We start from the raw sequence: 229,437 nt of genomic DNA, 5'->3' as shown, positions 1-229,437 counted from the left end.
CGGCGCCCCGGCCGCCGCCGCGTAGGCGGCCTGGCGCTGCGCCACCCGTTGCGCATACGGCACGCTGGAACACGCGCCCAATGCCGCCGCCAGCGCGACGACCATCCACGATGCCCTGCGGTACATGGCTGCATCCTCCGTTCGTCGATACGCACCGGAACGCACGGGCGGGCGACGCGTGTACCGGCGGGCTACTTCCTGCCGGCCTTCTTCGGCAGCGGCTGCCACTTGTCGGGCACGAAGCCGCCCACCTCGTAGACCAGCTCCACCTTCTTCTCGCCGTCCTGCAGGGTGACGGGCAGGCTGATCTTCTTCGCCTTCTCCAGCAGCGCGATGAAACCCTTGTCGTCGCGGATCATCAGTGCCGGCTCGCCGGTGGATGGCGCATACGCCTTGATCGCGTGCGGCTTGTCGTCGAACTTCGCGGCGACGGTGCATTCGCCCTTGCAGACGAAACCGCCATGGCCGTCGTTGAACAGGAACACGCTCTGGCCCCAGCTGGTGTGCCGACGCAGCACCAGCCGCACGTGCACGTCGGCGGGCTGGCTGTCGTAGATCGCCGCGGTGGACTGCGTGCCGCCCGCCATCGGCGCCACCCCGTATTGCCACAGTGCGGCGAGGCGTGCCTTCTCGCTGTTCTCCTTCCAGCGCTTCTCGACCTCGGGCAGGGTCTGCTGCACTTCCTTTGCCGCCGCGCTGCCGGGATAGCGCTGCACGATATCCTCGCCCATCGACGCCGCCATCTGGTCGTTGTGGATGCGCAGCAGCTGGCGGTAGGTGTCGAGGTCGCGCGCGGCCTGGGCATCCCTGGCCTGGGCCTGCTGCTGCGCGGCGCTCGGCGCGGGCGCACCGCCCTGCGAGCAGCCGGCGAGGATCAGCACGCCGGCAACGGCGGCGAGTGCGAAGCGGGAACGGAGCGGCGCAGGCATCATCGGCGAATCATCCGGAACGGGACCAGCGGCTAGCTTGGAACGACCCCGCGTCGTGGCGCAAGCTCAGTCACCGGCGACGGGCTGGCCGCCGTAACGCTCGCGCAGCGCGGCGCGGTAGCGGCGGCTGCACGGGATCGCGCTGCCGTCGCGCAGGCGCAGGCGCGCGTCGCCGGTGTCCAGCGGCTCGATCTCGGCGAGATAGTCGAGGTTGACGAAGTAGCCGCGATGCACGCGCAGGAAGCGCGCCGGGTCCAGCCGCCCCTCGATGCTGGCCATGGTGCTGCGCAGCGGGTAGTCGCGGCCGCGCACGTGCAGGTTCACGTAGTTGCCCGCGGCCTGCAGCCACTCGATCTCGCTGGCGGCGAGCAGGAACTCCTTGCCCAGCTTGCGCACCAGGAAGCGCTCGGGCCGGTCCACCGGCTCCACCGGCGGACCGTCGTCCGGCTCGGCCAGCAGCTTCGCCTCGCCCTGCTGGCGCAGCAGCCACAGCCGCGACAGGCAGATCAGCGCGACGATGAGGAAATAGCTGCGGATGTCCTTCAGGTACTCGTAGCCGAAGTTCGGCCACCACGCACCCAGGTGGTAGTGCTGGCCGACCATTCCGTAAACCAGCTTGCGCAGCCCGTCCATGCCGGCCACGTGCACCAGGCTGAACGCCACGCTCGCCAGCAGGTGCCATGGCAGGCTCCGGCGCCACGTATCGAAGCGGAACGGCCAGCGCCGCTCCACCCACTTCACGAAGGGGATCAGCAGCAGGATCAGCAGCGCGCTGCTCGATTCCCACACCCACGGCTCCCACGCCGCGGTGCGGGCATGGTCGATCTGCGCGACGAGGCCGTTGAACACCGTGTTGAGGGCGTACAGCGCCACCCAGAAGGCCACCTCGACCGCGCGGGGCCAACGCTGGAAATCCCTGTACTCGACGTCTGCCTGCTCGCTCATGCCGGCGATTCTACGTGGCCGTGGCGAAATCCCGCGCAACCCGTCCCAGGCCGGAGTCGGCTCGTCCCCGACCGCCCGCAATCCATCCCTTGGTGCTGGGAATCGGGGCGGCGCCCGCCCATGCTGGCCGCTGTCCATCCTGTCCGGAGCGATACGATGAAAAGGCGCGACTTGCTGAAGGCTGCCGCCACGCTGCCGCTGCTGCCCCTGCTGATGCGCGGCGGCACGGCCCTCGCGCACGGCGCCTGCGCCGTTGCGGCCGCCTTGCGCCCACGCGTCCGTCCGGGCCAGCCGGGCTGGCCCACGAGCGCGGAATGGGAGCAGCTGAAACGGCAGGTCGGCGGCCGGCTGCTGAAGCTGGAATCGGCGTTCGCCGGTGGCGACGCGGCGCAGGTGCTCAAGCAACTGCACAACCCGTTCGCGGTGGGTGATAACCCCGCGCTGACCCAGACCAGCGGCTGGGCCGACGCCTGGGCCTCGCAACCCAGCGCCTACGCCGTGGCGGCCGAGAACGCGGCCGACGTGGTGGCGGCCGTCGATTTCGCCCGCAGGCACCACCTGCGGCTGGTGGTGAAGGGCGGCGGCCACAGCTACCAGGGCACCTCGGATGCGCCGGATTCGCTGCTGGTTTGGACTCGCCACATGAACCGGGTGAGCCTGCACGATGCCTTCGTGCCGCAGGGCTGCGCCGGCCACGCGGCGCCGCTGCCGGCGGTGAGCGTGGAAGCCGGCGCCATGTGGATCGACGCCTACGACGCCGTCGTCACCCGTGGCGGCCGCTACGTGCAGGGCGGCGGCTGCACCACGGTGGGCGTGGCGGGGCTGGTGCAGAGCGGCGGTTTCGGCAGCCTGTCGAAGCGCTGGGGCACGGCGGCATCCAACCTGCTGGAGGCGGAGGTCGTCACCGCCGACGGCCGGGTACGTATCGCCAACGCCCGCACGAATCCGGAGCTGTTCTGGGGCCTCAAGGGCGGTGGTGGCGGCAGCCTCGGCGTGGTCACGCGGCTGACCCTGCGCACCTACGAGCTGCCCGAGTTCTTCGGCGGCGTGAACCTCACCGTCAAGGCCGACTCGGACGCCGCCTACCGCGCCCTGATTGCCGAGGCGATGGGCTTCTACCAGCGCGCGCTGTTCAACCCGCACTGGGGCGAACAGATGAAGTTCTACGGTGGCGACACCTTCGAGGTCTCCATGATGTTCCAGGGCCTCAGCAAGCAGCAGGCCGAACAGGCCTGGGCACCCTTCCTTGCCTGGGTGCAGTCCCGCAAGGACTGCCGCGTCACCAAACCGTTCCAGGCGCTGGCGCTGCCGGCCCGGCATCTCTGGGACGCCGAATTCCTGCGCAAGCACCTGCCGGGCGTCATCGTGCCGGACGAGCGACCGGGCGCGTCGCGCAACCACTTCGTGTGGGCCGGTGACCGGGAACAGGTAGGCTGGTTCATCCAGGGCTACCAGTCGGCCTGGCTGCCGGCTTCGCTGCTGCAGCCGGAGCGGCAGGCGTCCTTGGCGGAGGCCCTGTTCGAAGCCGCGCAGCATCAGGGCGTCTCGTTGCACTTCAACAAGGGGCTGGCCGGCGCACCGGCCGACGCGATCGCCCGCGCCCGCGACACGGCCACGCATCCGCAGATGCTGGACGCCTTCGCCCTCGCCATAAGCGCCAGCGGCGACGACCCCGCCTATCCTGGCATGCCGGGCGCGAAGCCCGATCTGGTCATGGCGCGGCGCATGGCGGCGGCCGTCGGCAAGACGATGGATGCGCTGCGCGCGGTGGCGCCGGACGCAGGCTCCTACGTCTCGGAAAGCGACTACTTCCTGCGCGATTGGCAACAGGGATTCTGGGGCTGCAACTACCCGCGCCTCGCCGCGGCGAAGCGCAGGTACGACCCCGACGGCCTGTTCTTCGTGCACCACGGCGTCGGCAGCGAGGAGTGGAGCGCGGACGGCTTCACCCGCTTGCGGACCTGACCGCGCACCCGCTCAGTTCTCGCCGCCCAGCGTGGAGTCGAGATGCTCCACGCAGGCGATCTCGTCCAGCCACATCCAGCGGTGCCAGTCGGGCTCGTCCGGGCGCTCCAGCCGCAGCTCGCCATTGATGCCCTGGCGCTGCTCGGCGGGGTCGTAATAGACCTGCACGGTGGCACGTTCCGCCACCACGCCCTCGCAGGTGCCACCGTCCTTCAGCACCAGGCGCACGTGCCCGTTGGCGGGAAGTTGGCGCGTGAGCGCCTGGAGCGCGTGCACGGCGGCCGGGTCGGAGTAGACGTGTTTGGCGAACCTGCCCATCGGCGCATGCCTCTTCGTGGAAAACCGCCCCAACCGTAGCCGCGCGCAAGGAAAGCGCGGATCAAATCCGCGGCACGGCGGCGTCAAGCCGCGCATCTGCCGGGACACGCGGCACGACTACAATGCGCGGTCTCTGGCAAGGATCCCCATGTCGAATCCCACACCTCCGTCCGCCGCCGCGGACTCGCCGCTGCGCCACCGCGCCTTCGTGCAGTTCTGGTGCGCACGCATCGCCTCCGGCTTCGGCTTCCAGATGCTGTCGGTGGCGGTGGGCTGGCAGATCTACGCGATCACCGGGCGCGCCTTCGACCTCGGCCTGATCGGCCTGGTGCAGTTCGTTCCATCGGTGCTGCTGGCGCTGCCGGCGGGGCATGTGGCCGACCAGTTCGAGCGGCGGCGCGTGGTGCTGCTCGGGCAGATCGTGGAATGGACGGCCATCGTGCTGCTGGCCGCGCTGACCCTGCTCGGCCGCATCCACGAGATCGGCATCCTGCTGCTGGTGTTCGTGATCGGCGTGGCCAAGGCCTTCGAGTCGCCCTCGATGCAATCGCTGCTGCCGGCACTGGTGCCCACGGCGATCCTGCCGCGTGCGGTGGCGGTGAGCGGTTCGGCGTTCCAGATGGCGATGATCCTCGGCCCCGCGGTGGGCGGCCTGCTCTACGTGGCGGGGCCGGGCGTGGTGTACCTGAGCGCCGCCGCGCTGTACCTGGTCGCCGCCGGCATGATGGCGGCGCTGCGCTACGAGCAGGCGCCGCCGAAGCGCGAGCCGGCCACGCTGAAGACGCTGTTCGCCGGCGTGCATTTCATCCGCGAGCGCAAGGACGTGCTGGGCGTGATCTCGCTGGACCTGTTCGCCGTGCTGCTGGGCGGCGCCACCGCGCTGCTGCCGATCTTCGCACGCGACATCCTGCATACCGGGCCCTGGGGCCTCGGCCTGCTGCGCGCGGCACCGGCGGTAGGCGCGCTGCTGATGTCGCTGTGGCTGGCGAAGCACGACCTGCAGCGCCGCGTGGGCATGATCATGTTCGCCTCCGTCGCCGGCTTCGGCGCGGCGACCCTGGTGTTCGCGCTCTCCACCGCGCTGTGGCTGTCGCTGGCGGCGCTGTTCGCGCTGGGCGCGTTCGACATGGTGAGCATGGTGATCCGCGGCTCGCTGGTGCAGCTGGACACGCCCGACGCGATGCGCGGCCGCGTCAACGCGGTGAACTCCATCTTCATCAACACCTCCAACCAGCTCGGCGAATTCGAGTCGGGCATGGTTGCGGCGTGGCTGGGCGCGGTGGGTTCCGCGCTGGTCGGCGGCCTGGGCACGCTGGTGGTGGTGGGCCTGTGGATGGCGATGTTCCCGAGCCTGCGCCGGCGCCAGCAGCTGCACGTGGCGCCCGCCGCGGACGAGTCGCAGGCCGCGATCGGCACGCTCTAGCGGCAGGACCCCGGCATTCCCGGAGCGCTGCGCCTCCCTCGGCACCGTTGCCTCGCGGATGCAGACCCGCGATGCTGGCGACCGCCATGCCCACCAAGGAGAGTCGCGCATGTCCGCGCCGCCGCCCCTGCGTTCCACCTTCGTCACCGTGCTGGCATGGGTGTTCATCGGCCTGTCCGGTTTCGCCACGGCGATCGCCGTGCTGCAGAACCTGATGCTGCAGTGGCTGTTCCTGCCGGCGATGCAGCAGGCGCAGCAGCAGGCACCGCTGCCGCCGGGCCTGCCGGCGCCCATGCAATGGACGTTCGGACATTTCGCGTGGTTCTTCCGCGCCTTCCTGCTGGTCTCGGCCCTCACGCTGGTGGCCGCCGTCGGCCTGCTGCGCCGGCACGGGTGGGCACGCCGCCTGCTTGTCGGCCTGCTGGGCTTCGCCATCGTCTATCAGTTGCTGGGGCTGGCGTGGCAATGGTGGTTCATGGGCTCGATGCAGGGCTTCATGCAGGCCTCCGGCGCGCCCGCCGACATGACCGCGACGATGCACGGCTTCATCCGCGCCCTGCAGGTGTTCGGCACGCTGATGGCGCTGGGCCTCTGCGTGCTGTTCGGCTGGATCCTCCGGCGCCTCTGCAGCCCCCGGGTACGCGACGAATTCCGTCCATGGAAGGCTTCGCCCTGAATGGGACCACGCTTCCTTTACATGCCTCTCACGCACGCGCTGGCAGCGTGGCGCTGCTGCCACAGGAGTACGTCATGAGCACCCGGCGCGACATCGAACAAGGCATGGAAGGGATCGGCGACCGCGTTCGTCGCTATGCGGGCGACGCCGGCGACGCCGCCCACGGCTGGATCGCCCGCGGACGGCGCGCGGCGGCGCGCTTCGACGGTGACGGCTACCGCCGCCGGCTGGCGCGCGCCGCCGAGGACCTCGTCGACGAGACGAACTACCGCTACCGGCGGCTGAAGCGCCAGGTTAACCGCCATCCGATCGCCACCGCCGCGATCGTCGCCGGCACCGTTGGCGCCTTCGTGCTGCTGCGCCAGATCCTGCGCGACGACGACGAGGGCTGAGCTCCGCCGCGCGCGGCGACCGGGGCCGCGGCGCTGGAGGCAGTGCCGCTGCTAAGCTGGGAGTTGCTCTCCGTCCAGTCGCTTCGCCATGTCCCCGGAACTGCGTTTCCACCATCCGCTCGCGTTCTGGCTGGGCTGCGTCGCAGTGGCGGTCGGCGTGCTGTTGCACATGCCGATGTACCTGATGGCGGCGCCGATGCACTACCGCCTCGCCGGCATGGCGATGGACACGCCGATGGCGGTGGGGATGGTGCTGATTCCCTGTGGCGTGCTGCTGGCCGGCTACGGCCTGATGCCGCGCATGGCCCGGCTCCGGCAGCGCCTGCATGGCCGCGACATCCATCGCCACTTCCACATCGCCGACGGCGTGCCGCTGCACCGCGAGCACTGGACGCTGGTGACGGCGCTGGCGGTGGCGCTGGCGATCGACGTGATGAAACCGGCGTCGCTGGCCTTCGTGATGCCGGGCATGACGGCGGAGTACGGCATCGGCATGTCGACTGCCGGCTGGCTGGCGCTGTCGGCGCTCACCGGCACAGCACTGGGCTCGCTGGTATGGGGCCGCCTGGCCGACCTGTTCGGCCGCCGCGCGGCGATCCTGCTGTCGGCGATCCTGTTCATGGGCACCGCGATCTGCGGCACGATGCCGGCATTCAGCTGGAATCTGGTGATGTGTTTCCTGATGGGTGCGGCGGCCGGCGGCATGCTGCCGATCGCATTCACCCTGATGGCGGAGACGATTCCCGCCGCGCACCGCGGCTGGCTGCTGGTGGCCCTGGGCGGCGTGGGCACGTCGGCCGGCTATCTCGCGGCCTCCGGCGCCGCGACCCTGCTGGAACCGAGTTTCAGCTGGCGCTCGCTGTGGCTGCTGAACCTGCCCACCGGTGCGCTGATCGTGTTCCTCAACCGCTACATACCCGAGTCGCCGCGCTTCCTCTCCAACGCCGGCCTGCACGCGCAGGCGCGCGCGGTGCTCGCCCGCTTCACCGGCGCACGCGACACGGTGGTCGCCGATCCGGCCGGCGCCGACTCCGATCCGCCGATTCTGGAGAGCCTGCACCCGGCAGCCGACCTGCGCCAGCTGCTGCGCGGCCGCCAGGCGCGCATCACCGCGGGGCTGGCCACCTGCGGGCTGGCCTGGGGGCTGGTGAACTTCGGCTTCCTGCTGTGGCTGCCGGCCAACCTCGCCAGGCTGGGCGTGGACGCCCATGGCGCCAGCGCGCTGCTGGCGCGTTCGGCGCTGCTCGCGGTGCCCGGCACGGCCGCGGTGGTGTGGCTGTACCAGCGCTGGAGCAGCTTCCGCAGCCTGGTGCTGCTCATCGCGCTGACCGCGCTGGCGCTGCTGGGGTTCTGCGCGATCGCGCTCACCGATGCGCGCGACGGCGCGCTCACCGTCGCCGCCACGGTGGCACTGCTGGTGAGCAGCGGCGGCGTGATCGCCACGATGCTGCCCTATTCCGCGGAGATCTATCCCGTGCACCTGCGCGGCACCGGCTCGGGCCTGATCGCCGCCAGCTCGAAGGCCGGCGGCATCCTCGGTGCGGCGCTGGGCGTGCTGGGACTGTTCGCGCATTTCGCGCTGTCGGCGCTGCTGATCGCGCTGCCGATGGCCGCCGCCGGCTGGCTGCTGGCGCGCCACGGAGTTGAAACCCGCGGACACGCGCTGGAGACGATCCAGCGCACGTTGTCGGAGTAGCTCGTCCGGCGCCGGTTCCGCACCTCCGCATGGCCCGCGCCGGGAGCCGCCTTCACGCAGGGGAAGAACCAGGCCAGCGGGAAGCCGGACGTCCGTCCATGGCCGGGGATCCAGACGGAAAAGGCCGCCTCGCGGCGGCCTTTCCGGGAACACGCATCCGCTGGCTCACACCGTGAGCGGGTTGGGCTTCTCGGGGTCGAGCTTGTACTCCTTGATCGCGCGGGCCACGTCCTTGGCGTTGACCTTGCCGTCCTTCGCCAGCGCGGCCAGCGCGGCGTGGGCGATCCAGTAGCGGTCCACCTCGAAGAACTCGCGCAGGTGCGCGCGGGTATCCGAGCGGCCGAAGCCGTCGGTACCGAGCACGGTGTAGCGCATGCCGTCGGGGATGAAGGCACGGATCTGGTCGGCGTACTCGCGCACGTAGTCGGTGGCGGCAACGGCCGGGCCCTGGCGCCCCTGCAGCAGGCCGGTGACGTAGGGCACGCGCTGTTCGGCCTCGGGATGCAGGCGATTCCAGCGCTCGGCGTCGAAACCGTCGCGGCGCAGCTCGACGAAGCTGGGCACCGACCAGATGTCCGCGCTGACGCCGAAGTCCTTCTCCAGCAGTTCCGCCGCCGCGATCACCTCGCGCAGGATGGTGCCGGAGCCCAGCAGCTGCACGCGCGGCTCGCCCTTCTTCGGCTTGCCGCCGTCCTTGAACAGGTACATGCCCTTGATGATGCCCTCGGCGCAGCCCTCGGGCATGTCCGGATGGGCATAGTTCTCGTTCATCACGGTGATGTAGTAGTAGTGATCCTCCTGCTCCTCCATCATGCTGCGCACACCGTCCTGCAGGATCACCGCCACCTCGTAGGAGAAGGTCGGGTCGTAGGCCTTCACGTTCGGGATCACGCCCGCCATCAGGTGCGACTGGCCGTCCTCGTGCTGCAGGCCCTCGCCGTTCAGCGTGGTGCGGCCGGAGGTACCGCCGACCAGGAAGCCGCGCGCACGCATGTCGCCGGCGGCCCAGGCCAGGTCGCCGATGCGCTGGAAGCCGAACATCGAGTAGTAGATGAAGAACGGCAGCATCGCCTGGTTGCTGATGCTGTAGCTGGTGGCCGCGGCCATCCACGAGGCCATGCCGCCGGCCTCGCTGATGCCCTGCTGCAACACCTGGCCCTTCTGGTCCTCGCGGTAGTACAGCAGCTGGTCGGAATCCTGCGGACGGTACTTCTGGCCGAACGGCGCATAGATGCCGATCTGCCGGAACATGCCCTCCATGCCGAAGGTGCGCGCCTCGTCGGCCACGATCGGCACCACGCGCTCGCCGATCTGCTTGTCGCGCAGCAGCAGGTTCATGCCGCGCACCAGCGCCATGGTGGTGCTGATCTCGCGCTCGCCGGTGCCGGAGGTGATCTGCGCGAAGGCGGCCAGGTCGGGCGCCTTCAGCTTGGCGTCGGCCTTGCGACGGCGCTGCGGCAGGCAACCGCCGAGCGCGCGGCGGCGCTCCATCATGTACTCCACTTCCGGCGAGTCCTTGCCGGGGTGGTAGTACGGCACCTCGTCCAGCTTGTCGTCCGGCACCGGGATGTTGAAGCGGTCGCGGAACGCGCGCACCGAGCCGTTGTCGAGCTTCTTCTGCTGGTGGGTCGGGTTCTGCGACTCGCCCGAGCCCAGGCCCATGCCGTAGCCCTTGACCGTCTTGGCCAGGATCACCGTGGGCATGCCCTTGGTGTTCACCGCCGCGTGATAGGCCGCATAGACCTTGTGCGGGTCATGGCCGCCGCGGTTGAGGCGCCAGATGTCCTCGTCGCTGAGGTTGGCGACCATCTCGCGGGTCTGCGGGTACTTGCCGAAGAAGTGCTCGCGCGTGTACGCGCCGCCAAAGGCCTTGCAGGCCTGGTATTCGCCGTCGACGGTTTCCATCATCAGCTTGCGCAGCACGCCATCCTTGTCGCGGGCGAGGAGCGGGTCCCAGTAGCTGCCCCAGATCACCTTGATCGCGTTCCAGCCGGCGCCGCGGAACACGCCCTCCAGCTCCTGGATGATCTTGCCGTTGCCGCGCACCGGGCCGTCCAGGCGCTGCAAATTGCAGTTGATCACGAACACCAGGTTGTCCAGCCCTTCGCGGCCGGCCAGCGAGATGGCGCCCAGCGACTCGGGCTCGTCGCACTCGCCGTCGCCCATGAAGCACCACACCTTGCGGTCGGTCTTGGGGATCAGGCCGCGATGCTCGAGGTACTTCCAGAATTGCGCCTGGTAGATCGCCTGGATCGGACCCAGGCCCATCGACACCGTCGGCACCTGCCAGTAGTCGGGCATCAGCCAGGGGTGTGGGTAGGAGGACAGCGCGCGGCCCTTGCCGACCACTTCCATGCGGAACAGATCGAGCTGGTCCTCGCCGATGCGCCCCTCGAGGAACGAGCGGGCGTACAGGCCGGGGCTGGAATGGCCCTGGTGGAAGATCAGGTCGCCCGGGTGCTCGGCGCTGGGTGCGCGCCAGAAATGGTTGAAGCCGACGTCGTACAGCGTGGCCGACGAGGCGAAGCTGGCGATGTGGCCGCCCAGCTCGCCCGGCTTGCGGTTGGCGCGCACCACCATCGCCATCGCGTTCCAGCGGATGATCGAGCGGATGCGCCACTCCATCGCCGCGTCGCCCGGGCTCTTGGCCTCGTTCGCCGGCGCGATGGTGTTGACGTATTCGGTGGTCGGGTCGAACGGCAGGTAGCCGCCGGCGCGCCGCGTGGAGTCGACCATCTTCTCCAGCAGGTAATGCGCGCGCTCGGTGCCGTCGTGACTGATGACCGCGTTGAGCGATTCGACCCATTCGCGGGTTTCGGTGGGATCGAGATCCTGGTTGAGGACGTCGTCGAGCTGATCCATGGGAGATTCTCCGCAGCGCCGCGCGGCGCAGGTGCCTGAAGGGGAAGCCGCCGCGGGGGATGCGGCAGGCCGACGCCCAAGTCTAGCCTTCGCCGCACATCGCTGCCAATTGGACGTCCGTTGATGGGCGCCATGCGGAGGCGGATGGTGCTGGCGCTGCCTGGAGCGAAGATGGCGAGAGTGTGGGCGCAGCGGGCGGGAGTGCCGGAAACCACTCCCTCTTTCCTGCGGAGAGAGGGCTGGGCTCGGGGGACAGGCTGGCGACGGGGGAGCCGCGAAGCGTGCTCTCGCCGGGGTTTGCCGCGAGCACCCGCCCCTCACCTCGATCCTCTCCCCAGGGAGAGGAAGCGAACCCGATGGGCGCGTTCGCCAGCCACTCGTCGCAGGACGCGGCAGCGTTCGGCCTGACCGCGTGCTGCTTCTTTTGCGCGCAGCTAGCTGCGCGCGGCGCGGATCTGCGCGTCCACGGCGGCGATCGCGGTCATGTTGACCACGCGGCGGACGCTGGACGCCGTGGTGAGGATGTGCGCCGGCTTGTCCACGCCCATCAGGATCGGTCCGATCGCCACGCCGTCGGTCATCACCCGCACCATGTTGTAGACGATGTTGGCGGCGTCGAGGTTGGGCAGCACGAACAGGTTCGCGCGACCATTCAGCGTGGTGCCCGGGAAGATGCGCCGGCGCAGTGCCTCGTCCCACGCGGTGTCGGCCTGCATCTCGCCGTCCATGTCCAGCTTCGGCGCGCGCGCCTTGAGGATCTCCCGCACCTTGCGCATCTTCGCCGCGCTGGCGTTGTCGTGGCTGCCGAAGTTGGAGTGCGACAGCAGCGCCACCTTGGGTTCGATGCCGAACAGCTTGAGCCGGTAGCTGGCCTGCAGCGTGGCCTCGGCGATCTGCTCGGCCGAAGGGTCGAGCTGCACGTGGGTGTCGAGGAAGAACCAGGCGCCCTTGTCGTTGATCACGCCGGTCATCGCCGAGGTGCACTGCACGCCCGGGTCCAGCCCGAACACGCTGCGCAGGTAGCCGAGCTTCTTGTGGTAGCGGCCGACCAGGCCGCAGATCAGCGCGTCGGCCTCGCCGCGCTCGACCATCATCGCGGCGATCAGGGTGGGCCGCGAGCGCATCAGGTTCTTCGCCGCGTCCGGCGTGACGCCACGGCGCTCGGTCATCGCGTGGTACTGCTGCCAGTATTCGTTGAAGCGCGGATCGTCGTTGATGTTGGTGAGCTCGAAATCCACGCCCTCGCGCAGGCGCAGGCCGAGGCGCTGGATGCGCATGGCGATGACTTCCGGCCGGCCGATCAGGATCGGCTGGGCCAGCTTGTAGTCGACCACCGACTGCACCGCGCGCAGCACGGTTTCCTCCTCGCCCTCGGCGTAGACCACGCGCTTGCGGTCGGCGCGGGCGCGGTCGTACACCGGCTTCATGATCAGGCCGGTGCGATAGATGAACTGGCCGAGCTTCTCCTTGTACGCGTCCATGTCGGCGATCGGCCGCGTGGCCACGCCCGAGTCCATCGCCGCCTGCGCCACCGCGGGCGCCAGCATCACCAGCAGGCGACGGTCGAACGGGCGCGGGATCAGGTATTCGGGACCGAAGGTGGGCACGTCGCCGCCGTAGGCGCTGCCGAGATCGGACGCTTCCATGCGCGCCAGCTCCGCGATGGCGCGCACGCAGGCGGTCTTCATCGCCTCGTTGATGCCGGTGGCGCCCACGTCCAGCGCGCCGCGGAAGATGTAGGGGAAGCACAGCGCATTGTTGACCTGGTTCGGGTAGTCCGAACGGCCGGTGGCGATGATGCAGTCCGGGCGCACCTTCTTGGCGTCCTCCGGCAGGATCTCCGGGTTCGGATTGGCCAGCGCCAGGATCACCGGCCTGTCGGCCATCGCGGCGACCATCTCCGGCTTGAGGATGCCGCCGGCGGAGAGGCCCAGGAACACGTCGGCACCGGCCACGATCTCGGCCAGCGTGCGCTTGTCGGTGTCGCGCGCGTAGCGCGCCTTGTCCGGGTCGAGGTGGTCGCGTCCCCGGTAGATCACGCCTTCGCGGTCGAAGGCGAGGATGTGCTCGGGCCGGGCACCCAGCGCCACCAGCATGTCGAGGCAGGCGATGCCGGCCGCGCCGGCGCCGGTGGTGGCGATCCGCACGTCCTCGATCTTCTTGCCCACCACTTCCAGCGCATTGAGCACGGCGGCGCCCACGATGATCGCGGTGCCGTGCTGATCGTCGTGGAACACCGGGATCTTCATCCGCTCGCGCAGCTTGCGCTCGACGATGAAGCATTCCGGCGCCTTGATGTCTTCCAGGTTGATGCCGCCGAAGGTGGGTTCCATCGCGGCGATGATGTCGACCAGCTTGTCCGGGTCGCGCTCGTTGAGCTCGATGTCGAACACGTCGACGCCGGCGAACTTCTGGAACAGCACGCCCTTGCCTTCCATCACCGGCTTGCCCGCCAGCGGCCCGATGTCGCCGAGGCCCAGCACCGCGGTGCCGTTGGTGATCACCGCCACCAGGTTGCCGCGCGCGGTCATCTCGCTGGCCGCGGTCGGGTCCTCGACGATGGCTTCGCAGGCGTAGGCCACGCCCGGCGAATAGGCCAGCGACAGGTCGCGCTGGGTCAGCAGCGGCGTGGTCGGGCTGACCTTGATCTTGCCCGGACGCGGATGACGGTGATATTCGAGCGCGGCGTGGCGCAGGTCTTCGGAGTGGGCCATGGATGGGGCTTTTCGTGGGGTGCGGAATGGCCGCGAGGCGGCGCGCGACATGGTAGCACCGGGCATTGCCCGGACCGCGGACCGCAGCCGGCAGGGAACCGGAGGCAAGCGCAATCCGCGCGGAAAATCACGCCCGGCCAATCACCCCGGCGACTGGCCGGCCCCCTGCCGAACGCATCCTCACGGAACGGGTCTGGACAACCGAACGCTGGCCCGCAGGGTCCGCTGCAGGGATGGAGCGGGCACATGCGCCGGACCCGGCGACCCGGAACAGCATGCACTCCCCGCACACCGGCTAGACCAGCTCGTCGGCGTGCACCTTGCCCATGCGGATGCCGTTGACGAACACCGAGAACGCCAACTTGCCGGCCAGCCCGTGCACGTGTCGCATCCATGGCGGCAGCCAGCGCGGCGGCGCGATCGCGCCGGATTCGAAATGCGGCTGCAACGCCACCACGTCGTGCAGGGTGAGCTTGCCGGCGAACAGGTGGCGCAGCACCTCCAGCCGCCGCTGCTTGAGCGCCCAGCGAAAGAACGTGTGCACGGTGAGCAGGCCGGACAGGTAGACGTTGTCCTTGGCGAAAGCCGCGCCGCCGCCAGGCGGCACGCCGCGGAACACGCGCTGGGCGGAATGGAAGCTGTCCGCCGCGCTCTGCCCGCGCTCGACGAAGAACTTGTACACCTCGACGAAATCGGCGCCGGAAAGCGCCATGTCGATCGCGAGGATGCGCAGGCTGATGCGCTTCAGCCGGGCGATGTCGATGGCCCCCGACATCAGCTCGGCGAACACGGCCAGGCCCTCCTGCGTGGCGGTGACCCGCGGCGAGGTGCGCCCCAGCGAGGCCAGCAGCGGTTGCGCGCGCCCGTTGAGCGCGGTGAGCGTGTGCACCAGCGCCTCGTGCGCCAGCAGCTGGTGGCGGTCGTAATCGGTGAAGCTGGCGCCGCCGCGCAGGCGGATGCGGGTGGCGCCAGCGGCAGCCTTCGCCGTCAGTTCGGGATCGACCTCCACCTTCACCGCGCCCGCGCCGAAGAAGTCGTCCAGCGTGTGCGCCAGCTCATCGCGCAGCGCCTCGGCGCTGATGCCCTCGCGGGCGTCGTCGGCCTGCAGGTCGGCGCCCAGCTCGTCCGACAGCTCCACGAAGTACCGCGCCGCGTCGAGGTTGCTGCGCTGGCTGCCGGGGAGCGCGTCGCCCGGCCTGCCGTACAGCGCGATCGACGGCGCACTGACCCCGTCGGTACCCACCGCCTCCAGCATCTCCGCCGCGATGCGCCAGGATTCGGCGGTGCGCGCCAGGTAATCGCCCAGCGGATCGCCGCCGAGCGCTGCCGTCTCGCGCTCGATCGCCGCCAGCTCGGTGCGCGCGGCCGCGAGGTCGGGACGCTGGTACGCCACCTCGGGCAAGGCATAGCGGCCCGCGGCGTAGTCCGCGATCATGCGGTTCTCCAGCGAGGCCGGCCACGCCACGGTGGGCAGGATGTGGATGCCCTTCACCGCGGCCAGCAGGCGCTGGTCGAGCGCGGCGCAATGCTGCAGGTGGGGAGCGATGCCGTTCACGCCGGAGATCTTGCGGGACCGGCGATCACGCCACGTTTCGAGCGACATGCGGCGGCGGCGGCCCGGCCTGCGCCGGATCGACGGGGAACGGGCGCGGATCGCAACTTCCTCACTCCCGTTCCCGCCGGCCACGCGGCGCATGCGGCCGCTCGATGGGCCGGCCGCCACGCTGGCGGCGCAGTTTCGCCTCCAGCGTGCTCGCCTGCTCCTCGCGCTCGTCACGCAGCTTGAGGTAGTTGCGCCAGCGCTCGGGCGACAGCTCGCCGCTGTCCAGCGCGGCCTGTACCGCGCAGCCGGGTTCGCTGCCGTGGCCGCAGTCGGCGAAGCGGCAGGCCTCGGCCAGTTCCTCGATGTCGGCGAACAGGTCGAGGTTTTCCTCGCCGGTGAGTTTCAGTTCGCGCATGCCGGGCGTGTCGATCAGGCAGCCGCCGGTGGGCAGCTGCAGCAGCGCGCGATGGGTGGTGGTATGGCGGCCGCGGCTGTCGTGGTGGCGCACCGCACCGATGGCCATCCTGTCGATACCGAGCAGGGTGTTGGTGAGCGTGGACTTGCCCGCACCGGAGGAGCCCACCAGCACCGCGCTGTCGCCGGGCTGCAGATAGGGTGCAAGCTGCGCCGCGCTGGCGGCGTCCTTGCCGTTGATCGCGTGGACGGCCGTGCCGGGCGCCAGCCGCGCGCGCAGCTCGGCGATGCGCTCGTCGGCTTCGGCATGCAGGTCGGACTTGCTGAGCAGCACCACCGGCCGCGCACCGGAATCCTCGACCAGCGACAGGTAGCGCTCGATGCGCGCGGGGTTGTAGTCGCCGTCCAGCCCGGTGAGCACCAGCACGTAGTCGATGTTGGTGGCGATGATCTGCCGCGCGTAGCGCTCGCCCGCGGCGGCACGCGACAGCACGCTGCGCCGGGGCAGCACGGTGACGATGTGCGGCGGCTGACCGGGCTCGATCTCCACGAAATCGCCCACCGCCGGCCGCTCGGCCGGATCGAGGCCGCGCTTCAGGAACTGCCCGGCCGGCTGCGCGCCGAAGCTGTGCTCGCCATCGTGCAGCTCGTAGCCGGTACGGTGCTGCGCCACCACCCGCGCCAGCCGGCGCCCGGCGCCCGGCACGGCTTCGCCGCGCCAGCCGATGCGCCGCAGCCGCTCTGTCGTTTCGGCATCCATCATGAGTCAGGGAATCCCGCCAGTGGGTCGATTATGCCCTGCCACCGAAATGCCCGCCCAGCGCCCGCGCACCGGCTCGCGCTGCAGCGCACCATGCTGCTAGCATCGGCGGCAATCCGGCTGTGGCGCCGGTTTCGAGGATTCCGGCGTTGGCTTCGATCAGACCCAGCACGCATCTGGCGGACGTGCGCTACGAGATCCGCGGTGCGCTCACCCGGCGCGCGCGCGAACTGGAGGCCGCCGGCCGCGACATCATCAAGCTCAACATCGGCAACCCGGGCCGCTACGGCTTCGAGACACCGGCGCACCTGCGCGAGGCGATCGCCGCGCACCTTGCCGACAGCGAGGCCTACGGCCACGAGCAGGGCCTGGAAGCGGCACGCGAGGCCATCGCCGCGCAGCAGCGCGCGCGTGGCGCGCGCCATGTGGACGTGGAGCGCGTCTTCATCGGCAACGGCGTCAGCGAACTGATCGACATCAGCCTGCGCGCCCTGTTGCAGCCGGGCGACGAGGTGCTGCTGCCCAGCCCCGACTATCCGCTGTGGAGCGCCGCCACCATCCTCAACGGCGGCAAGCCGCGCTACTACCGCTGCCTTGCGGAGAACGGCCACTTGCCCGATCCGGACGAGATCGAGGCGCTGGTCACCCCGCGCACCCGCGCCCTCGTCCTGATCAACCCGAACAATCCCACCGGCGCGGTCTACCCGCGCGCGCTGCTGGAGCGCATCGTGGCGGTGGCCGCGCGGCACAACCTGCTGCTGCTCGCCGACGAGATCTACGACGAGATCCTCTACGACGGCACGCCGTTCCAGCCGCTGGCGGAGGTAGCCGGCGAACTGCCCTGCGTGAGTCTCGGGGGCTTGAGCAAGGTGCACCGCGCCTGCGGCTACCGGATCGGCTGGCTGAGCCTGTCCGGCGCCCCAGCGCGCAGCGCCGAGTACCGCGACGCGCTGCAATTGCTGGCCGCGCTGCGCCTGTGCGCGAACGTCACCGCGCAGTGGGCGGTGATCCCGGCGCTCAGGGACGCCCCCACGATCACCGCGCTGACCGCTCCCGGCGGCCGGCTGCACGAGGCGCGCCAGGCCGTGCTCGACGGCGTGGCCGCGAGCGCCTGGCTCGACGTGGTGGCGCCCGCCGGCGCGCTGTACGCCTTCCCGCAGGTGCGCGCCGACCGCTTGCCTGCGTTCGACGACGAAGCCTTCGCGCTGCGCCTGCTGGAAGAGGAGCAGGTGCTGGTGGTGCCCGGCACCAGCTTCAACGTGCCGGCCAGCCGCCACCTGCGCCTCACCCTGTTGCCGCAGCCCGCACAGTTGCGCGAGGTGTTCGTGCGCATCGAACGGGTGCTGGCGCGCATGGCCGCCGAACAGCCGCGCCGCGTGGCTGTCGCTTGATCACCTACCTCGCCCTCGGCGACTCCTACACCATCGGCGAGGGCGTGCCGGCCGAAGGTCGCTGGCCGGTGCACTTGGCTGCGAGCCTGCGCAACGCAGGCGCGCCGGTGGCCGATCCGGTGATCCTCGCCACCACCGGCTGGACCACCGACGAGCTCTCCGCCGGGATGGATGGGGCTGATTTCGCGCCATCCTGGGGCCTGGTCAGCCTGCTGATCGGCGTCAACAACCAGTATCGCGGCCGCAGCGTGGAAGACTACCGCGGCGAGTTCCGGCACCTGCTGGAGCGCGCGGTCGCGCTGGCCGCGGGGCGCGGCGGCCGCGTGCTGGTGCTGTCCATCCCCGACTGGGGCGTTACCCCGTTCGCGCGCGAAAGCGGCCGCGACACCGCGCGCATCGCCGCGGAGCTCGACGCCTACAACGCCGTCGCCCGCGAAGAAACCCAGCGCCTCGGCGCGCACTGGGTGGACATCACGCCGATCTCGCGCGAACACCGCGACCTCCTCGCCGATGACGGCCTGCACCCTTCAGCCGCGCAGTACGCGCGCTGGGCGCAGGCGGCGCTGCCCGCCGCGCAGGCGATGCTCCAGACCTGAGCCCGCGGCTTGAAGCCGCACGGCGGCGCCGGCATATCGGCGGTATCATTGCCCCTCTTTGCCGGAGCTTCCCATGTCCCTCGACGCCACCACCCGCGAACGCATCGAATCCCTGCTGAAGAGCCACCGCGTGGTGCTGTTCATGAAGGGCAGCCGCTTCGCGCCGGCCTGCGGCTTCTCCGCCGCCGCGACCAATACGCTCAACGAACTGCTGCCCGAGTACCACACGGTGAACGTGCTGGAGGATCCGGAGATCCGCGAGGGCATCAAGGCCTACGGCGACTGGCCCACCATCCCGCAGCTCTACGTGGAGGGCGAGCTGGTCGGCGGCGCCGACATCATCCGCCAGATGTACGGCAGCGGCGAGCTGCACGCGCTGTTCGGCCTCGCCGCGCCGGATCGCACGCCGCCGGAGATCACCATCACCGACGCCGCCGCCAAGGCGATCCGCGAAGGCACCGCGAACGCGCAGGGTCTGGCGCTGCACCTGGAGATCGGCCCCGACCACAGCGCCGGTTTCCAGCTCGCTCCCGCCGGCGAGCACGACATCGTGGCGCATGCCAACGGCCTCGAGGTGCACTTCGATCCGGCCAGCGCCCAGCGTGCCAGGGGCATCGTGATCGACTGGGTTTCCACCGTGCAGGGCGAAGGCCTCAGCCTGAAATTCCCCGGCGCGCAGGAAGTGCGGCCGCTGACCGTGCAGGAGCTGCAGCAGCGCCTCGCCGCCGGCAGCATCACCCTGGTCGACGTGCGCCCCGCAGCCGCGCGCGCCCAGCTCGCCCCGCTGCCGCAGGCGCGCATCCTCGAAGACGAGGGCTACGAAGCGCTCGCCGCCCTGCCCAAGGACACCGCATTGGCCTTCATCTGCCAGCGCGGCATCTCCAGCCAGGGCGTGGCCGAACGCTTCGCCGCGCACGGCTTCAGCCGCGTGCACAACGTGGCTGGCGGCATGGAGGCATGGTCCAGCGAGGCGGCTGCAGACTGATAGCGACACCGGAGGGCTTTGGCCCCGAACCCCGTCGAGCCGCGCCACAACGGCACGCCTCGCAAGACAGACCCGCCGGCAGCGCCCCGCAAGGGCGCTGCTTTTTTATGGGTGAGGATCGCGAGCGCTGCCCACTCGTGGCCTCTTCCCTGCCCTTTGTGCCAGACGGGCCATGCCAGGAATGCCCGGGGATCATGGGCTGGCCCAACGACGACCGGTTGCTGGCCTCCGCGCGAGCCCCCCGCCGATCGCGGCAAAGTTCATCCCCCTCCTGCGGAGAAGCGCCGGAGGCGACACAAGACGGGCGCTCACCCGAGCCTCGCACGGCGCGATGTCGCCATTCCCGCCGCCGCATGGGCGTAATAAACCACGCGATTCACGAGAGAGTCACATTGGAGTCCCCCATTCCCGGGCCAGCCAGCAACGGATGGGCATGTTCAGCACGTCAAATTTGACCGATTCGCAAAATTTCACGACACATATCGAATTATATTTCGCCACCAGCCATGGCGGCACGTAAGAAGCAAATCATTGATAAAAAGAGATTTATCGGCGTATACGCATGTGACGAAAGTAGCGCGCCGCAAGATCGAGCAAGCAGACAGCAATAGCATTCGGAAATGCGCAAATTATTTTGAAATCGCATTAAATTTCATGCGCTTCGAATATGTTCGCAAGATGCTAAAAAAGCGTTGACAGATATTGAGAGACCGAACTAATTTCGGCTGCGGAAGGTGGTCTGGCCGGTTGCCTTTGCCTGCACGGAATGACGGTTCTTGGGTCGAGACAGTGAAGCGGCTTCCTTCGAGTTCGGTTTGCCCCTCGCGTCACCAACCGGCCGCGGCCTCTTGCATCCAACTCGGTCACTGTTTGTGGAGTGGCCGGAGTGAACGGTTTCTAGTCACCCATATCGGGTTGTCTTTTGGGGAGTTAAAGCAATGAACAAGCGCTTCATGCGAGAGAACCAGTACCGCCGCAATGCCCTGGCCACCGCCCTTGCGGTGGGTCTGGGCATCAGCGGCGTGGCCTACGGTCAGGCCACGACCGGTTCGGTCTTCGGCACCGCTCCAGTCGCGGCGGGCGAAACCGTCCGCATCGTCAACAACCAGACCGGGCTCACCCGCGAGGTGCCGGTCGACAGCAGCGGCCGCTTCAGCGCCAGCAACCTGCCGGTGGGCGACTACACCGTGTCGCTGATGCAGGGCGGCAACGTGGTCTCCTCGCGCGACCACGTGTCGGTGAGCGTGAGCGGCGGCGCCCAGGTGCCGTTCGCCGCCCCCTCGGCGGGCAAGAACATCCAGAACCTCTCCAGCGTCACGGTCACGGCCAACTCGCTTCCCGCGATCGACGTGTCCTCCACCCGTCAGAGCTCGGTGATCACCGCGCAGCAGCTGAAGCAGCTGCCGCTGGCGCGCAATGCCGAGTCCATCGCCGTGCTGGCGCCCGGCGTCGCCGGTGGCAACGCCAGCCTGGGCACCGGCCCGGCCGGCACCCCGCTGATCTCCTTCGGCGGCGACTCGACGGCGGAGAACGCGTACTACATCAACGGCTTCAACACCACCGACCCGGTGGGCAACGCGGGCGGCATCGCCCTGCCGTACTTCGCCATCGCCGAACAGCAGACCATCACCTCCGGCTACGGCGCCGAATACGGCCGCTCCACCGGCGGCGTGATCAGCCAGATCGGCCATCGCGGCGGCAACGATTTCCACGCCGGCGTCTATGTCACCTGGGCGCCGACCTGGGCACAGAGCACCTACGACAACATCCATTATGCGAACGCGGCGTCGACCACGGCGGGGCAGCAGCTCGGCGACATGTTCGTCAATCGCCGCAAGAACGAGGACTGGAGCCAGGTCTACGACGCCTACGTGTCGGGTCCGCTGATCAAGGACAAGCTGTTCTTCTACATCACGGCCGAGGCCCAGCACGACAGCAGCAAGACCACCGGCTCGGTCGATTCGCCTTACTACAACTCGTACAGCACCAGTCTGCCGAAGCTCTACGGCAAACTGGACTGGAACATCAACGACAACAACGTCCTTGAAGCCACCTACGCGTCGAGCAAGCTCGAAGACCTCTCGAACAACGCCTACGACTACGACTACAGCACGAACACCATTGGCAACTACCACGGTGTCAACAATCCGCTGTACTCGAGCAAGTTCAACATCGGCATCCTGAAGTACACCTCCTACATCACCGACAACCTCACGCTCAGCGTGCTGGCCGGCAAGATGAAGAGCACGTACTACAGCCGGCAGGTGGCCTATCCGGGCTTCGACCCGATGCTGGCGGGCGTATTGGGCGTTGCAAACCAGAACCCGATCGTTCCCGGCTCCGGCAACACGAACAACAACCCGCGCACCATCCCCTCTCCGGACCACAAGTCCACCGAGAACAACTTCCGTCTGGACCTCGACTGGAAGCTGGGCGACCACGACCTGAAGTTCGGCATCGACAACATGCGCAGCACGGACATCAGCGACGGCAGCATGAGCGCCGGTCCCGGCTACTACTGGATCTACGGCAAGCAAGGGGCGACGAACTTCTCCAAGCCCACTCTGTCGTGCAACGCATTGGGCCAGTGCGTCGACAACCCGATCAACTACCCCAACGGCGGCCCGGTGGGCACCGGCGCCACCGCCAACAGCTACTACGTCGTGAAGCGGACGTATGGCGGCGTGGCCTCGTTCACGGTGGAGCAGAAGGCGCAATACATCGAGGACAACTGGCAGGTCACGCCCAACCTGCTGCTGAACCTCGGCCTGCGCAACGACCAGTTCACCAACTACAGCGCCGGCAATCAGCCCTACATCAGGGAGACCACGCCGCAGTGGCAGCCGCGTCTGGGCTTCAGCTGGGACATCTTCGGTGACAGCAGCGCCAAGCTGTACGGCAACGTGGGGCGTTACTACCTGGCCTTGCCCACCGGCCTCGGCGTGCGCATGGCCGGCGCCAATGCCTACCTCAACGAGTACTACACCTATTCGTCCATCGACGCGAACGGCATTCCGCAGGGCCTGACCCAGGTTCACACGAGCGCGACGCCGTACTCGCCCGACGGCGAGTACGGCACGCCGAAGGACGCGAAGACGATCGCCGCCGCGGACCTGAAGCCGATGTACCAGGACGAGTACGTGCTGGGCTTCCAGAAGTCGCTCAACGCGTTCGGCCAGCCGCTGGTCTGGACCTCGCAGGCCACCTACGCGAAGATGAACAACATCATCGACGACACGGGTACGGTTCCCAACGCGCCTGCCGACGCGAATCCGATGGCGTACCAGACCGACATCCTGGTCAACCCCGGGCGCAGCAACACCATTCGCTACCTGGCGAACGACGGCACCTACAAGACCTACACCTGGAACCCGCACACGGCGTCTGACGGGTTTGTCACCGGCTTCCCCAAGGCGTTCCGCAAGTACTACAGCCTGGAAGAAGCGCTGGAGCATCCGTGGGACGGCAAGTGGATGGGCAAGATCGACTACGTGTTCGCCAAGAGCTACGGCACCACGGAAGGCCCGACCTACTCGCCGCTCGGCCAGACCAGCAACGCGTCTGCCGCCGCGGGTGGCGGCCAGTCCGGTTCGATCAGCGAGGCCTGGGACTTCCCCGCGCTGATGCAGTATTCGAACGGCGAGCTGCCCAACTCGCATCGCCACACGCTGAAGGCCTACGGCACCTATGCGATCACCCCCGAGTGGCTGGTCAGCGGCCTGTACATCGTCCAGTCGGGCGCACCCATCACCTGCCTGGGCTCCTGGGGTCCGACCCAGATCGATGCGGACGGTTACGGCGAGGCCTACCACTGGTGCGATGGCCAGCCGTCGCCTCCGGGCAAGGCCGGCCATCTGCCGTGGACCCATCAGCTCGACCTCTCCGTCAGCTACATCCCGGAGTGGGCTGGCAAGCACCTGACTCTCCAGGTGCAAGTCCAGAACGTGTTCAACGAACAGAAGGACACGGCCTACGTCATTACCCACGACTACTTGGGTGCGCCGGATACCTCGTACAAGCAGCCGCAGCCCGGTGTGCAGGCGGGTACCTATGCGGTGGAGCAGCCGCGCTACGCGGAGTTCAGCGTCAAGTACGACTGGTAAGAAGTCGGCTTCCGCAACCTGGCGGCATCGCATTCGATGCCGCCAAGTGGGGAAGCGGGAAGCAGAACGAACGAGGCCGCCGGGAAACCGGCGGCCTCGTCCGTTTCAGCGCGCGAGGCGGTCGCGCAGCGGCCGCAGCATTTCCAGATACGGCGTGCTGTGCGTCGTGTCGCGTTGAATGGGCTGTCGCACCTGCGCCGCACTGGCGGTGCTGAGCACTTCGCGCCGGGTCTGGTGCGGGGCGAGGCAGGCGGCATCGAAAGGCAGTTCGCAGAAGGCGAGCAGGCGGCGGATCTGCGCCTCGGGTTGTTGCACCAGGGCCTCGTACGGAAAGTCGAGTACCTGCCGCGGATGGCCTGCCAGCCAGAACGCGCTGAGGCGTTCGTAGTCGCGGTAGTACTCCGCCATTTCGTCGAGGTCGTAGCTGTAGTGCACGCCGTGCCGGAACAGGTGGCGGTAGCAGGAGAAGCAGGTTTCCACCGGATCGCGGTGGCACTGGATGATCTTTGCACCGGGCAGCATGAGGCGTGCGGCACCCAGCAGCGGCCAATTGGCGACGTTCTTGTCGGTGAAGCGGGGGCGCCGTTCGCGCCAGCGTGCGGTGCGCGCGAGATAGTCCCGACCCAGCCGGTACCAGTCGTCGGCGGTGGCTGCGTTCACCCACTGCGGGAAGGGCTGCCCGCGGCGGCGCGATTCGTCCTCGATGACCTGGGGCAGGTCAGGGATTTCATTGGCGCCCTCGACATCGGGATGCGTTGCGAGGATGTGCTCGACCAGCGTGGAACCCGAACGCGGCATGCTGGCGATGAGGATGACTTCATGACCCAGCGTGGGAACCATCGGCGCGGGTAACGGAGCACTGAAGGCCTCGATGATGCGATCGATCTGCGCGCGCTCGGCGGCGGCATCCCATGCCACCAGTCGCCGCTTGTCCGCATTCGCCCGGCGCAGCGCTTCAAAGGCGCCGGCGTAGTCTTGCTGGTCCTCCAGCGCCCGGAACAGGCTGAAGCCGAGCATCACCCGCGTATCGGGCGACAGGTCCGGCTGACGCAGGGCACGGCGGATCAGCTCGATGTCGGCAGGCCCCAGCGACTCGGTCTTGAGATTGGCCAGTCCGTGCCACGCTTCCGCGCGCTCGGGCTGTTGATCCAGCACGCGCCGGTACTCGGTCACCGCACGCGGAATGTCACCCTGCATGGTGGCGATGTCAGCCACGCCGATGCGGGCCAGCACGTGCCGCTCGTCCAACGCCAGGGCGCGACGGAAGGCCTGGCTGGCTTCCTGCAATTGCCCCTGCTGCTTCAGTGCCTTCCCGAGGTTGTACCAGGGCGCGGCCTGCCGCGATGCCAGCTCGCAAGCACGGTGCAGGTGCTGCAGCGCCTCTTCCAGTGCACCGGTGTCATGCAGCGCACAGCCCAGATACATCTGCATGTTGGCGTCGGCGGGACGTTGCGCCGCCGCCTTGTGCAGGAAATCGACCGCCCTGGCGTTGTCCCCGCGCATCAGGCAGGCAAGCCCGTACAGGAATTGCGCGTCGGCCAGTCCCGGCTCCAGGGCAAGCACCTGCGCGAGTGCCCGCTCGGCAAGTTCCGGCTGCTTCCGGTTGAGTGCCGCTCCGGCGTCCGCGAGCAGTCGGCGGGTCGCCGGCGACAATGGAGTCTGTTGTGGCATGAACCGGGAGTGCCCAAGGGGTGGTCGGAATCTGGCCTGGCTCGCACGACCCGCATCGGGACACGCCATCGGTGCGGTCACGTGCCAGCAGCCCGCCGATTGTCGCACGCGGCGCCGCCGGCCTTCGCCCCGGTCGCAGGTTCTTCCTCGCCTCTCGCCGTCCACAGCGGCAGCCTCGCCTGGATGCAGCCGAATCCCTCACTCCCCCTCGCCATCCTCCTCGAAGCGCAGGTGCTTCACGCTGCGTCCGTTGCGGCGGACCAGCTTGAGTGCCTCGATGCCGACACGGATGTGGGCCTCGACGTATTGCGCGGTGACCTTGCGATCGCTGGCTTCGGTCTTGACGCCCTCCGGGATCATCGGCTGGTCGGAGACCAGCAGCAGCGCGCCGCAGGGGATCTCGTTGGCGAAGCCGGCGGCGAAGATGGTGGCAGTCTCCATGTCGACCGCCATGCAGCGGGTGCGCCGCAGATAGGCCTTGAAGCCGTCGTCGTGCTCCCAGACCCGGCGGTTGGTGGTGTAGACGGTGCCGGTCCAGTAGTCGTGGCCAAGGTCGCGGATCATCGTGGAGACTGCGCGCTGCAGCTGGAACGCGGGCAGTGCCGGCACCTCGGGCGGCAGGTAATCGTTGCTGGTGCCCTCGCCGCGGATCGCCGCGATCGGCAGGATCAGGTCGCCGATCTGGTTCTTCTTCTTGAGCCCGCCGCACTTGCCCAGGAACAGCGCGGCCTTCGGCGCGATCGCGCCGAGCAGGTCCATCACGGTGGCGGCGTTGGGGCTGCCCATGCCGAAATTGATCAGGGTGATGCCGTCGGCGGTAGCGTTCGGCATCGGCCGGTCGCGGCCCTGCACCGCCACGCCATGCCAGTCGGCGAACAGGTCCACGTAGTGGCCGAAGTTGGTGAGCAGGATGTGCTGGCCGAAGCCTTCCAGCGGCGTGCCGGTGTAGCGCGGCAGCCAGTTGGCGACGATCTCGTGCTTTTCTTTCATGCGGCAGGGCCTTGTGCGACGGGTGCCTCCGCGCCGGCGGAGGGTGCCGGCGACGCCACGCCGGCGGGATCCTCGGGTCTGCCCCATTATGGCGGCACGCGGCAGCGGCCGGCCGGCCAAATTCGGCGCTCCCGCGTGTTATGTTGCAGAAGCCATTCTGAAGGGGATGACACATGCGCATGGGGCTGACCATGGATGCCGCCTGCGACCTGCCGCAGGCGTTTCTGCAGGAACACCACATCACGGTGATGCCGATCACCGTGAAGGTGGACGGCGAAACCTTCAGGGACGACCGCGACCCGGCGGAGATCCAGCGCTTCATCGACCGCCGCCTCGGCAGCCGCAGCCATTCCGCGGAAACCGAGCCGACCACGGCGGAGGAGGTGCAGCAGCTGTTCCTGCAGCGCCTGGTGCTGGAACAGGACTGCGTGTTCTGCCTCACCATCACCGCCACCCGCAGTCCGATCCACGACAACGTGGTGCGGGCCAGCTTCGCGGTGCTGCGCGGTTACCGCGAGGTACGCGAACCGGCCGGCATCCCCGGTCCGTTCCTGCTGCGGGTGGTCGACACCCGCAACATCTTCGCCGGTGCGGCGCCGGCGATCTGGGAGGCGGCCCGGCTGATCGCGGCGGACGAAGCGCCGGCCACGATCCGCGAACGGCTCAACCACGTCGCCAACCACAGCTACGGCTACATGCTGCCGCGCGACCTGTATTACCTGCGCGCCCGCGCCAAGAAGAAGAACGACCGCAGCGTGGGCCTGTTCAGCGCAGTGCTGGGCTCGGCACTGGACATCAAGCCGATCCTGCGCTGCTTCCGCGGCGAGACTGGACCGGTAGGCAAGGCGCGCGGCTTCGAACAGGGCGCGCAGCAGCTGTTCGACTACGCCGCCGCGCGCGTGCGTGCCGGCCTGCTGGTGCCGATGGTCTGCGTGAGCTACGGTGGCGACCTCGCCGTGCTGTCGCACCTGCCCGGCTACGCCGGCCTGCGCGCGGCCTGCGAGGAATGCGGCGTCACCCTGCTCGAAGCGCCGATGAGCATTACCGGCATGGTCAACGTGGGTGAGGGCGCAGTGACGCTCGGCTTCGCCGCCGAGGAGCACGAGGCCGCGTTCTGAGTCCAGGAACGCGGGGCCGCTCCGCCAAGGCATGGCCCCGCGCCTGCCCGCGACGCTCCGACGACACCCGCCACATGGCGGGTGGACGATGACGCGGGCCATCGTCGCCCCCGTCGCGGCGCATCATTGAACGACCCCCACCGCCACCGGCGGGCGGCTGTGGACAGCAGGAAGATCCCATTCGCATGACAACGAACCAGCCCCCGCCTTCGACGCCGGCACGCGACACCCGCCCGCCTCCGCCGGTGGCCCAACTGCTGCGCGAGGCAGGCAGGGCGCTGAGCCTCGACCAGGCCGCACTGGCCGAACAACTGCTGGAGCAGGCGTTGGCGCTCGCACCCGGCAGCGTCGAAATCCGGCGACTGATGGGCGTCGCCGCCTTGATGGGTGGCGACCACCCGCGCGCCATCTCGCATTTGTACAGCGCGCTTGCCGCCGGTCCGGACGATGCCATCGTCAACATGACGCTGGGCAACGCCCTGTTCGAGACCGGCGAAGCCGATGCCGGCCTGGCATGCCTGCAGCGCGCTTGCGAACTCGCCCCCGGGACCGCCGCGACCTGGTACAACTTCGGCCGCGCGCTGCAGGTGTCCTCCCGCATGGAGCAGGCCCGCGAAGCCCTGCAACGCGCGGTGACGATCGATCCTGGATACACGAGGGCACGCAACGCACTGGCCACCGTGCTGACCAACCTCGGCGACATAGCCTCCGCCGTGGCGATACTGCGTGAAACCCTGCGCATGCAGCCCGACAACGCCGACGCCTGGTTCGCCCTGGGCAACATGAAGACCGAATCCTTCGGCAACGGGGATGCCGCGCAACTGCGCAGCCTGTTCCGACGGCCCGGCGTCCCCGACGACCCGCGCATCCTGCTCGGCTTCACCCTTGCCAAGGCGATGGAAGACCAGGCCGACTACGCCGCAGCGTTCGATGCCGTGCGCGAGGCAAACGCCCTGAAGCGCCGACATCTGTACTGGGACCGGAACGAAGAGCATGCCCGCGTCGACGCCATCGCCAACGCGTTCTCCGCCCCGCTGCCCGCGCCGGTGGACGCCACGCTGGGGCAGGAGGTCATCTTCGTGGTGTGCCTGCCGCGCTCCGGCTCCACCCTGACCGAGCAGATCCTCGCTTCCCATCCGGAGGTCGTCGGCGGCGACGAGGTTCAGGTTCTGCCCGCGATCCTCGACGAGGAATCCGGCCGCCGCGGCATGCCCTTTCCGCAGTGGGTGAGTGCGGCGACCGCCGCGGACTGGCATCGCCTGGGCGAGGAATACCTGGCGCGCACCAGCCAGCGGCGCCTGCAGCATCCGCGCTTCACCGACAAGAACGTCAGCAACTGGGCGTTCGTGGGCGCGGCACTGGCGATGCTGCCCGGGGCCCGGGTGGTGAACTCGCGCCGCGATCCATTGGAAACCTGCTTTGCCGGCTACCGGCAGCTGTTCGCCACCGGCGTGCATTTCAGCTACGACCTGGACGATATGGTGGCCTATTTCGCCGGCTACGATCGCCTGAGCAGACTCTGGCGACGGAAATTCCCCCTGCAATACTTCGACCACGAGTACGAATCGCTGCAGCGGGATCCCGAAGGGCAGATTCGTCGCCTGCTGGATTTCTGCGGGCTTCCGTTCGACACCGCGTGTCTCGCCTTCCACCAGACCCCGCGCACCGTGCTGACCGTGAGTGCGGCCCAGGTGCGGCAGCCGCTGCGCCAGGACACCGCGCGCGCGCCGCTCTACGGCGACAAGCTGGAACCATTGCGCGCCAGGCTCCGCTCGGCCGGGCTGCTGCCGGCGGAGGCCTGACCTTCGGCGTGCAGCAAGGACTGCAGGCCCGCGCCCTCGGGCGCCTCCGCCCGGACTCCCGGCATGTGCGGGTTTCACGCGGGGCGGCAGCGGTCCGGCGGCATGACCGGCGCGGGCGAGGGCGCGGTGCCCCCGGCTGGCTCTGCCACCGGACACCGCGAGGCCGTATTCTGGGCCTCGTCCTCGCCTGGCCGTGGAGCGAACGATGCCGCGCCTGCCCATCCTGTCCGCCTGTCTCGCGCTGATCGGCGCAGGCCTGTGCGTGCCGGGTCATGCGCAGACGGTCTACAAATGCACGGGAACGCATGGCGAGGCGAGCTACCAGCCCACGCCCTGCCCCGGCGTGCAGCACCAGCGGCAGATCACCCTCGATGCCCAGCCTCCGGCACCGCCACCACCCACCGCACCCGTGGCCGTCGACAGCGCGCCACCCGTCGCCTACATCCCGCCGCCGACACCACCCACCGCGCCGATTCCCGTGCTGTACGAGTGCGTGCGCGCCACTGACGGCAAGACCTATCTCAGTGCCACCGGCGATCCGCCCGGCTATTACGCGCCGCTGGGCATCGTCGGCGTACCCACCTCGCTGACACAGCAATACAACGCGGCCAACCACATGGGCCGCGACCAGCCCAACGCGGCGATGGTCTCCGGCTACTACACCTGGGTGCGGGACAGCTGCCGCGAACTGAGCGCGGAGGAAACCTGTTCGGCACTGCGCAAGGACTGGGCCGAGAACGAGCACAAGCTGGGCCGCGCCTTCAAGAGCGACCAGCCGCCGCTGCTGAGGCGCGAAGCTGAACTGCGTGCCCAGCTGCAGGGTTGCGGCGGCCCCTGAGCAAGGCTTGCGCAACGCGTGGCAAGCCCTTGCCGCACAAGGCCGGCATCGAGTTGTCCACAGGCTTGCCGACAGGCTTTCCCCAGCCGCTGTGGAAAACCCGGCACGCCGCGCTCAGAAACCGTAGTTGAGGAAACCGCCGTCCACGCCCAGCACCTGGCCGGTGATGTAGCTGGCGGCGGGCAGGCACAGGAAGGCGATCGCCGCGGCCACCTCCTCCGGCTCGCCGATGCGTCGCAGCGGCGTGCGGTCCAGCACCTCTTCCAGATAATCCTCGTCGGCCAGCGCGGAGTCGGTGCGCTGGGTGCGGATGTACCACGGCGCCACCGCATTCACGCGGATGCCGTCCACCGCCCACTCCGCGGCAAGGTTGCGGGTAAGCTGGTGCAGCGCGGCCTTGCTCATGCCGTAGGGCGCGCCGGTGCGCACGTGGGTGACGCCGGACACCGAACCCACGTTGACGATCGCCGCGTTCGCATGCTGCACCAGCTGCGGATGCGCCAGCCGGCACATCTCGAAGGCGGCGAACAGGTTCAACTCGAAGATCGCACGGTAGTCCTCGCCGTCGTATTCCAGCGCCGGCTTCGGCACGTTGCCGCCGGCGTTGTTGACCAGCAGCGACAGCGGCAGGCCGAGGTCGGCCACCCAGTCGAACACCGCCAGCCGGTCCTCCGCGTCGGCGATGTCGGCGCCCAGCGCGTAGACCTCGATGCCCTCGTGCTCGTCAGCCAGTTCCACCCGCACCTGCTCGAGGTAATCCTCGTCGCGCGCCACCAGCAGCAGGTTCGCGCCCAGCCCGGCGAGCTCGCGCGCGGTGGCGTAGCCGATGCCCTTGCTGGCGCCGGTGACGAGGGCAGTGTGGCCATGCAGTTGCCAGGCGTCTATGCGGCTGTTCATGGGCCGAGCTTACACGATGGCCTTGCCGGCGGAACGATGCCGCGGGACACTCGCCGCCTGCATCCCTCGAGGCCTGCGCGATGAAAACCATGCTGCCGCTGCTCTGCCTGTTCGGCCTCGCCGCCTGCTCCGGCAAGCCGCCGGTGCCGCAGGCCGCTCCATCGCCTGCCGCCAGCAGCCATCGCGTCGCCACACCGTGGGATGCGATGAAGGCCAACGAGCAGCGCGCCAGGGACGTGCAGAAGATGGCGGACAAGCAGGCCGAGGAGCAGCGCAAGCAGATCGAGGCACAGACGCAATAGCACACCGCTCCGCGTTTGGACGTCTCGACGTCCATGCGCCTTGCCACGCAGCGCGTTTGGCTGCATCGTTCCGGCATGGATGCCGAAACCACCTGCGCGGCGGCCGCCGGGACGCCTCTGCTGGAAATCGACGCCGCCACCGTGCTGCGCGGCGGCCGGCCCGTGCTCGACCGCCTCAGCCTGCGCGTCGACACGGGCCGGCATACCGCGATCCTCGGCGCCAACGGTTCGGGCAAGTCCACGCTGGTGCAGCTGATCGCGCGCCAGCTCTACCCGCTGGCGCCCGGCGACGGCCGCAGCCCGGTGCGGGTGTTCGGCCGCGGGCACTGGAACGTGGCCGAGTTGCGCGGCCTGCTCGGCATCGTCTCGCCGGCGCTGCAGCACGACTACACCAGCGAGGCGCCGCTGGAGGTGTTCGACGCGGTGGTTTCCGGCTTCTTCGCCGCGCGCGGACTGGGACTGCACCAGCAGGCCAGCGCGGGCATGCGCGAACGCGCGCGCGATGCGCTCGACCAGCTCGGTGCCGGCCACCTGGCGGGCCGCACGATGGCCAGCCTGTCCACCGGCGAGGCACGCCGCGTGCTGATCGCCCGCGCGCTGGTGCACCGCCCGCGCGCGCTGCTGCTGGACGAACCCTGCGCGGGCCTGGATCTCGCCAGCCGCCGCCGCTTCCTGGAAAGCCTGCGCGCGTTGGCGCGCGGCGGCACCACGCTGCTGCTGGTGACCCATCACGTCGAAGAGATCCTCCCCGAGATCGACCAGGTACTGCTGCTCCGGCACGGCCGGGTGCTGCGCCAGGGCAACAAGGCCGCCACGCTCACCGATGCCGCGCTGGGCGAGGCGTTCGAGATGCCGGTCCGCGTGCGGCGGCACGGCGACTGGTATGCGGCCGCGATCGACTGATCACATCGGCGGGAAGGGTTCAGGGTTTCGCGAGGCGGAGCGGCCGGTGGAGCGATCCGGCCGCCGGGCGCGCGGACCGCGAAAGATTTCGACAGCGGCGGCCGGCGACGCCCAGTAGGGTGCGTGGCATGCGGCGTCCAGCGCCGCGGTCCCCCTCCGCCAAGCGATCCCGTCCATGCCCCTGCCGAACACTCCCTTCCTCGACGCATTGCGCGCCGACGGCCCCGATCCCCGCCTCGCCGACGCCCTGCAGCTCTACGGCCGCTTCGTCGGCAGCTGGGACGCGGCAATCGTCGACCATGGCGCCGACGGACACATGCTGCATTCCACCGCCGAATGGCACTTCGGCTGGGTGCTGCAAGGCCTGGCGATCCAGGACGTGTGGATCGCGCCCACCCGCGGCACGCCGCAGGCATCGCTGCCTTCGGGCTACCTCTACCGCTACGGCAGCACGCTACGCCTGTACGAGCCCGCTCGGCAGCAATGGCGGATCACCTGGGCCGACCCGTCGCTCGGCCTGTACGTGACGCAGATCGGGCGCGCGCAGGGCGACGACATCGTGCAGGAAGGCCGTGCCGCGGACGGCGTGCCGATGCGCTGGAGCTTCCGCGAGATCCGCCCCGACAGCTTCCGCTGGCTGGGCGAGGTCTCCGACGACGACGGCGCCAGCTGGCGCCTGCGGCTGGAGATGCGGGCACGCCGCCGCTGACCCCCAACCATCCACCAGGGAGACTTCCATGTACGACCATGTCGGACTCAAAGTACGCGACCTCGACGCCAGCGTGCACTTCTACCAGGCAGCGCTGGAGCCGCTGGGCCTCGTGCTGTGCTCGCGCGACCAGGGCTGCGCCGGCTTCGGGCCGCCCGGGGCGCCGGCGCTGTGGCTGTATCGCGACGCTGGCGCCGCAGCGGGAACGCACGTCGCGTTCTGCGCGAAGGCCCGTGCCGCGGTCGACCGCTTCCATGCCGCGGGGCTCGCTGCCGGCGCGCGCGACCACGGTGCACCGGGCCTGCGGGCGGACTACGCGCCGGGCTACTACGCCGCCTTCCTGCTCGATCCGGATGGCCACAATGTGGAAGCGGTCTGCATGGCGTGAGACCGGAGCATCGTCCCGGCATTGCCGGGATGATGCAGACCCCGCGGAGTGGTTGAACGGGCTCTCAGTGCGGCGAGCAGAAGCAGTACGCGTAGACGTTCGGCGTGCCGGCCTTCGCGTCGCGCAGCAGCGACAGCTCCGGCGCCAGCGCGTGGACCTGCGCGAACCACGGCGGCAGCCGCAGCCCCCAGGACCGCAGCAGCTCGATGCCGGCGTTCTGGCTGAAGCCGACCAGGAAACGCTCGAACGTGCCCAGCGGCGCCCGCTGGTAGCGCACCGGGTAGCCCTTGCCCAGCCTGGCGAGGCCGGCGGCCTCGGCCACCGCATCGCCGAGGCCGCCGAGCTGGTCGACCAGGCCGCGGTCGAGCGCCTGGCTGCCGGTCCACACGCGGCCCTGCGCGATCGCATCGATGTCGGCGAAGCTCTTGCCGCGCGCCTTGGCCACGCCGCCGACGAAGTCACGGTAGCCCTTGTCGATGATCGCCTGAATCACCGTGCCCACCTTGGGGTCGAGCGGGCGGGTGATGTCGAACGCGCCGGCCATCGGCCCGGTGGCCACGCCGTCGCTCTTGATGCCCAGCTTGGCCAGCGTGTTCGGTACGGTGTAGTACATACCGAAGATGCCGATCGAGCCGGTGATGGTGTTCGGCTCGGCCACGATGCGGTTGGCGTTCATCGAGATCCAGTAGCCGCCGCTGGCGGCCACGTCGCCCATCGATACCACCACCGGGATGCCGGCCTCGCGGGTGAGCTCCACCTCGCGGCGGATCTGTTCGGCGGCATACACCTCGCCGCCGGGCGAGTCCACGCGCAGCACCAGCGCCCGGGTGCGCTTGTCCTCGCGCGCGGCGCGGATCAGCGCGGCGGTGGATTCGCCGCCGATCGAACCCGGCGGACGCTTGCCGCCCGCGATCTCGCCTTCGGCCACCACCACCGTCACGCCCGGCGCGAACAGGCTGCCGTCCTGCGGCAGGCCGGCGGCGTAGTGCGCCAGGTCCACCGCGCGGAAACCGTGGCCGTTCTTCGCGGCAGGCACGCCCTGGGCATGCAGCATCGCGATCAGCTGGGCGCGGGTGGCGGTGCCGTCGATCAGGTGTTCGTTGAGCGCCAGTTGCGCGAGATCGCCCTGGGTGCTGGCGATGGTCTGCGGCAGATTGTCGATGTCGGTGCGCAACGCCGCGGGATCGAGCTTGCGCAGCTTCGCCACCTCGGCGACGTATTCGTCCCACAGCCCGCCCATCCAGTAACCGTCGGCCTCCTTGGCGGCCGGCGAGGCGTGATCGAGGATGTACGGCTCGGCCGCGCTCTTGAACTGGCCCACGCGGAACAGGTGCACGTCCACGCCGAGCTTGTCGAGCAGGTCCTTGTAGAACAGCCGGTAGTTGGCCAGGCCGGTCAGCAGCAGGCTGCCCTGCGGATCGAGCAGCACGCGGTCGGCATGGGCGGCGAGGTAGTACTGGCCCTGGTCCAGGTTCGCCGCCCAGGCGATCACCGGCTTGCCGGTGGCGCGGAAACGGTCCAGCGCCGCGCCCACCTCGCGCAGCGCGGCGAAGCCGCCGGCGTGCAGTTCGCCGGGCAACAGCAGGATGCGGCTGATGCGTTTGTCGTGCGCCGCGGCGTCGATGCTGCCAACCAGGTCACGCAGTTGCACCTGCTCCGGCTTGTTGCCGGACAGCCGCGCCAGCGCACGCTGCAACGGGTCGATGCTGTACTGCTCGACCAGTTGCCCTTCCGGCTGCAGCACCAGCACGCTGCCGCTCGCCACTTCGCGCGACGCGCGGTCGCCGGCGATGCCGCCAACGACCAGCAGCAGCACGATCAGCAACAGGAAGAAGAACACCGTGTTGATGATCAGCAGGCGCACCACGTTGATGCCGCGACCGATCCCGCACAGCACGGCCCAGAAACCTTGCCGACGCGGCGGCGGCGTGGGCGAAGGCGAGGGGCGGGACGGCATGGGCGGCGGCGGCATCGGTGCGGATTCCACGGTGGACGCGCCTAGCGTAGCCGTTCGCGCGCCGTCACGTCAGGCCGGGGCGGCCTGTGTCGGTGCCTCCGGCGCCACCGGCATGTGCCGCCGCCAGCGCTCGCGCCAGGCGCTGCGCCAGAAACGCGTGAACAGCATCGCAGCCGCCACGCTGAGGCCGGCGATCAGGCCCATCCACATGCCGCGCGCGCCGAGGCCGCAGTGGAAGCCCAGCCACCAGCCGACGGGCATGCCCACGCCCCAGTAGGCAAACAGCGTGATGGCCATCGGCACGCGGGTGTCCTTGAGCCCGCGCAGCGCCCCGTTCGCGGCCACCTGGATGCCGTCGGAGAACTGGAACAGCCCCGCCAGCACGATCAGCTGCGCCGCCAGCGCAATCACCCTGCGGTCGTGCGTGTACAGCGTGGCGATGAAATGCGGCAGGGTCAGCATCAGCGTGGCGGACACCAGCTGGGTCGCGAGGGTAAGGGCGATGCCGCAGAAGCCGGCGTAGCGCACGCCACTGGCGTCGCCGCGGCCCACCGCGTTGCCCACCCGCACGGTGATCGCCATCGCCAGCCCCAGCGGGATCATGAAGAACAGCGCGGCGACGTTGAGCGCAACCTGGTGGCTGGCGATCACGTCCTCGCCCAGCGTGCTGATGATCAGCGCGGTGGCCACGAACAGGCCACCCTCGGCCAGCAGCGTCACCGCCATCGGCGCGCCGACGTGCAGCAGCGCGCTGATGCGCCGCCAGTGCGGCCACTCGAAGCGCTCCAGCAGGTTCAGCCCGCGGTAGTTGCGGTGCTTCAGCACGTACACCGCGAAGCCCGTCATCTCCAGCCACAGCACGGTGGCGGTGGCGATGCCGCAGCCGTGCGCGCCCTGCGGCGGGATGCCCAGCTTGCCGAACATCAGCACGTAGCCCAGCGGCACCAGCAGAGCCAGGCCGCCGAAGCTGAACATCATCGACGGTCGGGCCAGCGACAACCCCTCGGACAATCCGCGCAGCGCGAAGTAGCAGGTCAGCGCGGGCGCGCCCCAGCTGATCGCGGCGAGGAAGCGCTCCACGTCGTGGCGCAGGCTCGGCGTCACGCCGATCAGGTCGATCAGCGGCCCCGCGTGGCGCACCGCGAACCACAGCAGCACGCCCACGACCAGCGCCAGCCATAGCGCCTGGCGGAACACGCCGCCCACGTCAAAGCGCCGCCCGGCGCCGTCCAGCTGCGCCACCGAGGGCGGCACCGCCATCATCACGCCGATGCCGCAGACGATCGCCAGCGACCAGATGCTGGCGCCCACTGCAACCGCACCCAGCACGTGGGCGCCGACGTGGCCGGAGAGCACCGCGTCGATCACGTTGCTGCCGACCGCGGCGAGCTGGGCCAGGACCAGCGGAATGGCGAGGCGCACGGTGGCGCCGATCTCGTGCCGCACGCGGGCACGCTCGGGGCGAAACGGTTTCATGGAATGCGGCTCCGGCGGAAGCCCATTCTACCCGAGCCTTCCGGCAGGGCTGCCGGACCTCGCCTGCTGTGCCAAGATCGCGCGCTGCAAGGTCAGCAAGGGGACATCCGATGAATTCCGTGGTCAGCCACGAAAACCGGTTCTGCGCCAACTGCGCCACGCCGCTCGTCGGCGAGTTCTGCCACGCCTGCGGGCAGTCGGTGCACAGCGTGCTGAAGCCGGTGCACCACATGACCGAGGAGGCGGTGGAAACCCTGCTGCACATCGACAGCCGCATCCTGCACACGCTGCCGGCGCTGTTCCTGAAGCCCGGATTCCTCACCCTGGAATACTTCGCCGGCCGCCGCGTGCGCTACATCGCGCCGTTCCGGCTGATGTTCGTGCTGTGCCTGCTCAGCTTCTTCGTGCTGCACCTGGCCACTTCGGAGGCGATCGACCACGGCCTGGTGCGGCACCAGCAGCAGGTGCTGCTCGACCGCGGCGCCGACTTTGCGCAAGCTTCCAGCGCGGACGAGGTGCGCAAGCTGCTCGACAGCAAGATCAACGCCCTCGATGCCGTGCAGACCCTGGGCAGCGACACGATGGCTGCGCAGGCGACCAGCGCGAAGCAGCGGCTGCGCGAAGCCGCGAACCGGCGACTGGCCGAGCTGCACGCTCCACCGCTGCCCGCAACGGCCGGCACCGCCCATGCGATCAACCGGAATGATGCGGCCAGCACGCCGATACAACCGGTACGGATCGCCTGGCTGCCCGATTTCGCCAACGCGCGGCTCACCGTCACCTTCCAGCACATCCGCGACAACTGGCATGCCTACCGGCACGGCGATGCGGTAGGCCGGCAGGCCGCCAAGGAGCGCGTGGTCAACGGCGTCTTCGGCAAGCTGCCGGGCGCCATGCTGGTGCTGGTGCCGATCTACGCGCTGCTGCTGAAGCTGTTCTACGTGTTCAAGCGGAGGCTCTACATGGAGCACCTGATCGTGGTGCTGCACAGCCAGGCCTTCCTGTTCCTGTGGCTGCTGCTGTGCACGTTGCTGGCCCTGCTGGCCGGCTGGCTGGAACCGCATGCGCTGTGGACGACGATCCCGCTGAACTGGCTGGAACGGATTCTGGTGCTGTGGGCCCCGCTCTATCTGCTGCTGATGCAGAAACGGATCTATCGGCAGGGCTGGCCGATGACGCTGCTGAAGTACTGGTGCATCGGCTGGTGCTATTTCTGGCTGCTCGGTTTTGTGCTGCTGTTCGCATTCGTGCTGGGCCTGGCGCACTGAACGCCACCATGCGCCTGGTCGCGCGACCGCGGTTTTGCACAGCGTCACGGGGCTGTCAAGACATGCCGTCCGGCTTGACCGCTCGCTGAACGCGCGCAGGGACGCAATCACAAGTCGTTGATACGGAAATTGTTTTTCACGTGACCAAAACATGTCCAGACTGTCGCGAAGGGCGCCGCCATGCGCTTCGGCGCCCCTCGTCCCCTCACCGTCCACAGACTTGTCCACAGGCATTGTGGATAAGCGGAAAAACCTGCGCGGCTGAGTGACTTGCACTCGACTCCTCGACCTGCGGGCAGCATGTATCCGCAAGCTTCGTCCCGCCTGCCGCTTGCGCGAAGAATGCGGTCCCGGCGCCACCGGCCCCACCGGTAAACTTGGCCACCATGATGCCCGCCGTCCTGCGCGTCGCCCTGCCGGTGCCCCTGCCCACCCTGTTCGACTACCTGCCGCCCGCGGCTGGCGGCGAGGCACGGCCCGGCGGCCGCGTACTGGTGCCGTTCGGTCGCGGCAAGGCGGTGGGTGTGGTGGTCGCCACCGGCGTCCCGCCCGCGGTGGGCACCGGCAGACTGAAGCGCGCGCTGCGCCTGCTGGACGACGCCCCCCTGCTCGATGCCGAGCTGATGCAGACCCTGGCCTGGGCGGCCGACTACTGGCTGGGCGCACCCGGCGAGGCCTATGCGAACGCACTGCCGCTGGCGTTGCGCGAGTCGAAACCGCTGCCACCGCTGGGTGAGGAATGCTGGTCGCTCACCGTGGCCGGGCGCAGCGCACTGGACGCCGGCAGCCGGCGTGGTGCCAGCCGCGCGCTGCTCGCCGAACTTGCCGCCGGCCGTCTGGGTGCCGCCGAACTGGACGCCTGCGTTCCCGGCTGGCGCGCGGCGGCGAGGCGGCTGCTCGGGGCCGGCCTCGTCGAGCGCGGCGAACGCACCGCCGGCGAGGCCGTCGCCACCCTCCCCGCGCCCCCGCTCAGCGAAGAACAGCAGAGGGCGGTGGAAACCGTGGCCGCCAGCTTCGGCTGTTACCAGCCCTTCCTGCTCGACGGCGTCACCGGCAGCGGCAAGACCGAGGTCTACCTTGCCCTGATCGAGCGCGCGCTGGCACAGGGCAGGCAATCGCTGCTGCTGATTCCCGAGATCGGCCTCGCGCCGCAGACCGTGCGCCGCCTGCGCGAGCGGCTCGGCGTGGCGGTGGCGGTCATCCATTCCAATCTCGCCGAGGGCGAACGCGCACGCGCCTGGCTGCGCGCACGCTCGGGCGAGGCCAGGGTGATCCTGGGCACCCGCTCGGCGGTGTTCACCCCGTTGCCGCATGCAGGCCTGGTCATCGTCGACGAGGAGCACGACGGCGCCTACAAGCAGCAGGAGGGCTTCCGCTACCACGCGCGCGACCTCGCCGTGGTGCGCGCCCGTGCACTGGGCGTGCCGGTGCTGCTGGGCTCGGGCACGCCGTCGCTGGAATCGCTGGCGAACGTGGAAGCCGGCCGCTATCGCGCGCTGCACCTGCGCGCCCGTCCCGGCGCCGTGCGGCCACCGCAGGTGCAGATCGTGGACATGCGCGCGCAGCGGCTGGAACACGGCCTCTCGCCCGCCCTGCTCGCCGCCGTGGCCGAGACGGTGGCGCGCGGCGAGCAGGCCCTGGTGTTCAAGAACCGCCGCGGTTATGCGCCGGCGCTGCTCTGCCACGCCTGCGGCTGGCACGCCGACTGCCCGCGCTGCGAACGCCCGCTGACCCTGCATGCGGTCCGGCGCGCGCTGGTCTGTCATCACTGCGACCATCACGGCCGCGTACCCGCCGCCTGCCCCGCCTGCGGCGCCGCCGAGCTGAAGCCGCAGGGCCAGGGCACCGAGCGGCTGGAGGAAGCGCTGGCGGCGCGCTTTCCCGACGTGCCGGTGTTGCGCATCGACCGCGAGACCACCCGCCGCCGCGACGCCTTCGAACACCTGCTCGACGGCCTGCGCGACGAGGCGAAGCCGGCGATCCTGGTGGGCACCCAGATGCTGGCCAAGGGCCACGACCTGCCCAACCTCACCCTGGTCGCCATCGCGGGCGTGGACGAGGGCCTGCTGAGCGTGGACTTCCGCGCCAGCGAACGGCTGGCGCAGCAGCTGGTGCAGGTGGCCGGACGCGCCGGACGCGCCACCAGGCCGGGCCGCGTGCTGCTGCAGACCCACCATCCGGATCATCCCCTGCTGCGCCAGCTGCTGGCACAGGGTTATGCCGCCGCTGCGCAGGGCCTGCTCGCCGAGCGGCGCCGGGGCGCGCTGCCGCCCTACGCCCACCAGGTGCTGCTGCGCGCCGAGGCGGCGCAGCGCGTGGCGGTCGACGCCTTCCTCGCCGAGGCCTGCGCCGCGCTGCCGCCGGAGCACGGCCTGCAGGTCGCCGGCCCGATGCCCGCGCCGATGCCGCTGCGCGCCGGCCGCCAGCGCGGCCAGCTGCTGCTGGAGGCCGCGAACCGCCGCGAACTGCACGCCGCGTTGCGCCCGTGGGCCACGCAACTGGCGCGCCTGCCCGCCGCGCGCAAGGTGCGCTGGTCGCTGGACGTGGACCCGATCGATCTCTATTGAATCCTTTCCGGAGTACCGCCATGCCCGACGCACCGCCCCACATCGTGATCCTCGGCGGCGGTTTCGCCGGACTCGCCGCCACCCGCGCGCTGGCCCGCGAGCGGGCGCGCATCACCCTGGTCGACCGGCACAACCATCACCTGTTCCAGCCGCTGCTGTACCAGGTCGCCACCGCGGGCCTGTCAGCGCCGTCGATCGCCGCGCCGCTTCGGCAGATCCTGCGCCGCCAGCGCAACGTCACCGTGCTGATGGACGAGGTTGCCGGCATCGACCTCGCGCAGCGCCGCGTGCAGCTCACCCGCGAACGGCTGGACTACGACTGGCTGCTGGTCGCCACTGGCGCCGCACACGCCTACTTCGGCCACGACGACTGGGCCGCCGACGCGCCGGGCCTGAAGTCGCTGGACGACGCACTGGCGATCCGCCGTCGCGTGCTCACCGCGTTCGAGCGCGCCGAGCAGGAGGACGATCCCGTCCTCCGCCAGGCCTGGCTCAACTTCGTGGTGGTCGGAGGCGGCGCCACCGGCGTGGAACTGGCCGGCACCCTTGCCGAGATCGCGCGCCACACGCTGGCCGGCGAGTTCCGCCGCGCCCGGCCGCGGGCAGCCAACATCCTGCTGGTGGAGGCGGGGCCGCGCGTGCTGGCCGCGTTCGATCCCGCGCTGTCGGCCAAGGCGCAGCGGCAGCTGGAGCACCTGGGCGTGCAGGTGCGCCTCGGCCAGGCGGTGACGGCGGTGGACGGCGCCGGCGTGACGCTAGGCGAGGAGCGCATCGCCGCGCGCACGGTTCTGTGGGCCGCGGGCGTGGCTGCCTCGCCACTGGGCCGCCACCTCGACGCGCCGCTGGACCGCGCCGGCCGCGTACTCGTGCAGCCTGACCTCGGCCTGCCCGGCCATCCCGAGGTGTTCGTGCTCGGCGACCTCGCCTGCGTGCAGCAGGACGGTCGCCCGGTGCCGGGCGTGGCACCCGCCGCCAAGCAGATGGGCCAGCACGCGGGCCGGCTGATCGCGGCACGCCTGCGTGGTGACGCACGCGCCATGCCGTTCCGCTACCGCGACGCGGGCGCGCTCGCCACCATCGGCCGCATGGCGGCGGTGGCCCAGTTCGGCCGGCTGCGGCTATCCGGCCTGCTCGCGTGGTGGGTGTGGCTGGGCGCGCACATCTGGTTCCTGATCGGCTTCCGCAACCGGCTGGTGGTGATGCTGGACTGGGCGATGGCGTACTGGACCCAGGCGCGGCACGCGCGAATCATCACCGGCGGGGAGAAAGACCAGGGCAAAACGATACCCCGGTAAACCTGTCTATCCCTCTCCAACTCTCACCGGCACGCAGGGGAGAGGGCAAACGAAACGGCCCGCCGAGGCGGGCCGTTCGGGATCACAGGTTCTGTCAAGGAGTGCGGCCATGGGCGGCCGCTTCCTGATCTTCGCGCCCAAGGGCGAGCGCACGCATCAAGCCGCGAACAGGCCGCGCATCTTCTTCATCGCGTTCGCCTCGACCTGGCGGATGCGTTCGGCGGAAACACCGTACTCGTCGGCCAGTTCCTGCAGCGTGGCCTTGTCCTCGTCCAGCCAGCGGCGCTGGATGATGTGGCGCGAACGCTCGTCCAGTTTCTCCATGGCGGTGGACAGCGTCGCCAGCTGGTTGTCCGACTGGTCGGCCTCGGCGACGTTGTCGTAGGGGTCGGCGCCTTCGTCGATGAGGAACGCCTCCGGCGCGGGCTTGGCATCGTCGTCGGCATCCGCCGGCGCCTCGAAGCCGATGTCGCGGCCGGACAGGCGTGACTCCATCTCGCGCACGGTCGCCTCCGGCACGCCCAGGTCCTGCGCCACCGCGCTCACCTCGGCCGCGTTCATCCAGCCCAGGCGCTTCTTGCTCTTGCGCAGGTTGAAGAACAGCTTGCGTTGCGCCTTGGTGGTGGCGACCTTCACGATGCGCCAGTTCTTCAGGATGAACTCGTGCATCTCGGCGCGGATCCAGTGCACCGCGAAGCTGACCAGGCGCACGCCCTGGTCGGGGTCGAAACGCTTCACCGCCTTCATCAGGCCGATGTTGCCTTCCTGGATCAGGTCGGCCAGCTGCAGGCCGTAGCCGGAGTAGCCGCGCGCCACGTGCACCACGAAGCGCAGGTGCGACATCACCAGCGTCCTGGCGGCGGAGAGATCCTCTTCCTCGTTGTAGCGGCGCGACAGGGCCTGTTCCTCGTCCTGGCTCAGCACCGGGATGCGGTGCACGGCCGAGATGTAGGCATCCAGGCTGCCGACCACGCTGGGCAGGGACATCTGGGTAGTCGCCAAGGCTTGGGACATGTGGAACCTCCGGACAAGAGCTTCAGGTTAGCACTCCGGTGGTTGGAGTGCTAAAGCCGTGGATAGTTCACGGCTTTTAATGAACCGTATCGTACAGAAATATGATCCGTTTGTCCATCCTGCCTCCGCGGGGTGGTGCAGGACATGGCCCGTTCGGCAGGGATTGGAAGCGGCCGGTGGACGCGTGGCTGCTCGTTCCTCGCGACCGGCCCGCTCACTACAATGCGGGGACATGCCACGCCGGAGGGGGAAGTTCACTTGATCGTCTGTGTACCCGATGTATTGACGGCCCAGGAGCTCGGTGCGATCCAGGCCGAGTTGCAGACCGCCCCCTTCGTCGATGGTTCCACCACGGCCGGCTGGTCGGCGCGCGGGGTGAAGAAGAACCAGCAGATCGACCCCAGCAGCGCGAGCTACGAGCGGCTGGCGGCCGTGGTGCGCGCCGCCTTCCAGCGCCATGCCTTGCTGCAGGCGTCGCTGCTGCCGGCGGCGACCACCCAGCCGCTGTTCAACCGCTACGCCGGCGGCATGGAGTACGGCGCGCACGTGGATGCCCCGGTGATGGGTGGCATGGGCAGCGCGGTGCGCACCGACATCGCGATCACGGTGTTCCTGTCCGATCCGCGCAGCTACGACGGCGGCGAACTGGTGACGCACGCCAGCGGCGGCATGGAATACAACTTCAAGCTGGATGCCGGCGCCGCCATTGCCTATCCGGCCAACACCCTGCACCACGTCAACCCGGTGACGCGCGGCGTGCGCGACGCGGCCATCATCTGGGTGCAGAGCCTGGTGCGCGACCCGGCGCGCCGCGAGCTGCTGTGGGACCTCGAAAGCGCCAAGCGCGACATCTTCGGCCGCGAGGGCAAGAGCCAGGCCTTCGACGCCGTCAGCCGCTCGCACGCGAACCTGCTGCGCATGTGGGCGGAAGTGGCCGGGTAGCGCCGGTTTCAGGCCCCCGACCTGACTTCCAGCCAGGCAGGCGCTGCGCCACGCACCGCCGCCCGACAGCCATGGCAGCGCGGCACAAGCGATGGGGAGGCCTTGAGCCGGCTCCGGTCAATCCCGCAGCGCGGCGCGCGGCGGCAGCGACCAGTCGATCGGCACCTGTCCGTGCGCTTCCAGATAGCGGTTGGCGGCGGAGAAGTGCCCGCAGCCGAGGAAGCCGCGATGGGCGGACAGCGGCGAGGGATGCACGCTCTTCAGCACGCAATGCTTGCGGCTGTCGATCAGCTGACCCTTGCGCTGGGCGTAGCTGCCCCAGAGCAGGAACACGAGGCCTTCGCGCTCGCGGTTCAGCGCATCGACGGCCGCGTCGGTGAAGCCCTCCCAGCCCTTGCCCTGGTGCGAGGCGGCCAGCCCGCGTTCGACCGTGAGCACCGCGTTGAGCAGCAGCACGCCGCGGTCGGCCCAGGGCGTGAGGCAACCGTGGTCGGGCGGCGCGATGCCGAGGTCGCGCTGGATCTCCTTGAAGATGTTCACCAGCGAGGGCGGCGCCGGCACGCCGGGGCGCACCGAGAAGCACAGCCCGTGCGCCTGGCCGGGGCCGTGGTACGGGTCCTGGCCGAGGATCACCACGCGTACCGCGTCGAACGGCGTGTGCGCGAACGCCGCGAAGATTTCCGGCCCCGGCGGATAGATCACCTTGCCGGCGCGTTTCTCCGCGCGGAGGAAATCGGCCAGCGCGCGCATCTCGGGGCGTTCCAGATAGGCGCCGATGCGCGCCTTCCACGAGGGCTCCAGCCGCACCTCGCTCATGCCGCCTCGCCGCGCTGGCGCAGGTGCCGCGCCACGCGCAGCTGGAACAGCAGCTTGGTGACCAGCAGCTTTTCCTCGACCGGCTTCTCCACCAGGTCGTTGGCGCCGGCCCTGATCAGTGCGGCCTGGTTTGCCGGGTTCTCGTCGCCGGTCATCACCAGCACCGGCAGCCGGCCCTTGCCGTAGCCGAAGTCCCTGCGGATGCGTTCGAGCAGGTCGCCGCCGGTGAGCTCACCCTTCAGGCTGACGTCGGTGAGCACCACGTCCGCGCCCACTTCGCCGCGCACCTTCGCGGTCTCCAGCAGCGCCAGCGCGTCCTCCACGCTGATCACGTGGTGCACCGTGAGGCCATACTTCTCCAGCATGCGGCGGGTGGCCAGCGCCACCACACGGCTGTCCTCCACGTACAGCACCTCGCCCTCGGCGCTGCCTTCGGGGCGCACGTAGCCGCGGATGAACTCGGCCAGCGCCTGGAAGCCCAGCGACTTGTCGAAGTAGTCGGTGACGTCCTCGCCCAGGGTACGGCGATGCAGGCGGTCGTCCACGTCGCCGGACACCACCACGATCGGCACATAGGTCTGCGGCGCGGATTCGCGCACGAAGCGCGCCAGTTCCAGCCCATCCATGTCGGGCAGGCGCAGCGCGATCGTGATGAAGTCGAACACGCCCTCGCCCAGCAGCTGCTGGGCCTCGCCGCCGCTGCCGCAGCCGACCACCTCCACGCCCGGCAGCTCGCTCTGCAGCACGCGGCCGATCAGTTGCCGCACCACCTTGGAACCATCGACCACCAGCACGCGTGGCGCCGTGCTGACCAATCGATTGCTGATACTCGTACTCATGCCCTGCCCGTTCGCCCCCCGATCCCTCGCTCAGGCAGCCTTGCGCAACTGCCACGCACTGACCAGCCGCGCCCCCAGCCAGCCCAGCGCCGCGGCGGCCAGCGGCACCGCCAGCAGCAGCCACGCCGGCAAGCCGCCGATGTGCAGCTTGCCATCATAGGCCTGGCTCAACCGTGCCACCGGTCCGCTCAGCGCGAATTCGATCGCCAGCGCCAGCAGCGCGGCGAGGATGCCGCTGAACAGGCCGTACCAGATGCCGGCATACAGGTAGGGCCGGCGCACGAAGGCGCCGCTGGCGCCCACCAGCAGCAGCACGCCGATCTCCTCGCTGCGGCTGGCGATGTCCACCCGCACCGTGTTGCCCACCACCAGCAGGGCGGCCAGCACCAGCATCAGCGCCAGCGCCGCCACCACGCGGTCGCCCACGCCAAGCAGCGCATCCAGCCGCTGCCGCCAGGTGCCGCTGTCCTGCACCTGGGCCACGCTGCGCATCTCGCGCATCTCGCTGGCCAATCGTTCCACGGTCGGCGCATCGAGGCCCGGCCTGGGCTGCACCATCAGCACATAGGGCAAGGGATTCTGATCCAGCGCGTCCAACGCGCCGGAGAAACCCTGCAGCTTCGCCAGCTCGTCCAGGCCCTGCTGCGGGGTCTTGACCGTCACTGAGGCCACGTCGGAACGATCGCGCAGCTGCTTGGCCAGCAACTGCGCCTGCGACTCGGCCTGGTCCGGCTGCAGGAACACGTTGATCGCCTGGTCCTGGCCCAGTGCCTTGCCCAGTTGCTGCACGTTGCCCAGCAGCAGGTAGAACGCCAGCGGCAGCGCCAGCGCCAGGCCCATCACCGCGATGGTGAGCAGGCTGCCCAGCGGGCGCGCGGCAAGCCGGCGCAGGCTGGCCGCGGCGCTCCAGCCGTGGTGCTCGCGCCAGCTTCCCATGCGCCGGGTGTGGCTGGGGCGGTTGTGGGCGGCGGCTTCTTCGCGGGGGGAAACGTCGACGGCCATGTCAGAGCACCTCCTCGGCGGCAAGGTCCGCCACCAGCCGGCCGTGGTCGAGCACCACCACGCGCTTGCGCATGCGCTTGATCAGCGGCAGGTCGTGGCTGGCGATCAGCACCGTGGTGCCCACCTGCTGGAACTCGGCGAACAGGCCCATGATCTCCACCGCCAGCTGCGGGTCGAGGTTGCCGGTGGGCTCGTCGGCGATCAGCAGCGAGGGCCGCGCCACGATCGCGCGGGCAATGCCCACGCGCTGCTGCTCGCCGGTGGACAGTGTGGCGGGCAGCTGGCGCTCGTACGAAAGCAGCCCCACCTTCTCCAGCGCCGCGCGCACCCGCCGGCCGCGTTCGACGCGCGCGATGCCGGCGATGGTGAGCGGCAACTCGACATTGGCGAACACCGTGCGGTCCATCAGCAGGCGATGGTCCTGGAACACCATGCCGATGCGCTGGCGCAGCCTGGGGATGCCGCGCCCGCGCACCTTGGCGAGGTTCTGGCCATCCACCGTGATGGTGCCGTGGCTCGGCCGCTCGATCACGCCGAGCAGCTTGAGCAGGGTGCTCTTGCCGGCGCCGGAGTGGCCGGTGACGAAGGCCATCTCGCCCGTGGGTATGGTGAAGGAAAGCTGCGAGAGCGCCTCATGGCCGCCCTCGTAATGCTTGCTCACCTGCTCGAACTGGATCACCGCGCGTCCCCGCCGCTGCCTGCCGACCGAGCGGAAAGGATACGGTATGCGGAGCGCAAGGTCGCCCCGCACACGCATGCGTGGCATGCCGCCGGTTCAGTACCGGCGGCCACGCTGCTCAGCGACCAGTGAACAGGCGGGTCAGCCGGCGGAACAGGCTGGGCTTGCCGGCGTGCGGATGCCCGCCGGCGGTGGCGGCCACCTGGCGCGAGGGGCGTGCGGCAGCCACCGCAGCCTCGGCCGGCGCGCGCTCGCGGGGGGCCCGCCGCTCGCCGCGCGGCGGGTGGCCGGCTTCTGCCGGCTTCGCCTGCGGCTGTCCCTGCACGGCGTTGGCTGCCACGTCGCCGCCCTCGCGGCGGCGGTTGCGGCCACCGCGTCGGCGGCGGCGCTTGCGCTCGCCTTCGGCGGTGCCGACGGCGGTGCCGCCCGGTGTCGGGGCAGCTTCCGGCACGGCTGCCGGTACGGTGGCCTCGACGGCGGTCTCCGCACGTGGCGCACGCGGCGGCCGCGACTCATGCCTGCGCCCTTCGCGCGGCGCGCGCTCGCCGCCACGCTCGCCACGGTGCGAACGTCCGCCCTTCTTGTCGTCGTGGCGCGACTCCACGTGGTCGCCGAACGCGGCGCTGTCGGCGGCGGCGTTGGCGGCGAACTCGGGATCGACCTCGCGCGGCTTGGGCATCACCAGCAGGTCTGGCTCGATCGCCGCCACCGGGATGCTCTGGCCGATGTAGGCCTCGATGTCGGGCAGGCTCATCGCGTACAGGTCGCAGGCGAAGCTGATCGCGTCGCCCTCGGCGCCGAGGCGCGCCGTGCGGCCGATGCGGTGCACGTAGTCCTCGGCGTCCTGCGGCAGGTCGTAGTTGAAGACGTGGCTCACCGCGGGGATGTGCAGGCCGCGCGCGGCCACGTCGGTGGCGACCAGGATGTCGAGCTGGCCGTCCTGGAAGCGCTGCAGCAGCTTCTGGCGCTTGAGCTGCGGCACGTCGCCGGAGATCGCGCCGACGCGGCAGCCATGCCGCTTCACGCGCTCGGTGACGCGCTCGGCGGCGGCCTTGGTGTTGACGAAGATGATGCTGCGCTTGGGCTGGTGCTTGTCGATCAGGTTGAGCAGCAGCGGCAGCTTCTCCTCCTTCGCGGGGAAGTACACCACCTGGCGCACCTTGTCGGCGGTGACGTTGTCGCTCTCCACCACCAGCTTCTCGGCGTTGTGCATGTGCTCGTAGGCCAGTTCCAGCACGCGGTGGCTCAGCGTGGCGGAGAACAGCAGCACCTGGCGCTGCTCGCGCGCCGGCAGGCGGCGGAAGATGTAGCGCACGTCCTTGATGAAGCCGAGGTCGAACATGCGGTCGGCCTCGTCGATCACCATCACCTCGACGCCGTTGAAGCCGAACACCTGCTGCTTGTAGTAGTCGAGCAGGCGTCCCGGCGTGGCGATGATGATGTCGCAGCCGTCGTGCAGTTGCTGGCGCTGCTTGTCGTAGTCCACGCCGCCGTAGATCAGCGCGGTGCGCAGCCCGGTGTAGCGACCGATGTTGCGGGCGTCCTTGTCGATCTGGATCGCCAGCTCGCGGGTGGGCGCGATCACCAGCGCGCGCGGGTCGCTGTCCTTGCGCTCGGCCACCGCCGGCTGGGTCAGCAGGCGGTTCATCAGCGCGACCAGGAAGGCACAGGTCTTGCCGGTGCCGGTCTGCGCCTGGCCGGCGACGTCGCGGCCGGTCAGCGCCACCGGCAGGGTCAGTTCCTGGATCGGCGTGCAGCGGGTGAAGCCGGCTTCGGCCAGGCCCTGCTGCAGCAGCGGATGTAGTTCGAAATTGGTGAAGAAGGTATCGGTGAGTACGGTTTGCGACATGGATGGAAACAGCCGGTGGGATGCGGGCACTGGCGTCAGGGCCGGCCCGGCTCCGCCGCCTGGTGGCGGGTGTGGAGCAGGTGGATGAGCGGCGCGTGGCGGCGCGGAACGCGCGCGGCGGCGGGCAAGGCCCGTCAGGCCGCAACGCGGGACCGCGCTGGGCGCCGAAACGGTGGCGGCGCAACCGGCAGTCCCGCTGGCATAGGCGAAAGGGCTCCTGCGAACCGCCTCGCCTATGTCAACGGAACCGTCCGTTGCCGCCCTTGAATCGCTTGAATCGCGCCCCGAGTTACGTTGCAATGGAGTGCATGGCCGTCATGGCCGCACCCCTCTTCCCGGTTCGATCCGCGCTTCATGGGCGCCCCAGTGTAGCCGATGCTGGCCGCGTGGTCGTCAAACCTTCCTTCCGCCCCTCTTTCGGAGATCCCGGTGAGCGACCTGATTACCCACGTGAGCGACGACGCCTTCGAGCAGGAAGTGCTGAAGTCCGAGACCCCGGTGCTGCTGGACTTCTGGGCCGAATGGTGCGGCCCGTGCAAGGCGATTGCGCCGATCCTCGACGAGCTGGCCGGCCAGTACCAAGGCAAGCTGCGCGTCGTGAAGATCAACATCGACCACAACCAGAAGACCCCCCGCACCTACGGCGTGCGCGGCATCCCCACCCTGATGGTGTTCAAGAACGGCAAGGTCGAGGCCACCCAGATCGGTGCCGTCAGCAAGGGCCAACTGACCCAGATGATCGACAAGGCGATCTGATCGCCGGTTTGTCGCCCGCCGTGCGCTTTACGGCCATGCACGGCGGGTGCTAGATTGCTTTCCGCGTCTGTCGGGATCCTCCTGATCCCCCTGCGCCCTCCCTGGCGCGACGCACACCTTCCCTCCTGTTTCCAACGGCGCCCCGCGAGGATTGCCCGTGTCCGATACCGATAGCATCACCCCGAACGACGCCGGCGGCGCCGAGAGCCCGTCCGAGTCGCGGCCGCGCGCACCGCGCCGCCAGTCCCGTGGCGCCAAGCCGGCCGCCAGCGAGGCGCCGGCCGAGACCAGCGGCACCGCGCCGGCCATCCCGGCCTTCGAGGCACCCGCACCCGCACCGGCCGTGCCCGCTGCGGAATCCGGCAGCGGCGCGCCCGAGCCGCGCGATCCCGGCCAGGCGCAGAACCCGCAGGGGCAGGGCCAGAACAACGGCAATCGCAACGAGCGCGAAGGCCGCGGCCGGCGCCGCCGTCACGAGCGCAACCAGCAGCGCCAGCAAGGCGGTGGTGGTGGCGGCAGCAATCCCAATCCGCGGTACAACAACCCGCACGGCTTGCCGGTGGACGACGACAACGCCGACCCGGGCAGCGACGATCGCCTGATCAACCTCACCGAACTCAAGCGGATGAAGGCGCCGCAGCTGCTGGCCTTCGCCGAGTCGCTGGGTATCCGCGAAGGCGTGGCGCGTGCGCGCCGCCAGGACGTGATCTTCAACGTGCTCAAGGCGCACGCCCGCTCGGGCGGCGGCATCTGGGCCGAGGGCGTGCTGGAGATCCTGCAGGACGGCTTCGGCTTCATGCGCTCGGCGGACGAGTCTTACCTGGCCGGCCCCGATGACATCTACGTCAGCCCCAGCCAGATCCGCCGCTTCAACCTGCGCACAGGCGACTACATCACCGGGCGCGTGCGCCACCCCAAGGAAGGCGAGCGCTACTTCGCGATGCTGCGCGTGGACGACATCAACGGCGACCCGCCGGAGGCGTCCAAGAACAAGATGCTGTTCGAGAACCTCACCCCGCTGTTCCCGCGCAAGGTGTTCAAGCTGGAGCGCGGCAACGGTTCGAGCGAGGACATCACCGGCCGCATCCTCGACCTGGTCGCGCCGATCGGCCGCGGCCAGCGCGGCCTCATCGTCTCGCAGCCGAAGTCCGGCAAGACGATGATGCTGCAGAACATCGCCCAGGCGATCCAGTACAACCACCCTGACGCGCACCTGATCATCCTGCTGGTGGACGAGCGCCCGGAGGAAGTGACCGAGATCGCCCGCACCGTGCGCGCCGAGGTGATCAGCTCCACCTTCGACGAACCGGCCGTGCGCCACGTGCAGGTCGCCGAGATGGTGATCGAGCGCGCCAAGCGCCTGGTCGAGCACAAGCGCGACGTGGTGATCCTGCTCGACTCGATCACCCGCCTGGCCCGCGCCTACAACACCGTGGTGCCGAGCTCCGGCAAGGTGCTCACCGGCGGCGTGGACGCGAACGCGCTGCAGCGCCCGAAGCGCTTCTTCGGCGCCGCGCGCAACGTGGAGGAAGGCGGCAGCCTGACCATCGTCGCCACCGCGCTGATCGATACCGGCAGCAAGATGGACGAGGTGATCTACGAGGAGTTCAAGGGCACCGGCAACATGGAAGTGCACCTGTCACGCCGCATTGCCGAGAAGCGCGTCTACCCCGCGATCGACATCAACCGCTCCGGCACCCGCCGCGAGGATCTGCTGATCGAGCCGGACATGCTGGCCAAGATCTGGATCCTGCGGAAGCTGCTGCACCCGATGGACGAGCTGGCCGCGATGGAGTTCATGCTCGACAAGATGAAGAACACCAAGTCCAACGACGAGTTCTTCAACTCGATGAAGCGCTGAGGGCTCACCCTACCGCGATCATCATCGGCAAGGCCGGCCATGCGCCGGCCTTGTCGTTTCCGCTTGCCGCAGCTTGCGGCAGGCTCCATGCTTGCGACGCCTGATGCGAGGAGACACGGAATGCTTGCTCGTCTCGTCTTGATCGCCTGTGCATTATGCGTGCTGCAGTCGGCCATCGCCGAGGAATCGGTGGCCGCCGCCCGCAGGGCCAACCCCTGCCGGCAGGCGCTGCCCACGATCCGCGAACTCTGGCAGCACGATCTCTACGATGCTCCTGCCGCCGCAGCCTCGGTGGTCGTCGACGCCATCGACGGCAAGCTGCCGCAGGTCCGCCTGGACCTTGCCGCGCTGCCGCCGGGCGAGCAGGCGCACTGGCGCCAGGTCGCCATGCTCACCGCGGCCAATGCCTACCGCCCCGCAGTGGTCGATGGCCTGCTGAACGATGGCGCCGCCGTGGATGGCATGGCGCGGCTTCCGCCACTCAAAAGCCGCTTCGCGCGTCAGATCGAAAACGGCATGGCGCAAGATCCGCGCATCGGCCCACGCGCAGTGAAGGTACTCAAGAGCGCCGGTGTCATGCGCAACGACGGAAACCTGGTCGGCCCCGCCCTGGTGTCCGCGGTCGGTTGCGACGACGCGGCCACGCTCGACGTACTGCTGCGCCACCATGCCGACGTCATGGCTCGCCAGAGGCGGGGTACGCCCAGCGGGGCCTTGCTAGTGGCCATCATCAACGGCAATGCCCTCATCGCGAGTCGACTGCTCGACCATGGCGCGGACGTCTGCGCGGAAGACCGTCTCATCCGCAAACCCGGTGCCGCGCTGGCCAGCATCGCCCACCGCCGGCACCTGCCCGACGCGCTGGTGCAGCGGCTGGCCTGCCACGCACCGGCTGTCCACTGACGGGCCGCCGCCGCAGCCAGCTGTACTGCTCCGTACAAAATTTTCCGTCAACCCCTTTTCGCGGCGGCACGGCGCCTCCATAGTCGGTGCTTCCCACTGCGAGGCCGTCCCCGTGTCCATCCCCAGTGCCGTCAAGAGCACGCCCATCGAGGGGCGGCAGCAGCTGATCGACTACCTCGCCGCCGGCGAGAAGCCGCGCGAAGCCTGGCGCATCGGCACCGAGCACGAGAAGTTCGGCTTCCGCACCGACGACCTGAAGCCGCCGCCGTTCGAGGGCGAGCGCGGCATCCGTGCGCTGCTGGAAGGCATTGCCTCCCGCCATGGCTGGGAGATCGCCCGCGAGGGCGAGACGCCCGTGGCACTCACGCGCAGCAAGGCCAACATCACGCTGGAACCCGCCGGCCAGCTGGAGCTTTCCGGCGCGCCGCTGGAGACCATCCACCAGACCTGTTGCGAGGTGAACAGCCACCTGGAGGAAGTGCGCTCGGTCGCCGACGGGCTCGGGCTCGGCTTCCTCGGCATGGGTTTCCAGCCGAAATGGCGGCGCGACGAGATGCCGTGGATGCCCAAGGGCCGCTACCGGATCATGCGCGAATACATGCCCAAGGTCGGCAATCTGGGTCTGGACATGATGACGCGCACCTGCACCGTGCAGGTGAATCTGGATTTCTCCAGCGAAGCGGACATGGTGAAGAAGTTCCGTGTCGGCCTCGCGCTGCAGCCGATCGCCACCGCCCTGTTCGCCGACTCGCCGTTCACCGATGGGCGTCCGAACGGCTATCTCTCCTACCGTTCGCACGTGTGGGAAGACACCGACGCCGACCGCACCGGCATGCTGGACTTCGTGTTCGCCGACGGCTTCGGCTACGAGCGCTACGTGGACTACGCGCTGGGCGTGCCGATGTACTTCAGCTACCAGGATGGCCGCTACATCGACCTCGCCGGCCAGGATTTCAGGCGCTTCATGGCCGGCGAACTGGCCGCACTGCCGGATGTGAAGGCCACCATGAAGGATTGGGCCGACCACCTCACCACCGCCTTCCCCGAGGTGCGGCTCAAGCAGTACCTGGAGATGCGCGGCGCCGACGGCGGCCCGTGGAACCGCCTGTGCGCGCTGCCCGCGCTATGGGTCGGCCTGCTCTACGACGACGAGGCGCTGGACGCGGCCTGGGACCTGGTCAAGGATTTCTCCATGGCCGAGCGCCATGCCCTGCGCAACGGCGTACCGAGGCACGCGTTGAAATTGCCGTTCCGCCACGGCACGGTGCGCGAGCTCGCCCACGAAGCGTTGAAGATCGCCGCCCACGGCCTCGCGCGCCGCGCCAGGCTCAACCGCAACGACGCCGACGAGCGCATCTATCTCGAACCCCTGATCGAGATCGTCGAGGCCAACCAGACACCGGCCGAACGCAAGCTGGAGCTGTACCACGGCACATGGGGCGGCAGCGTGGACCCGGTGTTCAGGGAATTCGCGTACTGATCGCCCATGAAAAAGGCCGGCGATGCCGGCCTTTTTCATGGGCATGGCGTACCGCCTTACTTCTTCGGCGCCGCCTTCAGGCCGCGGTCGATCAGCATCGGCTCGATGCTGGGGTCCTTGCCGCGCCAGTCCTTGTAGAGCCTGGACAGTTCCACCGTGTTGCCACGCGACAGCACCATGTCGCGGAAGCGCTGGCCGTTGGCCGCGGTGAGGCCGCCGTGTTCCTTGAACCACTCGAAGGCGTCGTCGGCAAGCATCTGCGTCCACAGGTAGGCGTAGTAGCCGGCCGAGTAGCCGTTGCTCCAGATGTGCAGGAAGTAGCTGGAGCGGTAGCGCGGCGGCACGTAGCCGAGGTCCACGCCGTCCTTCTTCAGCGCGGTGGCCTCGAACTTGTCGGCGTCCTGCTTCGGCGCGTCGGCGCCCAGCATGTGCCAGTTCATGTCGAGCATGGCGGCGGCCACCAGCTCGGTCATGTCGTAGCCCTTGTTGAACATGCCGGCGCTCTTCATCTTGTCCACCAGCGCCTGCGGCATCGGCGCGCCGGTCTGGTAGTTCTTCGCGAAGTTCGCGAACACCTTGGGGTTGGTCGCCCAGTGTTCGTTGAACTGCGAGGGAAACTCCACGAAGTCGCGTGCGGTGGCGGTGCCGGACAGGCTCGGGTACTGCTCGTCGGCGAACATGCCGTGCAGCGCATGGCCGAACTCGTGGAACATGGTGATCACGTCGTCCCAGGACAGCAGCGCCGGCTGGCCCGCCGCGGGCTTGGTGAAGTTGGCGACGTTGTAGACCACCGGCTTGGTGCCGAGCAGCCTGGACTGCTGGACGAAGTTGTCCATCCACGCGCCACCCTGCTTGTTGTCGCGCTTGAAGTAGTCGCAGTACCACAGCGCCAGCGATTTGCCGTCCTTGTCGAACACCTCGAACACGCGCACGTCCGGGTTGTACACCGGGATGTCGTGGCGCTCCTTGAAGGTGAGGCCGTAGAGCTGGTTGGCGGCGTAGAACACGCCGTTCTGCAACACGTTGTCCAGCTCGAAGTACGGCTTGATCTGCGACTCGTCGAGATCGTACTTGGCCTTGCGCACCTGCTCGGCGTAGTACTGCCAGTCCCACGGCTCCAGCTTGAACGTGGGCTGGTGCAGCGCCGCCTGGTCCTTGTCGATCTGCGCCTGGATCGCGGCAGCCTCCGCCTTGGCGCGGGCCACCGCGGCGGGCGCGAGCTTCTTCATGAAGCCCATCACCGCGTCCGGCGTCTTCGCCATCTGGTCCTGCAGCGTCCACGCGGCGTAGTTCGGGAAGCCGAGCAGCCTGGCCTCCTGCGCCCGGATCTGCGCGAGCTGCTCGATGATGTCGCGGGTGTCGTCGGCGTTGCCCAGTTCGGCGCGGTTCCACGAGGCCTCGTACAGCGCCTTGCGGGTGGCGCGATCCTCGAGGCTCTGCAGCGCCGGCTGCTGGGTGGTGTTCTGCAGCGTGATCACCCACTTGCCGGCGAGTCCGCGGTCCTTGGCGGCCTGCGCGGCGGCGGCGATGTCCTCGTCGGACAGTCCACCCAGCCGGGCCTTGTCGTCGACCACCAGCGCGCTGTCCTTGGCGGCGGCGAGCAGCTTGCTGTTGAACTGCGCCTCCAGCGTGGACTCCTGCTGGTTGAGCGCCTTCAGCCTGGCCTTGTCGGCGTCGGACAGCTTGGCGCCGTGGTGCACGAAGTTGCGGTAGGTCACCTCGACCAGGCGCAGCGACTCCGGATCGAGCTTGAGCGTGGCGCGCTCGTCGTAGACCTTCTGCACGCGGTCGAACAGCTTGCCGTCGAGATAGAGCGCATCCTGGTGCGCGGCGAGCCTCGGCGCTTCCTCTTCCTGCACCTTCTGCAGCGCGTCGTCGGTGTTGGCCGAGGTGACGCCGTTGAACACCTCCATCACGCGGTTGAGCAGCGCACCGGACTTCTCCAGCGCCACGCAGGTGTTCTCGAAGGTGGGCGGCTCGGGGTTGTCGGCGATCTTCCGCCACTCGGCGAGCTGGTCGGCCATGCCCTTCTCGATGGCCGGCCGGTAGTCGGCATCCTTGATCTTGTCGAACGGCGGCGCCTGGAACGGCAGCGTGCTGGCGGCGAAGAACGGATTGGCGGCGCTCGCGTCAGCCACCGTCGCGGCGGCGCTGGACGACTTGGCCGGTGCGGTGGAAGCCGGCGCCGGCGCGGACTTGCCGGCCTCGTTCGAGCCCTGCGAACAAGCCGCGAGGGCCATGCTGGTGGCAATGACGATCATGCGTAGACGGAACATGCGGTATTCCCGGTCGGTGCGCCCGCGTGCGGGCGGAAAGAATCGGCAGCCGCCGACTGTAACGACACCGAACCGTTTTTTGCCAGCCGCAGCGCAACGAAACCTCGCGCGATGTCAGGCCGGGCGCACGTCGCGCAGTTGCCACGCCGCGCCGATCAGCCAGTTCAGGCGCTGGCGCAGCAGGCTCATCGGCAGGTTGGTGAGCACGTCCACCTCGACGTGCAGGTCGGCCACGCGTGCGTGCACTTGCGCCTGGGCATCGGTGGCGCCCAAGCCGGGATCCACCTCGTCCGGCTCCGGCTGCCGCGCGCGCCAGCGCTCGAACAGCACCGGGCTGTGCAGCGCCTCCTCCAGCGCGGCGGCGAAATCGGCCGGGCCGGCGCCGTCGTAGCTCAGCGCCGGATCGCTGCCGCGCGCATGGGCGAGATCCGCGATGGACAGGTAGTAGTGGTTGCGGCTGGCCATGGTTTCTCCCTGCGGGTCGCCGCCAGCATGCGCACGAGCCGGCATGCCGGATGTGAAATCAGCCGACCAGCGCGGCCAGGTCGAGCCCGGCGGCCGCCTGCGCCGGCGGCACGCCGTGCGGCAGCACGCCCAGGCAGGGCGCGGGCAGCAGCTCGCGCAGCGTGGCGACGTTCTCGTCCACCGCCAGCATGGCGGGATCGATGCGATTGCCGATCCAGCCGGCGAGGCGGCAGCCGTCGGCGAGGATCGCCTCGGCGCTGAGCAGGCTGTGGCTGAGACAGCCAAGCCGCAGCCCCACCACGAAGACCACCGGCAGTTCCCAGGCCTTCGCGATGTCGGAGGCAAACAGGCCCGGCGCCAGCGGCACGCGCCAGCCGCCCACGCCCTCGACCACCACCATGTCGTGCGCCGCGCGCAGCGCGTCGAACGCGGCGCGCAGCGGCGGCAGCGTGATCGTCACGCCCTCGCGCGCGGCCGCCAGGTGCGGCGACAGCGGCGCGCGCAGGCTGACCGGATTGATCGCCGCGTACGCTACGCCGGCCGGGCCGGCCGCCTGCAGGGCCAGCGCATCCTCGTTGCGCAGGCCTTCGGGCGTCTCCTCGCAGCCGCTGGCCACCGGCTTCATGCCCACCGCGTCGCGGCCGGCGGCGCGCAGTGCATGCAGCAGCGCGCACGAGGCATGGGTCTTGCCGATGCCGGTATCGGTGCCGGCAATGAACACGCGGTCGAGGCGGGTCATCGAACAGGTCCTGGTGGAGCACACGGGGTGTGCATGGTGGCGACGCGGTGCCGGGCAGGCAAGAGCCGCGCCCTTAGCAAGAAATTAGGAAACGCGGAGCAAGGATTTAGCAACGGCCCGCGCCCGCGCTTTCTAACATTCCTGCCACCCCACCTCCCGCAGGAATACGCAAGCATGCATTCGACCGATCACGCAGCCGTCCCCGCCGCCGCTCCCCGCTACAACATGTACGCCTTCATCCACAAGGCGATGCGCGCCTTCATGGCCGACACCCTGGTGCGCATCGGCCGCCTGGATGCGAATGACGACGCCGACGTGGAGGCCGGGCTCGGCCAGCTGCGCGAACTGCTCGACCTGTGCCGTCACCACCTGGCGCACGAGGATCGCTTCGTGCACCCGGCGCTCGAGGCGCGCGCGCCGGGATCGAGCATGCAGGTGGCCGGCGAGCATGTCCATCACGAGGCCGACATCGATGCGCTCGACGCGCTGGCCGACGCGCTGGTGCTGGCGCCCGCCGGTGCGGACCGCAGCGCCGCGGCGAGCCGGCTGTACCGGCAGCTCGCGGTCTTCGCCGGCATCAACTTCGAGCACATGGATTACGAGGAGAACGAGCACAACGCCGTGCTGTGGGCGCACTACAGCGACACCGAGCTGCTCGGCATCGAAGCGCAGCTGCATGCCGCGCTGTCGCCCGCGGAACGCGCGCAGGGCCTGCGATTGATGCTCGGCGCGCTCGACCACCGCGAACGGCTGCGGCTGCTCGAGGGCATGCGCGCCCATGCGCCGGCCGCCGCGTTCGAGGGTGCGCTCGCGCTGGCGCGCAGCCTGCTCGGCGAGCGCGACTGGCAGAAACTCGAGAGCGCCCTGCAGCCCGCAGCCGCGGCGGCCTGATCAACCGCCGCGCTCGTTCGGCATCTCGACCAGCTCGAGCGGCCGCAGCACGCACAGGCGCAGGCGTCCGCGACCGGCTTTCTCGATGCGGATGCACGCATCGCGTTCGGCCAGCCGCCGGGTCAGCAGGATCAGCCGCGCTTCCAGGTTGTCGCTGAGCTCGGGCAGGCGGATGCGCGGATCCAGCCGCAGCTCGCGATTGGCGAACACGGTGCGACCATGCTCGGCACGGTCGCGCAGCAGGGTCCACAGGATCGCGCCGGCCACGCCCTTGATCAGATAGTCCTCGCCCACGAACACGCTGCCGGTGGCCGGATGGTGGCGGATCACCACCGGCGCACCTTCGGGCGGCGGCGACACCGGTTCGGCCGGTGATGGCTCGCTGGCCGCGTCGGCGCGCAGCGCGCAGATCGCCAGGCCGAGCTGGGCGGCGAGGGTGACCAGCGCATCCTCGTCGTCGTAGCCGAAGCGCAGGTCGCGCGGGCTTTCCACGTACAGCACGCCCGCCAGCCGGCCTGCGCCGACGATCGGCACCGCCAGCTGGCTGCGCGATTCGGGCAACCCGGGCAGCGGGATCGCGGTCTCCAGCCGGTCCGCCAGGCCGCCGGCCGCGGCGGCCTCGCGCACGGCGCGGCCGTAGGCGTACTCGCCGGTCATGTGGGCGATGCGGATCGGAGTGCGTTCGCGCGCGGCCACGCCGATCACCCCGTCCCCCATGGCGATCTCCGAACCGACGCCGGATTCGCCGTAGCCGCAGCTGGCCACGGTGAACAGCTTCTGCCCGCTGCCGTCGAGCAGCAGCACCATCGCGTGGTGTATGTCGAAGTCCTGCCGCAGGCCGGCGAGCAGCGCCTCCAGCGCCGCATCGAGATCCACCGCGTCGGCCAGCCGCAGCGCGACGGCGCGCGTCGCCTCCAGCAGGTTGCGCCGCGGCAGCGGCGCAGGCGTCGGCAGGCCCGGCACCGACTCGATCGCCTCGACGCGGTAGACGTCCGAACCCTTGAGCTGGAACACCCCGCCCATGCCGGTGTGCGAGGCGATGCCGGCGAGCTTGGCGCGCATGCGCTCGAACAGCGGCCCGGCCGATTCGGTGCGCAGGTAGCGCAGCGTGAGGCGGTACATCGCCGAGCTCTGCGGATGCATCAGCAGCAGCCGAGCCACCGGGTTGGCCAGGATGTTCTGGCGCGTCTTGTTGAAGAACTGGAACGACAGCGCGAGGTGCTGTGGATCGATGTATTCCACCTGCGACAAGTAGGCGACGTTCGGTGTGCCGTCCGGCGCGCAGGTGGCCATCACGGCCGGCAGGCTGCCGTCGAGGCAGTCGCGGATCGCGTCCAGCCCCGGCGTCACGGCGGCATCTCCAGCGCACGGCCCGCGTCCGGCCCGGGCGTCTGCACGAAGGCCGACGACGGCGAGAACGCGATCGCCACCAGCTCGCCCACCGCCGCCAGCAGGGCGCGCACGCGCGCCTCGGGCACGCCGATCAGGGCCAGCTCGGCGACCATCGCGTCGCGGTAGGCGGCGGCCAGCGCAAGATCGTCGTCGCCGATTGCCGCGATCTGCGCATCCTCGCCCTTGATCTGCACCGAGCGATGCGTGCTCGGCCGGGTGAAGACCACCGCCACGCGGCGATTGTCGCGGATGTCCCCGATCAGCTCGGCCGCCTGGCCGGCGGCTACCAGCACTGCCAGGCGCCCGCCACCGGGATCGACCCGACAGCCCTGCGCGCGCACCAGCGCCGGGCGATGCTCGGCATTGCGGGTGGCGGCGATGATCGACACCGCGCCCTGCAGGAAAGCGGCGAGCTCGTCATCGATGCGGGTGGCAGCGGGCACGGCAATCCTCGTCCAGCGATGGGAACGGCGGGCAGTGGCCTTCCTGACGCATAATAGGTGCTTCGCCATCCGGGACCACCCATGTTCCACGTCGCATCCAACCCGCACGCCGGCAAGCGCGAGCTCTACGCCGAGCTGGCCGAACTGGCGCAAGGCCTGCTGACCGGCGAACGCAACCTGATCGCCAACGCCGCCAACTTCAGCGCGCTGCTGTTCCACAGCCTGCCCGACCTCAACTGGGCCGGCTTCTACTTCTACGACGGCACCGAGCTGGTGGTCGGCCCGTTCCAGGGCAAGCCGGCCTGCATCCGCATCGCGCTGGGCAGGGGCGTGTGCGGCACCGCCGCGCAGGCACGGCAGACGCAGGTGGTGCGCGACGTCAATGCGTTCGACGGCCACATCGCCTGCGATGCCGCCTCGCAGTCGGAGATCGTGGTGCCGCTGGTGAAGGCCGACGGCAGCCTGCTCGGCGTGTGGGACGTGGACAGCCCGCACGTGGCGCGCTTCGACGAAGACGACCGCGCCGGCATGGAAGCGCTGTGTGCGGTGTTCATGGAGCACGCCGCGGGGTAACTGCGACGATCCGCCGCTGCGGCAAAATCGTCACCCGCGCGGCGTCCGCAGCAGCTCCACCACCCGCGCGCGGGCCTCGTCCACACCGGTGCTGGCGGTGGCGGAGAACACCTGCGCGGTGGCATGCAGGCCGTCGGGAAAGCTCCTGCGCATCGCCGCCAGCGCCTGCGCGGCCTGGCTGCGCGACAGCTTGTCGGCCTTGGTCAGCAGCAGGTGGCAGGGCAGGCCGGTGGCGAAGCAGAAGTCCAGCATCATCCGGTCGAACTCCTTGAGCGGATGGCGGATGTCGGCGATCAGCACCACTCCACGCAGGCTCTGCCGGCGGTGCAGGTAGGCGTCGATCTCCTGCTTCCAGTGCGCGCGCAGGTCCTCCGGCACCTTGGCGTAGCCGTAGCCGGGCAGATCGATCAGGCGCACGGCCAGCGGCGGCTCGCCCTCGCCCTGTGTCAGCGGCGGCAGCGCGAAGGCCACCATCTGCTGGGTGCGGCCGGGCGTCTTCGACGTGCGCGCCAGGCCCTTGTGGCCGGTCAGCGCGTTGAGCGCGCTGGACTTGCCGGCGTTGGAGCGGCCGGCGAACGCCACCTCGGCGCCGAGGTCGGCGGGCAGCTGGCTGACGCGGTGGGCGGCGAGCACGAAGTGCGCGCCTTGCAGGGCATTTGGCATGGTTTGACCGGAGCGCGACGGCACGGGGATAATCCGACGGTTTCTGCCCGCGGCGCCGTGCCGGCAAGCGGAGGCAGCCTTCGACAGTTTTCGAGAGGGGAAGTGTATGGGTTTTCGGTTCGCAGGTTTTCGACCCGCTGCGCTGGGCTCTGCCGCGGTCCTGATCTTCGCCTTGACCGCGAATGCGTCGCTGGCGCAATCCGCGCCGGCCGCGGCCGCCACCGCCGCGCAGCCCGCCGCCACTCCGGCCGCGCCCGCGGCTGCCGAGGCCGCGGTCAAGCCCGGCGACGCCACCGCGGGCCAGGCCAAGGCCGCCGTCTGCGGCGCCTGCCACGGCCTGGACGGCAACTCCTCCGATCCGCAATACCCCAAGTTGGCCGGCCAGAGCGAGCAGTACATCGTCCGCCAGCTCGAGAACTTCAAGAGCGGCAAGCGCCAGAACCCGATCATGCTGGGCATGGCCACGCCGCTGTCCGAGCAGGACATGCACGACATCGCCGCCTACTTCGCCAGCAAGACGCCGCTGCCCGGCGTGGCCGACCAGGCGCTGGTCGAACACGGCCAGCTGCTGTTCCGCGAGGGCGACGTCAAGCGCGGCATCCCCGCCTGCATGGCGTGCCACAGCATCGACGGCCGCGGCAATCCCGGCGCGATGTACCCGCAGCTGGAGAGCCAGCACGCGCAGTACGTCGAGACCCAGCTGAAGGCCTGGCACGACGGCACCACCTGGGGTACCGATGCGCACTCGCAGATCATGCCGGCCATCGCGAAGAAGCTGGACGCGAACGACATCGCCGCCCTGGCCAGCTACATCGAAGGCCTGCATCCTGCCACCGCCGCGGACCTGCAGAAGCCGGCTGCCGCCACGCCCTGATCCCTGCGGCGGTGCCGGCACCGGGTCGGCGCCACCGCATTCCTCGCCCCGCACCACCGAGGTAACCCCATGTTGAAGCGTCTGCCGATCCTGTGCGCCGCCCTGCTGGCGCTGACCGCCTGCGGCCATGCCGGCGACAACGGCACCACCGCACCGGCCACGCCCACGGCCGCCGGTACCGCCGCAGTCGCACCGGCCGCGCCTGCGACCAGTGCGCCGGCGCCAGCAGCCAGTGCGGCCCCCGCCAACGCCGGCACCGCAGCACCGGCTGCTGCAGCCACCACCGCGGCCGCCACGCCTGCGGCTCCCGCCAAGCCCATCGTCGACGACGGCAAGTGGGTCGAGGGCAAGGACTACTTCCGCATCGACCCCGCCCAGCCCAAGGCCGTGCCCACCAGCAAGATCGAGGTGGTGGAGGTGTTCTCCTACGCCTGCCCGGCCTGCAACGCGTTCCACGGTGCGATGGACCAGATCGAGAAGAGCCTGCCGGCGGACGCGGTGGTGCACTATCTGCCCGCGGCCTTCCGTCCGGACGAGAACTGGCCGGTGTACCAGCGCGCGTTCTACGCCGCCGAGGCGCTGGGCGTGCGCGCCAAGGCCCACGACGCGTTCTTCGACGCCACCTGGAAGACCGGCGAGACGGCCACCTACGACCTCAACACCGGCCGTCCCAAGCCCAAGGCCGCCTGGCCCACGATCGAGGACATCGCGAAGTTCTACGCGAAGTACGGCGTGGACCCCAAGGAGTTCGTGGCCGTGGCCAACTCCTTCTCGGTGAACACCCGGATGAAGCAGGCCGACGATCTGGTCAAGGCCTACGGCGTGCCCGGCACGCCCACCATCGTCGTGGACGGCAAGTACCGCTTCTCGCCCTCCGACGTGGGCACCGTGCAGCGCGCGATCGAGCTGACCCAGTGGCTGGTAGCGAAGGAAGCCGCCGCGGGCGCCGGCAAGTAAGCCGCGCCCCCGACTCCGTTCCGCCCCCAGCCAGCCGAGTACCCCCGATGAAGCATCTCGCCCGCCTGCGTGCACTGACCCTGATCGCCGGCCTGCTGCTGGCCAGCGCCTGCACCGCGCAATCCGGCACGCCGCCGCCGTACACCGAGGGCGAGCAGTACGTGACCCTGCCCGGCCCGCACCAGCGCTACAGCAGCGAGGGCAAGGTGGAGGTGGCCGAGGTGTTCTCCTACGGCTGCATCCACTGCGCCGAGTTCGCGCCGATCGCCGAGAAGCTGAAGCAGCAGCTGCCGAAGGGCGTGAAGTTCGAACTGGTACCGGCGCCGTTCAGCGCCGAGTGGCTGCCGTTCGCGCGTGCCTACTACGCGGCCGAGCAACTGGGCGTGGTGGATCGCACCCACCTCGAGCTGTTCGTGGAGAAGTTCGCCCAGCACTACCCGCTGAACTCGCTCGACGACCTGGCCGACTTCTACGCCCGCCAGGGCGTGAACCGCGCCGAATTCATGCGCATCGCCACCTCCGATGCCGCCACCGCGAAGCTGAAGGCGGACCTCGCGTTGATCCAGAAATGGGGCGTGGACGGCACGCCCAGCCTCGTGATCGACGGCAAGTACCGCGTCACCAACGTGCACACGCTGGACGAGCTGTCCGCGGTGGCACAGTGGCTGGCCAGGCGCGAACTGGCCAAGGCGGACAAGGGCGGCAAGTAACCCGCCTGATTGCGCCGGCCGCAGCGGGCGTTCACGTCCGCTGCGGCATTCTGCGTGTACCGTACACAGCCCGATGAACCGTACCGCCGCCCCCATCGCCGACCGCCGCCTGCGCCTGCTGAGCTGCAACATCCTCGCCGGCGCCAGCGTGCAGCGCTACAGCGAATACGTCACCCGCAGCCTCAACGCGGTGCTGCCGGGGCGCAGCAAGATCGACAACCTCGACCGCCTCGCCGCGCTGCTGCCGGAGTTCGACGTGATCGGCCTGCAGGAGGTCGACGCCGGCAGCCTGCGCTCGGGCTTCCTCAACCAGACCCGCTACCTCGCCGAGGCCGCCGGCATGCCGTACTGGAGCCACCAGCCCAACCGGCCGGTGGCCAAGCTTTCGCACACCGCGAACGGCCTGATCAGCCGCATCGAACCCAGCGCCGTGCTGGACTACCCGCTGCCCGGCCACGGCCGCGGTGCGCTGCTGGTGCGTTTCGGCGAGGATGCGGACGCGCTGGCCGTGGTGATCGTCCACCTCTCGCTGCGCGCCCTCACGCGGGCGCGCCAGCTGGGCTTCATCGCCGAGATCCTGCAGGACCATCCGCATGCGGTGCTGATGGGCGATCTCAACACCGACCTCGACAGCGTCGAGATGCGCCAGCTGTTCGCCCGCACCCGGCTGCAGCCGCCGACGCAGCCCACGCCCACCTTCCCCAGCTGGAAGCCCAAGCGGGCGCTGGACCACATCCTCGCCTCGCCCTCGGTGGCGCTGGAAAAGGTGTGGACGCTGCCACAGGCGTTCTCCGACCACCTCGCGCTGGCAGCGGAGATCCGCCTGCCTGCGCACCGCCCGCCGCGCCAGGGAGCCCATCGATGACCATGCGCTGGCCGCGCCTGCTGGCGCCATGGCTGCTGCTGGCGCTGGTCGGCCTCGGTGCGGCGTGGCTGCGGTACGGGCTGATCGAGCCGCCCGCGCTGGCCCAGCTGTGCACGGCGGCGCGGGCCCCCGCGTGGTGCGCGCTGCGGCAGGCGCTGGTGCTGGGTTTCCTGCACGAGGTGTACGGCGTTGCCGCCATCGGTGCCGCCGTGCTGGCGTTGCTGCGGCGATCACCCGTGCTGGCGTGGCTGGCCGCCGCATCGGGCGCTTTCGCACTGCAGTTCTACAACTACGAGCCGGGGGCGCTGGCGCTCCTGGTCGGCTGCCTTCGTCTCGTGCATCTGGCCGCGCCGGGCAGGCAGCTTCCTGCTGGGCGTTCCGGCCGGGGCAGAAGCCCTGCAGGTTGACGCGCGGCTGCGTGCGCGATGCTTCGGCGACGAAGCGGTTGCGGGCGGCAGGCGAGCCAAGGTGTCGAACCGGAGGGTCATCGCGGGCATCGCCCCTCATCCCTTGGAGAGAAAGAGGAAAACACGTTGCGCCGCGCGCCCGAAACCACCTTGAAACCCGCGATGGCGCAGCAACAACCCCGCCGCCACAGGCAAGAGAGAACCCCGTGGCGGATCAGACCCGCCCCGTCACCGGAATCAGCGCCCCGGTGATCGCCGACGCCGCATCCGAGAGCAGGAACACGATCACGCCCGCCAGCTGTTCCGGCTTGACCCAGCGGCCGAAGTCGGCGTCGGGCATGTCGGCGCGGTTCGGCGGCGTGTCGATGATGCTGGGCAGCAGCGCGTTGACGGTGATGCCGCGGGGCTTCAGCTCCTCGGCCAGCGCCTCGGTGAGGCGCAGCACGCCGGCCTTCGACGCGGTGTAGGCGCCCACGCCTGCGCCGGCCTTCAGTGCGGAAGCCGCGCCGATGTTGACGATGCGCCCGCGCCCGTCGGGCAGGTGCGCAAGTGCCGCCTTGCTCGCCGCCACCGCGGTGCGCAGGTTGATCCGGTAAAGCAGGTCCCAGGTGTCGGGATCGCCGTCGGCCAGCGTCTCCCAGCGGAACGTGCCGGCAATGTTCACCAGCGCGTCGAGGCCGCCGAGCGCCTGGGCTGCGGCGTCGATGGCCTGCTTTGCCGCCGCGGTGTCGGCCAGGTCCACGGCGCCGAAGCCGTGTGCCGCGCCCAGGTCGGCCGGCACCGGCGCGCGGTCGATCGCCGCCACCTCAGCACCCGCATCCAGCGCGGCGCGCACCACCGCCGCACCCAGGGTGCCGAAGGCACCGGTCACCACGATGCGTTGCTTGTCCAGGCGCATGGGTTCGTCCTCGTCAATGGATTCCGTCGAGCATAGTGCCTGTGCCGACGGGCGCGAAACGCGCGCGCCGCCATGCGGCGAACACCGGCACCGCGATCAGCAGGTTGAGCGCGAACCACAGCCATGTCGACAGGTTCTCGCCCAGCTCCAGCGCCACCGCCACGGCGGCCAGCACCGGCACCCATGCGGCGAGGAACAGTGCCTCGCGCGCGGGCATGCGCCGGCGCTCGTCCAGCCAGGCGGTCAACGCGTACCCCGCGCAGGGCAGCTCGAACAGGCCCAGCGGGAAGTCGCGGTAACGGCCGTCGAACACCAGCAGCAGGCCGTACAGCGCCAGCACGAACAGCCACGCGAAGCGCAGCCGCCCCGCCGGCGCGGGCTTGTACGGTGCGCCAGCCAGCCTTCCGGCCAGCCAGCCCGCCAGCCGCAGCGCGGTGAACAGCGCAGCCACACAGGCCACGACGGAGACCGTCCACTCCCAGGCATCGCGGCAAGCGTAGGACATCTGCCGTGCCTGCCACGCCAGCGCACAGCCACTGGCGAAGCCCGCCAGGCCCAGCGCCAGCCAGCCGCGCCCGCGCCGCCAGCGGCGGCGGCGCAGGCCGGACAACACGAACAGAGCCGCGCCCACCGCACCGGCCAGCCAGCCCAGCCACCAACGCTGCACTTCCACCACCGGCCCCTGCATCGCGAACTTCGGCCGCGCCTGCGCGTCGAAGATGCCCCAGTAGCCACCCACCGTGCCTTCCTGTGCGCGCTTCCACGGCTGGTCGAAAGCCTCGATCACGTTGTACGGCATATGCACGCTGGCGGCGTAGCGGAGGAACTCGCGCAGGTAGCGCGCCTCGTCCACCACGCTGGCACTGGCCTCGCGGCGCGGCCGGCCTTCGCTGGGCCAGCCGGTCTCGCCGATCATCACGCGCTTGCCGGGAAAGGCCCGCTCGACCTTCGCGTAGACGTCCTCGACATGCTGGATCGCACGCTCCGGCGGCACCGGCTGGTCCTCCCAGTACGGCAGGATGTGGATGGTGACGAAATCCACCGCGCCGGCCAGCTCGGGATGGCGCAGCCAGTATTCCCACACGTCGGCGTAGCTCACGGGAATGCTCGCCGGCAGCGCCGCGCGCACCTGGCGAAGGTAGCCGGCGATCTGCGCACTCGACAGCTCGCCGCGCAGCAGCACCTCGTTGCCCACGATCACCCCGCGCAGCACCTGCGGATGTGCGCGCGCGGCGGCGATGCCCAGCGCGACCTGCTCGGCGTTCGCCCTGGGATCGCGGCCCAGCCAGATGCCCATCAGCACCTTCATGCGGTAGCGCGCCGCGATGCCCGGCACCGCCGAGAGACCCTGTCCCTGCGAGTAGGTGCGCACGCAGTCGAAACGTGCGGACAGCGCGCGCAGGTCGGCGTCGATGCGCTCGGGGCTGACGAACGCGTGCGGATCCAGCGGCGTCTCGCCCGGCCCACGGAACGGCGCGTAGGAGACGCAGGCGATGCGCGCCGACGGCGCGTCGGGCAGCTCCACCGGACGGCCGATCGCCCACCACCACGCCGCACCGGCCAGGGCGAGCAGCGCCAGGGCCAGCCAGGCGACCAGGCGGCGGCCGCGGGACGAGGGGGACAACGACATGCCGAGCCTGCGCGAACGGGAGCAAGGTGCGCCAGCTTATCAGGCGCCCGCCGAACGAAAGCCGGGGGACGCGCCGGTGCATTCAGGCGCTTCCACTACAATGCCGAACGGGGGGATCACCGAGGAGTTTCCATGTTCGCGAAGGCCGCGCCGCGGCGCCATTCCCCCACCCGCCTGTCGACCCTGCTGCTGGGCTGCTGCGCCCTGTTCGCGACCTCCGGCGTGCCTGCGGCCACGCCCACCGTGGCACAACGCGCCGCGTTCAGGCAGGCCTGGGCGGCAGCCCAGCAGGGCGGCGACGGCTGGCGCGCGCTGGCCGCCCGGCTGCGCGACTATCCGCTCTATCCCTACCTGCCCGCCGCGGCACTGGAGCACGACATCCGCGAGGTCGACCTGGCCACGGTGCAGGCGTATCTCGCGAAGTATCCCGACCTGATCCCCGCGCAGGACCTGCGCCGCGACTTTCTGCGGGAACTGGCGCGGCGCCAGGACTGGAGCGGCTTCCTCGCGCTGTACCGGCCCGGCATGGGCGACGCGTTCGCCTGCGATGCCCTGCAGGCGCGCATGGCCGGCGGCGCCACGCTGGATTTCGAGCGCGACCTCGCTGCGCTGTGGGAACAGCCCGAGCTGCCCGGCGCGTGCGATCCCGTGCTGCAGGCGGCGCACGACCAGGGCCTGCTGACCGCGCCGCGCCTGTGGGCGCGCATCGACCGCGCCGCCGACGCCGGCAAGGGCGGCACCATCGCCGCGCTGGCGAACTGGCTGCCCCCGCCGCAGGACCAGGAAGCGCAATGGCTGGCGCAGGCACTGCGCGATCCCGCGGCGGCCGTTGTCGCCGCCGCGAGCTGGCCCGACACCGCGCGCGCGCGCCAGGCGGCCGCGCTGGCGCTGGAACGCCAGGCGCGACGCGACACTCCCGCCGCCGAGGCGGCATGGCAGCAGCTGCAGGCGCGCTTCCGCTTCAGCGAGTCCCGGCGCGAGGCGATCCTGCGTGCGCTGGCGCTGTTCCACGCCACCGATTTCGACACCGACGCGCTGGCGCGGCTGATCGCCCTGCCCGCCACGGCGCAGACCGCCGCCACCCGCGAATGGCGCGTGCGCGTGGCGCTGGCCGAACAGGACTGGCCCGCCGTGCTGGCGGCGATCGCCGCGATGCCGGCCGCGCAGCAGCAGGACGACGAATGGCGCTGGTTCCGCGCCCGCGCACTGGCCGCCACCGGGCAGCCCGAACAGGCGCAGGCGATCTACGCCGAGCTCGCCGGCGAAACCACGTTCTTCGGCTTCCTCGCTGCCGATCAGCTCAGGCGGCCCTATGCAATCTGCCCGCGCGCGCCGCTCGACGCGCCGCGGCAGGAACAGGCACTGCTGCGGCAGCCCGGCCTGCTACGCGCGTTCGAACTGTTCGCGGTGGATCTGCCGAAACTGGCGCGGCGCGAGTGGGCGCGCGCACTGGACGGTGCCGACGAGCGCACCCAGGTGCTGGCCGTCGAGCTGGCGAAGCGCCGCGGCTGGTATGACCGTGCGGCGTTCACCCTCAACCACGGCGAGGCGATGCGCTACTACGCGCTGCGCTTCCCGCTGGCCAGCCGGGAAGCGCTGGTGGCGCAGGCCGGGCAGGCCGGCATCGATCCCGCGTGGGCCTACGGCATCCTGCGCGCGGAAAGCGCCTGGATGAGCGATGCGCGCTCCGGCGCCGATGCCCGCGGCCTGATGCAGCTGGTGCCCGCCACCGCCGCCCTGGTGGCGAAGCGCAATGGCCTGCCCTGGGCCGGCGGCGACAGCCTGTACGACCCCGCGGTGAACATCGCGCTGGGCACGCGCTACCTGGCGCAGGTGGCGGCGCGCTACAACGGTGCTCCCTGGCTCGCCAGCGCCGCCTACAACGCCGGTCCCAGCCGCGTCGACCAATGGCTGGATGCGCGCGGCTCGCTGCCGCCCGACCTGTTCATCGCCACCATCCCGTACAAGGAGACCCGCGAATACGTGGCGCGCGTGATGGACTACAGCGTGATGTACGGCTGGCGCCTGCACGGCTCAGTGCTGCCGATGTCCGACCGGCTCACCCCGATCGGGCAGACCTATGCGCTGCCGAACAGCCTGAGTCCGCGCAAGCCTGTGGACTGCCCTGCGCCGTCGCCCGCGATCGCGGGCGCGACGCAGGCTTCCGCCGCCGCGACCTCCGCGGCGCGCAGCGCCAATGTGGCACCGGCAGCCGCGGGCGGCCTCGCCCCCGTGCGTTCCAGCCGCCGCTGAAGCGCACGGTTCGCGCGAACGCGCGGGGCGGCGCCCGGGCATGCCCGAGATACGCCGCGGGCCATGCCACAATCCCGCCATGCACATCTATCTCGTCGGCGGCGCGGTCCGCGACAAGCTGCTGGGACGACCGGAGGGTGACCGCGACTACGTGGTGACCGGCGCACGCCCGGAGGATCTGCTGGCGCTCGGCTATCAGCCGGTGGGCAGGGATTTCCCGGTATTCCTGCATCCGCGGACCGGCGAGGAATACGCGCTGGCGCGCACCGAGCGCAAGAGCGGGCGCGGCTACCACGGCTTCGTGTTCCAGGCCGATCCGGCAGTGACGCTGGAGCAGGACCTGGCGCGGCGCGACCTCAGCATCAATGCGATCGCCGAGGACGAGCACGGCACGCTGATCGATCCCTACGGCGGCGTGCGCGACATCGAGGCGCGCGTGCTGCGCCACGTCTCTGCAGCGTTCGTGGAAGACCCGGTGCGGCTGTTGCGCGTGGCGCGCTTCGCCGCACGCTTCGCGCCGCTGGGCTTCACCGTGGCCGACGAAACCATGGCGCTGTTGCGGCAGATGGTGGCCGAGGGCGAAGTGGATCATCTGGTACCCGAGCGGGTATGGGCGGAAACGCGCAAGGCGCTGGCCGAGGCGCAACCGTCGGCGTTCCTGCGCGTACTGCGCGGCTGCGGTGCACTGTGCGTGCTGTATCCTGAAGTCGACGCGCTGTACGGCGTGCCGCAGCGCGCGGAGTTCCACCCCGAGATCGACACCGGCGTGCACGTGGAAATGGTGCTGGATGCCGCGGCGGCGATCGCGCCGGGCGACGACCTGGTGGGCTTCTGCGCGCTCACCCACGACCTCGGCAAGGCGCTGACACCGGCCGCCGAATGGCCGCGCCACATCGGCCACGAGCAACTCGGCGTGGCGCCGCTGCGTGCGCTGGCGGCGCGCCTCAGGGTACCGGCGGAACATGCCGCGCTGGCCGAACTGGTCTGCCGCGAGCACCTCAATGTGCACCGCGCGCTGGAACTGCGGCCCGCCACGGTGCTGAAGCTGCTGGCGGCGCTGGACGCGCTGCGCCGGCCCGAGCGGCTGGAACCCTTCCTCGCCGCCTGCCTCGCCGACCAGCGCGGTCGGCTGGGCCACGAACACGACGGCTATCCGCAGGCCGCGTACCTGCGCCGGGCCCGCGACGCGGCGGCGACGGTGACCGCGGCGCCATTCGTGGCGCAGGGCCTGCAGGGCCCGGCGATCGGCGCGGCGATGGAGCGCGCGCGCATCGGCGCCATCGCCGAAATGAAACAATGTAACATCTAAGACCCCGCGGGCACGATGTCCGCCCGGATGCCGGCCGTGGCCGGCGTCCTTTCCGATTCCCCTTGTCGCCTGGAGCTGCCCTTGACGCACGCCCTGTCCTCTCGTTCGCCGCTGCGCCAGCGGTTCCGGCCGCTGTGGTGGCTGGGCATCGTCTACATCGCGATCTGCTTCGTCACCCGCATCGTGCTGCTGGTGATGTCCGGCAGCAACGTGGCGCCGAATCCGCTGCACTGGCTGTACGCGTTCGGCGTGGGCCTTGGCTACGACCTGATCACCTTCCTGTACCTCGCCTGGCCGATGGTGCTGTTCCTTTGGCTGGTGCCGACCCGGCGCGCGCCGGTGGCGGGCGTTGGGCGCTGGGCGCTGTACCTGGCCGGCATGGCGGCGCTGTACGCGGCCTGCCTCGGCCTGCTGTTCCTGCTGTGGCACGTGCACCTGCACGAGTCGTGGCCGATCCTCGCGGTGTTCCTGTTCTTCCTGCCGATGCCCGCGCTGGCCTACAACCGCCCCAGCGGGCAGTGGGGCCTGTACGTGCTGGGGCTGGCGCTGCTGTACGGCCTGCTGTTCGTGGCGGCGTCGGAACTGGTGTTCTGGAACGAGTTCAGCGTGCGCTTCAACTTCATCGCGGTGGACTACCTCGTCTACACCACCGAGGTAATCGGCAACATCCGCGAGTCCTACCCGATCGGCACCTGGCTGGCGCTACTGGTGGTGCTGGCGCTGGTGGTGTTCGTGCTCTCGCGCCGCGGCCTGCGCGCGCGCGACGACGGCAGCAGGCTGTGGCAGCGTGCCCGCGTGCCGCTGGTGTGGCTGGTGCTCACCGTGGCCTCGGTGGCCGGCGTGAACGGCGAGATGAAGGACCGCACCGCCAACAACTACGTCAACGAACTGGCCGGCAACGGCATCTACCAGTTCTTCGCCGCCTTCCGCAGCAGCCATCTCGACTACAAGAAGTTCTACCGCTCGCTGCCCGACGACGAAGCGTTCAAGTTGATCCGCCAACAGCTCAAGCAGCCAAACGCCACCTTCACCAGCGACGACCCGCGCGACCTGACGCGTGCCATCCGCGCGACGGGGCCGGAGAAACACCTCAATGTGGTGCTGATCAGCGTGGAAAGCCTGTCCGGCGACTACCTCGGCACCTTCGGCAACAAGCAGGGCCTCACGCCCTTCCTCGACTCGCTGGTCGGCAAGAGCATCTTCTTCGACAACCTCTACGCGAACGGCACGCGCACGGTGCGCGGGCTGGAGGCGCTGTCGCTTTCGGTACCGCCCACGCCGGGCGATTCGCTGGTGCGCGAGAAGAACAACGAGGATCTGTTCTCGCTGGCCAGCATCTTCAACCAGCGTGGCTACCAGTCGGAGTTCGTCTACGGCGGTTACGGCTACTTCGACAACATGAACTACTTCTTCAGCCATAACGGCTACAAGACGGTCGACCGCAGCGCAATCCCGAAGGACATGCCGATCCACAGCCAGAACGTGTGGGGCGTGGCCGACGAGGACCTGTACACCCTCGCGCTCTCGCAGATGGACCAGATCCACGCCGAAGGCAAGCCGTTCTTCCTGCACATCATGACCACCTCCAACCACCGCCCGTACACCTATCCGGCGGATCGGGTGAAGTGGCAGGCGCCGTCGCGACCGGGCGCGGTCGCCTACACGGACTGGTCGATCGGGGATTTCATCAAGCGCGCACGCGCGAAGCCGTACTTCGCCGACACCGTGTTCGTGATCACCGCCGACCACTGCGCCTCCAGCGCGGGCAAGACCAGCATCCCGATCAATCGCTACCACATCCCGCTGTGGATCTACGCGCCGAAGCAGTTCAAGCCGCAGCGCGTGGAGGAGCTGATGGGCCAGCTCGACATCCCGCCCACCCTGCTCGGCCTGCTCGACTTCAGCTACCGCACGCGCTTCTTCGGCAAGGACGTGTTCCAGGAAACGCCGGGGCAGGGCCACGCCCTGCCCGGCACGTACGAGAAGCTGGGTTATCTGCGCGGCGACACGCTCTCCATCCTCGAGCCGCGCAAGCGGCTGGAGCAGCTGAAGCCGGACTTCGCCACCGGCGACGCCACGCCCGTGGTGCCGGTGAAGCAGGATCAGGTGGACACCGCAATCGCCTACTACCAGGTGGCCAGCGACCTGTACAAGCACGGCGGGCTGGCGCTGCAACCCGGCGACAAGACCAAGGTGGAGCCGCTGCCGGCGCCGGCAGGCACGGCTGCGGCACCGGCTGCCGCGGCGTCGACCGCGCGGCCGTAGGTGGTACGCCCTGCGCGCGACCGCTCGGGCCACGATCGTGCCCGGGACGTTCGCGCCCGGGCGGTCCCTACGCGGCCCCGCCACCCTTTTCGGCCCGCTGCGGCAACAGCCAGCGCACCGCCAGGATGCCCAGCTCGTACAGCAGGCACATCGGGATCGCGAGCAGGATCATCGAGGTGATGTCCGGCGGCGTGATCAACGCCGCCACCGCGAACGCGCCCACGATGGCGTAGCGCCGCGCATTGCGCAGCTTGGCGATGTCCACGATGCCCACCGCGGCGAGGATCACCACCGCCACCGGCACCTCGAAGCACAGGCCGAAGGCGAAGAACATCAGCATCACGAAATCGAGGTAGTGCGTGATGTCGGTCATCATCTCCACGCCAGCGGGCGTCACCGCAGTGAGGAAGCGGAACGCCGCCGGCAGCACCAGGAAATACGCGAACGCGCAGCCGCAGTAGAACAGCACCAGCGCGGCGACCAGCAGCGGTCGGGCGAGGCGTTTCTCGTGCTTGTACAGGCCCGGGCTCACGAAGGCCCACAGCTGGTACAGGATCACCGGCATGCTGATGAACAGCGCGGCGTAGAACGCCAGCTTCAGCGGCGTGATGAACGGGCTCGCCACCTCGGTGGCGATCAGGTGCGCGCCCTGCGGCAGGCGCGCCACCAGCGGCGCGGCGAGCTCCGAGTAGAGCCTGTTCGCAAACGGCGCCAGCGCCACCAGCACGAGCAGCACGCAGGCGATCGCCTTGAGCAGGCGCGAGCGCAGCTCGATCAGGTGCGAGAACAGGCCTTGCTGCAGGTCGTCGCCGAGGTCGTCGGGATCAGTGGCCGCCATGCGCGGGCTCCTTGGTGGCCGGCTCCACCGACGGCTCGCCCAGCGGCAGCTCCCGTTGCGGCTCGGACGCGACTTCCGGCGAGGCGGGTTCCGGCGCGCCCGCGGACTTCAGCGTCGACACCGCCTCGTCGACCGGCTGGCGCACCTGCTGCACGCCGTCCCTGAACTCGTTCTGTGCCGCCTCGGCCCGCGCGGCGGCCTCGCGGGCGGCGCGCTTGATTTCTTCCACTTCCAGTTCGCGCTCCACCTCGGCGCGCACGCTGTCCCAGCCGCTGCGCACGCGGCGCAGCAGCGCGCCCGCGGTGCGCGCCGCGCCGGGCAGCTTCTCGGGACCGAGCACGATCAGCGCGACGAGTGCCAGCAGCACCAGCTTGGCGAAGCTGATCTCGATCATCGCGCGAATTCCGGACCGCGCTTACTTCGACTCGTGCGAGTCGCGCTGGTCCTGCGTGCCGGCGTTCGCCGACGACGAGGCCGCCGGCGGGTCGGCGCGCAGCTGCTCCTTCGTCTGCTGCGATTCCCCCGATTTCTCGTCCTCGTCGCCGTGCATGGCCTTCTTGAAGCCGCGTACGGCGTTGCCGAGGTCGGAGCCGATGTTGCCGATCTTCCTGGTGCCGAAGATCAGCAGCACGATGACCAGGAGCAGGAGCCAATGCCAGATGCTGTCAAAACCCATGATGTTCCTCGAGGCGACCCGGGGCGGAAACGGCTCCGCCCGCGGACTGCCGATCTTCGCACAAGGCGGTCACCTGGAAGTGTACTCTTCCAGCGTGTCGCGGAACTTCACCACGGCCTGCGGCACGTTGCCCACGCCACCCTCGAAGATCCGCCGCGGGGTGATGCCGGCGCCATACACCTCCGCATTGGCGTCGTAGTCGATGCGCATCACGCCGCCGTTCAGCGCCACGCCGGCGAACAGGCCGCGCGCGCGCGAGTAGGAGTAGATCTCCGCCCGCATGTTCTGGTCAGTGTCGGCGCTGGCGCTGCGGCCCACCGGGCCCGCCGCGGCGGTGGCATCGGCGCCGAAGGTGAACTTGCCGTTGACGATGGAATCCACCCCGCGCTGGGTGCGGAATACCAGCACCACGTCGGTGGACGACACGCCGGCCTGGAAGCCCACGCTGGCGCCGGTAAGGGTGATGAAGCTGGGGTTGGACCAGGTGCCGTCCGGCCGCTTCACCGAGATCAGTCCCTCGCCGCGGCGGCCGCCGAAGATGAAGCCGGCCTTGAGCAGGTCGGGGATCACCGCGATCGCGCGCGCCTCCTTCAGCAGGTCGCTGGGAATGGACTTGTCCGGCGCCTGCTCGATCGTGTTGAGCACGTTCACCGCGTTCTGCGCGCGCACCAGCGGCGGATCCTCGGCGTGCGCGGCCATTGCCGGCACCAGCAGGGCCGCGCCGACCAGCAGCAGGCGATGCAGGGATGTCTTGAACATGGGCAGCTCCGTAGCGGGGTTTGCGGGGATGCACGTCGCGCTTGTGGCAGACTCTGGGCAATCCAGCCGTCGGCGCCACGATGCCTGACCACAGTCACTATACCGGCCCCGCCGGCCATTCCATCCCTGTCGCGGCGGCCCCCGTTCAGACAGCCGTCCTGCTGGTGAACCTGGGCACGCCCGCTGCGCCCACGGCGAAGGCCGTGCGCGCCTACCTGGCCGAATTCCTGTCCGACCGCCGGGTGATCGACTATCCGCGCTGGCTGTGGTGGCCGATCCTGCATGGTGTGATCCTGCGGCTGCGTCCGCGGCGCTCCGCGCATGCCTATCGACGCATCTGGGACGCGAAGGGTTCCCCGTTGCGCTGGGGCAGCGAGGCGCTGGCCCGCGCGCTGCAGGCCGAACTGGGTGGGAGCGTGCGCGTGGCGCTGGCGATGCGCTACGGCGAACCGGCGGTGGGCCGGACCATCGCGGCGCTGCAGGCCGGGGGCGCGCGCCGCCTGCTCGTGCTGCCGCTGTACCCGCAGTACTCGGCCACCTCCACTGGCTCCGTGATCGACGCGGTGGCCGACGCGATGAAGGCGCTGCGCTGGCCGCCCGAGCTGCGTTGCGTCAACGACTACCACGACGATCCCGGCCACATCGAGGCGTTGGCAGCAAGCATCGAACGCTGGTGGGCAGCGCACGGCCGCGGCGACAAGCTGCTGCTGTCCTTCCACGGCATCCCCGAACGCTACGTGCGCCTCGGCGACCCCTATGCCGGGCAGTGCCTCACCACCGCGCGCCTGCTGCGCGAGCGGCTGGGGCTGGACGAATCGCAACTGGTGCTGAGCTTCCAGTCACGCGTGGGCCGCGAGCGCTGGCTGGAACCCTACACCGACGCCACCGTGCGCCGGCTGGCCGGCGAGGGCGTGCGGCGGCTCGACGTGGCCTGCCCCGGCTTCGCAGTGGATTGCCTGGAGACGCTGGAGGAGGTGGCGATGCAGAACCGCGACTTCTTCCGCGCCGCCGGCGGCACGGACTTGCGCTACATCCCCGCGCTCAACGACAGCGAGGAACAGGCGCGCAGCCTCGCCGCACTGGTACGCCGCCACCTCGGCGGCTGGCCGGCGTGAATGCGCCGCGCGAGCGGCGCATCGCCCTGCCGCGCCTTGCGCTCGCCGCGCTGGAATGGGGCGATCCCGCCGCGCCGGCACTGGTCGCCCTGCACGGCTGGCTGGACAACGCCGGCAGCTTCGCCGCGCTGGCGCCGTTGCTGGTACCGCACTACCGCGTGGTCGCGCTGGAACTGCCCGGCCACGGCCATAGCGGACACCTGCCCGCAGGCGCCGACTACCACTACCTCGACCACGTGCGCGCCGTGCTGGCCGCGCTCGACGTGCTGGAACTGCCGCGCGGTCGCCTGCTCGGCCACTCGCTGGGCGCCGGCATCGCCTCGCTGGTGGCTGCCGCGGCGCCGGAACGGATCGAGCGGCTGTGGCTGATCGAGGGACTGGGGCCGCTGGGCGACGACGGCACGCACACGCTGCAACGCTATCGCGACGCGCTGGCCGCGCCGCCCGCGGACGGCAAGACGCTGCGCGTGTTCCGCGACGCGGACCAGGCGGCCCGCGCCCGCGCCATGGCCAGCGGCCTCGACGCGCGCCTGGCACGCCCCATCGTGGAGCGCGGCCTGCGCGAGGTCGAAGGCGGCTGGCAGTGGCGCAGCGATCCGCGGCTCGTGCGTCCCAGCGCGATCCGGCTCGCCGAGACGCAGATCCGCGCCCTGCTGGCCGGCATCGAGGCGCCCGCCGCCCTGCTGCTGTCGCAACCCGCCACACCGTACCTGCCCGCGGCGATGATGCGCGAACGCGCGGCCTGTGTGCCGCGCATCGCGGTCGAGCACCTGGCCGGCGGCCATCACCTGCAACTGGAGCATCCGCAGGCGGTGGCGCAATGGATGCTGCGCCACACCACCGCGTGAATTCCCTTGCCGGCCCGCAGGGAGCGGGGCTCAGCCCGAGATGGCCAGGCGCTCCGAGCGGTACAGCTGCGCGGTGACGCCCACCGCGACCAGCGCCGCCGCCAGCGTGCCGGCAAGGCACAGCACGAGCTGCCCGCCGCTGACGCCGTCGCCGCGCAGCTGCTGCATGATGCCGAGATTCTGGCCGAGCAGCGGCACCGCGTACATCCAGGCCTGCGCCTTGATCGGCAGGAAGGCCAGCAAGGCGCTGGGGATCAACGGCACCATCATCAGCAGCGAGAGGTAGGTCTGCGCCTCGCGGTAGCTCTTGGCGAAGGCGGCCACCAGGGTCTGCAGCGCAGCCAGCAGCAGCACCAGCGGCAACATCAGCAGCAGCACGCAGCCCGCGAAGTGCCAGCCAAGGTCGATCTCCATGCCCAGCTTCTCGGCGGGAATGAAGCGGCCCACCAGCGCGAACGCCAGCAGGGTGATCGCAAGGCTGGCCAGCGAGAACGCGCAGATCGCCGCGAGCTTGCCCACGAGGATCTTCCAGCGCGCCACGGGGTTCGCGAACAGCGGCTCCAGCGACTGCCGCTCGCGCTCGCCGGCGGTGAGGTCGATCGCCAGGTACATGCCGCCCATGAACAGCGTGATCACGAAGAAGTACGGCAGCATCGCGAACATCAGCACCGCGCGCGACTGCGGCGTGGCCTGGTCGCGCCGCGCCACCTGCACCGGCCAGGCCGTGCCCGGCGACAGCCCGCGCGCCACCAGCCGCATCGCTCCCTGCTGGCGGGCGTAGGCTTCCACCAGCCTGCCGACCCGCTCCACCGCGCTGCCGGTGTCCCGCCGCGAGGAGTCGTAGAACATCTCCACCTGCACCGGCTCGCCCCTGCTCCAGGCCTTGCCGTAGTCGGCGCCGATGCGCAGCACCACGTCGGCATCCTGCTTGTGCACGGCCAGGCCGGGGTCGGCCACCGGCGCCTCCGGCACGATCCCGCCCTCCTTCAGCGCGTCGACCAGGTGCGGCGCGTACTGCGCCCCGATCACCGGCACGTGCAGCGGCTGGTCGGCCTTGTCCAGCTCGCGGTTCACCTGCACGTTGACCAGCATCACGAACAGCAACGGGCCCAGCAGCGGGCCGGTGAGGAAGGCGCTCGTCAGGGTGCGGCGGTCGCGCAGGTTCTCGCGCACCTCCTTCAGGAACACGGTCAACGCGGCGCCGGCGCGGCGCGCTTTCGAGGCGACAGCGTTCATGCGGCGAGGCCCTCCTCGCTGCCGATGATCTTCACGAAGGCATCCTCCAGATTGGTTTCCCCGGTCTGCGCACGCAGCGCGTCGGGCGTCTCGTCCGCCACCACGCGGCCGTGCGCGATCACCACGATGCGATCGCACAGCGCCGCCACCTCCTGCATGATGTGGCTGGAGAACAGCACGCAGCGGCCTTCCGCCTTCAGCTGCTGCATGAAGCGGCGCAGGCCCCGCGTGGCCATCACGTCGAGGCCGTTGGTGGGCTCGTCCAGGATCACGTTGCGCGGATCGTGGATCAGCGCGCGGGCGATCGCGGTCTTCACGCGCTGGCCCTGCGAGAAGCCTTCGGTGCGGCGATCGAGGATGTCGCGCATCTCCAGCGCGTCGACCAGCACCTCGCGACGCACACGCAGCGCGGCCTCGTCGATGCCCTGCAGGCGCGCGAAGTACTCGATGTTCTCGCGCGCGGTAAGCCGCTTGTACAGGCCGCGCGCATCGGGCAGCACGCCCAGCGCGCGACGCACGCTGAGCGGATCGGCGGCGGCGTCCACGCCATCCACCAGTACCTGGCCGCGGTCCGGCTTCATCAGCGTATAGAGCATGCGCAGCGTGGTGGTCTTGCCGGCTCCGTTGGGGCCGAGCAGACCGGTGATCTCGCCGTCGCGGGCGGCGAAGCCGACACCGTCAACGGCCTTCACCGTGCCGAACGCCTTGTGCAGGTCCCTCACCTCGATCATGGCGTGGCTCCATTGAAGTCGACGAAGAAAGGCACGGGCCGCAGGCGGTCCAGGCAACTCGAGTCCAGCGCCTTCGGGTCGGGGTGCTCGACGAAACGCTGCACCAGCCGCGGTCCGCAGCCGGCGGACAGCACGCTGTGGCCCTGGCCCTTGAACAGCAGCACGCGCGCGTTCGGCAGGTGCTTCGCCACCTCCTCGGCGTAGCGTGGCGGCGTCACCGGGTCGTACTGGCCGGCCAACAGCAGCACCGGCTTGGCGATCTTCAGCGGCTGGTGGAAGTCCGCCGGCCGCGCACCCTTCGGCCACACCGAGCAGATCGCCTTGTAGGCGTCGACCATGTGGTTGCCGAGCAGGGTGTCCGCGTCCTGCGCGCGCGCGGCGAGCAGGTCGGCGTCCTCGCTGCAGATCACCGAGTACGACATGCCGCTGCCGGCGAGGTCGGCCATGTCCACCGTCAGCAGTTTGGCCTGGCCCAGCAGCGGCCCCACGTCGCCGTGCGCGGCCGCGTCGATCGACAGCGGCAGCAGCGCGGCGGTGGGCGGGGTGTAGGCGAACATGCGCACCACGCTGACCAGCGAGTCCTCGCTCAGCACACGCTGCACGGTCCGGTAGGTCTCCGGGTCGCGAAAGCTCACCGGGTGCGGGTTCGCGCGCAAGGCGTCGCGCAACTGCACCAGCGTCTGGTACGGATGGCCAAAGCGCCGTCTGCAGGCAGCGTCGGCGTCGCAACGCGCGAACTGCGCCTTCAGCGCATCGTCGAGGTTGCGCGCGAAGTCCTCGCCCAGCACCACGCTGTTCGGCACCGTGCTGTCCAGCACCATGCTGCGCACCGCGCCGGGATAGCGCCCGGCGTACTGCTGCGCCACCCGCGTGCCGTAGGAGACGCCAATCAGGTCGAACTCGGGTACGCCCAACGCGCGGCGCACGTCTTCCAGGTCCTGCACCGCATCAGTGGTGGTGTAGTAGCGGGGGTCGGCATGCGTCTCCACCTGCTTCAGGCAGGCCGCCGCCTCGGCTCGCAGCTTGGCGGGATCGAAGCCGCTGTCGTTGTCCGCGGCAACCTTGTCGTCGGTCTTGCAGTCCAGCGCGTTCGAGCCGCCGGTACCGCGCTGGTCGAGCAGCAGGATGTCGCGGTGCGCGCGCAGCGGCTCCAGCATCGTCGCGATGGGTCCGGCGTAGTCGGAGGCCGCCTGCCCCGGGCCACCGGCGAGGAAGGCCAGCATGTCCGGGCTGGCGACCTGCGCGCCGGAGCGCAGCACCGCCAGCTTCAGCAGGATCTTCCGGCCCTGCGGGTCGGCGCGGTTCTCCGGTACCGCCAGCGAGCCGCACCATGCCGCGGTGCTCAGCCCGCTGTTCGGCTGGCCCAGCTCGCAGGCGCTCAGCGTGAGCGTACCGAGCTTCCAGGTGCGCGGCGGGGCGGGTTTCACCGCCGGCTGCGTGGAGGCCTTTTCCTGCGGCGATGCCGCTGGCCGATGCTGCGGCTGCTGCCGCCGTGTGGCGTGGTTGGCGGCGAAGATCGCGATCGCCACGGCCACGATGACGCCCATGCGTCTCCTCGGGTTCATGCTCATGTTTCGCTTCCTGGCTCGAAGATGGATTCGATCGGACGTCCAAACAGCTTCGCGATCCTGAAGGCGAGCGGCAGGCTGGGGTCGTACTTGCCTGTCTCGATCGCGTTGACAGTCTGCCGCGACACCTCCAGCCGCTCGGCGAGATCCGCCTGCGACCAGCCCTGTTCTCCGCGCAGTTCTCGCACGTGGTTGTTCATGCGCCGTCGCGGTCGGTTTGCCGCAGCGCGCGCGAACGTCGCCGCCAGACCACGGCGCCCAGCGCCATGAAGAAGATCGCCGTGGCGAACATCATCGCCGCCCCCCCGGGAGCGGAGCGCAGCCACAGGTAGGCGGCAAATGCCAGCATGAACGCGCCGATCCCGGCGAAGTACCACGGCAGCCATGCGCTGCCTTCCTCGACGCACGCGGAATCCATGCCATAGCGGCGCGACACCCACCTGTACGCGATGCCGTAACCCGCCATCAGCGTCGGGAACACCCAGATCAGCACCTCGCCGCCCAGCCGGACGACGCCGCCTGCGGCCAGGAATCCGCCGACCAGGCTGAGCGCGGACACCAGCGCCGTCGCCACGCCCAGCGCCACCAGGTTCGTGCGCTGCTCCAGCTCGTCGCTGTCGCGGATACGCCACCACATCAGCACGATGGCGTAGAGCACCGGCAGCACCGGTACCAGCGCGAGCATCGCCTTCAGCGGCAGGTTGCCGGCAGCATGCAGCAGGGGATCCGCCGCAAACAGCACGACCATGTAGACGATCATGGTCAGCATCAGCTGTTGCTGGTACCGCTTGTTGTTCATGCGCGACATGGCACCACCCTCACAGCGAATCCAGGAACCCGGCCAGGGTCCGGCGGAACTTCGCCGGCTGGTCGAGCATCGCGAAATGCCGCGACGGCGAGATCGACACCACCTTCGCCTCCGGCGCATTCGCCAAAAGGCTCTGGTAGTAGGCCGTCTTCTGCATCTCGCTCGTCGCCGGCTGCTTGCCCATGGCGGCGGCCGCAAAATCCGGCGCGTTGTACGGCGAGATCTCCAGGATCGGCACGTCTGCCTGCTTCAGGACCGGGCGGTAGTCGGCGGCCATGTCCGCAGCCATGTAATCGGCCGTGGCCTTGGCATCGCTGCGCGCCACCAGCGGTGCCTCGCGCATGGCGAGCGACGGATCGATCACCCCGACGTGCTGCATGTACGACAACGCCGCGGCCTGGAACTGCGCCGGCGTCATCGCGGCAAGCCTGGCCTTCATCCGCTCCGCGATCGCCTGCCGCTGCGCGGCCCTCGCCCGGTCCATGCCGGGAAAGACCGGCAAGCCGTCCACCGCCACGACGCCCGACAGCAGCTTCGCGTGCTCGCCGGCAAAACGCAGCGACAACGTGCCGCCGATGCTGTGCCCCACCAGCACCGGCCTGTCGATGTGCTCCCGCTCGATCAGCTGCAACAGCGAAGCGTCCGCGCGATCCAGCAGCGTCCCGGCCCCGGCGTCGTGCGCCGGCGGCGGCACGCCGTCGAAACCGGCCAGCGTCACCGCGTACACCACGTGATCCTTTTGGAGATCGGCAATCGTCTGCTCCCACACCCACGGACCGCATTCCAGGCCGGGGATCAGGATCACCGGGCGGCCATGGTCGCCGTGCCGCTCGAACCTCAGCGTGCCGACCTGGCCGCTCGCCGCACCGACGTCCGCCGCCGACGCCACGGGCGTGCCGCCCATGGCGAACGCCGTGAATGCCAACAGAACACGAAATACCGCACCGACCGCACCGTGGACCCCGCGCATCGCAACCCCTCCTGCCGAATGTAAAGTGTGCTTTACATTCGCAGCCTAGCGATACCCTGCCCCGGGTGTCAAGCGTGCTTTACATATCCGGCAGGACCGGCGACGGCAAGAGACAGCAGTGCCGTTCCTGAGCAAGCGCGCCCCGGGTGATTCATGGTCACTTTTTGACGCGGTAGGCCACGATGGCCCAACCGTTGCTTCCGCGAGACAAGCCCGCGACGGCCACGCGAGATGGACCCGCGAAGCCGCAATCCGCACCCGGGGATCGCCCCGACTGAGACGGGGCCGGCTGTCCCGACACCGGCTCTTTATCACCGTCATCGACGAAGAAGCTGCAAATTGGCTTCATGAAAGGCGAAGATGATCGTATTTTTGTGCAGGATGACCGGCACACCGCTCGACGCACGGTGCTGTGTCCATGCGTGGATCCTCTCGCCCGTCGCTCAAGTGCGCAGCGCGACAGCTGCATGACCTTCATGCCAAACCTCCTGCGACATTCTAGAATTGAGAAGCGGATCACATTTTGGCCCGATCTTTGCTCCAGCAGACACCGACAGCTTGCCTCACCGCCTGTTGGAAGAGTGGCGCCGCAACATCCGCCATGGAGACACCGACAAGCTGTTGCAAACCGACTAGACCACCGGAAACCCAAGGAAACACCATGACCAAGACGCTACTCTCCACCGCTTTCGTCGCCATCCTCGGCGCGGTGGCTTTCGTGCCGGCAGCCCGGGCGGCCGGCAACACCGGCACCATCCAGATCAATGGCAAGGTGCTGCAGGACACCTGCACGGTCGCCGTCAACGGCGGCGCCGGCACCACCGTGACCATGACCCCGGTCATGACCTCGAGCCTGGCCTCCGCCGGCGCCACCGCGGGCGCCACCCCCTTCACCCTCGACCTCAGCAACTGCGATGCGAATGCCACCTCGGCGCAGCTGAGCTTCACGAGCGGCTCGAACAACGCCGCGGACGGCAACCTCACGAACACCGGCAGCGCCGGCAACGTCGAGGTTCAGCTGCTGGCCGGCGGCACCAGCGGCAGCGTCGTCGACGTCGGCACCGACGCCAATGCTCCCGCCGTTTCGCTCACCAGCGGCTCGGGCAGCACCAGCATGGCCGCCCGGTACTACGCCACGGCAGCGGCGACGGCCGGCCTGGTCAGCACCAGCGCCAGCATCACCTTCACCTACCAGTAAGACCGCAGGCGACACCGCGTGCCGCAGCCGCCCGATTCCGGCTGCGGCACGCCTCCGCACAACCCCGACGCCCGGCCCGACAGGGACACCCTTCATGAAAAGCCTTCTCTGCACCTTGGGCGCAGCCTTGGCCGCGCTCGTCGTCGGCATCGGCCCCGCACATGCCAGCGTCGTCGTCGGCGGCACCCGCGTGGTGCTGCCGGCCCAGCAGGGCGAGATCACCGTGCGCCTGACCAACGACAGCGACCACCCCGCGCTGGTCGAGGCGTGGATCGATACGGGCGACCTGAATTCGACACCGGACAACGCCAACTCGCCCTTCCTGATCACGCCGCCGCTGTTCCGCATGGATCCGCACAAGGACCAGAGCCTGCGGATCATCTATGCCCAGGGCGCCCAGCCGCTGCCGGCCGACCGCGAGTCGCTGTTCTGGCTGAACGTGCTGGAGGTTCCACCCAAGCCCAGCGGTTCGCAGCACGCGGGCCAGAACTACCTGCAGTTCGCGATACGTTCGCGGCTGAAGCTGTTCTATCGTCCGGCCGGCCTGTCGGGCGACGCGATGAAAGCGCCTGACAAGCTGGTCTTCAAGGCCGTCGGCGAGCCAGGTGCGGCGCTGGAGGCGCACAACCCCACGCCGTACTACATCACCATCAGCAAGCTTGCGCTTGGCACCGGCGGCAAGACGATCGACGGCGCCAGCGGCATGGTGGCCCCGTTCGGCGACCTGCGCCTCCCGCTCAAGGCCCAGACCCAGGCGCCCGCTGCCGGCACTCCGGTCAGTTTCACCACCATCGACGACTACGGCGCGGCTGACGCCCATAAGGGCACCGTGGCGCAATGACGCGGCGGCGCGCCACGCTTCGCCATCCAACCGGGCGCCACGCGGCGCTCGCTATGGCGTGTGGCCTGGCGCTGAGCGCCGCCATGGGCTGCCCGCGTCCGGCATGGGCGGCCGCCGCAGATGCACCAGCCGATGCCAGTGCGGAAGGCGGCTTCGCCAACTTCGACCGCAGCATGCTTGCCGGCGCCGGGCGCGCCACGGCCGACGTCTCGCGCTTCGAACACGGCAACCCCGTGCTGCCCGGCATCTACAACCTCGACGTCTACCTCAACAACAACTGGGTAGGCCGCATGGACGTGCGCTTCGCCGCACCGTCCGCCGACGCCAACGCTGTCCCCTGCATAAGCACCCAGCTGCTAGACCGCATGGGCATCGCGCCCGCCAAGGCCGATGCCGCGGCTGCCGCGAGGCTGTCGTCACCTGCCTGCGTGGGCCTCGGCGACCTGATTCCCGGCGCGAAACTGTCCGTCGACATGTCCAGCCTGCGCATGGACGTCAGCATCCCGCAGGCATACATGAACCAGCGACCACGCGGCTGGGTGAACCCAGCTTCGTGGGACGCGGGTGTGCCTGCATTCCTGCTCAACTACAACTTCAACAGCTACCGCACCACCAGCGGCGGGCAAAGCCAGACCAGCACCTATCTCGGCCTGCGTGCCGGCTTCAACATCGGCCTCTGGCAGTTCCGGCAGGACAGTACCGTCACGCAGGAATCGGGGAGCCACCAGCCGAGCCAGCGCCACTGGCACAACATCGACGCCTACGTGCAGCGCGCGCTGCCCGGCCTCGGCGCCATGTTGAGCCTGGGCGACAGCTTCACCGATGGTGCCGTGTTCGACAGCTACGGCCTGCGCGGCGTGCAGCTGGCCACCGACGACCGCATGCTGCCGCAGTCGCTGCGCGGCTACGCGCCGGTGGTGCATGGCGTGGCCAACACCAACGCCAAGGTCACGGTGACCCAGAACGGCGTGCAGATCTACCAGACCACCGTCGCACCCGGCCCGTTCGTGATCGACGACCTCTACCCCACCGGCTACGGCGGCGACCTGGTCGTGAACGTGACGGAGGCCGACGGCCGTCAGCACAGCTTCACCGTGCCCTATGCCTCGGTGGCGCAGCTGATGCGTCCCGGCGTCACCCGCTTCGACGTCGCCGCCGGCCAGCTGCGCGACGTCACCCTGCAGAGCCGCCCCAACGTGATCCAGGCCGCGGTGCAGCACGGCTTCGGCAATCGCATCACCGGCTATGCCGGCATGCAGGGTTCGGAAGGCTATGCCGCGGTGCTGGTCGGCGGTGCGCTCAACACACGCTTCGGCGCGCTGGCCCTGGACGTCACCCAGGCCCATGCGAACATCCCCGGCTACGGTACCTACAACGGGCAGAGCTATCGCGTCAGCTACAGCAAGATCATCCCGGAAACCGATACCTCGCTGAGCGTGGCTGCCGACCGCTATTCCACCAGCGGGTTCCTGAGCCTGGGCGACGCCGAAACCGCGCGCGACTACGCCAAGCGCGGCATGAACGCGCTGCAATACCAGCCATCCAGCGTGCAGACGATCGACGGCCTGCCCGTGCAGAGCCTGCTCACGCGGGCCCAGCTCGCGGCGCTGAGCGGGACGACCTACAACGGCAACGGCATCTATGTCGCGCGCGGCCTGCTGCAACAGCGCAACCGCTTCACCCTGACGCTCAACCAGCAGCTGGGGCGCAGCGGCGGCTCGCTTTACGCCAATGCCTCGATCAACGACTACTGGAACCACAGCGGCACCGACTCCCAGTTCCAGGTGGGCTACAACAACCACTTCAGGCGCCTGGCTTACGGCTTCTCGGTCAGCCGCGGGCGCATGGCGATGGGCGGCTACGACAACCAGGTGTCCTTCAACGCCAGCCTGCCGCTGGGCGACACCCCGCATGCTCCCAGCATCACGTTCAACCTCAACCACGACACCAGCAGCGGCAACCAGGAACAGGCCACTCTCAACGGCACGCTGGGCCAGTGGAACCAGTTCACCTACGGCGCCACCGCCTCGCATGGCGGCAACGGCACCGGCAACGCCTACGGCGTGAACGCCGGCTACAACAGCCCCTACGCCACCTTCAACGCCAGCGTGGGCAATGGTGACGGATACTCGCAGGCATCCGTCGGCGCCAGCGGTGCGGTAGTCGCCCACCAGGGTGGCGTTACCTTCGGCCAGCCGACCGGCGACACCGTCGCCATCGTGCATGCACCCGGCGCCGCAGGCGCGCATATCCTCAATGCGCCCGGCCTCAGTGTGGATCGTGCCGGCTACGCGCTGGTGCCGTACCTCACGCCCTACCAACGCGACACGGTCCAGATCGATCCGCAGGGCCTGCCGCTGGGCGTGCAACTGGATGCCACCAGCGCCGACGTGGCGCCTTACGCCGGCGCGGTGGTGATGGTGAACTTCAAGAGCAAGTCCGGTCGCGCGCTGATCGCACGTGTCCGCACAGCGAACGGTGCGCCGGCTCCTTTCGGCGCGCAGGTGTTCGATGCCAGCAACCAGCCGCTCGGCGTGGTCGGCCAAGGCGGCATGGCGCTGCTGCGCGGCGTCGCCGCCGCCGGCAAGCTCAGTGTCCAGTGGGACGACGAGCAAGGCGCGGCGCACGCCTGCGCGTTCGCATATAAGCTGCCCCAGTCCGGCAGACATGCGCAGGCCTATCGGCAAATCCAGGTGACGTGCATGGCAGAGGATGCGCCGCGGTCACCGAAGGAAGGTGGAACATGATCGGTAGTGCGACCATCAGCGCGCCGCCGCCGCGCCGCACACCCTGCAGCGGCGCAGCAGGGCACGCATCACACATTGCCGTTCGCGCGCGCGGCCAGCACCGCGCCGAACGCACGCGATTCGCCATGCTGCTGCTGGCGTTGATTGCGCTGGCCTTGTCTGGCCGCGCCCATGCCAATTGCTCCGATACCTATAACCCCGGCGCTGTCACGTTCACGCCGCCGGGCGGCCAAATCATCTTGTCGAGCACCGGTACCGCCATAGGCACCGTGCTGTGGACGTCGTCGCAAGCCATTCCTGCAAATTACCCCACGCTCTACTGCACGGGCACCACCAACAACGGCGTCGTCAACAGCTACGGCCCGCCCACGGGCGGCGACCAAACCCTGTTCCCCACCAATCTTTCGTGGCTGTCCTACCGGATCCTGCATCCGGATGCGTCCAAACTCCTGTCGGCCTACCCGAACAACCCATCCGTGCCAACCGGATTCGTCGACTTCAGCGTGGCCTCCGCGTTGCAGCTGGTGGTGACCGGCCCCATCCCCCAGGGCCAGCAAGGCACCACGCAGCAGATGACCATTCCCGCCGGGACGCTGGCGCAATGGAATGTCGACATGACCAGCGGCTCCAGGCCCGTCGAGGTTTTCAACATAACCAACATCCAGTTCGTCATCCCCACCTGCACGGCGGCGGTGGACCCCACGGTGGTGACGCTACCCGCAACCACCACCTCGACCCTCACTGGTACAGGCGCCACCGCGGGCCAGACGCCGTTCAACGTGCAATTGAACTGCGTCGCCGGCTCCAACCTCAGCATTACCCTGAACACGAGCAACTATTACGGCTCGAAGAACCTCGGGGTGATCCGAGGCTCCACGGGCACGGGTCATGCGCAGAACGTGGGCGTGCAGATTCTCAAGCAGGATGGCGCCACGCCCGTTCGCTTCGGCCAGGCAATCTCCGAAGGCGCGACGTCGAACGGCGTCATGAATCTGCCGTTCTACGCGCGCTACTACCAGACAGGCATGCCTGCATCAGCCGGCAATGTCACCGCCACGGCCACCTACACGCTGACCTACAAGTAATCGCAGCGTTGGCCACGCCTCGAACCGCCGGTCGGTCGCCCGCGCCTGCCGTCCGTCAGTCGTAGGTGCGCACGATCACGCTCACTGCCAGCTTGCCGTCGGGCCCGGTTGGAGCGTGGCTGGCAAGATAGCTGAGCAGGCGGTCGTGGGCGAGGCTCCTCGCGTCGATGGGCTGCACGGTACGCGAATAGGTCCGCCCGGCATCGGCCGCGGTCTGGCCGCAAGCCAGATGGCGGGGCGCCTGCATGGCCCCGGGCGACAGCGGACTGGCCGCATCGATCTGCATCGCATCCGCGGCGCAGGTAGGCTCCAGCACCGCACCGGTGAAGCTGACCCGCCCGCCGCCCGCCCACGCGTTTGACATCGCCAGCGCGACGAGCGAACCGACCACCCAGCGATATCGACCGTTCATGATCCACCTCGCCCGGCACGCGAGAAACCGCGTGCCTTGGAAGGGCTCTCGGCACCTCCCCCGTGGACTTGATGGTGTGCGCCGGCCCCACCTCCGGAAATGTGAGGAGCATCACGTTTTTGACGACCACCAGTTCACATTTGGCATCTAGCGAACTGGCGGTGAAGGCAGCGTCTGCGCCCGCAAGCGCCTTATCGACACGCTGGTAACAAATCTGAAGCCGCCTCGTCTCGCCCCGGTCACGGCAACGCGGGGAGCCACCGGGCAACGCCCGGCCTTCGCGGCATGCGGCGGGGTTCAGCGGGAGGAAACGTACTTCTCCCGCCGGATCTGCGGCACCGGCAGGCCATACTCCTTGAGCGCGGCGAAGGCGGCGTCGACCATGTCGGGGTTGCCGCAGAGGTAGGCGATGTCGCGCTCCGCGCGCGGCGCGAGTTCCCCCAGCGCATCCTGCACGTGTCCGCGGCGGTCGTCGGGGCGGGGCACGGCGCGCGGCTGGCGGCTGAGGCAGGCATGGAACGTGAAGCCGGGATGGCTCCGGGCGAAGGCCTCGAATTCCTCGCCGTAGAGCAGCTCGGCCTCGTTGCGTGCGCCGTAGAGCAGCACCACCTCGCGTCCACCCCCGGCCAGCAGCTGCCCGATCTGCGGCAGCATCGCCCGGTAGGGGGTGACGCCGGTGCCGGTGGCGAGCAGCAGGTAGCGCGGATGCACGTCGCCGGCCTGCAGGCAGAAGCGGCCGTAGGGGCCGCTGGCGTCGACCACGCCGCCGATCGGCAGTTCACCCAGCAGCCTGGTGGCCGCGCCGCCTTCCACGTAGCTCACCGCGATCTCGATGCGCCGCACCGGCGTGGAGCCGTCGCCCACGGTGGCCACCGAATAGCTGCGCTTGGTGGGCGTGCCGTCGTCGTACTGGAAGTGGATCTGCAGGAACTGTCCCGGCGCAAACGCCAGCGGCTGGCCATCCACGCGCTCGAACGCGAGGTGGCGCACGGCGGGCGCCAGCATGCGGCTGTCGACGAGGCGTAGCTGGAAATGGTCGGCCATGAAGCGGGTTCCGGGAAACAGTGCGTGCACCCGGCGACACCGGGCGGCGAAAGGCGGCCCGCTATAATAGAAGGCTCGCCCCTTCCGGTGCAGCCCATGAGCTCCATTCCCGCGCTCGTCGTCGACAACCTGCGCAAGACCTACGGCAACGGCGTGGAGGCCCTCAAGGGCGTCTCGCTGACCGTGCAGCCCGGCGACTTCTTCGCCCTGCTCGGCCCCAACGGTGCCGGCAAATCCACCCTGATCGGCATCCTCTCCTCGCTGGTGAACGCCAGCGGCGGCGACGCGCGAGTGTTCGGCGTGTCGGTGAACCGGCAACGCAACGAGGCGATGAAGCTGATCGGCCTGGTGCCGCAGGAACTCAACTTCAACCAGTTCGAGAAGCCGTTCGACATCTGCGTGAACGAGGCGGGCTTCTACGGCATCCCGCGGAAGATCGCCGCCGAGCGCGCGGAGAAGTACCTGAAGGAACTGCGCCTGTGGGACAAGGCGCAGGACCAGGCACGCATGCTCTCCGGCGGCATGAAGCGCCGCCTGATGATCGCCCGCGCGATGATGAACGAGCCGAAGCTGCTGATCCTCGACGAGCCCACCGCCGGCGTGGACATCGAGATCCGCCGCTCGATGTGGCAGTTCATCAGCGGCATCAACGCGGCCGGCACCACGGTGATCCTCACCACGCACTACCTGGAGGAAGCCGAGCAGCTTTGCCGCAACATCGCGATCATCGACCACGGCACCATCGTGGAGAACACCACGATGAAGCAGCTGCTGGCCAAGCTCGACGTGGAAACCTTCGTGCTCGACGTGACGCACGCGCCGGACGGCCTGCCCGCGCTGTCCGGCGTGACGCTGCGCCGCGTGGACGAGCACACCCTGGAGGCGGAGATGGCACGCACGCACGACCTCAACTCCCTGTTCGCTGCGCTCAGCGCGCACGGCGTCACGGTGACCTCGATGCGCAACAAGACCAACCGGCTGGAGGAGCTGTTCGTGCGACTGGTGGAACACGGCCGGCAGGGGCAGGGCCGCAACGGCCAGGAGCTGGCCGCATGAGCAACGCCGCCGCCAACCTGGTCGCCCTCCACACCATCGTGCGCCGCGAGATCGTGCGCATCCTGCGCATCTGGACGCAGACGCTGATCCCGCCCGCGATCACCATGACGCTGTACTTCGTGATCTTCGGCAAGCTGATCGGCAGCCGCATCGGCACGATCCAGGGCGGCTACACCTACATGCAGTACATCGTGCCGGGCCTGGTGATGATGAGCATCATCACGAACAGCTACGGCAACATTTCCAGCTCCTTCTTCGGCGCCAAGTTCAGCCGCGCGGTGGAGGAGATGCTGGTGTCGCCGATGCCGGACTGGGTGATCCTCACCGGCTACGTGACCGGCGCGGTGGTGCGCGGCCTCGCGGTGGGCGTTCTGGTGCTGTGCATCGCGCTGTTCTTCACCTCGCTGCACGTCCAGCACCCGCTGATTACCTTCGCCTCGGTGCTGCTGGGCTCGGTGATCTTCTCGCTGGCCGGCTTCGTCAACGCGGTGTACGCGAAGAAGTTCGACGACATCGCCCTGGTGCCCACCTTCATTCTCACCCCGCTCACCTACCTCGGCGGCGTGTTCTACTCGATCCAGATGCTGGGCGAGCCGTGGCAGGCGATCTCGCGGATCAACCCGATCCTGTACATGGTCAACGCCTTCCGCTACGGCGTGCTCGGCATCAGCGACGTGCACGTGGGCTGGGCCTTCGTGGTGATGCTGGCCTTCGTGGTTGCGCTCGCCGCGTTCGGCCTGCAGCTGCTGAAGCGCGGCGTGGGCCTGCGTTCGTAGGATGCGCGTCAACAAGTACATCAGCGAAGCCGGCCTGTGCTCGCGCCGCGAGGCGGACGAGTGGCTCGCCGCCGGCCGCGTCACCATCAACGGCGAAGTGGTCGGCACCGGGGCCAAGGCACTGGATGGCGACGAGGTGCGCGTGGACGGCGAGGTCGTCAAGGCGCGTGTCCTCGCCGCCACCCCGGCGGCGAAGAAAGCGGTCTACATCGCGTTGAACAAGCCGGTAGGCATCACCTGCACCACCGACCAGAGCGTGGCGGGCAACATCGTGGACTTCGTCGACCACCCGCAGCGCATCTTCCCGATCGGCCGGCTGGACAAGGATTCCGAAGGCCTGATCCTGCTCACCAGCAACGGCGACATCGTCAACGAGATCCTGCGCGCGGAGAACCGCCACGAGAAGGAATACCTGGTGGCGGTGAACAAGCCGGTCACCGAGGAATTCCTCGCCGGCATGGCCCGCGGCGTGCGCGTGCACGGCCAGATGACCCGGCCCTGCCGCACGCGCAGGATCGCGAAATTCGGCTTCGCGATCGTGCTCACCCAGGGCCTGAACCGGCAGATCCGCCTGATGGCGGCCGCATTCGGCTATCGCGTCACCCAGCTGCGCCGCGTGCGCATCGTCAACGTGAAGCTCGGCCACCTGAAACCGGGCCAGTGGCGCAACCTCACCGACGCGGAGCTGAAGGGCCTGCTGCCCGACCGCACGCAGTGGTGACCCCTTGGGAGCCAGCCAGCAGGTGATGCTTTTCTCTGAATTTACCCAAGAGCATCGACCGCCGGCGGGCTCTTAGGTGAGAAGTGCGGCCGGGGATGGCCGCCCGTTTGATTCTTGCGATCACGGATGATCGCAAAAATCAGGCCGCCGGCAGGTCTTCCAGGTTCCAGCGCGGGTGTACCTCGACCGCCTCCCCCTGATGCTGGCCGCTGGCGAGACGGATCGCGCCGGCCAGCGCGATCATCGCGCCGTTGTCGGTGCAGAACGCAAGGCGCGGGAAATAGGTGCGGAAGCCGTCCTTTTCGCCCGCCGCGGCCAGTTCCGCGCGCAGGCGGCGGTTGGCGCCCACGCCGCCGGCGATCACCAACCGGTGGGTACCGGTGGCCTGCAGCGCGCGGCGGCACTTGATCAGCAAGGTGTCGACGATCGCCTCCTCGAAGGCGCGGGCAATGTCGGCGCGGGTCTGCCCGCTCTGGTCGGAGTGCTGCCAGGCCAGCAGCACCTGGGTCTTCAGCCCGGAGAAGCTGAAATCCAGCCCGGGCCGGTCGGTCATCGGCCGCGAGAAGCGGAACGCGCCGGGCGTGCCCTGCTCGGCCAGCTTCGCCAGCGCCGGACCGCCGGGGTACGGCAGGCCCATCAGCTTGGCGGTCTTGTCGAACGCCTCGCCGGCGGCGTCGTCCAGGGTGTCGCCCAGGATGCGGTACTCGCCGATCGCCTTCACCTCGACCAGCATCGAGTGCCCGCCGGAGACCAGGAGGGCCACGAACGGCGGCTTGGGCGGGTCGTCCTCCAGCAGCGGCGCCAGCAGGTGGCCTTCCATATGATGGACACCCACGGCCGGTACGCCCAGTGCCCAGGCCAGCGCCTGTCCCGCCGCCGCGCCCACCAGCAGGGCGCCAACCAGGCCGGGACCGGCGGTATAGGCCACCCCGCCGAGATCGGCGGGGGTCAATCCGGCCTGCTTCAGCGCCTCGCGCGCCAACGGCAGCAGCTTGCGCACGTGATCGCGGCTGGCCAGCTCGGGCACCACGCCGCCGTAGTCGGCGTGCAGCTTGACCTGGCTGTACAGGGCGTGGGCCAGCAGGCCCCGACCCGGCGCCTCCGGCTCCCAGCGCAGGATCGCCACGCCAGTCTCGTCGCATGACGATTCGATGCCCAGCACCGGCTTGCCCGTCACGGACAGGCGGGCGTCGGCCATGGGTTGCGGCTTTGAAAATCTGTCGTCGGACACGGTATACTTCGCGGCTCGCCGTATTCAACAGTCCCGGAAGCGGGACAGATTAACACCCGGAGTATCCATGCCCAACGTCAAAGTCCGCGAGAACGAGCCGTTCGAGATCGCGCTGCGTCGTTTCAAGCGTACCTGCGAGAAGGCCGGTATCCTGGCCGAGACCCGCAAGCGCGAGTTCTACGAAAAGCCGACCCAGGAACGCAAGCGCAAGCGCGCCGCCGCGGTGAAGCGCCACCTGCGCCGCCTGTCGCGCGACGTCTCGCGCAAGACCCGCCTGTACTGAGTTCCTGTCGCCTGCGGCAGCGCGCGTCTTCACGTCGCGCATGCAGGCCACGCGGCTGGCGCGACCCTTCGCAGCCGCCGCAAGCACTCGGACACGACCAGCCGGTGTTGCCCTTGGCAACGCCGGCTTTGTCGTTTTCGTAAAATCCCCTCTCCGCCACCCGGAATGCCCGCCATGACGCTCAAGCAGCAGCTCACCGACGACATGAAGGCCGCCATGCGCAGCGGCGACAAGCATCGCCTCGGCGTCATCCGGCTGGTGCTGGCAGCGATCAAGCAGCGCGAAGTGGACGAGCGCATCGAGCTCGACGACGCCCAGACCCTGGCGGTGCTGGAAAAGATGCTCAAGCAGCGCCGCGACTCGGTGAGCCAGTACGCCGCCGCCGGCCGCGAGGACCTGGCCGACGTCGAGCGCGCCGAGATGACCGTGATCGAGGCCTACCTGCCCGCCCAGCTGGGCGACGCCGAACTGGACGCCCTGATCGCCGCGGCCATCGCCGCCACCGGCGCCCAGTCACCCCGCGACATGGGCAAGGTGATGGCCGCGGTGAAGGAAAAGGCCGCCGGCCGCGCCGACATGGCCCAGGTGTCCGCGCGCATCAAGGCGAAGCTGGCAGGCTGAGGCCGGGGCTAGCGCCAACGCATCGACCAGGCGGACAGCAGCACCAGCAGCAGGCCGATCGCGACGCCCGCGACCAGCATCAGTCGGCGCCGGCACAGGCGCCGCCAATTGGGCCGGTCCAGGAACCAGCGCCCCGCGGCCGGGCTGCGCAAGACGGCCAGGCTGGCCAGCTGCCGCCAGGCGAAGTCCACGGATAGCCCGAGTTCCTGCATGCCGCAGGCGCTGTCCGCCGCGACCGCGCCGGCCTGCTCGCACGCACGCACGATCGCGCGCTGCCGGTGCATCCGTATCGCCGTCAACAACATCGCCGCCTCCCCGACCAGGTCGCGGCAGCTTGCCGACGTACCAGGCGTGCCGCAAGCCTCAGCTGCCGTCGCCCGCCAACCGCTCCATCCGCCGGTGATCCGGCACTGCACCCTGCGGATTGGCCAGCACCGAGTGTCGCTCGCCCGTCACCGCGAAACCCAGCCGCTCGTACAGCGCCTGTGCACGTGGATTGCTCGCGGCCACGTCCAGCGTCACGCGTCGTCGCCCCTGCTGCAGGCCGCGCCGGATCAGCTCCTCGACCAGGGCGCGGCCGATGCCGCGCCCGCGCAAGGCCGGCGACACGCCAAGGTGGGCGAGGTAATGCATGCGGCGCGGCGGCGGCGGGATCACCCGCTCCACACGCAGCCCGCGCGCGATCACGCCTGGCGCGCGGTGCAGGCCATAGTGCGCGAGGATCTGCCGCGCGGCAGCCAGCGTGAACGCCAGCGCCGCCTCGCCGCCGTAACCCGCGCCCACCGCCACCACCACGCCTTCCAGTTCGCCGACGATGTGGTTGCGCCAGCCGAACTCGCCTGCGCCGTCGACGAAGGCGTGCTGCAGGAAGGCCTGCGCCGTGCTTCGGCCCGGCACCGCGAACACGTAGTCGAACGCCGCGGGGCCGGAGCTGTAGATCAGCGGCACCGCGCCCCCCGCATCCCGTGCGGTGGCCGCGCGAAAGCGCACTGCCGAACCGTCCTCCATCGCCGCTCCCCCGTTGGAACCCCGTGCATGCTAACCAGCGGCGCGGGCAGTGCCGACCGCCGACCCGCGGATTGGCCGCACCGCCACCCGTGCCTGGCCGGTTACGCCCCCACCGGAGGTCCAGCCTCTAAACTAGGGCACTTATGCGCGGCCTCATCCCCGACAGCTTCATCGACGAACTGCTCGCCCGCGTCGACATCGTCGACGTGATCGAGCGGCGCGTGCCTTTGAAGAAGGCCGGCCGCGAGTGGACGGCGTGCTGCCCGTTCCACGACGAGCGCACGCCGTCGTTCTACGTCAGCCCGGCCAAGCAGTTCTTCCACTGCTTCGGCTGCGGCGCGCACGGCAGCGCGATCAAGTTCCTGATGGACTACGAGCGGCTGGAGTTTCCCGACGCGGTGGAGGAACTGGCGCAGTCGGTGGGCCTCACCGTGCCGCGCGAAGGCGGCCGCGACGAGCGCCCGCGCGAGGACAAGACCGATCTCTACACCCTGCTCGACGCCTGCGCGGGCTGGTACCAGCAGCAGTTGCCGAAGAGCGCCGAAGCGCAGGCGTACTGCAAAAAGCGCGGACTGGACGCCGACACCATCGCACGCTTCCGCCTCGGCTGGGCGCCGGCCGGGTACGACGGCGTCACCAGGGCGTTGGGCAACAGCCCGCGGCGGATGGAGCTGCTCGCCGAGGCCGGCATGGTTTCCACCGGCGAACGCGGCAGCAAATACGACCGCTTCCGCGAGCGGCTGATGTTCCCTATCCTCGACCGCCGCGGCCGCGTGATCGCCTTCGGCGGAAGGATCATCCAGAAGTCCGGCGACGGGTCGCCGGTGGCTGATTCCGGCGCGCAGGACGCGCGCAAGAGCGATGGCCCCAAGTACCTCAACTCGCCGGAAACCCCACTGTTCCACAAGGGCCGCGAGCTGTTCGCGCTGTGGCAGGTGAAGCAGGCCAACGCGAACCTGCAGCGCATCGTGGTGGTGGAGGGCTACATGGACGTGATCGCGCTGCACCAGGCCGGCCTGCCGATCGCGGTGGCCACGCTGGGCACCGCCACCACGCCCGAGCACACCGAGTTGCTGTTCCGCGCCGCGCCCGACGTGGTGTTCTGCTTCGACGGCGACCGCGCCGGCCGCGCCGCCGCGTGGAAGGCGCTGGACGCCGCGCTGCCGCGCCTGCGCGACGGCCGGCAGGCGTATTTCCTGTTCCTCCCCGAGGGCGAGGACCCGGACACGGTGGTACGCAAGGAAGGCAAGGCCGGTTTCGAGCAGCGCCTGAAGCACGCCACGCCGCTGTCCGACTACTTCTTCGACGAACTGGCGCGCGACGTGGACACCGCCAGCCTCGACGGCCGTGCCCGCCTCGCCGAGCGCGCCCGCCCGCTGATCGCGCGACTGCCCGACGGCGCCTTCCGCGACCTGATGGCGCAGGAGCTGGAGAAGCGCAGCGGCGCCAGCGCGCGCCTGCAGGCCGACCCTGCCGCGCGCCGCGCGGTGCAGCGGCCGGTAGCGGCGCAGCGTTCGCTGGTGCGCAGCGCGATCGCCCTGCTGCTGGCCCAGCCCGGCATGGCCGACCAGGTGGAGAAGCCCTATCGCTTCCTGCGCCTGGACAAGCCCGGCGTGGGCCTGCTCGCCGAATTGCTCGACATCGCGCGCAGCCGTCCCGGCATCAATCCGGCGATGCTGGTGGAGCACTTCGCCGAGCGCACGGAATATCCCGCGCTGCAGAAGCTGATGGCTGCCGCCGTGGTGGGCGAACCGGAAGCACAGCGCATCGAATTCATGGAAGCATTGCAGCGCATGGACGAGCAGGCCGTAGCGCTGCGCCGCGAGGCGCTGCACGCGAAGATGCGCAGCGGCCCGCTGGACGACGGCGAGAAGGCCGAGCTGCGCGAGCTGCTGGCCGCGCGTGTGCGGCCTGTCGCCACGCCGGACTGAGCGCGCATGCCGGTCGGACGCCGCATTGCGGAAAGCTTGTCGCAGATGCGTGTGGGATCATGCGGTGTCGCACGCCGCATGCCCCGCAGGGACGCCGATGGATCTGCTTGAACGACTGGTCACGATCTTCGCCGAGAACGGCTACGTCGCGGTGTGGATCGCATTGATGATCTGCGGCCTCGGCCTGCCGCTGCCGGAGGACGTCACCCTGGTCGCCGGCGGCGTGATCGCGGGTCTGGGCTACGCCAACGTGCACGCGATGTTCGCGCTGTGCATGGCCGGCGTGCTGCTGGGCGACGCCACCGTGTTCATGCTCGGCCGCCACTACGGTGCGCGCATGCTGAAGTGGCGCTGGGTGGCGCGCTTGCTGCCGCCCGAGCGCTACGAAGTGGTGCGGCACAAGTTCGCGCGCTACGGCAACCGCGTGCTGTTCGTCGCCCGCTTCCTGCCCGGCATGCGCACCACGGTCTACGCCACTGCCGGCGCCACGCGACAGGTGTCGCTGCTGCGCTTCCTGCTGATCGACACCATGGCCGCGCTGATCAGCGTGCCGGTATGGGTGTATCTCGGCTACCTCGGCGCCGACAACCATGTGTGGCTGATGAAGTGGATGCAGCGCGGGCAGAACAGCATGTGGTTCCTCGTGGGCCTGGTGCTGCTGTGCCTGGTCTGGCTGTGGTGGCGCCATCGCCGCCAGCGCATTGGTCAGGACGATTGACCGCTCCCCACGGCCGGTGACTTCCCGCACTGGTGCAACCTGCGTCGGGCCGATGGACTGTCGACTCCCCACCCAGGAGTACCGACCGTGTCCGGAAAGACCTTGCTTGCCCTCGCTGCGCTCGTCGCCCTGCTGCCGGCCGTGCCGGCCTTCGCCACGGGCGGAGCGCCACGCTTCGTTGCCGTGCCATTCCACGATTGCGCGGGCCTGATCTGCTTCAAGGCCAGCGTCGACGGCAGACCGGCGCGCACGCTGGTGCTGGATACCGGCGACATCGATTCGACCATGCTGGCCGACGCCGCCAAGGCGATGGACTGGCGGCCGAGACCCGTGCTGCGCGACGGCAGACCCATTCCCGATTTCCAGGATGGCGGCCGACACGTGCTCGCGCTGGGCAAGGCGAAGCTCCCCGTCCACTTCGCCGTGGCCGACCCGGCGAGCTTCGGTCCTGCCCGCCTGCCCGCCGACGGCACGCTGGCCTACACCGCTTTCAAGGATCGCGTGCTGCAGATCGACTACCCGCATCACCTGCTGCGGATCTCCGCGCCGCTGACTTCCGGCACTCCGGCCGAACGCGCACCGGGCACGCTGCAGCTGGTCACCTTCGGCCATCGCGGCCCGCCCATCGTGGTCGGCGCGCCCTTCGTCGTCGACGGTCATCCGGTGCATGCGCAGATCGACACCATGTACACCGGCACGATGGTGGTCTACGACGCGGCGCTCGCCCGGCTCGGCCTGCGCAGGCAGGGCACGCCCAAGCTGTTCGAATTCACCGACGGCGGCGTCGAGATGCTGGCCTCGACGGCCCGCAGCCTGGGCTTCGCCGGCCGTCGCCTGCTGGGAGCAAACCCCACGGTCTACTTCGCCGGCTCCGGCAGGAACCCGGTGCACCAGCCGGATGGCCTGTTCGAGGCCACCGTGGGCAATCCGCTCTTCGCGCACAGCGTGGTGACGATGGACTTCCACGCGATGACGCTGGACGTGCGTCCCGCGGACTGAGCACCGGGCTCCGTTCGATCTCGAGGTGGCTTGACGGCCACACGATTTCGCCGCAGTGGCCTGGCGATCGCGAACCGGCCCGTGGCCTTCAGCGATCGCCAGGCGACCAATTCAATCCGAGGGTCAGCCAGCGACCGGCGTTGTCGCGGCCGGCCAGCATGTCCACGCTGAGCGCCCCTGGCAAGCGCACGCGCACGCCGCCCTGCACGGCACGGTAAGCCGCGCCTTCCGAATAGACCTCGGCCAGCCACGACCAGCGCTGCCCTGCCAGATACTCCAGGCCCGCACCCGCCAGCGGACGCCCGTCGTCATGCCGCAAGCGACGGGCGCCCAGGTCGGCCTGGAGCGTCAGGCGCCGCCCAAGCGGCAGGCTGGCGGCGAGATAGGCGCTGGCCGCGTCGAAACCGTGCTGCCAGTCGCCGTTCAACGCCACCGCCAGGCCCGGCGTGCGGTCACCCATGTCGACCAGGGTGTGCTTGAGCCCGGCATACAGGGTCGCCCCCTGCGCCGCGTCGGATGAACGGCCGGCGCCCAGGCTGTACTCCAGGCCCGACCACGCGCAGGCGGGCATGGCCGTGGCTTCGAGTGTGCCCGGCCGCGCGCGCAGCCACGATTCGAGCTGGCAGTGGCCGCCGGCGGTGGTGCCGGCATCGTCCACCAGCAGGCTGGCACCGGCATGCGAGACGCACGGTGCCAGCCCCAGCGTCGCCAGCACGGCGACGAGCGGCCGGTTCTTGCGCATGGCACCCTTCCGGCTAGAGCCAGCGCCCGTGGCGGCGCATGTAGACCAGCTTCACCAGCTGGGTCAGCACGCAATAGGCCAGCACGGTGGCCGCCAGCCACGCATAGTACGCTGGCGGCATTTCCACCATGCCGAGCTTGCGGCCCAGCACGGTGTACGGGATAAGCACGCCGATCGCGATGATCGCCGTGGTCAGCCCCAGCACCGGCGCGGCGGCGCTGCTCTGCAGGAACGGGATGCGGCGCGTGCGGATCATGTGCACTACCAGGGTCTGCGTGAGCAGGCTCTCGACGAACCAGCCGGACTGGAACAGCGACTGGTGCGCCGGCGTGTTCGCGCCGAACACGAACCACAGCAGCGCGAAGGTGGTGATGTCGAACACCGAGCTGGACGGCCCCACCAGCAGCATGAAGCGGCCGATGTCGCTGGCGTCCCACTTGCGGGGGATGCGCAGGTACTCCTCGTCCATGCGGTCGAACGGGATCGACAGCTGCGAGATGTCGTAGAGCAGGTTCAGCACCAGGATCTGCAGCGGCAGCAGCGGCACGAACGGCAGGAAGATGCTCGCGATCAGCATGCTCAGCACGTTGCCGAAGTTCGAGCTGGCGGTCATCTTGATGTACTTGATGATGTTGCCGAAGGTGATGCGCCCCTCCAGCACGCCCTCCTCCAGCACCATCAGGTTCTTTTCCAGCAGGATGATGTCGGCCGACTCCTTCGCGATGTCGGTGGCCGTGTCCACCGAGATCCCCACGTCGGCGTCGTGCAGCGCCGGCGCGTCGTTGATGCCGTCGCCGAGAAACCCCACCGTGTGGCCCTGGCGCTGCAGCGACTTCACCACGCGCGCCTTCTGCAGCGGCGACATCTTGGCGAACACCGTGGTGCGCTTGACCAGCGGGTCCAGCGCATCCTCGTCCAGCGGCTCGATCTCGCGGCCCTGCACCGAATGCGTGACGTCCAGCCCCACCTCGTGGCAGATCTTGCGCGTCACCGCCTCGTTGTCGCCGGTGATCACCTTCACCTCGACGCCGTGCGCGTGCAGCGCGGCGATCGCGGTGGCGGCCGAGTCCTTAGGCGGATCGAGGAAGGCGAGGCAGCCCACTGCGGTGAGCCCGCTCTCGTCGGCCACGCTCCAGGCGCGCTCCGCGGCCGGCTCGCGGCGCACCGCCACCACCAGCACGCGCAGGCCGTCCTCGTTGAGCCGGTGCGTCATCGCCTTGATCTCGCGGCGGCGCTCGTCGGTCATCGGTTCCACCGCGCCGCCCACCTGCGCGCGGCTGCAGATCGACAGCATCTCCTCCACCGCGCCCTTGCAGATCAGCAGGTGCTCGTCGCCGCCGTTCGCCACCACGACCGACATGCGCCGGCGCTGGAAATCGAACGGGATCTCGTCCACCACGCGGTAGCGCGCCGCGGTCGGCTCCAGGTCGCGGTGCTCCAGCACCGCCTTGTCCATCAGGTTCTTGAGGCCGGTCTGGAAGCGGCTGTTGAGATAGCCGTATTCCAGCGCCTCGTCGGACTCCTCGCCGTCGAGGTCGAGGTGGCGCTCCAGCACGATCCTGTCCAAGGTCAGCGTGCCGGTCTTGTCCGTGCACAGCACGTCCATCGCGCCGAAGTTCTGGATCGCGTTGAGCCGCTTCACCACCACCTTGCGCTTCGACATCGCGATCGCGCCCTTGGCGAGGTTGGCGGTAACGATCAGCGGCAGCATCTCCGGGGTCAGGCCCACCGCTACCGACAGCGCGAACAGGAACGCCTCCCAGAAGCCCTGCTTGTACCACTGGATGCCCAGCACCACCGGCACCATCACCGCCATGAAGCGGATCAGCAGCCAGCTCACCGAATTCACGCCACGGTCGAAGCTGGTCTGCACGCGCTGGCCGGCCATGCTGTGCGCCAGCGAGCCCAGGTAGCTGCGCGCCCCGGTGGCCACCACCACCGCGCTGGCGGTGCCGGAAATCACGTTCGTGCCCATGTAGCAGACCGTGGGCAGGTCCAGCGGGTTGCCCGCCGTGCCCGGGGCCTGTGCATGCGCGGGAGCGGCCTTCTCCACCGGCAGCGATTCGCCGGTGAGGATCGCCTGGCTGATGAAGAGATCCTTCGCCGCGAGCAGGCGCAGGTCGGCGGGCACCATGTCGCCCGCGCCCAGGTGCACGATGTCGCCGGCCACCAGCTCGCCCACCGGCACCTCGATCTGCTCGCTGTGGCCGTCGGAAGCCTGCCGCGTCACCGTGGCGGTGTTGCGCACCATCGCCTTCAGCTTCTCGGCGGCACGCGAGGAGCGGTACTCCTGGGTGAAGCTCAGCACCACGCTGATGCCCACCATCGCCGCGATGATGAACGGCCCGGTCAGGTCGCTGTCGTCGGCGAACAGCTGCACGCCGGCCAGCACCAGCAGCACCACGATGAACGGGTTCTTGAACGTGCGCAGCAGCTGCCGCGACCAGTGCGGCGGCTTCTCGTGCGAGACCTCGTTGGCGCCGTCGCGATGCAGGCGCTCGCTGATGCGCTCCTCGTCGAGGCCGTGGACGGAAGTCTCGAGCGCGGCCAGCAACGCATCGTTGTCGCGAAACGCTTCCTGCGCCGCGATCACCTGCGCCGGAGCGGGCGTCGCCGCCTTGGCGGTCGGGCGGGAGAAGGACTTGCTCATGGGTCGCTACCGGTTGGAGCCTGTTTATGATCCGCGCCGCGGCAGCGTGCCGGCGCGATGCCGACTACCTGAGCGGAACGTCCGCGGTGGAGCTGGCGGCGGCCACGCGGGCCGCCGGACACAAAGCACGCCACCGCCGCACTGGCGGAGGCCAGCACCTGCGGGGCGCACACGCTTGCATCAGTGACTGGATGCCAGCTGCAGGTGACGCGGCGACGACAACGGCGCGACGACACGTGTCTCGGCGTGGCGCTGCGGCTCGACGGGCGGGGTGGCCAGCGGCGCCGGCACGGTCACCACGTAGACGCGCCGCCCGGCATCGCGGCGTACGGCGAACAGGCTGCGGCGGGGAGTCCGCAGGCGGAGAAAATCGCGAAGGAGCTTCATGGGCCCATCTCCTCGGTTACGGCGCGCGGCGCCGTCGGAGATGAGCCGGCGTTTCCTAGTCGAGGAAAGGACCGGCCGACCGCTGGCGGCTGCCGCAGGCGTTCAGCTTGTTATGCATTGCCGGCACCCGATGCGAGCGGATGTCGACGTTGCGACTAGGGTAAACGTCCATATGCCTTGGTTAGTCAGGACAGGATATCGGCGACGATGACGCATCGCGCGACCCGCGTATTTTGCGGTGCGACAGCGGTCGAGTCAACGCATGAAACGGCAATCGGCGCCGAAAAGCGACTCAGCCGAGCCGATGGAACGCCAGCCCCTGCCGCAGCAGCGGCGTGGCCAGCCAGTGGTCGGCGAGCAGGAAGGCGAACAGCGCCATCAGGTAGATCACCGAATACTTGAACACCCGCATCGCGAAGAAGTCGTCCGGCGGGTTCAGCAGGCGGATCGCGTAGTACAGGAAGCCCGCGCCCAGCACCGCCGCGCCGCCGAGATAGAGCCAGCCGCTGTAGCCGGTGATCGCCGGCAACAGGGTCACCAGCACCAGCAGCACGGTATAGAACAGCACCTGCCAGCGCGTGTAGGCCACGCCGTGGGTGACCGGCAGCATGGGCACGCCGGCGCGCGCGTAGTCGTCGCGGCGGAAGATCGCCAGCGCCCAGAAGTGCGGCGGCGTCCACACGAAGATGATCAGGCACATCTGCAGCGCGAACGGATGCAGCGCACCGGTCACCGCGGTCCACCCCAGCACCGGCGGGATCGCCCCGGCGAGGCCGCCGATCACGATGTTCTGCGGCGTGGCGCGCTTGAGGTAGGCGGTATACACCAGCGCGTAGCCGATCAGTCCCGCGAAGGTGAGCCACGCGGTGAGCCCGTTCACCAGGAGTGCCAGCACCAGCATCGAGACGATGCCCATCGCGATCGCGAACACCAGCACCTGGCGAGGCCGCAGGTGCCCGGTGGCCAGCGGGCGGCGCGCGGTGCGCACCATCAGCTTGTCGATGCGCTCGTCGATCAGGTGGTTGAACGCCGCCGCCGAGCCCGAGGCCAGCCAGATGCCCAGCGTGCCGAATACCAGCGCGCGCCACGGCGGAATGCCGGGCACGGCGAGGAACATGCCGATCACGGCGCAGAACACCAAAAGCGCCACCACGCGCGGCTTGGTCAGCTGCAGGTACTCGCCCAGCATGCTCATCGCACGGCTCCTGCCGCGTCATGCCGGCGCTGGGTGCGCGCCAGCGTCGCCACCAGGGCGAACAGCAGCAGCGCCGCCATGCCGTTGTGCGCGGTCGCCACCGGCAGCGGCAGGCCGAAGTGCACGTTGCTGATGCCCAGCAGCACCTGGCAGACCAGTGCCGCCGCCACCGCGATGCCGCACCAGCGCAGGCCGCGCCGCACGAGGCGGTGCGACAGCCAGCCGAGATAGCAGAACACCACCAGCGCGCCGAGGCGGTGCACCATCTGGATCGCGGTGCGCGCACTCTGGTCGAGGATGCCGCCCTCAAAATCCACGCCGATGCCGCGCCACAGGATGAAGCCCTGGTGGTAGTCGCCCGGCGGCCACCACTGGCCCAGACACTTCGGGAACGCCGCATCGCCGAAGCCGCAGGCCAGCGCCGCGTAGTTCGACGAGGTCCAGCCGCCCAGCGCGATCTGGCAGGCCAGCAGCACGATGCCGAGGATCACCAGCCGGCGCAGTCCCGCCAGCGCGTCGTCAGGCGCGTCCACGCCGGCGAAGCGCACCGCCGCATAGCCCAGCAACGCGAACGTGGCCATGCCGCCGAGGAGGTGCCCGGTCACCACGATGGGCTTCAGCAGCAGGGTCACCGTCCACATGCCCAGCATCGCCTGGAAGACGATCACGCCCAGCGCCACCAGGCACACCCGCCAAGCTGCCGGCCGCCGCAGCGCCAGCGCCGCGGCCAGCGGCAACGCGATAGCGCACACCGCCAGCAGCGACGACCAGTGGCGTTCGCCGCGCATGTACATCGCCACACCCACCGCGGCGAGCACCGCGCTGCCGGCCAGCGCCAGCAGAACCCGGCGCCGCCGCCACGCCGCCAGCAGCGCCAGTGCCAGCACCAGCACGCCCAGCGTGCCGGCCAGCATGCGGTGCACCTGCTCGCGCCAAGCCTTGTGCGCCTCGTAAGGCCGGTCGGGGAACGCGGCGTCGGCCCTGGCCACCGCCTGCGCGTGCTGCGGCCAGGTCGTTTCGCCGTAGCAGGTGGGCCAGTCGGGACAGGACAGGCCCGCGTTGGAGAGGCGCACGAAGGCGCCGAACATCACCAGCCCGAACGCGAACACGGCCGCCAGCAGCGACAGCCAACGCAGGATTTTCTCGACGCGGAACGACATTACTTGATGACCTTGCGCAGATCCCGGAACAGGCCCGACGGATCGAATCCGGCAGGATACCGCGCCAGCGCCGTGCCATCGGACTCCACCAGCAGCGCGCTCACGCTGTCGGGCTCCTCGGGCCGCCACTGCGCCAGCTTGCCATCCACGTCGCGGCCGACCTGCCAGTAGTTCGCCATGCCGTCCTGCCGCGCATCCGCGGGCGGCGTGCCCACGTACAGCAGCCGCAGCCGCGACTGGTTGCGGTTGAGCATCACGCGCGCCTTGGCCAGCGCCGTGAGCGCGGCATAGCAGCGCGCGGCGCAGTCCGGCCCGGGCAATGCCACCAGGGTCAGCCGCGGCTCGCTGTCGCGCCATGCCCAGTCCTTGCCGTCGGCCAGGCGCACCGGCAGCCGCTCCTGCGCGAAGTTGCGCTGCGGCAGGATCGGCAGGCCGTTGCCCTGCGCACCCGGCTGCCAGCCGGCCAGCGTGAGCGCCAGCGCCAGCACGAACGGCGCGGCGAAGATCGAGGCAACCAGCAGCAGCTTCAGGCGGCCCTTGCGGAGCGCGGCGGGATCGGTGGCATTCATCGGAAGTCCGTCGGTCGGGGTTGGCGCGAACCGCGTTTGCGGTTCAGCACGAGCAGGATCACCACCACGGCGATCGCGAAGGAGAACCACTGGAACGCGTAGGCGCGGTGGCGCGCCGGCGGCATGTCGCCGAAGTCCAGCGTGTGCACGCGCACGTAGATCGAGGCCGGGTCGGCGTCCAGGCTCAGCACGCGCGGATACAGCTTCGCGCCGAGGTCGGCGGCGACCTGGCCGATGTCGAGATAGATCGTCTTCTTCGGCCAGCGCGCCTGCCGTGCGAGCGCGTCGCCTCCCATCTCGAAGCCGTGCCCGGGCGGCGGCACGTAGAGCCCATGCAGGCTCTGCTCGCCGTCCGGCAACGCTGGCAATTGCGGCGTCTGGTCGGTGCCGTTGCCGGGCAGGAAGCCCAGGTCCGCCAGCAGCAGGCGGTCGCCGCCCGCCACGCGCAACGGCACGTAGACCTCCACGCCGCCACGATCGTCGTGCCTGGGGTTGTCCAGCAGATAGACGCGGTCGGCCAGGTAGCGACCCTGCACCTGCACGCGCGGATAGGCGTCCGGCGGCGGTTGTGTGGCCACCGCCGCGAAGTCCCGCGGGGCCGCGACGGCCGCCGCGGCATAGCGTCGCAGCAGTTCGTCCTTAAAGGCAGCGCGATGCAGCTGCCAGAAGCCCAGGCGCACGAAAAGCACGGCCGCGGCGGCGGTGAGCAGGATCGCCCACCAGGGCGGGCGGCGGAACCCGCCTAGCATGGCGCGGCGCCCGCGGTGGCTATACTGCCAGCACCGTACTCGACCGGATCAATCACGTGGGCCCCATCTACAAATACGCGGTGGTGGTGTTGCTGCTGGTGGTGGTGTTCAGCCTCGCCCAGGCGCTGTACTACATGATGACCGACAAGGACGACGACAAGCGCATGGCGTGGGCGCTGACCCGCCGCATCGCGCTGTCGCTGCTGCTGATCGGCATGGTCGTGTTCGGCATCTGGATGGGCTGGCTGCAGCCGCACGACGTCGGCCAGTGATTGTAGCCGCCCCGGCACTCCTTGTTTCCCCGGCAATACGAAGAAAGCCCGCCAATTGGCGGGCTTCTCGTATCCGGGAACTCGACTCGAAGCGGCGCTTCCTTGAAGAGTCCGGCCAAGGATGGCCGGTTTTTGACCTTTGCTCTCCGCGACAGGATGTCGCGTGAAGTCAAAGCAGTCGGGCCAAGGATGGCCGGTTCTTGATCTTCGCATTCCGCGACAGGACGTCCCGTGAAGTCAAAGTATGTAAACGAACAGGAACAGGCACAGCCAGACCACGTCGACGAAGTGCCAGTACCACGCCACCGCCTCGAAGCCGAAGTGGTGCTCCTTGCTGAAGTGCCCCTTCAGCACGCGCAGCCAGATCACCGCCAGCATGATCGTGCCCAGGGTCACGTGCAGGCCGTGGAAGCCGGTAAGCATGAAGAAGGTGGAACCGTAGACGCCGCTGTGCAGCGTGAGGTTCAGCTCCTTGTACGCCTCCATGTACTCGTGTGCCTGAAAGAACAGGAAGCTCGCACCCAGCAGCACGGTGAGGCCGAGGAACAGCAGGATGCGGCCGCGGTGGCCGCCGCGCAGTGCATGGTGCGCGATGGTCACGGTGACGCTGGAGGTGAGCAGGATCAGCGTGTTCAGCAGCGGCAGCCCCCATGGCACCACCGTGCTGAAGGCGCCGCCGATGTGCATCGGGCCGTTGCCGCCGGCCGCGCCCCAGGCGCCGCTGTAGCTGCCGTAGAGGAACTGGTGGGTGAGCACGCCGTGGCCCTCGCCGCCCAGCCACGGCACCGAGAAGTTGCGGATGTAGAACAGCGCGCCGAAGAACGCGCCGAAGAACATCACCTCGGAGAAGATGAACCACATCATGCCCATGCGGAACGAGGTGTCCACCTGGGGGTTGTACAGGCCGGCCAGCGATTCCTTGATCACCGAATGGAACCAGCCGAAGAACATGCCGATGACGCCGATCGCGCCGATCGTTATCACTGTCCTGCCGAAGCCGGACTCGCCTGGCTCGGCGTTCAGCCAGTGCGCCGCGCCGAACACGGTGAGGAACATGACCACCGCTGCCACGATCGGCCACTGGCTCTTGCTCGGTACGTAGTAGATATCGTGCTGCTGACCCATGGTTTGACCCCGTGGTTTGCTCTGGTGATCCGGCCCCGTCATGCCGTGGCCGGATGTCGCTGCCGGACGGCCCTGCCGCCGCCATCGGTGGAACCCGTGTGGTGCCGCGCCTACTTCATCAGCAGGATCTGCGCGAACGACAGCAGGTAGAACGCGCCGACCACGATCGCCAGCGCCGTCACCGTGCGGCGCACGCCGCGGCGGCGCCCCTGCTCGAACCGCTGGTCCACGGTGCCGGACGTCATGTGGCCGGATGTCATACGGCTTGTTGTCATGCGCTGCTGTCCCCGCTGGCGCCGTCGCGGCCGGGCGGCCGCAGCGGCGGGATGATGGTCAGTCGTTCACGTGGCCGTGCGCCAGCTCCTCGTCGTGCACCACCGGCGGCACCGTAAAGCTGTGGTGCGGCGGCGGCGAGGACAGCGTCCACTCCAGCCCGCGCGCGCCTTCCCACACGCGGTCGGTGGCCTTCTTCTTCGAGAAGAACGCGCAATGCACGATCACGCCCAGGAAGATCAGCTGCGAGGCGCCGAACAGGAAGCCGCCGATCGAACTGATCATGTTGAAGTCCGCGAACGCCACGTTGTAGTCCGGGATGCGGCGCGGCATGCCGGCCAGGCCGAGGAAGTGCTGCGGGAAGAACAGCACGTTCACGAACACCACGGAGCACCAGAAGTGCACCTTGCCCCAGAACTCGTTGTACATGTGGCCGGTCCACTTCGGCAGCCAGTAGTACGTCGCCGCCATGATCGCGAACGCCGCGCCGGTCACCAGCACGTAGTGGAAGTGCGCGACGACGAAGTAGGTATCGTGGTACTGGAAGTCGGCCGGTACCAGCGCCAGCATCAGGCCGGAGAAGCCGCCGATGGTGAACAGGATCACGAACGCGATCGCGAACAGCATCGGCGTCTCGAACGTCATCGAGCCGCCCCACATCGTGGCCACCCAGTTGAACACCTTCACGCCGGTCGGCACCGCGATCAGCATCGTCGCGTACATGAAGAAGATGTCCGCGCCCAGCGGCAGGCCCACCGCGAACATGTGGTGCGCCCACACGATGAACGACAGGAACGCGATGCTGGCGATCGCGTAGACCATCGCGCGGTAGCCGAAGATCGGCTTGCGCGCGAACGTCGGGATCACCTCCGAGATGATCCCGAACGCCGGCAGGATCATGATGTACACCTCGGGGTGACCGAAGAACCAGAACACGTGCTGGTACAGCACCGGGTCGCCGCCGCCGTGCGGGTTGAAGAAGCTGGTGCCGAAGTACTTGTCGGTCAGCAGCATGGTCACCGCGCCGGCCAGCACCGGCATCACCGCGATCAGCAGGAACGCGGTGATCAGCCAGCTCCACACGAACACCGGCATCTTCAGCAGGTCCATGCCCGGCGCGCGCATGTTGAGGATGGTGGCGATGATGTTGATCGCGCCCATGATCGAGCTGATGCCCATCAGGTGGATCGCGAACACCACGTAGGCCAGCGAACCGCTCTGCAGCGACAGCGGCGGGTACATCGTCCAGCCGCCAGCCGGGCCGCCGCCGGGCAGGAACAGCGTCGACAGCATCAGCGCAAACGCGAACGGCAGGATCCAGAACGAGAGGTTGTTCATGCGCGGCAGCGCCATGTCCGGCGCGCCGATCATCAGCGGGATCATCCAGTTGCCGAGGCCGACGAAGGCCGGCATGATCGCGCCGAAGATCATCACCAGCGCATGCATGGTGGTCATCTCGTTGAAGAAGTACGGCTGCACCAGCTGCAGGCCGGGCTTGAACAGCTCCGCGCGGATCACCATCGCGAAGCTGCCGCCGATGAAGAACATCGTCAGCGAGAAGATCAGGTACAGCGTGCCGATGTCCTTGTGGTTCGTGGACATCACCCAGCGCTGGAAGAAGCCCTGCGGCGCGTGGTGGTCATCGTGGTGATCGTGGGTGGCTTCGTGGGCCATGGCCTTGCACCTCTGCCTCAAGTCTGTCGATGGCGCAGCCGCGGGCGGCTGCTCTCCGGAATTTCGCGGCCAGGACGGCCGCAACGCGTCATGACTGCGGATGCACCCGGCGTCAGCCCTGCCCGCCGCGGGCAGGCGGTGCGGCCTGCGCCGTGGCCGGTGCGGCGGCGCTGGACGCGGCAGCCGGCGGCGGCGCAGACCCCTGCTCCTGCGCGGCCAGCCACTTGGCGAAGTCCGCCTGCGAGACCGCCTTCACCACGATCGGCATGAAGCCGTGGTCCTGGCCGCACAGCTCGGCGCACTGGCCGCGGTAGGTGCCGGGAGCCTCGATATTGGTCCACGCGGTGTTGACGATGCCGGGGATCGCGTCCATCTTCCAGCCGAACTGCGGCACCCACCACGAGTGGATCACGTCGCCGCTGGTGATCACGAAGCGGATCTTGGTGTGGACCGGCAGCACCAGCGGCTTGTCAACGTTCAGCAGGTAGGTGTTCTCGTCGCCGGTCTTCACCGCATACGGGTCCATGCCCGAATCCAGCTGGCGGGTCTTGTCGGAGAGCGCGTCGAGCTTGGACATGTAGCCGACCTTGCTGACCGGCTTGCCGAGGTAGTCGACGTAGTCGTAGCGCCACTTCCACTGGTAGCCGGTCACCTTCACCGTCATCTGCGCGCCGGTGGTGTTCGCGAACGAGACCAGGCCGCCGGTGGCCAGGTACGCCAGCACCACCAGGATGATCACCGGGATCGTGGTCCAGATGATCTCGACCATGGTGTTGTGCGACCACTTCTCCGCCACCGCGCCACGCGACTTGCGGAAGCGGAACATGGCGATGAACATCGCGCCGAACACCAGCACGCCGATCACCACGCACACGCCGAGCGCGACGCTGTTGAGGAAATACGGCTCGCCGGACCAGGTGGTCACGCCGTGTGTCAGGTTGAGCTGCCAGGGGCGGGGGTCGGCCTGCGCAAGACCGGCGCACAGCGCCAGCACGAGGGCCGTCGACGCCGCGATGGCGCGCCTGATGCCGGTCATCCTGCCGCGGCTGGATCGGCCGCGACGGATGCGATTTCCGTTCGGCCCGGTCCCGTCAGTCCTGATGCTGCCAGATGTCATGCTCTCGCCCTTTGTTGAACCTATCCGCGCCGCTGGTCGTTGACCTCTTCCAGCAGCACCTTGAGTTTCCGCAACAGCTCGACACGTTCCCGTTCGGCAAGGAACCGGCCGATTTCCAGCTCGCACCCGTGCGATGACAGCAACAGGCGGCGACATCCGCTTTCCCCCTCATCCAGCCGCACGCGTACCCAGTAGGGCTGGAATCGCACGCGGTGCCGGCCCGGCAACGATCGCACCTCCAGCGACGTGTCGTCGAGGGTGATGCGCTCGCTGCGGTCGCCGGCCCGCCAGGCCACGCACAAGGCGATAGCCACGGCAGACGACTCGACCAGGGCGAACAGCGGAGCGAACACATTCCCCTGCCACGCGCCCAGGACGGCGGTCGTCAGCGCCAGCGCCGCCAGAAGCATGATGAGCCGACGCAGCCCGCGGCGGCTGAGCGTGCGATTCGGCCGTAGCCATATCGTCACGCGCGGCAAGCCGGCGGCGGCTGGTCGTAGCACGATCATGGAGATCCGGCGTGCCAAGAGCGCTTCGATGATAGGTCGCAAGTGCGCAAGGGGCAAGAATGCCGCAGGGGCTTGAGCCAGATCAGTTTCGCCGACACGGTGTGCCGGCACGCGCCATACCTCCGCGTACCCTGCATCGCGGCAGAGGGTTGCGGCGGCGCGCTGGTCCGCGGCGTACAATCGCGCGTTCCCTTCCGCCGCCCCCACCACATCGACCCGCCGTGACCCTGCCCATCCTCAGCCCCGAACTTCCCGCCGGCGCCGAGCCTGCCCGCGCGCGCATCACCGCCGCCTGGCTGCGCGACGAGACCGAAGCGGTCAACGACCTGCTCGCCCAGGCCACCCTGCCGCCGGCCGAACGCGAACAGGTGATCGACGTCGCCGCCGGCCTGGTGACCCGCGTGCGCGCCCGCGCCAAGGACCAGAGCGCGGTGGAATCCTTCATGCGCCAGTATGACCTCTCCTCCGAGGAAGGCGTGCTCTTGATGTGCGTGGCCGAGGCGCTGCTGCGCATCCCGGACAAGGCCACCGCCGACAAGCTGATCCGCGACAAGCTGGGCGACGCCAACTGGAAGAAGCACCTTGGCCAGAGCGAGTCGCTGTTCGTCAACGCCAGCACCTGGGGCCTGATGCTCACCGGCCACCTGGTGAACCTGGCCGAGGAGACCCGCCGCGACTTCACCGGCGCGCTGAAGCGCCTGGCGGGCCGCGCCGGCGAGCCGGCGATCCGCCTCGCGGTGCGCCAGGCCATGCGCATCATGGGCCATCAGTTCGTGATGGGACAGACCATCGACGAGGCGCTGGACCGCTGCGCGAAGAAGGAATACGCGGTGTACCGCTACTCCTACGACATGCTTGGCGAGTCCGCGCTCACCAGCGAGACCGCCGAGCGCTACCAGGAGGATTACCGCCGCGCGATCGCCCGCATTGGCGCGCGCGGCCCATTCGCCAACCACACCGACGCGCCGTCGATCTCGGTGAAGCTGTCCGCGCTGCACCCGCGCTACGAAGTGGCCAAGCGCGAAGACGCGCGCCGCATGCTCACCGCCAAGCTGCTGGAGCTGTCGCAGCTGGCGATGAAGCAGGGCATCGCGCTCTCGGTCGACGCCGAGGAGGCCGACCGCCTCGAACTCTCGCTGGACATCATCGGCGACGTCTTCGCCCACCCCTCGCTGGCCGGCTGGAACGGCCTCGGCATCGTGGTGCAGGCCTACTCCAAGCGCACCCCGTTCGTGATCGACTGGCTGATCGAGACCGCACGTGCGGCAAATCGTCGCTGGTACGTGCGCCTGGTGAAGGGCGCCTACTGGGACGCCGAGATCAAGCGCGCCCAGGAACAGGGCCTGCCGGGCTACCCGCTGTACACGCGCAAGCCGAACACCGACGTCTCCTACCTCGCCTGCGCGCGCAAGCTGTTCGACGCCGGCAGCGAGCTGATCTACCCGCAGTTCGCCACCCACAACGCGCACACCATCGCCGCCGTGCACCACGTGGCGCGGGGCCGCCCGTTCGAGTTCCAGCGCCTGCACGGCATGGGCACCGACCTCTACGCCGAGGTGATCGGCCCGCAGAACCTCAACGTGCCCTGCCGCGTGTACGCGCCGGTGGGCACGCACGAGGACCTGCTGCCCTACCTGGTGCGTCGCCTGCTCGAGAACGGCGCCAACACCAGCTTCGTCAACCGCGTGGTGGACGAGACCCTGCCGGTGCGCGAGCTGGTCGCCGATCCCTGCGAAACGGTGCGCCGCTTCGCCTCCATTCCCCACCCGCGCATCCCCCTGCCGGTCAACCTCTTTGGCGAACTGCGGAAGAATTCCATGGGCATCAACTTCTCCAACGACAACGAACTGAAGGCCACCGCCGAAGCCGTCAACGCCAAGTCCGGCCCTTGGAACGCCGCGCCGCTGGTGCCGGGCGGCCAGGGCAACGGCCCCGCCGTGCAGGTGACCAACCCGGCCGACCGCCGCCAGGTCGTGGGCAGCTACGTCAGCGCCGACGCCGCGCTGGTGGACAAGGCCCTGGCCAATGCCGTGGCCGCCCAGCCGGACTGGGATCGCCTGCCGGCCGCCAGCCGCGCCGCCATCCTCGAGCATGCGGCCGAGCAGCTCGAGGCGCGCCGCGCCGAATTCATCGCGCTGTGCGTGCGCGAAGCCGGCAAGAGCCTGCCCGATGCGATCGCCGAGATCCGCGAGGCCGCCGATTTCCTGCGCTATTACGCCACCATGGCGCGCCGCCTGTTCGGCCAGCCCGAGCAGTTGCCCGGCCCCACCGGCGAGAGCAACCAGCTGTTCCTCAACGGCCGCGGCGTGTTCGTCTGCATCAGCCCGTGGAACTTCCCGCTGGCGATCTTCCTGGGCCAGGTCAGCGCCGCGCTCGCCGCCGGCAACAGCGTGATCGCCAAGCCCGCCGAGCAGACCAGCTTGATCGGCCATGCTGCCGTGAAGCTGCTGCACGAGGCCGGCGTGCCCGAGACCGTGCTGCAGTACCTGCCGGGCGACGGCGCCGTGGTCGGCGCCGCGCTGACCCGCGACCCGCGCGTGGCCGGCGTGGCCTTCACCGGCTCCACCGAAACCGCCTGGGCGATCAACCGCGCGCTGGCCGCACGAAACGCGCCGATCGCCGCGCTGGTGGCCGAGACCGGCGGCCAGAACGCAATGATCGCCGACTCCTCCGCCCTGCCCGAGCAGATCGTCAAGGACGTGATCGCCTCGGCGTTCCAGTCCGCCGGCCAGCGCTGCTCCGCTGCGCGCGTGCTGTTCGTGCAGGAGGACATCGCCGACAAGGTGATCGGCATGCTCGCCGGCGCGATGGCCGAGCTGAAGGTGGGCGACCCCGGCCAGCTCTCGACCGATGTGGGTCCGGTGATCGACGAGGACGCGAAGAAGATCCTGGTCGACCATGCCGCGCGCATGGACAAGGAGGCGAAGAAGATCGCCGAAGTGGCGCTCGACCCGGCCACGACCGCACACGGTACCTTCTTCGCGCCACGCGCCTACGAGATCCCGGCACTGTCCACGCTCACCCGCGAGGTGTTCGGGCCGGTGCTGCACGTGCTGCGCTGGAAGGGCAGCGAGCTGAAGCAGGTGGTCGAGCAGATCAACGCCACCGGCTACGGCCTCACCCTCGGGGTGCACAGCCGCATCGACGACACCGTGGAATACATCCGCAGCCACGCCCGCGTCGGCAACTGCTACGTCAACCGCAACCAGATCGGCGCGGTGGTCGGCGTGCAGCCGTTCGGCGGCGAAAGCCTCTCCGGCACCGGTCCCAAGGCCGGCGGCCCGCACTACCTGCTGCGCTTCGCCGGCGAGCGCACGCTCACCATCAACACCACCGCCGCCGGCGGCAATGCCTCGCTGCTGACCATCGGCGAGTGACGCAAGGCCCGGCGGACTTCCCTGCATCGCTGCAGGGAGTCCGCCGGCCCGCACGACACGCACGTGAGCGATTCGCCGCCACGCACCCGCGGCGAGGAATCGCTCAGCCCGCCTTCGTCCTCTTCCTGACGGCAGCCGCCGCCGTCCTGCGGCTTGGCGGACGAGACGAGAGCGTGCCCGCCATCTGCGCGCGATGCGCCTTGAGGATGGCGGGAATCAGGCCGGGGAAGCGCTGCTCGATTTCCGCGCAGCGCGTGGTGTTGTGCATCTCCACGCCGGCGCGCTCGCTGCGGATCAGGCCCGCCTCGCGCAGTACGCGGAAGTGCTGCGACAGCGAGGACTTGGGAATCGTGCGATCGCCGGCCTGCTGCAGCGCGGTGCAGGTCGCGGCGCAGTCCAGCCCCGCCAGTCTGGCGTAGATGGAGGCGCGCACAGGATCGGACAGCGCGTGGAGGATGCCTTCCACGGTGATGTCGTCGATCGATGGGTGGAACAGCGGTCGCATGGCAGCATTCTAGCGGCCCCTTGACTATTGTTCCATAGTTCGTATATCTTGAACTACGGTATCAACGGACAAACTTCCCCCACCCCACTCCCGCAGGAATCCAACCATGAGCACGCTCCAAGGCAAGACCGCCCTCGTCACGGGCGCATCCAAGGGCATCGGCGCCGCCATCGCCAAGGCGCTCGCCGCCGAAGGTGCCGCCGTCGCGGTGAACTACGCGTCCAGCAAGGCCGGCGCAGACGCCGTGGTGGCCGAGATCGCCGCGGCCGGCGGCAAGGCGTTCGCCGTGCAGGGCAACGTCGCCGATGCGGGCGACGCGCAGGCCATCGTCGCGCAGACGGTCGAGCGTTTCGGTGGCCTCGACATCCTGGTCAACAACTCGGGCGTGTACGAGTTCGCGCCGATCGAGGCGATCACCGAAGAGCACTACCGCAAGCAGTTCGACGTCAACGTGCTGGGCCTGCTGCTGACCACCCAGGCGGCGGCGAAGCACCTCGGCCAGGGCGGCAGCGTCATCAACATCGGCTCGCTGGTCAGCCGCATCACGCCGCCCGCGTCGGCGGTGTACACCGCGACCAAGTCGGCCGTGGAAGGCATCACCGGCGCGCTCGCCCGCGAACTGGGCCCGCGCGGCATCCGCGTCAACGCGCTGAATCCGGGTCTGGTGGAGACCGAGGGCACGCACAGCGCCGGCTTCATCGGCTCCGACTTCCATGCGCATGCCGAATCGGAGACCCCGCTGGGCCGCATCGGCCAGCCGCAGGACATCGCCTCCATCGCGGTATTCCTCGCGTCCGATGCCGCCGGTTGGCTGACCGGCGAGAAGCTCTACGCCAGCGGCGGCCTGCGCTGAACCGCTCGCGCGGCGGGAAGGCGCGTTCCCGACGCTGGCGAGGCTCCATCGCCGGCTGATCGACAGACGGCGCCTCCGCCGGCCGCTTGCGCAATGCACAAGCGGTCGGCGCCGCGGGCGTGCTAGAAAGTCCGGACCGCGGGCCGCAGCGGCCTGCTCGCGTCGGAGCATCGGCACCATGGCACGCCCTGCCGGCATGATCGGCTTCCACTCCTCCGCGCACGCCGCGCCGGCAACGGACGATCCGCGCTACACCGCCGCGGAGTTTCCCACCAACAAGCTGCTTTACCTGGTGCAGCTGGCCGACGGCTGCGGCGTGGACAGTCGCGCCTGGTTCGGCGGACTGGGGCTGAATCGCGCGCAGATCGCCGACCCGGCGCTGCGCGTTTCGTACCGGCAGGCCAGCCTGTTCGTGCACCGCGCGCTCGCAGCACTGGCGGCGGCGGGCGTGCCCGACGCCGGGCTGTGCATCGGCCGTGAAGGCAGCATTGGCGGCTTCGGCCTGCTGGGGCTGGCGATGATGACCTCGCGCACGTTCGGCGAGGCGATGCAGGCCGGCATCGCGCACCACAAGATCTGCGGCTGCCTGCTCGACCTCGCTCTCGAGCCGGTGGACGAACGCGCCGTGGCGATGGTGGCGCTGCCGCTGTTCGGAGACACCAGCCTGCTGCCGTTCTTCTGCGAGGAACTGTTCGCCAGCTCGACGCTGATCGCACGCGAGCTGGTCGACACGGAACTGCGTCCGTTGCGCGTGGAACTGGCTTATCCGCGGCCCGGCCATGCCGACGCTTACGCGCAGCTGTTCGGCTGCGAGCTGCGCTTCGACGCGCCGCGCTGCCGCCTGCTGATCGACACGCAGTGGCTGGCCCACCCGCTGCCGGGCTACAACCCGCTCACCGCGCAGCAGGCGCTGGCCCTCTGCGCGCAGCAGCGCACGCCGGACGGCGGCGAGCCGCACCAGGAGATCGTCGCCGCGGTGGAACGCCTGCTGCGCGGCCGGTTGCGCCAGCAACCCACGCTCAACGAGGTGGCGCGCACGCTCAACCTGAGCGAACGTTCGTTGCGCCGCCGGCTCACCGAGAGCGGACGCGTGTTCCGCGAGATCCACGACCGCGTGCGCGCCGAGCGCGCGCTGCAGTTGCTGCAGGCCGGCGAGCTGAGCGTGGCCGAGATCGGCGGCGAGGTGGGTTTCAGTGACCCGCGCGAATTCCGCCGTGCGTTCAAGCGGTGGACCGGCATGGCGCCGCAGGAAGCGCGCCGCGCCGCCGCCTGATCGTTCCGCCCGGCCAACACTGGCCGGTTTGCCCCCCACCCCCTGGCCGTTTTGCCCTCCCCAGCCGCAACGTCTTGCGGGACAGTGACGGCATCGCGGATTGGGTTCGACCCGGGGAGTTCAACGATCATGCGCAAGACACTCGTCATCGTGGCGCTGGCCGCCGCACTCGCCGGCTGCGGCGGCCAGCAGGCGCCCGCACCGCAGAACCAGGCCGACGCCGGCTTCGAGGCGAAGCTGCAGGAACAGCTGCTGGACGCCAAGCCCGGTACCGTGATCGACATTCCCGCCGGCACCTACCACCTGAAGCGCGGCCTCAGCCTGCGCACCGACGGCGTCACCATCAAGGGCGCCGGCATGCACAAGACCATCCTCTCGTTCAAGGGCCAGGTGGTCGGCCCGGAAGGCCTGCTGGTCAACGCCAACGACTTCACCATCAAGAACCTCACCATCGAGGACACCAAGGGCGACGCGCTGAAGATCAACCATGGCAGGAACATCACCATCCACGGCGTGCGCACACAGTGGACGGATGGTTCGAAGACCAGCAACGGCCCGTATGGCATCTATCCGGTGAAGACGCAGAACGTGCTGATCGAGGACTCGCAAGCCATCGGCGCTTCCGACTCGGGCATCTACGTGGGCCAGTCCACCAACGTGATCGTGCGCAACAACCGCGCCGAGCAGAACGTGGCCGGCATCGAGATCGAGAACACGGTGGACGCCGACGTCTACGGCAACACCGCCACCAACAATTCCGGCGGCATCCTCGTCTTCAACATGCCCGACCTGCTGATGGAGGGCCACGGCACGCGCGTGTTCAAGAACCACGTGGTTGCCAACAACCACGACAACTTCGCGGCGAATGGCTCGGCGGTGGCCAGCGTGCCGGCAGGCTCGGGTGTGGTGGTGAACTCCAACCCGAAGGTGGAGATCTTCGACAACGACATCGCCGACAACAAGACGGCGAACATCATCATCTCCAGCTTCTACTCCACCAACTACGCCAGCAAGACCGGCGTGGCGGCCAGCTACGACCCGTACCCGAAGGGCATCTTCGTCTACGGCAACCGCCTGAAGGGCGGCGGCGATTCGCCCAGCGGGCTGGACTTCAAGACGCTGAAGGTCGCGCTGTTCGGCCTCGGCGGCCACTTCCCCGACGTGCTGTGGGACGGCTACCGCGACCCGAAATTCACCGACAAGACGCTGCCGCCGCAGGACCGCATCTGCATCCAGGACGTCAGCGGCGTGGTCGATGCCGACGGCCCCGACGGCTACAAGCACCCGAACACCGACATGAAGCCGTTCCAGTGCACGCTGGACAAGCTGCCGGCGGTGACGCTGAACCCCGAACCCAGGCTCTGAGGGCGCGCCGGTGAAGTGTGCGAAATACGCCGCCGCCGTGCTGGCGCTGCTGCTCCTGGCCGGTTGCCGGCGCGACATGCCGCCCCCCGAGTTCCATGCCGACGGACGCCCGGCCAGGCTCAGCGACTGGCACATGGTCGAGGCCCGCGACGGCAGGCTCGAGCTCAACGCCGGGGTGGTGCCGTACAGCCTCAACAGCCACCTGTTCACCGACTACGTGCACAAGCTGCGCACGATCTGGATGCCCAGGGGCGTTTCGGCGAAATACGCGGCGAACGGTCCGCTGGATTTCCCGGTGGGCACCGTCATCAGCAAGACGTTCTATTACCCGCGCGCCGCCGACGGCAAGTTCGGCGACGTGGCGCGCACGCTGGACTACACCGGCGACTTCGCCGGGCAGGATCTGCGGCTCGCCAGCGTGCACCTGGTCGAAACGCGCCTGCTGGTACGCCGCAAGGAGGGCTGGACGCCCTTCGTCTACGTGTGGAACAAGGAGCAGACCGAGGCCACGCTGATGCGCACCGGCGACGTGCAGGCGCTCACCCTCGTCGACGCGCAGGGCCGGCGCGAGGACTTCAACTACGTGGTGCCCGACGAGGGCCAGTGCGTGAACTGCCACGAGGCGGACATGGTCGGCCGCACCATCCACCCCATCGGCCCCAAGGCGCGTCACCTCAACCGCGACTACGACTACGGCAGCGGCCGCGAGAACCAGCTGGAGCACCTCGTCGACGTGGGCTACCTGCTGGACATGCCCAGGCTGGCCGAGGTGCCGAAGGACGCCAACTGGCGCGACCCCAGCGCCTCGCTGGATGCGCGCGCGCGCGCCTACCTCGATATCAACTGCGCGATGTGCCACAACCCGCACGGCGAAGCCAGCGTCACCGGCTTCTCGCTGGGCTACGACGTGCCGGAAGACCATCATCTCGGCATCTGCAAGTCGCCCGAGGCGGCCGGCCCTGCCACCGGCGGGCGCCTGTTCGACATCGTGCCCGGCAAGCCGGACGAGTCGATCCTGATGCACCGCATCGGCTCCACCCGGCCCGGCGTGATGATGCCGGAGATCGGCCGCAGCACGGTGGACCGCGAGGGCGAGGCGCTGATCCGCGCCTGGATCCTTTCGCTCAAGGGGAACTGCGACATCGTGCATTGAGCACCATCGCGGGGACGAAAGCTTTCGGCGCGGCCATCGCGCCATGCGTGAACCAGCCTGGGGGAGAACGGGGATGACGATGCGCCTGCGACCATTGTCCGCGGTAATGCGCCAGCTGCTGCACGGCGGCACCGCACTGCTGCTGTGCGCGCCCCTGCCGGCGCTGGCCGGCCAGGCCACCACGCCCGCGCAGAACGCCGCGCCGGCCAAGCCCAACCCAGACGCGACCAAGACTACCCAACTGGGCTCGGTCACCGTCACCGCGCAGAGCCGCGCCCAGGAGGTGCAGGACGTGCCGATCGCGCTGCAGATCGTCACCGCGAAGCAGATCGACACACTGGCGGCCACCGACCTCAGCAAGATGAGCCTGTTCGTGCCCGGCCTGGTGGTGGACGGCACCCAGCCCACCCAGCCCGGCTACGAACTGCGCGGCATCAGCACCGCCGACTTCGGCGTGGGCACCGAATCCGCCGTGGGCGTGTACATCGACGGCGTCTATGCAGCGCGCTCCGGCGGCGCGCTGCTGGCGTTCAACGACATCAAGCGCATCGAGGTGCTGAAGGGCCCGCAAGGCACGCTGTTCGGCCGCAACGCCGCAGCCGGCGCGATCTCCATCGTCACCAACGAACCCGGCGACCGGTTCGAGGGCAAGGCGCGCGTGCGCCTCGGCAACTACGGCACGCGCTACGGCGACGCGCTGGTCAACCTGCCGCTCAACCGGGACATGGCGCTGCGCGTCAGCGTGCTGGACAACCAGAGCGACGGCTGGGTGAAGGACGCCGCCACCGGCAAGCACTACGGCGTCAACGACGACTGGGGCAGCCGCGTGGTGTACCGCTGGAATCTCACGACGGACACCCGCGTGCTGCTGTCCTGGGACCACGAGAAGCTGAAGCAGCCGCCGCACCCCACGTTCGGGCTGATCCCGCTGTCGAACGACACCAACCAGCGCCCGCCGTACCCGGCCGACCCGAACACCTTCCTCGACCCGCTGCATGCGCCGCTGTACAACGATGCGGTGGGCGCGATCGAAAAGCGGCGCTTCGACGGTGCCACCCTCACCGTCGACCACAGTTTCGGCTGGGGCAGCCTCACCTCCACCACCGCGTGGCGCAACTTCGACACGAAGAACCTGGGCGACTACGACGGCACCAACCACGTCGTCAGCTACCTCGACACCGCCAACATCGAGCACAACAACAGCTGGTACCAGGAGTTCAAGCTCAACGGCAATACCGACCTGATCGACTGGGTGGCCGGCACCAGCTGGTACGGCGAGCAGGCGCGCCAGACCAGCCAGACCGACATCACCACCGACAGCCTCGACACCCTGGCGCAGAACGTGATGGGCGTGGGTACGCCGCTCACCGACATCAGCAACGCGCTGGCCGGCATGGGCCTGCCCTACACCCTCCTCGGCGACCCGTGGCGCGAAGCGATCAGCAACGACGGCCGCTTCAGGTCCTGGGCGCTCTTCGGCGACGTGATCTGGCACCTCAACGACCGCCTCAACCTCACCACCGGCGTGCGCTTCACCCGCGACCGGAAGGACTTCAGCTGGTACAACATGCCGCGCCAGGCCGACCAGTTCGACGCCACCGTGCAGGCGCTGGGCAACGCAGGCATCCTCGCCATGCTGCCGCCCGAGGCGCAGTACGCGCTGGCTGCGTTCGGACAGAACATCATCTTCAGCCCGTCCAGCGGCGCGCCGGTGGGCGTGCTGGTGCAGGCGCACAACACCTGGAACGACGTCAGCCCGCGCGCCGTGCTCGACTACAAGTTCACCCCCGACGTGATGGCTTACGTCTCGGTGACCAAGGGCTACAAGGCGGGCGGCTACAACAGCGTGCAGATCGCCTCGCACTTCGCGCCGGAGAAGGTGTGGAACTACGAAGCCGGCGTCAAGAGCGTGTTCCCCGAGCAGAACCTGCTGCTCAACGCCTCCGCCTACTACTACCGCTACGACAACCGCCAGGCGCTGACGCTCGATCCGAACAGCGCCGGCTCCGGCGTGCCGCGCTACCTTGTCAGCAGCAGCGATCAGCAGGCCACGGGCGTGGAACTGGAACTGCAATGGCAGCCGGTCGACGCGCTGCAGTTCGGGCTGAACGCGGCGTACATCGACGCCACCTACCGCCGCGCCGTCGCTCCGTCCGGCGCCAACCTGGATGGCCAGCCCACAGGCGAGCCGAAGTACTCCTACGCCGCCCACGCCACCTACACCTGGCGCGGCGTGGCCGGTGGCGACGTGAGCTTTGACCTCTCCTACGCCTACCGTGGCGAGTCGCGCTGCAACAGCGACTCGCGGCTGCAGGGCACTTGCCAGATCAGTCCCAACTTCACCGTGGGCGCCGCGCAACAGCGCACCGACGCGCGGCTGGGCTGGGACGCGGCGCACGAACGCTGGGGCGTGGCGCTCTATGCCAACAACCTGTTCAACCAACGCTACGTGACCGGTGTCGACAACATCACCGAGAGCGTGTTTGGCACGCCCTACGCCAACATCACGCCGCCGCGCACCTGGGGCGTGGAACTGCACGTAAAATTCTGACCATGTCCGACCTCGATGCCTGCCTCCAGCGCATGCGCGATGCCCACGCGCACGATCCGTTGCCGGACTGGCCGGCGCGCGCCGCGCGCCTGCGTGCGCTGGAACGCCTGCTGCATGTACACCGAGCGGATATCGCCGCGGCGATCCACGCCGACTTCGGCAACCGCCCGGCCGAGGAAACCGAGCTGCTGGAGATCTTCCCCAGCCTCTCGGCCGTGCGCCACGCGCTGCGCCTTGGCAAACGCTGGATGCGGCCGAAGCGCCGCTTCGCCGACCTGTTGTTCCTGCCCGCGCGCACCGAACTGCGCCCGCAGCCGCTGGGCGTGGTGGGCATCATCGTGCCGTGGAACTACCCGCTCTACCTCGCGGCGGGGCCGCTGGTGGACGCGCTGGCCGCCGGCAATCGCGCGATGCTGAAGATGAGCGAATACACGCCGCGCTTCTCGGCGTTGTTCGGCGAGCTCGTCACCAGGTACTTTCGCAACGACGAGGTGCTGGTGGTGAACGGCGATGCTGCCGTGGGCCAGGCCTTCGCCGCGCTGCCGTTCAACCACCTGCTGTTCACCGGCTCCACCGCGGTGGGCTATCACGTGATGCGCGCCGCCTCGGCCAACCTGACCCCCGTGACGCTGGAGCTGGGCGGCAAATCGCCCGCGCTGGTCGGTCCTGGCGCGCGGCTGGAACACGCGGCCGAGCGCATCGTTTTCGGCAAGCTGATCAACGCCGGACAGACCTGCATCGCCCCCGACTACGTGCTGCTGCCGCGCGCGCGAATGGCGGAATTCACCGCCGCCGCGCGTGCCGCCGTGGCGCGCCTCTACCCCGACCTCGCGCGCAACGCGCAATACGCCAGCATCGCCACCGATCGCCACTACACGCGGCTGTCCGCGCTGCGCGACGAGGCGACGGCCGCGGGCGCCGTCGTCGAGCCGTTGACCGACGCCGCGCCCGACGCCGGGCGCCGCCTGCTGCCGCCGGTCATGCTGGCCAACGTACGCGACGACATGGCAGTGATGCAGGAGGAAATCTTCGGCCCGCTGCTGCCGCTGGTGCCCTACGACACGCTGGACGAGGCCATTGCCTTCATCCGCGCGCGCGCGCACCCGCTCGCGCTGTACCTGTTCGAAACGGAACAGCCACTGATCAACCACGTGCTCGCACGCACGCACGCCGGCGGCGTCACCGTCAACGACACGCTCTACCACATCGCCCAGCACGGACTGCCGTTCGGCGGCGTGGGCAGCTCGGGCATGGGCGGCTACCACGGCGAGGCCGGCTTCCGCACCTTCTCGCACCTGAAGCCGGTGTTCCACCAGGCACGCTGGAACGGCGCCGGCCTGCTCAACCCGCCCTACGGCGCGCGCTTCCGGCACATGCTGGACCTGCTGCTCAGGCGCGGCTGATCGCGGTCATGAACCCTTGCGGTCATCACCGACCGCTCGAATCGAACGGGCGGCCGTCCATGGCCGCGCTCTTCAAACAAAAAAACCTCCCCGCTCGCACGGGGAGGTCGATTTGCAGGCATCCCGCCCGCGGACGCTCAGAACTTGTACTGCGCCGACAGGCTCAGCAGGTTGCCGTAGTCGTCGAAGCTGCCGGCAAGCACGTCGCCGGTGGCGCTGGTGGAGCCGTTCATGCCGGCGTGGCTGACGAAGATGTGCGCATACGAGGCGTTGATCTCGAAATGCTCGCTCGCCTTGTAGCCGATGCCGAACGTGGCCATGCGGCGCGCCGCGTCGGGCACGCGCGGGTCGCGGTTGGAGGCGTTCATCGGCGCCTGGTCGACCGACACGCCGGCGCGCAGGGTCAGCTTGTCGGTGGCGTAGTACTCGCCGCCCACCGAGGCATACCACGTGTCGCGCCAGTTGAACGGCAGCACGGTGGTCGGCTGCGCCGCGTTGGCGTAGTTGACCGTGAGCTGGCGCATCACGCTCCACTGCGTCCAGGTCAGGTCGAAGCCCAGGCCGAACTTCGCTTCCTGGTGCCAGTAACTCAGGGTGGCGACGGCCGGGTTGGTGAGGCGGGCCTTGCCGGTGGTGTGCTGGAACGGCGGGATGCTGGAAGCCAGTGCGGGATTGGCCAGCAGCAGGTCGTAGCCCGGCGTGGTGGTGAAATTGGCGGTGCCGTCGATGTCGTGGGTGATGCGCGAACGGTAATCCAGCGCCACGCGGTCATTCGCGGTCGGCTTCCAGTACGTGCCGACCTGCCAGCCCCAGGCCCAGTTGTTGCCCTTGACCTCGGCGTAGCCGTCACCGCCCGGCGGCGTCACCGCAGCCACGCCGGCCGCCGCTGCCTGGCCCTGCGCCACCGCCGCCTGGATCATCGCGGCAGCCTGCGCCGGCGGGATCTGGCCGGCGGCCGCAGCCGCCTGGATCTGCGCTACCGCTGCCTGCGTCTGCGCCGCGATGCCCTGCTGGATGCCCAGGCCCACGGCGTTGAAGTTGATCGCGTTGGTCAGGTCCGCGTTGGTGCGCTCGGCGATCGCACTGGCGCCCACGCTCCACTGGTCGTTGATCTTGAACGAGGCCGACAGCGTGGTGTCGAACGACTGCAGCTTGGTCTTGATCGCGTCGTAGCGGCCCATCCAGTTGCGGTCGTACTCGGTCTGGAAGCCGAACGGCACGTCGAACGCGATGCCGAGGTTGAACTGGTCGTTCACCTTGGTGGCGATGGCCACCGCCGGCACCGGCAGCGTGGTGCCGGCATCGCCGCCGTTGCCGCCGCTGATCGGGTTGCCCAGCACGTCGTGCGCGCTGCCGCTGAACTTGGCGCTGAAGTTGATCGCGGTGATGTCGGCCTGCACGTAGGTGCCGTCGAGGTCGCTCATCGCCGCCGGGTTGTTCGCCACCACCGACACGTCGCCGCCGGCCGCCGCGGAACCGGCGTAGGCGCGACCCATGGCCTTGGCGCTGTTCTCCTTCAGCTGGAAGGCGCTGGCATGGGCCATGCCGGGCGCGACCAGGGCGCCCGCGACGGCCACGCTCAGCGCGGCGAACGCCAGCGGACGGGTGGCGCTCGAGAGGGAACGGAAAGACTTGTGCATCACGTGCTCCTGCGGATCGGGATGGGCGGTTCGCGTGTCGCCACGGGTTTCACACGGAATTCATACGGGCGTTTAACATGCTTCCGCGGCACTGTGCCCGCTCGTCCCGGGCGTTGCAAGTGCTGGCGCAGCATTCGTCGCCGCAGCCGCGACAATGGCCGGCCCGCAGTCGCAAATCGAGGGAAACGTCCATGCAATGCTTCGTCTACGCCAGCCGCCGCAAACCCGACACCTATCTGTGGCTGGCCGAACGCGACGGCTTCGGCGTGCTGCCCGAACCGCTGCGCGGCATGCTGGGCGAGTTGCGCCTCGCACTGGAGCTGCCGCTGGACGAACAGCGCCGCCTGCCGCGCGAGGATGCCAGGCGGGTGCTTGCGAACCTGCGCGAGCGGGGCTGGCACCTCCAGCTACCACCGGAAAACGCCCTGGCCGGCACGAATCACCCCGCCTACGGCGCTGCACTGCGCGACGCGGGAGACTGAGCATGCTGCGCCGCGTCGGCGCGATCGCCGGTCGTCGCGTTAACGCGAGGTTACCGTCTGCGCCCATCACGATTCCTATACTGTGGCGATGACCCAGCCCAAATCGCGCCGACGCCCACCGCTCCTGCAGGCTCTCGCCTGGTTCGTTCCCGGATTGCTCGCCGTGGCGCTGGCCGGCATGGTGGCCCACCCGCTGACCCTGATCCCGCTGCTGCTGGCGAACGCGCTGACCATGGCCGCGGTCTGCCACGCGATCGGTTTCGATCCCGAGCCCAGCTTCGCGCGCACCGTGCTGCGCCGGGGCGCCGCGCATCTGGTGATGTTCACCGGCTATGCGGTGATCGTGTTCGTGCTGGTGGCCTGGCCGATGCTGGCGCTCTCGCAGTCGCATAGCCTCGCCGCCACGCTGGCGCTGGTCGCCACCCTGGTGCTGGCGCTGGCCGTGCTGTGGCGGCCATGGCCTGCATTCGGCCTCGTGTTCGTATGGGACGACGCCTATCCGGCGCGGCACGACGGCTCGTGGATCTTCACCGCCACGCTGCGCAGCCTCATGTTCGGCCGCCATCTGGCGCGCGAGGAACGCTTCTTCAGCCACTTCCTGCCGGCCGCGCTGGCGTTGCTGGTGCTGGCTTGGTGCGCGATCGCGCTGAGCGGCCTGTACGGCATGCTGCCGTCGGAAATCCGCATCGCGGCGCTGGCGCTGTACGGCGTGCTGCTGCTGCCGCTGGGCTGCCTGATCGTGGCCAACCGCACCCTGCGCACCCTGCTGTGTGCCCAGCACGACCGTCACCGCCAGCGCGCCGAGGCTGCCGCCGACGCGTCGGCAACCGGCAGGCCAGCCGCACCGTCGATGGCCGCGCCGCTGAGCGAACAGGAGCGCACCGCCGGCACACCCGAACAGGCCGCCGCGCTGCTCGCCGCCACCCGCGACGGCGACATCGAGCGCGCACTGGCCCTGGTCGAGGCCGGCGCCGATCCCGCCACCGCGCCGCCCGCCGGCGACCGCGACCAGCGCCCCGTGCTGATGCTTGCCGCGCTGCTGCCGGACACTCGACTGCTGCGCGCGCTGATCGCCAAGGGTGCCGACGTCAACCGCGCCAGCGGCGGGCTCACACCGCTGCTCGCCGCCACCCGCGACAGCTGGCACGGCCGCGCCGAAGCGGTGATGACGCTGCTCGCGAACGGTGCGAATCCGCTCGCCACCGACGGTGAAGGCCGCACCGCACTGCACGGCGCGGTGCTCAGCGAGGAACCGATGGTGGCAGCAATGCTGCTGGATGCCGGCGCGCCGATCAACGCGCTGGACCAGGCCGGCGCCAGCCCGCTCACGGTGGCCTGCCGCGCGGCCAACTGGCCGCTGGCGAAGTTCCTGCTCGAGCGCGGCGCCAAGCCTGCACCGGCCAACGGCGAGCCCGCCCTGGTCGCCGCCGCCGGCATCGCCGACGACGATCCGACCGGCGTGAAGCTGCTGCTCAAGCATCGCGCCGCGGTGAACGCGGTGGACGCCCGCCATCGCAGCGCGCTGATCGCCGCCACCGCCGAAGGCCACGAGCAGATCGCCCGCGCGCTGTGCGCCGCTGGCGCCGACGTGACACTGGCCGACCGCCACGGCAGCACCGCGCTGATGGAAGCCGCGCGTGCCGGCGCGGTGGGCATCGTGCAGCGGCTCGCCGAGGCGCAGCCCGACGCGCGCGCCCGCGACAGCCACGGCCGCGACGCGCTCACCCTCGCCTGCCAGTCACCACGCGCCCACGCCGACACCGTGCGCGCCCTGCTCGCATTGGGCGCCGAGCCGAAGGCGCCGGGCAGCGATGGGCGCAGCGCGCTCGATCACGCCGCCGCCGCCGGCCGGTGGGACCTGGTGGCCTTGCTCGATCCGGAGACCCCGCTGCCGGCCAGCCTCGGCCATGCGGCGATCTCTTCCGGCGCGGACACCCCTGCGCACCTGCTCGACGCGCTGCGCTTCGGCCACTGGGCGATCGTCTCCGGCTTCGCCACGCGCGTGCGCGAATGGCCGCAGGCGCAGCTGGCGCAGCTCTACCTCGACCTCGCCCAGCCGGGCCAGAGCCAGGCGCGACGCTGGCTGCTGGACCACGGCCTCGACCCCGAGGCACGCCTCGCCGCGCAGCAGCCCGACGACGAGCAAGGCGACGAGCTGGCCGCCGCGACCGACGATGCGCACGCCGCGCCATCCGCGCTGCCGCCGCTGGGCCGCCGCCTGTTCGACGCCCTGCTGCTGCAGTTGCCCGCCAGCACCGAAGCGGTGGAGGACCTGCTGCAGGCCGGCGCCACGCCGGCCGGCGCCGGCCTGCTCGCCCAGGCCCTGCAGCGGCTGGGCGGCTCCGCACAGGGCGCCGCGCTGCCGCTGGCCCTGCTCGAGCGCGGCGCCGATCCGTTCGGTCCCGACACCCGCGAGCGCACGCCGCTGCAGCTCGCCGCGGCGAACGGCCAGGAAGAGCTGCTGCAGGCGCTGCTGGCGCGCGGCTGCGACCCGAACGCCCGCGACCGCGACGGACGCACTCCGCTGTTCGCCGTGCTGGAACGCGGCGAGGCTGCGCTGCCGCTGGTGCGTGCACTGATCGCGCACGGCGCCGACGCCGAAGCCGCCGACGCCAACGGCGAAACCCCGCTGGGCCTCGCGCTGGAACACCCGGCGATCGAACGCTGGCTGGACTGGGGCCGCTGGCCACGTCCGCGCCGCCCGCTGCGCGCCGACGACCTGCCTGCCGCGGCGCAGGCCGGCGCGCAGGTCGCGGTGCAGCGCCTGCTGGAACTGGGTTTCCCCGTCGATACTGTCGACGCGCACGGCGCCAGCGCACTGCTGCACGCCTGCGGCGCGGGCCACAGCGAGATCGCAGCCTGCCTGCTCGATGCCGGCGCCGATCCCGCGCTGGCCGCGGCCAACGGCATCACCCCGCTCGCCGCCGCGGTGGCGGGCGGCCGCGAAGGCACGGTGGCGCTGCTGCTGGAACGCAAGGCCGAGGTCGACCAGCGCCTGCCGAACCAGAGCACCGCGCTGATGGTGGCTGCCGCGATGGGCCGGCCAGAACTCGCGGAGGCGCTGCTCGCCGCCGGCGCCGACGTCAACGCCGTCGACGCGCGCGGCCACAGCGCGCTGCACGCGGCGGCGCAGTACGGCTTCGAGCACAACGACAGCCTGCGCGCGCGGCGCCTGCTCGACGTGCTGCTGCGGCACGGCGCCACCGTCAACCACGCGAACGGCGAGGGCAAGACCGCGCTGCTGCTGCTGCTCGGCGCGCAGCTGCGCCCCGGCAGCGACTGCGATGCCACCCACCTCGGCGCACTGGTGCCGGTGCTGCTGGAAGCCGGCGCCGACGTCGGTCATGCCGACCAGCGCGGGGTCACCGCCCTGCATGCCTGCGCGATGCATGCGCTGCTGCCGCCGGCCCGCGTGCTGCTGTCGCGCGGCGCCGACCGCGCCGCCGCCGACGCGTTCGGCCGCACCGCCGCCGACGTGGCCCGCCAGCTCGGCTACGTGGACATCGCCCACGAACTGGCCGTGCGCAGCAGCGCGATCCCCAGCGTGCGGCAGACGCTGCGGCAACCGGCGCAACCGGCGGACTGAAGCCCGAGGCCCCGCGAGCGCACCGATGCCGGGATCATGACCGCAGCCAGCCCATCAGCGGCAGGCTGATGGACGCCTCCACCGCGGTCGGCCGCGCGCGGCACACCCTGGATTTCGCCCAGCGCCAGGCATGCGCCCGGCGAACGTCACCGGCACGAGCGCGGCGTCTTCGCCGGGCGCCAGCAGGGCGCTCCCGGCCCGCGCCCGGCACCGCTCATGCCGTATCGGTGAGCGGCTTGTCCGGATTGCGGTTCCGCTCGCGCTCGGCGTCGGGCGAGGTATCGGCCTCGAACAGCTTCTCCAGCTCGGCCAGCGCCTCGCGGGTGGTCTGCACCAGCTTGGCCTCGTCGTCGTAGACGAGGTACTGCGCCTTGAGCAGCTCGGCGTCCTGGCGACGGAAGCGCTCCACCCGGTCGACCGCCCGTTCGGGCGTCATGCCCAGCGCGATCAGCGCCTGCTTGCTCATCTTCAGGCTGGAGTACAACGTCTCGCGCACCGGCTCGTCGATGCCCATGTCCATCAGTCGCCACACGTGCTGGCGGTTGCGCGCGCGTGCCACGATCTTCAGGTGTGGATACTGCCGGCGCACCACGCGCGCCACGTGCAGGCTGGATTCGGGATCGTCGCTCGCCAGCACGAACACCTCGGCCTTGTCCGCCTGTGCCGCGCGCAGCAGCTCGGGACGCGCGGGATCGCCGTAGAAGATGTCGTTCCAGCCGCCGAAACGGCGCACCATGTCCATCTGCTCGACCGAGTGGTCCAGCGCCACGAACGGGATGCCCTCCGCACGCAGGATGCGCGCCACGATCTGGCCCATGCGACCGTAGCCCGCGATGATCACCCGCGGCGAGTGCGCCACGATGGTGTCGAAGTCGCGCGCCGGTGCGCGCACCTTGTGCACGCCGAGCAGCTTCGCCAGCCCAGCCACCAGCAGCGGCGTCAGGGCCATCGACAGCGTGATCGCCAGCACCAGCAGGTTGTGCTGGCGCGCGCTCACCAGGCCCTGCTCGGCGGCCAGCTTGAGCACCACGAACGCGAACTCGCCGCCGCAGGCCAGCAGCACCGCGAGGCGCAGCGCGTCGCCACGCTCCAGCGCGCCCACGATGCGACCCAGCGGCCACAGCAGCGCCCCCTTCAGCAGCAGCAGCGCCCCCACCAGGCCCAGTACCAGCAGCGGCGCATGCAGCAGCAGCGAGATGTCCATCGACATGCCGACGCTGATGAAGAACAGGCCGAGCAGCAAGCCCTTGAACGGTTCGATGTTGGATTCCAGCTCGTGGCGATATTCCGAATCGGCCAGCAGCACGCCGGCGAGGAACGCGCCCAGCGTCACCGACACGCCAGCCACCTCCATCAGCAGCGCCACGCCCATCACCACCAGCAGCGCAGTGGCGGTGGACACCTCCACCGCATCCGCCTTCGCCACGAAACGGAACAGCGGCCGCAGCAGGTAGCGGCCGCCCGCCACCACCGCCACGATCACGCCCACCGTGCGCAGCATGCCGGTGAAATCGAAGCCATGGCTGGCCGCGCTGCTGGCCAGCAACGGTACGGTGGCGATCAGCGGGATCGCCGCGAGATCCTGGAACAGGAGGATCGCGAAGGCCTGCCGGCCGTAGGCCGTGCCGGCCTCCTTGCGTTCGCCGAGGATCTGCAGGCCGAACGCGGTGGACGACAGCGCCAGGCTGCCACCCACGATCAGTGCCGCCCCCGGCGTGAATCCGAACAGGCGCCAGGCGATCGTGCCGATCACCGCGCTGGTGGCTAGCACCTGTAGCAGGCCCGTGCCGAATACCGGGCGCCGCATCACCCACAGCCGCTGCGGCGACAGCTCCAGGCCGATCACGAACAGCATCAGCACCACGCCGAACTCGGAGATCGCGGCGATGCCCGCGGTGTCGCCCACCAGGCGCAGCGCCTGCGGGCCGATCGCGATGCCGGCCAGCAGGTAGCCCAGCACCGCGCCGAGCCGGAAGCGCTTGGTCAGCGGCACCGCGATCACCGTAGCCAGCAGGAACACCACGGCGACCTGCAGGAAATGATGGCTGTCCACGTCTACTCCGTCTCGTCCGCGGGCTCCGATTATTCCACGCGGAGCGGTGGCGGCGCGCTGGTCCTGCGCACCCATTCCGACATGCGCGGGGCGTACCTGCGCCACGACGGGTGCCCGCGGCGCCCGGGCCGCGGCTGCGGCCTGCCCCGTCCCGGAACCTGCAGCGGTTTCAACGCGGTTGCCACCGTCCGCGGGCTGCCGGCCTGCCCTGGCCGTTTCTCCTTCTGACCGGCGCAGGAGACGCATCCCGGCCACCGGCGGAGCGGACGAGGCCGCTTCGTCCACCGCTGCAATCCCACCGCCAGTCGACCAACCGCGCCAGGTGGCACCGACCCATGCCGGACCGCACGTTCACGCCCGATGCTGCCAAGCACCGCCCCCGCATGGGATCATCCCCCGCCATGAAGATCCTCGCCGCCTTCGCCACCGCCGTATTCGCCCTGGCCGGCATCGCCCGGGCACACGCGCACGAGGCCATTCCCGTCTACGGTTACCGCGTGGTGCACAGCTATCCGCACGATACGCAGGCCTACACCGAGGGCCTGCTGTATCTGGACGGCCATCTCTACGAAAGCACCGGCCAGCTGGGCAGCTCCGGCGTGCGCAAGGTGGAGCTGAAGACCGGCAAGGTGCTGCAGTCGTCGCCCACGCCGTGGCCGGACTACGGCGAAGGCATCGTGGTGTGGAAGGACAAGCTGATCCAGCTCAGCTGGCGGAACCACGAGGGATTCGTCTACGACCTCGCCACGCTGAAGCCGCAGGCGCGCTTCCCCTACCCCGGCGAGGGCTGGGCGCTCACCACGGACGGCCAGCGGCTCTACATGAGCGACGGCACGCCCACCATCCGCATCCTCGATCCCGACACGCTGCAGCAGACCGGCAGCATCCATGTCACCGCCGGCGGCCGGCCGCTCGCGAACATCAACGAGCTGGAATGGGTGAAGGGCCAGATTTTCGCCAATGTCTGGCTCACCACGCGCATCGCGCGCATCGACCCCGCGAGCGGCGACGTGGTGGGCTGGATCGACCTCGCCGGCCTGGTGCCGCCGGCCGACACGCTGGCCGACCCCGTCAACGACGTGCTGAACGGCATCGCCTACGACGCCAGGCACGACCGCCTGTTCGTCACCGGCAAATGCTGGCCGAGGCTGTACGAGATCAAGCTGGTGGCGCCCAGGCGCGCGCGCTGAAAGCGCCCTGCGCGCGAACCCGCCGCAGGGACGCGGTCACCCTGTCGCCAGCGTGCGCCGGATGATGCCGGCCAGTTGCGTCACCGCCGGGGACGGTTCCGCCTCGGCGCGGTACAGCACCAGCCCGAGCATGGGCAAGGCGGGCAGCTTGGCCTGCTTCGCGGCCAATGCGCGCACGCTGTCCGGCAGGCCGAGCGAAGTGCGCACGCTCACGCCCAATCCCGCGTTTACCGCGGCCCAGATCCCGGCCAGGCTGGTGCTGCTGAAGGCCATGCGCCAGGCGATGTCCGCGCGATCCAGCGCCGCGATGGCCGCGCTGCGCAGCAGGCAGGGGGATTCCAGCATCGCCAGCGGCAAGGGCTCGCCGCGCTGGCGGAGTTTTGCCAGCGGCGCATCGGCCGCGACGATCCAGCGCATCGGCCATCGCCCCACGCGTTCGGCGTGCGGGCTTGCCGCACCGGCTTCCCATGCCAGCGCGAGGTCGAGCCTTCCCTTGTTCACGCCGTCGAGCAGCTCCGCGTTGCGCGCGATGCGTGCCTCGATGCGCAGCCTGGGATGCGCCCGCGCGAAGCGGCCGAGCACCGCGGGCAGCAGGCGCTCGCCGAAGTCTTCCTGCATGCCCAGCCGCACCCGCCCCGCCAGCTCCGCGCCGCGGATCGCCGCGGCAGCCTCGTCGTTCAATTCCAGCAGGCGCCGCGCGTAACCCAGCATCGTTTCGCCCGCCTCGGTGAGCGCCATGCCGCGGCCGGCCTTGCGCAGCAGCGGGGTACCGGCCTGCTGCTCCAGTTTCTTGAGTTGCGCGCTCACCGCCGAGGTGGAGCGGTGCAACCGCGCAGCCGCCTGCGCGAAGCTGCCCAGCTCGATGCCGGTGGCGAAGCTGCGCAGCGTGTCGATGTCGAAATGGATGCGGGGCATCGCAATGATCCTGTTTTTCAGGATTATCCGTACTGAATTTTCTGATTCTACGGATCATCATCGGCCGCTATCGTGGCTTTCGTCAACACACGCAGGAGAGCTTCCCGATGGCCCACGACCCGCATCGCGCGCGCAGGAGCGTCGGCGACATCGCGCCGAAACTCGCCGCCCTCACCGACGATGTGCTGTTCGCCGACGTCTGGTCGCGCACGGAGCTCGGTCCGCGTGAGCGCAGCATCGCCACGGTGGCGGCACTCGTTGCGCTGAACCGCGGCGAGCAACTGCCGTTCCATCTCCGCCGCGCCAGCGACAACGGCCTCGGCGACGGGGAGCTGGCCGAACTCATCACCCACCTCGCGTTCTACGCCGGCTGGCCCTGCGCGTTCTCGGCCATCGGCGAGCTGCGCAAGGTGCTGGCGGAGCGCGCGCCATGATCGCGATGCAATACAGCATCACGCTGCCCGCCGATTGCGACATGGCGATCATCCGCCGCCGCATCGCGGACAAGGGCCACCTGCTGGACGACTGCCCCGGCCTCGCGTTCAAGGCATGGCTGCACGCCGCGCGCGGCGACCGCGAACTGCCCAGCCGCGACAACCTCTACGCGCCGTTCTACCTCTGGCGCGACAGCGCAGGTATGAACGCCTTCCTCAACGGCGCCGGCTTTGCCGCGTTGTCGCACGACTTCGGGCGTCCCCGCGTGCACACCTGGATACCGTGGCAGGCGGAACTGGCCGGCGACCTGCGCGGCGCCGCCTGCGCCACGCGCGAGATCGCGACGCTGCCCGAGCACACGGACCTCGCCGAATTGCAGCGCCGGGAAGCCGCAGCCGTGCACGCCGCCATGGCCGACGGCGCGCTCGCCGCGGTGACTGCCTGCCACCCGGGCGACTGGACGCTGGTGCGTTTCCGCCTCTGGCCCGGGGCGCGCACCGACTTCGCCGGCCCGGCGCGCCAGGCCTACCGCGTCGGCCACGTATCGCAACCGCGGTGACGCTTCCTGCGACAACCACCGGAGAAAATCCATGCCCCTCGTCCGCATCTCCCTGCGTCGCGGCAAGTCCGCCGCCCAGCTCGCCGCCCTGCGCAACGGCGTCTACGCCGCCATGCGCGAGACCTTCGACGTGCCGGAGGACGACCGCTTCATCCTGATCCACCAGCACGATGCCGCGGAGTTCGACTGCGACCCGGATTACCTGGGCATCGCGCGCAGCAAGGATCTGGTCATCGTGCAGATCGCCTGCAACGACACGCGCACGGTGGCGCAGAAGCAGGCGTTCTACCGCCGCGTGGCCGAGAACCTCGCCGCCGGCTCCGGCCTGCGCCCCGAAGACGTCTTCATCAACCTGCTGGAGACCGCCAGGGAGAACTGGTCGTTCGGCAACGGCATCGCGCAGTACGCGTAAGCAGCCTCAGCGGGGCAGCACGCCGATCGTGCGCATCCACGCATCCGCCAGATCGGTCCAGTGCGTGATCGGCAGCTTCGTGCGCCGCAAGCCGAACGCATGGCCGCCGTGCGCGTACAGGTGCAGCTCGGCCGGCACGCGGGCCTTCGCCAGCGCGGCGTAGTAGACCAGCGACTGGTTGACGCCATCCACGTAGTCGTCTTCCGCCTGCACAAGGAAGGTGGGTGGCGTCTCGCGGGTGACCGGCACGTTGGGATTGAGCCTCCCGTCGTCGAACGCGAGGTGCCCGGGGTAGATCGCCATCGCGAAATCCGGCCGCGCGCTTTCGCGGTCGGCCGCGTCCACCGGCTTGTACAACTGCCGCTTGTAGTCCGTGCTGGTCTCGGCCACCAGGAAACCGCCGGCCGAGAAGCCGATCACGCCGACTCTGTGCGGGTCGACATGCCATTCGGCGGCGTGGAAGCGCACCAACCGGATCGTCCTCTCCGCGTCCTCCAGCGACGGGACCGACAGCTGGTAGTCGTCGGGACGACAGTCGCAATGCCAGTCATAGGGCACGCTCGGCACGCGGTACTTCAACAGCACGCAGGTGATGCCCTTCGAGGTGAGCCAGTCGCAGGCCTCGGTGCCCTCGAGGTCGATGGCCAGCCCCGCGAAGCCGCCACCCGGGAACACCACGACCGCCGCACCGTTGTTCGTCCCTGCAGGCGCGTACACCGTCATCGTGGGGCGCGACACGTTGTAGATGCCCGTCACCGTCTTGCCGGACAAGAGCCGGGTACCCGTCTTCGCGTACTCCACTCCCGGCATCGCCTTCATGTCCGGCGGCATGCCCGGCCACAGCGGCAGCTGCACGTGGCCGGCGGAGGGTTGCCAGGTCGGATTAGCGGCATGCGCACCCACGCACGCGCACAGCAGAGCGACAAGCGCGAACCATGTTTTCATGATGCCCCCTTTGCCCCGGCGCGCGGCCAGGGCGGCTCGACCTGGATGGGAAATCGGACGACTCTCCGCGCCATTCTGCCCAGCATCTGGGGCTTGCCGCAGCCGCCGTCGTGGATTTTTCCGGGCGGGCGTTGCCGCTATTCCCCGCGCAGCCAGCGCGCCGCGTCCATCGCGAAGTAGGTGAGGATCGCATCGGCGCCGGCGCGCTTGAACGCGGTGAGGGTTTCCAGCACCACCGCCTTCTCGTCCAGCCAGCCGTTCTGCGCGGCGGCCTTGAGCATCGCGTACTCGCCCGACACCTGGTACACGAGGGTGGGCATGCCGAAGGCGTCCTTCACCCGGCGCAGCACGTCGAGGTAGGGCAGGCCCGGCTTCACCATCACCATGTCGGCGCCCTCGGCGATGTCGAGTTCGACCTCGCGCAGCGCCTCGTCGCTGTTGGCGACGTCCATCTGGTAGGTGTGCTTGTTGCCCTTGCCGAGGTTGGCGGAGGAACCCACCGCATCGCGGAATGGACCGTAGAAGGCCGACGCATACTTCGCCGAGTAGGCCAGGATGCGGGTGTGGATGTGGCCGGCTTCTTCCAGCGCCGCACGGATCGCGCCGACGCGGCCGTCCATCATGTCCGAGGGCGCCACCACGTCCATGCCGGCCTCGGCCTGCGCCAGCGCCATCTTCACCAGCGCGTCCACGGTGGGCTCGTTCATCACGTAGCCGTGTTCGTCGATCAGGCCGTCCTGGCCGTGCGTGGTGTAGGGGTCGAGCGCCACGTCGCCGATCAGGCCCAGCTCGGGGTACTTCGCCTTCAGGGTCCGCGTGGCGCGGTGCATCAGGTTGTCCGGGTTCCACGCCTCGCGGGCGTCCTCGCTCTTCACGCCCTGCCCCGGCGAGGGGAACAGCGCCAGCGCGGGGATGCCCAGCCGCACGCATTCGCCAGCGAGCTTCACCAGCTCGTCGATGGAAAGGCGGTCCACGCCCGGCATCGAGGGCACCGGTTCGCGCCGGCCTTCGCCTTCGATCACGAAGGCCACCATGACGAGGTCGCTGGACAACAGGGTGTGTTCGCGCATCAGCGCGCGGGAGAAGGCGTCGCGGCGCATGCGGCGCGGGCGGATGGCGGGAAAGCTCATGGCGTGGTCTCGCGTGGGCATTCGGGCATTTTAGCGCCGCGCGCCGCAGGGCACGGCCGGGGGGACGGTTTGCCGCAGCCGCGCCGCACGAAGCGTCGACATCAAACGCACGCCACGCAAACACGGTTCGGCGCAGGCTCGCCATGAGCCACCGCGAGGCATCGCCATGAACACTCTTGCGCATCGCGTCATCCATGCCGGTCATCCCTTCCCTGCCGGGGCGCGCTATCTCGGTCCGCACACCAGCCATACGCCGATCGGGGTCACCGTGGTGCTGCGCCGCATGGGCCAGCCGCCCGTTCCGGCGATGTGGCCGCGGCCGCCACGCTGGCCGCGCGACGAATTCGGCGCGCACTGCGGCGCCGATCCGGCCGACCTCGGGCGCCTGCGCCGCTATGCCAGGCTGCACGGCCTCGTGGAAACCGGTTGCGAACCGCACCGGCGCGTGCTGCATCTCGAGGGTTCGGTGGATGCGCTGCAGCGCGCATTCGGCGTGCAACTGGGGCGCTACCGCCTGCCGGGCCAGCGCCGTTACGTGGTGGGTTGCGAGCATGCCCCTGCCCTGCCGGCCGACATCGCGCCATCGGTGCTCGCCGTGCTGGGACTGGATCGCCGCCCGGTGGCGAAGCCGCACTTCCGCAAGGCGCGGTCGACCCCGAACCAGACCTACACGCCGCCCCGGGTGGGGCAGCTCTACGGCTTTCCCGCCGGCACCGACGGCAGTGGCCAGTGCGTGGCGCTGATCGAGCTGGGCAGCGGCTTCCGCAAGGCCGATCTCGATGCGTATTTCGCCGCGCTGGACATCGCCACACCCAGGGTGACGGCGGTGTCGGTGGCCGGCGGCCGCAACCGCCCCGGCGGCGCGGCCGATGCCGAGGTGATGCTGGACATCGAGATGGTGGGCACGCTGGCGCCCGGCGCGGCGATCGCGGTGTATTTCGCGCCGAACACCGACCAGGGTTTCCACGAGGCGATCTCGCGGGCCGCGCACGATACCAGGCGCAAGCCCTCGGTGATCTCGATCAGCTGGGGTGGACCGGAGGACAGCTGGAGCGCCGCCGCGCTCGCCGCGATGCAGGGCGCGCTGGAAGACGCCTCGGCGCTGGGCGTTGCGGTGACCGCTGCCGCGGGCGACAGCGGTTCCAGCGACGGCGAAAGCGACGGCCAGCCGCACGTGGATTTCCCGGCGTCCAGCCCGTATGCGCTGGCCTGCGGCGGCACCACGCTGACCGCCAGCACCCGCGCGATCACGAGCGAGGTGGTGTGGAACGAGGCCGCCAGCAACGAAGGTGCCACCGGTGGCGGCGTCAGCGTCGACTACGCCTTGCCCGCGTGGCAGCAGGGCAGCAAGGTGCCGCAGGCGCCGAACGGCTACGTGGGCCGTGGCGTACCCGACGTGGCGGGCGACGCCGATCCGCTCACCGGTTACCAGGTGCGCGTGGACGGCCAGGACGAAGTGATCGGCGGCACCAGCGCCGTGGCGCCGCTGTGGGCCGCCTTGCTGGCGCGCTGCAACCAGTCGCTCGGCCGCCCTGTGGGCGACGTGCATGCCGCCCTGTACCGGATCGGCGAATCGGCCTTCCACGACATCACCCAGGGCAGCAACGGCGGCTACGACGCGAGCCGGGGCTGGGATGCCTGCACCGGGTTGGGCAGCCCGGACGGCCGGGCACTGCTGGCCGCGCTGGCGGCACAGCAGCCACCCGCGGGATCGGGTACGCATCGCCGCAAGCATGGCCGCAGCTGAATCCGCAGGTCCACCATACGCACGCACACAGTGGACGCCACCGGCCTGACAAGGCACGCTTAACCTTTGTGCACTGCCACACAGGTTGCCCCGATGCCCCAAGGAAACGCCTCCACCCTGCTCGCCGACCTTGGCGGCACCAACGTGCGCTTTGCGCTGGCCGGCGAGGACACCGCCTCGCCGCTGGTCATGGACAGCATCCGGCGTTACCGGGTGAAGGATTTCGCCTCGCTGGCGGATGCCGCGCGGCAGTATTTCGCCGACACCGGCCGCGGCGCGACACAGGCGGTGATCGCCGCGGCGGGGCGCATCGCCGGCGGCGAGACGGTGAAGGTCACCAACAATCCCTGGGCGATCGCGGCGCACGCGCTGCAGGCCGAACTGGGCATGCACTCGGTGCGGCTGGTGAATGACTTCGCCGCGCAGAGCATGTCCGTTCCGCTGCTGGCTGCCGACGCGCTGTCCCCGGTGGGCGGGCTGCCCGCGCCGGCGCTGGGCGGCGCGCAGCCGCAGACCTTCGTGGTGATGGGTCCGGGCACCGGCCTCGGCGTGGCCGGCCTGCTGTGGCGCGACGGCCAGTGGATCGTGCTGGAGAGCGAAGGCGGCCACGCCGGCTTCGCCGCACACACCACCGAGGACGTGGAGATCCTGCACCGGCTCAACGCGCGCTTCGGGCGCGTCTCCAACGAACGCATGATCTGCGGCAACGGCCTGGTGAACCTCTACCTCGCACTGGCCGACATCGCCGACCAGCCGGCCGAGGAGTACACGCCCGAGGACATCACCGCGCGCGCCGAGGATGGCAGCGACCCGCTGTGCGTGCGCACGGTGGAGACGCTGGCCGGCATCTTCGGCAGCGTGGCCGGCGACCTGGTGCTCTGCCTGGGCGGCTGGGACGGCGTCTATCTCACCGGCGGCGTGCTGCCGTTCCTGCTGCCGTGGCTGCACCGCGGCGGTTTTCGCGAACGCTTCGAGGCGAAGGGCCGCTTCCGCGAGACGATGGAACGCGTGCCCACGCTGGCGATCGTGCATCCGGAGCCCGGCCTGCTCGGCGCGGCGGCGATCGCGCTGCGCGCCGCCGGCCACGACCTGACGCGCTGACGCCGCTCGCGCGCATCACGCACGCGCCTTCACCATCGCGCATCCACTCTCCGCAGGTACCCCCGACATGCCACGCCGCGACAGCGCCTTCCTGTTCGACCTCGATGGCACGCTCGTCGACAGCGTGTACCAGCACGTGCTGGCGTGGAAGGAGGCGCTGGACACGGAGGGCATCGAGCTCTCGGTATGGCGCATCCATCGCCGCATCGGCATGAGCGGCGGCCTGTTCACCCGCATGCTGCTGCGCGAGACGGGGCTGGAGATCAGCGAGGAACGCCGCCAGCGCCTCTACGACGCGCATGCCGCCGCATTCAACCGCCAGCACACGCAGGGCGCGGTGAGGCCGCTGCCCGGCGCGCGCGAACTGCTGGCCCACCTCACCGCCCAGGGCATTCCCTGGGCGATCGCCACCAGCGGCCAGTTGCGCACCGCGATCCACAACCTCGAGGCGCTGGGCGTGGATCCGGCCAAGGTGCCGGTGGTGACGCGCGACCAGGTGCGCCACGCCAAGCCCGATCCCGACCTGTTCCTCGCCGCCGCCGAGCGGCTGGGCGTGGACATCACCCGCGCCATGGTGGTGGGCGACAGCGTGTGGGACATGCTCGCCGCCCGGCGCGCCCGCGCCCTGGGCATCGGCCTGCTCTCCGGCGGCTATGGCGAGGACGAGCTCGCCCGCGCCGGCGCGCTGCGCGTGTACGAGGATCCCGCCGACATGCTGAAGCGCATTGACGAGGTGGCGGCGCGGGGCTGACTATCCGGCCATCGCGCGTTGCGAAGCAGCGGCAGGAGAAGCGGACGATCATGCGAGTGCGGCTGGAAGACGTGGCGCGCGCCACGGGCGTTTCGCAGAAGACGGTTTCGCGCGTCCTCAACGAGGAGCCTTCGGTCAAGGACGCCACGCGCCAGAAGGTGCTGGCCGCGATGGAAGCGATGAACTACCGCCCCAGCCCCGCCGCACGCGGGCTGGCCGGCAGCCGTTCGTTCCTGGTCGCGATGCTGTACGACAACAACGACAACCCCGCGTCGACCTACCTGGCCGAAATCCAGGACGGCGTGCTCGACGCCTGCGAGGCGCGCCGCTACAGCATGATGGTCTGCCCGCTGCGCATGCGCGGGCAGGACTTCATCCGCCGCATCGACGCGCTGGTGACCGACCACCACATCGACGGCGTCGTGCTGACGCCGCCGCTCACCGACAACCGCAAGCTGCTGGCGCGGCTGCAGGAGCACGGCGTGGCGCACGCCTGCATCTCGCCGGTGCGCCGCAAGGGCGTGATCGGCGTCGGCATGGACGAGCAGCAGGCAGCCAGCGACCTGGTGGCCCACCTGATCGGGCTGGGCCATCGCCGCATCGCCCATGTGCTGGGCATCGCCGACCACGGCGCCAGCCGCTGGCGCCTGGCCGGCTACGAAGCGGCCATGGCCGCCGCCGGCCTGGCCTGCGATCCGAAATACATCGTGCAGGGCGGCTTCACGTTCGGCTCGGGCGTGGTCGCAGCGCGCCAGCTGTTCGCGCTCAAGCGCCGGCCCACCGCGATATTCGCGGCCAACGACGACATGGCCGCCGGCGTCATGTGGGCCGCCAACGAGATCGGCCTCAAGGTGCCGCGCGACCTCTCGGTGTGCGGCTTCGACGACACGCCGATGGCAACCCAGCTGTGGCCCACCCTGACCACCGTGCGGCAGCCCAGCCGCGAAATGGGCCGGCTCGCCGCGGAACAGCTGCTGGAGCAACTGCGCGGGCGCGGCACCGGCCGGCTCGTGCAGATCCCCTACGAACTGCAGTTGCGCGGATCGACCGCTGCCGCGCCGGGCTGATCGCGCGACACGCACGCCCCGCCGGGCCGGCGCGCTCCACCGCACTTCTCCAACCGCACCAGCGACCAATCCGGGGCCTGGTCGCGGCTCCTCGCGACGGATTCTTGCCGCGCAATTTGACAGCGCTGTCATTTTTGCCGGACAGTACCGCCTCGCCAGCGGCCCCGCCGCCCAGAGGAGCGCGTGCATGCCCGTCCGACACCAGCCATCGACCCGAACCCTGCTCGCCGTGCTGCTGGCCTGCGCGCCCATCGGCATCGCGCTCGGCGGCGATGCCGCCGCCGTGCACCCGGCACGGTGGCCGAAGGCGCATTGGCCGCTGCCGTCGGACGCGGTACTGGAACGGCGCGTGCACGCGCTGATGGCGAAGATGTCGGTGGAGGACAAGGTCGGCCAGCTGATCCAGGCCGACATCGGCAGCATCACGCCGGCGCAGATGCGCCGATACCACCTCGGCTCCATCCTCGCCGGCGGCAACTCCAAGCCGGGCGGCGGGCGCTTCGCCATGGTGGCGCAGTGGAAAGCGCTGGCCGACGCGTTCTACCGCGCGGCGATGGACACCTCGGGCGGCCACGTGGCGATCCCGCCGCTGCTCGGCATCGACGCCGTGCACGGCGACAACGGCACCATCGGCGCCACGCTGTTTCCGCAGAACTCGGCGCTGGGCAACGCGCACGATCCCGCGCTGATGCGCGCCATCGGCGCCGCCACCGCGGCCGAGGTGCGCGCCACCGGCTTCAACTGGAGCTTCGCGCCCACGCTGGCGGTGCCGCAGGACCCGCGCTGGGGGCGCGCCTACGAAGGCTATTCGCAGGACCCGCGCGTGGTGGCCAGCTACGCGGGTCCGGTGGTGGAAGGCCTGCAGGGCACGCCCGGCACGCACGACTTCCTCGACGACGCGCACGTCATCGCCAGCGCCAAGCACTTCCTTGCCGACGGCGGCACGAAGGACGGCAAGGACCAGGGCGACGCCGAGATCGACGAGCACACGCTGATCGCCGTGCACTCCGCCGGCTACCCGCCCGCCATAGACGCCGGCGTGCAGACCGTGATGGCCTCGTTCTCGAGCTGGAACGGCGTGAAGATGCTGGGCAACCGCGGGCTGCTCACCGACGTGCTGAAACGACGCATGGACTTCCAGGGCTTCGTCGTCGGCGACTGGAACGCACACGGCCAGGTCCCCGGTTGCAGCAACGAGGATTGCCCCGCCGCCTACGACAACGGCGCCGACATGCTGATGGCGCCGGACAGCTGGCGCGGCCTCTACGAACACACGCTGGCCGAGGTGAAGTCGGGCGCGATCCCGATGACGCGCGTCAACGATGCGGTGGCGCGCATCCTGCGCGTGAAGTTCCGCATGGGCCTGTTCACCGCCGGCGCGCCGTCCACGCAGCCGCTGGCACGCGACTCCGACCGCATCGTCGGCAGCGCGGCGCATCGCGCGCTGGCGCGCCGCGCGGTGCGCGAGTCGCTGGTGCTGCTGAAGAACGACGGCAACCTGCTGCCGCTCGACCCGCACCGGCGCATCCTGGTCGCCGGCGAGGGCGCCGACAGCATCTCGCAGCAGAGCGGTGGCTGGACGCTGACGTGGCAGGGCACAGGCCTCACCAACGCCGACTTCCCCGGCGCGCAGTCGATCGGCGCCGGCATCGCCGAGCAGGTGAAGGCGGCGGGCGGCGAGACGGAGATCGCGCCGGACGGCCGCTACACGCGCAAGCCCGACGCGGCCGTGGTGGTGTTCGGCGAGACGCCGTACGCCGAGTTCCAGGGCGACATTCCCAACCTGCTGTTCCATCCGGGCGACGACCACGACCTTGACCTGATCCGCCGCCTGCGCGCGCAGGGCATCCCGGTGGTGGCCGTGTTCCTCTGCGGCCGGCCGTTGTGGGTGAACCGCGAGATCAACGCGGCCAACGCGTTCGTCATCGCGTGGCTGCCGGGCAGCGAAGGCGGCGGCGTGGCCGACGTGCTGCTGCGCAAGCCCGACGGGCAGATCGACCACGACTTCCGCGGCAAGCTGGCATTCGCGTGGCCCCGCAGCGCGGCGGTTGGCCGCGACAAGCCGCAGTTCCCGCTGGGCTACGGCCTCACCTACGCCGACCACGTGACCCTGCCGAAGCTGCCGGAGCAATCCGGCGTGAGCGGCGATGAGGTGCGCGTGGACGATTACCTGGAGAAGGGCAAGGCCACCCGCGGCTATGCGCTCGCGCTCACCGGCGCGGACGGCAAGGCACTCGAACCCGAGGCGACGCCGGCCGCCACCGCCGACGGCAGCCTGCGCATGACGGCGCTCGACTACAAGGCCCAGGAAGATGCGCGCCGGCTCGACTGGACGGGCGCCGCGTCGTTCTCGCTCGCCGCCGCCAGCCCGCTCGACCTGGACCGCCAGACCAACGGCGACGTAATGCTGGTGGCCACGATGCGCCTCGACGCGCAGGGCGCGCAGCCGGCGTGGATCGGCATGCGCTGCGGCCACGACTGCCGCGGCCGCGTCGCGCTGGGCGGCGTGCCCGCGGCGACCGGCTGGCAGCGCGTCGGCATCCCGCTCAAGTGCCTGCGGGCCGCCGGCGCCAACATGCGCCACATCGTCGAGCCGTTCGTGATCGAGGCGGACAAGGGCACGCAATTGGCGATCTCCCGCGTGGCGCTGGGCACCAATGCCGATCGCGTGATCGAGTGCACGCACTAGCCGCGCACCGTCTGCCGGAAGGGGTTCCATGACCGAAGCCATCGCAGTCCCGCTGCACGCACGCGCCGGGTTCGCCGCCATCCTCGCCTGCGTGCTGGCGGCGCTCGCCGGCCTGATGTTCGGGCTGGACATCGGCGTGATTTCCGGCGCCACCCGGTTCATCCAGGCCGAGTTCAGGATGTCCGACCACGCCATCGAATGGATCGTCAGTTCGATGATGCTGGGCGCGGCGATCGGCGCCGCCGTGGCCGGCTGGCTTTCGGCCACGCTGGGCCGCAAGCGCTCGCTGATCCTGGGTGCCGTGCTGTTCGTGGGCGGGTCGCTGCTGTGCGGCTTCGCGTGGTCGCCGTGGATGCTGGCCGGCGCGCGCCTCGTGCTCGGCGTGGCCATCGGCACCGCCACCTTCACCGCGCCGCTCTATCTCGCCGAGGTGGCGCCCGAGCGCATCCGCGGCGCGATGGTTTCCACCTATCAGCTGATGATCACCCTCGGCATCCTGCTGGCCTTCCTCTCCGACACGGCGCTGGGCTACAGCGGCGCGTGGCGCTGGATGCTCGGCATCGTCGCGCTGCCCGGCGCGCTGTTCCTGCTGGGTGTGCTGGGCCTGCCGGAAAGCCCGCGCTGGCTGCTGTTGCGCGGGCGCCGCGACGAAGCCATGGCGGTGCTGGACGCGCTGCGCGACGACCCGGAAACGGCGCGCCGCGAGGCGGACGAAATCGTGCAGCAGCTGAGGTCGCCGCAGCACGGCTGGCGGCTGTTCCTGCACAACGCGAACTTCCGCCGTTCGGTCGGCCTGGGAGTGCTGCTGCAGACCATGCAGCAGCTCACCGGCATCAACGTGGTGATGTACTACGCGCCGCGCATCTTCGCCGGCATGGGCTTCGGTGGCGGGGCACAGATGTGGGCCACGGCCATCGTCGGCCTCGTCAACGTGCTCGCCACCTTCGCCGCGATCGGGCTGGTGGATCGCTGGGGCCGCCGCCCCATCCTCTACCTCGGCTTCGCGGTGATGGCGGCCAGCCTCGGTGCGGTCGGCGCGCTGCTGCAGGCGGGCACGCCGACCCACGCGCTGCAGGCTGCCGCCGTCGCCGCATTGCTCGTCTTCATCGCCGGCTTCGCGATGTCCGCCGGGCCGATCGTCTGGACGCTGTGCTCGGAAGTACAGCCGCTGCGGGGGCGCGACTTCGGCATCGCCTGCTCCACGTGCGCCAACTGGATCGTCAACATGGCGGTGGGCGCCAGCTTCCTCAGCCTGCTCGACGGCATCGGCACGGCGCGGACGTTCTGGCTGTATGCCGCGCTCAACCTCGTCTTCGTCGCCTGTACCCGCGCCTGGGTGCCGGAGACCAGCGGCGCGACGCTGGAGCGGATCGAGCAGCGCCTGATGGCCGGACTGCCGCTGCGCGAGCTGGGCCGTTGACGCCAGCGCGGAACCGCGCGGAAGAGCACCCGCCCGCCGCATATGAAAATTGGAAATCAGGCGATGCGAATTGGCCATTTCCCCGTTGCGCATCGCAGCATGATTTGCCCGGGAAACGGCGTTAGCATCGAATTGACAGCGCTGTCACATCGAAATAAGACAGCGCTGTCATTGGGGGATGAAGCAACCAGCCGCCGCGGCCCCGCCGATGGCACACGCATTCAATCAAGAACAAACAGAGGGGTTACAAAGATGAAGTTGCGCTACTCAGCGTTGTACGTCGCCATGTCGCTCGCCCTCGCCCCGTGCCTGGCCCAGGCTGCGGAGCAAGGCACGGCGCCGCAGGATTCCGCGGCCCGGGCCACACCGGCGAAGACGAACAAGAAGGTCCAGCAGCTCGCCACCGTCGAAGTCAGCGCCACCAAGCGCGAGACGCCGCTGGAGAAAACCCCCGTCGCAGTCAGCGCGATCAGTGCCGACACGCTCGACAAGCAGCGCACGATGACGGTGCAGGACCTGACCCCGCTGGTGCCCGGCCTGCAGGCCACCTCGGAAGGCGACCACGGCGTGGTCACGCTGACCATGCGCGGCATCGGCAACGACAGCGCCAAGACCGAATACGCCGACCCCGAAGTCGCGATCTTCGTCGACGGCGTCTACACCGCGCGCGCCGAGGCCGCCGCCGGCCTGCTGCTGGACATGGACAGCGTGGAGGTGCTGCGCGGCCCGCAGGGCACGCTGTGGGGACGCAACTCCACCGCCGGCGCGATCAGCTTCCAGACCGCCAAGCCGGACATCGGCGGCGACGCCTCGGGCTATGCGCAGATCGAGGCCGGCAACTACAACCAGACGGGCGCCCGCGCCGCGATGAACCTGCCGGTCAGCGACACCTTCGCGATGCGTGTCGCGGTGGCGCACGAGCAGCACGACGGCTACGTCGACTACCAGAACCCGGCGACCGAACTGCCGAGTGTGGCGCAGCAGCAGGCGACCTACCTCGCCTCGGGTGGCACCCTCGCCAACTTCCGCCCGATCGACCCGAACCAGTTCGAGCAGAACGGCGCCAAGTACAACGCGCAGGACCAGTCCGCCGCCCGCGTGAGCGCGCGCTGGCAGCCGAACGACGCGTTCCGGTGGGATCTCTCCTACGAGTACTTCATCGACCGCGGCACGCCGAGCCTCAGCCTGATGCAGACGCCGCGCCACGGCCAGTCGTTCTGGTCGGCGCTGATCGACACCCCGCCCTACCTGCACCGCAATTCCGGCACGCTGCGCAGCCGCATGGACTGGAACATCGGCGACAGCATGGAGCTGAGCTACATCGCCGGCGTCAACCGCTTCTCGGGCGAGGGCAACTTCGACCAGGACGTCGGCGTGCAGGTGCCCACCAGCTTCACCACCGGCGCGTCCTACCAGGCCGACCGCACCAATTCGTCGAATTACAGCAGCTACAGCCACGAGCTCGACCTGAAGTCGCGCGGCGAGCAGACGGTCGACTGGATCGTCGGCGCGTACTACGGCCACGAGGACAACAACATCCGCTTCGACATCCCGATCATGAACGGCACGCAGTACGGCTCGGTGTCGTGGCAGGGCTCGTTCATCCAGCCCGAGGAACTGGTGAATTCCACCGCGCTGTTCGGACAGGCCACCTGGAACATGTCCGACCACTGGCACCTCACCGGCGGCCTGCGCTGGTCGAAGGACGAGAAGCGCAACATCGACGGCCGCGGCTGGGGCTGGGACTACGACGCCAGCGTGCCGCAGCTGCCGATCGCGCCGAGCACCATCCCCGGCCCGGCGACCGGCTTCGCGGTGTCCACCTACAACGACGCCAAGTACAGCAAGGGCCAGTGGACCTGGCTGGGCCGCATCGACACCGACATCGGCGAGCACGGCATGCTGTATGCCAGCGTGTCCACCGGCTACAAGTCGGGCGGCACGCAGGACGCCGGCACGCTGTACAGGCCGGAGAAGCTGACCAACTACGAGATCGGCGCCAAGTTCACCTTCCTCGACGGTCACCTGACCTGGAACAACGCGGCCTACTACGAGAACTTCAAGGATTTCCAGCTCTCCGCGCCGATCACCTACCCGAACGGCAACCGCGGCCTGGGCTTCTCGAACGTCAGCGGCAGCACCAAGGTGGCCGGCTTCGAATCGGAGCTGGCCTACCAGGGGGCGAACGACCGCGCGAACCTGGTGCTGTCGTACATCCCCAAGAAGACCCTGGGCACGCTGGTGTACGCCGGCAGCAACGACTACCAGGGCCTGCCGCCGTGCGCGCCGCAGTCGGGCATCGCCAGCTGCATGGACATCTCCGGCAACGACCTGGCGCACGCGCCGACGGTCTCGCTGTCGGCGATCTACGAGCACGACTTCGTGCTGCCCAGCGGCGCCCGCGTCACGCCCCGCTTCAGCGGCCAGTACCAGAGCATGCAGTGGCTCAGCCCGTTCAACCTGGGCAGCGGCGACCAGCAGAAGGCGTACTTCCGCGGCGACCTGTCGCTGCGCTACACCGAGCCGCAGGACCGCTGGTGGATCAGCGTGTATTCGCAGAACTTCACCGACGAGAAGGTGCGCACCAACGCCGGACGCTTCCAGATGCCCGACGGCAGCTTCCAGTACGTGTCCGAGTACCTCGCGCCGCGTACCTACGGCATCCAGTTCGGTACCTCGTTCTGATGCGACGCAGGGGTGGCGCCGGGCGACCGGCGCCGCCAACGGTTTGCCATTCTGTGGTGGCGCCGCCCGGCCGGGCGAGCGCCGCCCTCCCTCCCCGGAATGGTATTGCCGGGCCCTGGACAGGGCCCGGCGTTTCTTCCTTCAAGGAGCAGCCATGAAGCGCTTGCGCAAGGTACTCGTGGTAGGCGGCGGTACCGCCGGCTGGCTGACCGCCTGCTACCTGGCCAGGGCGGTGAATGCCGCCAACCCGGCCGGCGTGCAGGTGCACCTGGTGGAATCCGACCGCATCGGCCTGATCGGCTTCGGCGAATCCACCTTTCCGTCGATCCGCGGCACCCTGTCGGCGATCGGGCTCGACGAGCGGCGCTTCCTGGTCGAAACCTCCGCCACCTACAAGCAGGGCATCCGCTTCCGCCACTGGGTGCGGCCGCCCGGCACGCCCGGCAGGGAACATTTCTTCCATCCCTTCAGCGTGCCCAGCCAGCGTCCCGGCGGCCCCGAGCTGCTGCCGTACTGGCTGCTGGGTGCGGCACCGGCCGGCCTGGGCTTCGCCGACGCGGTGACCATGCAGAGCCTTGTGGTCGACCGCTCGCGCGCACCCAAGCGTGCGCACGACCCCGATTACCAGGGGCCGCTGAACCATGCCTACCAGTTCGACGCCGGCCGCTTTGCCCTGCTGCTGGCCGAACACGGCCAGCAGGCGCTGGGCATCCGTCGCCACGTGGCGACGGTCGAGCGCGCCGTGCCCGACGGCAACGGCGGCATCGCCCGGCTGCTCACCGCCGAGCTCGGCGAGCTGGAGGCCGACCTCTACGTGGACTGCACCGGCATGCGCGCCAGCCTGATCGGCGAAGCCCTGCAGTCGCCGTACCGCAGCTGCAGTGACGTGCTGTTCACCGACCGCGCGGTCGCGATGCAGGCGCCCTACCCGAGTCCCGATGCACCCATCCCGTCGTTCACGCTGTGCACCGCACAGGAATCCGGCTGGATCTGGGACATCGGCCTGCAGCAGCGGCGTGGCGTCGGCTACGTGTATTCCTCGCGGCACGCCGATGCCGCGCGCGCCGAGGAAATCTTTCGCCGCTACCTGGGCAGCGCCGCCGATGGCCAGGACGTCACCCACATCCGCTTCGACAACGGCTACCGCCCGGAGGCGTGGCGCGGCAACTGCGTGGCGGTCGGGCTGTCCGGCGGCTTCATGGAGCCACTGGAATCCACCGGCATCGCACTGATCGAACTGGCCGCCTACCTCGTCACGCACCTGCTCCCGGGCGACCGCGACGACATGGGCCGCGCCGCACGGCACTTCAACGCGATGATGTCCGCGCGCTACGAACGCATCGTCGACTTCATCAAGATGCACTACTGCCTGAGCCGGCGGCGCGACACCGCCTTCTGGATCGACAACGCCGACCCGGCCGGCATCCCGCCCAGCCTGCAGGACAAGCTGGCGCAGTGGCGGCACCGCCCGCCGCATCGCCTCGACTTCGTCGGCGACCTGGAAATGTTCCTGGTGTCGAGCTGGCAATACATGCTCTACGGCATGGAGTTCGAGACCGACCTCGAACCCGTACGTAGCGCCTACCCGCGCGGCGCCGAAGCGAGCCGCGAATTCGCCATGATCCGGCAGGCGGCCATGCAGGCCCTCGACGACCTGCCCGACCACCGCGCCTTCGTCGAGCAGCGCTGCGACGAATACCGCCGGCACACGCGGGCGCGCGCCGCGCATGCGGCCAACGCCTGAGAAAAGGGGCCGCCGGTAGCGTCCGGCGCCGCGGTTTCGAAGCACCGGTTGAGCCGCCGCCTCGTCCGGGCCGCCCGGCACGCCGCGCCCGGCGGCTGGTGCCGCTCAGCCCGGCGCCAGCAGCGCGTCGAGGTCGTCCTGGTCGAAGCTGAGCCGCTCGCGGCTGCCGCCGCCCTCGAGCACGGCTTCGGCGAGTTCGGCCTTGCGCGCCTTCAGTTCCTCGATGCGCTCCTCCACCGTGCCGGCGGTGATCAGGCGGAACACGAACACCGGCTTGTCCTGGCCGATGCGGTGGGCGCGGTCGCTGGCCTGCGCCTCGGCGGCGGGGTTCCACCACGGGTCGTAGTGGATCACGGTGTCGGCGGCGGTGAGGTTGAGTCCCACGCCGCCGGCCTTCAGCGAGAGCAGGAACAGCGGCACCTCGCCCTGCTGGAACTGCTGCACCGGCGTGGCGCGGTCGCGCGTCTCGCCAGTGAGAGTGACGTAGCGGATGCGGCGGCGGTCCAGCTCGTGCGCGATCAGCTTGAGCATGCCGGTGAACTGCGAGAACAGCAGCACCTTGCGGCCTTCGTCGAGCAGCGGCGGCAACATGTCCATCAAGAGCTCGAACTTGGCCGAGCCGTGCACGCCGCGCGCGGCCTCCAGCTTCACCAGGCGCGGATCGCAGCAGACCTGGCGCAGCTTGAGCAGCGCGTCGAGCACCACGATGCCCGAGTGCTGGATGCCGCGCTGGGCGATCACCTCGCGCAGTTCCTCGGCCAGCGACAGGCGCAGGCCTTCGTACAGCTCGCGCTGGCGACCCTCGAGCACCACACGGCGGGTGATCTCGGTCTTCGGCGGCAGTTCCGCGGCCACCTGCGCCTTGGTGCGGCGGAGAATGAACGGCGCGAGCCGGCGGTTGAGACGGGCCTGGCATTCCTCGTCGCGCTGCTTCTCGATCGGCACGCGGTAGTAGCGGCGGAACGCGTTCTCGTCGCCGAGCAGGCCGGGCACGGCGAGGTCCACCTGCGACCACAGCTCGCCGAGGTGGTTTTCCAGCGGCGTGCCGGTGAGGCAGACATGGCGGCGCGTGCGCAGGCTGAGCAGGGCGCGCCGCGCCTGGGTGCGCGGATTCTTCACCTGCTGCGCCTCGTCCAGCACGGTGAGCGCGAACGGCTGCTTGCGCAGCGGCACCACGTCGCGCGGCAGCAGTGCGTAGCTGGTGAGCACGATGTCCTGCGCGCCGAGCTGGACGAACGCCTCGGCGCGCTGCGGGCCGTGCAGGGTGAGCACCTTGAGCGCGGGCGCGAAGCGGGCGATCTCGGCCTGCCAGTTCGGGATCAGGCTGGTGGGCACCACCACCAGCGCGGGCTGGTTCAGCGCGCCGTGCTCCTTCAGCGCCAGCAGGTGGGTGATCAGCTGCAACGTCTTGCCCAGGCCCATGTCGTCGGCGAGCACGCCGCCCACGCCGGCCTCGGCCAGCGCGTTCAACCAGCGCAGGCCTTCGCGCTGGTAGGGGCGCAGCTCCACGGTGAGTCCGGCGGGCACGGCGTCGCTGGCGCGCTCGGCGGCGTCGCGCAGGCGCGCGGTGAAACCGCGCAGCGCCTCGGGCGCTTCCAGCGCGCCGTCGCCGGGCAGCGCCTCGACCAGTTCCTCCAGCCGTCCCGCCTGCACGCGCGGCAGGTGCAGCTTCTTGCGTGGTTTTTCCAGGTATTCGGCGAGCGGCGCCAGCAGGCCGCGCAGTACCTTCAGGCGCACCGGCACGCGGCGTCGCTCGTCGACCGGCGCGTACCACACCGCGTCCTCCGGCTCGTTCGGCGCGGGGCTGAGGTTGAGCTGGTGCTCCGCCAGCGCCTGCGCCACCGCGGGCAGCAGGTTGTGGCGCTTGCCTTCCAGTTCGATGCCGATCTCCAGGTCGAAGGCGTGGTCGTCGGCGTCCTCCGCCGCCTGTCCGTACCAGCGCACCGGGCCTTCCAGCACCTCGAACGGAAAGCTGGGCGCGTATTCGAGCAGATAGCCCTCGGCTTCGAGCTTCGGCCGCAGCGCCAGCCAGCGCGCCGGGGTGTTCACCTCCAGCGCGCCGGCATGGCCGGTGCCGGGGAACAGCCAGGCGTCGTCGGGCAGGGTGTCGGCCATGTCCCAGGGCAGGCCTTCGGTATCCACCGCGGGGGTGAGGCCGGCGCGTTCGAGCTGCTCCATGGTGGCGAGCTCCTCCGCGCGCCGGCGCGCGATCTCCACCAGCTGGCCGTTGCGCACGCGGCGCACCAGCGGCTCGCCGCCGCGGCCGGGCAGGCGTTCGCCCGCGTAATCGAAGGAGAGCCGTGCCCACGCCAGAGGCGGCGTGCCGGCGGCGAGGCGCGCGTGGCGGGTCAGCGCGTGCAGGGTCAGCACCGGCTTCGGCGCCAGCTCGGCGCGATGCAGTTCGTCGAACACCTGCGGCGGCGGGATGCGCGCGGCGAGCCGGCTCGCGGGCAGCGTCTCGGCGAGGCGGCGGCCGTACTCGTGCTTCAGCGGCGGCAGTTCCAGCCAGGCCGTTTCCTCGGGCGCGGCTTCGAGATGGCCGAGCGTGGCGTGCTCGGCGTCGAGGTACCACAGCGCGTCGATGCGCAGCAGGCGCTGGCTGTGCGGCAGCTGGGGCAGCAGGCGCTGGCTGCCGTCCGGCTCCAGCTGCCAGTGCCAGTTGAGCGGATGCGCCTTGCCGCGCGACAGGCGCAGGCCGGCGAGGCCGCCAAGGAAGCATGGCGCGGTGTCCAGCAGCTCGATCAGCAGGCCGTCGCCGACGTGGCCGCCCAGGCGGGCATAGCTGCGGCCCTTGCGCAGGCTCTGCGGCAGGCCGAGCACCGCGGCGGCGAGGCGCTGCTCGTGCGGCGGCAGCGGCGCCTGCACCAGCAGCCGGCTGTCCAGCGGCGCCGGCCGCGCGTAGCGGCCGTGCTCGGCCACCGCCAGCAGCACCGGCGCCACCTCCAGGTGCGCCCAGGCGGCGCCCTCTTCCGGCATCACCTCCAGGAAGAAGCCCAGCACGCTGGCGTCGTCGCCACCGACAGCCCTGGGCGCCTCCAGCAGGCGCTGCCAGACGCCCGGCAGGCGTTCGTCGCGGCCGCCAGGCGGCGTGGCGTGCTGTTTACCGTCCGGTTGCTGCATGCGCATGCGCCCCGTGGCGACGACCAAAAGACCGAGCTTAGCAGGCTCGTGCGCGAGTTCGCGTGCAGAAATGCGCGGGCGCGCGCCGCCTCAGGCGTTGCCGAACAGGCCGTGCGGGTACTCGGGCTTCTGCTCGCGCGCCATCAGCGCCTTCAGGCCTTCGGCGGGGGTGACCTCGCCGTGCAGCACGGCGCGCACGCCGGCGCTGATCGGCAGGTCCAGCGCGTGCTGGTCGGCCAGCCGCGCCACCTCGTCGGCGGCAAGCACGCTCTCCACCACCTGCCCGATCTGGCGCACCGCCTCGTCGATGGCCACGCCGCGGCCCAACGCCAGGCCGAGCCGGCGGTTGCGCGACAGGTCGCCGGTGCAGGTGAGCACCAGGTCGCCGAGGCCGGACAGGCCGATCAGCGTCTCCGGCCGTGCGCCCAGCGCCACGCCCAGGCGCAGCATCTCGTTCATGCCGCGGGTGATCAGGCCGGCGCGGGCGTTGAGGCCCAGCTCCATGCCGTCGGCGATGCCGGTGGCCACGGCCAGCACGTTCTTCATCGCGCCGCCGAGCTCCGCACCCAGCACATCGCCGCCGGTGTAGGCGCGCAGGTTGGGGGCGTGCAGCAGGTTGGCCACGCGCTGCGCGCAGGCGGGGTCCTCCGAGTGCACGGTGACCGCGCTGGGCAGGCCGGCCGCCACCTCCTTGGCAAACGACGGGCCGGTGATCACCGCCGCCGGATGGCCCGGCAGGCGCTGCGCCACCAGTTCGTGCAGGAAGCGGCCGGTGCCGGGTTCGAAGCCCTTGGTGGCCCAGGCGAGCGTGGCGCCGTCATCCAGCAGCGGCGCGACGTCCTCGAGCATCGTGGCGAAGGCGTGGCTGGGTACCACCAGCAACACCACGCCGGCACCGCGCACCGCGGTGGCCAGGTCCGGCTCGTAACCCAGTGTCGCGGGCAACTCGATGCCCGGCAGGTAGCGCTGGTTGCAGCGTGCCGCGGCTATCGCCGCCAGCGCGGCCGGATCGCGCCCCCACAGCCGCGTGGGTACGCCGTTGCGTGCCGTCAGGGCGGCGAGCGCCGTGCCCCAGGAGCCGGCACCAAGTACCGCCAGGGTCGGATGCTGCGTCATGCGGGCGCTCAGCTGTTGAGCGCCGCCGGTGCGTCCCCGCCGCCGGCCATGCGGCGCTGCTGTTCGGCGTACAGGGCGTCGAAGTTGATCGGCTGCAGCAGGAACGGCGGAAAGCCGCCCTCCAGCACCATCGAGGAGATCACCTGGCGCGCGTACGGGAACAACAGGTTCGGGCAGTAGCTGCCGATCACCCCGGCGAGGTCCTCGGCGCTGAAGCCGGAGATGCCGAACAGGCCGGCCTGCTCCACTTCGGCGAGGTAGGCGGTGCGCTCGCCCAGCGTGCATGTGAGGGTGACGCTGAGCACCACCTCGTAGAGGTCGTTGCCCAGGTCCATGGCCTTGTGGCCCAGGTTCAGCTGCACCTGCGGCGCGGTCTGGTCGCTCTCGCTGCTGAATTCCTGGAAGATCTGCGGCGCACCCGGCACCTCGAAGGAAACATCCTTCACGTAGATCTTCTGCAGCACCAGCTGCGGCGGGTTGCCCTGCTCGCTGGCCTGGCCGTTGGCGATGACTTCTGCCATGGGAATCCCTCTGTAGGTCTGGCGTCAAAAGAGGGCGATTGTTTCATACCTGCCGGCCCCGTGCACACGCGGGCAGGCGGGGGCCGACCCGGCGGATTGCGCACTGGGCTGTTTCTGAAGGATAATGCGCGGCTCGTCACTGTCGACCCGGGTCATCCGGGGCGCCCGCCACGCGATGCGGGCCTCGCGGCAGGAAGTTGCAACACCCCTCCAGCATCGCGTGGCGCCTGGCGCCGCTGGGCCGATGTCGCCCTGGCCAACGGGCGGTCAACAGAACACCACGGAGCTCATCATGGCCCGCATTTGCCAAGTCACCGGAAAGGGTGTGCAGACCGGCAACAACGTCTCGCACGCCAACAACAAGACCCGCCGCCGCTGGTTGCCGAACCTGCACGAGCGCCGCTTCTGGGTCGCCAGCGAGAATCGCTGGGTCAAGCTGCGCGTCTCCAACCACGCGCTGCGCACCATCGACAAGAAGGGCATCGAGGCCGTGATCGCCGAGCTGCGTGCCCGCGGTGAGAAGGTCTGAGGAGAACAGTCATGGCCAAGGGTGCAAACGACAAGATCCGCCTGATTTCTTCGGCCGGTACCGGCCACTTCTACACCACGCAGAAGAACAAGAAGAACACGCCGGAAAAGTTCGAGTTCAAGAAGTACGATCCGGTCGTGCGCAAGCACGTGATCTACAAGGAAGGCAAGATCAAGTAATCGATCGCCGCTTCCGGAAGGAACCCGCCCACGTGGCGGGTTTTTTCTTGCCGTGGGCGGGCATCGCTTGCCCCCGGCCGGGCGGCTCCGGATGATCGGCAGCATGCCGCCGACCACCGCCCTGTTCCGCACGCTGTTTGCGCCCTCCGACTGGTCGCGGCTGGCGCCCGAAGTGCAGCGCATGCACGCCGAAGGCCGCATCGTCCAGGCCAGCGGCGAGGCCGATGTCGAAGGCGAGACCCACTGGCTTGCCCGCCTGCTGCGACGGCTGCTGACCCTGCCGGGACCGGGCGCCGGGCAGGCGATCGCGGTCACCATCGAACGACATCCGACGCACGAATGCTGGAGCCGACGCTTCCTGCGTGGCTCCATGCATTCGACGCTGCACGCCGGCAACGACGGACAGCTGCACGAACGGCTCGGGCCAGCGACCCTGCGTTTCGCGCTGCAACGCGATGGCGACGCCATCGACTGGCAACTGCTGGGCGTGCGCCTGCTTGGCCTGCCGTTGCCGCGCGCACTCTCCGGCACGGTGCTGTCGCGCAGCGGCATGCGCGACGGGCGTTACGTCTTCGACATCGACGCGCGCCTGCCGCTGGTCGGCCGGCTCGTCGCCTACCGCGGCTGGCTGGAAATCGAGCATGTCGCCTGAGGACGGGCACCCCGTCATCGTCTTCGACGGCGTCTGCGTGCTGTGCAGCCGCCGGGTGGCTTTCATCCTGCGCCACGACCGCGCCGGCCGCTTCCGGCTGGCGGCCATGCAGGGGCGGCACGGGCGCGCCTTGCTCGTCGCCTAGGGACTGTCGCCCGACGACCCGGTGTCGCTCCTGCTGGTCGCGCAGGGGCGAGGCTACAGCGACACGGATGCCATCGCCCGCGTGCTGGACCAGCTGGCGGTACGCGGCACACGACAGGCGCGCTGCTGCGCGCGATTCCGCGACGCCTGCGCGACCCCGCCTGTCGCTGGATCGCCCACCACCGCCATCGTCTGTTCGGCGGGCGCGCGCCATGCCGGCTGCCAGGGCCGGAACAGGCGTGGCGCTTCATCGACTGACCGGCATCACCTCGACGTCCGTGCGCAGCGCGAATCCGTCGAAGCCTTCGACGATCTGCTCCAGCGTGAGCAAACCCATGCACGACATGGCGCCCTTCGCTTCCAGCAGGCCATCCGCCAGGCGTCGCGCCAGGACGATCGCGGGCGTCACCGGCACCTGCGGGCCGTCGCCCGCGTCGGCATCCAGCCACCAGCACAGATGCAGCGGCCGGCCCTGCACATCCGTGCCGCGCAACTCCACCGTCATGCCGCCGACATCCGAGCCGAAACGCAGGAACCACTCGCTCATGCGCCGCAGCGCGGGCGCGTGGCGCGCGAGGTCGCGGATCACGCCCAGCCGCACCAGCACGCCCATGCCCCAGGTGGCCCATTGCAGCAGCGGCAATTCGAGACCGGCGCGGAAGATCACCGAGCGCGCCTGTGCATAACGCGCGGGAAACAGTTCCAGGTCCGGTATGTCGCAAACGCCCACGCGGCGCTGGCCGAACGGGAACCACTGCCGCCGGCTGTCCATCCAGCCGTGCGCCACCTCCCAGCGGCCGTTGCGCCACAGCCGGACGGGACGCCCGCAATAGCCGAGGATGGATGCCACCGTGGCATCGCCGCGCGGCGTGCGGTTGCCGGGATTGATCGCATGCTCGATCGCATGCAGCGAGCCGAACCTCGGCAACAGCGCATCGACCGCCGCCGAACTCAGCGCCGGCACGCTGGACGCGCCGCTGACCAGCAGCCGGCCCGCACGCCGTGCGCGTTCGTCGAGCCGGGAAAAGCCGCAGACGAAATCGCGGCCGTCGGCGAGGTCGATGTAATCGCTGCCGGCGGCCATGCACGCCTCGGCGACGCGGTAGTCCTGCCCCTGGAACGGACCGGCGGCATGGATCACCAGTTGCGGCCGCAACGCGGCCAGCGCCGCCGGAAAGTCCGCAGCGGCCGTGTCCAGCGCACAGGCGCGCACGCACATGTCGCCGATGCATGCGCGGAGACCCTCGAGCAGCGGCAGGCGGCGCCCCGCGAGCAGCAACTCGAACCGCTCGTCGTGCGCCAGCCTCGCCGCGATGCGCGAACCGAATACACCGGCTGCCCCAAGCACCACCACGCGCAGACCCATCCACGTCCCCCGTCGGCAGGCTCCCGGATCGCCCGAGCATGCCACGCGGCGCACGGGCGAAACAGCCGGCCCGGCGATCCGATGGACAACCCGTGCACCGCCGCGGCGCTACCGCGTTATCGTTGGGTATCCGGGCGACATCGCCCACGCCGGAGGAACGCCGCCATGAAATGCCGGACCGCCCTGCGTCTCCTGCTCGCCACCGTGTCGCTGGCCGCCATGCCCGTGCTGGCCGCGGCCGCGGCGACGGCCGCGAACGTCACCGTCAGCTACGACCATCCCGAGCACTTCACCGAGACCCGCAAGGTGCGCGCACTGGCGCCGCAACGCGCCGACGACGATTACCTCAAGGTGCTGAAGTCGTACATCGAGGATCGCGCCGGCCGGATCCTGCCGCCGGGCGAACGCCTCGACATCGTGGTGACCGACATCGACCGCGCCGGCGACTTCGAGCCGTGGCACCGCGGTACGCTGCGCGAGGTTCGCATCATCAAGGACATCTACCCGCCGCGCATCGACCTGCGCTTCCGCCTTACCGGCGCCGACGGCAAGCTGCTCCGCGAGGGCACGCGCAAGCTGCGCGATCCGGGATTCCTCACTTCCAGCAGCGTCAGCGCATCGAGCGCCGACAGCCTGCGCTACGAAAAGGCGCTGATCGACCGCTGGCTGCGCAAGGGCCCCGACCAGCTCTGAGGGTCGGCGCCACACCCCACGCAAAAGGCCCGCCATGTGGCGGGCCTTTTTCATGTCTTTCGTGGACTGGGGCCGGGCGGATCAGGCAGCGACCGCGTAACCCTTCAGCCGCGCCGCGAAGTCCTGCAGCGCGCGGATGCCGCTCTGCTCGGCTTCGACGATCCACTGCTGCAGTCCCTTCAGCGCCTGCTCGGCGCCGCGCTGCTCCATCAGGGCCGCAAGGCGGCTGCGGAAATCGCATACGACGCGCAGGTTGGGACGCTTGGCCAGCACCGCCTGCAGCTTGCTGCTGCCGTCGCTGTCCAGCCAGCGACCGCCGTCGGCCAGCGCGCGGCGCATGCGGCGCGGCACCGCCTTGATGCTCTCGCCGGCGTGCGTGGCCTCGTCGCGCAGAGTGGGCACGATCACGTTGCGGTAGAAGTCGGTCATCGCCTGGAAGCGGTGGGTGAGCAGCGCCTTCAGGGTCTCGGCGTCGGGCAGCGGCACGTTGGGGCGCACGTCCAGCGTGGGCGCCACGCGCAGCACCTTGGCCAGGCCCACCGCGCGCAGCGCGCAGATCGCCGCCCAGCCGATGTCGAATTCCCACTTGCGCAGCGCGAACTTCGCCGAGCTGGGGAACGCATGATGGTTGTTGTGCAGCTCCTCGCCGCCGATCCAGAAGCCCCACGGCAGCAGGTTGCGCGAGGTGTCGGCGCTCTCGAAGTTGCGGTAGCCGGCCCAGTGGCCGATGCCGTTGACGAAGCCGGCGGCCCAGAACGGGATCCAGATCATCTGCACGGCCCAGATCGCCGCGCCGATCACGCCGAACAGCGCGAGGTCGATGATCAGCATCAACGCCGGACCGGAATACGGATGGGCGCCGTAGACCTTGTGCTCCACCCAGTCGTCCGGGGTGCCGCGGCCGTACTGCTGCATGTCCTCCTTCGAGGCGCAGGCGTCGCGGTACAGCGACACGCCGTCCCAGAACACCTTCTTGATGCCGAAGATCACCGGGCTGTGCGGATCTTCCTCGGTCTCCACCTTGGCGTGGTGCTTGCGGTGCACCGCCACCCACTCGCGGGTGACCATGCCGGTGCTGAGCCAGCCCCAGAAGCGGAAGAAGTGCGCCAGCGCCGGATGGAAATCCACCCCGCGGTGCGTCTGGCTGCGATGCAGGTACAGCGTCACCGTGAAGATGGTGAGCTGGGTCGCCACCAGCAGGTAGACCAGCATGCCCACCCAACTGGCGTGGGTGAGGCCGCTGGACAGGAAATTCAGCACGGTATCGAGCATCGGACGGGACTCGGAACGGTAGTCGTGGGGGCAGTCTAGGTGAGGGTTTGCCGTACTCGCCAGCATGTTGGCAGGCGATTCGACCATGGTATGACGCGGGCGCTTGCGCTTTCGTTAAAGCCGCCGGACGCCGTTAAGCGCGCCCGTGTGACCGCGGCCGGTTGTGTGAAGATGGGGTCGCACCGACAATCGCGCAATGACCGCCGCCAATTCCGCCGCGCCTCCCGCGCTGCAACTCGATCGCATCGCCCGCCATCGCGCCGGGCGCGTCGCGGTGCAGGAACTGAGCCTGACGCTGCCCCCGGGCCAGGTGCTGGGCCTGCTCGGCGTCAATGGCGCAGGCAAGTCCACCACCTTGTCGATGGTCGCCGGCGCGTTGCGGCCGGACCGCGGCGCCATCTACCTGAACGGCGAGGATTTCCTGGAACGCCCCGAGCTGGCGCGCCGGCTGGTCGGCTGGCTGCCCGAGCGTGCGCCGGTGTGGTCCGAACTCACCGTGGCCGAGCACCTGGACGCCCACGGCCGCCTGCGCGGCCTTGCCGGCGCGGCGCTGCGCGAGGCCCGCGAAGCGACGCTGGCCCGGCTGGAACTGCAGCCGCTGGCGCGGCGGCTGGCGGGCATGTTGTCGCAGGGCCAGCGCCAGCGCCTGGGCCTGGCCTGCGCGCTGCTGCACCGCCCCGCCCTGCTGGTGCTGGACGAACCGGCCAACGCGCTCGACCCGGTGCAGGTCACCGCCTTGCGCGCGCTGATCCGCGAGCAGGCCGCCGCGGGCACCGCGGTGATCCTGTCCACCCATGTGCTGGTCGAGGTCACCGCGGTGTGCGACCGCGTGGCGATCCTGCACGAAGGCCGCCTGCGCCACGACGGCCCGGTGCGCGCCGACGACCACGCCGCACTGGAGCGCCGCTTCTTCGAGATCGCCATGCACGGCGCCAACCCGGCGGCGCGTGCCGCATGACGCTCCTTGCGATGCTTCGCCTCGAAACGCGCCGCCTGCGCGTGCAGCCGCTGGCCTGGGTGCTGCTGGCGCTGAGCCTGGCCTGGCTGGGCTGGTGCTTCACCCGCCTGCTGGGCGACTTCCTCGCCGGCGAGATCCAGCGCGCCGCCCGGCCGGACGGCCCCGGCTACGTCGACCTGGTCGCGGTGCCGCTGCTCGGCCAGCTCGCGCAGCTGGCGTTCCTGGTGGTGCCGCTGCTCGCCATGTCCACGCTGGCGGGCGAACGCCGCAACGGCACGCTGCCGCTGCTGTTCGCCGCGGGCGTGCCCGCCTCGCGCATCGTGCTGGGCAAGTACCTCGCCACGCTGCTGTGGCTGCTGGCGTGGCTGGCGTTGACCCTGGCGATGCCGCTTTCGCTGGCGCACGCCACCACGCCGGACTGGGGCAAGCTGGCTGCCGCCACGCTCGGCATCGCCCTGATGCTGGCCGCACTGGCCGCGCTGGCGGTCGCCGCCTCCGCCTTCACCGCGCATCCGGCGATCGCCGCCGCGGTGGCGCTGTTGCTGGGCCTGGCGTTGTGGAATGTGAACCTCGGCGCGCAGATGGCCGGCCTCGACGACGGCATCGTCAACTGGCTGGCGATGAGCACGCACGCGCAGAACCTGCTGCGCGGGCTGGTCTCCACCGCCGACATCCTCTGGTTCGTGCTGCTGGTCGCGGTCTGCCTCGCGCTGGCCACGCGCCGGCTCGCGGCCGACCGGGAGCGCGGCTGATGCGCCTTGCACGACGGTTCGACGGCTGGCTGTTCGCCCTGCTGCTGTTCGCCGGCGCCGGCGCCGCCGGCTATCTCGGCACGCGCTACGCGCATGTCGCCGACTGGACCGCGAACGGCCGCCTGAGCCTGTCTCCGCAGAGCCGCGCGGTGCTGGCGCAGCTGCGCGGCCCGGTCGAGATCGTCAGCTACGCCAGTCCACAGGGCGACCTGCGCGCCGCGATCGGCGCCTTCCTGCAACGCTACCGGCTGGTGAAGCCCGACCTCAGCCTGCGTTTCGTCGATCCGCAACAGGACCCGGCGCGGATGCGCGAGCTGGGCATCGCCTTGGACGGCGAAATGGTCCTGCGCTATCGGGGCCACGAGCAGCGGCTTACCGAACTCTCCGAACGCAGCGTGACGAACGCGCTGGAGCGGCTGATCCGCGGCGACGACCGCATCGTGGCCTTCGTCACCGGCGACGGCGAACGCCTGCCTTCGGGCCAGGGCAATGCCGACCTGGGCGTGCTGATGGGCCAGCTCGCGCAGAGCGGGCTGCGCGCGGTGCCGCTGAGCTTCACGCAGGCAGCAGCCGTGCCGCAAGGCACCAACCTCGTGGTGCTGGCCAGTCCCACCGTGGCGTTGCCCACAGGCGCGGTGCAGGCACTGGTCGCCTACGTGCAGGGCGGCGGCAACCTGCTGTGGCTGCGCGATCCGGCGAACGGCGACCTCGGCCTCGATCCGCTGGCCAGGGCGCTGGACATCCAGGTTCTTCCGGGCGTGCTGGTGGACGGCGGCGGCGCCGCGCTGGGTCTCGACGACCCGCGCCTGCTGGCGGTGGGCATGTACCCGCCCAACCCGATCACGCTGGGCTTCCGGCTCGCCACGCGCTTCCCGCAGGTGGCCGCGCTGGCGCGCACCGGCGCCGGCGGCTGGACGGCCGCGCCGCTGCTGCGCTCCAGCGCGCAGAGCTGGACCGAGTTCCATCCCATCGACAACGCGCATCCTTCCGACATCCGCTATGACGCCGCTGCCGGCGAGCTCAAGGGGCCGCTGGACTTCGGCTTCGCACTGGACCGTCTCTCGCCCAGCCCGGACAAACGCGAGCAACGCGCGGTCGTGGTCGGTGACGGCGACTTCCTCTCCAACGCCTACCTCGGCGAAGGCGGCAACCGCGCGCTGGGAGAGCGCATCTTCAACTGGCTGCTGGGCGACGACGCGCTGGTCGACCTGCCGCGCGAGGGCGTGCCCGACCGCGTGCTGCGCATCGGCCAGGGCGAACTCGACGCCGCCACCATCGGCTTCATGGTGGCGCTGCCGCTGCTGCTGCTCGCGATCGGCGGCCTGATCTTCTGGCGCCGGCGTCGCGCATGAAGCGGGCCGCGCGCGCCCGGCTGTCGATGCTGGCGGGCGTCGCCGCCCTGCTCGCGCTGGCGCTGTGGCAATGGCAGCGCGATGCGCACGGCGCGCCGGGTACCCTGCTCGCGCTCGACCCCGCCGCAATCACCGACGTGACGCTGCGACTCGGGGACACACCCGCCGCGCACTACGCGAAACGCGACGGCCACTGGTGGCGCGCCGACGGCAACCGCGCCGACGACCGCTACCTCGACAGGCTCGCCGCCGCGGCCGCCGCGCCGGTGCTGCAATGGCGCGCCGCCGCCGACTTCGACGCCGCGAAGATCGGCCTCGCCCCGCCGCAGGCCGTGCTGAGTCTCGACGGCCGGCGCCTCGCCTTCGGTGCGATGAGCGCCACCGGCCCGCAGTGCTACGTGCAGGTGGGTGCGCGGGTGGCACTGGTGTCGTTGCGCTTCATGCCGCAGGCGCCTGCGGCCGAACACGTCGACCTGCACTGATGCCCGAGCTGCCCGAAGTCGAAACCACCCGCCGCGGCATCACCCCGCACGTGGTCGGCCGGCGCGTGATGGCAGTGGTGCTGCGCCGGCCCGACCTGCGCTGGCCGATACCGCACGAGATCAGCGAGCTGCTTCCCGGCCAGCGCATCGACGCGGTGGAACGCCGCGCGAAATACCTGCTGCTGCACACCGCCGCCGGCAGTGCCCTGCTGCACCTCGGCATGAGCGGCATGCTGCGCGTGCTGCCGCCCGACGCGCCCGTGGGGCCGCACGACCACGTGGACATCGCGCTCGCGCGCGGCGCGCACGAAGGCCCGCGCGTGCTGCGCTTCACCGATCCGCGCCGCTTCGGCTGCCTCCTGTGGCAGCCGCCCGGCAGTACCCACGAACTGCTCGCGAAGCTTGGCCCCGAACCGCTCACCGACGCCTTCGACGGCGACCTGCTGTGGCAGCTCTCGCGCGGCCGCAGCGCGGCCGTGAAGCTGTTCCTGATGGACAACGCCATCGTCGTCGGGGTGGGCAACATCTACGCCAGCGAGGCGCTGTTCGCCGCCGGCATCGATCCGCGCCGCGAGGCCGGCAGCGTGTCGCGCGCACGCTACGCGCGGCTCGCCGCCGAGGTGAAGCGCATCCTCGCCTATGCGATCGAACGCGGCGGCACCACGCTGCGCGACTTCCTCGCCCCCGACGGCGCGCCCGGCTACTTCTTCCGCGAGCTGATGGTGTACGGCCGTGCGGGCGAGCCGTGCAAGGTCTGCGGCACGGCGATACGGCAGACCGTGCAGGGCCAGCGCTCCACGTTCTGGTGTCCGCACTGCCAGCGCTGAGGGCGGACGCCCGGCGTTTCCCGAAGGAAACGGTGTAATCACGGATTGCCGGCTACCGGCCAAGGCGCCGCGCGCCCAACATATCCGCCATCCCGAACACACACGCACAAGACCGGAACGCCCTGGCGTTCCGCGGGTTCGGCTTTTCCTCTTACGGAGCAACCGCCATGACCAACGCCGTGATCGAACATCTCAAGAAGCGCCGCACCCAGTACGCGCTGGGCCGCAACGTGAACATGGACAAGGATGCCCTGAACAGCCTCATCCAGGAGGCGATCAGGCACACGCCGTCCTCGTTCAACTCGCAGAGCTCGCGCGCCGTGATCCTGTTCGGCGAACAGAGCGTGAAGTTCTGGACGCTGGCCAAGGAGGCCCTCGCCAGGGTCGTGCCGGCCGAGGCATTCGCGCAGACCGCCGCCAAGCTGGACAGCTTCGCCGCCGGTGTGGGCACCGTGCTGTTCTACGAGGACCAGGACGTGGTGAAGGGCCTGCAGGAGAAGTTCGCGCTGTATGCGGACAACTTCCCGGTGTGGTCCGAGCAGTCGGGCGGCATGGCGCAGTTCGCCGTGTGGTTGGCGCTCACCGACGCCGGCATCGGCGCCAGCCTGCAGCACTACAATCCGCTGGTGGACGATGCCGCCCGCGCGGCCTGGAACGTGCCGGCCTCGTGGAAGCTGCGCGCGCAGATGCCGTTCGGTTCGCACGAGAACGGTTTCGGCGAGAAGGCTTTCATGGACGACGGCCAGCGCTTCATCGTTGCCGGCTGAACCGGCCCCCGCCACGCACGCGGAGAGGGCGGCCCATGGCCGCCCTCTTTCGCTTCGCCGATGGCGCGCCGCCGCTCAGGACGGCCAGCGGAATTCCACGTGCAGGTTGTTGAACTCCGGATCGTCGAGGCTGCCGCCCGGCTGCGCGACCAGCGCCTGCGGCAGGCCTTCCACCTCCAGCGCCTGGCCCGCGGCGAAGCGGGTGCCCAGCGCCTGCATCTCCACCAGCTTCTCGCACAGCACGCCGGCGCGGTCCAGCTCCTGCGCCGGCACCTGGCGGAAGCTGAGGTCGGGGCGGCCGAACTTGCGCATGCCGCGCGTGTGCACCCAGGAACGGTCGCCGCCCGGCTCGTCGCTGCGCAGGATCAGCACGTGGTTGCGCGGCGGCGCGCCGTTCCTCACCAGGTAGCGCTCGCGCCACGCCTCGGCACCGAACAGCGAGAGGATCTGCGGGTCGAGGATCGCGCACCCGCCGATGTCGAGCAGGGCGGCGAGCACGCCCAGCGTGTCGCGCAGGTAATCGAGGCTGGCGCGATCGGCCAGCTGGCCGCGCACCACCAGCACATCGGGCGCGACGCGCGCCTGCTCGTGGACCTTGGGCACCTCGCCGCGCAGGATCTCGCCCAGCGAGCCGTGGAGGGGATAGCCCTCCCACTTGCGCAGCTCGAGGTTCTGGAAGCGCCGGAGGTCCACGCCCGCGGGCAGGCCCGGGCTGCCATAGCGCATGGCCGGGATCACCAGCTCGCGCTCGAACTTGCCGAACACGTAGAACTGCAGCAGCGCGTCGCTGCCGGCACCGGGTTGCCAGTAGGGGCGCGGCCACTCGGGGGTTGGGGCGATTTCGGTCATGGGGCGGCCTGGGATGGGGCGGCGATGTTCAATGGGAGTGCTTCTGCACGGTACGGCCGGAGCCCGTTACCGATCCCGAGAATCCGCGGGGCACGGATCCTGTAACGGCAGCACGCTCTGCTGCAGCTCGATGCGGCCGTGGCCGCCGGTGATCTTCTTGAACTCGGCGCGGCTCACCGAGACATAGCGGTCGTTGCCGCCGATCTCAACCTGCGGCCCGTCGGTGACCGCACGGCCCTGCCCGTCCACGCGCACCACCATGGTGGCCTTGCTGCCGCTGTGGCAGATCGTCTTGATCTCCTGCAGCTCGTCGGCCCAGGCCAGCAGGTAGCCGCTGCCCTCGAACAGCTCGCCGCGGAAGTCCGTGCGCAGGCCGTAGGCCAGCACCGGGACGTGCAGCCTGTCCACCACGTCGCTGAGCTGCCACACCTGCGCACGGGTGAGGAACTGCGCCTCGTCCACGAACACGCAGTTCAGCGTGCCGTGCGCGGCGATGTCGGCCTCGACCAGCGCGAGCAGGTTCTCCTCGCCGGCAAAGCGGCGCGCGTTCGCCTGCAGGCCGATGCGCGAGGCCACCGTGCCCTCGCCGTGGCGCGTGTCCAGCGCCGGCGTGAGGATCAGCGTGCGCATGCCGCGCTCGTGGTAGTTGTACGCGCTCTGCAGCAGCGTGGTGGTCTTGCCGGCGTTCATCGCCGAGTAATAGAAGTAGAGCTTGGCCATGGCGGTGCGCGGCGGTGGTGGACACGCATGGTAACGCGGCCGCCGCCGGTTCCGGCCCCCATCACTCCGGGACGACGGAACACCGTGCGCAGTCCGGCGGCCCTGGCCCGCGGCACGGCCTCCAGCGTCTGCGCCGGATCGGCCCGCAGCTCGTCTTGCAGGCTCGGTCCTGCCGACCGCCGCAACAGGCCCGGCGCGATGGCACAGCATCACCAAGTTCCCCGGTGGCCACGGCGACGCGATCGCCGGCGTGGCGGCCCGCGATGCCGGGTGGGCCAGGGCGTTGCGCCAGGCGTGCACGGCCACTGGCGACCACACCGGCATCCGGGCCAACCGGACCGCTCTGCTACCATCGGCCGCCGCCTCACGCCCTGCCATGCTCCATGCTCAATCCGCAACAACTGGCTGCCGTCGAACACTGCGATTCCCCGCTGCTGGTGCTGGCGGGCGCGGGTTCGGGCAAGACCAGCGTGATCACGCAGAAGATCGCGCACCTGATCCAGCGGCGGAAGCTGGCGGCATCGAAAATCGCCGCGATCACCTTCACCAACAAGGCCGCGCGCGAGATGCGCGAGCGCGTGGGCAAGCTGGTGTCCAGCGAGGACGCCGCCGCACTCACCGTGAGCACGTTCCACGCGCTGGGGCTGAAGTTCCTGCAGATCGAGCACGCGCGCGCCGGCCTGCGCCGCGGCTTCTCGGTGCTGGACGCGGACGACAGCGAGGGCATCGTCAAGGAGCTCGCGCCGAAGGGCGCCAAGCCCGACGTGCTGTTCAACCTGCGCAACCTGCTGGGCCGCGCCAAGAACGCCGGCCTCTCGCCGGAAGAAGCGCTGGCCGCCGCGCGCAGTCCGCGCGAACTGGAGGCGGCCACGATCTACGAGCTGTACCAGGCACGCCTCGCCGCGTTCAACGCGGTGGACTTCGACGACCTGATCCGGCTGCCGCTGCGCATCCTGGAGTCGGACGACGAATGCCGCGCCAGCTGGCGCGAGCGCCTGCGCTACCTGCTGGTGGACGAATACCAGGACACCAACGACGCGCAGTACCGCCTGCTCAAGGCGCTCGCCGGCGAGCGCGGCGGCATCACCTGCGTGGGCGACGACGACCAGAGCATCTACGCCTGGCGCGGCGCCAACCCGGAAAACATCGACCAGCTCGGCCGCGACTGGCCGAACCTGCGCGTGATCAAGCTGGAGCAGAACTACCGCTGCGGCAAGCGCATCCTGCGCGCGGCGAACGCGCTGATCGCGCACAACCCGCACAGCCACGAAAAGAAGCTGTGGAGCGAGCATCCGGAGGGCGCGCCGATCCGCGTGCTGGAATGCAAGGAGGCCGAGCACGAGGCCGAGAAGGTGGCCGCGCTCGCCGCCACGCTGGCGGAGAAGCACAAGGCGCGCTGGCACGACATCGCCATCCTCTACCGCGGCAACTTCCAGGCGCGGCCGCTGGAGAAGGCGCTGCGCCTGGCGCGCATCCCGTATCACCTCACCGGCGCGCTGAGCTTCCTTGACCGCGCCGAGGTGAAGGACGTGCTCTGCTACCTGCGCCTGCTCACCAACCCGAACGACGACGCCGCCTTCCTGCGCGTGGTGAACAGCCCCAAGCGCGAGATCGGCGCGACCACGCTGGAGAAGCTCGGCCAGCTCGCGCAGTCGAAGCACTGCTCGCTGCTGGAAGCCACGCGCAGCGACGCCGTGCTGCGCCAGCTCACGCCACGCCCGGCCGCCGCGCTGGCCGCGTTCTCCGAACTGCTCGACGAACTGCGCAACGCCTCGCTGCACGAGAGCGCGGCGGATCTGGTCGAACGCATCCTCAAGCGCACCGGTTACGCGGCGCAGCTCGCCGCCGGCACACCGGACGCCAGCGTGCGCGAGCGCAAGCTCGGCAACCTGCGCGAGCTCACCGACTGGTTTCGCGCGATGCAGAAAGGCGACAGCGCGGGCGACCTCGCCGCACAACTGGCGCTGCTCAGCCACGCCGACCGCGACGACCCCGGCAACGCGGTGCGCATGATGACCTTGCACGCTGCCAAGGGCCTGGAGTTCCGCTTCGTCTTCATCGTCGGTTGCGAGGACGGCACCCTGCCGCACGACGGCGCGATCGACGAAGGCCGCATCGACGAGGAACGTCGCCTGATGTACGTGGGCATCACCCGCGCCAAGGAGTTGCTGACGCTGTCGTGGTCGGCCAAGACCAGGCGCTACGGCGAGGTGCACAGCAACCAGCCCAGCCGCTTCCTGCACGAGCTGCCGCAGGACGACCTGCACTGGCAGGGCAAGGACCCCGAAGCGGACAAGGAAGCGGTGCGCGAGACCGCCGAATCGCACATGGCGCGGATCAAGGCGATGCTGGCGGGCGGCTGACCCGTTGACATCCTCGCCCGCGTGCCTTTCAGTGTGCGCAGGACAGCCGGCCGATTCTCTTCTCACCGGCGCCAGGGGGAATACGTGATCGACTCGACCCGGGCTTACACCAAGCTCGTCGCCGCCTTCAACCAGAACGACTGGCCGCGCGTACAGCAACGCACCGCCCAGTTGCTGGCGATCGCGCCTGGCGACGCGCGGGTGCACCTCATGGCCGGCGTGGCCTGCATGCAGACGCGGCAGCTGCCGAAGGCGCTGGAGCACCTGCTGAAGACCACCCACCTGGAACCGCGGCGCGCCGACTACGCCGCGCAGTACGCCAAGGCGCTGGCGATGGCGCGCCGGTTCCGCGAGGCACGGCTGGTCGCGGATCGCGCGATGACGCTGTCGCCCAGCGACGCGGCGACCCTCGACACGCTGGGCATGGTCTACCGGCAGGCCAACGCCCAGATGCAGTCGGCCAACGCATTCCGCCGCGCCGTGGCGCTCACGCCCGACCACGCGATCGCCCATCTCAACCTCGCCTATGCCCTGAACTCGCTCGGCGACGCCGAAGGCGCCGAGCAGGAGCTGGAGGCCTGCATCCGGCTCGAGCCGCGCCATTGGTACGCCCACCTGCTGCTCGCCCAGCTGCAGCGGCAGACCGCGGAACACAACCACGTCGCGCGGATGCGCGAACTCCTGCGGCAGCACGGCGACAATCCAGGCGCCCGGCTCCTGCTCAACGTCGCGCTTGGCAAGGAGTGCGACGACCTCGCCGACTACCCGGCCGCGTTCGAGCACTACACGCGCGGCAAGGAGGCCGGCCGGCGCATGCGCCCCTACGGCTTCGCGCGCGACGAGGCGATGTTCGATGCGCTGATCCGCGCCTTCCCCGGCACGGACGCGGCGACCGCCACGGGCGATCCCACGCGCGAGCCGATCTTCGTCATCGGCATGCCGTACACCGGAACCACCCTGCTGGACCGCGTCCTCTCCAGCCATCCTGACGTGCGTTCCGCCGGCGAGCTGCAGAACTTTCCTACCCTGCTGCAGCGGGCCTCCGGCTGCCCCACCACGCTGCTGGGCGAGGCGGACATCGCCGCCCGTACCCGCCATATCGACTGGCAACAGCTGGGCGCAGCCTATCTCGCCAGCACGCGGCCGGTCAGCGGCGAGACGCCACGCTTCACCGACAAGCTGCCGCACAACTTCCTCTACGCCGGCTTCATCGCCCGCGCACTGCCGAACGCGAAGATCGTCTGCGTGCGCCGCGACCCGCTGGATACGTGCCTGGGCAACTTCCGCCACCTGTTCGAGCAGGAATCGGGCTTCTACGACTATTCGTTCAACCTCGACGACATCGGCCGCTATTACATCCAGTTCGACCGCCTGATGGCGCACTGGCGCAAGGTGCTGCCGGGACGCATCCTGGAACTGCGCTACGAGTCGCTGGTGGAGAACCCGGAAGCCGCCACGCGCGAACTGCTGGCCTTCTGCGAGCTCCCCTGGAACGACGCCTGCCTGCGCTCCGAGAGCAACACCGCGCCGGTCAACACGCCCAACGCCTGGCAGGTGCGCGCACCGGTCCACCAGCACGCGATCGGCCACTGGCAGCACTACGAAGCCCAGCTGCGCGACCTGCGCTGGATGCTGGCCGGTGCAGGCATCGGGACGATGAGCTGAATCTCTGTGCGGAATGCATTCCGGCAGATTCCGGTCTGTCTCGCAAAACCCAGCGGCCGATCATGGTGTAGCCCATGGCACAACCCGATGGAGCGTTGACTCCGCGGTACTGCATCACCACGATGGGGCGCTCATATCGCACCATTGCTTGCCGCGGGACCGACCTACCGTGACTGACCCGGAGCAGATCTACGCGCAAGCCATCGATGCGTTCAACCGGCGCGACTGGCCACGCGTCCGCAGCCTGACGTCGCTGTTGCTGCCTCTGGCGATGCGGCACGCCGGCGCACACTACCTCGCCGGCGTTGCGCATCTGGAGCTGCATGATTTGCCGCGTGCAGTGCGACACCTGCACCATGCCAGCGAACTGGACGCCTCGCGCGTGGAATTCGCCGCTCACCACGCCCGGGCACTTGCCGAGGCGCGACAGCGCAGCGCGGCGCAGGCGGCTGCGGATCGCGCCATGGCACTGCGCCCCGCGGAGCCGGCAATGCTGGATCTGCTTGGCAGCGTCTACGCCGAGTGCGGGGCCCACGACTCCGCCCTCGCGGCCTGCCGGCGCGCCGTGGCTGCTGACCCGGCGCATCCGGTCTACCACTTCAACCTGGCCACCGCATCCATGCACGTCGGCGACATCGCGGGAGCCGAATGCGAAATCGAGGCCTGCCTGGCTCTGGACCCACTGTTCTGGCGCGCGCACCTGGCGTTGTCGAACCTGCGCAGGCAATCGCCTACCAGCGAACACACCGAACGTCTGCAGTCGCTACTGGAGCGGCACGCCGGCGATCGCGAGGCGCGCCTGTGCCTGCATTTCGCATTGGCCAAGGAGCACGAAGACCTGGGGCACTACCCGCAGGCCTTCGAGCACTATCGGCAAGGCAATGCAGCGGGGCGCGAAGCGATCGACTACACGCCCGGACAGGATGCAGCCATCTTTGCCGCCATGGAGCGCGCTTTCCCGGAACCGTTACTCCCGCCCGATAGCGGCGAGTCCCCCGCAGAGCCGATCTTCGTGTTCGGCATGCCACGCAGCGGCACCACGCTGGTCGAACGCATCCTGTCCAGCCATCCGGATGTCCACGCCGCCGGCGAATTGCTGAACTTCGGCATGGCGGTGGGCCGGGCATGGAACGGTTCCTCGCCGTTCTGGCGAGACCCGGACATTGCCGCGCGTGCGCGCGCCATCGACTGGTTGCGTGCCGGCTCCGATTACATCCGCAGTACCCGTCCTGGCACGGGATGCACGCCACGTTTCGTGGACAAGTTTCCGTTCAACTTCCTCTATGCGGGCTTCATCGCCCGCGCGCTGCCCAATGCCAGGATGATCTGCCTGCGGCGCGACCCGATGGACACCTGCCTGGGCAATTTCCGCCAGATATTCGCCGGGAAGCTCCCCTACTACCACTATTCCTTCAACCTCGACGACATCGGGGACTACTGCATCCTGTTCGACCGCCTGATGAACCACTGGCACAAGGTGCTGCCAGGCCGCATCCTCGAATTGCAGTATGAGTCTCTGGTCGATGCACAGGAAGCCGAGACGCGTCGCCTGCTGGCACACTGCGGACTGCGCTGGCACGACGCCTGCCTGCGGTTCGAGCGCAACGCTGCGCCGGCAGCCACTGCCAGCGGTCTGCAGGTGCGGCAGCCGATGTACCGCTCTTCCATCGGCCGCTGGCGCCATTACGAGGACCAGCTCGCGCCACTGCGCAAGCGACTGGACGAAGCCGGCGTCGGAACGGATGCAGCCATCGGCTCGCCAGCGCCCGGTCCGCCGCGGTAACGTTGAACTGTTTCCACCTCGTCAGCACCCGATGACCGACACCCAAGCCCAGCTCGCCGCGCTCAGCGAAGCGTTCAACCAGCGCCGATGGGAGCAGGCCGATATGCTGGCCAGCCGCCTGCTGCCGCGGATGCCCCGAGACGCCATGTTGCGTTACATCGCCGGCATCGCCGCACTGGAACTGCAGCGGATGCCGATGGCGCTCACCCACCTGCACGTCGCCAACGAACTGGAGCCGCGGCGCGCGGATTTCGCCACGCAGTTCGCCAAGGCGCTGGCGCTGGTGAAGATGAACCGCGAGGCGCGCGAGGCTGCCGGCCGCGCCATGGCACTGGACCCCGACGACGCGATCACACTGGACACGCTGGGCGTGGTGTTCACCCAGACCCATGCCCATGCCGAGGCCGCCGAGGCTTTCCGCCGTGCGGCAGCGAGCCGGCCAGAACATGCACCGTATCGTTTCAATCTCGCTACCGCCCTGGTCGCGGTGGGCAGACTCGATGCCGCCGAAGCCGAACTGGAAGCCTGCGTCCGCATCGATCCACACTGGTGGAAGGCCCACCTCACGCTGGCGCAGTTGCGCAAACAGTCTCCGGGCAACAATCACATCGCCCGCATGCGTGGCCTGCTGGACAACTGCGACGGCAACCTTGAGGCGCAGACCTATCTGCACATGGCGTTGGCCAAGGAGTATGAGGATTGCGCGGACTATCCCGCCGCGTTCATGCATTACACGCACGGCAAGCGTGCTGCTGGACAAGGGCGCCGTTACCGCATCGCGCAGGATGAGGCGCTGTTCGCCGCCATTACGGCGACGTTCCCCCTGCCGCAAGCAGCCAAGCCCGGCTGCCCAAGCGGGGAGCCGATCTTCGTGATCGGCATGCCGCGCAGCGGCACCACGCTGGTCGAACGCATTGTCTCCAGCCATCCCGACGTGTACTCCGCCGGCGAGCTGATGAATTTCGGCGTGGCACTCAAGCGTGCCTCGGGAAGCCGTACGCCCCTGCTGCTCGACGAAGACGCCATCGCGCATGCCCGCGACCTGGACTGGGCCGCGCTGGGCACGGACTACCTGGCCAGCACACGCCCGGCCACTGGCCACACGCCACGCTTTGTCGACAAGTTGCCGCACAACTTCCTCTACGCCGGCTGGATCGCCCAGGCCCTGCCCAATGCGAAGATCGTGTGCCTGCGCCGCGATCCGCTGGACACCTGCCTCAGCAACTTCCGTCAGCTGTTCGCCACCCAGTCGCCCTACTACGCGTACTCCTTCGACCTCGCGGACACCGGCCGCTATTACGTCCTGTTCGATCGCCTGATCGCCCATTGGCAGCGTGCTTTCCCGGGCCGCATCCTGGAGATCCGCTACGAAGACCTGGTGGAATCGCAGGAGGCCAGCACCCGCCAGTTGCTCGACTTTTGCCGACTGTCGTGGCGGGACGCCTGCCTGCAGTTTGAGAAGAACGACGCCCCGGTGAACACTGCCAGCGCGGTGCAGGTGCGCAAGCCGGTTTACCGCAATGCACTGCAGCGCTGGCGCAAGTACGAAACCCAGTTGGACGGGTTGCGCACCGTGCTTGCGGGGCAGGGCATCGCACTGCCGGGCTGACGCCGCGTACCGCGCTGACCGAAGAAAACGGCCCCGCCGAGGCGGGGCCGTCCGATCAAGCGACCATGGAATGCGGCATCAACCGTTGGGGCCGTTGCCGAACTTGTAATTCGCCTCCAGGAAGAACGAGCGGCCATAGGGATTGTAATTGTCCGAGTTGTACGGACCCCACGTGGTACCCGGATAGCTGTTGTCCACCGGAGGCATCTTGTTGAACAGATTGCTGACCTGCAGTGAAACACCGAGGTTCTTGATCGGGTTGTAGGTCACGCTGGCGTTCCACAGAATCCAGGCGCCCAGCTTGCCCGTGCCCTTGGACGTGTAATTGTCGAGCTGGCTGGCCAGATAGTTCGGCGTGCGGCCGAAGCGGTCGGCATACAACGTGGTGCTCCACTTGTCCTTCATCCAGGTCAACGAAGCATTGACCTTGCTCTTGAAGTCGGTGCTCCAAGCCGGATGGCGCAGCAAGTCGATCGGGGCGTCCTCCGGATAGTCCTGATAGGTGTGCTTGAATATGTCGGAGTAGGAGGCCGCCCACACCAGCTTGCCCCAGGCACCAATCTCCATGCCGTAGTCGAAGTGCGCGGTGATCGCGTTGACTTCCTCACGGCTGACGTTGACCTTGGGCGTCGTGATGCCGGTGATGTTGCCGAGCAGGTCGATACCATTCAGTGTCCTGCCGGGGCCGCGCTGGATCAGGCTGAAGGCGACGCTGCAGGTCTCCGAGTTCGGGGCGATGGTGCCGATGTCGCAAAGGTATTCGTCATTGGACAAGCTGTCCGCACTCATCTGGTTGACTTCGTTGTTGATGCTCCAGTGCAGGTAGTCCACGCTCAACGACATCCGTTCCACCGGAGCCCACACCGCGCCGTAGGTCCACACCGTGGCCGTGATCGGCTTCAGTGCCGGATTGCCCATGGTGGTGCCCTTGAACTGCGCGCTTTCGTACAACGACGGGCAATGGCTGATGTTGGCGCCGCTGAAGCCCAGGCGGCCGCAGTTGAGGTAATCGGTGACGGAGTTGTAGTAGTTGCTTGGACGCTGGAACTCGTCCGACAGCGTGGGCGCCTTGAAGGCGGTGCCGTAACGGCCGCGCAGCAGCAGAGTGTCGAACGGACGGTATTCCAGGCCAAGCATGTAGGTACCGTGGCTCACGCTCTGGCCGGCCACCTTGTAGCTGTCGTAACGACCGGAGACGTCCATCGTCAACTGTTGCAGCAGCGGCAGCTTGAACTCGGTGGTCGCCGCCCAGCGCGAACGGTGGCCGGCGCCCGGCGTGGCGCTGGTGCCCCAGTAATACGGCGTGGAATAGGTGAAGCCATTGCCGTAGTCGACCGTGGTGTTCTGCATCAGGCGCGGGTCGGGCGTGGAATCCCAGCCCTGGTTGCCACCCTCCACCACCACAGCCACACCGGCATCGCCACCGGGCAGGGTGAACAGCGAGGCGTTGGTCACCTGGCCGCGCAACATGTTGTCCCAGGTCTTCGCGTAGCTCGTGGAATAGCCGGTGAAACTCTTGAAGTCACTCTGCGCCACCGGGTTGTACAACGCCGCATAGTCGGGCTCGAACACCGGGTAGCCCGAATACGTACCCAGCTGCGGCCCCAGCACGTTCTTGGAAAAATAGGTTTCCATCGGACCGGCCAGGCGCTGGAAGCTGCGGTCGATCAGCTTGTCGTCGGAGTGGGTGAAGCCCAGGTCGTAGTCCCAGTCCGACTGGCCGAAGGTGCCCCGCGCCCCCAGGGTGAGCATGTAGGAGTTCTCGTACTCCTTGTTCATGATGTTCTTGTAGCCGCCCATTTCCTCTGGCGCGAAGGCGTGCTGCAGCAACATCAGGCTGCCGCCGTGCACCGTCGGGTCCCAGAAATAGGAAGCCCCCTGCGACGCGGCCACGCTGGTGCCCCACCAGGTGGTGCTCGAACCGTTGGTGAACTTCTTCTCCGAGTAGTTGTAGAGCAGGTCGCCATACAACTGCACGTTGTCGTTGATGTCGAACGTGTTGTGGGTGTACGCGTTGGCCTGCTTGCTGTCCAGCGTCAACGTGCCCACGCCCGGTGTGTAGAAGGAGCCGCAATAATCGCCCTGCGGAGTGCGATGCTGCTTGGTCTCGGTGCCGCCCCACTGGCCGGATACATTGGCGCAGTTGTTCGGATCCATGAACTGATAGCCCGGACCGGTGCCGTCGTTCGAGTAGGCGGTCAACACGAGATAGTCGCGCGAGGCCGTCTCCGGGCTGGTGCCATGGGTGTTGAATGTACTGGTGAGGCTGCGGTCCCGCCGCCAGATCGGCTGCGTGCTTTCGAACTGGAATCCGTACAGCGAGTTCCACTTGCCCAGCGTGAAGCTGTCGGCAAAGCTGATGCGGCGGCTCGCGCCGCCGCCGTCGGAGTACCAGCCGTAGCGCACGTCGAGCGTGGGCTGGTCGATATGCTTCTTGAGCACGATGTTGATGACGCCCGCAATCGCGTCCGAGCCGTACAGCGAGGACTGGCCGCCCGGCAGGATGTCGATGTGATCGACCATGTCCATCGGGATGCCGCTGATGCTGTTGAAAGTGTCGCTGCCGTTGTACAGGCCCGGAAAACTGCCCATCGGGCGGCCGTCGATCAGGTATTTCACGAAGCCCACCGGCAGACCGAACATGCTCAGGGTTTCGGCACCCGTGGTGAACGAATTGGTGTCCTGCATGCCTTGCACGCTGCCCGTGGCGAACGAGGCCTGCTGCAGCGCCTGCGCCACGCTTGCGAAACCGCGCGCCTTCATCTGGTCGGCGGTAATCGTGATAACCGGAGTGGCCGTCTCGATCTGGGTTTGCGGAATCAGTGAGCCGGTAACCACGACCGCCTGCAGCTTCTTGGCGTTCTTGGCGCTGGCGGCCTGGTCGGCATTCCGGTCCTGCTGTTGGGCGGGGGCCGGCGGCGTCTGTGCATCCTGCGCGCAGACTGCGGCGGAACCGAACGCCAGCGCCGCAACTATCGCCACGGCCAGTTTCGACTTGATCATTATGTTGAGCTCCCTGGTGTGCAAAACAACAAGCCCGGCGCGAAGCCGGGAATCCACACAAACGCACCGCATTGCTCGGATGCGTGATCGGTCCAGTCCCCACTGGCCGATACTTTTTGGTGTGTGCCGTTTTGTTTTTACACAAATTTTAACGTATTAACAACAGTCGTTCTACATTTTCACCGCGTTTTCTTGCGCAAAGCGCCAGGACCCCGTCTGCTGGACTCGCATCAAATCAGGCGCTGCGCCTCCAGCTCGCCCTTGAGATACGCGTAATAGATCGGTGCGGCGATCACGCCGGGCAGGCCGAAGGCGGCTTCCAGCAGCAGCATCGCGATCAGCAGCTCCCAGGCGCGTGCGTGGATCTGCGAGCCCACGATGCGCGCGTTGAGAAAGTATTCCAGCTTGTGGATCAGGATCAGGAAGCCGAGCGCGGCGATGCCCACGCCCAGCGACACCGAGAGCGCCGCGATGGTGATCGCGGTGTTGGAGAGCAGGTTGCCGACCACCGGCAACAGGCCGACGATGAAGGTGACCGCCACCAGGGTTTTCGACAGCGGCACGTGGATGCCGAGCAGCGGGAGCACGCCCAGCAGGAAGATCGCGGTGAGCGCGGTGTTGACCAGCGAGATCTTGATCTGGGCGAACACGATGTCGTGGAACGCCTGGGCCAGTCGATGGCTGCGCTGGCCCAGCGCCGCCGCCAGCGGCCCCACCTGGTGTGCGGGGCGGGTACGGCTGAGCGCCACGATCGCGCCCAGCACCAGGCCGATCAGGATATGCACGAACGCGCGTGCCGCCTCCTTGCCCGCCAGTTGCAGGGCTACCGCATGCCTGCTCGCCAGTTCCACCACGCCGTCGCGAAGGTCGTCCACGCTGTCGGGCAGATGGTTGACCAGCATCGCCGGCAGTTGCTGGCGGGCCTTCTCCACCAGCGGCATCAGCTGTTGCTGCCACAGCAGCTCGGGATTGCCCAGTTCGCTGCGGAAGAAGCTGATCGCGCCGAGGATCAGCAGCACGAGGAGGCCCACCACGAGCGTGCCGAGCGCCGCCACCACCACCACCCGGGCGCGGTCGCCGGAAATGCGCCGACCCAGCAACGGCACTGCCGCCTGCACCAGTTCGTACACCAGCAGGCCGGCCAGCAGGGCGGAGAGCAGATGCAGCTGCAGCACGAGCCACAGCGCCAGCGCCGCCAGCAGGTAACTGGTGACGCGGATGGCAGGCGAACTGGCGCGCAGCGTGGCGGGCGTCGGATCGTTCATGCGGGTTCCGGCGATGATGGGGACGGCCGCCAGTCTGTCAGCCACCGGCGCCGACAGCCAGAGCCCGGGCATGGCCGTGTCGTAAGATCCCAAGGTTTGCCGCCCTTGTCCGGAGATGTCCCCATGCGTTCGCGCCTGCCACTGGCCCTGGCCACATTCGCGCTGCTCGCCGGCTGCACCGCCGCGCCGCCGCGCCCTGCCTCGGCGCCGGGGGCGGCCGCCAACGACAACCTCGACGCGGTAGCGTGGACGCAGACCGCGATCGAGCACGACCTGGTCTACCTGCAGACCTACCGCGATGCGCAGTCGCGCCTGCTGGCCGCCCTGCGCGACCCGCACTGGGATGCGCTGACGCAGGAGGATCGCGTGGCGCCCGCGGCCGACCTGCCGCCCGCGGTGGTGCTGGACATCGACGAAACCGTGCTGGACAACTCGCCCTACCAGGCGCGGCTGCTGAAGAGCGGCGGCCAGTACGACGCGGCCAGCTGGGCCGCATGGTGCAGGGAGGAACGCGCCCGCGCCCTGCCCGGCGCGCTGGCCTTCACCCGGTTCGCGGCCGCGCACGGCATCGCGGTGATCTATCTCTCCAACCGCGCGAGGGAGCTGGACACGGCCACCCTGGCGAACCTGCGCAAGCTGGGCTTCCCGGTGTCCGGACCCGAAGCCTTCCTCGGCCTGGGCACCACGGTGCCGGGCTGCGAGCAGCAGGGCACCGGGAAGGGTTGCCGCCGCCAGCTGGTGAGCCGCAGCTACCGCGTGCTGATGCAGTTCGGCGACCAGCTGGGCGATTTCGTGGACGTCGCCGCCAACACCGCGGCGGGCCGCCGACAGGCCATCGCCGGCTACATGGGCTGGGTCGGCGTACGCTGGTTTGTGTTGCCCAACCCCAGCTACGGCGCGTGGGAGCCGGCGCTGTTCGGCAACAACTGGGGCGCAGCGCCCGCGGAACGGCGTCGGATGAAGCTGGATTCGCTACGATATAATTGAGTAAAAACAATTAATTGAAGTAAACAACAAAAGTATTGCTTCAAGTTCACCGGCCGCGTAATATCTGCCCCGCCTACCTGCTGCCGACCTCAAAGTTTCCGCAGGCAAGGCCATTTCCCTTCCGGCTCGGCCGGATTGCCCCGTGCGGCTTGCGCCCGCGGGGTTTTCTTTGGGATGTGTGTTCATCCCTGGGTCCCGGTCCGCGATATCGGACGGTGCCCCACCCCGGCCACCCGTCCACTGCGCCCTCGCAGGTTCCTGCGGCCGCCCCTTGTCCCTCCATGCGGTGCCCCGTACCCTGACCGGCCACGGCGCAGACCGGCGCCCCTCACACCGCACTGCGAGAGACCGTCCATGCGCTTCCGCTCCCTCTGCCGCAACCTGCTGCCCCTCGTCGCCGTGCTGGCGCTGGCCGCCTGCCACCACAGGGACGACGAGGCCGCCCAGGTCGGCGGCAGCACACCGGAAGCGGCGGTGCAGGGTTCGATCGACCTGCTCAAGGCCGGCGACTTCAACGGCCTGTGGAAGCACGCCCTGCCTGCGGCCGACTACGCCACCCTGCGCGCGGACTGGAGCCGCCACAACGCGAACCAGCCGCCCGTCAGCGCCGCCGACAGGACGAAATTCGACGAGGCCGTGCGGAAGCTCACCGGCCCGGATGCGGAGACCAGGCTCTACGCCGAGCTGCAGCCCAAGCTGAGCCAGATGGAGCAGCAGTACAAGGACCAGCTGCCGGTGCTGATCAGCGTGGGCGACGCCCTGCTGAAGAACGGTGTGGCGCAGAACAAGAGCCTGGACGGCGAGCAGAAAGCGCAGGCAAACCAGCTGATCGATGTGCTGGTGCCGTGGGCGCAGCATGCGCCGTGGTTCGACCAGGCCAGGGCGAAGCAGGCCGTGGGCGTGGTGGTGGCCGCCGCGCGCAAGCTCGACCTCAAGAGCCCGGACCAGCTGCGCAGCATGGATTTCGACGCCGCGATGGCGAAATACGCCACCGGCTATGCCGGCCTCAAGCAGCTGCTGGCGATCTACGGCCTGTCGGTGGACGCCGCGCTGGACTCGGTCAAGCTCAGCACGCTTTCCAGCAAGGACGGCCGCGCGGTGGTGAAGATCGACTACACCCTGCTCGGCAAGCCGCTGTCCGCCGAATCCACCTTGGTGCAGCAGGACGGCCGCTGGTACAGCGAATCGCTGATCCGCAACGTGCACGAGGCGCACGAGCGCCTGCAGCAGCAGCCGGCCGCGGCCGGCAGCACGACTTTGACGGCACTGCCGGCCTCCACCGCCAGCGCCGCCGCGAAGGACTGAGGACTGCGGGTTTTCGGCCCCGGCCCGGGCACGGATGGACGATCGCGAGCTGGCTAGGCAAGCGGCCGACTCGCGGAGCCGCGTACCGGCAGCTGCCGGACGTACCGACGGGACATTCCACGGGGTGCGGAAGGCTTCACCAGCGTCGGGAAGCCCGGCCCGCACCACCAAAGGAAGGAGCATCGGGGCGCCCTTCCACACGCCCGGGCATGGTTTTCCGGACAAGCCACTAGAATAGGCGGATGCAGAACATCTCCACTGCCGATTCCCCACGTCGCCGCGGCCCCTGGTGGTTCCACCTGGCCGGGCAGCTGTTGCAGCCCTGGGTGCGCATCCGGCGCGATCCGGCGGAACCGGCCACCCTGCTCAAGGCCGGCGTGCCGGTCTGTTACGTGATCGAGCGCGACGGCTTCTCCGACGCGCTGATCCTCGACCGTGCCTGTCGCGAGGCTGGCCTGCCCGGTCCGCTGCAGCCGCTGGCAGGCACCCGGCGCAAGCGCTCGGTGTTCGCACTGATGCGCCGCGACGGCTGGCTGTTCGGGCGCAAGCGCCACCGCCCGCCGAGCGAGCCGCTGGGCCAGCTGGTGCATTCGCTGGAAGGCATGCCCGAGCGCGACATCCAGATCGTGCCGGTGTCGATCTACGTGGGCCGCGCGCCGAACCGCGATTCCGGCTGGTTCAGCGTGCTGTTCTCCGAGAACTGGGTGATGGTGGGCCGCTTCCGCCGCCTGCTGGCGCTGCTGCTCAACGGCCGCGACACCGTGGTGCACTTCGCAGCACCGGTGTCGCTGCGCGAGGTGCTGGCCGAGTCCGGCGAGCTGCCGCCGCCGCGCTTCGCGCGCAAGCTGGCGCGCGTGCTGCGTACCCACTTCCGGCGCATCCGCGCCGCGGTGATCGGCCCCGACCTCTCGCACCGTCGCACCGTGGTGGACGACGTGCTGCGTGCCGAGCCGGTGCGCGCGGCGATCGCCGCCACCGCAGCCAAGGAGAAGATCAGCGAGGCCAAGGCCTGGCGCCGCGCCCAGAAGATGATGCTGGAGGTCGCTGCCGACTATTCGCACCCGGTGGTGCGCTCGGTGTCGTTCCTGCTCTCGAACTTCTGGAACAAGCTTTACGACGGCATCGCGATGCACCACTTCGACAAGGCCCGCGCCGCCGCGCCGGGCTACGAGGTGGTGTACGTGCCGAGCCACCGCAGCCACACCGACTATCTGCTGCTCAGCTACCAGCTGCACATGTCCGGCGTGGTGCCGCCGCACATCGCCGCGGGCGTCAACCTCAACCTGCCGCTGATCGGGCCGATCCTGCGTCGCGGCGGCGCGTTCTTCATGCGCCGCACGTTCAAGGGCAACGCGCTGTACTCGGTGATCTTCAACGAGTACATGGCGCAGCTGATCGACCGCGGCGTGCCGATGGAGTACTTCATCGAGGGTGGCCGCTCGCGCACCGGACGCCTGCTGGCGCCGCGCGCCGGCATGCTGGTGATGACGGTGCGCGCGTTCCTGCGCGCGCCGCGCCGGCCGGTGCTGTTCCAGCCGGTGTACATCGGCTACGAGAAGCTGATGGAGGGCAAGAGCTACGCCGGCGAGCTCAGCGGCCAGCCGAAGGAGAAGGAGTCCCTGCTCGGCCTGCTCAAGGGCCTCAAGGTGCTGCGCCAGCGCTACGGCCACGTGGCGCTGAACTTCGGCGAGCCGATCGAGCTCACCCCGCTGCTGGACGCCGCCAGCGCCGACTGGCGCGGCGCCAGCGGCGACCCGGACACCCGGCCCGAATGGCTGAACGGCGTGGTCGACCAGCTGGCCGAGAAGATCCAGGTCAACGTCAACCGCGCCGCCGACGTCAACCCGATCAACCTGCTCGCGCTCTCGCTGCTGGCCACGCCCAAGCATGCGATGGCCGAGAACGACCTGCTGGCGCAGCTCGAACTCACCAGGTCGCTGCTGCTGGAACTGCCCTACTCCGACCGCATCACGCTGACCCCGATGGACCCGGCCGGCATCATCGCCTACGGCGAGCAGATGGGCTGGATCCGCCGCATCAAGCACCCGCTGGGCGACGTGCTCGACGTGGAGGGCGAGCAGGCGGTGCTGCTCAGCTACTTCCGCAACAACGTGCTGCACCTGGTCGCCGCCGCCGCCTGGGTGGCCTGCTGCTTCCTCAACAACCGGCGCATGTCGCGCGCTTCGGTGCAGCGGCTAGGCCGCATCATCTATCCGTTCCTGCAGGGCGAGCTGTTCCTCGCCTGGGACGAGCAGGGCTTCGGCGACACGCTGCAGTCCACCATCGATTTCTTCGTGCGCCGCGGCCTGCTCGAGGCCACCGGCGACGGCCGCATGCTGGAGCGGGCGCCCGGCCAGGACGACAGCGCGTTCCAGCTCAAGATCATCGCGCGCAGCCTGATCCAGGCCTTCGAGCGCTACTACATCGCCATCGCCGCCCTGGTGAAGCACGGTCCGCACACGCTTTCCAGCGGCGAGCTGGAGACCACCTGCACGCTCACCGCGCAGCGCCTGGCGCTGCTCAACGAGCTCAGCGCGCCGGAGTTCTTCGACAAGGCGCTGTTCCGCGGCTTCATCCAGAAACTGCGCGAGCGCCGCGTCGTGTGGACCGACGACGACGGCAAGCTCGACTACGACAGTGCGCTGGAGGACATGGTGCGCGACGCGCGGGTGATCCTGTCGCGCGAGATGCGGCATTCCATCCTCAAGATCACCCCCGGGGGTGATCGCGACGCCGCGGCCGACGAGACCGCAACCGAGCCTGCCGCGCCCGAGCCGCTCGCGTCGCCCGTCGACGAGGCTGGTGCGGAACTGCACGAGCGCCACGTCGCCACCCAGCACGAGAGCCACCATCAGCCGCATCCCGCCGAGACCGCCGTCGACGCGGGCGAGCAGGAAGGCGCGCAGCGCGACCTGCCGCTGTAGGCGGCCCGCCCGTGCCCTCCAGGCTCCCGGCACGGGGTCTCCGGAGGACATGAGCAGGCTTCCACCCATCACCGGATTGCATGACGCCATGAACGAGCAGCCCACCACCCATTTCGGTTACCGCGACGTTCCCGTCGCCGACAAGCAGAAGCTGGTCGGCCAGGTGTTCACCTCGGTCGCGCGCAACTACGACCTGATGAACGACCTGATGTCGTTCGGCATCCACCGCCTGTGGAAGCGCCACTTCGTCGCCGTCAGCGGCGTGCGCAAGGGCGACCGCGTGCTGGACCTCGCCGGCGGCACCGGCGACATCGCCGCACTGCTCAAGCCCGTGGTGGGCGACGAGGGCGAGGTGGTGGTGGGCGACATCAACGCCGCCATGCTCGGCGTGGGCCGCGACCGCCTCACCGACCGCGGCCAGGTGGCCGGCCTGCGCTGGACCCAGCTCAACGCCGAATGCCTGCCGTTCCCCGACAACAGCTTCGACGCGGTGACCATGGCCTTCGGTCTGCGCAACGTCACCGACAAGGACAAGGCGCTGGCCGACATCTGCCGCGTGCTCAAGCCCGGCGGCCGCGCCCTGGTGCTGGAGTTCTCGCGGGTGCAGGGCGAGCTGTTCGGCAAGCTCTACGACTTCCACTCCTTCAAGGTGCTGCCGAAGCTCGGCCGCCTGTTCGCCGGCGACGCCGACAGCTACCGGTACCTCGCCGAATCCATCCGCAAGCACCCCGACCAGGCAACGCTGAAGGGCATGATGGAGCGCGCCGGCTTCGGCAGGGTCGAGGTGCGCAACCTCTCGAACGGCATCGTGGCGATCCACCGCGCCTACAAGTTCTGAGCTGAAGGGCCGCACCGGCGAACGGCTGCAGGTTGACCCAGATCAGGGGCTTGCCGCGACTTGCGGCATATCGTTTGTGCTCCCTTTCCCGCGAGCACCCGCCGATGTCCCCCGACACTGTCTTCGAGCAGCACACCCATCTCTTCGACGCCCGCGGCGTGGCCCGGCGCTTCCGCCACTCGGCGATCTTCGGCGCGATCGGTGCGCTGCGCTCGGGCGAGACGATGCGCTTCGTCAACGACCACGACCCGCTGCCGCTGATCGCGCAGTTGCGCGAACGCCTCGGCGAGCACCTCACGGTGACCTACCGCCAGCGCGACGCCGACGCGGTGGTGATCGATTTCGGCATCGTCGGCTTGCCGGAGGACTGATGGGCCATCCCGCGTTCTTCGACGAGGCACCGCGCATCCTGGTGCGCGACCCGCTGGCCGACCTGCTCGGTGCCGCCGATGGCGGCCTGCTCGAGTACCGCTACCTCGACGCGGTGCGCCTGGCCGGCCATTCCTGCCCCACCGTCGCCGGCGCGTGGCTCACGGCGCGCGCCGCGCTGCGCGCGCTGTACCCGGACGAACCGGCCGAGCGCGGCGGCATCGCGGTGCAGATGCCCGCGCCGGCCGACGAAGGCGTCACCGGGGTGATCGCGCAGGTCATCACCCTGGTCACCGGCGCCGCCGCCGAGAACGGTTTCCACGGCATCGGCGGCCGCTTCGTGCGCCAGGGCCTGCTCGATTTCGCGGATATCGCGGGCACGGCCGCGATCCGCTTCACCCGTCGCGACAACGGCAAGTCGGTGGCGGTGGAGCTGGATCTCTCCAGCGTGCCGCCGGCGCCGCAGGCGCGCGCCCTGATGAGCGCAGCGATGCAGCCGGACGCCACCGCCGCGCAGCGCGCCGCGTTCGGCCAGGCCTGGCAGGATCGTGTGCGCCGCCTGCTGCTGGAGCATGCCGACGATCCGGCGGTGCTGCGGGTCACCGCGCTCGACTAAGCTAAGGCATGCCACGACTCCACTGGCGCCCGAACAGGCACCGCCCGGCGTGTCATCGACGCTCCGGGCGCCCCGTTCAAACGGTCGCGTCGCCCATGGCGAACAGAAGCACATGCAGCATGCCGACCATCGCGGCCGCAAACGCATCCACCGCACCAAGTACAGCCGCACACAGCGCCGATCCGCGCTGACTGACGCATCGTCGGCTCAGGGCGCGCGCAGGTCCTGCAGCCAGGTTCCCGAGCGCCGCGCCTCGTCCTCGTGGTCCGGATCGCGCCAGGTCTCGGCCAGCGCCGCGGCATACCACTCGCGCATCGCGGGCAGGTCGAGCAGGCGCTGCGCATAGGCCATCGCGACATCGCCGAGTTGCAGCCCGTAGCTCTGGATGCGGAACGCCACCGGCGCGTAGAACGCGTCGACCGCGGTGAAAGCTTTGCCGGCGAGGAACGGCCCGCCAAAGCGCGCCAACCCCTCGTTCCACAGCTCGTCGATGCGGGCCACGTCCTTGCGCAGCGCCTCGCCGGGTACCTCGATGCGGATGCGGATGCCGCAGTTCATCGTGCAGGTGCGGCGCAACGCGGGAAAGCCGGAATGCATCTCCGCCGCCGCGCAGCGCGCCCATGCGCGCGCCCGCGCATCGGCCGGCCACACGCCGGGATCGCGCTCGGCCGCGTACTCGGCGATCGCCAGCGAATCCCACACCACGATGTCGCCGTCGCGCAGGCACGGCACCTTGCCGGTGGGCGAGAACGCGCGGAACGACGCCCAGCTCGACGAGGTGCCCGGCGCGAACGGCACCAGGTGCTCCGTGAACGCGATGCCGCGCTCGCGCAGCAGCAGCCACGGCCGCAGCGACCACGAGGAGTAGTTCTTGTTGGCGATGTAGAGCTCGTACACGCGACACTCCTTCTTGGCGGGGGAAGCTTCAGGACGGCTTGCACGCCTCGGCCAGCACCGCTGCTACCGGCGGCACGGGGCGCCGCCGCGCGTTCGCCAGCACCACGCCGCCGATCACGATCGCGCCGCCGGCGAGCACCATCGGGCCGGGCACCTCGCCCAGCCACGCCCAGCCGATCGCGATGGCGATCGGCGGCGAGAGATAGATGAAGCTGGATACCCGCGAAGCGCTGGCGCGATTCACCGCGACATTCCACGCGAGGTAGCCGACGAAGCTCGGCGCGATGCCCAGCCACAGCAGCGCGGCGATGTGCGACCACGGCGCGGCCGCCAGCGCGTGCGGCAGGCCACCCGCGAACGGCAGGCAGCCCAGCGTGCCGGCGAAGAAGGTGCAGGCGGTGACCGCCAGCGTGCTGGAGCGCGCGAACATCGGCTTCTGCCCCACGAAATAGATCGCCGAAGCCAGCACGCACACCAGCACCAGCAGCGCCTTCGGATCGACTTCCACCTTCTGCCCGCTGGCCAGCACCACCAGCACCGTGCCCGCCAGCGCCACCGCGAGCCCGGTCCAGGTGCGCAGGCTCAGGCGCTCGCGCAGCCACAGTGCCGACACCGCCGCCGTCGCCGCCGGCACCAGGCAGATCAGGATCGCCGCAGTGCCGCTCGCGATGCGCGTCTCCGCCCAGTTGAGGCAGACATGGTAGGTGGTGAGGCCGACCAGGCCCAGCAGCAGCAAGCGCGGCCAGTCGCGCCGCGCCGGCAACGGCACGCGCCTGACCGCGAGCAGGGTCGCGAAGCACAGCGAGCCGATGGCGAGGCGCGAGAACGCCACCTCGCCCGGCGTGAACGAAGCCAGCGCGTAGGCGATCGCCGCGTAGGCCGACGACCAGGTGACGAGGGCAATGGCGATGCACGCGAGGGCCCGCGCATCGAGGCGTTCGGTGGAAACCATGGAGGGCGGAATCCGGCGGTGGGGAGTGCGCATCCTAGTCTTGCGGACGATGTCGCGGAATAATGCATCGGCAGGTCACCGCGATGTTTCGCCATCGATCAAAATGAAACCGGAGCATGTCGCCTTGGAATCGAAACCCGAACTGGACGCCAAGGACTGGCACATCCTCGAAGCCCTGCAGCGCGACGCGCGCCTGGGTTACGCCGAACTTGGCCGCAAGGTGAAGCTCTCCGCGCCCGCCGTCGCCGAGCGCGTGAAGCGACTGGAGGAGGCCGGCGTGATCGCGGGCTACCGCGCGGTGGTGGAGCCCAAGCGGCTGGGCTACCGCATCGAGGCGATGGTGCGGCTGCGCTGCGACGGCGGCATCTGCGCGCGCATCGGGCAGATCGTCGCCGACATTCCCGAAGTGCTGGACTGCCGCCGCCTCGCCGGCGAGGACTCCGCGCTGCTGCGCGTGGTGGCGATGTCCATCGGCCACCTGGAAAGCGTGCTCGACCGGTTGCTGAAGATCCACGCCAGCATCAGCACCACCACCCTGGTCGTGCTGCAGGCGCCGCACGCGAACCGCACGGTCACCCGCGCGATGTGGGACGCCGCGCGCAAGCTGCCGCTGGACTGAGCCCGGGTCCGAAGCCCGGCCTTCCCGGCCCGTTCCGGCACGCCGGGTCCGGCGCGTGGCCGGGCCTGGCTCCGTCGGGCCGGGCATGCACGCCCGATTCGCCTGCGCTTCGCCCGTGATCACGCGCGTCCCGCGCCGGCCATGCCCGCGTCATGCGGCCGCGGTACTTCTGCCAGAGTCGCCGCCGACGCGCGGCGTCGCATACTCTCCCCCTCGCCGCCGACGAGTGAACCGCCATGACCGAGAAGCTGCCGCCTGCCGCACCCACCGCCACCGACGACGCACCCGCCGATCCGGCCCGCCGCAAGCTGCTGGGCGGGATCGCCCTCGCCGGCGCCGCATTGGCGGTGGGCGGCTGCCAGACGCCGGCGAACCGCGCCGGCGCCCGCACGGCCGGCGCCGGCAGCGCACTGGACGCCGCGCTGCGCGAACACATCCGCCACGTGGTGGTGATCTACGCGGAGAACCGCAGCTTCAACAACCTGTTCGCGGGGTTCCCCGGCCTGGCACAGCCGCTGTCCGCGCTCGAGCCCGGGCAGTACCGCCAGCGCGACCGCGACGGCCGCCTGCTCGATACCCTGCCGCCGATCTGGCATGGCCTGGTGCCGCACAGGCAGGTGCTGGACGGCCGCGAGTACCAGATCGCCGAGGACGCGATCCGCGGCCTCGCCAACGCGCCGTTCGCGCTGCGCACGCCGCAGGGCGAGCCGCTGCCGCATGCGCTGGTGACCCGTGACCTGATCCACAGCTTCTACACCAACCAACTGCAGATCAACGGCGGCCGCAACGACGGCTTCGTGGCCTGGGGCGACAGCGGCGCGCTGGTGATGGGTCATTACGGCGACGGCGCGGACAAGCTCGCGCTGTGGCGACTGGCGCAGCAGCACACGCTGTGCGACAACTTCTTCATGGGCGCCTTCGGCGGCTCCTTCCTCAACCATCAGTACCTCATCGCCGCGCAGCCGCCGTACTTCCCGCACGCCGACCAGACGCCTGCACGGTTCCAGATCACCGAGCTCGAAGGCGACGATCCCACCGGCATCCGCCCGAAGCTGGCCGACGACTCCCCGGCCAGCGCGATGCAGGGCCGGCCGAAGTTCGCTTCGCGCATGGCGCTCACGCCCGACTTCTGGGCGGTGAACACGATGGGCCCGCCGTACGCGCCGGCCTTCACCAAGGATCCGAAGCACCCGTTGCTGGCCGATCCGGCCGACCCCAGCACGCTGCCGCCGCAGGATCACGCCACCATCGGCGACCGGCTCCGCGCGAAGGGCATCGACTGGGCGTGGTACGCCGGCGGCTGGCAACTGGCGCTGGACGGCCAGGGCGTGCGCGGTACGCGCGACCACTTCCCCTACGCGCCGAACTTCCAGATCCACCACCAGCCGTTCAACTACTTCCGGGCATACGCACCCGGCAGCGCCGGGCGCGCACGGCACCTGCGCGACGGCGGCACCGGCAACGGCCCGGCCAGCAACCGCTTCCTTGCCGACATCGAACGCGGCACGCTGCCCCCGGTGGCGTTCTACAAGCCCGAGGGCGACCTCAACATGCACGCGGGCTATTCCGACGTGGCCGCCGGCGATGCGCACATCGCGCACATCGTCGAGGCATTGCGGAACAGCCCGCTGTGGCCGCATGTGCTGGTGGTGATCACCGTGGACGAGAACGGCGGCTGGTGGGACCACATGGCGCCGCCGAAGGGCGACCGCTGGGGGCCGGGCACGCGCATTCCCGCACTGGTGGTCTCGCCGCACGCGAAGCGCGGCCACGTCGACCACACCGTCTACGACACCGGCTCGATCCAGCGCTTCATCAACCGCCGCTTCGGGCTGGAACCGCTGCCCGGCATCGCCATGCGCGACCAAGCGATGCGCGCCGCGGGCGGCCCGGCGCCGGGCGACCTCACCGCGGCACTGCAATTCGCCTGACGCCGGTTCCGCACCGAATCCCACATCCACGACACGGATCCCGAACATGCGCGAGCTGTACCCCGAGATCGAACCCTTCCGCACCCGCCGCCTTGCGGTGGATGCGCGGCACACGCTGCACGTGGAGGAATGCGGCACGCCCGACGCGCTGCCGGTGCTGTTCCTGCATGGCGGTCCCGGCGCGGGCATCGCGCCGTACCATCGCCGCTTCTTCGATCCGGCGCGCTGGCACGTGGTGCTGTTCGACCAGCGCGGCGCGGGACAGTCCACGCCGTTCGCCGACCTCGTCGACAACACCACCGCGCATCTCGTCGCCGACATCGAGGCGTTGCGCGAGGAACTCGGCATCGAGCGCTGGGTGGTGTTCGGCGGCTCGTGGGGCTCCACGCTGGCGCTGGCCTACGCCGAGGCGCATCCCGAACGTGTGCTGGGGCTGGTGCTGCGCGGCATCTTCCTCGCCCGCGACGAGGAGCTGCGCTGGTTCAACGAGGCGGACGGCGGCGCGCGCTTCATCTTCCCCGAGCGCTGGGCGCGCTTCCGCGATTTCATCCCGCAAGCCGAGCGCGGCAACATGATCGAGGCGTACTGGAAGCGCCTCGACGGCGACGACGAGGCGCTGCGCCTCGCCGCCGCGCAGGCCTGGAGCGAGTACGAGGGCGGCAGCACCACGCTGCTGCACGATCCCGACGCGCCCGGCGATTTTTCCGAGCCGCGCAAGGCGGTGAGCCTCGCACGGCTGGAGGCGCACTACTTCCGCCACGGCATGTTCCTCGAACCCGACCAGCTGCTGCGCGAGGTGGCGAAGGTCCGCGGCATCCCCGCCACCATCGTGCACGGCCGCTACGACATCATCTGCCCGGTGAAGAGCGCGCTCGACCTGCACGCGGCCTGGCCCGAGGCCGCGCTGCACATCGTGCTGGCCGGCCACAGCGCCGCCGACCCCGCCATCGTCGACCAGCTGGTGCAGGCCACCGACCGGCTGGCCGACCGCTACACCTGAGCCGCACCGCGGTCAGCCGCCGGTTGCGGCCCCGCCGTCGCGCCGCGCCTGCCGCAGGGAATGGACGCGCTCGTGTTCGTCCAGCCATTGGCGGAAACCGGCGTCGTCCAGCGGACGGCAGATCAGGTAGCCCTGCAGGCCGTCGCAACCCATCTGCTCCAGGGCGGCGCGTTGCGATTCCGTCTCCACGCCCTCGGCCACCGCGACGATGCCGAGCCGATGGGCCACGTCGATGATGAAGCCGGCCAGCGGCCTGGCGGCCTCGGCCGTCAGCTCGCTGACGAAGGCGCGGTCGATCTTCAGGATGTCCAGCGGCAGGCGCTGCAGGTAGCTCAGCGCGGAGTAGCCGACGCCGAAGTCGTCCAGCGCCAGGCGGAAACCCGCGCCGGCGAGTTGCTCGAGGATCGCCAGCGCGCTGTCGAAATCGTGCAGCAGCGCGCTTTCGGTCAGCTCCAGCGTGAGCCGTGACGCATCGATGCCGGCGTCGCGCACCTGCGCATCGAGCAGCCAGGCGAGCCGCGGCTGGGCGAGCTGCCAGGCACTCACGTTGACCGCCAGGCGTCCATGGAACGGCACGCCGTCGCGGTCCCACGCGCGGATGCATGCACAGGCCGCGCCGACGACCCAGCGACCGAGTGCGTGGATCAGTCCGCTCTCCTCGGCCATCGGGATGAACTCCGCCGGCAGCAGGTTGCCCAGCTGCGGATGCCGCCAGCGCAGCAGCGCCTCCGCGCCCAGCAACTCGCCTTGCGGGCTGATCTGCGGCTGGAAGTGCAGGGCGAACTGCGCATCCATGTCGCCCTGCTCCAGCGCCGCGCGCAGGCCGCGCTCGAGCGTCAGGCGCATGCCGGCCTCCTGCTGCATGGGCGGCAGGAACAGGCGCACCGTGTTGCGCCCGGCCGCCTTGGCGCGGTACAGCGCGATGTCGGCCCGGCGCAGCAGGTCGGCCACGTCTTCCTCGCCGGCGGGGAACACCGCCACGCCGACGCTGGCTCCGACGGCGAGGACGCGATGGCCCACCGTGGTCGGCCCCGACAGGCGCGCGATCATGTTCGCGGCGACCTGCTGCGCACGCGCCTGCACCTCGGTGGACGAGCCCTGCAGCGGCCCCAGCAGCAACACGAACTCGTCGCCGCCCAGGCGCGCAAGCATCGCTTCGGGCGGCACCGCGGCGAGCAGACGGTCGGCGATCGCCTGCAACAGCTGGTCGCCCACGTGGTGGCCCAGGCCGTCGTTGATGGTCTTGAAATTGTCCAGGTCGATCAGCAGCAGCGCGGCGCAGTGGCCGCTTGCCAGTGCGTCGGCACGCAGCTCGGCGAGGCTGTTCAGCACATGGGCGCGGTTGGGCAGGCCGGTCAGGCTGTCGTGATAGGCAATGTGGCGCAGATCGGACTCGGCCTCGCGGCGCGTGTGCGCCTCGGCCTCCAGCTGCCGCCGGGCCTGCTCCAGTTGCATCGAACGCTGGCGCAGCTGCGCCGCCAGCGACAGGCTCATCAGCAGCACGAACGGCAGGAAGGCGAAAGCGTCCAGGTACGGCGAGCGCACGCCGAGCAGGTCGATCGCGATATCGCCCCACAGCAGGGCCGCGAACTGCAGCAGCAGGCAGACGCCCAGCAGCAGGGCGAGCAGCGATTCGCCACTGCGGAACTGTCGCCACGCGCGCCACAGCGCCCACAGGAACAGCGCGTAGGTCGCCAGGTGGAACAGCCAGCCCCAGACCGAGATCGCGCCGCCGACGCCGTACAGGCGCTCGCCCCAGGGCAGCACGATGCCGGATGTCGGCGCCAGCCGCGTATAGAACAGCGTGGTCGGCGTCTCCCGGTTGAGCCACAGGAACAGCAGCGCCAGCGCACCCAGCGCCAGCTTCACGCGCCAGCCCGCCGTCGTGCCGGTATAGGCGCTGACGAACGCCACGAAGGGCGGGAAGGACAGGATCGACGCCCCGATCATCCAGCGCAATGCCGTCGTCGCCCCGGCCAGGTCGCCGGCGCTGCGCAACAGCAGGTTGCCCGACGCGAGGACGGCGATGCACAGGCACAGCATCGCGTAGGACAGATAGATCGTCTCGCGCCGCCGCCACAGGCCGATCACCACGAACTGCACGCCGGAAGCCAGCGCGATGCCCGCGGTGGCGATCAGCGCGGCAGCGAAGTAGCCGAACACCGGCGGATCCACGTCAACCACCCTGCCCCCTTTTGGCGCCCCCCGGCCCCCGATGCGTTATCGGCACCCCATGGCAAAAGCTTGCGCCATTTTGCCTTCCGGAAACAGCCACCGCGGCAACTGCCGGCAGCGCGCGCCCAGGCCTTCCGCCACGGGCGGCCCGCGGCGCGGCAATGGCATACTTCGCGCTTCCGTTTCCCTGCCGGAGCCGCTGCATGCGCCTGCTTCCCGTCCTCGCCTTCGGCGCCCTCGTGCTGCCGCTGGCCGCCCGCGCCAACGACCCCAATTCCTACGCCCAACCCGACCAGGTGGCGGTGACCCACCTCGACCTGGACCTGAAGATCGACTTCCCGCACCGGCAGCTGGACGGCGTGGCCACGCTCGCGCTGGCCTGGAAGAACCCCAAGGCCCCGACGCTGGTGCTCGACACGCGCGGCCTGAAGATCGCCACGGTGGCCGCGGTGGACGCGAACGGCGGGACACAGGCGCTGAAGTACGCGCTGGCCCCAGCCGACCAGGAGCTGGGCAGCAAGCTCACCATCGAGGCCCCGGGGCACCCGGCGCAGGTGCGCATCACCTACGCCACCTCGCCCGACGCCAGCGGCCTGCAGTGGCTGCCGCCCGCACAGACCGCGGACAAGAAGGCGCCGTTCATGTTCTCGCAGTCCGAATCCGTGCATGCCCGCTCGTGGGTGCCGCTGCAGGATTCGCCGGCGATCCGCTTCACCTACGATGCCCACGTCAGCGCGCCGAAGGACATCCGCGTGGTGATGAGCGCGCTGAACGACGCCAGGCATCCGCTGGACGGCGATTTCCGCTTCGACCAGCCGCACCCGATCCCCTCCTACCTGCTCGCGATCGCCGCGGGCGACATCGCGGTGAAGGAGACCGGACCACGCTCGGCGGTGTACGCCGAGCCATCGGTGGTGGACGGCGCCGCGCGCGAGTTCGCCGACACCGAGAAGATGATCGAGACCGCCGAGTCGCTGTACGGCCCCTACCGCTGGGGCCGCTACGACCTGCTGGTGCTGCCGCCCTCGTTCCCCTACGGCGGCATGGAAAACCCCGACATGACCTTCGCCACGCCGACGATCATCGTGGGCGACAAGAGCCTGGTCAGCGTGATCTCGCACGAGCTGGCGCACTCCTGGTCGGGCAACCTGGTGACCAGTGCCGCATGGCGCGACATCTGGCTCAACGAGGGTTTCACCACCTACGTGCAGGGCCGCCTCACCGAGGCGCTGTACGGCAAGCGCCAGGCCGACGAGGAGACGCTGCTGTCCGCGCGCGCGCTGCAGAAGGACATCGGCCGCCTGCCGGCGAACGCACAGAAGCTGGCGCCCGACCCCAGGGGCCTGGGCGGCGACGATGCGTTGTCCGACGTGGCCTACAGCAAGGGCTCGTGGTTCCTGCGCACGCTGGAACAGAAGTTCGGCCGCAAGAATTTCGATGCGTACCTCAAGGGCTATTTCGACCACTTCGCCTGGCACAGCATCACCACCGAGCAGATGCTGGCGTACCTCAAGCCGAACCTGATCGACAAGTACCCCGGCAAGATGAGCTGGGACGAGGTGCGGCAGTGGGTCTACGGCACCGGCATCCCCAAGGATGCGCCGCTGCCCGACTCGCCGCGCTTCGACGCGATTGACCGGGAGCGCGCGGCCTTCCTCGCCGGCAGCCTGCCCGCCGCGAAGCTGGACGCCAGGGGCTGGAACACCCAGGAATGGATGTACTTCCTCGACCGCCTGCCGGACGTGCCGACGCTCGGGCAGGTGCAGGCCATCGATGCCGCCTGGCACCTCACCGGCACGCACAATGCCGAGATCGGCATGCGCTGGTACGTGCACGCCATCGCCGCCGGCGACCGTGCCGCGTGGCCGGCCGCCGCCGAGCACATGACCCGCATCGGCCGGCTCTACCTCACGATGCCGGTGTACGCCGCGTTCGCCAGGACGCCGGACGGCCTCGCCTACGCCAGGCGGGTCTACGCCAGGGCGAAGGACGGCTACCACCCGCTGACGCAGCAGGCCATCGAACGGCTGTTCGCCAAGGCGGTGGCGAAACAGGCCGCCGCCAGGTAAACCGATGCCGCCCTTCCCCCCGCGTACGGGGGAGGGGCCCAGATTCCCGAGGATGCAGCCGATGTCCGACACCAACGCTTCCACCCGTCCGCTCTGGCAGCGCATGCTGGTCCGCCGGCTGAAATTCCTCGCCGTCGTGGTGGCGGTGCTGGCAGTGCTGCTGGGCGGCAGCTACCTGTTCGCACCGCAGTGGCTGTATAGCGCCAACATCGCGCGCGAGGCGATGGCCGCGCATCTGGAGAAGAGATCCGTGCAGGCCGGCGACACGCGCTGGTCGTACTACGAGGGCGGCCAGGGCCCCACCATCGTGCTGCTGCACGGCTTTGCCGACAGCAAGGAGGTGTGGCTGGAGGTAGCCCGGCAACTCACGCCGCACTTCCACCTGATCATTCCCGACCTGCCGGGCTGGGGCGAGTCCTCGCGCGACATGAACGCGAGCTACAACATCGACAGCCAGGCGGCGCGCCTGCAGACCTTCGTGCAGGCGCTGGGGCTCGGCCGCTTCCTGCTGGCGGGCCACTCGATGGGTGGTGCGATCGCCGGCGTCTATGCCGCCGAACACCCCAGGCACGTGGGCGAGCTGGCGCTGCTCGACGCGTTCGGGCTGAAGTTCAAGCAGAACGCCTTCGTGCGCGAATCGCTGGCCGGCAAGGACCCGTTCGCATTCTCCAGCCGTGCCGGCTTCTGGCGCGCCACCAGCCTGGTGTCCGACACCCGGCCCGACATTCCCGGCCGCTTCGTCGACGTGCTGGTAGCACGCAACGTGGAAGACCACCCCTTCATCGCCAAGGTGTTCAACGAGCTGCGCGAGCCTTCGCAATACCTCTCGGTGCAGAACCGGCTCGGCCAGCTCACCATGCCGGTGCTCGGCCTGTGGTGCAAGGACGACAAGGTGATCGACCTCTCCGCGCTGGACAGCCTGCGCAACGGCCTGACGCACGCCAGCGCGATCAGCACCAGCACGCTCAGCGGCTGCGGCCACATGCCGGAGCTGGAAAAGCCCGGGGAAACCGCGCAGATCCTCACGGCGTTCGCGTTGTCGCACTGAAGCCGCTACTGCGGGTCGCGCGCCTGTTGCCGCAGGAACACCCGCATCGCCGTGTCCTCGCACAGGCCGATCGCCCGCTCGCGGGCGACGTCGGCTTCGACATGGCGTTGCAAGCGCGCGAGCAGATGCGCTGCCAGTGCCCAGTAAGGCTGGTAGTCGCGCACGGCGTCGACGGGAATCGCCTGCAGCAACGACCAGCCTTGTGTCGCATCACGCGCCTCGGCCACGGCGGCGGCTCGACCCACCAGGGCGCCGATGGTGGGTGCGAGGGATGCCAGTCCCCCGTACAGCAGCATCAAGGCATCCCAGTCGGTGGTGCCGGTGGTGGCGCGACGTGCATGCACGGACTGGATCGCCGCCTCCAGCTGGAAGCGCCCCAGCCGCCCTGCCTGCTGCGCGGCCTGCAGCAGGCGATCTGCCTCTCCGATCATCGGCCGCGACCACTGCGCGGTGTCCTGCTGCGACAGTGGCACGTAGGCACCGTCTTCGCCGCGGCGAGCGGCGCGGCGCGATTCGCAATACAGCATCAGCGCCAGCAGGCCGCGCACCTCCGGCTCGGTCGGCAACAGCTGCAGCAGCGTGCGGCCCAGCGCGAGCGCTTCCACGGCCAGGCCCTTGCGCCGCGGGTCGGCGCCGGCCACGTCGTCCCAGCCGCTGCCGTAGGCGGCGTAGATCGCCTCCAGCACGGCGCCGAGCCGTGCCGGCAGCTCGCCGGCCGACGGCACCTCGAATGCAATGGCGGCATCGCGGATCTTCGCCTTGGCGCGGCTCAGCCGCTGGCCCATGGTGGCCGGTTTCACCAGGAAGGCCGAGGCGATGCGCGCGGCATCCAGCCCCAGCACGGTCTGCAGCATCAGTGGCGTGTGCACGTCGCCGGCGATCGCCGGATGCGCACAGGCGAATAGCAGCTTGAGGCGCTCGTCGGGAAACACGGCATCGGGCATGGCTTGCTCGACCGCCGCGTCCGCCGCGGCCAGCAAGGCTGGCAGCGCGTCGCGGCGTACCTGGGCGCGCCGTGCGGCATCGATCAGCCGACGCCGCGCGGCGGTGAGCAGCCAGGCTTCCGGCTGCGCGGGTACGCCATTGCGCGGCCAGTGTTCCAGCGCAACATGGAAGGCATCGGCCAGCGCGTCCTCGGCCGCCGCAACGTCGCGTGTGCGTGAGGCGAGGAAGGCAAGCAGACGGCCATAGGAGGCACGCGCCGCCTGCTCGACTGCACGATGCGCGCCGTCATCGCTCATGCAGCCGCCGTCATTGCATGCCGTCGGCACCGCGCCGCGCTCATGCCTGCGCGGCACGCACCGCCGGCTGCATCTCTTCCGGCCGGCACAGGTTGCCGCGCAATTCGACCGTACGCCCTGGCAGCACCGGACAGCGCCGCGCCCAGGCCAGGGCGGCGGCGCGGTCGGGCACGTCGATCAGGAAGAAGCCGGCAAGCTGTTCCTTGGTGTCGGCGTAGGGGCCGTCCTGCGCCTGCCAGCCACTTCCCGCGGCGGACAACACGGTCGCCGTGGCCGGCTCTTCCAGCCCGGCGCCGCTGACGAATACGCCGGCTTCCTTCAGGGCTTCCAGGTAGGCGCCGATCGGCGCGTACAGTGCGGCCTGCCGGGCCGGGTCGCGGCGCATGGCGATGACCTGGGCCTGCTCGTGGATCAAGATCGTGCATTGCATGGCGGATCTCCGGAAAGGTTGGCGGACGCGGCGTGCGTCCATGGCATGGACGTGCGTGCGACCACGGTTTCGACAGGCTCTCAACCCATCGGCTTCAGGTTGGGTCGCACCTCGCAGATCCGCCCTGGCGAACGCGGCACCCGTGCGGCCCAGACCAGGGCGGCATCCAGGTCGGGTACGTCGATGATGAAGAAGCCGCCGAGCTGCTCCTTGGTATCGGCGAACGGTCCGTCCTGTACATGATGCTGTTCGCCGCGGAAACGTAGCGTGGTGGCGGTGTCGGGCAGCTCCAGCCCCGCTCCGCCCGCGAACACGCCTGCCGCCCGTAGCGCCTCGGCATAGGGTGGCCACGCCGACCAGTAGGCTTCGCGCCGGTCCGGGTCGGGATCGTTGCGCGCAGCAAAGTCAGCGGCGGTTTCGTAGATCAGGATGGTGTAGGTCATCGCATGGCTCCCGGTGTTGGCGCCACGGCAGCGTGGCGCCTGTTGCCAAGACGCGCCAGCGGCAGCGGTTTCGACCTGCGCCCGATCCTAGCCGGGCGACGACTCCGGCAGCACGGCCTGCATCGGGTGGATCTCGAAACGGAAACCGCACGCGGCGCGGATCACCGGGTCGGCGTCGGTCAGCGCACCCGGATCCGCATCGTCCGGCAGTTGCAGCACCAGCAGGCCCCACGCGCCTTGCGAATCGGCCACCGGCCCGAACACCACCACCTTGCCTTCGCGCATGCGGTCGCGCCAGTAGGCGGCATGGGCCTTCATCAGCACGAGTTCGGCCGGCGTGACATCGGTCTGAAAGCTGGCGCGCGGCGGCAGCAGACGGCAGCAGTAGCAACGCATGCGATGCACCTCCCAATCGACTTGCGATGAAAGGATTGCCGGCGGCGGGACGGCGCCCCACCGCCTCCGCACATTCAGTGCTTCTGATGCGCGGGAATGAACTGCCTGTCCACCGCCTCGGCCATCTGGTCCGGCGGCAGCAGCCCCTGCGCCAGCAGGAAGTCGTTGAACTGCTGCAGGTCGAAGCGGTCACCCAGCGCGATTTCGGCATGCGCGCGCAGGTCGAGGATGCGCGAGTAGCCATAGAAGTAGGCGGTCGCCTGGCCTGGCGAGCGGAACATGAAACGGTCCAGCTCCTCGCGGGCGAACGCCTCGGACAAGCCGACATCGTTGACCAGGATGTCGTGCGCGCGCTGGCGCGTGATCAGCCCGAGGTTGAGCATCGGATCGAGGAAGGCACGCGCCGCACGCAGCAGGCGCAGCTGCAGCGCAATCAGCTGGCCACCCGGCGGTTCGTACGGCACCATCATCCACTCCGCGTACAACGCCCAGCCTTCCACGTTGACGCTGTTGAACGCGAACAGCGAGCGCGCCAGCGAAACGCCATGCTCGACCATCGCGGCGAACTGCAGGTCATGGCCGGGGCGCCCCTCGTGGGCGGTCAGCGTCCACGCACAGGCCTTGCAGGTGAAATCGTCGTAGGCCTCGTTGCCGCCCTTGCCGCTGGGCGGGTTTCCCAGCGGCAGCACGAAGCTGCCGCGCTCGCCGTGGTTGCCGATCAGCGGCGGCGGGTCCATGTGCGGCGCGGGCTCGGCCGCGCTCTCCGCTTCGGAGGCCAGCCGGATAATCATCGGCCGAGCCGGCAACGTCACCAGGTGGTGCGTGCGCACGATGCCTTCGATCCTGTCCAGCACTCCGTGGTAGTACGGCATGATCGAGCCGCGGTCGAGCTGCTGCTTCTTGAGATCCTTGATGACTTCGCGATAGCCGGTGGCCTTGAATCCTTCTGCCCTGGCCACCACCGGCGCCAGCAGCTGCATCTGCGCCTGCGTCTCCATGTATTCCAGCTCCGCCGCCCTGATGAGCTGCTGCGGCGGAATGTCGATGCCCACCTGCTTGAGGTCATCGGCATACACCGGCGCCGGCAGGCGAGCGTCGCTGCGCGCATGCGGCAGTACGGTGGCCTTGACCCAGGCGTCGTAGTCGCCGAGCTGCTGCTGCAGCGCCTCGAGCGCGGGGCCGGCACCCGTGATCCGGTACTTCGCGAACAGCTGGCGCACGCCGTCGACGTAGCGCCTGGTATTGGCGAGGTTCTGCTGCACCTCGATCCTGTAAGGGCCGAGCAGCTGCCGGTCGCCGAGCTTCGCCTCGAACAGCGCCTCCGCCTCCTTCGTCACCGGCGCACAGCCCGGCGCCATGCCGACGTAGCACTTCAGGCGCGCCAGCGCCTGCGGACGGCGGCTGGCGGCCACCTGGTCCTGCAACAGGGCGAACTCGCCCTGGAAGACGGTCTGGCCGACGTCGGTGTACGGCAGCAGGTACCGGTCGCTGAGCTTGCTGCTCTCGATGTCGCGGCCGGCCGCGTCGATCATGATCTCGAGGTCGCTGCGCACGTCCGCATCGGTCTCCGCGGCGAGCTCCTTGCGCAGCGTGTCGCGCGCCTGCCCCAGCGCCGCGCGCGAACGCTCGCCCACGTCCGGCTTGAGATCGACCACCCTGGCGTCGTAGCCCGGCAGGCCGAAGCTCGAGGCAGCCTCCGGGTTGAACTCGGCCAGCACCCTCAGCAGCACCTGCGCATCGGCGTTGCTTTTCTGCACCCAGGCCGGCACGGGTTTCGTGGCCGGCCTGGCCGGGTCGGCGGCTGGCGCGGCATGGGCGCCGGCGGCCAGCGTCATAAGCAACACGACGGCTACGGATCGCTTCGACATGGTGCTCCCCCGACAGCAGAGGATCGAAGCTAGCACAGCCACTTTTTCGCGCGGATGTGCCGGAAGGCATCGGCACACGGCCTGCCCCTGCGCACGGCAAGACGGGCCGTGCCCCGGGCTCGGCAGACTCCCCGTCACAGCAGGCCGGGAATCAGCGCCTTGGTGTGCCGCATGTAGTCCACGTAGGCCGTGCCGAAGCGTTCGCGCATCCAGGCTTCCTCGTGGCACAGCTTGAACCAGAACGCGGCGGCCGCAAGCGCGAGCGCCAGCAGCCCGCGCCATTGGCCGAAGACCAGCGCCGTGCCGAGCAGGCCGAGCAGGATGCCGGTGTAGATCGGGTGCCTTACCCGGCTGTAGGGACCGGCCACCACCAGCTCGTGCTCCTGCTTCAGCTGCACCGTGGCGCTCCAGTTGCGCCCCAGCACCACGCGCGCCCAGCAGGCGACGCCCAAGCCGAGCAACAGCACTAGCAGGCCCAGCCAGTCCCAGGTGACGGAGGCCGGCCGGAAGTCCCGCCACAACCAGTCCGCGCCGGCCCACGGACGGCCCGCGAACAGAAGGATGAAGCCGAGCAGCAACGGCACCCGGTACGCCAGCATCGTGCCGAAACTGTCCACCCGCGCGGCACGCTTGGTGCCGAACGCGCTCACGAACCAGTACAGCAGCCAGGCCATCCAGGCCAGCGCAACGACGGTGCCGAAGGGGAAGGACATGGCGGCGGCTCCCGTGGGGGCGATGCCGTCAGCATGCCCCTTCGCCATGCCGCGATCGAGTGACGGTTGTCAGGCCAACGTCCCCCCGGTTTCGCGTGGCACGGCGGCCTGGCGTCCCAACCCCAGCCGAAGCAGGCCGGACGCGACGAAGCGTCTTACCGAAGAACAGGTCATCGGCTTCCCGCGCGGGGCGGACGCCGGACGGCCTGGCGCATCCCGCTGCCTCGCGCAAGCCGCGCGGCGCATTGGCCGCGAGCGCACCATGGCCACCGGGAGGGCGGCCGGCACGGGTGGCGGGCAACAGTACCCGTTATGGAAGTTTGTTTCTAAAATTCATATTTGTGCAATGCAAGTTGCATTTCGTGCGGACGTTCCTATCCTTGTCCAGTCCGCGTAACGTTTCGGCGGCACGCTTCGTTGTTGAACTGCCGGCGCGCCGGCATCGACGCTCTGGAGGTGGCATGCGGACTCGATGGCTGCTCGCACTGGTCCTGGCGCTTGCCGCCATGGTGGCGACGGCGGCCGACGCTCCGTCCGCGGGCGGGCGTTACGTGCTGGTCAGCCATGCCGCCGATTCGGACGTGTGGTGGAACACCGTCAGGAACGCGATCCGGCAGGCCGGCGAGGACTTCGGCGTGCAGGTGGACTACCGCAATCCGCCCGACGGCGACCTGGCCGACATGGCACGCCTGCTCGAAGTGGCGGCCGCGCGCAATTACGACGGCGTGGCCTTCGACATCGCCGACTACGACGTGCTGTCCAGGCCGGCCGCGCGCATCGCCGCCAAGGGCATTCCCATCGTCACGATCAACTCCGGCACACCGCAGGAAAGCGCAAAGCTGGGCGCGATCATGCACATCGGCCAGCCCGAGTACGCGGCGGGCAAGGCCGCCGGCGAACGCGCCAGGGCAGCCGGCGTCACCTCGTTCGTCTGCGTCAACCACTACGCCACCAACGCCGCCTCGTTCCAGCGCTGCAGGGGTTTCGCCGATGCGCTGGGGGTGGACGCGCGCAAATCCATGATCGATTCCGGCGTGGACCCCGTCGTGGTGCGCAGCAAGACCAGCGCCTACCTGCGCAACCATCCCGGTACCCGGGCCGTGCTCGCGCTCGGCCCCAGCTCGGCCGAGCCCGCCCTGCAGGCGCTGCGCCGGATGAACCTGGCCGGCAAGGTCTACTTCTGCACCTTCGACCTGTCGCCCGCCATCATCGCCGGCATCAGGAGCGGCGAGATCGCCTTCGCGATCGACCAGCAACCCTACCTGCAGGGCTACGTGGCGGTCGCCGCGCTGGCCATCGCGCACGCGCGGCACACGCGCGACCCGGCCATGATCCTGGCCGCGCTGAAGGCCAACCCGAAATTCCAGGCGCGCCTGAAGACCTACGGGTTGGATCCCGCCTACGTCGACAGCGGCGTCAACACCGGCCCGTCCTTCGTCACCCGGGACAACGTGGACGTTGTCGCCCGGTACGCGGGGCAATTCCGTTGAGTTCCGGGAACGACGACATCGGAGACGCGATGAACGCGACCACTTCGCGAGCCGCCCTTCCGGGCAAGCCGGCCGTGCTCGGCACCATGGCGGACGAACGCGTCCGCCATATCCCGCGCTGGCGCGACCTGTTCAACCGCCCCGAGTTCGGCGCCATCGCCGGCACGGTGCTGGTGTTCGTGCTGTTCGGCGTATTCGCCGGCGATTCGGGCATGTTCAACCTCGACGGGGTGATGAGCTGGGCCCAGGTCGCCGCCTACCTCGGCATCCTCGCCGTAGGGGCGTGCGTGCTGATGATCGCCGGCGAGTTCGACCTCTCGATCGGCTCGATGGTGGGCTTCGCCGGCATGATGATGGCGGTACCCGCATCCTTCCTCGGCTGGCCGGTGTGGGCCTCGGCGCTGTTCGCGTTCGCCGGCTGCATGGCGCTGGGCTGGCTGAACGGCTACCTGGTGGTGCGCACGCGGCTGCCCAGTTTCATCGTGACGCTGGCCTTCATGTTCATCCTGCGCGGCGGCACCCTGGTGCTGTCCACGCATTTCGCCAACAGCACCATCGTCGGCGGCATGGGGGAGCGGCTGGCCGCCGATCCCTTAGTCGGCACGCTGTTCCAGGGCAGCGCGTTCCACGGCCTGTTCGTCCGGCTCGCCCATGCCGGCTTCGTCGACGCGCTGCCGGACGGCACGCCGGTGGTGGATGGCCTGCCCAAGGTGCTGCTGTGGTGGCTGGCGGTGGCCGTGGGCGCAGGCTTCTTGCTGTCGCGCACGCGCTTCGGCAACTGGGTGTTCATCGTCGGTGGCGACAACCACGCGGCGACGAACGCCGGCATCCCGGTGAACCGGGTGAAGATCAGCCTGTTCGTTTTCACCGCGTTCTGCGCCTGCCTGTTCGGCGTGCTGCAGGTGGCCGACGTCGGCTCCGCGGCGGCCGACCGCGGCCTGCAGAAGGAGTTCGAGGCGATCATCGCGGCGGTGATCGGCGGCGCCCTGCTCACCGGCGGCTACGGCTCGGTGCTGGGCGCCTGCTTCGGCGCGCTGATCTTCGGCGTGGTGCAGGTCGGCATCTCATTCACCAGCATCGACTCGGACTGGTACCGGGTGTTCCTCGGCGCCATGCTGCTGCTCGCGGTGCTGTTCAACCACTACATCCGCACGCAGGCCGGCCGCTCGCGCGCCGGCGCGGGCCAGTGAGGACGCCGCCATGACGATCGCGGACAGGCACGACTACATCCTGCAGCTCGAAGGCGTCAGCAAGTTCTTCGGCACGGTGATCTCGCTGCAGGACGTCACCCTGCGCCTGCGCCGCGGCGAGGTGCACTGCCTGCTCGGCGACAACGGCGCCGGCAAGTCCACCCTGATCAAGATGCTCGCCGGCGTGCACCGGCCCGACCGCGGCCGCTACCTGGTCGACGGCGGCGAGGTGGACTTCAGGTCGCCGCGCGAAGCGCTGGACCGCGGCATCGCCACCGTCTACCAGGACCTGGCGCTGGTGCCGCTGATGAGCGTGGCGCGCAACTTCTTCGCCGGGCGCGAGCCGATGCGCCGGCTGTTCGGCGTGATCCCGGTGATGGACATGAAGCAGGCGGCGGAAGTATCCACGAGCAAGCTCGCCGAAATGGGCATCCACGTGCGTTCGCCGCACCAGCCGGTCGGCACCCTGTCCGGCGGCGAGCGGCAGTGCCTGGCGATCGCGCGCGCGATCCACTTCGGCGCCCGCGTGCTGATCCTCGACGAGCCCACCGCCGCACTTGGGGTCAAGCAGAGTTGCAACGTGCTGAAGCTGATCCACGCCGCGCGCGCGCGGGGCATCTCGGTGGTCTTCATCACCCACAACGTGCACCACGCCTATCCGGTCGGCGACAGCTTCACCGTGCTCAACCGCGGCCGCTCGCTGGGTACCTTCGCCAAGGGCGCGATCAGCGAGGGCGAGGTCCTCGAGATGATGTCCGGCAACGCGGAGATCCGCGGCCTGGTCGACGAACTGGAAGGCCGCAGCGCCGCCTGAGTCCCCTTCGACCGCCCCCACTCCCCACACCTGGCCAGCGATGAACGAACGTACCTACGACCTGATCTGCCTGGGCCGCCTCGCGGTGGACCTCTACGCCCAGCAGCCCGGGGCGCGGCTGGAGGATGCCGGCAGCTTCGCGAAGTATCTGGGCGGCTCCTCCGCGAACGTCGCCTTCGGCACCGCGCGGCTCGGCCTGCGCACGGCGATGCTGAGCCGGGTCGGCGACGACCACATGGGGCGCTTCCTGTGCGAGACGCTGCAGCGCGAAGGCTGCGACACCAGCCAGGTGCGCATCGACCGCGAGCGGCTGACCGCCCTGGTGCTGCTCGGCATCGAGGACCGCGACACTTTCCCGCTGATCTTCTACCGCGAGAACTGCGCCGACATGGCGCTGTGCGAGGACGACATCGACGAGGCCTTCGTCGCCTCCGCCCGCGCGCTGGCGATCACCGGCACCCACTTCTCCACGCCCGGCGTGCACGCCGCCAGCGTGAAGGCGCTGGACATCGCGCGCCGCCACGGCGTGCGCACCGTGCTGGACATCGACTACCGCCCGGTGCTGTGGGGCCTGACCGGCCGCGCCGACGGCGAGACGCGCTTCATCGCCGACGCCGGTGTCACCGCGCACCTGCAGGCGATCCTGCCGCGCTTCGACCTGGTCGTCGGCACCGCGGAGGAATTCCAGATCGCCGGCGGCGCCACCGACCTGATCGCCGCCCTGCGCGCGGTCCGCGCGGCCACCGCGGCCACCCTGGTGGTGAAGCGCGGTGCATTCGGCTGCAGCGTGGTCGAGGGCGCCATTCCGGCCGGCCTGGATCAGGCGCCGACCTACGGCGGCACGCGCGTCGAAGTGCTCAACGTGCTCGGCGCCGGCGACGCCTTCCTGGCCGGCTTCCTGTACGGCTGGCTGCGCGAGGAAGGCATCGGGCGCAGCTGTGCCTATGCCAACGCCTGCGGCGCCCTGGTGGTGTCGCGCCACGGCTGCGCGCCGGCCATGCCCAGTCGCGCGGAGCTGGACTATTTCCTCGCGCACGGCGAGCACTTGCCGCTACCGGACGCGGACAGAGAGCTGGCGCACCTGCATCGGGCAAGCGTGCCGCGGCGGGCGTGGAATGACCTGCACGTGTTCGCCTTCGACCATCGCAGCCAGTTCCATGAGCTGGCGCGCGAGTGCGGCGCGGACGAATCGCGCCTGCCACGGCTCAAGCAGTTGCTGGTCGAGGCGGTGGCCCGCACGGAACAGGAACTCGGCCTGCACGGTCGCGTGGGCGTGCTGATCGACCAGCGCTACGGCCAGGATGCGTTGAATGCGGCTACCGGGCGTGGCTGGTGGGTCGGCCGCCCGGTGGAGATGCCCGGCTCCAACCCGCTGGAATTCGAGTTCGGCCGCTCGGTCGGCAGCCAGCTGCAGCACTGGCCGGCCGAGCACGTCGTCAAATGCCTGGTGCCGTTCGATCCCGACGGCGAGGCGGAAGCGCGGCTGGAGCAGGAGACGCAGTTGCGCACGCTGTACGACGCGGTGCTGCACAGCGGCCACGAGCTGTTGCTGGAAGTGATCCCGCCACCGAATCCGGACGCTACCGGCACACCCGGTGAACGTGTGCTGCGCGCGATGCAGCGCATCTACAACTTAGGGATACGCCCCGAGTGGTGGAAGCTGGCGCCATTGCCGGCGCCGGACTGGGCCGCGATCGACGCGCTGATCGCCGGGCGCGATCCGTACTGCCGCGGGGTCGTGCTGCTCGGCCTGAACGCGCCGTTCGCCGAGCTGGCCGAGGGCTTCCAGGCCGCCGCGCGCAGCGCCAGCTGCCGCGGTTTCGCGGTCGGCCGCAGCCTGTTCCTGGGGCCGGCGCGTGCGTGGCTGCAGGGCGACATCGACGACGCGGCGCTGGTGACCGAGGCCGCGCGCCAGTTCGCCGAACTCGCGGAGCTGTGGCGGCAGGCACGCGGGTCGCGCGTGCTTGGCGACGGAGTCGCGGCATGAGCGCCACCGTGCGGCTGACGATGGCCCAGGCGCTGGTGCGCCATCTCGCCGCGCAGCAGGTACATGACGAGGAAAGCGGCACCCTGCAGCCGCTGTTCGCAGGCGTGTTCGCGATCTTCGGCCACGGCAACGTGGCCGGCCTCGGCGAGGCGCTGTACCGCGAGCGCGAGCGGCTGCCTACCTGGCGCGCGCACAACGAGCAGGCGATGGCGCACGCCGCGATCGCCTACGCCAAGGCGCAGATGCGCCGGCGCATGATGGCGGTGACCACGTCGATCGGTCCCGGCGCCACCAACCTGCTCACCGCCGCCGCGCTGGCCCACGTCAACCGCCTGCCGGTGCTGCTGCTGCCGGGCGATGCCTTCGCCTCGCGCGCGCCGGACCCGGTGCTGCAGCAGCTGGAGGATGCCGGCGACGGCACCGTCAGCGTCAACGACTGCTTCCGCCCCGTGTCGCGCTACTTCGACCGTATCGTGCGGCCAGAGCAGCTGCTCAGCGCGCTGCCGCGCGCGCTGCACGTGCTGACCGATCCCGCGCTGTGCGGCCCGGCCACCCTGGCGCTGCCGCAGGACGTGCAGGCCGAGGCCTACGACTGGCCGGCAAGCTTCTTCGCCGAATGCGTGCACGCATTCCGCCGCACGCCGCCGGCCGGCGACGCCCTCGCCGAGGCCGCGCAGGCCCTGCGCGAGGCCAGGAGGCCGGTGCTGGTCGCCGGCGGCGGCGCGCTGTACGCCGGCGCCGGCGAGGCGCTGCGCCGCTTCGCCGAGACGCATGGCGTGCCGGTGGCCGAGACCCAGGCCGGCAAGGGCGTGCTGACCTGGCAGCACCCGCTGCTGCTGGGACCAGCCGGGGTCAGCGGCGCCACCGCCGCCAACGCGCTGCTGGCCGACGCCGACCTGGTGCTGGCGGTCGGTACCCGCCTGCAGGACTTCACCACCGGCTCCAACGCGCTGTACCGCGCGGCGCGCATCGTCACCCTCAACGTCAACGGCTTCGATGCGCTGAAGGGCGGCGGCGTGCAGGTCGTCGCCGATGCGCGGCTGGGCCTGGACGCGCTGTCCGCCGCGCTCGGCCCGTGGCGCACCGACACCGCCTGGCGCACCCGCGCCGAACGCGCCGCGGCGGACTGGCGCACCATCGTGGACCGCGTCACCGGCCGGCGCGAACCGCCGGCGGGCATGCTGCCCTACGACGGCGAGGTCATCGGCGCTGTGCAACGCTCGCGCGCCGATTCCGCGCGCGGCGACATCGTGGTCGGCGCCGCGGGCACGCTGCCGGCCGAGCTGGAAAAGCTGTGGCGCACCGAGACGCCCGGCGGCTACCACATGGAATACGGCTACTCCTGCATGGGCTACGAGATCGCCGGCGGCCTGGGCGTGAAGATGGCCAAGCCCGACCGCGAGGTGGTCGTGATGGTCGGCGACGGCAGCTACCTGATGCTCAACGCCGAGATCGCCACCTCGGTAACGCTCGGCCGCAAGCTGATCGTGATCGTGCTGGACAACCGCGGCTTCGGCTGCATCGATCGCCTGCAGCAGGCCTGCGGCGGCGCGCCGTTCAACAACATGCTCGACGACGGCGCACCGGCCATCGACTTCGCGGCGCACGCACGCGCGATGGGCGCCGAGGCGGAGCACGTGCACGACATCGCCGGGCTCGAACAGGCGCTGCAGCGTGCCCGCGCCGCCGCGCGCACCTACCTGATCGCCATCGACACCGACCACCGCCGCACCACCGCCGAGGGCGGTTGCTGGTGGGACGTGGCGGTGCCCGAGGTGTCCGAGCGCGAAGACGTGCGCGCCGCACGGCGCGACTACGAGGCGGCCATGCAAAAGCGGTCCGGTTCCAACCCAGGGAAGATCCATGACTGATCAAACCGCCACCCGGCCCTTCGAGGTGAAGATCGGCATCAACCCGATCGGCTGGAGCAACGACGACCTGCCCGCGCTCGGCGGCGAGACGCCGCTGTCGACCGCGCTGGCCGAGGGCCGCGCGATCGGCTACCAGGGCTTCGAGCTGGGCAACAAGTTCCCGCGCGAGCCGGCGGCCCTGCGCACGCTGATGGCCGGCTACGGGCTGGAGGTGGTGTCCGGCTGGTACTCGGGCCGGCTCGCGCAGCGTCCGGTGGACGAAGAGATCGCCGCCGTCGCGCCGCACCTGCGCCTGCTCGCCGAAAACGGCTGCAAGGTGATGGTGTACGGCGAGGTGGCCGGTTCCATCCAGGGCGAGCCGTCGGTGCCGCTGTACAAGCGACCGCGCTTCCGCGACGACGACGCCTTCCGGCGCTACGGCGAACGGCTCACCGCGTTCGGCCGCTACCTGCTGCGGCACGGCGTGCGGCTGGCCTACCACCATCACATGGGCGCCTACGTGGAGTCGCCCGGGGACATCGACCGCCTGATGGCGCACACCGGCGAGGAGGTGGGGCTGCTGTTCGACAGCGGCCACGCCTGCTTCGGCGGCGGCGATCCGCTGACGATCCTCGACCGGCACATCCAGCGTGTCTGCCACGTGCACTGCAAGGACGTGCGCCCGGCGATGATCCGCCATGCGTTCAACCGCCAGTGGAGTTTCCTCGACGCGGTGTTGAACGGCGTGTTCACCGTGCCCGGCGACGGCGCCATCGACTTCGCCGCGATCGTCGAGCGTCTGCGCGCGCACGGTTATCAAGGCTGGCTGGTCGTCGAGGCCGAACAGGATCCCGCCGTAGCGCCGAGCTACGCCTGTGCCGCCAGGGGCTACCGCACCCTGCGCGCACTGGTCGACGGTGCGCCGCACCGGAGGGTCGCATGAGCCTGCTGGTGAAGGGGCGGCCGCAGGGTCGCGAGATCGTCAGGGTCACGCCGGCATCGGCGGGCTGGAAGCACGTGGGCTTCGAGGCCTGGCGCCTGGCGCCGGGCGAGCGCCTGCAGCTGGTGCTGCCCGATGGTCGCGAAGGCTGCCTGGTGGTGCTGGCCGGCAGCGCCGACGTGCTGGCCGGCACGCAGCGCTTCGCGCGCCTGGGCGGCCGCGCCAGCGTGTTCGACGAACGCTCGCCCGACGCCGTCTACGCGCCGCCCGGCACCCGTTTCGAGGTGACCGCGCACGACGCGGCGGAGCTGGCGCTGGCCACCGCGCCGGCCGGCGGGAAACTGCCGGTGCGCCTGCTGCCTGCCGCCGACATGCGGCGCTCGGTGCGCGGCCAGGGCAGCAACACGCGCTACATCTGCGACATCCTGCCGGAGAGCGCGCCCGCCGAATCGCTGCTGGTGGTGGAAGTGGTGACGCCGGCCGCGCATTCCTCCAGCTATCCCCCGCACAAGCACGACACCGACCGGCTGCCCGACGAGAGCGCGCTGGAGGAGACCTACTACCACCGCATCGATCCGCCGCAGGGCTTCGCGTTCCAGCGCGTGTACACCGACGCGCGCGATCTCGACGAATCGATGGCGGCGGGCGATCACGACGTGGTGATGGTGCCGCGCGGCTATCACCCGGTGGTGATGCCGCACGGCTACCGCGGCTACTACCTCAACGTGATGGCCGGGCCGCGGCGCGTGTGGCATTTCAGGAACGATCCGGCGCACGACTGGCTGATGACTTAGATCCTTCTCCCCTGCGGGGAGAAGGTGGCCCGACCTGCCGGTGCGGACGCGCCGGCGGAACGGCGAAGCCGGCCCGCAGGGCGAGCGCCAGGGATGGCGCGAGTCAGGGCCGGATGAGGGGCGGGTGCTCGCGACGGGCGTTGATCGAAGCACGTCTTCGATGGAAATCTCCCGCAGGAGCTACCCCTCACCCCGACCCTCTCCCCCAAGGGGAGAGGGAGAAAACCGCGCACTTTGAGAGGTAAGCGACATGTCCGCCCAAGCTTCCGCATCCACCCTTGCGCCGACCGTGATCGGCCACTACATCGGCGGCCAGCACCGCATCGGCAGCGGCGCCAGAATGCCCCTGCACAACCCCGCCAGCGGCGCGCAGATCGGTGAGATCACGCTGGCCACGCCGCAGGAAGCGGATGCCTGCGTCGCGGCCGCGGCAGCCGCCTTCCCCGCGTGGGCGCAGACGCCGCCGCTGAAGCGGGCGCGGGTGATGTTCCGCTTCCGGGAGCTGCTCCAGCGCGACATGGACAAGCTCGCCACGACGATTACCCGCGAGCACGGCAAGCTGCTCTCCGACGCCCGCGGCGAACTGCTGCGCGGGCTGGAGGTGGTCGAGTACGCCTGCGGCATTCCCGAGCTGCTGAAGGGCGACTACACCGAACAGATCGCGAACGGCATCGACGCGTGGACCATGCGCCAGCCGCTGGGCGTGTGCGCCGGCATCACGCCGTTCAACTTCCCCGCGATGGTGCCGATGTGGATGTTCCCGATGGCGATCGCCTGCGGCAACAGCTTCGTGCTGAAGCCGTCCGAGCGCGATCCCGGCGCCAGCCTGCTGCTGGCCGCACTGCTGACCGAGGCCGGCCTGCCTGACGGCGTGTTCAACGTGCTGCAGGGCGACAAGGCCGCCGTGGATGCGCTGCTGGACCACCCGCGGGTGCGGGCGGTGAGCTTCGTCGGCTCCACCCCGGTGGCCGAAGCCATCTACGCGCGCGGCGCGGCGGCCGGCAAGCGCGTGCAGGCGCTCGGCGGCGCCAAGAACCACATGGTGGTGATGCCGGACGCCGACCTCGACAAGGCCGCCGATGCACTGGTCGGTTCCGGCTACGGCGCGGCGGGCGAACGCTGCATGGCGATCTCGGTCGCGGTGGCGGTGGGCGACGCCACGGCGGACGCGCTGGTCGAACGGCTGGCACCGAAGGTGCGCGCGCTGCGGGTGGGCGATGGCATGGACGAGCAGGCCGAGATGGGGCCGCTGATCACCGCGCAGCATCGCGACAAGGTCGCCGGCTACATCGGCGACGGCATCGCCGCCGGCGCCGAACTGGTGGTGGACGGGCGCGGCTGCAGCGTGCCCGGCCGCGAGCACGGCTACTTCCTCGGCGGCACGCTGTTCGACCGCGTCACCCCGGACATGCGCGTCTACCGCGACGAGATCTTCGGACCGGTGCTGTGCGTCGTGCGCGTGGCCGATCTCGCCGCTGCGCTCGGGCTGATCGAGGACAGCGACTACGGCAACGGCGCCGCGATCTTCACCCGCGACGGCCACGCGGCGCGCGAGTTCGCCCACCATGTGCAGGCCGGCATGGTCGGCGTCAACGTGCCGATCCCGGTGCCGATGGCGTTCCACGGCTTCGGTGGCTGGAAGAAGAGCCTGATGGGCGACCAGCACGCCTACGGACCCGAGGGCGTGCGTTTCTACACCCGGCAGAAGGCGGTGACGCAGCGCTGGCTGGCCGATGCCGCCGGCCGCGGCACGCAGTTCGCCATGCCGGCGCACTGAGCCCGCCGCCAGGCGCGCACCCCGCGGCCACGCCGTCCGCACAAACCGGGCGAAACAAACCCGGCCGACGGAAACCTTTAACCGTTTCCTCGACCAGCGGTCATGCTCCGGTCACGAACAGAATTTATTTTTCATGATTACGGTTTTGTGCAATGCAAGTTGCAAATGAGTATGGGCGCACGCATCCTTGGCTTCGCCAGCGCGGCACTGTCCGCCGGCGTCGCTGCGGTCGCAGCGGGTGCAGTGCCTTTTCCTGTCGTCGATTTGCGTATGGGGGAGAGCGTGAATGGTGACCCGCAGACGTTTCCTGCAAGGCGCGGCCTCGCTGGCGCTGTTTGGTAGCCGGCCGGGCCTGTCCGCGGCGTTCGCCGCCGGGCGCACCGCGACCGCAGCCGATGCGACGGCAGCCACCGGCTGGACCCGCCACGTCGACGTGTTCACCGGCACCGGCGGACACGGGCACACCTATCCCGGCGCCGCGCTCCCGTTCGGCATGGTGCAGCTCAGCCCCGACACCCACGAAAGCGGGTGGGACGCCGCGTCCGGCTACCACCAGGGCGACGGCTCGATCATGGGTTTCTCGCACACCCATCTCAGTGGCACCGGCATCGGCGACATGCTCGACGTGCTGCTGATGCCCGCGCAGGGTCCGGTGCTGCTGCAGCCGGGCAGCCGCGGCCTGCCGGACCAGAACTTCCATTCGAAATACGACGGCGTGCCGAACCCCAACGCCCTCTTGCCGGGCCGCCATGCGCAACCGGGGCGTGGCTACCGCTCGCGCTACGACCAGGCATCCGAGCAGGCGCAGCCGGGCTACTACCGCGTGCGCCTCACCGATCACGACATCCTCGCCGAGCTGACGACCACGCTGCGCGCGGGGCTGCACCGCTACACCTTCGCCAACCAGGGCGCGGGGCACCTGCTGCTGGATCTCGCGCACGGCTACCACACCGACCCGGCGCAGCCACCGAACATCACCGACGCCGAGCTGCGCGTAGTCGGCAACGACACCCTGGTCGGCGGCCGGCGCGTGCACGCCTGGGCGAACGGCCGGCACATCTATTTCGCGCTGAAGCTGTCGCGCCCGTTCACGCGCGCCGACCTGCATGCGGACGACAAGCCGCTGCAAGGCGCGAAGGAAGCGAAAGGCGCCCGCCTCAAGGCCGCGCTGCATTACGCCGACGCGGGCAGTGCGCCGCTGCTGGTGAAGGTCGGCCTGTCGGCGGTGGACGCCGACGGCGCGCTGCGCAACCTCGACGCGGAAATCCCCGGCTGGGATTTCGACGGCGTGCGGCGCGCCGCCACCGCGGCCTGGGAGCGCGAGCTGGGCCGCATCCGCGTCAAGGACGCGCCCGCACCGGTGCTGAAGACCTTCTACAGCGCGCTGTACCACACCCTGCTGGCGCCCACCCTGTTCAGCGACGTGGACGGCCGCTACCGCGGCATGGACCAGGCGATCCACCAGTTGCCCGAGGGTCGGCACAACTACAGCACCTACTCGCTGTGGGACACCTACCGCGCGCAGCATCCGTTGCTCACGCTGGTCCAGCCGGAGCGCGTGCCCGACCTGGTCGACGGGCTGGTGCGCATGGCGGTCGAGAGCCCGGATGGCCCGCCGGTGTGGCCGCTGCAGGGCATCGAGACCGGCTGCATGATCGGCTACCACTCCGCGGTGGTGCTGGCCGAAGCCCATGCCAAGGGCTTCCGGGACATCGACTACGCCAGTGCCTGGCCGGTGTTCCGCAAGCGCGCGATGGACGACGACTACCGCGGCCTGCCGTACTACCGCAAGCTGGGCTACCTCCCCGGCGACAAGGAGGCCGAGGCGGTCAGCAAGACGCTGGAATACGCCTACGACGACTGGGCGATGGCGCATCTCGCCGAGGCGGTGGGTGCGCACGACGACGCCAGGGCACTGCGCGAACGCTCGCGCAACTACCGCCACCTGTTCGACGACAGGCTCGCCTTCATGCGCCCGCGCGGCAGCGACGGCGCATGGCTGGAGCCGTTCGACCCGCGCGGCATGGGCCACTCGAAGCAGTGGCGCGACTTCACCGAGTCCAACGCCTGGCAGGCCACCTTCCTCAACCAGCACGACCTGTACGGGTACATGCAGCTGTTCGGCGGCGACGCCGCGTTCGTGCAGAAGCTCGACGGCCTGTTCGACGCGGACGCGACGCTGCCCGCCGACGCACCGGCGGACATCGCCGGCATGGTCGGCCAGTACGCGCACGGCAACGAACCCAGCCACCACGTGGCCTACCTCTACGCCTACGCCGGCGCGCACCACAAGACCCAGGCGCGCGTGCGCATGCTGCTGGAAAGCATGTACGCGGCGGCACCGGACGGCATCGCCGGCAACGAGGACTGCGGCCAGATGAGCGCGTGGTACGTGATGAGCGCGCTGGGCCTGTACGCGGTCGACCCCGTCAGCGCCCACTACGTGTTCGGCAGCCCGCTGCTCGACCATGCGGAGATCGACGTCGGCCGCGACCGCGTGCTCACGGTGGAGAGCCGGGGCAACGGACCAGGCCGCCCGTACATCCAGTCGGTCACGTGGAATGGCCGGCCATGGACGAAGAGCTGGATCGGCCACGCCGAGCTGGCCGCCGGCGGCAGGCTCGTGTTCGAGATGGGCGCCACGCCGAACGAGCGCTTCGGCGCCGCGCCGGCCGACCGTCCGCCGTCGTTCGGCGGCGTGGCCGGCTGATCGCCGATGCACGCGCGTGCATTCCCGCTTTCCCCTGCCCGGGCCATCGGTCACGCCGACGATAGCCGAGGCTTAGACATGCCCCACCCGCCACAGCTTTAGCCGTTCCACATCCCGTGGGTCCAACATCCAACCGGAGATTCGCGATGCGTCCCAATACCGTCAGTAGCGCGATCCGCACTGCCTTGCTCGGCAGCCTGCTGCTCGCCAGCGCCGCCCCCGCTTTCGCCCAGGACAGCGGCGCAACCAGCCAGGCCGCCACCAGCGCCGACAAGACCAAGGCCAAGGACCTCAACACCGTCGTGGTCACCGCCCGCTCCGGCGTGGAGACCCGCACCAAGGCCGAGACCAGCTACTCGATCACCACCATCGACGAGGACCGCCTGCGCATGCAGGCGCCGACCTCGGTCACCGAGGCAATGAAGTCGGTGCCCGGCTTCTGGGTGGAGGCCTCCGGCGGCGAAGCCAGCGGCAACATCCGCGCGCGCGGCATCCCGGTCGACGGCTTCGGCTCGGTCACCCTGCTGGAGGACGGCCTGCCGGTGCAGCACGACCCGGCGCTGGGCTACCTCAACGCCGACCAGGCGTTCCGCCTCGACGAGACGATCGAACGCATCGAGGTGGTGCGCGGCGGCCCCTCGTCGGTGTTCTACTCGAACGCGCCCGCCGGCGCGATCAACTTCATCCCGCGCCGCGCCGGCGACACGCCCGAAGGCATCTTCAAGTACACCACCGGCAACTACGGCCTGAACCGCGCCGACTTCTGGTACGGCACGCCGGTGGGCGACGGCTGGAAGTTCGGCGTGGGCGGCTTCTACCGCGTCGACAACGGCATCCGCAACCCGGGCTTCAACGCCAACGAGGGCGGCCAGATCCGCATGAACATCGCCAAGGAATTCGAGCACGGCAGCTTCAGCGCGGACATCAAGCACATGGACGACGACGTCGCCCTGTACCTGGGCATTCCCATGCGCACCACCGCCAGCGGCGACATCCGCGCGGTGCCCGGCTTCAACGGCAACTTCGGCACGCTGGCCGGTCCGGAAACGGAGCACGCCATGATGAAGGAGGCCAACGGCAGCCTGTACGACTTCGACAACAGCCTCGGCACGCACGTCAAGCGCGACCAGCTCACGCTGAAGTTCAACCACGACCTGGGTGCCGACTGGAAGCTCGCCGAAGCGATGCGCTACAGCGACACCAAGACCCAGCGCAACGGCATGTTCCCAAATGCGCTGTCCAGCGCGGACAGCTTCCTCGGCTCGTCCAAGAACCTCGCCGCCTGGGCGCCCTACCTGCCGGCCGGCACCACCGGACTGGATCTGCGCTACGTCGACAACCCGTCGCAGGTATTCGACAACAAGGGCCAGAACGGCAATGGCCTGGTGGTGATCGGCGGCCTGCGCGGCGTCACCATGCCGCTGCAGGAGTTCGACAACGACCTGCGCCTGCTGCGCAAGTTCGACATCGGCGGGCAGAGCCACGACGTCACGATCGGCTACTATCGCGCCCACTTCAACCAGGGCTTCAGCCGCTACTCTTCCACCGTGCTGCTGGATGCGCGCGACCGGGCGCGCCTGCTCGACCTGGTAGCGGTGGGCGCCAACGGCCAGCCGCTCGGCACCATCACCGACAACGGCTTCTACAGCTACGGCTACGAGTGGGAGAACGCCAACGGCAGCTCGACCACCGACGCGCTCTACCTTTCCGACGAATGGCAGGTCACCGACGCCCTGCGCATCGACGGCGGCGTGCGCTGGGAGCACGTGGACACCAAGGGCTGGGTCGAGAAGAAGCACAACGTGAACCTCGGCACCTTCCCCACCTCCAGCATGCAGACCGGCACCGGCCAGATCGTCAACTACGACCACGGCTTCAGCAAGCTGGGCTGGACGCTCGGCGCCAACTACCAGTTCTCCGACCGCTCGGGCGTGTTCGCGCGCTGGACGCCCACCTACCGCCTGCCCAACCTCAGCACCTACATCACCAACGCCACGGCCACCCCGCTGATCCAGACCATGAAGCTGGGCGAGGTCGGCTACAAGTTCTCCAACCGCTGGCTGGACCTCTACGCCACGGCGTTCTACACCAAGTACGACGACGTCGGCTTCAGCAACTACGTGTTCGACCCCAACAACAACACCTCGGTGGCGCAGACCGGCTACGCCAGCACCAAGACCAAGGGCCTGGAACTGGAGACCACCTGGTTCCCGGCGGACTGGTTCGACGTGCAGCTCACCGCCACCTACCAGGATCCGAAGTACGAAGGCCTGCGCTATACCACCAAGGACTCCAGCGGCGGCCCGCTGCTGGTCAATTACACCGGCAACCAGCTGATCCGCGTGCCGAAGATGAGCTACCGCGTCGTGCCCGGCGTGAACCTGCTCGGCGGCAGGTTGCGCCTGCAGCTGGCCTACGAACACGAAGGCCAGCGCTACGTGGATACCGCCAACTCGGTGAAGCTGCCGTCCTACTACGTGCTGAGCGCGAGCGCCCGCTACGACGTGCTGCCGAACTTCTCCGTGTTCCTGTACGCCGACAACATGACCAACTCGCTCGGCCTCACCGAAGGCAATCCGCGTGCCGGCGAGCTGGCCAGTGCCGACGTGGGCGCGAATACCTTCATCGCGCGCCCGATCCTCGGCCGCGCCTACCGCGCCGCCGTCATGTACCGGTTCTAGAGCCTGCCCATGAGGATGGGGACGACACATCCGCGCCGGTGCCTGCTGGCCGCCGCCCTGCTGCTGCCATGGACGGCGGCCCTGGCCACCTGCGACCTGGAAGCGGCATCGCCCGGCTGCGACCTGGCCGCGCTGGACCGCACGCTGCACATGAACGACCTGCAGGTGGTCGGCACGCACAACAGCTACAAGCAGGCGATGCCGCCGGCCGAGCTGGCCGCCCACCGCGCGCGCGATCCGCGTGCCGACGGCATCGACTACGGCCATCGCCCGCTCGGCGAGCAGCTCGACCACGGCGCACGCACGCTGGAGCTGGACGTCTACTACGACCCGCACGGCGGCTACTACGCGCATCCGCCTGGTGCGCTGCGCAAGGGCTACGCCCATTCGCCGTGGTCGCCCGCCGCGACCCGGCAGATGCAGCAGCCGGGCTTCAAGGTGATGCACATGGCGGACATCGACTTCCGCAGCAGCTGCCAGACCTTCGTCGCCTGCCTCACGATCATCCGCGACTGGTCGCACGCGCACCCGCGGCATGTGCCGATCATGCTGCTGATCAACGCCAAGGACGATCCCGAGGGACCGGGCGCCGTCGCCCCGCTGCGCTTCACCGCGGCCGCGTTCGATGCGCTGGACGCGGAGATCCGCGCGGTGCTGTCGCCCGCCGACCTGGTCACGCCCGACGACGTCCAGGGCCGTTACCCGACCCTGCGCGAGGCGGTACGGGCCGGCCACTGGCCGACCCTGGGCCAGGCGCGCGGCAGGGAATTCTTCGTGCTCGACGAGCACGAGCGCAAGGTCGCGCTGTACCGCGGCGCGCGGCATTCGCTGGAAGGCCGGGTGATGTTCGTCAACACCGGCGAGGACTCGCCGGCGGCCGCCTACCTCACCTTGAACGACCCGCAGGGCGAGGCCGCCAGGATCAGGCGCGACGTCGCCGCCGGCTACATGGTGCGCACCCGCGCCGACGCGGACACGGTCGAGGCGCGCCGCAACGACACCCGCCGCCGCGACGCCGCCTTCGCCAGCGGTGCGCAGTACGTCTCCACCGACTACATCTGGCCCGACCCGCGCTTCGGCCCCTACCGCGTACAGTTGCCCGACGCCGGGGTGGCGCGCTGCAATCCGCTGCGCGCCCCGGCCTGCCATGCCGACGCCGCGGGAGGGCACCCATGAGTTCGCACCATCGACGACCGGGCCTGCTGACGGCCGGTCCCTTCCTGGCCGGCCTGCTGCTGGCCGGGGTGGCGGCCCTGTCCGTCGCGGCCGGTGCTGCAGCCGCCCCGCAGGCAGCGCACGAACGACCCGACCTGGTGCTGCGCGGCAGCCTCGACGGCAGCGACAACCACAGCTACCGCATGCTGCCGTTCACCGTGCCCGCGGGCACCGGGCGCATCACCGTGCAGTTCGACTACAGCGGCCACGACGCGGACCACACCACCATCGACCTGGGCCTGCTCGGACCGGACGGCTTCCACGGCCAGGACGGCTTCCGCGGCTGGACCGGCGGCTCGAAGCGGCAGTTCACCGTGGCCACCAGCGACGCCACGCCATCGTTCCTGCCGGGGCCGATCCGGCCGGGCCGCTGGCGCCTGCTGCTCGGCATCCCGAACATCCGCACGGACAGCCACTCGAGCTACACCGCCGAGATCTGGTTCAACCGGCCGGACGATCCCGCCTGGGAACCGGCCGTGCTGAACCCGCCGCTGCGTGACCAGCCCGGCTGGTACCGCGGCGACCTGCACATGCACACCGCGCACAGCGACGGCAGCTGCGCCAGCCAGTCGGGCAGGCGCGTGCCCTGCCCGCTGTTCCTCACCGTGCAGGCGGCGGTGAAGCGCGGCCTGGACTTCATCGCGATCACCGACCACAACACCACCTCGCAGCTCGATGCGATGCGCGAGCTGCAGCCGTACTTCGACCGCCTGCTGCTGATCCCCGGCCGCGAGTTGACCACCTTCACCGGCCACGCCGGCCTGCTTGGCACGACCGCGCCGGTGGACTTCCGCATCGACGGCAGGCACGTCAAGGACTGGGCCGCGCTGGCGAAGCAGGTGGCGCCGCTGCACGGCCTGCTCTCGATCAACCACCCGGTCCGCCCCAGCGACGAGACCTGCATGGGTTGCGGCTGGACGGCGCAGCCGCCGATCGACATGTCGCTGGTGCAGGCGATCGAGATCGTCAACGGCGTGGATGCCGGCACACCGTTCTCCGGCGTACCGTTCTGGGAGAAGCAGATTGCCAGGGGCTACCGCCTCGCCGGCATCGGCGGCAGCGACAACCACGATGCCTCGCAGGACGCGGTGGGCCTCGGCTCCAACCCGGTCGGGCATCCCGTCACGGTGGTCCACGCGCAGGCGCTGTCGATGCAGGCGATTCTCGACGGCGTGCGCGCCGGCCATGTGTTCGTCGACACGGAAGGCAGCCGCGACCGCCTGCTGGAGATGAGCGCGCAGAGCGGCGGCCGGCACGCGGCGATGGGCGACGCCATCGATGCCGCCGCCGGCGCTCCGGTGCACGTCGACATCCACGTGGCGCATGCGGCGGGCGCGAAGCTGGTGGTGTTCCTGGACGGCAAGCCCCGCGTGCCGTCCGTCGACACCGTGCTGGACAGCGCCGACCAGCACGTCGGTTTCGACTGGCGCAGCGACGGCAGGCGCCACTGGCTGCGCGCCGAGGTGCGCTCCGCCGCCGGCGTGCCGTTGCTGATCGGCAACCCGATCTACGTCAATGCCGACTGAGGCCTGCGCCAGGGACCAGGGGAAATTCCGATGACACGCTCCATCCTCTGCTTCGGCGAGGCGCTGATCGACATGCACGCGCAGGCGTTCGACGGCCGCGGTTTCGCCCGGCAGCTGCAGCCGTTCGCCGGCGGCGCGCCGGCCAACACCGCGGTGGCGGTGGCACGGCTCGGCGGCCCGGCCCGCTTCGCCGGCATGCTGGCGAAGGACCGCTTCGGCGATTTCCTGCTCGACAGCCTGCAGCAGGCCGGCGTGGACACCGCCGACGTGGCGCGCACCGACGCCGCCAACACCGCGCTGGCCTTCGTCACCCTGGACGCACGTGGCGAGCGCAGCTTCAGCTTCTACCGCCCGCCCGCCGCCGACCTGCTGTTCCGCGCCGAGCACTTCCGCGCGCAGGCGTTCGAAGATACCGCCGCCTTCCACGCCTGCTCCAACAGCCTGACCGATCCGCAGCTGGCGGAGGCAACGCTGGAAGGCATGCGCCGCGCGCGTCGTGCCGGCACCCTCGTCAGCTTCGACCTGAATCTGCGTCCCGCGCTGTGGCCGCGCGACGGCGAACCGCGTGCGCCTTCCTGGCAGGCGCTGCAACTGGCCGACGTGGTGAAGCTGAGCGCCGAGGAATACGCCTGGCTCGCCGATGACGGCGAGGACGCGCTGCTGCAGCGCCTGTGGCGCGGCGCCACGCGCCTGCTGGTGGTGACCGACGCGGAGCGGCCGCTGCGCTGGGTCCACCCCGGCGGCGGCGGCGAACTGCCTGGCTACCGCGTCGACATGGTCGACAGCACCGGCGCGGGCGACGCCTTCGTCGGCGGCCTGCTGCACCAGTTCGCCGCGCAGGGCATCGGCCCCGGCGAGCTCGACGGCTGGGTCGGCGACCGGCCACGCCTGCACGCCGCCCTGCGTTACGCCAGCGCCTGCGGCGCGCTGGCGGTGACGCGCCATGGCTCGTTCGCGGCGATGCCCTCCGCCGCCGAAGTCGCCCGCTTCATGGAGGTGCGCGCATGATCCCCTCGGACTTCCTCGCCCGCCTCGCCGGCGCCTCCGTGCTGGCCATGGCGGTGGCGTCGACGCCGCTGTTCGCAGCATCCTCCGCGCCGACCACGCCGGTCGACTGGGTCGATCCGCACATCGGCACCGCCGGCACCGGTTCGGAATACGGCGGCACCATGCCGCTGGTGACCCCGCTGTTCGGCATGACCAACTGGACCCCGCAGACCCGGCAGAACCGTGTCAGCGTCGCCTCGTACAACGACGCCGACACGCACATCCAGGGCTTCATCGGCACGCACCAGGCCGCGATCTGGATGGGCGACTATGGCTACGTCACCCTGATGCCGGAGCTCGACGGCCTGAAGTACGCGCCCGAGGCGCGGCAGCTGAAGTTCTCGCGCAAGGACGAAGTGGCCACGCCGTACGGCTACTCGGTCAGCATGGATGCGGGCGACGGCCGCCACATCCGCACCGAGATGACCGCCACCGACCACTGCGGCTACCTGCGCTTCGCGTTCCCACTGAAGTCCAGCGCCGGGGTGCTGGTCGAGGCGACCCGCCCGGGCATCCGCGGCTACGTCGAGGTGGACGCGCAGAAGCACGAAATCCGCGGCTACAACCCCGACCGCCAGGACGCCAACCTGGGGCCGCTGAAGCTGCCCGACTTCAAGGGCTACTTCGTGGTGCGCTTCAGGCAGCCGTTCGTGGCGCAGAGCGTCTACCAGGGCGTGCTGGTGCGGCCCGGCAACACCCGGGTCGAGGGCGACAACGTGGGCGCCTACGTGTCGTTCGACACCTCCGCGGGCCAGCCCATCGAGGCGCAGGTGGGCACCTCGTTCATCAGCCTGGCGCAGGCCCGGGCGAACCTGGACGCGGAACTGCCGCGGTGGGATTTCGACGGCGCGCGCGCGGCGCTCAAGGCCACCTGGAACCGCAAGCTGGGCATGTTCGACATCGACGGCGCCACCGCGGCGCAACGGCACATCTTCTACACCGCGCTCTACCACGCGCTGCTGTACCCGCGGCTGTTCTCCGAGCACGGGCACTACTACAGCGCCTTCGACGACAAGGTGCACGAGGGCGTGTCCTACACCGACTACTCGATCTGGGACACCTTCCGTGCCGAGAACAGCCTGCTGACCCTGGTCGCGCCCGAGCGCATCGACGGCATGGTGACGGCGCTGCTGCAGGACGCCGACGAAGGCGGCTGGATGCCGAAGTGGCCCAATCCGTCCTACACCAACATCATGATCGGCACGCATGCCGATTCGCTGGTCGCCGAAGCGATCGCCAAGGGCTTCAAGGGCTTCGACCGGCAGCGTGCTTACGCGGCCGTGCGCAAGGACGCCACCGTGCCGCCGGACGGCGACACCACGCGGCGCTGGTTCGACCGCGAACCGCACACGCCCTACGAGGCGCGTGCCGGGCTGACCTACGCACTGAAGCTGGGTTACATCCCCGCCGACAAGGTCGCCGAATCGGCCTCCAGCACGCTGGAAGAGGCCTACGACGACTACGCGGTGGCGCAGGTGGCCAAGGCCACCGGCCACGCGCAGGACTACGCGCACTTCCTCCAGCGCTCGCTGGACTACCGCAAGCTGTTCAACCCGGCGCGCGGCTTCATGCAGGCCCGCAACGCCGACGGCTCCTGGGCGTCGCCGACCGAGGGCTGGACCGAGGGCGACCAGTGGGTCTACCTGTTCGCCGCGCTGCACGACATCGGCGGCACGGTGGATCTGCTTGGCGGGCCGGCCGCGGCCGAGGCGAAGCTGGACGCGCATTTCGCCGGCGGCCACAACCACCACGACAACGAGCCCAGCCATCACTACGGCTACCTGTACGACTTCGTCGGCGCGCCGTGGAAGACGCAGGCGCGGGTACGCCGGATCGCCGCCGAGGCCTACTCGGACTCGCCGACCGGCATCCTCGGCAACGAGGACTGCGGCCAGATGTCCGCCTGGTACGTGTTCGCCGCGCTGGGCTTCTATCCGGTCAACCCGGCGTCGGCCGAGTACATGATCGGCAGCCCGCTGTTCCCGCGCGTCACCATGCACCTGCCGGGCGGCAGGACGTTCACCGTCACCGCGAGGAACAATTCCGCCGCCAACGTGTACATCCAGTCGGCCACGCTCAATGGCAGGCCGCTGGAGGTGCCGGTGATCAGTCACGCGCAGATCGTGGCGGGCGGCACGCTGGACTTCGTGATGGGACCGCGTCCCTCGCGCTGGGCCGCCGGCTGGCGGCCACGGCCGGTGATGGCGGATTGATACACTTGTTGCCGTGCACCAACGAATGGCGATGGAACCCATGAGCAGCCCGAAGACGGTCGACGACCTGTTGCTGAACATCGCGCGCGACTTCGAGGCGCTGCCGCCCCAGCTGCAGAGCATCGCCAGCTACCTCGAACGGCAGCGCGCGAACATCATGGTCCAGCGCATCAACGAGGTGGCCGAGGGCAGCGGCGTGCATCCGTCGGCGGTGGTGCGCTTCGCCAAGCGCTTCGGCTTCTCCGGCTTCCGGGAGCTGCAGTCGGTGTTCCGCAGCAACTACACCGACACGGTGACACCGACGCGCAGCTACCAGCAGCGCGTGCGCCAGGCGATCGCGGACGGCCATGCCATGGGCTCCGCCGAGATCGCGCGACGCTTCATCGACGCCAGCCGCGCCGGCCTGGACGAACTGGCCGGCGACTTCGACAACAAGCGCTTCAACACCGCGGTCGACCTGCTGGTGAAGGCCGAGAACATCTACGTGGTCGCCGTGCGGCGCACCTTCAGCATCGCCAGCTACTTCGTCTACGCGCTGCAGCACACGCACAAGCGGGTGCACCTGGTGAGCGGCCTGGGCGGCATGTACCACGAGCAGATCCGCAGCATCGGCAGGAACGACGTGCTCGTCGCCATCAGCTTCCCGCCGTACGGCCGCGAGACGCTGTACTGCAGCCGCGTGGCGCAGCAGCACAAGGCCCACGTGCTGGCCATCACCGACAGCGCGCTCGGCCCGCTGGGCAGCGAGGCCAGGGTCACGCTGAAGGTGAGCGAGGGCAGCGCATTCGGCTTCCGCGGACTCGCCAGCACCATCTGCCTGTGCCAGTCGCTGTTCGTGGCGCTGGCCTACAAGCTCGAACTCAAGCTCGAAGAAACGTCCCATCCCGGGGGATACGATGACTGAACGGATCGACGTCGCCGTCTTCGGCGCCGGGCGCATCGGCACCATCCACGCCGGCAACCTCGCGCGGCACGCCCGCGCGCGGCTGCGCTGCGTGGTGGACACGAACACGGCGGCTGCCGCGGCGCTGGCCGAGCGGCACGGGGCGCGCGTCGCCTCGGCGGACGAGGCGCTGGCCGACCCCGCGGTCCGCGCGGTGATGATCTGCTCCAGCACCGACACCCACGCCGACCTGATCCAGCGCGCCGCCGCCGCCGGCAAGGCGATCTTCTGCGAGAAACCGGTCGACCTCGACGTGGCGCGCGCGCGTGCCTGCGCCGCCGCCGTGCGCGCGGCTGGCGTCACCTGCATGATCGGCTTCCAGCGCCGCTTCGATCCCACCTTTGCCGCGCTCAAGGCACGCCTGGACGCTGGCGAGATCGGCACGCCGGAAACGCTGGTGATCACCAGCCGCGACCCCGCGCCACCGCCCGTCGACTACCTCGTGCGCTCCGGCGGCGTGTTCAAGGACATGCTGATCCACGACTTCGACATCTTCCGCTGGATCCTCGGCGACGAAGCCGTCGCCGTCCACGCCATCGGCGGCTGCCCCGGCCTGCCCGAGGTCGCCGCCGCCGGCGACCTGTCCCACACCGCCGTGACCCTGCGCACCCGCGGCGGTGCGCTGTGCCAGATCAACACCTCGCGCCGCGCCGCCTACGGCTACGACCAGCGCTTCGAAGTGCTCGGCAGCCGCGGCCTGCTGCAGGCCGGCAACGTACGCCCCACCCAGGTCGTCGCCTGGGGCGAGCGCTCGATCAGCAGCGACAAGCCCGAGGCCTTCTTCCTCGAACGCTACCGCGAAGCCTACGCGCTGGAGATCGAGCACTTCCTCGACGCGCTGTGCCACGGCGCGCCGGTGCGCACTACCATCGAGGACGGCATCAAGGCGCTGGAGCTGGCCGAGCTGGCGACCAGGTCGTGGCGCGAGGGGCGGGCCGTGGACGTCGGCGCTTGAACGCCAGCGCACCTCCGTGCATGGCTTGGCGCGGGAACGGGCTTGCGTCGCGGTGCGATCGTTTTTTTCCGGCGCTCGAACGGCGCAAGGCATGAAGTGCCGCGACCGGCCCGGCGCGGAGTCGCAGCGAACACCAGGGATGCCCGCATCCGGGGATCGACACATGAACGCAAATGGTCACGCTGACGTTTTGAAACTGGAAGGCGGTTGCTACTGCGGCGCGGTGCGCTACGTGGCCGAGGGCACGCCCCTGCTGAAAGGGCAATGCCACTGCCGCGAGTGCCAGTACATCAGCGGCGGAGCACCCCACATGTTCATGCTCATGCCGCCCGACGGCTTCCGGTATACCAGGGGACAGCCAAAGCGCTTCTCGCGCAGCGACCTCGAACAGCCCGTGACGCGCGAGTTCTGCGCCGACTGCGGCACGCACCTAGTCACGCGGCGACTGGACACGCCTGCCGTGATCCTCAAGGTCGGCACGTTCGACGACCCCAGCCTGTTCGGCGCCCCGCAGGTGGCCATCTTCACCGTCGACAAGCAGGCGTTCCACCCGATTCCCGCGGGCCTGCCCGCGTTCGAGCGCATGCCGAGGCGGTAGCGGTTCCGGGTGCCCGCTGCAGGCGGGCGACAAGGCGGCCACCCCGGCGTGCCCGCCAGGAGCGGGGCACCCGTCTGTCCGGCTCGCCCATGCCGGCAGCGCTAATCGCCACCGCGCTTCCCGCACGGCACGAACCCCGGATCCGACAACGAAGGCGGCGGCGTTTTCGTCCCCCAGCCCGAAGGCTTCGAGCCCATCACCAGCCGCAAGGTGCCGCCATTGGCAATCTGCCCGTGGCGGAACCAGGCCGTGTCCAGCGGCCTGCCGTCGAGCGTGGCGGATTGCACGTAGCGGTTGAGGCGGTCGCGGCGGAAGTTTTCGGCGACGATGCGGAAGGTCCTGCCGTGGCCGAGGTCGATGTCCACCTCGGGGAACGAGGGAGTGCCAATCAGGTACACGTCCTGGCCGGCGTTGGGGTAGAAGCCCATCGACTGGAAGGCGTACCAGCTGGACATGGCACCGGAGTCGTCGTTGCCGGGGATGCCGGCGCGGCTGTCGCCGAAGTCGCGGCGCAGCAGGTCGATGATGCGGTCGGCGGTGCGGTCGGGGCGGCCGGCCCACAGGTACAGGTCGGGGATCAGGAAGCCGGGCTCGTTGCCCATGTCGAAGTGGCCGCGGTCGAACAGGCGGTCGAGGCGCTGCACGAAGGCCTGCCTGCCGCCCGCCAGGGCGACCAGCCGGCGCACGTCCTGCGGTGCGTACAGCGAGTAGGTCCACAGGTCGGCTTCGTAGAAGAAGTCCGGCCAGGTGCCGCGCTTCATCAGGTATGGCGCGGCCCAGCTGCCGTCGGCATTGCGCGGGCGCAGGAAGCCCCTGATGCCTTCCTGCTCCAGCGAGGCGTCCCACAGGTTGGCCCAGTTGCCGGCCTGCCTGACGTAGCGCTTCGCCTCCCGTGCGTGGCCGAGGCCGCAGGCGAGTTCGGCAATGGCGAAGTCGTCGTAGGCGTATTCGACAGTGCGCGAGCCGGCGCGCTCGGTGGGCTGGGCGATGTAGCCGAGCGTGTTGTAGGTGTCGAGGCCGCCGCGGCCTTGCTTGCGCGGGTCGGCCGGCGGCACCTGGGCGTCCTTCAGCATCGCCTGCAGGCCCGTGGCGTAGTCGATGCCGGTCAGGCGCTTCACGTACGCGTCGGCCACCAGCACGTCGGCGTTGCTGCCGCCCTGGGTGCGGCCGTTGTCGTTGCCGACGCGCGCGTCCGGCATGTAGCCGGCATGGCGGTAGGTGTCGATCAGCGAGCGCACGATGTCGCGCTGGCGATCGGGTGCGATCAGGGTGAGCAGCGGGCCGTCGCTGCGGAAGGTGTCCCAGATCGCCTGGAAGTCGTCGTAATAGGGCTCGCCCGACGACCACTTCGGATTCTCGCCGCTGTGGTCGGAGGGCATCATCATGGTGTGGTAGAGCGCGGTGTAGAACGTGCGCCGCTCGACTTCGTCGGCGCCGTGGATCTCGATCCGCGCCAGCGCCCGGTTCCACTGCGCCACCGCCGCCTGGCGCACGGCGGCGAAGTCCCAGCCGGGGATTTCCTCATCGGCGTTGCGGCGCGCCTGCGCCACGCTGATGAAGGAGATGCCGACCTTGGCCTGGATCGTCTGGCCAGCGGTGACTCGGTAGTCGAGCGAGGCGCCGAGGTCCTCGTCGGCATCGGTGTGAGCCCGGCGCGCAGCGTCGAGCCCGCGGCCGCGCCAGGTCCGCGTGCCGGCCGCGGGCGTGTCGGCGCTCAGGTAGAAGTACACGCGGTACTCGCCGCCCTCGTTCCAGCCGCCGATGTAGCGGCCCACGCCTTCGATCTCGTGGTCGGACACCACCTCGACGTCGCCCCCGAGGAAGCGCTGGTCCTCCTCGCCCTTGCCCACGTTGAGCGCGTGCTGCAGGTCCACCGTGACGTGCGCATCGCCCGCGTCGGTGAAGGTGTAGCGGTGCAGGCCGGTGCGCCGGGTGGCGGTGAGTTCGACGCGGGTCCGGTAGCGGCTGAGATAGGTCGAGTAGTAGCCGGCGCCCGCCTCCTCGTCGCTGCGCGGTGAGTGGATGTCCGCCGGCTGCAGCGCGCCAGTGACCGGGGCCAGCAGGATGTTGCCGTACTTGCCCGCGCCGCCGCTCAGATGCAGGTGGCTGAAACCCACCACCTCGCCGGTGCTGTGGTAGCCGGACTTGACCGGCCTGCCGTCGAAGCTGCGCACGTCCGGGCCGAGCTTGACCATGCCGAACGGCACCGTGGCGCCGAGGAAGACCTCGCCGTCCGCATCCACCCCGATGAACGGATCGACGTCCTTCGCGTGGTCGGCGGCATGTACCCCGGTGGCGATCACGAACACGCAGGCAAGCGCGGCCCGGGCCCCACGGCGGGGGCGGTTGGCGAACCGTTTCATCTCGGAGGAATCCTGTCGGCGGGAAGTCGGAAGGAGCGGGATTGCCGGAGCGATGCCCATCATGGCGCATCGCTCCAGCAGAAGCGCGGTGGGGGCGGGGCCAGGATGGCGGTGGCCCCCGCGCGGGCGGGGAAAACCCCCCCCCCCCCCCACCCCAACACACCGCCCCCGCGACGGGGGGGGCGGGTGGCGCCCCCCAAACGCCCCCGGGCGCCCCAG

Annotated in this window: 191 protein-coding genes and 1 pseudogene (1 of these 192 only partly in view); 113 read left to right on the top strand and 79 right to left on the bottom strand. The window is 69.7% G+C overall.

Annotated elements, in window-relative coordinates:
- The 3 genes from ACQGNW_RS05975 to ACQGNW_RS05965 all read right to left on the bottom strand — a co-directional run.
- On the bottom strand, window positions 1–126 hold the 5' end (the start) of the coding sequence (locus ACQGNW_RS05975; RefSeq protein ID WP_426662214.1) for a DUF6491 family protein. 333 nt of this gene lie to the left of the window's left edge; the window shows 126 of its 459 coding nt (coding positions 1–126); the start codon lies at window positions 124–126; the stop codon falls past the left edge of the window.
- A gap of 65 nt (window positions 127–191) precedes the next feature.
- Window positions 192–932 (bottom strand): hypothetical protein, encoded by a 741-nt coding sequence (locus tag ACQGNW_RS05970; RefSeq protein ID WP_426662213.1) that lies wholly within the window; start codon window positions 930–932, stop codon window positions 192–194.
- Between the two features lie 63 nt (window positions 933–995).
- The gene (locus ACQGNW_RS05965; protein ID WP_426662212.1) at window positions 996–1,874 is read right to left on the bottom strand and encodes a LytTR family DNA-binding domain-containing protein; all 879 of its coding nucleotides are present in this window, start codon (window positions 1,872–1,874) and stop codon (window positions 996–998) included.
- Window positions 1,875–2,030: 156 nt separating this feature from the next.
- Here ACQGNW_RS05965 and ACQGNW_RS05960 point away from each other — a divergent pair, with 156 nt between their 5' ends.
- Window positions 2,031–3,839 (top strand): FAD-dependent oxidoreductase, encoded by a 1,809-nt coding sequence (locus ACQGNW_RS05960; RefSeq protein ID WP_426662211.1) that lies wholly within the window; start codon window positions 2,031–2,033, stop codon window positions 3,837–3,839.
- A gap of 12 nt (window positions 3,840–3,851) precedes the next feature.
- On the opposite strand, the gene ACQGNW_RS05955 is transcribed toward ACQGNW_RS05960, so the two are convergent.
- Window positions 3,852–4,157, bottom strand: a complete 306-nt coding sequence (locus ACQGNW_RS05955) for a DUF3247 family protein (RefSeq protein ID WP_426662210.1) — start codon at window positions 4,155–4,157, stop codon at window positions 3,852–3,854.
- Window positions 4,158–4,305: 148 nt separating this feature from the next.
- Between ACQGNW_RS05955 and ACQGNW_RS05950 the strand changes: the two genes are divergently transcribed.
- The 4 genes from ACQGNW_RS05950 (at window position 4,306) to ACQGNW_RS05935 (ending at window position 8,344) form a co-directional block, all read left to right on the top strand.
- A complete protein-coding gene (locus ACQGNW_RS05950) occupies window positions 4,306–5,580 on the top strand; it encodes an MFS transporter (RefSeq protein ID WP_426662209.1) in 1,275 nt (424 codons plus the stop codon).
- Window positions 5,581–5,689: 109 nt separating this feature from the next.
- The gene (locus tag ACQGNW_RS05945; RefSeq protein WP_426662208.1) at window positions 5,690–6,256 is read left to right on the top strand and encodes a hypothetical protein; all 567 of its coding nucleotides are present in this window, start codon (window positions 5,690–5,692) and stop codon (window positions 6,254–6,256) included.
- A 74-nt stretch (window positions 6,257–6,330) separates the two neighbouring features.
- Window positions 6,331–6,648 (top strand): hypothetical protein, encoded by a 318-nt coding sequence (locus tag ACQGNW_RS05940; protein ID WP_426662207.1) that lies wholly within the window; start codon window positions 6,331–6,333, stop codon window positions 6,646–6,648.
- 88 nt (window positions 6,649–6,736) lie between these two features.
- The gene (locus tag ACQGNW_RS05935; RefSeq protein ID WP_426662206.1) at window positions 6,737–8,344 is read left to right on the top strand and encodes an MFS transporter; all 1,608 of its coding nucleotides are present in this window, start codon (window positions 6,737–6,739) and stop codon (window positions 8,342–8,344) included.
- 165 nt (window positions 8,345–8,509) lie between these two features.
- Here the strand turns inward: ACQGNW_RS05935 and aceE are convergent, their stop codons facing one another.
- From aceE to rsgA, 4 genes are all read right to left on the bottom strand, one after another.
- Complete coding sequence (gene aceE / locus ACQGNW_RS05930; RefSeq protein ID WP_426662205.1) at window positions 8,510–11,206, bottom strand: pyruvate dehydrogenase (acetyl-transferring), homodimeric type; 2,697 nt, start codon at window positions 11,204–11,206, stop codon at window positions 8,510–8,512.
- A 434-nt stretch (window positions 11,207–11,640) separates the two neighbouring features.
- On the bottom strand, window positions 11,641–13,920 hold the full coding sequence (locus ACQGNW_RS05925; RefSeq protein WP_426662204.1) for an NADP-dependent malic enzyme: 2,280 nt from the start codon (window positions 13,918–13,920) through the stop codon (window positions 11,641–11,643).
- A gap of 295 nt (window positions 13,921–14,215) precedes the next feature.
- Window positions 14,216–15,475: a peptidase MATCAP family protein gene (locus ACQGNW_RS05920; RefSeq protein WP_426662203.1), complete on the bottom strand. Its 1,260-nt coding sequence runs from the start codon at window positions 15,473–15,475 to the stop codon at window positions 14,216–14,218.
- Between the two features lie 109 nt (window positions 15,476–15,584).
- A complete protein-coding gene (rsgA, locus tag ACQGNW_RS05915; RefSeq protein WP_426662202.1) occupies window positions 15,585–16,640 on the bottom strand; it encodes a ribosome small subunit-dependent GTPase A in 1,056 nt (351 codons plus the stop codon).
- A 146-nt stretch (window positions 16,641–16,786) separates the two neighbouring features.
- Here rsgA and ACQGNW_RS05910 point away from each other — a divergent pair, with 146 nt between their 5' ends.
- From ACQGNW_RS05910 to ACQGNW_RS05895, 4 genes are all read left to right on the top strand, one after another.
- Window positions 16,787–18,028, top strand: a complete 1,242-nt coding sequence (locus tag ACQGNW_RS05910) for an aminotransferase class I/II-fold pyridoxal phosphate-dependent enzyme (protein ID WP_426662201.1) — start codon at window positions 16,787–16,789, stop codon at window positions 18,026–18,028.
- Window positions 18,025–18,624: an SGNH/GDSL hydrolase family protein gene (locus ACQGNW_RS05905; RefSeq protein ID WP_426662200.1), complete on the top strand. Its 600-nt coding sequence runs from the start codon at window positions 18,025–18,027 to the stop codon at window positions 18,622–18,624. The genes ACQGNW_RS05910 and ACQGNW_RS05905 overlap by 4 nt, the downstream gene beginning before the upstream one ends.
- A 73-nt stretch (window positions 18,625–18,697) precedes the next feature.
- Window positions 18,698–19,609 carry a Grx4 family monothiol glutaredoxin gene (gene grxD, locus ACQGNW_RS05900; protein WP_426662199.1) on the top strand — a complete coding sequence of 304 codons (912 nt, stop codon included), beginning with the start codon at window positions 18,698–18,700 and terminating at the stop codon, window positions 19,607–19,609.
- 938 nt (window positions 19,610–20,547) lie between these two features.
- Window positions 20,548–23,712 carry a TonB-dependent receptor gene (locus ACQGNW_RS05895; protein ID WP_426662198.1) on the top strand — a complete coding sequence of 1,055 codons (3,165 nt, stop codon included), beginning with the start codon at window positions 20,548–20,550 and terminating at the stop codon, window positions 23,710–23,712.
- 105 nt (window positions 23,713–23,817) lie between these two features.
- Here ACQGNW_RS05895 and ACQGNW_RS05890 read toward each other — a convergent pair whose 3' ends face one another.
- Together ACQGNW_RS05890 and ACQGNW_RS05885 are read right to left on the bottom strand one after the other, a co-directional pair.
- Window positions 23,818–25,383, bottom strand: a complete 1,566-nt coding sequence (locus tag ACQGNW_RS05890; RefSeq protein ID WP_426662197.1) for a sulfotransferase family protein — start codon at window positions 25,381–25,383, stop codon at window positions 23,818–23,820.
- A 198-nt stretch (window positions 25,384–25,581) separates the two neighbouring features.
- Window positions 25,582–26,373, bottom strand: coding sequence for an AMP nucleosidase (locus ACQGNW_RS05885; protein ID WP_426662196.1), 792 nt, complete (start codon window positions 26,371–26,373; stop codon window positions 25,582–25,584).
- Between the two features lie 173 nt (window positions 26,374–26,546).
- Between ACQGNW_RS05885 and ACQGNW_RS05880 the strand changes: the two genes are divergently transcribed.
- From ACQGNW_RS05880 to ACQGNW_RS05870, 3 genes are all read left to right on the top strand, one after another.
- Window positions 26,547–27,491, top strand: coding sequence for a DegV family protein (locus ACQGNW_RS05880; RefSeq protein WP_426662195.1), 945 nt, complete (start codon window positions 26,547–26,549; stop codon window positions 27,489–27,491).
- Between the two features lie 185 nt (window positions 27,492–27,676).
- Entirely contained in the window at window positions 27,677–29,293 is a 1,617-nt protein-coding gene (locus tag ACQGNW_RS05875; protein ID WP_426662194.1) for a tetratricopeptide repeat-containing sulfotransferase family protein, read from the top strand.
- Window positions 29,294–29,498: 205 nt separating this feature from the next.
- Window positions 29,499–30,131, top strand: coding sequence for a DUF4124 domain-containing protein (locus tag ACQGNW_RS05870; protein ID WP_426662193.1), 633 nt, complete (start codon window positions 29,499–29,501; stop codon window positions 30,129–30,131).
- A gap of 114 nt (window positions 30,132–30,245) precedes the next feature.
- Here ACQGNW_RS05870 and ACQGNW_RS05865 read toward each other — a convergent pair whose 3' ends face one another.
- Window positions 30,246–31,028, bottom strand: a complete 783-nt coding sequence (locus ACQGNW_RS05865; RefSeq protein ID WP_426662192.1) for an SDR family oxidoreductase — start codon at window positions 31,026–31,028, stop codon at window positions 30,246–30,248.
- A gap of 80 nt (window positions 31,029–31,108) precedes the next feature.
- Here ACQGNW_RS05865 and ACQGNW_RS05860 point away from each other — a divergent pair, with 80 nt between their 5' ends.
- The 4 genes from ACQGNW_RS05860 to ACQGNW_RS05845 all read left to right on the top strand — a co-directional run bounded on the left by ACQGNW_RS05860 (window position 31,109) and on the right by ACQGNW_RS05845 (window position 33,330).
- Window positions 31,109–31,330: a hypothetical protein gene (locus tag ACQGNW_RS05860; RefSeq protein WP_426662191.1), complete on the top strand. Its 222-nt coding sequence runs from the start codon at window positions 31,109–31,111 to the stop codon at window positions 31,328–31,330.
- A gap of 75 nt (window positions 31,331–31,405) precedes the next feature.
- A complete protein-coding gene (locus tag ACQGNW_RS05855; protein WP_426662190.1) occupies window positions 31,406–32,233 on the top strand; it encodes an ABC transporter ATP-binding protein in 828 nt (275 codons plus the stop codon).
- 175 nt (window positions 32,234–32,408) lie between these two features.
- Window positions 32,409–32,942, top strand: a complete 534-nt coding sequence (locus ACQGNW_RS05850; protein WP_426662189.1) for a hypothetical protein — start codon at window positions 32,409–32,411, stop codon at window positions 32,940–32,942.
- 28 nt (window positions 32,943–32,970) lie between these two features.
- Complete coding sequence (locus ACQGNW_RS05845) at window positions 32,971–33,330, top strand: VOC family protein (RefSeq protein WP_426662188.1); 360 nt, start codon at window positions 32,971–32,973, stop codon at window positions 33,328–33,330.
- A gap of 64 nt (window positions 33,331–33,394) precedes the next feature.
- Here ACQGNW_RS05845 and sppA read toward each other — a convergent pair whose 3' ends face one another.
- Together sppA and ACQGNW_RS05835 are read right to left on the bottom strand one after the other, a co-directional pair.
- Window positions 33,395–35,287: a signal peptide peptidase SppA gene (gene sppA, locus ACQGNW_RS05840; RefSeq protein ID WP_426662187.1), complete on the bottom strand. Its 1,893-nt coding sequence runs from the start codon at window positions 35,285–35,287 to the stop codon at window positions 33,395–33,397.
- Between the two features lie 69 nt (window positions 35,288–35,356).
- Entirely contained in the window at window positions 35,357–36,763 is a 1,407-nt protein-coding gene (locus ACQGNW_RS05835; protein ID WP_426662186.1) for an MATE family efflux transporter, read from the bottom strand.
- A 110-nt stretch (window positions 36,764–36,873) separates the two neighbouring features.
- Here ACQGNW_RS05835 and ACQGNW_RS05830 point away from each other — a divergent pair, with 110 nt between their 5' ends.
- From ACQGNW_RS05830 to ACQGNW_RS05820, 3 genes are all read left to right on the top strand, one after another.
- Window positions 36,874–38,031, top strand: a complete 1,158-nt coding sequence (locus ACQGNW_RS05830) for a DUF3667 domain-containing protein (protein ID WP_426662185.1) — start codon at window positions 36,874–36,876, stop codon at window positions 38,029–38,031.
- Between the two features lie 389 nt (window positions 38,032–38,420).
- Window positions 38,421–40,598, top strand: a complete 2,178-nt coding sequence (locus ACQGNW_RS05825; protein WP_426662726.1) for a primosomal protein N' — start codon at window positions 38,421–38,423, stop codon at window positions 40,596–40,598.
- Between the two features lie 20 nt (window positions 40,599–40,618).
- Window positions 40,619–41,893, top strand: a complete 1,275-nt coding sequence (locus ACQGNW_RS05820; protein WP_426662184.1) for an NAD(P)/FAD-dependent oxidoreductase — start codon at window positions 40,619–40,621, stop codon at window positions 41,891–41,893.
- A 156-nt stretch (window positions 41,894–42,049) separates the two neighbouring features.
- On the opposite strand, the gene rpoH is transcribed toward ACQGNW_RS05820, so the two are convergent.
- Window positions 42,050–42,907, bottom strand: a complete 858-nt coding sequence (rpoH, locus tag ACQGNW_RS05815) for an RNA polymerase sigma factor RpoH (RefSeq protein WP_426662183.1) — start codon at window positions 42,905–42,907, stop codon at window positions 42,050–42,052.
- A 258-nt stretch (window positions 42,908–43,165) separates the two neighbouring features.
- Between rpoH and ACQGNW_RS05810 the strand changes: the two genes are divergently transcribed.
- Window positions 43,166–43,849, top strand: coding sequence for a Fe2+-dependent dioxygenase (locus tag ACQGNW_RS05810; RefSeq protein WP_426662182.1), 684 nt, complete (start codon window positions 43,166–43,168; stop codon window positions 43,847–43,849).
- A gap of 117 nt (window positions 43,850–43,966) precedes the next feature.
- Here ACQGNW_RS05810 and ung read toward each other — a convergent pair whose 3' ends face one another.
- The 5 genes from ung to ACQGNW_RS05785 all read right to left on the bottom strand — a co-directional run bounded on the left by ung (window position 43,967) and on the right by ACQGNW_RS05785 (window position 49,034).
- Window positions 43,967–44,665, bottom strand: coding sequence for a uracil-DNA glycosylase (ung, locus tag ACQGNW_RS05805; protein WP_426662181.1), 699 nt, complete (start codon window positions 44,663–44,665; stop codon window positions 43,967–43,969).
- Entirely contained in the window at window positions 44,662–45,504 is an 843-nt protein-coding gene (locus ACQGNW_RS05800) for a response regulator (protein WP_426662180.1), read from the bottom strand. The genes ung and ACQGNW_RS05800 overlap by 4 nt, the downstream gene beginning before the upstream one ends.
- A gap of 30 nt (window positions 45,505–45,534) precedes the next feature.
- Complete coding sequence (gene ftsX, locus ACQGNW_RS05795) at window positions 45,535–46,440, bottom strand: permease-like cell division protein FtsX (RefSeq protein ID WP_426662725.1); 906 nt, start codon at window positions 46,438–46,440, stop codon at window positions 45,535–45,537.
- A gap of 67 nt (window positions 46,441–46,507) precedes the next feature.
- Window positions 46,508–47,185 (bottom strand): cell division ATP-binding protein FtsE, encoded by a 678-nt coding sequence (gene ftsE / locus ACQGNW_RS05790; protein ID WP_426662724.1) that lies wholly within the window; start codon window positions 47,183–47,185, stop codon window positions 46,508–46,510.
- A 118-nt stretch (window positions 47,186–47,303) separates the two neighbouring features.
- Entirely contained in the window at window positions 47,304–49,034 is a 1,731-nt protein-coding gene (locus tag ACQGNW_RS05785; RefSeq protein ID WP_426662179.1) for a DEAD/DEAH box helicase, read from the bottom strand.
- A gap of 429 nt (window positions 49,035–49,463) precedes the next feature.
- Between ACQGNW_RS05785 and trxA the strand changes: the two genes are divergently transcribed.
- From trxA to ACQGNW_RS05765, 4 genes are all read left to right on the top strand, one after another.
- Window positions 49,464–49,790: a thioredoxin TrxA gene (gene trxA, locus ACQGNW_RS05780; protein ID WP_426662178.1), complete on the top strand. Its 327-nt coding sequence runs from the start codon at window positions 49,464–49,466 to the stop codon at window positions 49,788–49,790.
- Window positions 49,791–49,947: 157 nt separating this feature from the next.
- Window positions 49,948–51,651 carry a transcription termination factor Rho gene (gene rho, locus ACQGNW_RS05775; RefSeq protein WP_426662177.1) on the top strand — a complete coding sequence of 568 codons (1,704 nt, stop codon included), beginning with the start codon at window positions 49,948–49,950 and terminating at the stop codon, window positions 51,649–51,651.
- A 120-nt stretch (window positions 51,652–51,771) separates the two neighbouring features.
- Window positions 51,772–52,554 carry an ankyrin repeat domain-containing protein gene (locus ACQGNW_RS05770; RefSeq protein WP_426662176.1) on the top strand — a complete coding sequence of 261 codons (783 nt, stop codon included), beginning with the start codon at window positions 51,772–51,774 and terminating at the stop codon, window positions 52,552–52,554.
- Between the two features lie 112 nt (window positions 52,555–52,666).
- Window positions 52,667–54,034 carry a glutamate--cysteine ligase gene (locus tag ACQGNW_RS05765; RefSeq protein ID WP_426662175.1) on the top strand — a complete coding sequence of 456 codons (1,368 nt, stop codon included), beginning with the start codon at window positions 52,667–52,669 and terminating at the stop codon, window positions 54,032–54,034.
- 56 nt (window positions 54,035–54,090) lie between these two features.
- Here ACQGNW_RS05765 and dcp read toward each other — a convergent pair whose 3' ends face one another.
- The 3 genes from dcp to bioD all read right to left on the bottom strand — a co-directional run bounded on the left by dcp (window position 54,091) and on the right by bioD (window position 57,514).
- Window positions 54,091–56,310 carry a peptidyl-dipeptidase Dcp gene (gene dcp, locus ACQGNW_RS05760; protein WP_426662174.1) on the bottom strand — a complete coding sequence of 740 codons (2,220 nt, stop codon included), beginning with the start codon at window positions 56,308–56,310 and terminating at the stop codon, window positions 54,091–54,093.
- 114 nt (window positions 56,311–56,424) lie between these two features.
- Window positions 56,425–56,775, bottom strand: a complete 351-nt coding sequence (locus tag ACQGNW_RS05755) for a hypothetical protein (RefSeq protein ID WP_426662173.1) — start codon at window positions 56,773–56,775, stop codon at window positions 56,425–56,427.
- A 58-nt stretch (window positions 56,776–56,833) separates the two neighbouring features.
- Window positions 56,834–57,514 carry a dethiobiotin synthase gene (gene bioD / locus ACQGNW_RS05750; protein WP_426662172.1) on the bottom strand — a complete coding sequence of 227 codons (681 nt, stop codon included), beginning with the start codon at window positions 57,512–57,514 and terminating at the stop codon, window positions 56,834–56,836.
- Between the two features lie 174 nt (window positions 57,515–57,688).
- Between bioD and ACQGNW_RS05745 the strand changes: the two genes are divergently transcribed.
- Window positions 57,689–58,405, top strand: coding sequence for a hemerythrin domain-containing protein (locus ACQGNW_RS05745; RefSeq protein WP_426662171.1), 717 nt, complete (start codon window positions 57,689–57,691; stop codon window positions 58,403–58,405).
- Here ACQGNW_RS05745 and ACQGNW_RS05740 read toward each other — a convergent pair whose 3' ends face one another.
- On the bottom strand, window positions 58,406–59,755 hold the full coding sequence (locus ACQGNW_RS05740; protein WP_426662170.1) for a GAF domain-containing protein: 1,350 nt from the start codon (window positions 59,753–59,755) through the stop codon (window positions 58,406–58,408). It abuts the gene before it with no gap.
- Window positions 59,752–60,240: a pyridoxamine 5'-phosphate oxidase family protein gene (locus ACQGNW_RS05735; RefSeq protein ID WP_426662169.1), complete on the bottom strand. Its 489-nt coding sequence runs from the start codon at window positions 60,238–60,240 to the stop codon at window positions 59,752–59,754. The genes ACQGNW_RS05740 and ACQGNW_RS05735 overlap by 4 nt, the downstream gene beginning before the upstream one ends.
- Window positions 60,241–60,321: 81 nt before the next feature.
- Here ACQGNW_RS05735 and ACQGNW_RS05730 point away from each other — a divergent pair, with 81 nt between their 5' ends.
- Complete coding sequence (locus tag ACQGNW_RS05730) at window positions 60,322–60,813, top strand: GAF domain-containing protein (protein ID WP_426662168.1); 492 nt, start codon at window positions 60,322–60,324, stop codon at window positions 60,811–60,813.
- A 30-nt stretch (window positions 60,814–60,843) separates the two neighbouring features.
- Here ACQGNW_RS05730 and yihA read toward each other — a convergent pair whose 3' ends face one another.
- Complete coding sequence (gene yihA, locus ACQGNW_RS05725) at window positions 60,844–61,476, bottom strand: ribosome biogenesis GTP-binding protein YihA/YsxC (protein ID WP_426662167.1); 633 nt, start codon at window positions 61,474–61,476, stop codon at window positions 60,844–60,846.
- A gap of 106 nt (window positions 61,477–61,582) precedes the next feature.
- Here yihA and ACQGNW_RS05720 point away from each other — a divergent pair, with 106 nt between their 5' ends.
- The 5 genes from ACQGNW_RS05720 (at window position 61,583) to ACQGNW_RS05700 (ending at window position 65,289) form a co-directional block, all read left to right on the top strand.
- Window positions 61,583–62,350, top strand: a complete 768-nt coding sequence (locus ACQGNW_RS05720; RefSeq protein ID WP_426662166.1) for a c-type cytochrome — start codon at window positions 61,583–61,585, stop codon at window positions 62,348–62,350.
- A 69-nt stretch (window positions 62,351–62,419) separates the two neighbouring features.
- Complete coding sequence (locus ACQGNW_RS05715) at window positions 62,420–63,307, top strand: thiol:disulfide interchange protein DsbA/DsbL (RefSeq protein ID WP_426662165.1); 888 nt, start codon at window positions 62,420–62,422, stop codon at window positions 63,305–63,307.
- 47 nt (window positions 63,308–63,354) lie between these two features.
- The gene (locus ACQGNW_RS05710; protein WP_426662164.1) at window positions 63,355–64,017 is read left to right on the top strand and encodes a thiol:disulfide interchange protein DsbA/DsbL; all 663 of its coding nucleotides are present in this window, start codon (window positions 63,355–63,357) and stop codon (window positions 64,015–64,017) included.
- Window positions 64,018–64,090: 73 nt separating this feature from the next.
- Window positions 64,091–64,882 (top strand): endonuclease/exonuclease/phosphatase family protein, encoded by a 792-nt coding sequence (locus tag ACQGNW_RS05705; RefSeq protein WP_426662163.1) that lies wholly within the window; start codon window positions 64,091–64,093, stop codon window positions 64,880–64,882.
- On the top strand, window positions 64,879–65,289 hold the full coding sequence (locus ACQGNW_RS05700) for a hypothetical protein (RefSeq protein WP_426662162.1): 411 nt from the start codon (window positions 64,879–64,881) through the stop codon (window positions 65,287–65,289). The genes ACQGNW_RS05705 and ACQGNW_RS05700 overlap by 4 nt, the downstream gene beginning before the upstream one ends.
- Before the next feature lie 214 nt (window positions 65,290–65,503).
- On the opposite strand, the gene ACQGNW_RS05695 is transcribed toward ACQGNW_RS05700, so the two are convergent.
- Together ACQGNW_RS05695 and ACQGNW_RS05690 are read right to left on the bottom strand one after the other, a co-directional pair.
- Window positions 65,504–66,187, bottom strand: a complete 684-nt coding sequence (locus ACQGNW_RS05695; protein ID WP_426662161.1) for an SDR family oxidoreductase — start codon at window positions 66,185–66,187, stop codon at window positions 65,504–65,506.
- A 13-nt stretch (window positions 66,188–66,200) separates the two neighbouring features.
- On the bottom strand, window positions 66,201–67,817 hold the full coding sequence (locus tag ACQGNW_RS05690) for a glycoside hydrolase family 17 protein (protein WP_426662160.1): 1,617 nt from the start codon (window positions 67,815–67,817) through the stop codon (window positions 66,201–66,203).
- Between the two features lie 132 nt (window positions 67,818–67,949).
- Between ACQGNW_RS05690 and ACQGNW_RS05685 the strand changes: the two genes are divergently transcribed.
- The 3 genes from ACQGNW_RS05685 to ACQGNW_RS05675 all read left to right on the top strand — a co-directional run bounded on the left by ACQGNW_RS05685 (window position 67,950) and on the right by ACQGNW_RS05675 (window position 73,644).
- Window positions 67,950–70,070 carry a transglycosylase SLT domain-containing protein gene (locus tag ACQGNW_RS05685; RefSeq protein ID WP_426662159.1) on the top strand — a complete coding sequence of 707 codons (2,121 nt, stop codon included), beginning with the start codon at window positions 67,950–67,952 and terminating at the stop codon, window positions 70,068–70,070.
- Between the two features lie 79 nt (window positions 70,071–70,149).
- Window positions 70,150–71,379 carry a multifunctional CCA addition/repair protein gene (locus tag ACQGNW_RS05680; protein WP_426662158.1) on the top strand — a complete coding sequence of 410 codons (1,230 nt, stop codon included), beginning with the start codon at window positions 70,150–70,152 and terminating at the stop codon, window positions 71,377–71,379.
- A 27-nt stretch (window positions 71,380–71,406) separates the two neighbouring features.
- Window positions 71,407–73,644 (top strand): LTA synthase family protein, encoded by a 2,238-nt coding sequence (locus ACQGNW_RS05675; RefSeq protein ID WP_426662723.1) that lies wholly within the window; start codon window positions 71,407–71,409, stop codon window positions 73,642–73,644.
- Window positions 73,645–73,711: 67 nt separating this feature from the next.
- Here ACQGNW_RS05675 and tatC read toward each other — a convergent pair whose 3' ends face one another.
- The 4 genes from tatC to ACQGNW_RS05655 form a co-directional block, all read right to left on the bottom strand.
- Window positions 73,712–74,482 carry a twin-arginine translocase subunit TatC gene (gene tatC, locus ACQGNW_RS05670; protein WP_426662157.1) on the bottom strand — a complete coding sequence of 257 codons (771 nt, stop codon included), beginning with the start codon at window positions 74,480–74,482 and terminating at the stop codon, window positions 73,712–73,714.
- Entirely contained in the window at window positions 74,469–74,876 is a 408-nt protein-coding gene (gene tatB, locus ACQGNW_RS05665; protein ID WP_426662156.1) for a Sec-independent protein translocase protein TatB, read from the bottom strand. The genes tatC and tatB overlap by 14 nt, the downstream gene beginning before the upstream one ends.
- A 21-nt stretch (window positions 74,877–74,897) precedes the next feature.
- Window positions 74,898–75,158: a Sec-independent protein translocase subunit TatA gene (gene tatA / locus ACQGNW_RS05660; RefSeq protein WP_426662155.1), complete on the bottom strand. Its 261-nt coding sequence runs from the start codon at window positions 75,156–75,158 to the stop codon at window positions 74,898–74,900.
- A 69-nt stretch (window positions 75,159–75,227) separates the two neighbouring features.
- Window positions 75,228–75,917: a lipid-binding SYLF domain-containing protein gene (locus tag ACQGNW_RS05655; RefSeq protein ID WP_426662154.1), complete on the bottom strand. Its 690-nt coding sequence runs from the start codon at window positions 75,915–75,917 to the stop codon at window positions 75,228–75,230.
- Window positions 75,918–75,997: 80 nt separating this feature from the next.
- On the opposite strand from ACQGNW_RS05655, the gene hemH reads away from it, so the two are divergent.
- Window positions 75,998–77,032, top strand: coding sequence for a ferrochelatase (gene hemH, locus ACQGNW_RS05650; protein WP_426662153.1), 1,035 nt, complete (start codon window positions 75,998–76,000; stop codon window positions 77,030–77,032).
- Window positions 77,029–77,880 carry an alpha/beta fold hydrolase gene (locus tag ACQGNW_RS05645; RefSeq protein WP_426662152.1) on the top strand — a complete coding sequence of 284 codons (852 nt, stop codon included), beginning with the start codon at window positions 77,029–77,031 and terminating at the stop codon, window positions 77,878–77,880. Before hemH ends, ACQGNW_RS05645 begins: the two co-directional genes overlap by 4 nt.
- 30 nt (window positions 77,881–77,910) lie before the next feature.
- Here ACQGNW_RS05645 and ACQGNW_RS05640 read toward each other — a convergent pair whose 3' ends face one another.
- Genes ACQGNW_RS05640 through ACQGNW_RS05615 form a run of 6 tightly spaced genes read right to left on the bottom strand, consistent with a single transcriptional unit; the run spans window position 77,911 to window position 83,127 of the window.
- Complete coding sequence (locus ACQGNW_RS05640; protein ID WP_426662151.1) at window positions 77,911–79,116, bottom strand: ABC transporter permease; 1,206 nt, start codon at window positions 79,114–79,116, stop codon at window positions 77,911–77,913.
- On the bottom strand, window positions 79,113–79,847 hold the full coding sequence (locus ACQGNW_RS05635) for an ABC transporter ATP-binding protein (protein WP_426662150.1): 735 nt from the start codon (window positions 79,845–79,847) through the stop codon (window positions 79,113–79,115). Before ACQGNW_RS05635 ends, ACQGNW_RS05640 begins: the two co-directional genes overlap by 4 nt.
- Window positions 79,844–81,418, bottom strand: coding sequence for an alpha/beta hydrolase (locus ACQGNW_RS05630; protein ID WP_426662149.1), 1,575 nt, complete (start codon window positions 81,416–81,418; stop codon window positions 79,844–79,846). Before ACQGNW_RS05630 ends, ACQGNW_RS05635 begins: the two co-directional genes overlap by 4 nt.
- A complete protein-coding gene (locus ACQGNW_RS05625) occupies window positions 81,415–81,615 on the bottom strand; it encodes a helix-turn-helix transcriptional regulator (RefSeq protein WP_426662148.1) in 201 nt (66 codons plus the stop codon). The genes ACQGNW_RS05630 and ACQGNW_RS05625 overlap by 4 nt, the downstream gene beginning before the upstream one ends.
- Complete coding sequence (locus ACQGNW_RS05620; protein ID WP_426662147.1) at window positions 81,612–82,214, bottom strand: hypothetical protein; 603 nt, start codon at window positions 82,212–82,214, stop codon at window positions 81,612–81,614. Before ACQGNW_RS05620 ends, ACQGNW_RS05625 begins: the two co-directional genes overlap by 4 nt.
- 19 nt (window positions 82,215–82,233) lie before the next feature.
- Window positions 82,234–83,127: an alpha/beta fold hydrolase gene (locus ACQGNW_RS05615; protein WP_426662146.1), complete on the bottom strand. Its 894-nt coding sequence runs from the start codon at window positions 83,125–83,127 to the stop codon at window positions 82,234–82,236.
- 727 nt (window positions 83,128–83,854) lie between these two features.
- Here ACQGNW_RS05615 and ACQGNW_RS05610 point away from each other — a divergent pair.
- The 4 genes from ACQGNW_RS05610 (at window position 83,855) to ACQGNW_RS05595 (ending at window position 89,064) form a co-directional block, all read left to right on the top strand.
- A complete protein-coding gene (locus tag ACQGNW_RS05610) occupies window positions 83,855–84,391 on the top strand; it encodes a fimbrial protein (protein ID WP_426662145.1) in 537 nt (178 codons plus the stop codon).
- A 94-nt stretch (window positions 84,392–84,485) separates the two neighbouring features.
- Complete coding sequence (locus ACQGNW_RS05605; RefSeq protein WP_426662144.1) at window positions 84,486–85,232, top strand: fimbrial biogenesis chaperone; 747 nt, start codon at window positions 84,486–84,488, stop codon at window positions 85,230–85,232.
- An 83-nt stretch (window positions 85,233–85,315) separates the two neighbouring features.
- A complete protein-coding gene (locus ACQGNW_RS05600) occupies window positions 85,316–87,979 on the top strand; it encodes a fimbria/pilus outer membrane usher protein (protein ID WP_426662143.1) in 2,664 nt (887 codons plus the stop codon).
- On the top strand, window positions 87,976–89,064 hold the full coding sequence (locus tag ACQGNW_RS05595) for a fimbrial protein (RefSeq protein WP_426662142.1): 1,089 nt from the start codon (window positions 87,976–87,978) through the stop codon (window positions 89,062–89,064). The genes ACQGNW_RS05600 and ACQGNW_RS05595 overlap by 4 nt, the downstream gene beginning before the upstream one ends.
- Before the next feature lie 55 nt (window positions 89,065–89,119).
- Here the strand turns inward: ACQGNW_RS05595 and ACQGNW_RS05590 are convergent, their stop codons facing one another.
- Together ACQGNW_RS05590 and ACQGNW_RS05585 are read right to left on the bottom strand one after the other, a co-directional pair.
- Complete coding sequence (locus ACQGNW_RS05590; protein ID WP_426662141.1) at window positions 89,120–89,476, bottom strand: hypothetical protein; 357 nt, start codon at window positions 89,474–89,476, stop codon at window positions 89,120–89,122.
- 297 nt (window positions 89,477–89,773) lie between these two features.
- Window positions 89,774–90,520, bottom strand: a complete 747-nt coding sequence (locus ACQGNW_RS05585) for an FAD-binding oxidoreductase (protein ID WP_426662140.1) — start codon at window positions 90,518–90,520, stop codon at window positions 89,774–89,776.
- Window positions 90,521–90,616: 96 nt separating this feature from the next.
- Between ACQGNW_RS05585 and ACQGNW_RS05580 the strand changes: the two genes are divergently transcribed.
- Genes ACQGNW_RS05580 through ACQGNW_RS05570 form a run of 3 tightly spaced genes read left to right on the top strand, consistent with a single transcriptional unit; the run spans window position 90,617 to window position 93,073 of the window.
- Entirely contained in the window at window positions 90,617–91,576 is a 960-nt protein-coding gene (locus ACQGNW_RS05580) for an ABC transporter ATP-binding protein (protein ID WP_426662139.1), read from the top strand.
- Entirely contained in the window at window positions 91,573–92,352 is a 780-nt protein-coding gene (locus ACQGNW_RS05575; RefSeq protein WP_426662138.1) for an ABC transporter permease, read from the top strand. The genes ACQGNW_RS05580 and ACQGNW_RS05575 overlap by 4 nt, the downstream gene beginning before the upstream one ends.
- A 1-nt stretch (window position 92,353) precedes the next feature.
- The gene (locus ACQGNW_RS05570; RefSeq protein ID WP_426662137.1) at window positions 92,354–93,073 is read left to right on the top strand and encodes a pseudouridine synthase; all 720 of its coding nucleotides are present in this window, start codon (window positions 92,354–92,356) and stop codon (window positions 93,071–93,073) included.
- A gap of 139 nt (window positions 93,074–93,212) precedes the next feature.
- Here ACQGNW_RS05570 and tsaD read toward each other — a convergent pair whose 3' ends face one another.
- On the bottom strand, window positions 93,213–94,271 hold the full coding sequence (gene tsaD, locus ACQGNW_RS05565; RefSeq protein ID WP_426662136.1) for a tRNA (adenosine(37)-N6)-threonylcarbamoyltransferase complex transferase subunit TsaD: 1,059 nt from the start codon (window positions 94,269–94,271) through the stop codon (window positions 93,213–93,215).
- 100 nt (window positions 94,272–94,371) lie between these two features.
- On the opposite strand from tsaD, the gene rpsU reads away from it, so the two are divergent.
- Both rpsU and ACQGNW_RS05555 read left to right on the top strand, forming a co-directional pair.
- On the top strand, window positions 94,372–94,587 hold the full coding sequence (gene rpsU, locus ACQGNW_RS05560; protein ID WP_181303329.1) for a 30S ribosomal protein S21: 216 nt from the start codon (window positions 94,372–94,374) through the stop codon (window positions 94,585–94,587).
- 174 nt (window positions 94,588–94,761) lie between these two features.
- Window positions 94,762–95,208 (top strand): GatB/YqeY domain-containing protein, encoded by a 447-nt coding sequence (locus tag ACQGNW_RS05555; RefSeq protein WP_426662135.1) that lies wholly within the window; start codon window positions 94,762–94,764, stop codon window positions 95,206–95,208.
- A gap of 8 nt (window positions 95,209–95,216) precedes the next feature.
- Here the strand turns inward: ACQGNW_RS05555 and ACQGNW_RS05550 are convergent, their stop codons facing one another.
- Window positions 95,217–95,492, bottom strand: coding sequence for a hypothetical protein (locus ACQGNW_RS05550; RefSeq protein ID WP_426662134.1), 276 nt, complete (start codon window positions 95,490–95,492; stop codon window positions 95,217–95,219).
- A gap of 79 nt (window positions 95,493–95,571) precedes the next feature.
- Entirely contained in the window at window positions 95,572–96,216 is a 645-nt protein-coding gene (locus ACQGNW_RS05545) for a GNAT family N-acetyltransferase (RefSeq protein WP_426662133.1), read from the bottom strand.
- 143 nt (window positions 96,217–96,359) lie between these two features.
- Here ACQGNW_RS05545 and dnaG point away from each other — a divergent pair, with 143 nt between their 5' ends.
- The 3 genes from dnaG (at window position 96,360) to ACQGNW_RS05530 (ending at window position 99,864) form a co-directional block, all read left to right on the top strand.
- Window positions 96,360–98,147, top strand: a complete 1,788-nt coding sequence (gene dnaG, locus ACQGNW_RS05540) for a DNA primase (protein ID WP_426662132.1) — start codon at window positions 96,360–96,362, stop codon at window positions 98,145–98,147.
- Window positions 98,148–98,244: 97 nt separating this feature from the next.
- Window positions 98,245–98,865: a DedA family protein gene (locus tag ACQGNW_RS05535; protein WP_426662131.1), complete on the top strand. Its 621-nt coding sequence runs from the start codon at window positions 98,245–98,247 to the stop codon at window positions 98,863–98,865.
- An 87-nt stretch (window positions 98,866–98,952) separates the two neighbouring features.
- The gene (locus ACQGNW_RS05530; protein ID WP_426662130.1) at window positions 98,953–99,864 is read left to right on the top strand and encodes a hypothetical protein; all 912 of its coding nucleotides are present in this window, start codon (window positions 98,953–98,955) and stop codon (window positions 99,862–99,864) included.
- Between the two features lie 88 nt (window positions 99,865–99,952).
- Here ACQGNW_RS05530 and ACQGNW_RS05525 read toward each other — a convergent pair whose 3' ends face one another.
- The 7 genes from ACQGNW_RS05525 to ACQGNW_RS05495 form a co-directional block, all read right to left on the bottom strand.
- Complete coding sequence (locus ACQGNW_RS05525) at window positions 99,953–100,606, bottom strand: hypothetical protein (protein WP_426662129.1); 654 nt, start codon at window positions 100,604–100,606, stop codon at window positions 99,953–99,955.
- Between the two features lie 13 nt (window positions 100,607–100,619).
- Window positions 100,620–103,256 carry a magnesium-translocating P-type ATPase gene (gene mgtA, locus ACQGNW_RS05520; protein WP_426662128.1) on the bottom strand — a complete coding sequence of 879 codons (2,637 nt, stop codon included), beginning with the start codon at window positions 103,254–103,256 and terminating at the stop codon, window positions 100,620–100,622.
- 180 nt (window positions 103,257–103,436) lie between these two features.
- The gene (locus ACQGNW_RS05515; protein WP_426662127.1) at window positions 103,437–103,643 is read right to left on the bottom strand and encodes a hypothetical protein; all 207 of its coding nucleotides are present in this window, start codon (window positions 103,641–103,643) and stop codon (window positions 103,437–103,439) included.
- A 292-nt stretch (window positions 103,644–103,935) separates the two neighbouring features.
- Window positions 103,936–104,838, bottom strand: a complete 903-nt coding sequence (gene cyoE / locus ACQGNW_RS05510) for a heme o synthase (RefSeq protein ID WP_426662126.1) — start codon at window positions 104,836–104,838, stop codon at window positions 103,936–103,938.
- Complete coding sequence (locus ACQGNW_RS05505; RefSeq protein ID WP_426662125.1) at window positions 104,835–105,998, bottom strand: COX15/CtaA family protein; 1,164 nt, start codon at window positions 105,996–105,998, stop codon at window positions 104,835–104,837. The genes cyoE and ACQGNW_RS05505 overlap by 4 nt, the downstream gene beginning before the upstream one ends.
- A complete protein-coding gene (locus ACQGNW_RS05500) occupies window positions 105,998–106,567 on the bottom strand; it encodes a hypothetical protein (RefSeq protein ID WP_426662124.1) in 570 nt (189 codons plus the stop codon). The genes ACQGNW_RS05505 and ACQGNW_RS05500 overlap by 1 nt, the downstream gene beginning before the upstream one ends.
- Window positions 106,564–107,316, bottom strand: coding sequence for an SURF1 family protein (locus ACQGNW_RS05495; protein WP_426662123.1), 753 nt, complete (start codon window positions 107,314–107,316; stop codon window positions 106,564–106,566). Before ACQGNW_RS05495 ends, ACQGNW_RS05500 begins: the two co-directional genes overlap by 4 nt.
- 56 nt (window positions 107,317–107,372) lie before the next feature.
- Here ACQGNW_RS05495 and ACQGNW_RS05490 point away from each other — a divergent pair, with 56 nt between their 5' ends.
- Window positions 107,373–107,588, top strand: a complete 216-nt coding sequence (locus tag ACQGNW_RS05490) for a twin transmembrane helix small protein (RefSeq protein WP_426662122.1) — start codon at window positions 107,373–107,375, stop codon at window positions 107,586–107,588.
- Between the two features lie 237 nt (window positions 107,589–107,825).
- Here the strand turns inward: ACQGNW_RS05490 and ACQGNW_RS05485 are convergent, their stop codons facing one another.
- From ACQGNW_RS05485 to ACQGNW_RS05465, 5 genes are all read right to left on the bottom strand, one after another.
- Window positions 107,826–108,713 carry a cytochrome c oxidase subunit 3 gene (locus ACQGNW_RS05485; protein ID WP_426662121.1) on the bottom strand — a complete coding sequence of 296 codons (888 nt, stop codon included), beginning with the start codon at window positions 108,711–108,713 and terminating at the stop codon, window positions 107,826–107,828.
- 110 nt (window positions 108,714–108,823) lie between these two features.
- Complete coding sequence (locus ACQGNW_RS05480) at window positions 108,824–108,988, bottom strand: hypothetical protein (protein WP_426662120.1); 165 nt, start codon at window positions 108,986–108,988, stop codon at window positions 108,824–108,826.
- A 58-nt stretch (window positions 108,989–109,046) separates the two neighbouring features.
- Window positions 109,047–110,660 (bottom strand): cytochrome c oxidase subunit I, encoded by a 1,614-nt coding sequence (gene ctaD / locus ACQGNW_RS05475; RefSeq protein WP_426662119.1) that lies wholly within the window; start codon window positions 110,658–110,660, stop codon window positions 109,047–109,049.
- Window positions 110,661–110,772: 112 nt separating this feature from the next.
- Window positions 110,773–111,696, bottom strand: coding sequence for a cytochrome c oxidase subunit II (gene coxB / locus ACQGNW_RS05470; RefSeq protein WP_426662118.1), 924 nt, complete (start codon window positions 111,694–111,696; stop codon window positions 110,773–110,775).
- A gap of 101 nt (window positions 111,697–111,797) precedes the next feature.
- Entirely contained in the window at window positions 111,798–112,286 is a 489-nt protein-coding gene (locus ACQGNW_RS05465) for a DUF2244 domain-containing protein (protein WP_426662117.1), read from the bottom strand.
- A gap of 221 nt (window positions 112,287–112,507) precedes the next feature.
- On the opposite strand from ACQGNW_RS05465, the gene putA reads away from it, so the two are divergent.
- Entirely contained in the window at window positions 112,508–115,663 is a 3,156-nt protein-coding gene (putA, locus tag ACQGNW_RS05460; RefSeq protein ID WP_426662116.1) for a bifunctional proline dehydrogenase/L-glutamate gamma-semialdehyde dehydrogenase PutA, read from the top strand.
- Window positions 115,664–115,766: 103 nt separating this feature from the next.
- Here the strand turns inward: putA and ACQGNW_RS05455 are convergent, their stop codons facing one another.
- On the bottom strand, window positions 115,767–116,168 hold the full coding sequence (locus tag ACQGNW_RS05455; RefSeq protein ID WP_426662115.1) for an ArsR/SmtB family transcription factor: 402 nt from the start codon (window positions 116,166–116,168) through the stop codon (window positions 115,767–115,769).
- A 106-nt stretch (window positions 116,169–116,274) separates the two neighbouring features.
- Between ACQGNW_RS05455 and ACQGNW_RS05450 the strand changes: the two genes are divergently transcribed.
- The 6 genes from ACQGNW_RS05450 to ACQGNW_RS05425 all read left to right on the top strand — a co-directional run bounded on the left by ACQGNW_RS05450 (window position 116,275) and on the right by ACQGNW_RS05425 (window position 124,766).
- Window positions 116,275–117,021 (top strand): glucose 1-dehydrogenase, encoded by a 747-nt coding sequence (locus tag ACQGNW_RS05450; RefSeq protein ID WP_426662114.1) that lies wholly within the window; start codon window positions 116,275–116,277, stop codon window positions 117,019–117,021.
- Between the two features lie 178 nt (window positions 117,022–117,199).
- Entirely contained in the window at window positions 117,200–118,294 is a 1,095-nt protein-coding gene (locus ACQGNW_RS05445) for an AraC family transcriptional regulator (protein WP_426662113.1), read from the top strand.
- Window positions 118,295–118,423: 129 nt separating this feature from the next.
- Window positions 118,424–119,659 carry a parallel beta-helix domain-containing protein gene (locus tag ACQGNW_RS05440; RefSeq protein ID WP_426662112.1) on the top strand — a complete coding sequence of 412 codons (1,236 nt, stop codon included), beginning with the start codon at window positions 118,424–118,426 and terminating at the stop codon, window positions 119,657–119,659.
- 10 nt (window positions 119,660–119,669) lie between these two features.
- Window positions 119,670–120,812: an SO2930 family diheme c-type cytochrome gene (locus tag ACQGNW_RS05435; protein WP_426662111.1), complete on the top strand. Its 1,143-nt coding sequence runs from the start codon at window positions 119,670–119,672 to the stop codon at window positions 120,810–120,812.
- Window positions 120,813–120,885: 73 nt separating this feature from the next.
- The gene (locus ACQGNW_RS05430; protein ID WP_426662110.1) at window positions 120,886–123,363 is read left to right on the top strand and encodes a TonB-dependent receptor; all 2,478 of its coding nucleotides are present in this window, start codon (window positions 120,886–120,888) and stop codon (window positions 123,361–123,363) included.
- A gap of 2 nt (window positions 123,364–123,365) precedes the next feature.
- Window positions 123,366–124,766, top strand: coding sequence for a coniferyl aldehyde dehydrogenase (locus ACQGNW_RS05425; RefSeq protein ID WP_426662109.1), 1,401 nt, complete (start codon window positions 123,366–123,368; stop codon window positions 124,764–124,766).
- 137 nt (window positions 124,767–124,903) lie between these two features.
- Here the strand turns inward: ACQGNW_RS05425 and ACQGNW_RS05420 are convergent, their stop codons facing one another.
- Window positions 124,904–126,406, bottom strand: a complete 1,503-nt coding sequence (locus ACQGNW_RS05420; RefSeq protein WP_426662108.1) for an OmpP1/FadL family transporter — start codon at window positions 126,404–126,406, stop codon at window positions 124,904–124,906.
- A 191-nt stretch (window positions 126,407–126,597) separates the two neighbouring features.
- Here ACQGNW_RS05420 and ACQGNW_RS05415 point away from each other — a divergent pair, with 191 nt between their 5' ends.
- Window positions 126,598–126,888: a YcgL domain-containing protein gene (locus ACQGNW_RS05415; RefSeq protein ID WP_426662107.1), complete on the top strand. Its 291-nt coding sequence runs from the start codon at window positions 126,598–126,600 to the stop codon at window positions 126,886–126,888.
- A gap of 88 nt (window positions 126,889–126,976) precedes the next feature.
- Window positions 126,977–130,474, top strand: a complete 3,498-nt coding sequence (locus ACQGNW_RS05410; protein WP_426662106.1) for an ankyrin repeat domain-containing protein — start codon at window positions 126,977–126,979, stop codon at window positions 130,472–130,474.
- A 214-nt stretch (window positions 130,475–130,688) separates the two neighbouring features.
- Here the strand turns inward: ACQGNW_RS05410 and ACQGNW_RS05405 are convergent, their stop codons facing one another.
- On the bottom strand, window positions 130,689–132,527 hold the full coding sequence (locus tag ACQGNW_RS05405) for a monovalent cation:proton antiporter-2 (CPA2) family protein (protein ID WP_426662105.1): 1,839 nt from the start codon (window positions 132,525–132,527) through the stop codon (window positions 130,689–130,691).
- A 401-nt stretch (window positions 132,528–132,928) separates the two neighbouring features.
- Here ACQGNW_RS05405 and ACQGNW_RS05400 point away from each other — a divergent pair, with 401 nt between their 5' ends.
- The gene (locus tag ACQGNW_RS05400) at window positions 132,929–133,717 is read left to right on the top strand and encodes a glutaminyl-peptide cyclotransferase (protein ID WP_426662104.1); all 789 of its coding nucleotides are present in this window, start codon (window positions 132,929–132,931) and stop codon (window positions 133,715–133,717) included.
- Between the two features lie 36 nt (window positions 133,718–133,753).
- Here ACQGNW_RS05400 and ACQGNW_RS05395 read toward each other — a convergent pair whose 3' ends face one another.
- Window positions 133,754–134,632, bottom strand: coding sequence for a LysR substrate-binding domain-containing protein (locus ACQGNW_RS05395; protein WP_426662103.1), 879 nt, complete (start codon window positions 134,630–134,632; stop codon window positions 133,754–133,756).
- A 107-nt stretch (window positions 134,633–134,739) separates the two neighbouring features.
- Here ACQGNW_RS05395 and ACQGNW_RS05390 point away from each other — a divergent pair, with 107 nt between their 5' ends.
- From ACQGNW_RS05390 to ACQGNW_RS05380, 3 genes are read left to right on the top strand one after another with little or no spacing between them, the layout of a single operon-like run.
- Window positions 134,740–135,066, top strand: coding sequence for a carboxymuconolactone decarboxylase family protein (locus tag ACQGNW_RS05390; protein WP_426662102.1), 327 nt, complete (start codon window positions 134,740–134,742; stop codon window positions 135,064–135,066).
- Window positions 135,063–135,626 carry a DUF4865 family protein gene (locus ACQGNW_RS05385; protein ID WP_426662101.1) on the top strand — a complete coding sequence of 188 codons (564 nt, stop codon included), beginning with the start codon at window positions 135,063–135,065 and terminating at the stop codon, window positions 135,624–135,626. The genes ACQGNW_RS05390 and ACQGNW_RS05385 overlap by 4 nt, the downstream gene beginning before the upstream one ends.
- 31 nt (window positions 135,627–135,657) lie before the next feature.
- Window positions 135,658–136,038 carry a tautomerase family protein gene (locus ACQGNW_RS05380; protein WP_426662100.1) on the top strand — a complete coding sequence of 127 codons (381 nt, stop codon included), beginning with the start codon at window positions 135,658–135,660 and terminating at the stop codon, window positions 136,036–136,038.
- Window positions 136,039–136,044: 6 nt separating this feature from the next.
- On the opposite strand, the gene ACQGNW_RS05375 is transcribed toward ACQGNW_RS05380, so the two are convergent.
- Both ACQGNW_RS05375 and hemB read right to left on the bottom strand, forming a co-directional pair.
- Window positions 136,045–136,983 (bottom strand): alpha/beta hydrolase, encoded by a 939-nt coding sequence (locus ACQGNW_RS05375; protein WP_426662099.1) that lies wholly within the window; start codon window positions 136,981–136,983, stop codon window positions 136,045–136,047.
- 137 nt (window positions 136,984–137,120) lie between these two features.
- Complete coding sequence (gene hemB / locus ACQGNW_RS05370) at window positions 137,121–138,113, bottom strand: porphobilinogen synthase (protein ID WP_426662098.1); 993 nt, start codon at window positions 138,111–138,113, stop codon at window positions 137,121–137,123.
- A gap of 166 nt (window positions 138,114–138,279) precedes the next feature.
- On the opposite strand from hemB, the gene ACQGNW_RS05365 reads away from it, so the two are divergent.
- The 8 genes from ACQGNW_RS05365 (at window position 138,280) to ACQGNW_RS05330 (ending at window position 151,317) form a co-directional block, all read left to right on the top strand.
- Window positions 138,280–139,860 (top strand): S53 family peptidase, encoded by a 1,581-nt coding sequence (locus ACQGNW_RS05365; protein ID WP_426662097.1) that lies wholly within the window; start codon window positions 138,280–138,282, stop codon window positions 139,858–139,860.
- A gap of 93 nt (window positions 139,861–139,953) precedes the next feature.
- Complete coding sequence (glk, locus tag ACQGNW_RS05360) at window positions 139,954–140,961, top strand: glucokinase (RefSeq protein WP_426662096.1); 1,008 nt, start codon at window positions 139,954–139,956, stop codon at window positions 140,959–140,961.
- A gap of 67 nt (window positions 140,962–141,028) precedes the next feature.
- Window positions 141,029–141,712 (top strand): HAD family hydrolase, encoded by a 684-nt coding sequence (locus ACQGNW_RS05355; RefSeq protein ID WP_426662095.1) that lies wholly within the window; start codon window positions 141,029–141,031, stop codon window positions 141,710–141,712.
- 50 nt (window positions 141,713–141,762) lie between these two features.
- Window positions 141,763–142,779, top strand: a complete 1,017-nt coding sequence (locus tag ACQGNW_RS05350; protein ID WP_426662094.1) for a LacI family DNA-binding transcriptional regulator — start codon at window positions 141,763–141,765, stop codon at window positions 142,777–142,779.
- 187 nt (window positions 142,780–142,966) lie between these two features.
- Entirely contained in the window at window positions 142,967–145,468 is a 2,502-nt protein-coding gene (locus ACQGNW_RS05345) for a glycoside hydrolase family 3 protein (protein ID WP_426662093.1), read from the top strand.
- Between the two features lie 28 nt (window positions 145,469–145,496).
- Window positions 145,497–146,888, top strand: a complete 1,392-nt coding sequence (locus ACQGNW_RS05340) for a sugar porter family MFS transporter (protein WP_426662092.1) — start codon at window positions 145,497–145,499, stop codon at window positions 146,886–146,888.
- 252 nt (window positions 146,889–147,140) lie between these two features.
- On the top strand, window positions 147,141–149,573 hold the full coding sequence (locus tag ACQGNW_RS05335; protein ID WP_426662091.1) for a TonB-dependent receptor: 2,433 nt from the start codon (window positions 147,141–147,143) through the stop codon (window positions 149,571–149,573).
- A 154-nt stretch (window positions 149,574–149,727) separates the two neighbouring features.
- Complete coding sequence (locus ACQGNW_RS05330) at window positions 149,728–151,317, top strand: tryptophan halogenase family protein (RefSeq protein WP_426662090.1); 1,590 nt, start codon at window positions 149,728–149,730, stop codon at window positions 151,315–151,317.
- A gap of 105 nt (window positions 151,318–151,422) precedes the next feature.
- On the opposite strand, the gene ACQGNW_RS05325 is transcribed toward ACQGNW_RS05330, so the two are convergent.
- From ACQGNW_RS05325 to secB, 3 genes are all read right to left on the bottom strand, one after another.
- The gene (locus tag ACQGNW_RS05325) at window positions 151,423–154,437 is read right to left on the bottom strand and encodes a DEAD/DEAH box helicase (protein ID WP_426662089.1); all 3,015 of its coding nucleotides are present in this window, start codon (window positions 154,435–154,437) and stop codon (window positions 151,423–151,425) included.
- A gap of 90 nt (window positions 154,438–154,527) precedes the next feature.
- A complete protein-coding gene (locus tag ACQGNW_RS05320) occupies window positions 154,528–155,553 on the bottom strand; it encodes an NAD(P)H-dependent glycerol-3-phosphate dehydrogenase (protein ID WP_426662088.1) in 1,026 nt (341 codons plus the stop codon).
- 8 nt (window positions 155,554–155,561) lie between these two features.
- On the bottom strand, window positions 155,562–156,074 hold the full coding sequence (secB, locus tag ACQGNW_RS05315; protein WP_426662087.1) for a protein-export chaperone SecB: 513 nt from the start codon (window positions 156,072–156,074) through the stop codon (window positions 155,562–155,564).
- Between the two features lie 292 nt (window positions 156,075–156,366).
- Between secB and rpmB the strand changes: the two genes are divergently transcribed.
- The 4 genes and pseudogenes from rpmB (at window position 156,367) to ACQGNW_RS05295 (ending at window position 157,836) form a co-directional block, all read left to right on the top strand.
- On the top strand, window positions 156,367–156,603 hold the full coding sequence (gene rpmB / locus ACQGNW_RS05310; RefSeq protein ID WP_367843115.1) for a 50S ribosomal protein L28: 237 nt from the start codon (window positions 156,367–156,369) through the stop codon (window positions 156,601–156,603).
- An 11-nt stretch (window positions 156,604–156,614) separates the two neighbouring features.
- Complete coding sequence (gene rpmG, locus ACQGNW_RS05305; protein ID WP_181303365.1) at window positions 156,615–156,782, top strand: 50S ribosomal protein L33; 168 nt, start codon at window positions 156,615–156,617, stop codon at window positions 156,780–156,782.
- 103 nt (window positions 156,783–156,885) lie between these two features.
- Window positions 156,886–157,434, top strand: coding sequence for a DUF4166 domain-containing protein (locus ACQGNW_RS05300; protein ID WP_426662086.1), 549 nt, complete (start codon window positions 156,886–156,888; stop codon window positions 157,432–157,434).
- Window positions 157,424–157,836: pseudogene (locus ACQGNW_RS05295) on the top strand (thiol-disulfide oxidoreductase DCC family protein). Before ACQGNW_RS05300 ends, ACQGNW_RS05295 begins: the two are co-directional and overlap by 11 nt.
- Here the strand turns inward: ACQGNW_RS05295 and ACQGNW_RS05290 are convergent.
- Window positions 157,826–158,944 (bottom strand): saccharopine dehydrogenase family protein, encoded by a 1,119-nt coding sequence (locus ACQGNW_RS05290; RefSeq protein WP_426662085.1) that lies wholly within the window; start codon window positions 158,942–158,944, stop codon window positions 157,826–157,828. The pseudogene ACQGNW_RS05295 and the gene ACQGNW_RS05290 overlap by 11 nt on opposite strands.
- 165 nt (window positions 158,945–159,109) lie before the next feature.
- Between ACQGNW_RS05290 and ACQGNW_RS05285 the strand changes: the two genes are divergently transcribed.
- Window positions 159,110–159,637, top strand: a complete 528-nt coding sequence (locus tag ACQGNW_RS05285; RefSeq protein ID WP_426662084.1) for a DUF3016 domain-containing protein — start codon at window positions 159,110–159,112, stop codon at window positions 159,635–159,637.
- Between the two features lie 81 nt (window positions 159,638–159,718).
- Here the strand turns inward: ACQGNW_RS05285 and ACQGNW_RS05280 are convergent, their stop codons facing one another.
- Complete coding sequence (locus tag ACQGNW_RS05280) at window positions 159,719–160,909, bottom strand: DesA family fatty acid desaturase (protein ID WP_426662083.1); 1,191 nt, start codon at window positions 160,907–160,909, stop codon at window positions 159,719–159,721.
- 196 nt (window positions 160,910–161,105) lie between these two features.
- On the opposite strand from ACQGNW_RS05280, the gene ACQGNW_RS05275 reads away from it, so the two are divergent.
- The 6 genes from ACQGNW_RS05275 to ACQGNW_RS05250 all read left to right on the top strand — a co-directional run bounded on the left by ACQGNW_RS05275 (window position 161,106) and on the right by ACQGNW_RS05250 (window position 166,047).
- Window positions 161,106–161,867 (top strand): ABC transporter ATP-binding protein, encoded by a 762-nt coding sequence (locus ACQGNW_RS05275; RefSeq protein WP_426662082.1) that lies wholly within the window; start codon window positions 161,106–161,108, stop codon window positions 161,865–161,867.
- Window positions 161,864–162,619 (top strand): ABC transporter permease, encoded by a 756-nt coding sequence (locus ACQGNW_RS05270; RefSeq protein WP_426662081.1) that lies wholly within the window; start codon window positions 161,864–161,866, stop codon window positions 162,617–162,619. The genes ACQGNW_RS05275 and ACQGNW_RS05270 overlap by 4 nt, the downstream gene beginning before the upstream one ends.
- Window positions 162,619–163,971, top strand: a complete 1,353-nt coding sequence (locus tag ACQGNW_RS05265; RefSeq protein ID WP_426662080.1) for a GldG family protein — start codon at window positions 162,619–162,621, stop codon at window positions 163,969–163,971. The genes ACQGNW_RS05270 and ACQGNW_RS05265 overlap by 1 nt, the downstream gene beginning before the upstream one ends.
- Window positions 163,968–164,453, top strand: coding sequence for a hypothetical protein (locus ACQGNW_RS05260; protein ID WP_426662079.1), 486 nt, complete (start codon window positions 163,968–163,970; stop codon window positions 164,451–164,453). The genes ACQGNW_RS05265 and ACQGNW_RS05260 overlap by 4 nt, the downstream gene beginning before the upstream one ends.
- Window positions 164,453–165,280: a bifunctional DNA-formamidopyrimidine glycosylase/DNA-(apurinic or apyrimidinic site) lyase gene (mutM, locus tag ACQGNW_RS05255; protein WP_426662078.1), complete on the top strand. Its 828-nt coding sequence runs from the start codon at window positions 164,453–164,455 to the stop codon at window positions 165,278–165,280. The genes ACQGNW_RS05260 and mutM overlap by 1 nt, the downstream gene beginning before the upstream one ends.
- Before the next feature lie 167 nt (window positions 165,281–165,447).
- Complete coding sequence (locus tag ACQGNW_RS05250) at window positions 165,448–166,047, top strand: nitroreductase family protein (RefSeq protein ID WP_426662077.1); 600 nt, start codon at window positions 165,448–165,450, stop codon at window positions 166,045–166,047.
- 75 nt (window positions 166,048–166,122) lie between these two features.
- Here ACQGNW_RS05250 and ACQGNW_RS05245 read toward each other — a convergent pair whose 3' ends face one another.
- Entirely contained in the window at window positions 166,123–166,896 is a 774-nt protein-coding gene (locus tag ACQGNW_RS05245; RefSeq protein WP_426662076.1) for a hypothetical protein, read from the bottom strand.
- Window positions 166,897–166,962: 66 nt separating this feature from the next.
- Window positions 166,963–167,616, bottom strand: a complete 654-nt coding sequence (locus ACQGNW_RS05240; RefSeq protein ID WP_426662075.1) for a thymidine kinase — start codon at window positions 167,614–167,616, stop codon at window positions 166,963–166,965.
- Between the two features lie 383 nt (window positions 167,617–167,999).
- Between ACQGNW_RS05240 and ACQGNW_RS05235 the strand changes: the two genes are divergently transcribed.
- The 4 genes from ACQGNW_RS05235 to ACQGNW_RS05220 all read left to right on the top strand — a co-directional run bounded on the left by ACQGNW_RS05235 (window position 168,000) and on the right by ACQGNW_RS05220 (window position 175,036).
- A complete protein-coding gene (locus ACQGNW_RS05235; protein ID WP_426662074.1) occupies window positions 168,000–169,979 on the top strand; it encodes a UvrD-helicase domain-containing protein in 1,980 nt (659 codons plus the stop codon).
- Between the two features lie 84 nt (window positions 169,980–170,063).
- Entirely contained in the window at window positions 170,064–171,644 is a 1,581-nt protein-coding gene (locus ACQGNW_RS05230; protein WP_426662073.1) for a tetratricopeptide repeat-containing sulfotransferase family protein, read from the top strand.
- Window positions 171,645–171,792: 148 nt separating this feature from the next.
- Entirely contained in the window at window positions 171,793–173,427 is a 1,635-nt protein-coding gene (locus ACQGNW_RS05225) for a sulfotransferase family protein (protein WP_426662072.1), read from the top strand.
- Between the two features lie 31 nt (window positions 173,428–173,458).
- The gene (locus ACQGNW_RS05220; protein WP_426662071.1) at window positions 173,459–175,036 is read left to right on the top strand and encodes a sulfotransferase family protein; all 1,578 of its coding nucleotides are present in this window, start codon (window positions 173,459–173,461) and stop codon (window positions 175,034–175,036) included.
- A 78-nt stretch (window positions 175,037–175,114) separates the two neighbouring features.
- Here ACQGNW_RS05220 and ACQGNW_RS05215 read toward each other — a convergent pair whose 3' ends face one another.
- The gene (locus tag ACQGNW_RS05215) at window positions 175,115–178,039 is read right to left on the bottom strand and encodes a TonB-dependent receptor domain-containing protein (RefSeq protein ID WP_426662070.1); all 2,925 of its coding nucleotides are present in this window, start codon (window positions 178,037–178,039) and stop codon (window positions 175,115–175,117) included.
- Window positions 178,040–178,269: 230 nt separating this feature from the next.
- Window positions 178,270–179,304: an AI-2E family transporter gene (locus ACQGNW_RS05210; protein ID WP_426662069.1), complete on the bottom strand. Its 1,035-nt coding sequence runs from the start codon at window positions 179,302–179,304 to the stop codon at window positions 178,270–178,272.
- A gap of 123 nt (window positions 179,305–179,427) precedes the next feature.
- Here ACQGNW_RS05210 and ACQGNW_RS05205 point away from each other — a divergent pair, with 123 nt between their 5' ends.
- From ACQGNW_RS05205 to ACQGNW_RS05180, 6 genes are all read left to right on the top strand, one after another.
- Window positions 179,428–180,291, top strand: coding sequence for a 5'-nucleotidase, lipoprotein e(P4) family (locus ACQGNW_RS05205; protein WP_426662068.1), 864 nt, complete (start codon window positions 179,428–179,430; stop codon window positions 180,289–180,291).
- A gap of 354 nt (window positions 180,292–180,645) precedes the next feature.
- A complete protein-coding gene (locus tag ACQGNW_RS05200) occupies window positions 180,646–181,596 on the top strand; it encodes a hypothetical protein (RefSeq protein ID WP_426662067.1) in 951 nt (316 codons plus the stop codon).
- 242 nt (window positions 181,597–181,838) lie between these two features.
- Window positions 181,839–184,520, top strand: coding sequence for a glycerol-3-phosphate 1-O-acyltransferase PlsB (plsB, locus tag ACQGNW_RS05195; protein ID WP_426662066.1), 2,682 nt, complete (start codon window positions 181,839–181,841; stop codon window positions 184,518–184,520).
- Window positions 184,521–184,608: 88 nt separating this feature from the next.
- Entirely contained in the window at window positions 184,609–185,358 is a 750-nt protein-coding gene (ubiE, locus tag ACQGNW_RS05190; RefSeq protein ID WP_426662065.1) for a bifunctional demethylmenaquinone methyltransferase/2-methoxy-6-polyprenyl-1,4-benzoquinol methylase UbiE, read from the top strand.
- 104 nt (window positions 185,359–185,462) lie between these two features.
- Window positions 185,463–185,729, top strand: coding sequence for a DUF2249 domain-containing protein (locus ACQGNW_RS05185; RefSeq protein WP_426662064.1), 267 nt, complete (start codon window positions 185,463–185,465; stop codon window positions 185,727–185,729).
- Window positions 185,729–186,343 carry an FmdE family protein gene (locus tag ACQGNW_RS05180; protein ID WP_426662063.1) on the top strand — a complete coding sequence of 205 codons (615 nt, stop codon included), beginning with the start codon at window positions 185,729–185,731 and terminating at the stop codon, window positions 186,341–186,343. The genes ACQGNW_RS05185 and ACQGNW_RS05180 overlap by 1 nt, the downstream gene beginning before the upstream one ends.
- A 207-nt stretch (window positions 186,344–186,550) precedes the next feature.
- Here ACQGNW_RS05180 and ACQGNW_RS05175 read toward each other — a convergent pair whose 3' ends face one another.
- Window positions 186,551–187,240 (bottom strand): glutathione S-transferase N-terminal domain-containing protein, encoded by a 690-nt coding sequence (locus ACQGNW_RS05175; RefSeq protein WP_426662062.1) that lies wholly within the window; start codon window positions 187,238–187,240, stop codon window positions 186,551–186,553.
- A gap of 28 nt (window positions 187,241–187,268) precedes the next feature.
- Window positions 187,269–188,192, bottom strand: a complete 924-nt coding sequence (locus ACQGNW_RS05170) for a DMT family transporter (protein ID WP_426662061.1) — start codon at window positions 188,190–188,192, stop codon at window positions 187,269–187,271.
- A 124-nt stretch (window positions 188,193–188,316) separates the two neighbouring features.
- Here ACQGNW_RS05170 and ACQGNW_RS05165 point away from each other — a divergent pair, with 124 nt between their 5' ends.
- The 3 genes from ACQGNW_RS05165 to pip all read left to right on the top strand — a co-directional run bounded on the left by ACQGNW_RS05165 (window position 188,317) and on the right by pip (window position 191,742).
- The gene (locus ACQGNW_RS05165) at window positions 188,317–188,811 is read left to right on the top strand and encodes an Lrp/AsnC family transcriptional regulator (protein ID WP_426662060.1); all 495 of its coding nucleotides are present in this window, start codon (window positions 188,317–188,319) and stop codon (window positions 188,809–188,811) included.
- Between the two features lie 236 nt (window positions 188,812–189,047).
- Window positions 189,048–190,742 (top strand): acid phosphatase, encoded by a 1,695-nt coding sequence (acpA, locus tag ACQGNW_RS05160; RefSeq protein ID WP_426662059.1) that lies wholly within the window; start codon window positions 189,048–189,050, stop codon window positions 190,740–190,742.
- A 46-nt stretch (window positions 190,743–190,788) separates the two neighbouring features.
- Complete coding sequence (gene pip, locus ACQGNW_RS05155) at window positions 190,789–191,742, top strand: prolyl aminopeptidase (protein WP_426662058.1); 954 nt, start codon at window positions 190,789–190,791, stop codon at window positions 191,740–191,742.
- A gap of 12 nt (window positions 191,743–191,754) precedes the next feature.
- Here the strand turns inward: pip and ACQGNW_RS05150 are convergent, their stop codons facing one another.
- Window positions 191,755–193,917 carry a putative bifunctional diguanylate cyclase/phosphodiesterase gene (locus ACQGNW_RS05150; RefSeq protein ID WP_426662057.1) on the bottom strand — a complete coding sequence of 721 codons (2,163 nt, stop codon included), beginning with the start codon at window positions 193,915–193,917 and terminating at the stop codon, window positions 191,755–191,757.
- A 203-nt stretch (window positions 193,918–194,120) separates the two neighbouring features.
- On the opposite strand from ACQGNW_RS05150, the gene ACQGNW_RS05145 reads away from it, so the two are divergent.
- Window positions 194,121–195,986: a M1 family metallopeptidase gene (locus tag ACQGNW_RS05145; RefSeq protein ID WP_426662056.1), complete on the top strand. Its 1,866-nt coding sequence runs from the start codon at window positions 194,121–194,123 to the stop codon at window positions 195,984–195,986.
- Between the two features lie 61 nt (window positions 195,987–196,047).
- Window positions 196,048–197,034: an alpha/beta fold hydrolase gene (locus ACQGNW_RS05140; RefSeq protein WP_426662055.1), complete on the top strand. Its 987-nt coding sequence runs from the start codon at window positions 196,048–196,050 to the stop codon at window positions 197,032–197,034.
- A gap of 5 nt (window positions 197,035–197,039) precedes the next feature.
- On the opposite strand, the gene ACQGNW_RS05135 is transcribed toward ACQGNW_RS05140, so the two are convergent.
- From ACQGNW_RS05135 to ACQGNW_RS05110, 6 genes are all read right to left on the bottom strand, one after another.
- Window positions 197,040–198,275 (bottom strand): RNA polymerase sigma factor, encoded by a 1,236-nt coding sequence (locus tag ACQGNW_RS05135; RefSeq protein ID WP_426662054.1) that lies wholly within the window; start codon window positions 198,273–198,275, stop codon window positions 197,040–197,042.
- Window positions 198,276–198,315: 40 nt separating this feature from the next.
- Entirely contained in the window at window positions 198,316–198,705 is a 390-nt protein-coding gene (locus ACQGNW_RS05130; protein ID WP_426662053.1) for a YciI family protein, read from the bottom strand.
- Between the two features lie 80 nt (window positions 198,706–198,785).
- On the bottom strand, window positions 198,786–199,148 hold the full coding sequence (locus ACQGNW_RS05125) for a YciI family protein (protein ID WP_426662052.1): 363 nt from the start codon (window positions 199,146–199,148) through the stop codon (window positions 198,786–198,788).
- A gap of 87 nt (window positions 199,149–199,235) precedes the next feature.
- Window positions 199,236–199,544, bottom strand: coding sequence for a YciI family protein (locus tag ACQGNW_RS05120; protein WP_426662051.1), 309 nt, complete (start codon window positions 199,542–199,544; stop codon window positions 199,236–199,238).
- Between the two features lie 74 nt (window positions 199,545–199,618).
- Entirely contained in the window at window positions 199,619–201,412 is a 1,794-nt protein-coding gene (locus ACQGNW_RS05115) for a DUF885 domain-containing protein (protein WP_426662050.1), read from the bottom strand.
- A gap of 134 nt (window positions 201,413–201,546) precedes the next feature.
- Window positions 201,547–202,125 carry a methyltransferase family protein gene (locus tag ACQGNW_RS05110; RefSeq protein ID WP_426662049.1) on the bottom strand — a complete coding sequence of 193 codons (579 nt, stop codon included), beginning with the start codon at window positions 202,123–202,125 and terminating at the stop codon, window positions 201,547–201,549.
- Between the two features lie 461 nt (window positions 202,126–202,586).
- Here ACQGNW_RS05110 and ACQGNW_RS05105 point away from each other — a divergent pair, with 461 nt between their 5' ends.
- The 17 genes from ACQGNW_RS05105 (at window position 202,587) to ACQGNW_RS05025 (ending at window position 226,855) form a co-directional block, all read left to right on the top strand.
- Window positions 202,587–203,615 (top strand): sugar ABC transporter substrate-binding protein, encoded by a 1,029-nt coding sequence (locus ACQGNW_RS05105; protein WP_426662048.1) that lies wholly within the window; start codon window positions 202,587–202,589, stop codon window positions 203,613–203,615.
- Between the two features lie 29 nt (window positions 203,616–203,644).
- The gene (locus ACQGNW_RS05100; RefSeq protein ID WP_426662047.1) at window positions 203,645–204,805 is read left to right on the top strand and encodes an ABC transporter permease; all 1,161 of its coding nucleotides are present in this window, start codon (window positions 203,645–203,647) and stop codon (window positions 204,803–204,805) included.
- Between the two features lie 10 nt (window positions 204,806–204,815).
- Window positions 204,816–205,619 carry an ATP-binding cassette domain-containing protein gene (locus ACQGNW_RS05095; RefSeq protein WP_426662046.1) on the top strand — a complete coding sequence of 268 codons (804 nt, stop codon included), beginning with the start codon at window positions 204,816–204,818 and terminating at the stop codon, window positions 205,617–205,619.
- 40 nt (window positions 205,620–205,659) lie between these two features.
- Window positions 205,660–207,606 carry a bifunctional 5-dehydro-2-deoxygluconokinase/5-dehydro-2-deoxyphosphogluconate aldolase gene (locus ACQGNW_RS05090; protein ID WP_426662045.1) on the top strand — a complete coding sequence of 649 codons (1,947 nt, stop codon included), beginning with the start codon at window positions 205,660–205,662 and terminating at the stop codon, window positions 207,604–207,606.
- Window positions 207,603–209,477 carry a 3D-(3,5/4)-trihydroxycyclohexane-1,2-dione acylhydrolase (decyclizing) gene (gene iolD / locus ACQGNW_RS05085; protein WP_426662044.1) on the top strand — a complete coding sequence of 625 codons (1,875 nt, stop codon included), beginning with the start codon at window positions 207,603–207,605 and terminating at the stop codon, window positions 209,475–209,477. Before ACQGNW_RS05090 ends, iolD begins: the two co-directional genes overlap by 4 nt.
- The gene (iolE, locus tag ACQGNW_RS05080) at window positions 209,470–210,399 is read left to right on the top strand and encodes a myo-inosose-2 dehydratase (RefSeq protein WP_426662042.1); all 930 of its coding nucleotides are present in this window, start codon (window positions 209,470–209,472) and stop codon (window positions 210,397–210,399) included. The genes iolD and iolE overlap by 8 nt, the downstream gene beginning before the upstream one ends.
- Complete coding sequence (iolB, locus tag ACQGNW_RS05075) at window positions 210,396–211,190, top strand: 5-deoxy-glucuronate isomerase (protein ID WP_426662041.1); 795 nt, start codon at window positions 210,396–210,398, stop codon at window positions 211,188–211,190. The genes iolE and iolB overlap by 4 nt, the downstream gene beginning before the upstream one ends.
- A gap of 250 nt (window positions 211,191–211,440) precedes the next feature.
- Window positions 211,441–212,967 carry a CoA-acylating methylmalonate-semialdehyde dehydrogenase gene (locus ACQGNW_RS05070; protein ID WP_426662040.1) on the top strand — a complete coding sequence of 509 codons (1,527 nt, stop codon included), beginning with the start codon at window positions 211,441–211,443 and terminating at the stop codon, window positions 212,965–212,967.
- Between the two features lie 286 nt (window positions 212,968–213,253).
- Window positions 213,254–215,677, top strand: coding sequence for a GH92 family glycosyl hydrolase (locus ACQGNW_RS05065; RefSeq protein WP_426662039.1), 2,424 nt, complete (start codon window positions 213,254–213,256; stop codon window positions 215,675–215,677).
- Between the two features lie 146 nt (window positions 215,678–215,823).
- A complete protein-coding gene (locus tag ACQGNW_RS05060; protein ID WP_426662038.1) occupies window positions 215,824–218,358 on the top strand; it encodes a TonB-dependent receptor in 2,535 nt (844 codons plus the stop codon).
- Window positions 218,359–218,367: 9 nt separating this feature from the next.
- Complete coding sequence (locus ACQGNW_RS05055; protein ID WP_426662037.1) at window positions 218,368–219,534, top strand: phosphatidylinositol-specific phospholipase C1-like protein; 1,167 nt, start codon at window positions 218,368–218,370, stop codon at window positions 219,532–219,534.
- The gene (locus ACQGNW_RS05050; protein ID WP_426662036.1) at window positions 219,531–221,099 is read left to right on the top strand and encodes a CehA/McbA family metallohydrolase; all 1,569 of its coding nucleotides are present in this window, start codon (window positions 219,531–219,533) and stop codon (window positions 221,097–221,099) included. Before ACQGNW_RS05055 ends, ACQGNW_RS05050 begins: the two co-directional genes overlap by 4 nt.
- 30 nt (window positions 221,100–221,129) lie before the next feature.
- Window positions 221,130–222,107 (top strand): carbohydrate kinase family protein, encoded by a 978-nt coding sequence (locus ACQGNW_RS05045; protein WP_426662035.1) that lies wholly within the window; start codon window positions 221,130–221,132, stop codon window positions 222,105–222,107.
- Window positions 222,104–224,359 carry a GH92 family glycosyl hydrolase gene (locus ACQGNW_RS05040; RefSeq protein WP_426662034.1) on the top strand — a complete coding sequence of 752 codons (2,256 nt, stop codon included), beginning with the start codon at window positions 222,104–222,106 and terminating at the stop codon, window positions 224,357–224,359. The genes ACQGNW_RS05045 and ACQGNW_RS05040 overlap by 4 nt, the downstream gene beginning before the upstream one ends.
- A gap of 40 nt (window positions 224,360–224,399) precedes the next feature.
- Window positions 224,400–225,263, top strand: coding sequence for a MurR/RpiR family transcriptional regulator (locus ACQGNW_RS05035; protein WP_426662033.1), 864 nt, complete (start codon window positions 224,400–224,402; stop codon window positions 225,261–225,263).
- Window positions 225,256–226,257, top strand: coding sequence for an inositol 2-dehydrogenase (iolG, locus tag ACQGNW_RS05030; RefSeq protein ID WP_426662032.1), 1,002 nt, complete (start codon window positions 225,256–225,258; stop codon window positions 226,255–226,257). The genes ACQGNW_RS05035 and iolG overlap by 8 nt, the downstream gene beginning before the upstream one ends.
- A 163-nt stretch (window positions 226,258–226,420) precedes the next feature.
- Window positions 226,421–226,855 (top strand): GFA family protein, encoded by a 435-nt coding sequence (locus ACQGNW_RS05025; protein ID WP_426662031.1) that lies wholly within the window; start codon window positions 226,421–226,423, stop codon window positions 226,853–226,855.
- Between the two features lie 101 nt (window positions 226,856–226,956).
- On the opposite strand, the gene ACQGNW_RS05020 is transcribed toward ACQGNW_RS05025, so the two are convergent.
- Complete coding sequence (locus ACQGNW_RS05020) at window positions 226,957–229,218, bottom strand: GH92 family glycosyl hydrolase (RefSeq protein ID WP_426662030.1); 2,262 nt, start codon at window positions 229,216–229,218, stop codon at window positions 226,957–226,959.
- Between the last annotated feature and the right edge of the window lie 219 nt (window positions 229,219–229,437).

This window comes from Rhodanobacter aciditrophus (assembly GCF_050026795.1).
Lineage (GTDB): Bacteria > Pseudomonadota > Gammaproteobacteria > Xanthomonadales > Rhodanobacteraceae > Rhodanobacter_A.
Note: the sequence above shows the minus strand (reverse complement) of the source record. Positions and strands in the feature narration are given on the sequence as shown.

Bases quoted from the DNA above. Each gene is read 5' to 3' on its own strand.
- ACQGNW_RS05285 (WP_426662084.1), top strand. From the start codon at position 159,110: ATGAAATGCCGGACCGCCCTGCGTCTCCTGCTCGCCACCGTGTCGCTG.
- ACQGNW_RS05455 (WP_426662115.1), bottom strand. From the start codon at position 116,168: ATGCGACCGCTGTTCCACCCATCGATCGACGACATCACCGTGGAAGGC.
- iolG (WP_426662032.1), top strand. From the start codon at position 225,256: ATGACTGAACGGATCGACGTCGCCGTCTTCGGCGCCGGGCGCATCGGC.
- ctaD (WP_426662119.1), bottom strand. From the start codon at position 110,660: ATGGCCCACGAAGCCACCCACGATCACCACGATGACCACCACGCGCCG.
- ACQGNW_RS05170 (WP_426662061.1), bottom strand. From the start codon at position 188,192: ATGGTTTCCACCGAACGCCTCGATGCGCGGGCCCTCGCGTGCATCGCC.
- tatC (WP_426662157.1), bottom strand. From the start codon at position 74,482: ATGGCGGCCACTGATCCCGACGACCTCGGCGACGACCTGCAGCAAGGC.
- ACQGNW_RS05505 (WP_426662125.1), bottom strand. From the start codon at position 105,998: ATGTCGTTCCGCGTCGAGAAAATCCTGCGTTGGCTGTCGCTGCTGGCG.
- ACQGNW_RS05050 (WP_426662036.1), top strand. From the start codon at position 219,531: ATGAGTTCGCACCATCGACGACCGGGCCTGCTGACGGCCGGTCCCTTC.
- mgtA (WP_426662128.1), bottom strand. From the start codon at position 103,256: ATGAGCAAGTCCTTCTCCCGCCCGACCGCCAAGGCGGCGACGCCCGCT.
- ACQGNW_RS05340 (WP_426662092.1), top strand. From the start codon at position 145,497: ATGACCGAAGCCATCGCAGTCCCGCTGCACGCACGCGCCGGGTTCGCC.
- ACQGNW_RS05440 (WP_426662112.1), top strand. From the start codon at position 118,424: ATGCGCAAGACACTCGTCATCGTGGCGCTGGCCGCCGCACTCGCCGGC.
- ACQGNW_RS05245 (WP_426662076.1), bottom strand. From the start codon at position 166,896: ATGACCGAAATCGCCCCAACCCCCGAGTGGCCGCGCCCCTACTGGCAA.
- ACQGNW_RS05870 (WP_426662193.1), top strand. From the start codon at position 29,499: ATGCCGCGCCTGCCCATCCTGTCCGCCTGTCTCGCGCTGATCGGCGCA.
- ACQGNW_RS05850 (WP_426662189.1), top strand. From the start codon at position 32,409: ATGCCCCTGCCGAACACTCCCTTCCTCGACGCATTGCGCGCCGACGGC.
- ACQGNW_RS05730 (WP_426662168.1), top strand. From the start codon at position 60,322: ATGTTCCACGTCGCATCCAACCCGCACGCCGGCAAGCGCGAGCTCTAC.
- ACQGNW_RS05830 (WP_426662185.1), top strand. From the start codon at position 36,874: ATGAATTCCGTGGTCAGCCACGAAAACCGGTTCTGCGCCAACTGCGCC.
- hemH (WP_426662153.1), top strand. From the start codon at position 75,998: ATGCCTGACCACAGTCACTATACCGGCCCCGCCGGCCATTCCATCCCT.
- ACQGNW_RS05605 (WP_426662144.1), top strand. From the start codon at position 84,486: ATGAAAAGCCTTCTCTGCACCTTGGGCGCAGCCTTGGCCGCGCTCGTC.
- ACQGNW_RS05535 (WP_426662131.1), top strand. From the start codon at position 98,245: ATGGATCTGCTTGAACGACTGGTCACGATCTTCGCCGAGAACGGCTAC.
- rsgA (WP_426662202.1), bottom strand. From the start codon at position 16,640: ATGATGGATGCCGAAACGACAGAGCGGCTGCGGCGCATCGGCTGGCGC.
- ACQGNW_RS05200 (WP_426662067.1), top strand. From the start codon at position 180,646: ATGCGCTTCCGCTCCCTCTGCCGCAACCTGCTGCCCCTCGTCGCCGTG.
- ACQGNW_RS05240 (WP_426662075.1), bottom strand. From the start codon at position 167,616: ATGGCCAAGCTCTACTTCTATTACTCGGCGATGAACGCCGGCAAGACC.
- yihA (WP_426662167.1), bottom strand. From the start codon at position 61,476: ATGCCAAATGCCCTGCAAGGCGCGCACTTCGTGCTCGCCGCCCACCGC.
- ACQGNW_RS05500 (WP_426662124.1), bottom strand. From the start codon at position 106,567: ATGAATGCCACCGATCCCGCCGCGCTCCGCAAGGGCCGCCTGAAGCTG.
- ACQGNW_RS05955 (WP_426662210.1), bottom strand. From the start codon at position 4,157: ATGGGCAGGTTCGCCAAACACGTCTACTCCGACCCGGCCGCCGTGCAC.
- ftsX (WP_426662725.1), bottom strand. From the start codon at position 46,440: ATGGGAAGCTGGCGCGAGCACCACGGCTGGAGCGCCGCGGCCAGCCTG.
- ACQGNW_RS05685 (WP_426662159.1), top strand. From the start codon at position 67,950: ATGTTCGCGAAGGCCGCGCCGCGGCGCCATTCCCCCACCCGCCTGTCG.
- aceE (WP_426662205.1), bottom strand. From the start codon at position 11,206: ATGGATCAGCTCGACGACGTCCTCAACCAGGATCTCGATCCCACCGAA.
- rpmB (WP_367843115.1), top strand. From the start codon at position 156,367: ATGGCCCGCATTTGCCAAGTCACCGGAAAGGGTGTGCAGACCGGCAAC.
- ACQGNW_RS05630 (WP_426662149.1), bottom strand. From the start codon at position 81,418: ATGAGCATGAACCCGAGGAGACGCATGGGCGTCATCGTGGCCGTGGCG.
- dcp (WP_426662174.1), bottom strand. From the start codon at position 56,310: ATGTTCCGTCTACGCATGATCGTCATTGCCACCAGCATGGCCCTCGCG.
- rpmG (WP_181303365.1), top strand. From the start codon at position 156,615: ATGGCCAAGGGTGCAAACGACAAGATCCGCCTGATTTCTTCGGCCGGT.
- ACQGNW_RS05620 (WP_426662147.1), bottom strand. From the start codon at position 82,214: ATGAACAACAAGCGGTACCAGCAACAGCTGATGCTGACCATGATCGTC.
- mutM (WP_426662078.1), top strand. From the start codon at position 164,453: ATGCCCGAGCTGCCCGAAGTCGAAACCACCCGCCGCGGCATCACCCCG.
- hemB (WP_426662098.1), bottom strand. From the start codon at position 138,113: ATGAGCTTTCCCGCCATCCGCCCGCGCCGCATGCGCCGCGACGCCTTC.
- ACQGNW_RS05570 (WP_426662137.1), top strand. From the start codon at position 92,354: ATGCGCGTCAACAAGTACATCAGCGAAGCCGGCCTGTGCTCGCGCCGC.
- ACQGNW_RS05320 (WP_426662088.1), bottom strand. From the start codon at position 155,553: ATGACGCAGCATCCGACCCTGGCGGTACTTGGTGCCGGCTCCTGGGGC.
- ACQGNW_RS05885 (WP_426662196.1), bottom strand. From the start codon at position 26,373: ATGAAAGAAAAGCACGAGATCGTCGCCAACTGGCTGCCGCGCTACACC.
- ACQGNW_RS05410 (WP_426662106.1), top strand. From the start codon at position 126,977: ATGACCCAGCCCAAATCGCGCCGACGCCCACCGCTCCTGCAGGCTCTC.
- iolD (WP_426662044.1), top strand. From the start codon at position 207,603: ATGAGCGCCACCGTGCGGCTGACGATGGCCCAGGCGCTGGTGCGCCAT.
- ung (WP_426662181.1), bottom strand. From the start codon at position 44,665: ATGAGCGAGGTGCGGCTGGAGCCCTCGTGGAAGGCGCGCATCGGCGCC.
- ACQGNW_RS05220 (WP_426662071.1), top strand. From the start codon at position 173,459: ATGACCGACACCCAAGCCCAGCTCGCCGCGCTCAGCGAAGCGTTCAAC.
- ACQGNW_RS05020 (WP_426662030.1), bottom strand. From the start codon at position 229,218: ATGAAACGGTTCGCCAACCGCCCCCGCCGTGGGGCCCGGGCCGCGCTT.
- ACQGNW_RS05430 (WP_426662110.1), top strand. From the start codon at position 120,886: ATGACGATGCGCCTGCGACCATTGTCCGCGGTAATGCGCCAGCTGCTG.
- ACQGNW_RS05280 (WP_426662083.1), bottom strand. From the start codon at position 160,909: ATGCTCGATACCGTGCTGAATTTCCTGTCCAGCGGCCTCACCCACGCC.
- ACQGNW_RS05525 (WP_426662129.1), bottom strand. From the start codon at position 100,606: ATGCGCAAGAACCGGCCGCTCGTCGCCGTGCTGGCGACGCTGGGGCTG.
- ACQGNW_RS05380 (WP_426662100.1), top strand. From the start codon at position 135,658: ATGCCCCTCGTCCGCATCTCCCTGCGTCGCGGCAAGTCCGCCGCCCAG.
- ACQGNW_RS05275 (WP_426662082.1), top strand. From the start codon at position 161,106: ATGACCGCCGCCAATTCCGCCGCGCCTCCCGCGCTGCAACTCGATCGC.
- ACQGNW_RS05390 (WP_426662102.1), top strand. From the start codon at position 134,740: ATGGCCCACGACCCGCATCGCGCGCGCAGGAGCGTCGGCGACATCGCG.
- ACQGNW_RS05205 (WP_426662068.1), top strand. From the start codon at position 179,428: ATGCGTTCGCGCCTGCCACTGGCCCTGGCCACATTCGCGCTGCTCGCC.
- iolB (WP_426662041.1), top strand. From the start codon at position 210,396: ATGAGCCTGCTGGTGAAGGGGCGGCCGCAGGGTCGCGAGATCGTCAGG.
- acpA (WP_426662059.1), top strand. From the start codon at position 189,048: ATGACCGAGAAGCTGCCGCCTGCCGCACCCACCGCCACCGACGACGCA.
- ACQGNW_RS05065 (WP_426662039.1), top strand. From the start codon at position 213,254: ATGGTGACCCGCAGACGTTTCCTGCAAGGCGCGGCCTCGCTGGCGCTG.
- rpsU (WP_181303329.1), top strand. From the start codon at position 94,372: ATGCCCAACGTCAAAGTCCGCGAGAACGAGCCGTTCGAGATCGCGCTG.
- ACQGNW_RS05610 (WP_426662145.1), top strand. From the start codon at position 83,855: ATGACCAAGACGCTACTCTCCACCGCTTTCGTCGCCATCCTCGGCGCG.
- ACQGNW_RS05615 (WP_426662146.1), bottom strand. From the start codon at position 83,127: ATGGGCGGCACGCCCGTGGCGTCGGCGGCGGACGTCGGTGCGGCGAGC.
- ACQGNW_RS05495 (WP_426662123.1), bottom strand. From the start codon at position 107,316: ATGCTAGGCGGGTTCCGCCGCCCGCCCTGGTGGGCGATCCTGCTCACC.
- ACQGNW_RS05720 (WP_426662166.1), top strand. From the start codon at position 61,583: ATGGGTTTTCGGTTCGCAGGTTTTCGACCCGCTGCGCTGGGCTCTGCC.
- ACQGNW_RS05450 (WP_426662114.1), top strand. From the start codon at position 116,275: ATGAGCACGCTCCAAGGCAAGACCGCCCTCGTCACGGGCGCATCCAAG.
- ACQGNW_RS05270 (WP_426662081.1), top strand. From the start codon at position 161,864: ATGACGCTCCTTGCGATGCTTCGCCTCGAAACGCGCCGCCTGCGCGTG.
- ACQGNW_RS05480 (WP_426662120.1), bottom strand. From the start codon at position 108,988: ATGACAACAAGCCGTATGACATCCGGCCACATGACGTCCGGCACCGTG.
- ACQGNW_RS05695 (WP_426662161.1), bottom strand. From the start codon at position 66,187: ATGCGCCTGGACAAGCAACGCATCGTGGTGACCGGTGCCTTCGGCACC.
- coxB (WP_426662118.1), bottom strand. From the start codon at position 111,696: ATGACCGGCATCAGGCGCGCCATCGCGGCGTCGACGGCCCTCGTGCTG.
- ACQGNW_RS05385 (WP_426662101.1), top strand. From the start codon at position 135,063: ATGATCGCGATGCAATACAGCATCACGCTGCCCGCCGATTGCGACATG.
- ACQGNW_RS05675 (WP_426662723.1), top strand. From the start codon at position 71,407: ATGCCGGCCGTGGCCGGCGTCCTTTCCGATTCCCCTTGTCGCCTGGAG.
- ACQGNW_RS05835 (WP_426662186.1), bottom strand. From the start codon at position 36,763: ATGAAACCGTTTCGCCCCGAGCGTGCCCGCGTGCGGCACGAGATCGGC.
- ACQGNW_RS05445 (WP_426662113.1), top strand. From the start codon at position 117,200: ATGGCACGCCCTGCCGGCATGATCGGCTTCCACTCCTCCGCGCACGCC.
- ACQGNW_RS05625 (WP_426662148.1), bottom strand. From the start codon at position 81,615: ATGAACAACCACGTGCGAGAACTGCGCGGAGAACAGGGCTGGTCGCAG.
- ACQGNW_RS05875 (WP_426662194.1), top strand. From the start codon at position 27,677: ATGACAACGAACCAGCCCCCGCCTTCGACGCCGGCACGCGACACCCGC.
- ACQGNW_RS05325 (WP_426662089.1), bottom strand. From the start codon at position 154,437: ATGCAGCAACCGGACGGTAAACAGCACGCCACGCCGCCTGGCGGCCGC.
- ACQGNW_RS05855 (WP_426662190.1), top strand. From the start codon at position 31,406: ATGGATGCCGAAACCACCTGCGCGGCGGCCGCCGGGACGCCTCTGCTG.
- pip (WP_426662058.1), top strand. From the start codon at position 190,789: ATGCGCGAGCTGTACCCCGAGATCGAACCCTTCCGCACCCGCCGCCTT.
- ACQGNW_RS05355 (WP_426662095.1), top strand. From the start codon at position 141,029: ATGCCACGCCGCGACAGCGCCTTCCTGTTCGACCTCGATGGCACGCTC.
- ACQGNW_RS05180 (WP_426662063.1), top strand. From the start codon at position 185,729: ATGGGCCATCCCGCGTTCTTCGACGAGGCACCGCGCATCCTGGTGCGC.
- ACQGNW_RS05965 (WP_426662212.1), bottom strand. From the start codon at position 1,874: ATGAGCGAGCAGGCAGACGTCGAGTACAGGGATTTCCAGCGTTGGCCC.
- ACQGNW_RS05135 (WP_426662054.1), bottom strand. From the start codon at position 198,275: ATGAGCGATGACGGCGCGCATCGTGCAGTCGAGCAGGCGGCGCGTGCC.
- ACQGNW_RS05300 (WP_426662086.1), top strand. From the start codon at position 156,886: ATGCCGCCGACCACCGCCCTGTTCCGCACGCTGTTTGCGCCCTCCGAC.
- ACQGNW_RS05185 (WP_426662064.1), top strand. From the start codon at position 185,463: ATGTCCCCCGACACTGTCTTCGAGCAGCACACCCATCTCTTCGACGCC.
- ACQGNW_RS05265 (WP_426662080.1), top strand. From the start codon at position 162,619: ATGCGCCTTGCACGACGGTTCGACGGCTGGCTGTTCGCCCTGCTGCTG.
- secB (WP_426662087.1), bottom strand. From the start codon at position 156,074: ATGGCAGAAGTCATCGCCAACGGCCAGGCCAGCGAGCAGGGCAACCCG.
- ACQGNW_RS05090 (WP_426662045.1), top strand. From the start codon at position 205,660: ATGAACGAACGTACCTACGACCTGATCTGCCTGGGCCGCCTCGCGGTG.
- tatA (WP_426662155.1), bottom strand. From the start codon at position 75,158: ATGGGTTTTGACAGCATCTGGCATTGGCTCCTGCTCCTGGTCATCGTG.
- ACQGNW_RS05785 (WP_426662179.1), bottom strand. From the start codon at position 49,034: ATGTCGCAAACCGTACTCACCGATACCTTCTTCACCAATTTCGAACTA.
- ACQGNW_RS05060 (WP_426662038.1), top strand. From the start codon at position 215,824: ATGCGTCCCAATACCGTCAGTAGCGCGATCCGCACTGCCTTGCTCGGC.
- ACQGNW_RS05290 (WP_426662085.1), bottom strand. From the start codon at position 158,944: ATGGGTCTGCGCGTGGTGGTGCTTGGGGCAGCCGGTGTATTCGGTTCG.
- ACQGNW_RS05545 (WP_426662133.1), bottom strand. From the start codon at position 96,216: ATGGAGGACGGTTCGGCAGTGCGCTTTCGCGCGGCCACCGCACGGGAT.
- ACQGNW_RS05880 (WP_426662195.1), top strand. From the start codon at position 26,547: ATGCGCATGGGGCTGACCATGGATGCCGCCTGCGACCTGCCGCAGGCG.
- ACQGNW_RS05400 (WP_426662104.1), top strand. From the start codon at position 132,929: ATGAAGATCCTCGCCGCCTTCGCCACCGCCGTATTCGCCCTGGCCGGC.
- ACQGNW_RS05035 (WP_426662033.1), top strand. From the start codon at position 224,400: ATGAGCAGCCCGAAGACGGTCGACGACCTGTTGCTGAACATCGCGCGC.
- ACQGNW_RS05375 (WP_426662099.1), bottom strand. From the start codon at position 136,983: ATGAAAACATGGTTCGCGCTTGTCGCTCTGCTGTGCGCGTGCGTGGGT.
- ACQGNW_RS05680 (WP_426662158.1), top strand. From the start codon at position 70,150: ATGCACATCTATCTCGTCGGCGGCGCGGTCCGCGACAAGCTGCTGGGA.
- ACQGNW_RS05890 (WP_426662197.1), bottom strand. From the start codon at position 25,383: ATGCCACAACAGACTCCATTGTCGCCGGCGACCCGCCGACTGCTCGCG.
- ACQGNW_RS05070 (WP_426662040.1), top strand. From the start codon at position 211,441: ATGTCCGCCCAAGCTTCCGCATCCACCCTTGCGCCGACCGTGATCGGC.
- ACQGNW_RS05260 (WP_426662079.1), top strand. From the start codon at position 163,968: ATGAAGCGGGCCGCGCGCGCCCGGCTGTCGATGCTGGCGGGCGTCGCC.
- ACQGNW_RS05250 (WP_426662077.1), top strand. From the start codon at position 165,448: ATGACCAACGCCGTGATCGAACATCTCAAGAAGCGCCGCACCCAGTAC.
- tsaD (WP_426662136.1), bottom strand. From the start codon at position 94,271: ATGGCCGACGCCCGCCTGTCCGTGACGGGCAAGCCGGTGCTGGGCATC.
- ACQGNW_RS05415 (WP_426662107.1), top strand. From the start codon at position 126,598: ATGCAATGCTTCGTCTACGCCAGCCGCCGCAAACCCGACACCTATCTG.
- ACQGNW_RS05895 (WP_426662198.1), top strand. From the start codon at position 20,548: ATGAACAAGCGCTTCATGCGAGAGAACCAGTACCGCCGCAATGCCCTG.
- ACQGNW_RS05860 (WP_426662191.1), top strand. From the start codon at position 31,109: ATGAAAACCATGCTGCCGCTGCTCTGCCTGTTCGGCCTCGCCGCCTGC.
- ACQGNW_RS05040 (WP_426662034.1), top strand. From the start codon at position 222,104: ATGATCCCCTCGGACTTCCTCGCCCGCCTCGCCGGCGCCTCCGTGCTG.
- ACQGNW_RS05655 (WP_426662154.1), bottom strand. From the start codon at position 75,917: ATGTTCAAGACATCCCTGCATCGCCTGCTGCTGGTCGGCGCGGCCCTG.
- dnaG (WP_426662132.1), top strand. From the start codon at position 96,360: ATGCGCGGCCTCATCCCCGACAGCTTCATCGACGAACTGCTCGCCCGC.
- ACQGNW_RS05025 (WP_426662031.1), top strand. From the start codon at position 226,421: ATGAACGCAAATGGTCACGCTGACGTTTTGAAACTGGAAGGCGGTTGC.
- tatB (WP_426662156.1), bottom strand. From the start codon at position 74,876: ATGATCGAGATCAGCTTCGCCAAGCTGGTGCTGCTGGCACTCGTCGCG.
- plsB (WP_426662066.1), top strand. From the start codon at position 181,839: ATGCAGAACATCTCCACTGCCGATTCCCCACGTCGCCGCGGCCCCTGG.
- ACQGNW_RS05755 (WP_426662173.1), bottom strand. From the start codon at position 56,775: ATGGCCAGCCGCAACCACTACTACCTGTCCATCGCGGATCTCGCCCAT.
- ACQGNW_RS05700 (WP_426662162.1), top strand. From the start codon at position 64,879: ATGACCATGCGCTGGCCGCGCCTGCTGGCGCCATGGCTGCTGCTGGCG.
- ACQGNW_RS05210 (WP_426662069.1), bottom strand. From the start codon at position 179,304: ATGAACGATCCGACGCCCGCCACGCTGCGCGCCAGTTCGCCTGCCATC.
- ACQGNW_RS05745 (WP_426662171.1), top strand. From the start codon at position 57,689: ATGCATTCGACCGATCACGCAGCCGTCCCCGCCGCCGCTCCCCGCTAC.
- ACQGNW_RS05420 (WP_426662108.1), bottom strand. From the start codon at position 126,406: ATGCACAAGTCTTTCCGTTCCCTCTCGAGCGCCACCCGTCCGCTGGCG.
- ACQGNW_RS05235 (WP_426662074.1), top strand. From the start codon at position 168,000: ATGCTCAATCCGCAACAACTGGCTGCCGTCGAACACTGCGATTCCCCG.
- ACQGNW_RS05705 (WP_426662163.1), top strand. From the start codon at position 64,091: ATGAACCGTACCGCCGCCCCCATCGCCGACCGCCGCCTGCGCCTGCTG.
- ACQGNW_RS05945 (WP_426662208.1), top strand. From the start codon at position 5,690: ATGTCCGCGCCGCCGCCCCTGCGTTCCACCTTCGTCACCGTGCTGGCA.
- ACQGNW_RS05575 (WP_426662138.1), top strand. From the start codon at position 91,573: ATGAGCAACGCCGCCGCCAACCTGGTCGCCCTCCACACCATCGTGCGC.
- ACQGNW_RS05330 (WP_426662090.1), top strand. From the start codon at position 149,728: ATGAAGCGCTTGCGCAAGGTACTCGTGGTAGGCGGCGGTACCGCCGGC.
- ACQGNW_RS05350 (WP_426662094.1), top strand. From the start codon at position 141,763: ATGCGAGTGCGGCTGGAAGACGTGGCGCGCGCCACGGGCGTTTCGCAG.
- ACQGNW_RS05345 (WP_426662093.1), top strand. From the start codon at position 142,967: ATGCCCGTCCGACACCAGCCATCGACCCGAACCCTGCTCGCCGTGCTG.
- ACQGNW_RS05485 (WP_426662121.1), bottom strand. From the start codon at position 108,713: ATGGGTCAGCAGCACGATATCTACTACGTACCGAGCAAGAGCCAGTGG.
- ACQGNW_RS05395 (WP_426662103.1), bottom strand. From the start codon at position 134,632: ATGCCCCGCATCCATTTCGACATCGACACGCTGCGCAGCTTCGCCACC.
- ACQGNW_RS05550 (WP_426662134.1), bottom strand. From the start codon at position 95,492: ATGCACCGGCAGCGCGCGATCGTGCGTGCGTGCGAGCAGGCCGGCGCG.
- ACQGNW_RS05110 (WP_426662049.1), bottom strand. From the start codon at position 202,125: ATGTCCTTCCCCTTCGGCACCGTCGTTGCGCTGGCCTGGATGGCCTGG.
- ACQGNW_RS05960 (WP_426662211.1), top strand. From the start codon at position 2,031: ATGAAAAGGCGCGACTTGCTGAAGGCTGCCGCCACGCTGCCGCTGCTG.
- ACQGNW_RS05335 (WP_426662091.1), top strand. From the start codon at position 147,141: ATGAAGTTGCGCTACTCAGCGTTGTACGTCGCCATGTCGCTCGCCCTC.
- iolE (WP_426662042.1), top strand. From the start codon at position 209,470: ATGACTGATCAAACCGCCACCCGGCCCTTCGAGGTGAAGATCGGCATC.
- ACQGNW_RS05970 (WP_426662213.1), bottom strand. From the start codon at position 932: ATGATGCCTGCGCCGCTCCGTTCCCGCTTCGCACTCGCCGCCGTTGCC.
- ACQGNW_RS05590 (WP_426662141.1), bottom strand. From the start codon at position 89,476: ATGAACGGTCGATATCGCTGGGTGGTCGGTTCGCTCGTCGCGCTGGCG.
- bioD (WP_426662172.1), bottom strand. From the start codon at position 57,514: ATGACCCGCCTCGACCGCGTGTTCATTGCCGGCACCGATACCGGCATC.
- ACQGNW_RS05145 (WP_426662056.1), top strand. From the start codon at position 194,121: ATGCGCCTGCTTCCCGTCCTCGCCTTCGGCGCCCTCGTGCTGCCGCTG.
- ACQGNW_RS05045 (WP_426662035.1), top strand. From the start codon at position 221,130: ATGACACGCTCCATCCTCTGCTTCGGCGAGGCGCTGATCGACATGCAC.
- ACQGNW_RS05715 (WP_426662165.1), top strand. From the start codon at position 62,420: ATGTTGAAGCGTCTGCCGATCCTGTGCGCCGCCCTGCTGGCGCTGACC.
- ACQGNW_RS05845 (WP_426662188.1), top strand. From the start codon at position 32,971: ATGTACGACCATGTCGGACTCAAAGTACGCGACCTCGACGCCAGCGTG.
- ACQGNW_RS05820 (WP_426662184.1), top strand. From the start codon at position 40,619: ATGCCCGACGCACCGCCCCACATCGTGATCCTCGGCGGCGGTTTCGCC.
- ACQGNW_RS05120 (WP_426662051.1), bottom strand. From the start codon at position 199,544: ATGCGTTGCTACTGCTGCCGTCTGCTGCCGCCGCGCGCCAGCTTTCAG.
- ACQGNW_RS05115 (WP_426662050.1), bottom strand. From the start codon at position 201,412: ATGTCGAAGCGATCCGTAGCCGTCGTGTTGCTTATGACGCTGGCCGCC.
- ACQGNW_RS05595 (WP_426662142.1), top strand. From the start codon at position 87,976: ATGATCGGTAGTGCGACCATCAGCGCGCCGCCGCCGCGCCGCACACCC.
- ACQGNW_RS05555 (WP_426662135.1), top strand. From the start codon at position 94,762: ATGACGCTCAAGCAGCAGCTCACCGACGACATGAAGGCCGCCATGCGC.
- ACQGNW_RS05635 (WP_426662150.1), bottom strand. From the start codon at position 79,847: ATGATCGAGGTGAGGGACCTGCACAAGGCGTTCGGCACGGTGAAGGCC.
- ACQGNW_RS05365 (WP_426662097.1), top strand. From the start codon at position 138,280: ATGAACACTCTTGCGCATCGCGTCATCCATGCCGGTCATCCCTTCCCT.
- ACQGNW_RS05600 (WP_426662143.1), top strand. From the start codon at position 85,316: ATGGGCTGCCCGCGTCCGGCATGGGCGGCCGCCGCAGATGCACCAGCC.
- ACQGNW_RS05640 (WP_426662151.1), bottom strand. From the start codon at position 79,116: ATGAACGCTGTCGCCTCGAAAGCGCGCCGCGCCGGCGCCGCGTTGACC.
- ACQGNW_RS05935 (WP_426662206.1), top strand. From the start codon at position 6,737: ATGTCCCCGGAACTGCGTTTCCACCATCCGCTCGCGTTCTGGCTGGGC.
- ACQGNW_RS05130 (WP_426662053.1), bottom strand. From the start codon at position 198,705: ATGCAATGCACGATCTTGATCCACGAGCAGGCCCAGGTCATCGCCATG.
- ACQGNW_RS05800 (WP_426662180.1), bottom strand. From the start codon at position 45,504: ATGAGTACGAGTATCAGCAATCGATTGGTCAGCACGGCGCCACGCGTG.
- ACQGNW_RS05100 (WP_426662047.1), top strand. From the start codon at position 203,645: ATGAACGCGACCACTTCGCGAGCCGCCCTTCCGGGCAAGCCGGCCGTG.
- ACQGNW_RS05125 (WP_426662052.1), bottom strand. From the start codon at position 199,148: ATGACCTACACCATCCTGATCTACGAAACCGCCGCTGACTTTGCTGCG.
- ACQGNW_RS05825 (WP_426662726.1), top strand. From the start codon at position 38,421: ATGCCCGCCGTCCTGCGCGTCGCCCTGCCGGTGCCCCTGCCCACCCTG.
- ACQGNW_RS05095 (WP_426662046.1), top strand. From the start codon at position 204,816: ATGACGATCGCGGACAGGCACGACTACATCCTGCAGCTCGAAGGCGTC.
- ACQGNW_RS05940 (WP_426662207.1), top strand. From the start codon at position 6,331: ATGAGCACCCGGCGCGACATCGAACAAGGCATGGAAGGGATCGGCGAC.
- ACQGNW_RS05770 (WP_426662176.1), top strand. From the start codon at position 51,772: ATGCTTGCTCGTCTCGTCTTGATCGCCTGTGCATTATGCGTGCTGCAG.
- ACQGNW_RS05105 (WP_426662048.1), top strand. From the start codon at position 202,587: ATGCGGACTCGATGGCTGCTCGCACTGGTCCTGGCGCTTGCCGCCATG.
- ACQGNW_RS05690 (WP_426662160.1), bottom strand. From the start codon at position 67,817: ATGTCGTTGTCCCCCTCGTCCCGCGGCCGCCGCCTGGTCGCCTGGCTG.
- rpoH (WP_426662183.1), bottom strand. From the start codon at position 42,907: ATGTCCCAAGCCTTGGCGACTACCCAGATGTCCCTGCCCAGCGTGGTC.
- ACQGNW_RS05515 (WP_426662127.1), bottom strand. From the start codon at position 103,643: ATGAAGCTCCTTCGCGATTTTCTCCGCCTGCGGACTCCCCGCCGCAGC.
- grxD (WP_426662199.1), top strand. From the start codon at position 18,698: ATGTCCCTCGACGCCACCACCCGCGAACGCATCGAATCCCTGCTGAAG.
- ACQGNW_RS05215 (WP_426662070.1), bottom strand. From the start codon at position 178,039: ATGATCAAGTCGAAACTGGCCGTGGCGATAGTTGCGGCGCTGGCGTTC.
- ACQGNW_RS05425 (WP_426662109.1), top strand. From the start codon at position 123,366: ATGTCCGACCTCGATGCCTGCCTCCAGCGCATGCGCGATGCCCACGCG.
- ACQGNW_RS05710 (WP_426662164.1), top strand. From the start codon at position 63,355: ATGAAGCATCTCGCCCGCCTGCGTGCACTGACCCTGATCGCCGGCCTG.
- ACQGNW_RS05585 (WP_426662140.1), bottom strand. From the start codon at position 90,520: ATGGCCGACCATTTCCAGCTACGCCTCGTCGACAGCCGCATGCTGGCG.
- ACQGNW_RS05140 (WP_426662055.1), top strand. From the start codon at position 196,048: ATGTCCGACACCAACGCTTCCACCCGTCCGCTCTGGCAGCGCATGCTG.
- ACQGNW_RS05950 (WP_426662209.1), top strand. From the start codon at position 4,306: ATGTCGAATCCCACACCTCCGTCCGCCGCCGCGGACTCGCCGCTGCGC.
- ACQGNW_RS05055 (WP_426662037.1), top strand. From the start codon at position 218,368: ATGAGGATGGGGACGACACATCCGCGCCGGTGCCTGCTGGCCGCCGCC.
- ACQGNW_RS05925 (WP_426662204.1), bottom strand. From the start codon at position 13,920: ATGGCCCACTCCGAAGACCTGCGCCACGCCGCGCTCGAATATCACCGT.
- ACQGNW_RS05580 (WP_426662139.1), top strand. From the start codon at position 90,617: ATGAGCTCCATTCCCGCGCTCGTCGTCGACAACCTGCGCAAGACCTAC.
- ACQGNW_RS05465 (WP_426662117.1), bottom strand. From the start codon at position 112,286: ATGATCGTGCTACGACCAGCCGCCGCCGGCTTGCCGCGCGTGACGATA.
- glk (WP_426662096.1), top strand. From the start codon at position 139,954: ATGCCCCAAGGAAACGCCTCCACCCTGCTCGCCGACCTTGGCGGCACC.
- ubiE (WP_426662065.1), top strand. From the start codon at position 184,609: ATGAACGAGCAGCCCACCACCCATTTCGGTTACCGCGACGTTCCCGTC.
- sppA (WP_426662187.1), bottom strand. From the start codon at position 35,287: ATGCCGTCCCGCCCCTCGCCTTCGCCCACGCCGCCGCCGCGTCGGCAA.
- ACQGNW_RS05865 (WP_426662192.1), bottom strand. From the start codon at position 31,028: ATGAACAGCCGCATAGACGCCTGGCAACTGCATGGCCACACTGCCCTC.
- cyoE (WP_426662126.1), bottom strand. From the start codon at position 104,838: ATGAGCATGCTGGGCGAGTACCTGCAGCTGACCAAGCCGCGCGTGGTG.